The sequence below is a fragment of the Limimaricola soesokkakensis genome, from assembly GCF_900172345.1.
In the GTDB taxonomy this organism is placed as follows: Bacteria; Pseudomonadota; Alphaproteobacteria; order Rhodobacterales; family Rhodobacteraceae; genus Limimaricola; species Limimaricola soesokkakensis.
This window is the reverse complement of the sequence record NZ_FWFY01000001.1, coordinates 1-223,805: the sequence shown is the minus strand read 5'-3', so window position 1 is coordinate 223,805 and position 223,805 is coordinate 1. Positions and strand designations below refer to the sequence as shown.

Below are 223,805 nucleotides of genomic sequence, written 5' to 3'. Positions count from 1 at the left end.
CTCGGCGCTACGGGCAGAAGGCACTGGCCTTCGCAGTCACGCATGAACGCCCACATGACAACGTCTCTATCGAAATCCACCGCTCAGGCGGGCCGTTCACGCTGGTGCCGCTGCCCGATCACGAGGGAAAACCCTCATCGGCGGTGATCTGGATGGAGCCGGGCCGCGAGGCCGAACGGCTCGCGGCACTGCCCGTCTCGGATTTCGACATCGAGGCGACGGCGCGCTCCGAGCGGGCACTGGGGCGGCTGCATCTCGTCACCGGGAGGCAGAGCTGGCCGATCATTATGCAGACCGCGCGCACGCTCACTGCGAGGCGAGTGGTTCTGGTGGCCGAGGCGGCGCATGTGATGCCGCCCATCGGCGCGCAGGGACTGAACACATCTCTTGCCGATGTCGCCTGCCTCATGGATCTCGCGGCGGCGCGCTCCGAGGGTCTGGGTGACGCGGCCATGCTCGATATCTATGCCCGCAGGCGGGCCGGCGACATCGCGCTGCGCGAGCACGGGATCGACGCGTTGAACCGGATCGCCATGGCGGGCGGGCCGTTGGCGCAGGGGCTGCGTGGGTTCGGGCTTGGCATGATGCACGACGTCGCGCCGCTCAGACGCAGGTTGATGCGGCTCGGACTGGGGGCCGGACGCTAGAGGGGGCCCGGCAGACGTTCCTCCGAAAGCAGAACGTTGGCCTCGACCGGCCCGATGCCCGGCAAGGTCATGATGCGCCGACGCAGCACCCGCTCGAAATCCTCCAGATCGCGCGCCACGACGCGCAGCCGATAGTCGTAGAGACCCAGCACGTGCTCGACGGTCTGCACCTCGCGGATCGCGCAGACCGCACGTTCGAAATCCTCGAGGCTGGCGCGACCGCGGCTCGCGAGCTTGACCCCCAGGAACACGGTGACGCCGAAGCCCAGCGCCGCGGCATCGAGATCGAGGCGGCGGCCCTTGAGCGCGCCGATGTCGCGAAGCCGCTTGATGCGCCGCCAGGTCGCGGGCTGCGAAAGGCCAAGCTCGCGGCCCAGATCCGCGGCGGGCCGCGCGGCATCCTCGGCGAGCGCGCGCAGCAGGGCCCGGTCCATTGCGTCGAGATCGGTCACAGCGGCAGCTTCTCGTCGGATTTCACCACACTCACTGTCATCAGGCTTTCGATATCCGCGATATGCGGCAGCGCGAGGATGCGTTCGCGGTAGACGACCCGGTAATGGTCGAGGTCCCGCGCCACCAGCTGAAGCCGCACGTCGACGCGGCCCAGAAAAGTCTGGATCTCGATCACCTCGGCCACCTCGCGGGCCCGCGCGAGGAATTCGTCGAAGGCGCGCGGCTGGGTCTTGTCGAGCGTCACGCGCAGACTCACCGCCACCTCGAAGCCCAGCGCTTTCCAGTCGATCACCGCGCGACTGCCACGCAACACGCCCGCATCCTGCAGCCGCGCCAGCCTGCGGGCGCAGCGCATCGCCGTGAGCCCGGCGCGTTCCGCAAGCTCGGCGGTGGAGAGATCGGGCGCCTCCTGCAAGAGGCGAAGAAGCCGGCGGTCGGTGTCGTCCTGCATGGAAATCACGTATCAGGCCGAACAGGCGAATGATAGATGCAGTATTGGCATGATTTTCATGCGATCCCCTCCTCGCAACCGCATCGCAGCTCGGTCATGTTGCCCCCAGATATTTCCGCCCCGGCGATTGAGAGAACGAGAGGACGACATCATGCGCGTTTATTATGACCGCGACTGCGACGTGAACCTGATCAAGGACAAGAAGGTCGCCATTCTCGGCTATGGCTCCCAAGGCCACGCCCATGCGCTGAACCTGCGCGATTCCGGCGCCAAGAACCTCGTCGTGGCGCTGCGCGAAGGCTCGCCCTCGCGGGCCAAGGCCGAGGGCGAAGGCCTGCAGGTCATGGGCATCGAGGAAGCCGCCGCCTGGTGCGACGTGATCATGTTCACCATGCCCGACGAGCTGCAGGCCGAGACCTACCGCAAGCATGTGCATGACCACCTAAAGGAAGGCTCCGCCATCGCCTTCGCGCACGGCCTGAACGTCCATTTCGGCCTGATCGAGCCGAAGGCCGGCGTCGACGTCATCATGATGGCGCCGAAGGGCCCGGGCCACACCGTGCGCGGCGAATACGTCAAGGGCGGCGGCGTGCCCTGCCTCGTCGCGGTGCATCAGGATGCGACCGGAAAGGCGATGGAGATCGGTCTCTCCTACTGTTCCGCCATCGGTGGTGGCCGCTCGGGCATCATCGAAACCAATTTCCGTCAGGAATGCGAAACCGACCTGTTCGGCGAGCAGGCCGTGCTCTGCGGCGGCCTCGTCGAGCTGATCCGCATGGGCTTCGAGACGCTGGTTGAGGCGGGCTACGAGCCCGAGATGGCCTATTTCGAGTGCCTGCACGAGGTGAAGCTGATCGTCGACCTGATCTATGAAGGCGGCATCGCCAACATGAACTACTCGATCTCGAACACCGCCGAATACGGCGAATACGTCTCGGGTCCGCGCGTTCTCCCCTACGAGGAGACCAAGAAGCGCATGAAAGACGTGCTGACGGACATCCAGAACGGCAAGTTCGTCCGCGACTTCATGCAGGAGAACGCAGTCGGTCAGCCGATGTTCAAGGCGACCCGCCGCCTTAACGACGAGCACCAGATCGAGCAGGTCGGCGAGAAGCTCCGTGCGATGATGCCCTGGATCTCCAAGGGCAAGATGGTCGACAAGGCGCGCAACTGATCGCCTTCGATCAACACGTGCAGATCAAGGGGGCGCCATGCGGCGCCCCTTTTTTTCGGGTCGGTCGAAATTTCCGATATTTCGTATAGGTTTGACGCGTTGGTATAGGCCTCGGCGCCCGACACCGTCTTGGTGCATTCTGGCCACAATTCCCGGCGAATTGCTTCCTGCATTACCAGTAGGAGTAACCATGATGATCGGCTCGCTTTCTTCAACGATTAATTCCGTCACGTCCTCGCTTTTGCAAGAATCTCAGAGCAGCACCGCAGCTTCGTCCCAGGAGGACGCCGAAGGCGCCGATGAGGCGGAAATCGAGGGCGCTACCGAAACCGCGGCGGCGAACGACCCCGAAAACGCGGTAGCCGTCGCCAACAATTCGAACACCCAGTCCAGCCTTTCGGTAGCCGGGGCCCAAGCGGTCGAATCCTCCGAGAAATCGAGCGGCGCTGCTGCCAGCGCCAACCGCGCGGAACCGGCGGCAACGACGGCCCGCAGTGCCGAACTCGAAGCCGAGGACGAGGCGATCGACGACATCGCGCGTTCCCGCGCGGAGGCAATTGCCGCCCAGAACCGGGATCGCCAGAATGCGGTGGTCGAGTCGATTGCCCAGACGCCCACCTCAGTCCCCGAGATCAGCAAGGTCGAGGCAAAGCCCTCGTCTCAGGAGGCCGCGACCCGCTACGCCGCTGCCAACGAGTCGACCGCTCCGGCCCGCGCGACCGCCGAACTGCGCGCTTGACACGATCGGGGCCGGCTCTAAGGCCGGCCCCGTCGAAGCGCTTCGTATCGCCGGTTCAACGCCTGATCACGTCGAACTCGCGCGTGGCGACGACTTGGCCGTCGACCCTGAGCACGGCAACGATGTCACGCTGCACCGGGTGGCCGATATGGACCCGCACGTTGTTGTTGGCACCGGCATGGACCGGCTGGCTGCCGAGAAGCGTCTGCGTGCCATCCGAGTTCATGCTGTAGATTTCGACCATCCCCATGCCTTCAGACCTGACCCGCCCGACATCGATCAGCGAGCTTTGCGACCTGATCCGCTCGAGCGAGGTGAAAGCATTGTCACCGATCATCGCCTCTGCGCCGGTGACCGTCGTGGCGAGCAATGCCGCCGCTAGGAGTTTCCCGTACATGGTGGTGGACCTTCCCTGAATAGATTCGGGTTCTGCGACCCGTATCCACAGGCTGCGCTTTGCTCATTCACGGCGCGAGTGCTGTAACATCACAAGGACGATCCGGCCGCGTGAGCCGGTTTCCCCCTTGCATGGGGTAATGTGCAGGAGGGCCCGATCGACAGCTGAGTCGCACCTCTACAAAGGCCCGAAGCGCACAGACTTCAACCATGACGATATGGACCCCCGTTCCGTTTGGTAACAGGTCCGTGATACTCACGTGAAGCACACGAAATTTCTAACGATGCACATCCGTGGGATGTGAGCCCACGTTACAAGGGTCTGCACGGATTTGCGGCATTCAGCTTGCACCGCTTGCAGATTCCTACATCGATCGGTGCTGATCATAGGTCATAGACAATACTGGGCGTGCATGCTGAACCCGCGCCATGACCGCAAAACCAAGCACCGCCAACTGGCTCTCCATCCTCCTTCTCGGCCTCATCTGGGGCGGCACCTTCGCCGTGGTGCGCGTGGCGCTCGATGGTTACGGGCCGGTCACCGTGGCCTGCGCCCGCACCACGCTCGGCGCCGTCGCCATGCTGGCGCTGATGTGGGCTATGGGACGACGGGTCCCACCGCTTTCGGGACGCCTCATGGGCTATCTCGTGGCGATCGGTGCGCTGTCCACCGCGCTGCCTTTCCTGCTGCTGGCATGGGGACAGCAATACGTCCCCTCGGCCTTCGCGGGCATCTCCATGGCAGCGCTGCCGCTCTTCGTGCTGCCGCTGGCTGCGCTGTTCTCGGACGAGTTGCTGAACTGGCGTTCGGCGGCGGGTGTCGGCGTCGGATTCGTGGGCGCGCTGATCCTCATCGGCCCCGGGGTGCTGGTGCCGGGGGCCGGGCTGTCGGCCTGGGGGCAGATCGCCTGCCTTGCCGCCGCGTTCTCCTACGCCGTGGCCTCGATCCTCACCCGGCGCTGTCCGCCTCTGGATGGCGTCGTGCTGACCGCACTCAGCCTCGCGGTGGGCGCGGTGATCCTGGTGCCGGTGATGCTGCTCACGGAGGGCGTTCCGGGCTGGACCGGCGCGGTCCCCGGCGCGGCGCTTCTGTTCCTCGGGCTGCTGCCTACCGCTCTGGCAGCGCTGATCCGGGTCACGGTGATCCGCTCCGCCGGATCGGTTTTCATGACGCTGGTGAATTACCAAGTGCCGGTCTGGTCGATGGCGATCGGCGCGCTGGCCCTGGACGAGGCGCTGCCTTGGCGCTTTTTCGTCGCGTTGGCGCTGATCCTCGCCGGGCTCGGCCTCAGCCAAGGCCGGAACCTGCGGGCGCTATTCGCCCGCGCGGCCCCGGCTGGCTGAGTTCAGGCGACCGATTGCACCTCGGCGACGATGCCCTCGACCACTTGGACGAGCAGGGCGTCATCCTCGCATTCCGCCATCACGCGGATCAGCGGCTCGGTGCCGGATTTGCGGATCAGCAGCCGCCCCTTGCCATCCAGCAGCCCCTCGGCCTCGGCGATCGCCTTCTTGACCGCCGCCGCATCGAGCGGATCGTGACCGGGTGCGTAGCGCACGTTCTTCAGCAGCTGCGGCACGCGCTCGAACTGGCGCACAAGCGCCGAAGCGGGGCGGCCGCTCTCGATCATCGCCGCGAGGAATTGCAAGCCCGCCAGCAGCCCGTCGCCGGTGGTGGCGTAGTCGGTCATCACGATGTGCCCCGACTGTTCGCCGCCCAGGTTCCAGCCACCGCGCCGCATCGCCTCGACCACATACCGGTCGCCGACCTTGGTACGCTCAAGCTTCAGCCCGCGCGCGGTCATGAAACGCTCGAGCCCGAGATTGCTCATCACCGTGGCGACGAGCGTGCCGCCGCGCAGCCGGTCCTCCGCCGCCCAGCGCCCGGCCATCAGCGCCATAAGTTGATCGCCATCGGCGATCTGGCCGGTTTCGTCGATGATCATCACCCGGTCGGCATCGCCGTCGAGGCAGATGCCCAGATCCGCCCCCTCCTCCAGAACCCGCGCCGCGGCATGGCGCGGCGCGGTGGAGCCGCAGTTCTGGTTGATGTTGGTGCCGTCGGGGTCCACTCCCACCGGGATCACCGTCGCGCCCAACTCCCACAGCACTTCGGGGGCGACCTTGTAGGCCGCGCCGTTGGCGCAGTCGATCACCACCTTGAGACCGTCGAGCCGCTTGCCCTGCGGAAAGGTCGATTTGAGCCGCTCAGCATAGCGGAAACGGCCGTCATCGACCCGCTTGGCGCGGCCGATATTGGCGGCCTTGGCGGGCTCCACCTGGCCTGCCACCAAAGCCTCGATCTCGGCCTCAGCCTCGTCCGACAGCTTGAAACCATCGGGCCCGAAGAACTTGATGCCATTGTCATGATGCGGGTTGTGGGACGCCGAGATCATGATGCCCACATCGGCGCGCATGGAATGAGTCAACAACCCCACGGCAGGCGTCGGCACCGGTCCGAGCAGAAGCGCGTTCATGCCCGTGGAGGTGAGACCGGCGGTCAGCGCGTTCTCGAACATATAGCCGGAAAGCCGCGTGTCCTTGCCGATCACGACGCGGTGGCCGTTCGAGCCGTCATTGCGGAAATAGCGCCCGGCGGCAGCGCCGATCCTGAGCGCGACCTCGGCCGTCATAGGCCAGGTATTGGCGGTACCGCGCACCCCGTCGGTGCCGAACAGCTTGCGTGTCATGGCTCTTCCCTCATCAATGCGTGCTGCAGGTCGAGCGCCTGCCGCGTTTCTTTTATGTCATGCACCCGGATCACCTGCGCGCCCTGTCGCGACGCCCAGAGCGCCACGGCGATCGAACCGGGCATCCGATCCTTCGGCGCCTCGGCGCCGCCGATCGTACCGATGAAACGCTTGCGCGAGACGCCAATCAACAGCGGCAAGCCGAAACCATGAAATGCGGTGAGTGACCGCAGGAGCATGAGATTGTGGCCGAGATCCTTGCCGAAGCCGATCCCCGGATCGACCAGTATCCTGTCGCGAGCGATTCCCGCGGCCACCGCCGCCTCGATCCGGTCGGTGAGCGCTTCCAGTACCTCGGCGAGCACGTCATCGTAGCGCGGCGCGCGCTGCATCTCCTGCGGCGTGCCCTTGGCATGCATCAGGCAGATCGGCACGCCCGCCTCGGCCACGACCCCGGCCATTCCCGGATCATGGGTCAGGGCCGAAACGTCGTTGATCATGTCGGCGCCTTCGGCAAGCGCCGCGCGCGCCGTGGCGCCATTGCGGGTGTCGATGGAGATCGGCACGGTCAGACCGGCGGCGCGCAAGGCGGCCACAACCGGGACCACGCGGGCCATCTCCTTTTCCACCGCCACCACCTGCGCGCCGGGGCGGGTCGATTCGCCGCCGATATCGAGTATCTCAGCCCCTTCCTCGACCATTGCCCGCGCCCGCGCCACCGCCTCGGCACGGCTCGCATGGTCGCCGCCATCGGAAAAGCTGTCGGGGGTGACGTTGAGAATGCCCATCAATCGCGGCCGGTCGAGCGAGAGCCCGCATAGCTTCGGACGCGGCGCGCTCAGCCGCTCGATCGTCGCCGCGTCGAGCCCTTGGGCTGCGATCTCTCGCCCCTCCTGGTCGAGCACATGCGCAAAGCGCAGCCCCGTCATGCCTGCTAGGGGCAGGCCACGCTCCGGCCCCAGCGGCCAGAGAGGCAACGGCACCATCGGCCTCATGCCGAACCGAGAGACCGAAGCGGTCGATCCGTGGAGGGGGCCGCAGCCCCCACGAGGAGGATTTCCCGCGCATCGAGGGTCTCGGCCAGCCAAGCCGCGAGATCCGCGCCTGTCGTGCTCTTTGGCCCGGCAACCGCCGAGACGGCCATGCGCGTCGGCGCCCAGAGGCTGGGTGCCCCCTTGCGCTGCGCCCAGTCCAGCTCGGTGCGGTTGTCGCGCACCTCGATTTCAGGCAGCAGCGCCGACAATCGCCACGCGGCTTGGTCGAGTTCCAGAAGTTCGATCCGGCCCCGCGCGGCGGCGTCCGTCACGTCGGGCGCGACGCGCGCCGCTTCGACGCACAAGACCAGCGGGCCGGTTTCCGCCAGCAATGCGTCGCGCCAGTCCCCGGGCCGCGCGGCTGCCTCGGCGGAGATCAGCGCCACGACGGGGCGCGGTGCGGCGCTGGGCGAAACGCTGCTCGGACCGGAGCGGACGATCTCTACCCCCAACGCACCGGGGCCGCGGTCCAGCTTGCGGATGCGCACGAAGACCCGCTCGGCCTGCGGCTCGGCAAGAATGCGGTCGGCAATGCGCTCGGCCAAGGTCTCGAGCAGATCGAGGCGCTCCGTGGCGAGCGCGTCGGACACCGCCTCTGTCAGCCGGTCATAGGAAAGAATGCGGTCCACATCGTCGCCAGCCGGCGGGGCCGGGCGAAGCTCGGCCACGATGTCGAAGGCGAGACGCTGCGTGGCGCCACGTTCGGCGCGGAAGGCGCCGATTTCCACCTCGACCACATGGTCATCAAGCAGGATACGGTCCCGAAGCGTGTCGGCGGTCGCCGCGGCGCGCGCCCGAGGGTGCGCGAAGGCCTGGCGGGTTTCATCGGTCATTTGGCCACTCCGGGCTTGCGGGCATGGGGCATCTAACCTCCCCCTGCCGGCCCGGCAAGCCGTTGACGCCCAGCTAGCGCCTCAGTTCGAAGCAGTGCGGGTGGCCTCGCGGTAGAACAGATGCGCGCCGATCGCGGCCGTGCGGGGAATGCGCCCGGCCCAGGACGGGTTCACGGCGGTGGTGTGGTAATGGGTGGCGCCGGCAGTCAGCTCGCGCGGGCCGTCCTCGATCATGATCGAGGCGATCCGACCCAGCTTGTTCCAAGAGCGCTGGTCATTGACCGTGTCCGGGATGCCGTCGCAGGTATAGGAAAACTGGCAGGCATATTTGCGGCCGGTTCCCTGGTTCACCACCTTGCAGATGGTGTCGGGATAGTCCGGGCTATCCACCCGGTTCAGGATCACCTCGGCGACCGCGAACTGCCCTTTCACGGATTCACCGCGCGCTTCGAAATAGAGCGCTTCGGTGAGGCATTCCCACTGGGCATCGCCCTTCGCCGAAGGCTGCGAAGCCAGCAGAACATCGTAATCCTGCTTGCCGTTGCTGATGGCGGTCTTCAGCCCCCGATCGGCAGCGGCAGGAAGCGCATCCCCGTCAGCCACGGCGGGAACAATCTGGCCCGCGTCGCGTTGATCGCCCAGAAGCAGGGAAAGACGGGTGTCGGCCGCAGGCGCGGCAGCGACTCGGGTATCCGCCTTTTGCGCCGCGACGAGGCCATCCTCGCCCGCGCTGGCTGGTGCTGCGGCTACAACCGTCGCAAGACAAGCCATCGCGCCAAACATGGGCAGGCGCAAAAAGTTCAGTTGCTTCATGATGATGTCCCCGGTTCCTCGCGGTCTGCCCCGCGCTGGCAGGGGGGACCTATGGGATCGAGGACGGGGTGTCTACCTTAAGGTCAGGAACCCCGATGGAACCGGCGAATCTCTGCCAGAATGGCAAGCGAAAAGTCGCCATTTTCTCAGAAAAAACGTCCGACCGTGACTTTTTCGTCGATATCGAGCCGCTCGCGCAGCGCCAACTGCGCCGCGCTGAGGCGCGCCACCGGTACCCGGAATGGCGAACAGGACACATAATCAAAGCCCTGCTTGCGGCAGAACTCGATGGCGCTGCGCGATCCGCCATGCTCCCCGCAGATCGACAGGGTCACGTCGGGCCGCCCGGCGCGACCGCGTTCGGCGCCGATCTTGAGCAGCTCCCCCACCCCCTCGAGATCCAAGCTGTGGAACGGGTCCTCCTCGTAGACCCCGTTCTTGACGTAGATCGACATGAAGCGCCCCGCGTCGTCGCGCGACAACCCGTAGGTCATCTGCGTGAGATCGTTGGTACCGAAGGAGAGGAAGGCCGCGTGCTGAGCAATATCGGCGGCGCGAAGCGCCGCGCGCGGCGTCTCGACCATTACCCCGAGCCGGTAATCGAACTCGACGCCGGACTGGGTGCGCACCTGCGCCGCGACCGCATCGATCCGCGCCTTGACCAGCTCGACCTCGCGCATTGCGGATACGAGCGGGATCATCACCTCGGGCACGACCGGATCGCCATCGCGGCTGGCCTGCACGGTGGCCTCGAAAATGGCGCGGGCCTGCATCTCGTAGATCTCGGGCACAGTAATGCCGAGGCGCACACCCCGCATGCCGAGCATCGGGTTGTACTCGGTGAGCGCCGAGACCCGCGCCTCGACATCCGACAGCGACACCGCGAGCCCGTCCGCCAGATCCCGCAAACCGGCCCGGTCCGAGGGCAGGAACTCGTGCAAGGGCGGGTCGAACAGCCGGATGCAGACCGGCTGACCCTGCATGATCTCGAACAGCCGCGCGAAATCGGCGCGCTGCATTGGCAGGAGCCGCTCCAGCACGGTCCGGCGCGCCGCCTCGTCCTTGGCGAAGATCATCTCGCGCATCATGCCGATGCGCCCTTCCTCGAAGAACATGTGCTCGGTGCGGCACAGCCCGATACCCTGCGCCTGGAAATTGCGGGCCGTCTGGGCGTCGGCCGGTGTGTCGGCATTGGCGCGCACACCGATGTCGCGGAAGTCATCGGCCCAGTCGAGCAGCCTGCGGAAAGCGCCATCCAGCACCGCCTCGAACATCGCGGGCTCGCCCGCCAGCACCTCACCCGAGGTGCCATCAAGGGTGATGATCTCACCCTCCGACAACCGCCGCCCGCCCGGCGCGATCACCTGCCGCTTCTTGCGGTCGATGGTGAGATCCGAAGCGCCGACCACGCAGGGCAGCCCGAGGCCGCGACCGATCACCGCCGCGTGGCTGGTGATGCCGCCGCGGATCGTCAGCACGCCTTCGGCCGCGTGCATGCCTCGAATATCCTCGGGCGTGGTCTCGCGCCGCACCAGGATGCAGGGCTCGCCGCGCGCCGCCGAAGCCTGCGCCGCGTTGGCCGAGAACACGATCCGGCCCGTGGCGGCGCCGGGCGAGGCGGCGATGCCCGACACTACGAGGTCGCGCGGCGCCGAAGGATCGACATGGCGGTGCAGCAGCTCGGAAAGCGCCTGCGGCTCGACCCGCAGCACAGCCTCCTCACGCGGGATCATCCCGTCCTCTGCCAAGGCCACGGCGATCCGAACGCTCGCGCGGGAGGAGCGCTGCACCCGCACGGCGTCGAGCACATGCAGCTTTCCTTCCTGCAGTGTGAACTCGATCTGCATCTCCTCGCGAAGCCGCTCGCGGCACAGATCGCCCATGCGCAGAAGCCGCGCGAAAGCATCGGGGCACAGCTCCTCGAAGGAGGGGCCGCGATCGTCGCGGGTGAGGTAGATCGCCCCCGCCCCAGCCTTGAGCGCGTCGCGGCCCTGGCTTTGGCTGAGGTAACGGCCGGTGACCTGCGGCAGGCCGGTGAGGCTGTCGACGAACTGGATCACGCCAGAGCCGCATTCACCCTGCCCGACGCCAAGCGCCATCTGCTGTACCACGAGGCCGAGCCCGGCATCGGCGGGTGCGCCCTTGGCCTGACGCAACAGCCGCGCCGTGGTCCCCTCCCAAGCGCGGGCCATGGAGCGCAGGACTTCGCAAAGCTGTACGCTCGGATCCTGGGGGAACGGCTCGTCGGCCTCGACCTCGTAGGCGGCAAGCATCGCCTGCAGCGCATCCGGACCGGGATGGTCGGGAATGTCGAAGCTATCGGGATCGAGCCGCGCGACATGAACGGCCCAGCTCTGGATGAAGCGCAGGTAGAGCGAGGTCGCCGCCTCTTCGCCCAACTCGTCGCACATCCGGGCATGGCGGCTGTCGTTCATGCCGATATTGAGAATCGCGCCCGGTCCGCCCCAGTCGGGGTCCTGGCTCGACGGCCGCACCGACAGGAGCGGCGCCTCGCCGAAATGGCGCATGATCTCGTCCATGTCCGGCATGCGACCATTGGCGATGGCATGCACGCAAGAGAAGGACAGCGCCACCGTGGTCGGCAGCGGAAGGTCCATCCGTACCAGCCTTTGCAGGCATTTCGCGCGGCCGCCATGGCGCGCGGCCGACATGTCGGCCTCGGGGGTGATCAGCAGGATCTTCGGGTCGCGCGGAAATTGCTGCACTGCGGCACTCCTTGATAGCCGCAAGATAGGCCGTGCAAGGCCTTCCGCCAAGCACGGCCTTCGTATCGGGCGATCAGCCCTCGATCTTCGACAGATCCGCGACCGATCCGCAGGTCGTGCGGATCCGCGACAGCAGGTTCAGCCGGTTGCGCCGCAGCACCTGATTCTCGGTGTTCACCTGCACCGCTTCGAAGAAGGCGTCGATCGGCGCCCGCAGGCTCGCCATCGCGGCCATGGCGCTGGCGAAGTCCTCGGAAGCCATCGCGGCATCGATCTTCGGCTGCGCCCCGTCGAGCGCGGCAAAGAGCGCCTTTTCCTCGGAGCCTTCGGCGAATTTCGCGTCGGCACCAAAGGAATACTCGACCCCGTCCTTCTGCTCGGCCTGGGTGAGGATGTTGTTGGCCCGCTTGAAGCCCTGCGTCAGGTTCTCGCCATCCTCGGTCTTGAGGAACCCCGCCAGCGCCTCGGCCCGCGCGACCAGCAAGGTCAGATCGTCATTGCCGGGCATGGCGATGCAGGCGTCGATGACGTCATGCGGGATGCCCTCGGCACGCAGATGCACCTTGAGGCGGTCGTGGAAGAAGGAGAGCAGGTCCTCGACCTCGGCATGGCCATCGGCCTTGGCGATCAGCTCCCGCAGTTGCAGCCGCAGCCCGTTCGACAGCACCAGACGGATCACGCCCAACGCGGCGCGGCGCAGCGCGAAGGGGTCCTTGGAGCCGGTGGGCTTTTCCTCGATCGCCCAGAAGCCTGCCAGCGTGTCGAGCTTGTCGGCCAGCGCCACCGCGACCGAGACCGGAGCGGAGGGCACGTCGTCGGAGGGGCCGAGCGGCTGGTAGTGCTCCTGCGCGGCGGCGGCGATCGCCGGTGAAAGCCCCTGCGCCTCGGCATAGTAGCGTCCCATCAGACCCTGAAGCTCGGGGAACTCGCCCACCATCTCGGAGCGCAGATCGGCCTTGGCCACCTTCGCCGCCCGCTCGGCGTCGTCGGCGTCGGCCGAGACACGCGGCGCGATTTCGCGCGCCAGCGCCGCGATGCGGGCAACCCGGTCGGATTGCGAGCCGAGGCGGTTGTGGAAGGTCACGTTGGACAGCCCCTCGCCCATCGCCTCGAGACCGCCCTCCTTCACCACGCGCAGATCGTTCTCCCAGAAGAACTTGGCATCCGAGAGACGCGCGGCGAGCACCTTGCCGTTGCCGGCGAGGATGGTGGCGCCGTGATCGCGCGTCTCGATATTGGCGACGGTGACGAAGCGGGTGATCTTGCCCGATTTCGGATCGCGCACCGAAAAGAACTTCTGATGCTCCTTCATCGAGGTCTGCAGCACTTCCGGCGGCAGATCGAGGAACTCGTCGCCGATCTCGCCCATCAGCACCACGGGCCATTCCACGAGCCCTGCGACCTCGTCCAAGAGTCCGCGATCCTCGACCAGTTCGAGCCCCTGCGCAAAGGCCTGGCTGGAAGCCTCGGACCAGATCGTCTCGGCCCGTTCCTCGGCGCGCAGCAGCACGCAGCCGCGCTTCAGCTTGGCCTCGTAATCCTCGAAGGAGCTGACCGTGAATTCGTCTGGCCCCATGAAGCGGTGGCCGCGCGTCACGTCACCGGCCGCGATCCCGTCGATTTCCATCGGCACCACCCGCGCGCCCTGCTCATCCGAGAGCAGGCACAGGATCGAGTGCAGCGGCCGGACCCAGCGCAGGTCGCCCGCACCCCAGCGCATCGATTTCGGCCAAGGGAAGTTGCGGATCGCGCCCTCCAGCACCTCGGCCACGATCTCCTCGGCCGGGCGCCCCTTGTGGGTGATCTTCGCGAAATAGGCTTGGCCCTTCTTTTCGTCGCGGATCTCGAGCTGATCCATGGTCAACCCGGTGGAGCGCAGGAACCCCTCCAGCGCCTTTTCCGGCGCGTCGGTGCGCGGGCCCTTGCGCTCTTCGACGGTGTCGCGGCTTGCCTCCGAGAGCCCCTCGACCGAGAGCGCGAGGCGGCGCGGCGTATGAAAGGCCCCGGCCGAGGCGTAGGTGAGACCCGCCTCGACGAGGCCATCCGTCACCATGCGCTTCAGATCCTCGGCGGCACGCGCCTGCATGCGGGCCGGGATTTCCTCGGAAAACAGTTCGATCAGCAGGTCGGGCATCAATAGGTCCCTTCGGGTGGGGTCGGGCAGCCGGCGGGGGCCGGGTCGCCGTCGAAGACGGTTTCGCCGCAAAGGTTGATCTGGTTCCAGGCGAGGCCGCGCCCGTCGGGCATCACGACGAGGATCCGGTCGATGCCGTAGGGCTCGTTGAGCTTCCAGGCATAGGCGCGGGCCTGCCCGCTCTCGAGCGCCTCGCCGACCTCGCGCGCGTCGAAGCAGTCGAACCAGCCGGGCGCGACCAAGGGCTCGGCGTTCTCGTGTTCGATGGCGTGCTCGAAGGGCGCGGCATCCTCGATCCGCATGCAGGCCCGGAAGCGTATCGGCGAGCTGTCGCTGTCGATCGCGCGCAGGTCGGAGACCGCGACGCGCACAGGCGCGGCCCGGTCATCGAGCACCACGACCTCGCCCACCTGCGCGGGCGTCAGCTCCTCGTAATAGGCATAGACCTGCAGGTACCACATCAGCACGCCCGACAGGAGCGCGAAGGCCAGCAGCGCCGAGATGACGATGCGGGTGATCATGCGGTGGCGCCGCCCGCCTCGGTGGTGACGAAGGCGTCGGCGCAGGCCTTGGCCAGCGCCCGCACGCGTCCGATATAGGCCTGCCGCTCGGTCACCGAGATCACGCCGCGCGCGTCGAGCAGGTTGAACAGGTGGCTGGCCTTGATCGCCTGGTCATAGGCGGGGTGCGCCATGACGATGCGCTTGCCGGTGCGCGGGTCATCGGCGGGCTGGCTCAGGATCTTCGCGCATTCGGCCTCGGCATCCTCGAAATGCCGCAGCAACATCTCGGTGGTCGCGGTGTCGAAGTTGTGGCGCGAATACTCTTCCTCGGTCTGGCGGAACACGTCGCCATAGCTCAGCGCGATCGGCGCGTCGGGGTCGTTGAACGGCATCTCCATGACGTGGTCGACGCCGAGCACGTACATCGCCAGCCGCTCAAGCCCATAGGTCAGCTCGCCAGAAACCGGACGACAGTCATGGCCGCCCACCTGCTGGAAATAGGTAAACTGCGACACTTCCATACCGTCGCACCAGACTTCCCAGCCCAAGCCCCATGCGCCCAGCGTCGGGCTTTCCCAATCGTCCTCGACGAAGCGGATGTCGTGCAGCGAGGTGTCGATGCCGATCGCGCGCAGCGACCCAAGATAGAGATCCTGCAGATCCTTGGGCGAGGGTTTGATGATGACCTGATACTGGTAATAATGCTGCAGCCGGTTCGGGTTCTCGCCATAGCGCCCGTCGGTCGGGCGGCGCGAGGGTTGCACATAGGCCGCGGCCCAGGGGTTCGCGCCCAGCGCGCGCAGCGTCGTCGCCGGGTGGAAGGTGCCCGCCCCCACTTCCATGTCATAAGGCTGCAGCACGGCGCAGCCCTTGGTCGCCCAGTAGGACTGGAGCCGCAGGATGATCTCCTGGAAGGAACGGGGAGCATCGGTCATCTGGGGGCCTCTCGCCGGGTCACGGATCGCGGGCCTGCTTACGGCGCGGCGCTCAGAGGGTCAATCATGGCGCCGCGGCGCAACAGGCGAGGCCACTGCGGCGCTTTGGCATGGCCCACCCCGAGGGCGGTGCTATGCTCTTCGGCCAGATCCAGCAAAACGGGACGCGCGATTCACATGAAACGACTGCTTGCAGCCCTACTCGCCACCGGCTTCTTCTCGGGGCCCGGCTGGGCCCAGGATGGCGGCGTCTGGCTGCAGGTCGAAGCGCGGCCGACGCTGAGCCAGGCCGAGGCCCGCGCTCGCGCATATGCCGGGCGGTTCGACGCGGTGTCGGGCTATGCGTTGGGCTCGGGCTGGTACGGCATCGCGCTGGGTCCCTACGATCCGGACGAGGCGCGTCGGCTTCTGGGCGAACTGAAGGCCGCGGGCGCGATCCCGGGCGACGCCTTTGTGGCCGATGGCACCCAATATCGCTCGCGCTTCTGGCCGGTGGGTGCGCGCGGCGATGCGCCCGGTCGCGCATCTGCCGCGACCGCTCCGGACGGCGCGGCTGCGCCCGAAACCGAGGCGACCGTCGCCCCCGCGCCATCCGAACTCCCTGCCCCCGCCGCGCCGCGCGAGACCTTGGCCGAAGCCCGCGCCTCGGAGGCACGGCTCGACCGCGCCGCGCGCGAGCAGTTGCAGGTCGCCCTGCGCTGGGCCGGGGTCTATGACGCGGCCATCGACGGCGCCTTCGGGGCAGGCACGCGCGCCGCGATGGCCGAATGGCAGCGGCAGAACGGCTTCGAGGCGACCGGTGTGCTCAGCTCGAGCCAGCGTGCGGCGCTGATCGACGCCTACGAGGCCGTGCTCGACGGGCTCGGGCTGGAACTGGTGAGCGACGATCAGGCCGGGATCGCGGTAGAGATGCCGACCGCACTGGTCGCACGCGGCGAGGTGCGGCCACCCTTCGTGCATTACGACGCGACCGGCGATTTGGACGCTCAGGTATTGCTGATCTCGCAATCCGGCGGCGCCAAAAGGCTCGCCGGGCTCTACGAAATCATGCAGACGCTGGAAATCGTGCCACCGGAGGGCCCACGCGGCCTCGACGCGCGAAGCTTCGTGATCGAGGGCGCGGACGCAAACCACGTCACCCATGTCGAAGCCGCGGTAATCGACGGCGCGATCAAGGGCTTCGCGCTGATCTGGCCCGCCGGTGACGAAGGCCGTCGCCAGCGGCTGCTGTCACGGATGCAGGCAAGCTTCGCAGCGCGCCCCGGCGTGTTGGAACCCGCCGCGGTGCCCGCCGACGAGGCGCAGTCGATCGATCTCGTGGCCGGGCTGGAGCTGCGCCGGCCGCTGCGCGAGCGGGCCGGCGTCTTCGTCGACGAGGCCGGTACCGTGGCGACCGCGGCCGAGGCGGTGGCGGGCTGCGGCGACGTGGCGATTGACGGGCTGCGCGGTGCCTCGGTCGAGATGGCGGATGCGGCCTCCGGGCTGGCGCTCCTGCGTCCCGCCGCGCCGCTGGCGCCGCGCGGCATAGCCACCTTCCAGACCGGTGTGCCACGGATCGGCGACAAGGTGGCGGTGGCGGGCTTTCCCTATGGCGGAGCGCTGTCTCTCGCGACGACCACCTTCGGGCGGCTGGCCGACATCAGGGGCCCGGGCGGCGAAGAGGACCTCAAGCGGCTCGAGTTGAAGACCCAGCCCGGCGATGTAGGCGGGCCGGTGCTCGACATGGGCGGCGCGGTGCTCGGGCTCTTGCTGCCGGGCGACCGGCAGGAGGATCGTGTGCTGCCCGACGACGTGGCGCTGGTGCTGGAGAGCGAGACGCTGCTCGACGCGCTCGATGCCGCCGGGATCGAGGCCAAGCGCAGCGAGGCACGGGTCGAGGACACGGTTCAGGCGGTGGCGCGGCGCGCGGGCGAAATGACGGCCCTGGTGAGCTGCTGGGAGTGAGCCTCAGAACAGATCCGGCGTGAGCCGGATCAGGGTCGGCCCATCGGCCCGGAACGCGCGCTCAAGCGCCGGGCCGATTTCATCGAGGCTTTCGGGCGCTTCGGACAGCGCCCCCCAGGCATGGGCCAGGGCGCAGAAATCCGGGTTGCGTTGATGCACCGCATTCGGCGCGATCTGAGCGGCCCGCATGCTGGCCTCGATCTCGCCCAGCTGGCCATTGTCCCAGACCACGATCGGCAAAGGCAGCCCAAGCTCGACCGCCGTTCCAAGCTCGGGGATCGTGTATTGCAGCCCGTAATCCCCGGCCAGCGCAACGACCGGCAGATCGGGACGGCCCACCGCTGCGCCGATCGCGGCGGGCAGCGCATAACCTAGAGTGCCGAAGCCCGAGGGGTGATGCCACAGCCCCGGCGCGGGCGCGGGCCAGGCCTCGACCGCCGCGTAGGCCAGCTGGGTCATGTCCGAGAACACCATCGCTTCGCAGGGCAGCGCCGCGCGCAGTGCGTCGATCACCGGCAACAGGCCGGGGCGCTCGGCGTCGATCTCGGCAAACCAGCGGCGCCGCGCGGCATCGACCCGATCGGGCTGCCACTCCGCAATCGGGGCACCCGGCCCCAGCGCCTCGTGCAGCGCCGCCAACCCCGCGGTCGCATCGCCCGCCAGCCGCAATTCGGAGCGCCGATCGGCGGCCAGGATCGCGGGGTCGAGGTCGAGGCGGATCACCCGCGCCGCCGGATCGAAGCCCGGCGCTTCGCGCCACAGGTCGGTTTCCGACAGGGCGCAGCCCACGATCAGCACCGCATCGGCCCGGCCGATTTCGCGGGCGCTGCCGGGGCGCGCGAGAAAGCTGCCGTAATGCAACGGGTCGCCGGGCGCGATGACGCCGCGCCCGGCAATGCTGACGAAGCTCGCGGCGCCGAGCCGCGCGACCAGGGCCCGCGCCTCGGTGGCGGCCCCGGCGGCACCGCCGCCCAGGATCAGTAGCGGCCGCCGCGCCTCTCCAAGGATACGTGCGGCCCGCCTTACCAGTCCGGGATCGGGGGCGCGGGGCGGCGTCGGCTGAACCGGCGGCGGCGGCGGCGGCGCCCCGGCCTCGAGCAGCGGAATTGGCAGTTGCAGATGGACCGGGCGCGGGCGCCGCTCGGCAAAGCCGGTAAAGGCGCGATCGAGCAGCGCGTAGGCGTGTTCGGCGTCGCGCGCCTCCTCGGACCAGGCAGTCACCGCCGCCGCGGCACCCCGCTGGTCGCGCATCTCGTGCAGCCGGTGGTCGGACGGACCGCCATTCGGCAGGCAGGAGGAGATCGCAAGTACCGCGACGCTGTCGGACCAGCTCTGGCCCAAGGGCGTCATCAGGTTGCACAGGCCGGGCCCGGAGATCACGCAGGCCACGCCGGGGCGCCCGGTGGCGCGGGCATAGCCGTCGGCCATGAAGCCCACGCCCTGCTCGTGCCTGGCCAGAACGTGGCGCAGCCCGGCGGTGTCGAGGCCGCGATAGATCTCCTGGTTGTGGACGCCGGGGATGCCAAACACCACCTCGACGCCGCGATCGGCCAGGGCCGCCGCGATCTCCACCCCTAGCGGGCGACCTTCTGCACCGGACCTGTTCATGAGCGCCAGAACTCCCTCGTGACCACGACCAACACCACCAGAAGCTCCAGCCTGCCGATGAACATGGCGATCGTGAGTATCCATTTCGCCGCGTCGGGCAGCGGCTCGAAATTGCCGGCGGGCCCGATGATCGGCCCGAGGCCAGGACCGACATTGGCGATCGACGTCGCCGCCCCTGACACGCTGGTGATGAAATCAAGCCCGGTCAGCGACAGCAGTACAGAGGTGATGCCGATCGAAACGATGAACACCACGAAGAACGACATCACCGAGGACAGCGCATCGGGCGGCACCGGCCGGCCGTCATAGCGCGGAGTGAAGATTCCGTGCGGCTGGTGGATCTTGCGGATCTGGGCCGAGATCGATGCGAAGAGGATCTGGTAGCGGAAGATCTTGACCGAGCAGGCGGTTGATCCGGCGCAGCCGCCGATCAGCCCGATGAAGAAGAACATCGCCACCGGGAATGGACCCCAGGTCATGTAGTCGGCACTGGCATAGCCAGTGCCGGACATGATCGAGATCACGTTGAACAGCGCCTCGCGGAAGGCCTGCTCGGTGAAGCCCTGGCTGTAATCCGCGAGCGACAGCGTGATCAGCAAAACGCAGACGAGGATTACCAGAAAGAAGTCACGCACCTGGGCGTCGCGCAGCAGGGGCCGCGCCTGCCCCGCCGCGAGCTGGACGTAGCGGACGAAGGGCAGTGCCGCGAGGAACATGAAGGCTGCGCCGACATAGTGCACCCCGGCCCCGTAAGCGGCAAAGGAGGCGTCGGAATTGGCAAAACCGCCGGTGGCGATGGTGGTCATCGCGTGCACCGCCGCGTCGAAGGGGTCCATCCCGGTGGTGATGTAGGCCAGCATGCAGGCCAGCGTCATGCCGACATAGATCACCGAGATGCCGCTCGCGATCTCGGCGGCACGAGGCAGGATTTTGCCCATGGTCTCGAAAGCCTCGGAACGGAACACCTGCATGCCGCCGACCTTGAGCTCGGGCAGAAACACCATGGCGACGACGATGATGCCGATGCCGCCCAGCCATTGCAGGATGCCGCGCCACAGCAAAAGCCCGCGCGGCAGATCGTCGAGGCCGACGAGCACGGTTCCACCGGTGGTGGTGATGCCCGACATCGCTTCGAATAACGCATCGGTGATGCTGCTATCGGTGACGCCGAGGATGAAGGGCAGCGCGCCGAAGCTGGGCAGCGTGATCCACACCGAGGAGGTGATCAGGAAGGTCTGCCGCAGCGTGAGCCGCGGCTTTACCCCGTTCTGGCACGACAGCGCCATCAGCACGCCTGTCAGAAGCGTCAGCACCGCGCTTTCGAGGAAGACCGGCCAGTGGCCATTGCCGGCGGCGATATCGGCCAGCATCGGGCCCAGCATGGTCAGGCCAAGCACCGACAGAAGAAGGCCGTTCACGTATCCGACGGGGCGCAGGTCGATCATGTCGGAGCGTTGGCTTAGCCCCTTCGCCCTGTCAAGCGAAGGGAAAATACCGTCGGAAGGCGTGGCAAGAGCGCCGCGCCTGCCCTGCCCGGATCAGCCCGCGTGCAGCAGGCTGGCGAAGAGCTGCGGGTCGAGGCTCTCCTGCGCGAAGGTCGGCCCCTCGGTCAGCAGGCTGACCGCGTCATGGCTGTGCAGGCTCTCCTGATGGCTCGCCATGACCCGGAAATCGCCCACGCGCTCATCGGCCAGGAGTTGCTCGGCAAAGAGCCGGGCCGCGTCCTCGACGAAGATCGGGTTGGCGGCGTTGAGCTCGGCAAAGGCCTGCTCGTCCTCCCGCTTGACCATCACCTGTGTCTCGGTCGGCACCGCGGCGCGGGCCATCTCGACCAGATCCTCGAACCACAGGACCGGCCCCGGATTGACCACCACCGAAAGCCGCGCGACCGAGCGCTGCGAATGCGGCGTCGCGAGCTGGCCGCGGAACTGGCGGGCATGCTCCGACAGCTCCAGCGAACAGGGGCAGGTCGAGGAATAGACGTAGTCGAGATGCACGATCCGCTTGGCCACGCCGGCCTGTTCGATCAACTCGAGCGTCAGGTCGTAATACTGGTAGCCCGAAAGCCCCGAACGCAGCGACGGGCGCAGCATCGGGAAGCGCACCCGCATCTGGATGCGCGCATCGAAGCTCTTGAGATCAGCGATGTAATCGGCCAAAGCCGTCTCGATCACCTCGAAGGAGAAGGTCTTGTCGGCATGGCGGTAGAAGGACCGCATGATGCGCGACATGTTGATGCCCTTTTTCTCGGCCTCGAGGCTCACCGTGCCGGTGACGCTGGCCTCGAGCGCGATGTCGCCGCCATCACGGGTGTGGAACTTGATCGGCAAGCGGAAGTTCGAGATGCCGACATGCTGGATCGGCCGCGCAGCGCCTCGGATCAGGCTGGCAGGCCCGTTCTGCAGGTCGGGCAGCATCTCCCGGTAGGCTTCGTCCACGACGAAATCCTCGGGATAGGCGCGGGCCAGTGCCGGGTAGTTCGACAGTTCCTGGCCCGGCAGCAGACGACCGACCAGCGGGTCGAGCGTCGCCACCTCTTCGGGGCTGGCCTGAGCCGCCCAGACGCGCAGCAACCGCAATGCCGCCGCCGCGTCGTCACGGCCGGGAGCGTCGGGGTTGGCGGGCGCCGCCGGGCGATGCAGATCACGTGTGGCTTGGGTCACGATACAAATTCCTCCGGCGGCGCGGCACTTAAGTATAGGTTTCTATACCGTTAGTGAGGGGTTGCTTGGCCTTTCCGTCAACCCTCTTTCGACATGGTTCGAACAAAATTAAAGCATTCCGATCGCCTGGCGCAAATCGGCGATCAGATCTTCGGCATCTTCGAGTCCGACCGAGAGCCGGATCAACCCGGGCGTGATGCCGAGCGCGCTCTTCTGGGCCTCCGGCAGCCGCTGATGCGTCGTCGAGGCGGGATGCGTGGCGATCGACTTCGCATCGCCCAAGTTATTAGAGATGATCACGATGTCGAGCGCGTTCAAGATCTTGAACGCGGCGTCACGGCTGCCCGCGTCGAACACCACCACCGTGCCCCCGGCGCCCATCTGCCGCATCGCGAGGTCGTGCTGCGGGTGCGCTGGCAACCCAGGATAGAGAACCTTGGCCAGCTTGCTTTCTTGCGACAGCGCTTCGGCAATTCGCATCGCGCTCTCGGCCTGAGCCTTGACACGGAGTTCGATGGTTTCGAGCCCCTTGAGCATCAACCAGGCGCTGAATGGTGAGAGCGAGCCGCCGGTGTGCTTCATGTAGGGCTCGACCACGCCGCGGATGTGCTCCTCGGTGCCGAGGATTACGCCGCCCAGCGCCCTTCCCTGCCCATCGATATGCTTGGTGGCGGAATAGACGACCACGTCGGCGCCCTGCGCGATCGCGTCGGAGAAGACCGGGGTGGCGAAGACGTTGTCGCAGATCACCTTGGCCCCTACCGCGTGGGTAAGCTCGGCCACGGCGGCGATATCGACCACCTCGAGCGCCGGGTTCGAGACGCTTTCGAAGAAGACCGCCTTGGTGTCGGCGCGGATCGCGGACTTCCACTCGTCGATGTTCTTGCCATCGACGAAGCTCACCTCGACGCCGTAGCGCGGCAGGATCTCCTCGAGGATATAGAGACACGAGCCGAACAGCGCCCGGCTCGACACGACGTGGTCGCCGGCGCGCAGCATCGAGGTCAGCGCACCGTTCACCGCCGCCATGCCGGAGGCACAGGCAAAGCCCGCCTCGGCACCTTCGAGGCTCGCGAGCCGCTCTTCGAACATCGCCACTGTGGGGTTGCCGTATCGGGCGTAGATGAACTCGTCGCCCTCGATCTTCACGAAGCGTTGCTCGGCGGCCTCGGCACTGTCGTAGACGAAGCCCTGCGTCATGTAGATCGCCTCGCTCACCTCGCCGTACTGGCTGCGACGGGTGCCGGTGTGAACGGCGCGGGTGCGCTTGCGATATTGGGTCATGTCATGGCCTCCGGGCCCAGTTGTTCCGGGCGGCGGGGCTGGCACGGCGCGGGGCCGCGCCCCGGCCCGGCGCCGCTGTCTGACGTGGCGATAGCCCCCGGCCCCGCTACGGTCAAGCGCACCGCCCTGCTTGCATCCGCTGCACCATGCGGCAACTCTTCGCGCAACGCAGCCAGAGGACCGCCCATGCCCGCCCCGATCGATCTGCATTACTGGCCCACGCCGAATGGCTGGAAGGTCTCCATTGCGCTCGAGGAGATGGATCTGCCCTACACGGTGCATCTGGTCGACATCGGCGCGGGCGACCAGCGCCGCCCCGAGTTCCTCGCGCTCTCGCCCAATGGCCGGATGCCCGCAATCACCGACCCCGATGGGCCCGACGGCGCGCCGATCTCGATCTTCGAAAGCGGCGCGATCCTGCAGTATCTCGCGCGGAAGACCGGGCGCTTCTGCGGCAGGATCGAGCGCGAGCGCATCGCCGTGGACCAATGGCTGATGTGGCAGATGGGGGGCTTGGGCCCGATGGCCGGACAGGCGCATCACTTCCTGCGCTATGCACCCGACATGACGCCGCCGCAGGACATTCCCTATGCCAAGGATCGCTACAGGTCCGAGGTGGCGCGGCTCTACGGCGTGCTCGACCGGCAGCTCGCCCAAAGCGAACACGTCGCGGGTCCCGACCTCACCATCGCCGACATGGCGATCTTTTCATGGGCGCGGCTCTGGCAGCGCCAGGACCAGGACATCGAGAATTTCCCGCACATGAAGCGTTGGCTCGACGCGCTGGAGGCCCGGCCCGCAACCGCGCGCGGCGTCGCGCTGCATCTCGACAAGCGTCAGGCCAGCGCCGATCGCGACCAGCAAAAGCACATGTTCGGCAGCCGCTGAACGCGATGCCGCCGGGCCCTCTCGGCACCCGGCGGCAACTTTGTTCCCGAAATACGCAAAACCCGCGGTCGCGGCTACTTCTCGGGCTCGATCATGTAGCGCTGCAGCGACGCGATCTGCAGCCACAGGAACAGGAACAGCGCCGCCGGGAAGGCGAAGGTCTCGATCTTGACCCAGAGTTCCTCGGTCTGGGTGCGCCAGACGATCTCATTGGCCACGGCGAGTCCCGCGAACATCGCGATGAGCCGCCGTGTCAGCAGCATCCAGCCCTCGTGCCGCATCGGCAGCGCCTCGCCCATCACCCATTCGAGCCAGCTGCGGCCCAACGCCAATCCGGTGGCGAGGATCGCCGCGAAGAGGCCGTAGACGATGGTGGTCTTCATCATGAAGAAACGCTCATCGTTGAACCAGGCGGTAAGCCCGCCGAAGAAGATCACCATGAAGGCGGTAAAGACCTGCATCCGGCTCAGCGCGCCGGTCAGCGCCCAGAGCGCCCCCATCGAGACCAGCAGGATCGGAATGAAGATCAGCGTCGCGAGGATGAAACCCGAATACTCAGTACCGGCGATCAGGAAGCTGTCATCCTTGATCCGCAGATAGACGAGGAAGAAGGCCAGGGTCGGGCCCAGCTCCAAAACCTGCTTGAGCCACGGGCTGATCTTGCGTTGCGCCATCTCGTTCCCCCTGTTCGGCGCATGCCCCGCGCCGCTTGCGGTGCCGTACATACGCATCCATGCGCGGTTCGACCAGTGCAGCGGACGCATGGGAACACGTGCCGGTGATTTCCGGTTTACCTGCAGATTGACGCAGGAGGTTACGATCCATGTTCGAGGCGCTGCAGACCGATCTCGCCACCGGGTTCAGGGCAACAGGCCCTTGGGTGGCGGCGATGCGCCTGCTGGCCGCGATCATCCTGAGCGGGATCATCGGGATCGAGCGCGAATGGCGCGGCAAACCCGCCGGCCTGCGCACCCATATCCTGGTCGGGTTGGCCGCCGCGCTGTTCGTGATGCTCGGGCAGGAGGTCACGCAGCTCGATTTCGGCGGCACCGACGACAAGCGGATCGATCCCCTGCGCCTGATCGAAGCGGTGACCTCCGGCGTGGCCTTCCTCGCCGCCGGGATCATCTTCACCGCCAAGGGCGAGGTGCGCAACATCACCACCGGTGCCTCGCTATGGCTCGCGGGGGCGGTGGGGCTGGGCTGCGGTGCCGGCCAGATCCCGCTCGCCGCGATGGCCTCGGTAATGGTGGTGATCGTTCTAATGCTTCTGCGCGAGGTCGAGCGGCTACTCGGCTGGCACGACTAAGCCAGTTCGCCCTCCGCGCCGGTGAGGGCGCGCGCGAATTCCTCTGGGTCGAACGGCGCGAGATCATCGATCTGCTCGCCTACGCCGATGGCATGGATCGGTAGGCCGAAACGGTCCGCCAGCGCCACAAGCACGCCGCCGCGCGCCGTGCCGTCGAGCTTGGTCATCACGAGGCCGGACACATCCGCGATGTTGCGGAAGATCTCGACCTGGCTCAGCGCATTCTGCCCGGTCGTCGCATCGAGCACGAGGAGCGTGTTGTGCGGCGCGTCGGGATCCTTCTTGCGGATCACCCGCACGATCTTCGACAGTTCTTCCATCAGGTCCTGACGGTTCTGCAGCCGTCCGGCAGTATCAATCAGCAGCAGGTCGGCACCATCGGCCTGGGCCTTGGTCATCGCATCGAAGGCAAGGCTCGCCGGGTCGGTCCCCTGCGGCGCCGTCATCACCGGTACGCCGGCACGATCGCCCCAGATCTGAAGCTGCTCGACGGCAGCGGCGCGGAAGGTATCGCCGGCCGCAATCACCACGGACTTCCCGGCCTCGCGGAACTGGCTGGCCAGCTTGCCGATCGTCGTGGTCTTGCCCGAGCCGTTGACGCCGACCACCAGCACCACCTGCGGCTTCTTGGGGTAGAGCGGCATCGGCCGGGCTACCGACTCCATGATGCGGGAGATCTCGCCCGCGAGCAGATCCTTGATCTCGGGCACCGAGAGTTTCCGGCCCATCCGGCCCTCGGCAATGTTGGCGGTGACGCGCAGCGCCGTCTCGACGCCCATGTCGGATTGGATCAGCAGTTCCTCGAGCCGCTCCAGCATCGCGTCGTCGAGCTCGCGCCGCGGCGCGGCGGCTTCCCCTCCCTTGCCGAAGAGACGGCCCAGAAGACCCGGCTTCTGCGCCGCCGGTTCCGGAGCCGGCTCGGGCTGCGGCGCGGCTTCGTGTGCGGGTTCCTCGCGCACGGGCGGCGCGGGTGGCGTCACCGGCGCGGCGGGCATGCCCGGCGTCACCGGCGGCGCGACGGGCGGTTCCGCATCCGGGGTCGCCGGGCGCGGGCCGGCGGGGGCGCTGGGTTCCGGGCGCGGCGCGGCCTCGGGGGCCGGTTCGGGCTGAGGTTCCGGCGGGGGCGCGGCGTGATCGGTCGTGGCAGGCTGCGTTGCCTCGACGGCTTCACCGCCCTCCCCGACGATTTCCTCAAGCCCGCGATCCAGCTTGGAGGATGAGGTGAAGAGCCGGTCTTTGAGTTTTCCGAAAAACGACATGCGCGGCCCGGTCCTGCTGTCTTTGAGAATACCTTCTCCACCTAACCATTGCGGATCATCTTGGAAAGGGAGGCATGTCCGTGCGTTTGTCACTGCACTGCGCGCGCAGAACGCCCGGCGACCCTGCTGTCCAATCGGGGCAGAGATGGCCAGCGATGGATTCGCCCGTGGCGGAATGGCGCGCAACCTCTGCAAAAGGGCTGGCGGTGCAGGCGGCGGGGTGAGAGCCTGAACGCATGATGTCGCTTCGCCTGATCGCCCTGATGACCCTCGCCGCCCTGCCCTTGCAGGCGCAGGAGGCTGAGCCGCTGAGCCCCGAGGAGTTTGCCGCCCGGGTGCAGGGCCGGACCCTGACCTACCAGAGCGGCGGCGCTCCCTATGGCATGGAACGCTACGGGCCCGACCGACAGGTGACGTGGTCCTTCCTCGACGGGCGCTGCCTCGACGGGGAATGGTACCCCAATGCGGGTGCGATCTGCTTTGCCTATGAGGACGGCACCGGCCCGGAATGCTGGCGCTTCTACGACCGGGACGGACGGCTCAGCGCCGAGTTCATCAACGACCCGGACATGCCGCAGCTCTACGAGACCCAGGACAGCGAGACGCCGCTATCGTGCCAGCCGGAGGTCGGCGTTTAGAGCAGCGTGCCCTGCTCGGGTGGCGTCACGGGCTTAGTGGCGCGCTTGGGCTTGGCCCCCTGCCCGACCTGCAGCCGCCCATCACGGAACTCGATCTCCAGCGCCGTAGCCGCCTGCGCCTCAGACAGGTTGGTGACTACATGGCCGTCGCCGCGCACCACCGCATAGCCACGTGCCAGCGTCGCCTCGTAGCCCAGCGTGACGCGCAGCCGCTCGAGCGCTGCGAGACGCTCGCGCTGGCGCTCGAGGCGCGTGGTGACGAGGTCGGGCCGCAGACGCGCCGCGAGACGCTCGAAATCCCGCCGCTCTCGCCGGAGCGCCGCGTCGAGCGCCGCCGGGTTGAGCCGCAGCCCTTCGAGCCGCAGCCGCTTTTGCGCCAGCCCGGCACGATGCGCGCCCGGCAGCCGTCCCGCGGCCGCCTCCAGCCGGTCGCGGCTGCGTTCGACGGCGCGGGTGACGAGGCCGGGGCGAAGCGGGTGGTCCGACAGCTCGATCCGTTTCTTCGCGATGGCGGCGCGCAGCGCCCCGGGCAGCCGTGTCTCGAGCGCGTCGAGCCGCTGCGCCGGTGCCATCAGAAGCGCCTCCGGGCGCGGCAGAGCGCGTGAAAGGTCGCGCAATCGTTCTGCCCGCCGATCGAGGCCCGCATGCGTGCATTGCCCCAGCCGTGCGCCGAACTGCGCCAGCACCGCCTGCAACTCGGCCCGCACCGGCACCGCGATCTCGGCTGCCGCCGTGGGGGTGGGCGCGCGACGGTCGGAGGCGTGATCGATCAGCGTGGTGTCGGTCTCGTGGCCGACCGCCGAGATCAGGGGGATCGCGCTTTCGGCCGCGGCACGGACCACGATCTCCTCGTTGAAGCCCCACAGGTCCTCGATCGAGCCGCCGCCACGCGCCACGATCAGAAGATCGGGGCGCGGCAACGCGCCGCCCGGCGACATGGCGTTGAAGCCGCGGATCGCTGCGGCCACCTCGGCGGCCGAGGATTTCCCCTGCACCGCCACGGGCCAGACCAGCACCTTGCGCGGAAACCGGTCGCGCAGCCGATGCAGGATGTCGCGGATCACCGCCCCCGTCGGCGAGGTGACGACGCCGATGATCTCGGGCAGATAAGGCAGCGGTCGTTTGCGCGCGGCATCGAACAGCCCCTCGGCGGCCAGCGCCTGACGTCGCTTTTCCAGCATCGCCATCAGCGCGCCGGCACCCGCCGGGACCACCTCCTCGACATTGAGTTGGTAGCGCGATTGCGGGCCGAAGGTGGTCATGCGGCCGGTGGCGATGACCTCCATCCCCTCCTCGGGGCGATGGCTGAGCTTGGCGACCTGCCCCTTCCAGCTGACCGCGGCCAGAACCGAGCGGTCGTCCTTCAGATCGAAATACATGTGGCCGGTGCGCGCCACGGTGACGCGGCCCACCTCGCCGCGCACCCGGACATGGCCGAACTCGCCCTCGATGGTCTTCTTCACCGCACCCGAAATCTCGGAAACGGTGAACTCATGCGCGTTGTCGCCCGCCTCGGGAGCGTCGTCTTCGAACAGGTCCATGCGCTCTGTCTGCACCAGAGCGGCGCGCGGGGCAACGGGGCTAGAACCCCGGCTCGACCTCGTCGCGGCTGCCCGTCTCCACCTCTTCGAGCCACTCGGAATAGGCCCTGTCGGCGAGGTCCCTCATGAAATCCTCGATCCCCTCGGCCGAACTCATGTCCAGTTTGACCTGACCGCGCGTGGTGGCGAACAGGAAGTCAGCGGCACCGAACAATCCGACCGCGAATTCGGCGCCCCAACTCGCGTTCAGATTGCCGCCGTAGAACCCGGCGCGCGCCAGTTCCTCCTGCATCGCGCGACGCTCGGCCGGCGGAAACTGCATGAATATTTCGGACAGGGAGGCATGGTCGGCGGAAGCCGCAGGCACGGCGAGCGCCGCGACGACGGCCGTTGCCGCAATGAAATTATTGAATCGCATAGGAAATCCGCCCTGTCCTCTCCTCGTTATATGCGGTCGCCTGATTATATAGCCATGTTCAATAGACCTGGCTCTCGGCTTCGTTACCGATCGGCCACATGATTGCCCAAGGGGCAGGTCGCGCATAGAAGCGGCGCCGATGGTAAGCGGCGCAGGAGACGCGACATGAACATTCTCATCCTCGGGTCCGGCGGGCGCGAACATTCCATCGCCTGGGCGGTGCTGCAGAATCCCAAATGCGACCGGCTGATCGTGGCGCCGGGCAATGCCGGGATCGCGCAGATCGCCGAATGCGCCGATATCGACATCTTCGACGGCGATGCGGTGGCGGGCTTTGCCACGGAGAACGCCGTCGATCTCGTCATCATCGGCCCCGAGGCGCCCTTGGCCGCGGGCGTGGCGGATGCCTGTCGCGCGGCCGGGCTCAAGGTGTTCGGCCCCTCCGCCGCGGCGGCTCGGCTCGAAAGCTCCAAGAGCTTCACCAAGGCGATCTGCGACGCCGCCCATGCGCCGACCGCCCGATACGCGCATTTCTCGGAACTCGAATCGGCCCGCGCCTACCTTGCCAAGCAGCCGATGCCGATCGTCATCAAGGCTGACGGGCTGGCCGCCGGCAAAGGCGTCGTCGTGGCGACTGAGCGCGACATGGCGGTCTCCGCACTCGAGCACATGTTCGGCGGCGAGTTCGGCGCGGCGGGCTCCGAGGTGGTGATCGAGGAGTTCATGGAGGGTGAGGAAGCCAGCTATTTCGTGCTTGTGGATGGCGAGACGGTGCTGCCTATCGGCACGGCGCAGGACCACAAGCGCGTGGGCGACGGCGATACCGGGCCTAATACCGGCGGTATGGGCGCCTACTCCCCGGCGCCGATCCTCGACGAAACGGTGGCGAGGAAGGCGCTCGACGAGATCATCCGTCCCACGATGCGCGAAATGGCCAAGCGCGGTACGCCCTATTCCGGCGTTCTCTATGCCGGGCTGATGATCCGCAATGGCGAGCCGCGCCTCGTTGAGTACAACGTCCGCTTCGGCGACCCGGAATGCCAAGTGCTGATGATGCGGCTCGGTGGTCAGGCGCTCGACCTCATCCAGGCCTGCGCCGAGGGGCGGCTGGACAGCGTCGAGGCGCAATGGGCCGAGGATCACGCGTTGACCGTGGTAATGGCGGCCAAGGGCTATCCGGGCAGCTATGAGAAGGGCTCGGAAATCCGCGGCCTTGACGCGCTCGAGGAAAACTCGTCGGAAATGGTGTTCCACGCCGGTACAGCCGCGCGGAACGGCGCCGTTACCGCCAATGGCGGGCGGGTGCTCAACGTCACGGCGCGGGGCGAGACTCTCGCACAGGCGCGCGAGGCAGCTTACCGGATGGTCGATGCGATCGACTGGCCGGAGGGATTCTGCCGCCGCGACATCGGCTGGCGCGCGCTGCCGCAGAAGCTTTGATCGCGAATCCGGCTTAGCGGGTTCGAGCGGCGGACATGGCCGGTACGGGTGGATCTCCCCCGTGCCGGCTCCGCCTTCGATCAGAGGCACACCCGATGTGACGGGCGTCACGCGAAAGGGCCGCACCTCTCGGTGCGGCCCTTATCTCGTCGCGATATAGCCGATCAGGCGGCGGCGGCGCGGTTCACCAGAACGCCGTCGATCTCGCGGGCGGCGGCGGTCTCGTCGTTGCCCGAAACGGCCGCGATCTCGCGGATCAGCCGCTCGAGGGCGGCCTCGTAGAGCTGACGCTCGGAATAGGACTGCTCGCGCTGGTCGTCGGCGCGGTGCAGGTCGCGGACGACCTCCGCGATGGCGATCAGATCGCCGGAATTGATCTTCTGCTCGTATTCCTGTGCCCGACGCGACCACATCGCCTTCTTGACCTTGGCCTTGCCCTTGAGGGTCTTGAGCGCATGCGCCACGACATCGGGCGACGACAGCGAGCGCAGACCGGCCTCGGTGGCCTTGTGAGTCGGCACTCGCAGAGTCATCTTGTCCTTCTCGAAGGAGATCACGAAGAGTTCGAGCGACATGCCCGCCACTTCCTGCTCCTCGATCGAGACGATCTTGCCGACGCCATGGGCGGGGTAGACCACGAAATCATCGGGACGGAATTCGTTTTTCTTCTTGCTCATGATGTCCTTCCTGTAGATCCGCACTGTGAGTACGACACGCAAAGAACCTGGCGAACCGAAAGGGTCCGTCAGGGGCATTTACGGCCAAGTGGGATCAGGTTTTCAGCAGCATTACCGAAACAACATACCACAAAAACGCCCCCGACGGAAGCGGGGACGCGCAGGGCCCATTTCGATGCCGCGCAGCGGCCTCAGCCGCCCTCGCCGGGCTTCTCCGAGAAGAGCTCCATCTTGCCGGGCTTGCCGTCCATTTCCTCGGCCCCGGGCAGAGGATCCTTCTTGGTGACGATCACCGGCCAGATCTCGGAGTATTTGCGGTTGAACTCGACCCATTTCTCGACGTCCGGCTCGGTGTCGGGCCTGATCGCGTCGGCCGGGCATTCGGGCTCGCAGACACCGCAATCGATGCACTCATCGGGATGGATGACGAGCATGTTCTCGCCCTCGTAGAAGCAGTCGACGGGGCAGACCTCGACGCAATCCGTGTACTTGCAGGCGATGCAGTTGTCCTTGACGACATAGGTCATTGGCGGGCCCTCGATGCTTGTTGCGGCCTAGCTAGAACAGTCCGCAGGGTCATTCAAGCGTCGCCGACCCTTCCTCTCCGCCGTCGTCACCGGGCTGCGGGACAACCGGCGGATCGAGATCGTCGTAGAGCATACGCGCCTCGGGGGCGGGCCCGCGCCGTTCGCCGAGCGCGAGAATCCGGATCACCCGGATCGCGCGGCCTTGCGGAAAGGTCAGCACGTCGCCCGCGCCGACGCCGCGCGAGGGGCGCGCGGCGGGCTGACCATTGACCCGCACCCGGCCCTTGGAGACCAGAGTGGCGGCGAGGCTCCGGGTCTTGAAGAACCGGGCCTGCCAGAGCCACTTGTCGAGGCGCAGCGTTTCGCGCCGCGCCTCGGCCGGGTTGGTGTCGCCCCGGCTCAATCGCGCTTGAAGCCTGCCAGCGCGGCGGCGAAGGGATTGTCGGGGTCGATCTTCTTCTCGCGCTGCGGCTGCGAAGAGAAGCTGCGCGGACGCTCGCCCTGCTCCGGCTTGGGTCCGCGGCGCTTGCCGTCGCCCTTGCCCTCGCCGCGACCGTTCGGCTTGCCCTTGGCGCCGCGCGGAGCGCCGCCTTCCTTGCGGGCATGATCGGGTTTGCCGCCCTGCCGTCGGCCCTTCGCGCCCTCACCGCCCCGGCGCTGTCCGCGCCCGGCCCAGGTGAAGGTATAGAAGGTCTCCATTTCCGCCACTTCGGCTTCGGCGGCCTCCTCTGCGCCTTGCGGGGCGGTCTCGCCCACGGCGATGGTGCCGGGCGGGATCTCAGTCGGCGTGCCCGCCGGAATGCCCGCGGGCGGATCGCTGTCGGGCATCTCGTCGGGCGCTGGCGCCGGGCCGCGATCGGGGGATTGCCCTGGCAGCTCGGATGGCGGCAGGTCCGGCTCTGTCCCCGGCACGTCGGTCGGGCTCGCCGGCGCATTGTCCGGCCGATCCGGCACCTCGGGCGTCTCGTTCGGCAGGTCCGGCTGCTCGGGAGCGTCGGGCGGGGTGATGCCCGGCGCGTCGGGCTGATCCGGCGCCTCGGGCGGCGTATTGCCCGGAACATCCGGCCCCTCGGGTGCCGGCGGCGTGGTGTCGGGGGTCTCGCCCGGCACCTCCTCGGAGGCAGCGGCGCGGGCGGGCTTGGCCTTGGGACGCTCGCCCTTCTCCGCCTTGTAGCCCAGTCCGGTCATCAGCTCGGCGAACTGCTCGAGCGACAGGCCGGTGATCGAGAGCATGTCGGGCACGGCTTCGAAGCCGCCCTTGCTGTCGCGGTCGCGCAGCATGTCCGCGAGGCGCTCCAGCATGTCGATGCGGATCGCCCGCTCGCCGGCGGCGCGGTAGCCCGCCATCGCGTAGTAGCCCGGCACGGCGCCACGCGTGGCGGGCACGGTGACGAGACCCGGCGGCGGCGTCTCGGGAAACTCCTGCAGGTTCTTCGACAGGGCCCAGAGCACGAGGCGGATGCGGGTCGGCGCGGGTTTCAGGAGCGCGGGCATGAACACGGTGAACTGGCCGAAGCGGATACCGTGCTTGCGGAGCGCGCCGCGCGCCTCCTGATCCAGCGCCCGCACCTCTTCGGCGACGTCGCCGCGCGGAATGATGCCGAAATTCTCGACCATGCGGTAGGCAAAGCCCTTGGCCTGGCCGGTCAGGGTCTCGTCACCGCCCAGCGCCAGCAGCGGCTCCTGCGTCGCGGCGATCTTGCGGTCGATGAAGTGCTGAAGGCGGCGCTTCACCTTCTCGGTGATCTCGGGGCCGGCTTCTTCGTCGACATAGGCCACGACCTGCGGCTTGAACGGATCGGCGCCGGAAACCAGCTTGCCCACGGCGGAGGAGCCCCACATCAGGCCGCCCTGCTCGGTCACATCGATCTCGGTGTCGGGCGCGTTGTAGAAGCGATCCGCGCGCAGGTGGAACTGCGGCGCGAGCGCCTTGTCCGCCGCCTGCCTGAGCGTCTTCGCCTCGTCCGGGCCACCCGCCTTGTCGGCGCGGAACCGGAATCCTTCCAGCCGTCCGACGAATTCGCCCTCGACCGTCACGTCGCCGTTGTCTGTCACTTCGGCCACCATGACCTCCTTCTGCTTGAGCCGCCGGGCCAGAACGCTGGTCCGCCGATCCACGAATCTTTGAGTCAGCGCGCCATGCAGCGCATCCGACAGGCGATCTTCTACTCCGCGCGTGATCTCGCGCCAATGGCTTTCATCCCCGACCCAGCCACGGCGCTGGGCCACATAGGTCCATGTACGGATATAGGCCAGCCGTTTCGACAGCGCGTCGATATCGCCGTCGGTACGATCGATACGCTGGATGCGTTTGGCGAACCAGTCGTCGGGAATGCGGCCGCGATCCTGCAGATGCGCGAAAATCTGCCCAACCATCTCTGCATGCTCGCCCCGGCCGATGCCGCGGAAATCCGGGAGCCGGCAGACATCCCACAACAGCCGCACCGAGGCACCGTCATGCGCGCGGCTCTGGATCAGCGGATCGGCGGCGAGCGATTTCAGCGCCGCGAGATCGTCGCTTTCGCGCACCCGGCCCAACCAAGGGTTGTTCGTGCGTTGCTCGAGCGTCTGGATCAGCCGCTTCAGCGAGCCGAACTGCAGGTCGGAATTGCGCCAGAACAGGCGGGTGACCGGCCGGAACTGATGGTTCTCGATCGCCTCGATCACCTCGTCCTCGAGCGGCGGCGCCTCGCCGGTGACGCCGAAGCTGCCATTGGTGCGGTGTCGCCCGGCCCTACCGGCGATCTGCGCCAGCTCGTCGGGGGCGAGATGGCGCATCTTGTGGCCGTCGAACTTGATCAGCGAGGAAAAGGCGACATGGCCGATATCGAGATTGAGCCCCATCCCGATCGCGTCGGTGGCGACGAGATAGTCGACATCGCCGTTCTGGTACATCTCGACCTGCGCATTGCGGGTCCGCGGCGAGAGCGCCCCCATCACCACGGCGGCCCCGCCCTTCTGGCGGCGGATCAGCTCGGCGATCGCATAGACGCTATCGACCGAGAAACCGACGATGGCGGAGCGTTCGGGCATCCGGCTGAGCTTCTTCGAGCCCACGTAGCTGAGCGTCGAGAGCCGGTCGCGGCGCATGGTCTCGGCCTCCGGCACGAGGCTGCGGATCGCAGGCGCCATGGTTTCGGAGCCGAGGAACAGCGTCTCGTAGCGGCCGCGCGCGCGCAGCAGCCGGTCGGTGAAGACATGGCCGCGCTCGGGGTCGGCGCAGAGCTGGATCTCGTCCACGGCGAGGAAATCGGCATCCATCTCGGGCATCGCCTCGACGGTGCAGACCCAGTAGGCGGCGCGCGGCGGCACGATCCGCTCCTCGCCCGTCACCAGCGCCACCACCGAGGGGCCGCGCGCCTTGACGATGCGGTCATAGACTTCGCGGGCAAGCAGTCGCAGCGGCAGGCCGATGATGCCGGTGCGATAGGCCAGCATCCGTTCGATCGCGTAATGCGTCTTGCCGGTATTGGTGGGGCCGAGCACGGCGCCGATGCGGGAGGGGGTCATGGGAGGTCCTGTGGTCGCCCGCCGAGCGGGGCGGGAAAGATCAGAGCGTGCGGCCGCCTAGCATGATGTCGAGGCGCTGCGCGGCCTCGTTGGCCTGGGGGTCATGCGGCATCAAGGCCAGCACCCGGTCCCATATCTCGCGCGCATCCTCGGGGCGGCCCATCTCCTCGAGCAGAACGGCAAAGCCCTGCAACGCGCCGAAATGCCGCGGCTCAAGCGCCAGCGTCGCGCGCAGATCCTCGATAGCGGGGCCGGTCAGGCCGGCGAGGTAATAGGCGTTGGCCCGGAGCGCATAGGCTTCGGCGAAATCGGGGGCATGATCGATCACCGCGGTCAGGTGCTCGATCGCGGTCCGGCCGTCGCCGTTACCCAGGGCTTCGCGCCCACGATCCAGCAGCAGGTCGACCGTGGCCGAGCCGCTGCGCGACCATGCCTCGCGGATCCCGGACGCGATCTCGGAGGTTTGCTCCGGGTCGGCGGTCCGCAAATCCTCGAACAGCCGCGCGACGCGATCGGCCTCCTGCGCCTGCACGGGAAGCACAGCCGCAACGCTGATCGCCAATGCCGCGAGGACAGGTTTGAAGGGAAGAATGCTTGCACCCATAGTCCCTAGTGTAGGGGCCCGCCCGGACCGAGACCAGAGGCACCCCATCACAAGGACCAGATCGGCGGCCATCCCGGCTTCCGCGAACCCGAAGGACGACATGATGAGTGAACTGGTGAGCCAGGCGGTGACGGCGCTCAACGCCAAGATGGACGGGCAAGGCCTCGAGGGCGGCCCGGCCAAGTTCATGATCGCGGATGAGGGCGCGATCATGATCGACGAGAGCGGCGCACGCGCGGGCGACGAGCCGGCCGAGGTGACGCTCACCGCCGATGCCGAGACCTTCCAGGCGATCCTCGAGGGCGATCTCGATCCGACTGCCGCCTTCATGCAGGGCAAGCTGTCGGTCGATGGCGACATGGGGCTTGCCATGAAGCTGGCGGCGGTTCTTGGCTGACGGCACCGAGCCCTCGGTCGCCCCCTACTTCGCGGAGGTGGCCGATGGCCCGGCGGCGGCGCAATGGATCGCCGCCGCGGACGGCGTGCGCCTCAGAGCCGTGCATTGGGACGCGGCCGCGCCGCGCGGCACGGTGCTGATCCTCACCGGGCGCACCGAATACGCCGAGAAATACGGACGTGTCGCGGGCGACCTCGTGGCGCGCGGCTATGGCTGCGCGACGCTGGACTGGCGCGGTCAGGGGCTGTCGCACCGGGGCCATGACGACGCGATGCGCGGCCATGTCGATCGCTTCTCCGAATACCAGGACGATCTCGATGCCTTCCTGACTCATGCCCAGTCTCTCGGACTGCCGCGCCCCTATCACATGCTCGCCCATTCCATGGGGGGCTGCATCGGCCTCAGGGCGCTGATCCGTGGCGTTGGCTTCGACAGCGCCTGCTTTACCGCGCCGATGTGGGGCGTGCTGATGCGCCCCACCCTGCGCGTCGCGGCCTGGGGGCTCAGCAGCGCCTCGCGTCTCGTCGGGCTGTCGCACCTTCCGTCGCCGGGACGTTCGGCCACGCTGGAAGAAGCGGCGGAGGCGGCCGAGGCCAACATGCTGACCCGCGATCAGGAGAGCTTCGATTGGGTACGCCGGCAGGTGGCTCTGCATCCCGAGCTGGGCCTCGCCGCACCGTCGCTGCACTGGCTGCACGAAGCACTGCGCGAGACCTGGACGCTGTCGCGGCTGCCCTCGCCCGCCCTGACCTGCCTGACGCTTCTGGGCACCGAGGAATGGGTGGTCGATTCGGCCCGGATCCGACAGCGGATGGCACGCTGGCCCGGCGCCGCATTCGAGATGATCGAGGGCGGCCGCCACGAACTCCTGATCGAGGACGCGGAGACGCGGGGCGCGCGGATCGACCGGATCGCAAATCATTTCGGCTGAGGCGGAACTACTCCGCCGCGCCCAGATGACCGACGGTCGGCAGATCCTCGCCCGGCGCGGGCAGACGCATCCGCGCCGGGTGCCCGCCCGCCACCGTCTCATGCAGGCGCTCGGAAGGATCGCGCCCGACGATGCGCCGCCGGCGCGACAGGAACAGCTTGTTCCAGCCGCGCCACGTGCTGACCGAGGGCGCCTTCGGATCACAGGGAAACCGCGATCGCCAGTCCTCGGGCAGGGTCATGCCGCGTTGCTCCAGCCGCTCCAGCATCCAGACCAGCGGGATGTTGGCAAGGGGCCGGTGCTGCAAAGAGCCGCCGATCTGGCCGCCGATGTCGCCATGCGTGCCCCTGAACCAGACCTGCTCCACATGGCCGCCAAAGCCCTCGGGCGTGGTCCAGAGCACGGGGGTGTAGGCGCGGCGCGTCTCGTCGAGCGCCAGCGCATGGAACCCGTGCAGCACGTGGCTGCCAAGCCGGTGGTCGTGGAACATGTGGTTGGGCTCGGACCAGCGCCACAGGAGCGGCAGGCGCAGGCCCAGCGAAGCCACCGTGTCCCAGACCGCCACCGCCTCGATCTCCACCCGGTCATGGCAGTAAAGTCGCGCGAAGGCCCGCGCCGCCTCGCTCGGCTCGGAGCCGCGATGACGGTAGTGGCGATAGGCGTCGCGGACGTTGCGCTCGGTGGCGGCCTCAGCGCGCAGCAGCCCGATCCGGCTGATCATCCCCGACAGCGACCGCACCGCGTAGGCACCGCGCGAATACCCCACGAGAATGATCGTGTCGCCGGGACGAAACCGCGAGGCGAGCACGCCATAGGCACGCTGGATCAGGCGGTTGATGCCGCGTCCCATCAGCACATCGAGCGTTTCGGCCCAGCTGCGCCACTGAATGCCAGCCTCGTAATGCACCGTCAGGTTCGCGTGGCGGCCGCTCTCGCGCAGCAGCTTGTAGGTCAGACCGGCATTGGTTTCGAAGCCGCGCCGGAGCGTCGACATGGTGCCGTCGAGGATGATCACATGGGTGGCAGCGCCACGGGCGCGGGGCTGACCCTCGGCCTGCCGCGGCCGGCGTCCGATCAGCCCGAGCAGCCAGTCACGGACGCCCATCGGGGCCTCTTCCCTGCGCCACTGACCTGCTCGTCGCCCGCATGATTTCCCTTCCGCCGTTAACCTTTACCCTAAGGGACGAGACCGCTCTGTCCAGAGGCGCGCGACCTCTGCCCGATCATATGTTCCATATCCGTTGAAACAGGTCGTTACCCCGACCAGGTAGGCCCCCGCCGAGCAGAACAGCAGCCAGTCGTCTTCGGCCGCGCAGCCCGGCAGGCGGGTTTCGCCGGGCAGTCGGTCGAGGCTGTCGCAGGTCGGGCCGAACAGAACGAAGGGCTGGTCAGGGCCGAGGCTGCGACCGTCATGCGGGACCAAATCGACGCTGGGCACGCCGATCGAGGGGCATTCGGACAGCCCGCCATAGATGCCGTCGCCCAGGTAGAGCGCGGCGCCGCGCCGCGCCTTGATCGGCACCGCGTAGGCCATGGAATCTGCCACGAGGCCCCGGCCCGGTTCGCAGACCAGCGCAGGCGCATCCTCGAATGCCGCGACACCTCGGGAGATCGCCGCGAAGACCGGTTCGTGATCGGGGGCGATACCGTCGCGGCCCGAGGCGAAGCCGCCGCCGACATTGAGCCGCGCCAGCCGCACCCCCGCCCCCCGGGCCAGATCCGCGCAGGCGCCGATATAGGTGGTCCAGGCCGCCGGATCGGCGCATTGGGTGCCGACATGGAAGGTCATCGAGACCCGGAAACCCGCCTCTGCCGCGCGCCGCAGAAGCGCCCGCGCCAGTTCCGGCACGGCACCGAACTTGGCACCGAAATCATAGGCCGCGCCCGCCACCGGCAGCTTTAGCCGCACCGCGATCTCGGCCTCGCGCCCGACCCCTTCGGCAATGAGCTTGTCGAACTCGGCCATGTCATCGACCGACCAAGACGCCACCCCCGCGGCGATCCCGGCCCTGATCTCGGCGCGCGAGCGCACCGGGTTGTGGTAATGCAGTGCCGCCTCTGGGCAGAGCCCGTGCACCAGAGCCATCTCGGCGGGTGAGGCGACGTCGAAAGCGCGCATCCCCTCCGCTGCCAGCTGCGCGATCACCGCCGCATCGGGATTGGCCTTCACGGCATAAGTCACCTCGCCCGGAAAGCCGCGCCGGAAGCTGGCGTGACGGGCAGCCAAGGCTTCGGGGCAGCTGAGCAACACCGGCGTATCGCCGCCATGGCGACGCAGCCAGTCACGCGGCGTCTCTGCGCGAGGCGGCACGGTGGGAAGTGGAATGGCAACGGGGCTTTGCAGCATATGGGTCCTCCTTGCTCCCATGCTGCGCCGGGTGACCGCCGGAACGAAGCGGCACTCCGCGCGATATGTCTCGACCTGCCGCCATATCGTCGGCAGGATCGGCGATATGACCGAACCCGATCCGACCGATGCCCGCCTCATCGCGCTTCTGACAGAGAATGCACGCGCCCCCGTGGCGCATCTGGCGCAGCGGCTGGGCCTCGCCCGCTCCACGGTACAGGCGCGGCTCGACCGGCTGGAGCGCGCGGGCGTGATCGCGGGCTATACGGTCCGGCTGGCCGATCGGGCGCGCGGCGGCATCTGCGCCACGGTGCTGGTGCAGATGACCCCCGCGCGGCAGGCCGCCGTGCTGGCGGGGCTCAAGCGGATCGCCGAGGTCGAGACCGTCCATACCACCTCGGGCCGCTTCGATCTTGCCTGCCGGTTGCGGGCGCAGACCACCGAGGCGTTGGACGCGGCGCTCGACCGGATCGGCGCGCTCGATGGCGTCAAGGCGACCGAGGCGCTCATTCACCTTTCCACCCGGATCGACCGGGGCTGATCCCTTTTCCTCCCCCGCCCGCCGCGCTAGAGACAAGGCCGATCTGCACGAGGAGCCCGGGACATGGCGATGGAAAAGACGTTCGACGCGGCCGAGGCCGAGGCCCGGCTCTACGCGGCATGGGAACAGGCGGGCGCGTTCCGTGCCGGTGCCGGCGCGCGCCGCTCCGAGACCTTCTCGATGATGATCCCGCCGCCCAACGTCACCGGCTCGCTGCATATGGGCCATGCGTTCAACAACACGCTGCAGGACATCCTCGCTCGCTGGCACCGGATGCGCGGCTTCGACACGCTGTGGCAGCCCGGACAGGACCACGCGGGCATCGCCACGCAGATGGTCGTGGAGCGCGAAATGGCCAAGGCCGGCAATGAGAGCCGCCGCGAAATGGGCCGCGAGAAGTTCCTCGAAAAGGTCTGGGAGTGGAAGGCGCAGTCGGGCGGTACCATCATCGACCAGCTCAAGCGGCTCGGCGCCTCCTGCGACTGGGAGCGCAACGCCTTCACCATGTCCGGCGCGCCGGGCGCGCCCGAGGGCGAGCAGGGCAACTTCCATGACGCGGTGATCAAGGTCTTCGTCGACATGTACGAGAAGGGCCTGATCTACCGCGGCAAGCGGCTGGTGAACTGGGACCCGCATTTCGAGACGGCGATCTCGGATCTCGAGGTCGAGAACATCGAGCAGCCCGGCAACATGTGGCACTTCAAGTACCCTCTGGCTGGCGGCGAAACCTATACCTATGTGGAGCGCGACGAGGACGGGAAAATCGTTTTCGAGGAAGAGCGCGACTACATCTCCATCGCCACGACGCGGCCCGAGACGATGCTGGGCGACGGCGCGGTGGCCGTGCACCCCGATGACGAGCGCTACGCTCCCATCGTCGGCAAGCTCTGCGAGATCCCGGTCGGGCCCAAGGAGCATCGTCGCCTGATCCCGATCATCACCGATGAGTATCCGGAGATGGATTTCGGCTCGGGCGCGGTGAAGATCACCGGCGCGCACGACTTCAACGACTACGAGGTCGCCAAGCGCGGCGGCATCCCGATGTATCGGTTGATGGACACTAAGGGCGCGATGCGCGCCGACGGCGCCCCCTATGCCGAGGCGGCCGCCCGGGCACAGGAAGTGGCCCGCGGCGCCGAGATTTCCGTGATGGAAGCCGACGCCCTCAACTTGGTGCCGGACGAATATCGCGGGCTCGACCGCTTCGAGGCGCGCGAGCGCGTGATCGCTGACATCACCGAGCAGGGCCTCGCCGTGATGGTGCCCGAATGGGACCCGCGCCTCGGCCCCAAGGCCGCCAAGCGCGAGGCCGCCGAGGAAGGCGGTACCCCGCCCGAGACCCGGCTGGTGCCGCTTGTCGAGCACAAGCCGATCATGCAGCCCTTTGGCGACCGCTCGAAGGTGGTGATCGAGCCTATGCTCACCGACCAGTGGTTCGTCGACACCTCCAAGATCGTCGGCCCGGCGCTCGACGCGGTGCGATCGGGCGAGACGAAGATCCTGCCCGAGCGCGACGCCAAGGTCTATTTCCACTGGCTTGAGAACATCGAACCCTGGTGCATCTCGCGCCAGCTTTGGTGGGGCCACCAGATCCCGGTCTGGTACGGGCCGACCCTGACCGACGGCCATGTCGATCTTGAGGCCGAGTGGACGCCGTTCTGCGCCGCCACCCGCGAGGAGGCGCTCGCCAAGATGGCCGCCTATTACGGCCATGACGAGATCCGCTTCGTCGAGGATCGCCAAGAGGCGATGGCGCTGTTCGAGGCGGCGGTGGGCAACACCACCGACGAGGGCGCGATCCGCTCGCCTCAGGCCCCGACCGCGATCCCGGTCTGGCGCGACCCCGACGTGCTCGACACCTGGTTCTCCTCCGGCCTCTGGCCGATCGGCACGCTGGGCTGGCCCGAGCAGACGCCGGAGCTGAAGAAGTACTTCCCGACCAGCACGCTGGTTACCGGCTTCGACATCATCTTTTTCTGGGTCGCCCGGATGATGATGATGCAATACGCCGTGGTCGGCCAGAAGCCCTTCGACACCGTTTATGTCCACGCGCTGGTGCGCGACGAGAAGGGCAAGAAGATGTCGAAGAGCTTGGGCAACGTCATGGACCCGCTCGACCTGATCGACGAGTTCGGCGCCGACGCGGTGCGCTTCACACTCACCGCGATGGCGGCGATGGGCCGCGACCTGAAGCTCTCGACGCAGCGCATCCAAGGCTATCGCAACTTCACTACCAAGCTGTGGAACGCCTGCCGCTTTGCAGAGATGAACGGCGCGCTGGCGCCCGAGCGCCACGCTGCCCCCGCGGTGCCGCCCAAGGCGAACGCGACCGTCAACCGCTGGATCGTCGCCGAGACCGCGAAAATCCGCGAGGAGACCGACGCGGCGCTCACCGCCTACCGTTTCAACGACGCCGCGAACGGGCTCTACGCCTTCGTCTGGGGCAAGGTCTGCGACTGGTATGTCGAGTTCTCCAAGCCGCTGCTGCAGGGCGACGACGACGCGGCCAAGGCCGAGACGCAGGCGGTCATGGCCTGGGTGCTCGACCAGTGCATGATCCTGCTCCATCCGATCATGCCCTTCATCACCGAGGAGCTGTGGGGCAATACCGCGCAGCGCGACACGATGCTGGTCCATGCCGAATGGCCGGAATACACCGCAGCCGAACTGGCCGACCCCGAGGCCGAAGCCGAAATGTCGCTCGCCATCGCGATGGTCGAGGGCGTGCGCTCGGCGCGGGCGCAGATGAACGTGCCCGCGGGCCTTCAGGTGCCGGTGGTACTGGTTGGGGCCGACGACGCCGTGCGCACCGCTTGGGACCGCAACGCCGCGATGGTGTCGCGGCTGGCGCGGATCGATTCGCTGGTCGAGGCTGAGGCCGCGCCCAAGGGGGCGATCACTGTGCCCCTGCCCGGCGCGACGCTGGCACTACCGCTGGCCGACATCATCGACGTGGGTGCCGAAAAGGCGCGGCTGGAAAAGGTGATGGGCAAGCTGGCCAAGGAGATCGGCGGGCTTAAGGGGCGGCTGAACAACCCCAAATTCGCCCAGAGCGCGCCCGAGGAAGTGGTCGAGGAAACCCAGCAGAACCTCGCAGCCCGCGAAGCCGAGGCCGCGCAACTCGCCGCCGCGCTCGACCGGCTGGCCGAGATCGCCTGAGACGCGACAAGCCGCAGACAATCACAGGGGGCGGGAATCGGTTGATGCCGCCCCCCTTGGCTCGGGACGACGTCGTCATGCTCTCCCGCAGCGCGAGCGCGCCGCGTGGTCAGATGGTTTCGATGAACAACAGCCGGACGGCCAGCGTCAGGACGATGCCGCCGCCCGACAGCAACAGAATCACCCATACGAACTCGAAACCGGTCCGCTCTTCGCCTTCGCTGGCTGCAAAAGCCGATATGAGCGTTCGTAAAATATCACGCATCACTTGAACCACTATCACCTACAGGTTGTCACCGCACGCTAGGTGACGCACGTGCATCGTGCAAGCGTTTGCTGCTTGTAGCGGCGTCGGGCGCGCGGCATCCTCTGGCGCATGACCGATCCGCGCCTTACCCCGCTCGCCGCCTCGCTCCCCGATAGCGTGCCCTTCGTGGGCCCGGAAACGCAGGAGCGGCGCATGGGCCGTTCCTTTGCCGCCCGGCTGGGCGCGAACGAGAACGCCTTCGGCCCCGCGCCCGCCGCGATCGCGGCGATGCAAAAGGCCGCCGAGGAGGTCTGGATGTATGGCGATCCGGAGGCGCATGAGCTGCGCCAAGCCATCGCCGCGCATCATGGGGTGGATCCGGCGCATATCCGGGTCGGCGAGGGCATCGACGGGCTGCTTGGCCTCTTGGTGAGGCTCACCGTCGGGCCCGGCGATTGGGTCGTCACCTCGGAGGGCGGTTACCCGACATTCGACTTCCACGTCACCGGTTTCGGCGGACGGATCGAACAGGTGCCCTATGACGGCGACCGCGTCGATACCAAGGGTTTGGTGGAGCGCGCCGGCTGGACCGGAGCCAAGCTCGTCTACATCGCCAATCCCGACAACCCGATGGGCGGGCTGCACGACGCCGCGACGATCCGCGAGATGATTGAGGCGCTGCCCGCCGATGCGCTGCTGGTGCTGGACGAGGCCTATGTCGAATTCGCTCCCGAGGCGGAGCGCCCCGAGATCGATCCCGCCGACGACCGTGTGATCCGCTTTCGGACCTTTTCCAAGGCGCATGGGCTTGCGGGCGCGCGCGTCGGCTACGCGATCGGTCCGGCGCCGCTGATCGCGGCTTTCGACCGTGTGCGCAATCATTTCGGCCTGAGCCGGATCTCGCAGGAAGGAGCGCTGGCGGCGCTCTCGGCTCGCGAGCATCTCGACCACGTGCTGACGGAAGTGGCGGCGGCGCGAGCCCGCATCGCAGCGATCGCGCATGACAACGGCCTCATGCCGCTGCCCTCGGCCACCAACTTCGTCGCCGTGGATTGCGGCGGCGATGGTGCCTTCGCGCGCCGGGTGATGGAGGGGCTGGCGGCGCGCGGTGTCTTCGTCCGGATGCCGGGCGTCGCGCCGCTGAACCGCTGCATCCGGGTGACCGCCGGGCGCGAGGCCGATCTGGACGCCTTCGCGAAAGCTTTACCGCAGGCGCTGGAAGGGGCCCGTATCGCGCCCTAGCTCGCGAGGGGCCAAGGAGGTCGCCATGCGCCAGCCCGCCCCGGACTTCACCAATGCGTTTCTCGCCACCCTCGGCGTGCTGCTTTTCATGGGGCTGCTGACCGTCGCGGCGATTTGGGGCTGGGCCGGGGTGGTTTTCGGCGCGCTGGGCTTCGACCGCCTCGCGCAGCCTCTCGCCCGCCGCGTCCGGCGCTAGGCCCGGGCCGAAACCTCGGCCACGCTTGCCGCGATCAGATCGAGGCAGTCAGGCGTCGAAAAGCGGTGATCGGCCCCGTCGACCAGAGTCAGCCGCATGTCGGGCCCATCCGCATGCTCCATGAGCCGCATGGCCGTAGTGATAGAGACATCCTCATCCGCCGTGCCTTGCAGGAACCGCACCGGGAAAGGCAGTGACAGCGGCGTGCGCAGCACCAGGTGACCGCGCCCCTCCTCGATCAGGCGCCGGGTGATCCGCAGCGGATCTCCGTAATCCGACGGGTAGTCGAGAAAGCCCTCCGTCTCGAAACGGTTGCGCATGTCACCGGTCATGTCCGCCCAGAACCCGTCTTCGGTGAAATCCGGCGCGGCGGCGATGGTGACGAGGCCCGCGACCTTCTCGGGCACGGCGCGCGCCAGCAACAGCGATATCCAACCGCCCATCGAGGAGCCGACGAGGATCTGGGGGCCCGTCGTCAGCGAAAGCGCCGCTGCGGCGTCCTCGGCCCAATCGCCGATCGCCCCCTCCTCGAAGCTGCCGCCGCTGCTGCCATGGCCGGAATAGTCGAAGCGCAGGAAGGCGCGACCATTCCTCTTTGCCCAGTCCTCCAGAAAGACCGCCTTGGTCCCCTCCTTGTCGGAGCGGAATCCACCCAGGAACACCACGCCCGGCCCCTCCCCCGGCGTGAGGTCATAAGCGATGCGGCGGCCCTGCGGGCTGGTGAAGTCGGGCATGGTCGTCTCCGTCCTTGGTCGGGGCGCAGCATCGAAGCGCGCGGCTGCAATGACAAGCCCCGCGCTTGACACGCCGGTCCGGCCCGATCATCAAGCCCCGACACACATAACCCGCAACCGGGCGTTCCGTGGGCGCCAAACCGACGAGGAGGCCGAACATGGCCCAGATCTCCCTCACCTTTCCCGATGGCAACAGCCGCGACTACCCCGCCGGGGTGACCGCCGCCGAAGTGGCGCAGTCGATCTCGCCCAGCCTCGCCAAGAAGGCCATCTCTGCGAATGTGAATGGCGACCACTGGGATCTGAGCTGGCCGATCCAGCATGACAGCAAGATCGCGATCCACTCGACCAAGGATACCGAGCCGTCGCTGGAACTGATCCGCCACGCCTTCGCGCATGTCATGGCCCGCGCGGTGCAGGAAATCTGGCCCGACGTGAAGGTCACCATCGGCCCGGTCACCGAGAACGGTTGGTTCTACGATTTCGACCGCTCGGAGCCCTTCACCCCCGAAGATCTCGGTGCGATCGAGAAGAAGATGAAGGAAATCATCGCCAAGTCCGAGCCGATCCGCAACGAGGTGTGGGACCGGGCGCAGGCGCGCGCCTACTACCAGGAGCGCGGCGAGACCTTCAAGATCGAGCTTCTGGACCGCATTCCCGAGGACGCGCCGATCCGCATGTACTGGCATGGCGACTGGCAGGATCTCTGCCGCGGCCCGCATCTCCAGCATCTGGGCCAGCTGCCCGCCGACGCCTTCAAGCTGATGGGCGTCTCCGGCGCTTACTGGTTCGGCGATGTGAGCCGCCCGCAGCTGCAGCGGATCTCGGGCGTGGGCTTCCGCAACCGCGACGAGCTCAAGGCGCATCTGACCATGCTGGAGGAGGCCGCCAAGCGCGACCACCGCAAGCTGGGCCGCGAGATGGACCTGTATCACCTGCAGGAGGAAGCGCCCGGCATGGTGTTCTGGCACCCCAATGGCTGGACCGTCTACCGCGCGCTCGAGGACTACATGCGCCGCCGCCAGAACGCCGCCGGCTACCGCGAGATCCGCACCCCGCAGGTCGTCGACCGGGTGCTGTGGGAGCGCTCGGGCCATTGGGAGGCCTACCGCGAAAACATGTTCATCGTGGAGGTCGACGAGGAAGGTGCGAAGGAAAAGCGCACCAACGCGCTCAAGCCGATGAACTGCCCCTGCCACGTGCAGGTGTATAACCAAGGGCTGAAGTCCTACCGCGACCTGCCGCTGCGGCTCGCGGAATTCGGCTCCTGCCACCGCTACGAATCCTCGGGCTCCATGCACGGGCTGATGCGGGTGCGCGGCTTCGTGCAGGACGACGCGCATATCTTCTGCACCGAGGACCAGCTCGAGCAGGAATGCGCGGATTTCATCGCGCTCCTCGCCTCGGTCTACCACGACCTCGGCTTCGAGAAGTTCGACATCAAGCTCTCGACCCGACCTGAAACCCGCGTGGGTTCGGACGAGATCTGGGACAAGGCCGAGACCGCTCTGGAAAAGGCGATCCAGAAGGCCGGGGCCGAGTACACCGTCGATCCGGGCGAAGGCGCGTTCTACGGGCCCAAGCTCGACTTCAAGCTCACCGACGCGATCGGGCGCGAGTGGCAGTGCGGCACCTTCCAGGCCGACTTCAACCTGCCCGACCGGCTGGACGCGGAGTTCGTCAACGAGAAGGGCGACAAGGCGCGGCCCGTTATGCTGCACCGCGCGATCCTCGGCTCGTTCGAGCGGTTCCTCGGCATCCTGATCGAAAACCACGCCGGCCGCCTGCCGCTCTGGCTCGCGCCGCGCCAGGTCGTCGTGGCCTCGATCATCTCGGATGCCGACGACTACGTGCACGAGGTGGTCGCCGCGCTGAAGAAGGCGGGCATCCGCGCCGAGGCCGACACCCGCAACGAGAAGATCAACTACAAGGTGCGCGAGCACTCGGTCGGCAAGGTGCCGGTGATCCTCGCCATCGGCGGCCGCGAGGTCGAGGAGCGCACCGTCAGCCTGCGCCGCCTCGGCGAGAACCGCTCCGAGGTGCTGGCCCTCGACGAGGTGCTGGCGCGGCTCAAGGGCGAGGCGACGCCCCCGGACCTGCGCCGGGGCTAGAGCCCTTGGCGGTAGTTGCCGCCTTCTTCGATCACCGGGCGTTTCAACAGCGCCGGGTGATCCTCCAGAAGCCCGGCCACAGGCCGGGCTTTTTCGTCCTCGGAGAGCGCGCGCCACGTGGTCGAGGACCGGTTGATCGCCTTGTCGCCGAAGGTGGCGACGATCGCCGCGCGTTCTTCTGCCGCCAGCGGTTCGGCGCGCACGTCGACCAGAACCGGCTCATGCCCTTGCTCTTTCAGCGCCTTCATCGCGGCGCGCGTACGATCGCAGTTCTTCAGCCCGAGAACCCGCATCTTTCCCTCCACTTGTGATTTGCCTTTCCTGCACGCGACCTACTGTCCTTGGCAACCGCAAGGCGTGCGGTCGGACTTCAAGTGACGGGAGTAAGTGCCATGCCGAAGGGCACCGTGAAATGGTTCAACACCACCAAGGGTTATGGGTTCATCGCGCCGGAGGATGGCGGCAAGGACATCTTCGTCCACATCTCGGCGGTCGAGCGCTCCGGCCTTACCGGCCTCGCCGATGACGAGCCGGTGGAATTCGAGCTGATCGAGGGCCGGGATGGGCGCGAGATGGCGGGGAATTTGCGGAAGGTTTAGCGATAGGCCAACCGCTGCAGAGCCTCTCGGTAACTGTTGATGAGTTGAAATGTCGGCTGCGCATCGCGGAGCAAAACCTCACCATCGAATCCATCTTGGTCAGTCAGCCCACATATCTGCCTGACGTGTTTCAGTGTGTTGTCAGGCACATCAACACCTTCGCCATGATAAGCTATTGCGCCGACTTTTCGCTTATTCTTTACGACCGTTGTGCGGAAGAATCCCCTAACAGTCTTTTCCTCCCTAACAACAATATCTATTGAACCCTTAAATGGATTGTCAAAGTCAAAGCCGTGCTTGCTTATGATGTACCTCAACTCTCTAAACTTGATTGTCCTACTCAGTCGCGCAGAACGTCGAGAATTTTTTTCCAAGTATCTACCAAGGTAGGCTATCTCCGGACGCGGATGGCCTTGCTTGTCCATTTTTCTAACTGCAGCCTTGCTCTTGATGGAGTTGTCGGCGATTGACACCATCAAATCTTCAAAATCCTTTTGCCCAACTGTTATGGTACGCCCCATCCTATGCAGTTGAAGCAGCGCGCAAAGAAACGCCGTACGCTTGTTTGCGTCATGGAATGGATGATTCTTAATCAACCCATAAAGCAAAGATGCTATCCGCTCGTATTCACTCTTGTAAACAGTTACGCCTTGAAATCCCATCCACTGCCTCTCGACAGTAGATACCAGTCCATTAACAGATTTCGGACCAATCCCGCCAATTCCATAGTCTTGCTCCATAAAGTAGTCAGCAATACAGAAATGCGCCTCCAAAACGTCATCGTAGGTGAGCAGATGAGGCGCCTCAATATTACGGCCAAAGTCCGGGAGACTTTGGGATACTCGTTTCAATTCCTGGGCCAACGGCTTAGATAGTAACAGCATTTACTGCCACTCCCCCTTAAACTCCCGCCATTCCCTCGCACTCATCCCCGATGTCTCCTGAGTCACCTCCTCCCCAGCGAGCATCCGACGCAGGCACTCTACACCTGAAGCTGAAAGCGTCACCCCTCCGAGGCGATACTCCTCGAAGGCGCGGTAGGCGGCGGGCACCCAGTCCCTGACCATCTCGCAGATCGCATCCGCATAGACCCGGATCTCGTATTGCGCGTGGCTGTCGGCCCTGAGCCGCAGGAAGTGGAACAGGTTGTGCAGGTCCACCTTCCAGTACCACTGCGTGTAGATGTTGGCGGGCAGGTTCATCCGCGCCAGCTCGCGCGCGAGGCCCTGCTGGCCGTCGTCCGAGATCATCTGCTCGTAGTGGTCATAGGCGCGGTGCGCGTCCTCGCGCAGCCAGTCGAGCACGCGGGCCGATTCCTCCTCGCCCAGCACGTCGCCCCGGCCCTGGTTGTTCTGCGCCGACTGAGCGGCGAGGTCTTCGGCGCGGGGAATGTAGAACTCCCGGTCGAGGATCGAGTAGCGGGCGGAGTATTCGTTGACGTTGGCGGTGCGGTGGCGGATCCACTGGCGCGCGACGAAAACGGGCAGCTTCACGTGCAGCTTCAGCTCGCACATCTCGAACGGCGTCGAGTGCCAGTGCCGCATCAGGTAGCGGATCAGCCCCTCGTCGTTCTGCACGCTCTTGGTGCCGCGCCCGTAGCTGACCCTAGCGGCCTGGCAGATCGCGGCGTCGTCGCCCATGTAGTCGATCATCCGCACGAAGCCGTGGTCGAGCACCGGATGGGCCTTGTAGAGATGCTTTTCGGCGCCTTCGGAAACGGCGCGCAGCGTCTGTCGGGGGGTGGCGCGAAGATCCTCGATCTCGGCGCTCTGCTCGGGCGTCAGCGGCATTGTCGTCTCCTGTAACTCGTGGCTTGCGCCTGCATAGCCCCGTGGCCGGATTGGAACAATCGCCGAGCCGCCTGCCCGCGCCGCCGGCCCATGCGTTGACAGCTCCCACCCGGCCCCGGATGGTCGGGGTCAAAGAGCCTCAGGCCGAAGGGCAGCCCCGATGATCCGACCACTTTCCATTGCCGCATTGCTGCTGCTGACCGCCTGTGGCGACGGCCAGCCCTTCGAGTTCTCCGAAGAGGAAGTGACGGAGGAAGACGAGGAAGAGGAAGAGACCGGCGGCTTCGACGGCGACGGCACGCCGCCCGAGGGCACCGAAGGTCCCACGGCCGGGCCCGACGAGTCGATCTTCCGCACCGAGGCCGAGGATGGCGAGGGCGGCGGTTTCGTCACCGAGGTGATCTACAACGCCGCGAGCGACAGCTTCACCGTCGACAACATCGCCTTCGACGGCGATCGACCCTATCAGCGGCAGGACGGTTTCGACAGCCTCGCGGGCTATGCACTCTATGCCAGTGTCGGCACGCCCGACGACGATCTCGTCGTGCGCGACCCGGTGATCGACCCGCGCACCGGCGAGACGGTCGATCAATTCGACTACCGCGCGATCTACGGCGTCAGCCGCGACCAGGTCCGGGTCGACGGCAAGCTGGAGCCGCGCTCGCGCTTTGCCATCGTGCGCACCGGCAGCTATCGCAGCTACGGCTTCGGCGGCTTTCTCTACGAGCGCAATGGCGGCGTCGAGCTGCCGCAGAACGGCCAGGCGGTGTTCGCGGGCGACTATGCGGGGATGCGCGTCTTCGCCGGTGCCGGCGGCCTCGAATACACCACCGGCGACATCGAGATCGCGGTGGATTTCGAGGATTTCAATTCGGGCGAAGGGGTCCGCGGCGTGATCGACAACCGCCAGGTCTTCGATTCGAACGGCAACCCTCTGACGCTGGGCGGCGGCGACGAGGCGCTGGTCGCGCCGACGCTGATCTTCGATGTCGGCCCCGGCGCGCTGCGCGACAATGGCGAGATCGGCGGCACGCTGTCGAGTCGGCGGGTGCTCGAGGACGGCAAGGTCGAGATCTATGAATCCGGCACCTATCTGGGGATCATCGGCGGTGAGGCCGAAGAGATCGTCGGCATCGTGGTGATCGACTCGGACGACCCGCGCTTCGACGACGTCACCGCGCGCGAGACCGGCGGCTTCATCGTCTACCGGTGATGCGCCTCGGATCGCTCTGCCTCGCGGCCGCGCTCTGGCTCGGCGCTTCGGCCATGGCCGCGCCGGTGGAGATCGGCCCGGACGCGATGCGCCGCCTCGCGGCCGAGGCGCTGGCGGCGGGTCAGGTCGAGACCGCGCAGGCCCTGACACGGGCGCTGCTGACGCGCGATCCCGAAGACGCCACGGCGCTGATCCTCGCGGCCGAGGCGGCGGTGCGGGCCGAGGACTGGGCCGGCGCGGCGCGGCTCGCCGCCGCAGCGCATGGTCGGGTCGAGGGGCCGGCGCGGTTCCGCGCGGCGCGTCTCGCGGCCTTCGCGCTGACGCAGCAGGGTCGCTTCACCCGCGCCCAGATCTGGCTGCGCCGCGCCAGCCCGGACGCGCCCGACGCCGCCGCCCGCACCGGGCTGGCTGCGGATTACCGCGCCGTGGCGGCGCGCAACCCTCTGGCGCTGCGGCTCGGCTTCGGCGTGGCGCCCTCCTCGAACGTCAATGGCGGCAGCCGTTCCGAAACGCTGAGCCTGCCGGGCCTGCCGGTGGAGCTGGAGCTGTCCGGCGCGGCGCGGGCGCTGTCGGGCACGGCGGTGACCGGGTCGGCCGGGGCGCGCTACGGAATCGCCGCCCCCGCCCTGCCCGGCCCGGCCTGGATCGACCTGCAAGCGGAAGGGCGCGGCTACCTGCTGAGCGACAGCGCACGGCGGCAGGCCCCGGAGGCGCGCGGCGCGGATTTCGCCCAGGCTGCGTTGCTGCTCGGGCTGACGCAGCGGTTCGAGCGCCCAGAGATGCCGATCGATCTTTCGGTCGAGGTGGCGCGCCACTGGTACGGCGGTGACCCCTATGTCGACACGCTGCGCTTCGGGCTGGCCCGGCCGTTGCTGCGCCAGCCACGCGCGCGGCTCGATCTGGCGCTCGCCGCGCAATACAGCAACCGGCTAGACACCGGGACCGATTGGTGGACGCCCACCCTGAGGCTGGCCTGGTCGCAACGCCTCGACAATGCCGACGGCCTCGGGCTAAGCGCGCGGCTGCGCCGCCAGACCGGCGATGCGCCCGATCTGGCGCATGACGGGCTGACACTCGGGATCGATTACGACGTCGCCAGACCGCTGGGTCCCGCACGGCTCGGCTTCGGCGTCGAGGCCGAATGGCGCGATTATCCCGAAAGCCGCTACAGCTTGGACGGCCGCCAAGACGCGGAGTTGCGGCTCGAGGGCCGGGTCGCCCTGCCCGGCCAGGAGCGCTATGGCTTCTACCCCGAGATCGGTATCGAGACGCGGCGCAGCTGGTCGGATGTCGATCTCTTCGACGAAGAGGCAGCGACCCTCAGCCTCGGGCTGCGCTCCGCCTTCTGAGCCTGCCGCACTGGCAGCGCACGTGTCGCGTGCTAGGCTCCGCCGCGTCGCGCAAGACCGCGCATGAGAGGGAGACCGCCGCGATGGCATTGAAATATCTGCACACCATGGTCCGGGTGAAGGATCTCGAGAAGAGCATGGCCTTCTACGAGCTTCTCGGGCTCAGGGAGACCAGCCGCAAGGAGAGCGAGGGCGGTCGCTTTACCCTCGTGTTCATGGCGCCCCCCGGACAGGAGGAATGCCCCGTCGAGCTGACCTGGAACTGGGATGGCGACGACGGGCTGCCTTCCGACAGCCGTCATTTCGGGCATCTCGCCTATCGCGTGGACGACATCTACGAGACCTGCCGCCACTTGCAAGAGAACGGGGTAACCATCAACCGCCCCCCGCGCGACGGGCACATGGCCTTCGTCCGTTCGCCCGATAACATCTCGATCGAGCTTCTGCAGGCCGGCGACGCGCTGGCGCCGCAGGAGCCATGGGCGAGCATGGAGAACACGGGCCACTGGTAGGCCCGTTCCCCTCGCGCCGGATTGGCGCGGGGGTCAGTAGATATAGCGGATCTGCTCGGTCCAGTAGCGTTCGATCCGCCGCAGCGACATGGTGATGTCGTCTATACCGGACTGGTCGAGCACGCCGCGAGACAGCATACCCGCGGCGTGGCTCGCAAACAGCTTGTCGACGATGTCGCGGATGCGCCGCCCCTGTTCGGTCAGCCGCACGCGGACCGAGCGCCGGTCGATCTGGCATCGCTGGTGATGCATGTATCCCGCCTCGACCAGCTTCTTGAGGTTGTAGCTGACATTGCTGCCTTGGTAGTAGCCGCGCGATTTCAACTCGCCCGCCGTGACCTCGTTATCGCCCACATTGAAGAGCAGCAGCGCCTGCACCGCGTTGATCTCGATCACGCCTATGCGTTCGAATTCATCCTTGATGACGTCGAGCAGCAGCCGGTGCAGCCGCTCCACCAATGTCAGGCTATCGAGATAGCTCGCCATGAAGGCCGTGTCGCGCGCCCCGCGCAGCGCCGGTTCCAGGGAGGAATGCACGCTCATCGTCAACTCTCCGTTCTGCCCGCCCGAAGGCAGGAATGTCGGAGAATGACGAAGAAACGGTTAAATTGCGCGACCTTGCACCTGCCCGGCCCTGCCTCAGCGCGGCCGGGTCACTCCGCGCGCGCCTTCTGCGATCTCGGCCACGAGCGCCGCGTAGCGCTCGGGCACCGGCAGGGAACCGGCGACCCAGCCATAGATGTCGTGATCGTTCTCCGAAAGCAGCCGGTCGTAGAGCGCAAGCCCCTCATCCGACATCCCCGAGAGGCGACGCGTGGCGAAATCCTGAAGGATCAGGTCCATTTCCTTGATTCCGCGCCGCATCGAGCGCATCCGCAGCCGCCGTTCGCGGGTCTCGCGCGGCTCGTCCAACGGTGCGGCGGGTTCGATCGGCAACCCGGTCACGAGGTTGCCTCGCCCACGCGCTTCAAACGCTTCTCCAGCGTCGCCATGCGCTCGGCCGCCCGCATCATTTCAGCGCGCAGCACCCGCATTTCCGAGAGGATCTCCGACACCGCCGGCGGCGTGGCTTCGGTCGCGGCCGGCGCCTCGGGCCCGTCACCACGCCCAGTCAGCAGCCAACTCAGCGACACGTTGAGCATCCCTGCCAGCATCTGCAGCCGGTTGGCGCGTGGCTCGTCCATGTCGTCTTCCCAGGCCTGCAGCGTCCCGACCTCGACGCCGAGCTGCGTCGCCAGCGCCTCCTGGCTAAGCCCGGCCCCCTCGCGCGCGCCTGCCAGCCGGTCGCCGAAGGTGGCGGCCGTCTCGCTGTAATAGCCCTCTTCCTGCATCGCGCATCCTCCTGCCCAGCGACCGCTTGATGGCGGCCCGCCCCCGCCATATGACACTCGCGGGGCGCGGTTTCCAGTCACGGGCGCGACCTGTCACACCCGACCAGCGACATCGGAGCCGCCATGCCCTTCCTGTCCGACACCCTCGCGCGGGTGAAGCCTTCGCCCACCATCGCCATGACCAACAAGGCGGCCGAGCTAAAGGCGCAGGGGCGCGACATCATCGGCCTCTCGGCCGGCGAGCCCGATTTCGACACCCCGGCCAACATCGCCGAGGCCGGGGGCCGCGCCATCGCCGAGGGCAAGACCCGCTATACCGCCGTCGACGGCATCCCCGAGCTGAAACGCGCGATCTGCGCCAAGTTCAAGCGCGACAACGATCTCGATTACACACCGAGCGAGGTGAGCGTCGGCACGGGCGGCAAGCAGGTACTCTACAACGCGCTGATGGCGACGCTGAACCCGGGCGACGAGGTGATCATCCCCGCCCCCTACTGGGTCAGCTATCCCGATATGGTGCTGCTCGCCGGCGGCACGCCGGTCACCGTGGCCTGCGGGATCGAGACCGGTTACAAGCTGACGGCCGAGACCCTCGAGGCGGCGATCACGCCGAACACCAAGTGGTTGCTGTTCAACTCGCCCTCGAACCCGACCGGCGCCGGCTACAGCCATGACGAGCTGAAGGCGCTCACCGACGTGTTGCTGCGCCACGACCATGTCTGGGTGATGACCGACGACATGTACGAACACCTCGCCTTCGGTGATTTCCGTTTCACGACGCCGGCGCAGGTCGAGCCCGGCCTCAAGGATCGCACGCTCACCGTCAACGGCGTCTCCAAGGCCTATGCGATGACCGGCTGGCGCATCGGCTATGCTGCGGGGCCCGAACCGCTGATCCGCGCCATGGCCAAGTTGCAGTCGCAATCCACCTCGAACCCCTGTTCGGTAAGCCAGTGGGCCGCCGTGGAGGCGCTCGACGGGCCGCAGGACTTCATCGCCCCGAACAACGCGGTGTTCCAGAGGCGGCGCGATCTGGTGGTGGCGGGACTAAACGCCGCGCCCGGCGTGACCTGCCCGGTGCCGGACGGGGCCTTCTACGTCTATCCCGACATCTCGGGCTGCATCGGCAAGACCAGCACCGGCGGCACGGTGATCGCCGATGACGAGGCCTTCGCCACGGCGCTGCTGGAAGAGGAAGGCGTGGCCGTCGTGTTCGGCGCGGCCTTCGGCCTTTCGCCGAATTTCCGGGTCAGCTACGCTACTTCGGACGCGGCGCTGGAGGAGGCCTGTGGCCGCATCCGCCGCTTCTGCGAGGGGCTGCGATAACCCGAAGGGGGCGCCATGACGGACCTGTCCGGCTATTATTTCCGGGTCAAGGACTCGGGCGGCATCATGTTCCGCATCGGCGACGAGACGCGGCACCGTCGGGTCGAGCTCGAACAGCTGGCCACGATCAACACGCGCAATGGCGAAATCCGCTCTCAGGGCAATCGCGAACTTGCACCGGAAGATCGGGCCGCCGCCGAGGCTTGGCTCGAACAGCGCCGGGAGGTCCTCGCGGCGCGGCAGATCGACGATATCCGCCGCGCCATCGATCACCTGAACCTTACCGCGCATTGGGCCCAGAGCCAGGCCAGCGAGGCCGAGTTGGAAGCGGTGACGGAGCCGCTGCTCTTGGCCATGCACGATCTGCGCATGATCCTCGTGCGCAAGAAGGCTGAAAGGGTCGAGGCAGCGCGGACGCGGCCCACGGAGACCGGTTGAGCCTCAGTCGCGCTGCCTGCGGCCCTTGCCACGGAACACGCGCCACAGATAGAGCGCGACGATCACCGCGATGACGCCATTGGTCACCGGGTTCAGCCACACCTGCACGCGCTCGTATTGCGCCTCGAGCAGGTAGCCCGCACCGAACAGCCCGCCGACCCAGATCAGCGACCCGGCGGTGGTATAGGTCAGGAACTTGATCAGCCCCATGTGCTGGAGCCCGGCGGGCACCGAGATCAGAGTCCGTACCGTCGGGATCATCCGCCCGAAGAAGATCGCCGCCGCGCCGTGACGCTCGAACCAGCCCAGCGCCCGTTCAACGTCGTCGCAGGACAAGGTCAGCCAGCGGCCATAACGGTCGACGAGGCGCATCAACCGGTCGCGCCCGAGCCTGCGGCCGATCTCGTACCAGATCCATGCTCCGGCCACCGAGCCGATCAGCCCGGCGATGAGGGTGAGCACCGGCCGCGCCTCACCGGTTGCGGCGTTGTAACCCGCGAGCGGCATCACCAGCTCGGAAGGGATCGGCGGGAACACGTTTTCGAGGAACATGAGCGCAGCAACGGCGAAAGCGCCTCCGGCGGCGATCCAGCTGGTAATGAAATCGAACATGCCCCGCCAACCAGCGGGCCCGCCGGGTGGTTCCTAGGCGGACCCGATCCGTACCGACCGCGACCAGAACCGCCACAGCAGCGTCGATGCCGCCAGACCCAGACCGACGACCAGACCGAGCCAGACCCCGGCCGCGCCAAGACCGAGCGGAAAGCCCAGCAAATAGCCAGCCGGCATGCCGATGAGCCAGTAGCTGATCGCGGCGAACACCATCGGCACGCCGGTATCCTGCACCCCGCGCAACAGGCCCAGCGCCATCACCTGCAACGCATCGACGATCTGGAACAGTGCCGCCAGCGACAAGAGCGTGATGCCGGTCGCCACGACCGCGTCACGCGCCGGATCGCCCGGATCGACGAAGGCCGCAACAAAGGGCTCCGGCATCGTCACGAAAATCAGACCGACGAGACCGGCAGAGACCACCGATAGCGCCACGCCCGACTGGCCGATCATCCGGAGCGCCGCCTCGTCGCGCCGTCCCAGTGCCCGGCCGGCCCGCACCGTGGCGGCTTGGCTCAGCCCGACCTGTATCATGAAGGCAACCGAGGTGATCTGCAGCGCGATGCCATGCGCCGCCAGCGGCACCTCACCGATCCAGCCGACCATCACGCCGGTGGCGACGAAGAGACCGCCCTCTGCGAGGCTGGTCAGGCCGATCGGCACGCCCAGCCGTACCACCTGCCCCAGCACGTCTAGATCGGGCCGCCACAGGCGCCGCACGAGGTCATATTCCGGCAGGCGCCGCAGCGCGTAGGCCAGGAGCACCAGCGCCTGCAGCATCGCCATCGACAGCGAGGCGATGGCCGCGCCGCGGATGCCCAGCTCGGGGGCGCCCCAATTGCCGAAGATCAGCGCGTAGTTGAGAAGCGCGTTGCAGACCGCCATTCCCAACGTGCTCCACAACAGCACCGCCGTGTGCTCGAGCGCCGAAAGGAAGGAGCGCATCACCATCGCCACCAGCCCCGGCACCATGGCCCAGGCGGCGATCCGCAGATAGGCCTCGCCCGCCGCCGCAACCTCGGGCTCCTGTCCCAGCGCTAGGAACAGATCCTCGGCCCACATCAATGGCGGCACGAAGACGGCGGCATAGATCATCCCGACCCAGATCCCCATGCGCGTCACGCGCCGCACCCGCACCGGATCACCGGCCTCCGCGGCGGTCGCCACCACCGGCATCACCGCCCAAGCAAAGCCCGCGCCGACGATGAAGATGAGGAAATAGAGCGAGGTCGCCAGCGTTGCCGCGGCCAGCGCGGTAACATCGTACCAGCCGAGCATCACCGTGTCGGTGACGTTCATCGCCATCTGCGCGAGGTTCGAGCCGATCAACGGCAGCGCCAGCACGAGCAGGCGACGCCCGTGCTGGGTGCGGGTGAGCGCCTCGAAAGGCCTGTCGGTGGAAGCGGTGAGGTCAGCTTGGGTCATGCATGTTCCCTACGTCGCCCCCGCCGTTCGCGTCCAGTTCGGGATTGTACCGGTGACGCCTCGGGCGGGTTCAGCCCCCGAGCACCTCGCGCCACGAATGGACAGGCGCGAAGCCCAGCATCCGCTTGGCCTTGTCGTTGGCATAGAAGGTCTCGGTCTCGCCCATGTCGCGTCTAACCTCCACGCCCTCATAGAATTGCGCCCGCACCTCGGCATTGCTCAAGCCCACCGACAGATCGTCGTTCGAGACGTTGAAGACCTCGAAGCCGAGCCCATCGGTCCTCAGGCAGCGCTCGACCATCTGGCCGAGATCGCGAGCGTCGATATAGGCGAAGATATTGCGCCGACGGAGTGCGGGCTCCTGCATGTAGGCCGGGAACTTCTCTGCATATTCATGCGGCTCGATCACGTTGTTGATCCGCAGCCCATAGATGTCGAAACCGGTGCGGGCCTGAAAGCTCCTTGCCGTCGCCTCGTTCACCACCTTCGACATGGCGTAGCTGTCCTGCGGCACGGTTGGGTGCTCCTCGTCCACCGGCAGATAGGCGGGCTTCACCTCGCCGTCGTGGAAGCAGACGCCGTAGGTCGTCTCGGACGAGGCGAAGACCACTTTGCGGATGCCGAGCTTCGCTGCCGCATCCAGCACGTTGTAGGTGCTCATCACGTTTACGCGGTAGGTCTCGTTGTCGGGTCTGAGCAGGATCCGCGGCACGGCGGCGAAATGCACGATCGCGTCGTAGCGCGGCACGCCCGTCCCCGGCTCCAACTCGTCGAAGCCGGCATAGGCATGGGCCGCATTGAAGACCTGCCCGGCATCGGTAAGGTCGCAGATCAGGTTGTCGACGCCCGGATGATCGAGCGGCACGAGATCGAGATTGGTGACGCGGTGGCCGCGCTCCAGCAGATAGGGAATGGCGTGGCGGCCGGCCTTGCCGGCGCCGCCGGTGAACAGGATGCGCATGGTGTCCTCCCTCGCGTCTTGCTCCTCTGTTCATAGTATGGCCCCATTCCGGCGCAACCCGGAGGAGAGAGAATGACCAAGTTCCTGCTGGCCGCCTCGGCGGCGCTGCTGGCTGTGCCCGCGACGGCGCAGAACCGCATCGACCTCGTGCGGCCCGATGCGCCCGAACTCGCCGCCCATGGCGATCATGTCGTCGGCGTCACCACGATGAGCTTCACGAGAGAGGGCGTGCCTGACGTGGCGCGTGCGACCGAAGACGGCGTCGAAACCTATGACCGCGAAATCACCGTCGAGATCTGGTACCCGGCGGCCGAGGGCACCGAGCCGGGCGGCAGCTACACGGCGCTGCTGCGCGATGGCATGACCGAGGTGCAGCTGGCGGGCCGCGCCGCGCGCGATGCCGATCCGGCGATGGAGGGCGATTTCCCGCTGGTCCTCGTCTCGCATGGCTATCCCGGCAACCGCTTTCTCATGAGCCACCTCGCCGAGAACATCGCCACCAAGGGCTATGTCGTAGCCTCGATCGACCATCCGGATTCGACCTATGACGACATGGGGGCCTTCGGCTCGACGCTGGTGAACCGGCCCCGCGACCAAGCCTTCGTGCTGGCGCGCATGGCCGAGCTCGACGATCCGATCGGCGCCATCACCGACGGCGACACCGCGGCGGTCATCGGCTACTCGATGGGAGGCTACGGCGCGCTGATCTTCTCCGGCGCTGGGCTCACCGAGGATTTCCGGGCCTCGCGCTATGCACCGCCGCAGGAGCTTTTGGAAATCAACGCGATGGGCGCTGACACCATGGCCGATCTACCCGACGACCGGGTCAAGGCCGTGGTCGCCATCGGCCCTTGGGGCCGCAACCGCGACGCTTGGAACGCGGAGGGGCTCGGGGCGATCGAGACGCCGCTGATGCTCATCGCGGGCGGGGTGGACGACGTGTCGGGCTATGACGCGATCCGTTCGATCTTCGATGAGACGGTCGGCACCGAGCGGCATCTGCTGACCTTCGACAACGCCAACCACAACGCCGCCGCACCGATGCCCGCGCCGGAGGAAAGCTGGGCCGTCTCGGAAAGCCTCGGCTACGCCCCCTTCGACCATTACGCCGATCCGGTCTGGGACACGGTGCGGATGAACAACGTGACCCAGCATTTCGTGACCGCCTTCCTCGACCTGCACCTCAAGGGCGAGGCGGAAAAGGCCCGGTATCTCGACCTCGTGCCCGACAGCGCCGACGCGGTCTGGGATCGGGCCGAAGACGGCACGCCGAACGAGGCCGACAGCTACTGGGCGGGCTTTCCCGAGCGCACGGCTAGGGGCCTGCGCTTTGAAACCCTCGCCCAAGGCGAATGAGCGACGGCCGCCCGCCCCTGGCGGGCGGCCTCCCAGCGGGCAACGCGTATTCGATGGGCAAAGCCGCCGCAGGCGTGGCTTCGTCGCGCCACGGGACAAAATGTGAACCTGCCGGCTGCGCCGTACCGTTGCCCCCGGCCCCGCCTCCGGGTTATATGGCCGGCACCCCAGAACAAGAGCAGTGCCCATGCCCGACGATCTCCTCTCCGGCGCCGAGCCCGCCTACGACGCCTCCTCCATCGAAGTCCTCGAGGGGCTGGAGCCGGTCCGCAAGCGGCCCGGCATGTATATCGGCGGCACCGACGAACGGGCGCTGCACCACCTCGTGGCCGAGGTGCTCGACAACTCCATGGACGAGGCCGTCGCCGGCTACGCCAACCGGATCGAGGTCGAGCTTCTGGCCGACTACTCCGTCGTCATCCGCGACAACGGTCGCGGCATCCCGATCGACCCGCACCCCAAGTTCCCGGGCAAATCGGCGCTGGAAGTGATCCTCTGCACGCTGCACGCGGGCGGCAAGTTCTCGGGCAAGGCCTACCAGACCTCCGGCGGTCTGCACGGCGTCGGGGCCTCGGTGGTCAACGCGCTGTCCGACAGCATGGTCGTGCAGGTCGCGCGCAACCGCGAGCTCTACGAGCAGAGCTTCTCGCGCGGCGTGCCGCAGGGGCCGGTAGCCAAGATCGGCGCCGCCCCGAACCGGCGCGGCACCACCGTGACCTTCCACGCCGACGAGGAGATCTTCGGCCACCACCGCTTCAAGCCGGCGCGGCTGCTGAAGATGGTACGCTCTAAGGCCTATCTCTTCTCCGGCGTCGAGATCCGCTGGAAAAGCGAGATCGACGACGGCGAAACCCCGCGCGAGGCCAGCTTCCACTTCCCCGGCGGCCTCGCCGACTACCTCGCCGAAACGCTGGGCAAGTCCTCGACCTATGCCGACAAGCCCTTCGCAGGCACGGTCGAGTTTTCCGAGAAATTCAACGTGCCCGGAAAGGTCGAATGGGCGGTGAACTGGACGCCGTCGCGCGACGGCTTCACCCAGTCCTACTGCAACACCGTGCCGACCCCCGAGGGCGGCACACATGAGTCCGGCTTCTGGGCCGCGATCCTCAAGGGCATCCGCGCCTATGGCGAGCTCGTCAACAACAAGAAGGCCGGCCAGATTACCCGCGAGGACCTGACCACGGGCGGCTGCGCGCTTGTCTCGTGCTTCATCCGCGAGCCGGAATTCGTGGGCCAGACCAAGGACCGTCTCGCCACCACCGAGGCGCAGCGCCTCGTCGAGAACTCGGTCCGCGACCATTTCGACAACTGGCTCGCCTCGGACACCAAGTCGGCGGGCGCGATCCTCGACTTCCTTGTGCTGCGCGCCGAGGAACGGCTCCGGCGCAAGCAGGAAAAGGAGACCGCCCGCAAGACCGCGACCAAGAAACTGCGGCTGCCGGGCAAGCTGGTCGACTGCTCGACCAATGCGCGCGAGGGGACCGAGCTCTTCATCGTCGAGGGGGACTCGGCGGGCGGCTCCGCCAAGATGGCCCGCGACCGCAAGACGCAGGCGCTGCTGCCGCTTCGGGGCAAGATCCTCAACGTGCTCGGCGCGGCCTCCTCGAAGCTTGGCTCGAACCAGGAGATCAACGACCTGACCCAAGCGCTGGGCGTCGGCCTCGGCACCAAGTTCAACGTCGACGATCTGCGCTATGAGAAGGTCATCATCATGACCGACGCCGATGTCGACGGCGCGCATATCGCGGCGCTCCTGATGACCTTCTTCTTCAGCCAGATGCGGCCGATGATCGACCACGGCCACCTGTATCTCGCCTGTCCGCCCCTCTATCGGCTGACCCAAGGGGCCAAGCGCCTCTACGTCGCCGACGACGCGGAGAAGGAGCGGATGATGCAGAAGGGCCTTGGCGGCAAAGGCAAGATCGACGTGCAGCGCTTCAAGGGTCTGGGCGAGATGGACGCCAAGGACCTCAAGGAGACGACCATGGACCCCGGCTCGCGCAAGCTGATCCGGGTGTCGATCAACGACGAGGAGCCGGGCGAGACAGCCGACCTCGTGGAGCGGCTGATGGGCAAGAAGCCGGAGCTACGGTTCCAGTACATCCAAGAGAATGCGCGGTTCGTAGAAGAGCTGGACGTCTAGGGATCAACTCTCCGGATGGGACCGGATCTGCCATCTCTTGGTTGCCGGATCCTGCTTTACGGTCCCATCCGCCTGCATGAGAGCAAGCACAGAACGAGATACGTGTCCCTGATGCTCGACATGCCCGAAATAGATGCCCAAGGCGCGACCGATATCAGAGTTTCGAAGGCCCTCTGTTGGACCGTTGACAAGCACTGACCAGACCGCGGATTTAAGGTCAGCAATAGCCCGCTGGGCGCGCTGATAGGCATCGTCATTTATGATCATGGATAGTTCCTATTTACCTCCAGAAATAGATCACCCATCGACGACGCTATCGTCAAGGTTGCTGGCTCTGTAGCCGAATGCCATGTCAAAATAAGGCTACGCCACCACCCCGTGATCCATCCGGACCACCCGATCCATCCGCGCGGCCAGCTCCAGATTGTGCGTCGCGATCAGCGCCGAAAGTCCCGTTCCCCGGACCAGCGCCATCAGCGCATCGAACACCCGGTCGGACGTGTCGGGGTCCAGGTTGCCAGTGGGCTCGTCAGCCAGCAGCAGCCGCGGCGCGTTGGCGAGCGCGCGGCAGAAGGCCACCCGCTGCTGCTCTCCCCCCGACAGCGCCGCCGGACGGTGATCGGCGCGGGGGCCGACGCCGACCTGCTCCAGAAGCTCACGCGCCCGGGTCTCGGCCTCGCGGCGCGGCGTGCCGGCGGCCAGCTGCGGCAGGGTGATGTTCTCCAGCGCTGAGAACTCGGGCAGCAGGTGGTGGAACTGGTAGATGAAGCCGACATCGGCGCGGCGTACCTGCGTGCGGCGGCGATCCGACAGCTTGGCCATCTCCTGCCCGCCGATGGCGACATGGCCCGCATCGGGCGTGTCGAGAAGCCCCGCGATGTGCAACAGCGTCGACTTGCCCGCGCCCGAAGGCGCGACCAGCGCCACCACCTCGCCGGGCCGGATTTCCAGATCCGCGCCGCGCAGCACCTGCACCTCCGAGGGCTTGCCCTTGTTGTAGGTCTTGGTGAGCCCCGAGAGCTTCAGGATCGGTTCACTCATAGCGCAGCGCCTCGACCGGGTTCATCCGCGCCGCGCGGCGGGCGGGAAACAGCGTGATGACCCATGACAGGGTCAGCGAAAGGGCCACCGCGGAGATCACGTCGCCCAACTCCAACTTGGCGGGCAATGCATAGATGCCGCGGATCGACGGGTCCCAGACGCCGCCGCCGGAGAAGTAGTTCACCGCCGCGAAGATCGGGTCGATCCAGATCGCGAAGGCGCAACCGAGGATCACGCCCAGCAGCGTGCCGATGGTGCCGATGCCCGCACCGCAGATGAAGAACACCCGCAGCACCGAGCCCTCGGTCAGCCCCATGGTGCGCAGGATGCCGATATCGCGGCCCTTGTTCTTCACCAGCATGATCAGGCCGGAGATGATGTTCATCGACGCGATCAGCACGAGGATCGACAGGATCACGAACATCACGTTGTCCTCGACCGTAAGCGCGCGCAGGAACGCGCCCGCGCTGTCGCGCCAGGTCCACAGGAACGCGGTCGGTCCCGCCACATCGAGGATCTCGGGCAGAAGCTCCTGCACGTTGTCGGGATCCTCGACCATTACCTCGATCTCGCCCGCCACGCCGTCGCGGTTGAAGAAGAGCTGCGCCTCCGACAGTGGCAGGTAGGCCCGTGTGCGGTCGATGTCGTAGCGCCCGGCGGTGAAGATGTAGGTCACCTCGTAGGCCGAGACGCGCGGGCTCTGTCCCATCGGGGTCTGCGCACCGTTGGGCGAGATGATCCGCACCTTGTCGCCGATCACCACGCCAAGCTCGCGCGCCACGCCCGAGCCCAGCGCGATCCCCTCCCCGAAGCGGGCGATGTCGCCGATGCCGGTCTCGGGATCGGCGATGCGCGGCAGCGAGGCGAGGTCCTCGGCCCGGATGCCGTAGACCTCGACGCCCGCATTGCTCGCCTCGAAGCTCGCCATCACCTGCCCGCGCACCACCGGGGCGGCGCGGGTGACGCCGTCGATCTGCATGAGCCGCTCCGAAAGGTCCTCGTAATCCTCGATTACCCGGCGGGTAATGTCGGTGCCCTCGATGACGCTGTCCTGATAGACGGTGACATGGGCGTTGGCGCCGAGGATCGTGTCGATGAACTCCTCGCGGAAGCCCGCGCGCACCGACAGCGTCGCGATCAGCGCGAAGACTGCCAGCGTGATGCCGACAAGGCTGATCCAGGTCATGACGCTGACCCCGCCCTCGGCGCGGCGGGCGCGGATATAACGCCAGGCGATCATCCACTCGAAGGCGGAAAACGGGGCGGTGCGGTTGGCCATGGGCGGGTCCTGTCAAATGCGCGCGGACCTTGGGGGCGAGCGCGATCGGGGTCAAGCCGCGACGCTGCCGCCTCACGCCACGGTGTCGGCGCTTGACGCGAGAGCCGGCGCCGGGTCAGCTTGGTCCGGGGGATGTCATGGGCGTGACGCAGACGCCGCGCAGCATGGCCGCATTTGGGGAGGAGCGTCGATGCGCGCCGTGATCTGCCGCGCCTATGGCGGCACGGAACACCTTGAGATCGTCGAACGCGCGCTGCCCGAACCGGGGCCGGGCGAAATCCGCGTCAGGCTCTGCGCCGGCTCGGTCAGCGCCGGTGACTGGCGCATCCGCTCGCTCAGCGTGCCGGCGGGCTACGGCCTCGTGGTGCGGCTGGCCTTCGGCTGGAGCGGCCCGCGCCAGCCGGTGCTGGGCACCGCATTTTCCGGCATCGTCGAGGCTGTGGGCGAAGGCGTGACCCGCTTCGCCCCGCATGACGAGGTGTTCGGCTCCACCGGCATGAAGATGGGCGCCCATGCCGAGGCGGTGGTGCTGTCCGAAACGGGGGCGGTGGTCCACAAGCCGCATGTGCTGAGCCACGCGCAGGCGGCCGCCCTTCCCTTCGGCGCCAGCACCGCGTTGCAGTTCCTGCGCGACAAGGGGCGGCTGCGATCCGGCGAACGGCTCTGCGTCGTCGGCGCCGCGGGCGCGGTGGGCACGGCGGCGGTGCAGATCGGCCGCGCGATGGGCGCGCATGTGACGGCGGTGTGCTCGACGGCCAATGCCGATCTCGTGCGCGATCTCGGCGCGCGGGAGGTGATCGCCCATGACGAGGACGAAGAGCCCTTTGCGATTCCGGACCGCTTCGACGTGATCCTCGACACCATCGGCCGGGCGCCGATGCGGGACCGGATCCGGGCGCTGGCGCCGAAGGGGCGGCTGCTGGTGGTCAGTGGCGGCATGTCGGACGCGCTTCGCGCGCCCCTGCCCCGGGCCGGCGGCCGGCGCGTAAAGGGCGGCGTCGCGCAGGAAAGCCGCGCCGACATGGAAGAGATCGCCCGGCTGGTCGAGGCGGGCGATCTGCGCGCCGTCATCGACAGCCGCTATGCCCTGTCGGATATCGCGCGGGCCTATGACCGGGTCGCCACGGGCCGCAAGCGCGGCGCCGTGGTGCTCGACCCGGACGAGGGCTGAACCTCAGATATAGGCGTAGATCCGGGCGATCTTCTCCACCGCTTGCTCGGGCGGCAGCTCCTCGCTTTCGCCGGTACGGCGCGAGACCAGTTCGACCACGCCGTTCTTCAGCCCCTTCGGGCCGACGGTGATCCGCCATGGCAGGCCGATCAGGTCCATCGTGGCGAACTTGGCACCGGCGCGCTCGTTGCGGTCGTCATAGAGCGGGTCGAGGCCCAGCGCCTGCAGGCCGGCATAGATGCCCGCGCAGGCCGCGTCGGTCTCGGCGTCGCCCTGACGCAGGTTGACGATGCCGACATGGAATGGGGTCACCCCTTCGGGCCAGATGATGCCCTTCTCGTCATGGCTCGCTTCGATGATCGCACCCACCAGGCGGCTGACGCCGATGCCGTGAGAGCCCATTTCGACCGGCACACGCTGACCTTCGGCATTGGTCACGGTCGCGCCCATCGCCTCGGAGTACTTGGTGCCGAAATAGAAGATCTGGCCGACCTCGATCCCGCGCGAGGAGCGACGGCGCTCTTCGGGCACCTCATTGAACAGCGCCGGGTCATGGGTCTCGTCGGTGCGCGCATAGGGGGCCGTCCACTCGGAGACGATCTCCTTGAGCTGGTTCGGGTCCTCGTAGTTCACCACGCGGTCGGCGAGCTGCAGGTCGAGGATCGCGCTGTCGTAGAACACCTCGCTCTCGCCGGTCTCGGCCAGCACTAGGAACTCATGCGTGTTCTCGCCGCCGATCGGGCCGCTGTCGGCGCGCATCGGGATCGCCTTCAGGCCCATCCTCTCATAGGTGCGCAGGTAGCTCACCATGTGGCGGTCGTAAGCCTCCAGAGCGCTCTCGCGGTCGACGTCGAAATTGTAGCCGTCCTTCATCAGGAACTCGCGGCCGCGCATCACGCCGAAGCGCGGGCGCATCTCGTCGCGGAACTTCCACTGGATGTGGTACAGCGTCTTGGGCAGGTCGCGGTAGGACGAGACGTAGCTGCGGAAGATGTCGGTGATCATCTCCTCGTTGGTGGGGCCGTAAAGCAGGTCGCGGCCATGCCGATCCTTGATCCGCAGCATTTCCTCGCCATAGGCCTCGTAGCGCCCGGATTCCCGCCATAGATCCGCCGATTGCAGGGTCGGCATCAGCAGCGGGATATGCCCGGCCTTCTGCTGTTCCTCGTCGACGATGCGCTCGATGTTGCGCAGCACCTTCAGACCCAGCGGCAACCAGGAATAGATGCCGACGGCAGCCTGCTTGATCAGGCCCGCGCGCAGCATGTAGCGATGGCTGACGATCTGCGCCTCGGCGGGCGTTTCCTTGAGCACGGGCAGGAAATAGCGGGTCAGGCGCATCGGGAGATCCTATTTTCAGGGGCCGGGTCGGCGGCGGGGCGGACGAATCCCCCTGTAGGGGAGAGCCGGGCACCTGACAAGCGCAGTCCCGCCCTGCCCGCGCGCCCATCGGACCGGTCCAAAAGGCTTGCGCGCCCGCGCCCCGGCGGCGACATAGGTGCGACATCCGCGCAAGGAGCGATACCGTGGCACTTCCGATCCAGCAGCAGGCGCGCATCTGGGCCGTCATCGCGATCGTGACCTTCGCGCTGCTCTGGCTGCTCGGCGACGTCATCCTGCCCTTCCTCGTTGGCGGCGCACTGGCCTATCTGCTCGACCCGGTCGCCGACCGGCTGGAGCGCCTGGGGCTCAGCAGGGCGATGGCGGTGGCGGTGATCGCGCTGGGCGTGGTGCTGATCTTCGTGGCCGCCGTGCTGCTGCTGATCCCGACGCTGATCCGGCAGACGACGCAGCTCGTGCAGACCGCGCCCGAGCTGTTCTCGGGCCTGCGCGACGGGCTCGCCGCGCGGTTTCCCGAGTTGATGGACGAAAGCTCGACCATCCGTACCCAGCTCGACGCCATCGGGGCGGCGGTACAGGCGCGCGGCGGCGAGATCCTCAACAGCGTGCTGTCCTCGGCCATGGGCGTCATCAACTTGCTGGTTCTGTTCGTCGTGGTGCCCGTGGTCGCGGTCTACCTGCTGGTCGACTGGGACCGCATGGTGGCGCGGATCGACGAGCTTCTGCCGCGCGAGCACGCGCCGACGATCCGCCAGCTGGCCCGCGAGGTCGACCGTACGCTGGCCTCCTTCGTACGTGGCCAGGGCCTGGTGTGCCTGATCCTCGGCACCTATTACGCTGTGGCATTGGCGCTGGTGGGGCTCAATTTCGGGCTCGTGGTGGGCGCGCTGGCCGGGCTCGTCACCTTCATTCCCTATGTCGGCGCGCTCTTGGGCGGGGCCTTGGCCATCGGCCTCGCATTGTTCCAGTTCTGGGGCGACTGGGTCTGGATCGGCGCCGTGGCGGGGATCTTCGTCGCCGGCCAGATGATCGAGGGCAACATCTTGACGCCGCGCCTCGTCGGCGGTTCGGTCGGGCTGCATCCGGTCTGGCTGCTGTTCGCCTTGGCCGTGTTCGGCGCGCTGTTCGGCTTTGTCGGCATGCTGGTCGCCGTCCCCTTCGCGGCAAGCCTCGGCGTCTTCGCCCGCTTCGCCATCACCCGCTACCAGCAAAGCGCGCTCTATCGCGGCAGCCCCACCGCGATGCCGCCGCCAGCCGCGCCCCCCGAGCCGCATGGCACCCCGCCCCGTCTCGAGCAGACCCCGCCGGAGAGCGCATGGCGTGGCAACTGAGTCTCGACCTGCCGCTCGCGGTGGCGCTGGGGCCTGACGACTTCATCCTGTCCGAGGCGAACCGCGCCGCGCATGAGATGGTCACCGCGATGGGCTGGCCCGAGGACAAGCTGGCGCTGATCGGCCCGCCCGGATCGGGCAAGAGCCACCTCGCGCGGGTCTGGCAAGCCTCCAGCGAGGCGATGATCCTTCTGGCGCAGGATCTTGGCCCGAGCCTGCCGCCGCCAGCCCCCGGGGCAGCCATCGTGGTCGAGGACATCCAACGCCTGCCGCGCGCCGCCGAGGTCACGCTGTTTCACCTGCACAACCGGCTCGCGGCTTCGGGCGGGCGTCTGCTCCTGACGGCCGACCGCCCGCCGGCGCGGCTCGGCATCGCCCTGCCCGATCTCGCGTCGCGGCTGCAGGCCACCGCGGTCGCCCGGATCCACGACCCCGACGACCGGCTGCTGCGCGCGGTGCTGGCCAAGCACTTCGCCGACAGGCAGCTGGTGCCCATGGCCGATGTGATCCCCTATCTCGCCGCCCGCATCGAGCGCAGCTTTGCCAGCGCCGCGGCGGTGGTGGCACGGCTCGACCGGATGGCGCTGGCCGAGGCCCGCCCGGTGAGCCGGGCGCTCGCGCGCCGGGCCCTCGACAGGGGTTGAGGCGGGCCGCTGGACAATCCGGGCGGGCGGGCGCGATAGTGGGGGCGATCCTCACCTCAACGTTGCGAAGATGCGCCAGACAGCACCCATGACACAGGCCGATTTCCTCGCCGCGGCGTTCCCCGAACCGATCGCGCTCGACGCTGACCTGTCCGGGCCCCCGCGCTTCGTCAATCGCGAGCTGAGCTGGCTTGGCTTCAACTTCCGGGTGCTGGAGGAGGCCGAGAATCCGCGCGTGCCGCTGCTCGAGCGGCTGCGCTTCCTGTCGATCTCGGCCACCAATCTCGACGAGTTCTATACCGTGCGGGTCGCCGGCCTGCGCGAGCTGGCGCAAGCGGGCAATACCACCCCGGCGATGGACGGTCTGACCCCGGCCGAGCAGCTGCGGCAGATCGACCGCGAGGCGCGGGCGCTGATGGCGCGCCAGCAGGAGATCTTCAAGACGCTCTGCGACGAGATGGCGCGCGAGGGCATCGCGATCCTGGGCCGCGCCGACGTCACCAAGAAGGACCTCGCCTACCTCTCCGACGCCTTCCTCAACCGTGTCTTCCCGGTGCTCTCGCCGCTGGCGATCGACCCGGCGCATCCGTTCCCCTTCATCCCGAACGAAGGCCTCGCGCTGGCGCTGGCACTGGAGCGGGCCTCCGACAAGAAGCCGCTGCGCGCGCTCTTGCCGGTTCCGGGCCAGATCGATCGCTTCGTGCAGCTGCCCTCGGAAGAAGGCCAGCGCTTTCTGCCGCTGGAGGAACTGCTGCTACTCAATCTCGACCAGCTGTTCCCGGGCTACCGGATGAAGGGGCACTGCACCTTCCGGGTGCTGCGCGACAGCGATCTCGAGGTCGAGGAGGAGGCCGAGGATCTCGTGCGCGAATTCGAGGTGGCGCTCAAGCGCCGCCGCCGCGGCGAGGTGGTGCGGATGAAGCTCTCCGCCGGGGCGCCGCCCGCGCTCAAGGCCACCATCATGGAAGAGCTGCATATCCGCGACGCCGAGGTGATGGAGGTCGAGGGGCTGATCGGCATCGGCAATCTCAAGGAGCTTGTCACCGACGCCCGCCCCGACCTTCTGTGGCCCCCCTTCACCCCGCGCGTGCCCGAGCGGGTGCAGGATCATGACGGCGACATGTTCGCGGCGATCCGCCAGAAGGACATGCTGCTGCACCACCCCTACGAGACCTTCGACATGGTCAACCGCTTCCTTCAGCAGGCGGCGACCGATCCGGACGTGGTGGCGATCAAGCAGACGCTCTACCGCACCTCGCGCAACTCCCCGATCGTTGAGGCGCTGTGCGAGGCGGCCGAGGAGGGCAAATCGGTGACCGCGCTGGTCGAGCTGAAGGCCCGCTTCGACGAGGCTGCCAACATCCGCCAGTCGCGCCGGCTGGAACGGGCGGGCGCCCATGTCGTCTACGGCTTCACCCAGTACAAGACCCATGCCAAGATCAGCACGGTGGTCCGGCGCGAGGGCGACAGCCTCGTCACCTACACGCATTTCGGCACCGGCAACTACCACCCGATCACGGCGCGGATCTACACCGACCTGTCCTTTTTCACCTGCGACGCGGCGCTGGGCCGCGACGCGACCAAGGTCTTCAATTTCATCGGCGGTTCGGCCGAGCCGCTGGGCCTCGAAAACCTCGCCATCTCGCCGCTGACGCTGAAATCCCGTCTCTTGGAGATGATCGCGGCGGAGGCCGAGCATGCCCGCGCGGGGCGTCCGGCCGAGATCTGGGCCAAGATGAACTCGCTTGTCGAAGCCGAGGTGATCGACGCGCTTTACGAGGCGAGCCGGGCGGGCGTGAAGATCTCTCTGGTCATCCGTGGCATCTGCGGCCTGCGCCCGGGCATCGAGGGGCTGTCCGAGAACATCCGGGTGAAATCCATCGTCGGCCGCTTCCTCGAGCACAGCCGCATCGTCTGCTTCGGCAATGGCCGCGGCCTGCCCTCCAAGAAGGCGCGGGTCTTCATCTCCTCGGCCGATTGGATGGGGCGCAACCTCAATCGCCGGGTCGAGACCCTGGTCGAAATTACCAACGCGACCGTGAAGGCACAGATCACCGACCAGATCATGGCCGCCAATCTCGCCGACGTGGCGCAAAGCTGGGTCATGGGGTCCGACGGACGGTTTTCCCGCGCCGACTGGCCCGAGGATGGGCGCGCCTTTTCCTGCCACCGCTTCTTCATGGAGAACCCGTCCCTGTCGGGCCGCGGCACCGCGGGCGCGGGCGACGTGCCGCAGCTGACCCACGCCCACGATTGAGCCTCGCGGCCTTCTCTTTTGTAGAGGATTCAATGACCCGGGCATTTTTCCTTTGCCCCGGCCGGTCATGCGGTTAAGACCGCGCCCGATGCGGAACGTTGACACCGCGCAAGGCCGGGCCACATGCTGCGGCAGGATCATGGGGGCTTCATGAACGAACAGAGCGACGCGCAGCGCGGCGACTGGGGGCCTTTCGGTCGACCGCTTTTCGATGATCCCGAAAGCCGCGCGCTGAGCCGGGTCGGCGTGGTCGATGTAGGGTCGAACTCGGTCCGGCTCGTGGTGTTCGACGGCGCGGCGCGCAGCCCCGCCTATTTCTACAACGAGAAGATCATGTGCGCCCTGGGCGAGGGCCTCTCGGAGACCGGCAAGTTGAGCCCGCGCGGCCGCGAGCGCGCGCTGAACGCGCTCAAGCGCTTTGCCACCCTCGCCGAGGGCATGAACATCACGCCGCTCACTGCCGTCGCCACCGCCGCGGTCCGCGAGGCCGAGGACGGTCCGGAATTCTGCGAGCAGGTGCTGCGCGAAACCGGAATCGAGATCCACGTGATCGAGGGTGACGAGGAAGCTCGTCTGTCGGCGCAGGGTGTGCTTCTGGGCTGGCCCGGTTCCTACGGCATGGTCTGCGACATCGGCGGCTCGTCCATGGAGCTTGCCGATATCGCGGAGGGCAAGGTTGGCCGCCGTCTCACCTCGGCGCTGGGTCCTTTGAAGCTCAAGGAGGTCAAGGGCGGCGAGAAGGGCCTCGAAGCCTATATCAAGAGCACGATCGAGCAGATCCACGAGGAGATGGACGGCGAGACCGGCATGCGGCTGTTCCTCGTCGGCGGCTCTTGGCGCGCCATCGCGCGCTGCGACATGACGCGGCGCGATTACCCGCTCACCGTGCTGCATGAATACCGCATGAGCACCGAGTCCGTGGCCGAGACCCGCAAATACATCGAGAAGGAAGACCCCGACGACCTGCGTGGTCGCGCCGGTGTCTCTTCCGACCGGATGGCGTTGGTGCCGCTGGCGATCCGGGTGCTTGACCGGCTGGTGCAGGTGTTCCAGCCCAAGGACATCACGATCTCTTCCTATGGCATTCGCGAAGGCATGCTCTACGAGCAGATGCCCCCTGCCCTGCGCGACCGCGATCCCTTGATCGAGGCCTGCCGCTTCGCCGAGGCCAAGGATGCGCGAATGCCGGGCTTCGGGCCGATCCTGTTCGACTTCGTCCGGCCGCTGTTTCCGCATGCCGACTGGCAGCGCAAGCGGATCATCAAGGCCGCCTGCCTGTTGCATGACGTGAGCTGGCGCGCGCATCCGGATTACCGGCCGCAGGTCTGCTTCGACAACGCGACCCGGGCCAATCTCGGCGGGCTCAAGCATTCCGAACGCGTATTCTTGGGTCTCGCCCTGATGCACCGCTATTCCAACAAGCGCGAGGGCGTGCATTACAGCCAGATGTTCACGCTCGTCCCTGACGAGGATCAGCGCGAGGCCGAGGTGCTGGGTCGTGCCATGCGGCTGGGTGCGATGCTCTGGCTCGGCGCCGAAACGGTGCCGGGCAATCTCGCCTGGAACGCGGTGGACCGAACGCTGACGCTCGATCTCGATCCGCGCGCGAAGTCTCTCTTCGGCGAGGTGGCCGAGCAACGGTTCAAATCGCTCGCCTCGGCGCTCGACGCCACTGGCGAGGTCCGTATCCGCGACTAGGTCAGAAGCTCAGAGAGCCGGGCGAGCCGCTCGGCTTCGGGCATCGAAAGCCGCCCCGGCGCGGCCCAGCCGACGCCACGAAACGGCACACCCGCGGCCCGGGCCGTCGCTTCGTCAACCTCCGTATCACCGACATAGACCGCCCGATGGACGCCCAGCGCCTCGATCACCGCGCGCAGATGGCCGGGATCGGGCTTGCGCGTCGGCACGGCATCGGCGCCCCGCACGGCGTCGAATAGGTGGTCGATCCCGAGCCCGGCGAGCACGGCATGCGTCAGGGCCTGCGGCTTGTTGGTACAGATGCCAAGGCGCCAACCCGCCGCCTTCAGCGCTGCCAGATCCTGTGCCACATACGGGTAGATCGTGGTCGAGACCACGGGCGCTTCGGCATAGCAACGCAGATAGGCATCGGTGAGAGCCTCGATATCCGAAGGCGCCGCAGGAATCCGCTGTCTTGCCAGCAGGTCCGCCACCAAGCGGTGCGCACCATTGCCGATGAGGCCGGCCACGACCGCTGGATCGGTCGCGTCCAGCCCATGCGTCACGAAGGCACGGTTCACGGCGGAGGCCATGTCCGGCGCGCTGTCGATCAGCGTGCCATCAAGATCAAAAACGGCGGCGCAGGGGCCGCCCTCCTTCTGGTTCATGGGCCTCTCCTCGATGCTTCGAGAGAGGTTAAGCGGCGATGTCACCCGGAGGCGAGAGCTCAGATCTCAATTTCCGGTGCATCGGGATCTGGGGTGAACTCGGGCGCCTCGCGCTTGCGGCGGATGATGATGTCGCCGTTCTCGAGGATTTCGGGTGCCTCGTAATTGGCGATGTCGTCGATCCGGTCGAGCACCTGCATCAGGGCCGGGCCCATCTCCGACAGCAGCGACCTGAGATGCGGCTCGGCCATCTCCGCGAAGGCCCGGAAATCCTCGATGGCGGGCTCCATCTCGCCCATGATTCCGCGAAAGAACAACTCCGCGCCTTCCTGCATCAGGCTGAAGCCCTCATCCTCGGCGGGGGCTTCCTCCACCTGCGCGGAGACGGGACCGGCGAACAGCGCGGCGACGAGGGCGGCATGGAATGCGTGTTTCATGTCGCTGAAGCTAGTCGGCGGCCGGGGTGTTTCCAGTCGGATCGAGGTCGAGCGTGACGGGAAAATGGTCCGAGGCCGCGAGCAGCGCCTCACGCAATTCGGTATCGGCATAGATCGCCGGGTCGTCGAAAGGGTGCCATATGCGCCAGCGCGGCGCCCAGCCCATCAGGTCGGGTGACACCATCGCGTAGTCGAGAAGCGCCGAGAGGATGCGCCAGTCGGGCGGCACGGCGAAACGTGCGGTGGCGGGCTGCGCCGCGATGGGCTGCGACAGGGCCAGCTGGGCATGCGGATCGTGGAGCCGCCGCTCGGGTGGTTCGCCCTCCCCCAGCACGATCTCGACCCCGGAGCGTCCGAATAGCCGCTCTTGCGCATCGAGACCGGGACCGTCATTGAAATCCCCCATCACCACGAGGCTGTCGCCCGCCTCGAGGTGATCTTCGACGCGCGCCCTCAACCAGCCGCATTGGGCGAGTTGCTTGCGGCGGTTTTCGATGGCGATGCGCCGCAGGTCGCCGGGGTTCTGCGCGCCATGGGGGGCCTTGGACTTGGCATGTACCCCGATAAGGCGTAGCGCGACGCCCTCGGCCTCGATCGCCAACTCGAGCGGCGGTTTCGACCAGCTGATCCGCGTTTCGGCATGGCCTGCCTTGAGGTCGAAGCGCGGCGCGCGGGCACTCTCCCGGGGATCGTGACGGGCCCGAATGCGTTCGGGATCGTGGAGAAAGGCGATCTCCTGCTGGGTATGGCTGTGAAAGCCGATTAGCGCTTCCCGCGCCCTGAGCCCCGCCCTGGCCGCAAATCCTTCGAGGGCACGGACGCCGCTGCGCTTGCCGCCTGTATCGGGAGCCTCGACCACCACGATCCCATCGGCATCGAGCGCCTGCATCACGACGGCGATTCCGTCGAGTTGCTGCGCCCGGGTGATGCCGTGACGGGCCGAGTCGCCCTCGTCATGCAGCATCACGCCCGCATCATCGAACAGCCGGTCGAACCAGGCGACGTTCCACGTCGCCAATCGCATCAGGCGCGGTTCCCCTCGCCGCCCGGCGCCATGGCATGGCCCTGCCCCGCCTCGATCCGTTCCCAAGCGCGGTTGGCGGCGATCAGCCGGCTTTCGGCCAGCTTCATCGCCTCCTCTGGCAAGCCCCGCGCGGCGAGCCGGTCGGGATGGGTCTCGCGCACGATGGCCCGCCAGGCGCTGCGGGCGGCGTCGCGCCCTTCGTCGGGCGTCACGCCGAGAACGTCCCACGGATCGGGCTCGCAATCCGGCACGAATCGCGCGCGCAGCCGCGCGAAGGCCCGCGCATCGATCTCGAAGATCTCGGCGACGCGTTTGAGGAAGGCGTTCTCCGCCGGGTGGTAGTCACCATCCGCGAGCGCGATGTGGAACAGTCCCTCCATCAGGTCGCAAAGCGGCCCCTTCTCGCCCCCGAACATCGCGGCGATCTTGCGGGCGTAATCCTCGAATCCCGCCACGTCGGTGCGCGCCATGTTGAACACCCGCGCGGCATTGGCTTCCTCCTCGGGGGGGATCGTAAAGACCTCGCGGAAAGCCGCGACCTCGCCGCGAGTCACCTGACCGTCGGCTTTGGCCATCTTCGCGCCCAGAGCGATCACCGCGATGGCAAAGGCCACCGAGCGTTCGGGTGGCGTGCGCAGCCGGTCGAAGATCGAGGCGAGGCTCTCGCCCTGCCTCAACGCGGCGATGATCTCGGCTATGCGGGTCCAGATCGACATTAGGCCACCTTAGCGCCGCGTTGCGGCATTGTCAGAGTCGTTTTTGCAGGATCGCTAGATCGAGCCAGCGGCCGAACTTGCGCCCTACCTCGGGCATGGTGCCGGTGCGCACGAAGCCCATGCGTTCGTGGAAGGCGATGCCGGCCGTGTTTTCCGCCGTGACGCAGGCCACCATGACATGCTTGTCCGCCTCCCGGGCGGTCTCGAACAGCCGCTGCATCATCGCCTGACCGACGCCGCGCCCCTGCAGGCCCGGGGCGAGCAGGATCGTGTGCTCGACGGTATGACGGTAGCCGTCCGTGCCGCGAAACGGAAACCAGCGGGCCATGCCTTTCACCCCACTCTCGTCCCAGACGAAGAAGGGATCGCCGGACAGGGTAATTTCGGCGATCTCGGCCTCGCTGCGCTCGGTCGCGTTGAAGATCGAAGTGGTTTCGCGGATCACCCGATTCCAGATGGCGGAAAGGGCGGGCGCATCGTCTGGCGTGGCGGGGCGGATCATCTCGCAGGGCTCCGAAGGGCGGGTGACGTCGGACCCTGTGATGTCGCGTCCCGCCGGGCGCCGCAAGGGACCTCTGGGTCGCAGGCGCGTGTCTTGCCTCCCGACCGGGGATGCCAACCGATGGACATGGTGCTGCATGGGGAGGTGCCGCCTCCCTGATCAAGCCAGCCCAGTTCCAACATGGCCAACCTTGCTCGCCACACGGAAACGTTCGGTGCTATGGCCGCTATGTCGAAAGTGCACCAGCGGGTCATGCCTAACGCTGAAGCGGGCGATCTTCCTTCTTCTCGGCCGAGTACGCGCCCCCTGCGGTACGGCAATCTCGATGGGACACGGTCTTTCTTTCCGATCCCGAAACGAGACGTTGCGCCCCACCCCGCACCGTTTGTCGCAGCACCCTTCGCGTGAGCGACATTCGCGCCTATGTTGAGAGCATGACACAGTTTCATTCCCTGCTCGCGCTCCTCGCCCTACTTTGGGCCGCCCCCCTCGCCGCAGCGCAGGAGGCGCCGGAGCTTCTGGAGCGCTGGCAGGAAGAGCCGCGCGCGGCCTACCCGGTGGGCGAAGCGGAGCTGGAGGATTTCGAATTTCGCGCCCGCCCCATCATCGTCTTCGCCGACGGGCCGGGCGATCCGCAGTTCGAGCGGCAGATGGGCTTTCTGGCGGAGCGGATCGACGAACTGGCGGCGCGCGACGTGATCGTCCTGATCGACACTGCTCCCGAGGCGCGCAGCCCGATCCGCCGAGCGCTGCGCCCGCGTGGCTTTGCGGTGATCCTGATCGGCAAGGACGGGCGCATCGCGCAACGCAAGCCCGCCCCTTTCACGGGACGCGAGTTGATCCATGCGATCGACAAGCTGCCGCTGCGCCAGCAGGAGATCCGCGACGCCAACCGCCCCGTGGGCGGGGCGGGCGCTCAGGTACTGGAGACGCGGTAGTATCACTGGGACAAGACCAGCCAGTTGCCTAGGCTCTTACGGGGCAATGGCGGTTCACCCGAACCATACCCGATTCGAAGCGGAATGCTCGAGCCGCGGCCTCGGCTTTCCTTCGTATGGACGTGGAAGCCGGTAAGATAGCCTTTTGTCGGCATCGTGATAGATATCAGCGGCGCGGAATGCCCACCGGCATTTTCTCGATCCCAAGATGAAAAAGAACCGCCGAGGTTTCCCCCGGCGGCCCTGAAGATCATTCGCCCCCGGCCAAGGCCGGAAGGCGCGGTCCGCTTAGTAGCAGCCGGCCGCGTTCGGGTTGGTCACGCACGGCGCGATGCCGCCGATCGCACCGCCGACCAGCGCGCCGGTCACGGCGTCTTCGCCGGTCAGTTCGGCAGCGGCAGCGCCAGCCAGCGCACCGGTGGCGGCACGCTCGCCGGGGGTCGCGCCACAGGCAGCGAGGGTAGCGGCGACGCCGAGCGCGCCGAAGAGTTTGAACATGGATGCCATTCTTGGTCTCCGAAAATGAATGGTTGTGCCCCAGATGAAGACGTCACTGCCACTTCGCAGAGGCCTGTGCAAGTGAGACCGACGCGGCTCGGGGTGCGTTCGGGTCCTGAGCCAAGGCATGGGCGACAACCCGCCACCTCGTGGGGAGATTTTCTTCGGGGCCCCGTTTGCTGGGCCTCTACCAATCCTCGTCTTCGACCTCGTCCTCGTCACCGCTCTCGCCGAACACGTCCGGAAAGGAGCGCCGCGCCTGCGCCACGTCGATGCGCAGCAGCGCGTCGTAATCCTGCGGGTCGAAGGGGTCCTCGGCGGGTACCACCTCGCGGCCGAAGAGCCAGCTCAGCCGCCCGGCGTCAAGATTGCCACGCACGAAAGGCTCCTCGCCGAAATGCGCCCAAAGCGCAGCCATGAAGCCCTCGTCGGCGCGGCGATCGGGCGGACGGCGGTCGCGAAAGCGCTCGCGGCGGATGATCTTGGTCGGACCCTCCTTGGCGGCGCGGCGGATGGTGAACTGGAAATCGGTGCCGGGCAGCCGGCCGGGAAATCCGCGATGCTTTTCCATGTCAGTCAAGTCCTCGGGCTGCGCCGCGTCGGGTGCGGCAGACCGGCTGATAGCCCGCCACGCGCCGCCGCGCCATCCCGTGCAGCGCATTCCCGCGGCCCAGTGGCGCGAGATGAGAGGCGGCATGGCCGGATGGTCCCTGCCCTGCATCATCCCGGACAACGCTTCTCGCTCCTGCTCCAAACTAATCGGGCTCCAGTCACGAGTGGCGAGCCGGCTTAAGGCCAAGACCGGTTAGCTTCCAGCAGGACGCCAGCCTGCGCGGCGGGCCTCGCTCTCGTCGCAGAACCAGCGCTCGCCCGCGCTGGTGTCGATCCTGGTACGTCCATAAAGCGGATCGCCCGGCATGTGGTAGATGCGGCCCCGGCTTGAGACGTTGCCCTTAATGGCGCATCCGCCGGCCTCGACACGCTCCTGCGCAGGCACGGAGGCCGCTTGGCCCTCGCGCTTGGCACGCCGCCAGTCCCATGGCGCTTCGACCTCACCGCGCCAGATGCCCCGCCCTGCCTGCCGCGCGGCGGCCTCGCTTTGCACATAGGCGTCGGAATATTCGACATAGGCGAGGGCCAGTCCCTCTGAGACCAGCGTTTCGCCGATATCGGCGCCATCCACCACGCAGCGCGCGACGATGCGCTCGTACCGATCTATATCGACTGTCTCGCAGACCGCCTCGCGGCCTGCAAAGCGCAGCGAGGCTTCCTGCGTGACCCAATCACCGCAAGCCCATTGCGCCCCTGTCCCGGTGCCGCAGCTCTGCGCGTTCTCTGGCGCATCGACGCCGTGCAGCCGCACCCGCGCGTCGCCCACATCAATCGTGTCGCCGTCAATTACGGCGACGCGTCCCGCAGGACCGGTAGAAGGAGCAGGCTCGATCGAGCACAGCCCGAGCAGGGCGAGGATCGCGAAACAGGCCATACCGGAGATCTCGGCGCTTTCGAGGCCTCCGGCAAGTGTTTCGTTAACTTTAATTTAGGATCTTCGTACTTCAGGCGAGACTCACCGTTGCGCCACACGCCATGCGGGGTGGATCCACGGCTTTTCGTCCAAAGCGGCGAGGCTACGGCCGAGGATGTGGTCCGATGCCTTTTCTCCCACCATGATCGAAGGGGCGTTGAGGTTGCCGTTCGTGATACGCGGAAAGATCGAACTGTCGGCTACGCGCAGGCCCTCGACCCCGATCACCCGGCATTCGGGGTCGACCACCGCATTCGCATCCTCTGCCGCGCCCATCCGGCAGGTGCCGCAGGGGTGATAGGCGCTTTCGACATGTTCGCGGATCGCGTCGTTCAGCTGCTCGTCGGTCTGGACATCTTCCCCCGGCAGGATCTCGTGACCGCGATAGGGTGCGAAGGCGCGCTGACCGAAGATCTCGCGGGTCAGGCGGATGCAGATCCTGAAGTCCTCCCAGTCCTTCTCGGTCGACATGTAGTTGAACAGGATCTTCGGCGCCTCGGCGGGATCGGCGGATGCCAAGGTCACCTGCCCACGCGAATCCGAACGCATCGGGCCGACATGGGCCTGAAATCCATGCCCTTCGGCGGCCGCCTGCCCGTCGTAGCGCACCGCCATGGGCAGGAAGTGATACTGGATGTCGGGATATTCGACGCCCGCGCGCGAGCGGATGAAGCCCGCGCTCTCGAACTGGTTCGAGGCGCCGAGACCCGAGCGCGTCAGCATCCATTGCGTGCCAACCTTGCCCTTGCCCCAGAGGTTCCAGTGGCTGAACAGCGAGACAGGCTGCGTCGCGGCCATCTGGATATACATCTCAAGATGGTCCTGCAGGTTACGGCCGACGCCCGGGCGATCGGCCACGACCTCGATGCCGTGCTCGGACAGATGCGCGGCCGGGCCGATGCCCGACAGCATCAGCAGCTTGGGTGAGTTGATCGACGAGGCCGCGATGATCACCTCGGCACGCGCCCGGATCACTTCGATCTTCGATCCGCGACTGATCTCCACGCCCGTCGCGCGGCCTTCCTCGATCACCACGCGATGCGCGAGACCACGCAGAAGCGTGCAGTTGTCGCGCTTGAGCGCAGGGCGCAGATAGGCGTTGGCGGCGGACCAACGGGTCCCCTGCCAGATCGTCGCCTCCATGGGTCCGAAGCCTTCCTGCTTCTCGCCGTTGTAATCGTCGGTAAGCGGGTAGCCCGCCTGCCCGCCGGCCTCGACGAAGGCGCGGGTCAGCGGGTTGTCGCGCGGTCCGCGCGTGACATGGAGCGGTCCGTCATGCCCCCGGCGGGCAGGATCACCCCCATGGCCGCCGTCATGCCAGTTCTCCATCCGCTTGAAATAGGGAAGGACCGAGGCGTAGTCCCAGCCCGTGGCTCCCATCTCGGACCAGGTATCGAAATCGCGCGCATGGCCACGCACATAGACCATGCCGTTGATCGAGGACGACCCACCGATCACCTTGCCGCGCGGGGTCGCCAGGCGCCGGCCACCCAAATGAGGTTCGGGCTCGGAGCGGTAGCCCCAATCGTAGCGCGACATGTTCATCGGGTAGCTCAGCGCGCCGGGCATCTGGATGAACGGCCCGGCATCGGTACCGCCATGCTCGATGACGATGACGCTGCGCCCCGCCTCGGACAGGCGATAGGCCATGGTACAGCCGGCGCTGCCGGCTCCGACGATCACGTAATCCGCTTCCATGCTGGTCATCCATGTCCTGCCGGACCGGACATTTGGAAATGTCCGGTCCGGATTATTGCAATAATCCGGCTCTCGGCCGCTCAGAAGGGCGCTTCGACCGCACCCATCGCCACGTAGACGGTCTTGAGCTGGCTCCAGTGCTCGATCGCCACCTGTCCGTTCTCGCGACCCACGCCGGACATCTTCATGCCGCCGAAGGGCGCCTCGACCGGTGTCAGGTTATAGGTGTTGATCCAGCACGACCCCGCCTGAAGCCCCGCCACCATCCGGTGCGCGCGAGCGAGATCGCGGGTGAAGACACCGGCCGAGAGGCCATAGATCGTGGCATTGGCGCGCTCGAGCACCTCTTCTTCGGTCGCGAAACCGAACACCGACATGACCGGGCCGAAGATCTCTTCGCGCGCGATGGTCATGTCATCCTCCACATCGGCGAAGACCGTGGGCTCGATCCAGAAGCCGGCGCCCTCGGGGCGACCGCCGCCGGCGACGAGGCGCGCGCCTTCCTCGCTCCCCTTGGCGATAAACCCCTCGACGATCTCGCGCTGGCGCTCGGAGACCATCGGCCCGAAATTGGTTTCCTCATCGAGCGGATCGCCCGCTTTCACCCCCTTCAGCCGTTCGCTCAGCCGCTTGAGGAAAGCCTCCCGGATGCCGTCCTGTACGAAGACGCGGGTGCCGTTGGAGCAGACCTGACCCGTCGAGTAGAAGTTCGCGTTGATCGCCGCGGAGACCGCATCCTCGAGGCTGGCATCGTCGAAGATGACGAGCGGCGACTTGCCCCCAAGCTCCATTGTCACCGACTTCATGCCTGAAGCGGCGGCCGAGTAGACCTTGCGCCCCGTCGGCACCGACCCGGTGAGCGAGACCTTGGCCACGCGCTCGTCCTCAACGAGTTGTGCGCCCACCTCGCCATAGCCCTGCACCACGTTGAACACGCCCGGCGGCGCGCCTGCTTCCATCAGGATCTCGGCCACCTTGAGCGCCGAGAGCGGCGTGGTCTCGGACGGCTTGAACACCATGGTGTTGCCGCAGGCGAGCGCGGGCGCGGCCTTCCAGCAGGCGATCTGCGTGGGATAGTTCCACGCGCCGATCCCCACCGCCACGCCCAGCGCCTCGCGACGGGTATAGACGAAGTCCTCGCCCATCTGGATGTGCTCGCCCGACAGCGTCGCGGCCAGACCGCCGAAATATTCCAGCGCGTCCGCGCCCGAGGTGGCGTCGGCCACCAGCGTCTCCTGTAGCGGCTTACCGGTGTCCTTCGTCTCCAGCTCCGACAGTTCGCGGTTGCGGGCGCGCATGATGTCGGCGGCGCGGCGCAGGATGCGGCCGCGCTCGGTACCGGTCATCGCGGCCCAAGCCGGTTGCGCCCGCCTGGCTGCCGCCAGCGCCCGATCGACGAGAGCGGGCGTCGCCGAATGCAGCGTGGCGATGGTCTCCCCGGTGGCCGGGTAGATCACGGGAATGGCCACGCCGCTGTCGTCCTCGACATAGGCGCCGTCGATGAAGTGGCTGGCCTCGGGTTGGGTGGGATAGGTCATGACTGCGTGCTTTCGGAAGGGTGTAAGGGAGCGCTCACTCGCCGCGTGGATAGCGCTGGCTCTCCTCGAGAATGTTCAGGTCCATGTGGTTGCGCATGTATCGCTCGGAAGCGGCGCGCAGCGGCTGGTAGTCCCACGGGTAGTAGCCGCCCTGGCGCAGCGCCTCGTAGACCACCCAGCGGCGAGCTTGGCTCTGACGGACCTGGGCATCGGCGAGATCGAGGTTCCAGCGCTCTGCGGCCATGGCCCGAAACCGCTCGAGCGTCTCGGCATGGGCGGGATCGGCGGCAAGGTTGGATCGCTCGGCCGGATCGGCTTCGAGATCGAAGAGCTGTTCGGGATCGACCGGGCAGGCGGTGTATTTGAAGCGCCCCTCGCGCAGGGCGATCATCGGCGCGATCGAACCTTCTGCGGCGTATTCCATCGCAACGGGCGTCTGGCGTTTTGCGCCCTGCCCGAGCGGCACGAGGCTTTCGCCATCGGTCCAGGGCGTGACTTCGGACATGTCGACGCCCGCGAGGTCGCACAGCGTCGGGGTCACGTCGATGGCCGAGACCGGGTCGGTGACGAGAGCAGGCTCCATGCCGGCGGCCGTGATCATCAGCGGCACCCGCGCCGAGCCCTCGAAGAAGCTCATCTTGAACCACAGCCCGCGGTCCCCGAGCATGTCGCCATGGTCCGAGACGAAGACCACGATCGCCTCCTGCCGAGTATCCTCAAGCACCTGCAGAAGCTCGCCCAGCTTGTCGTCGACATAGCTGATATTGGCGAAATAGCCCTGCCGGGCCCGGCGGACCTGCTCTTGCGTGATCTCGAAGCTGTCCGCGTCGCAGGCGTCCCAGAGCCGCTTCGAATGCGGATCCATCTGCTCGTAGGGGATCGCCTCACCCGGCGCGTCGAGATGGTCACAATCGTTGTAGAGGTCCCAGTACTTGCGCCGCGCGACATAGGGGTCGTGCGGGTGGGTGAAGCTCACGGTGAGACACCAAGGCCGCGCGTCGTGGCCACGCGCGAGATCATAGAGCTTGGCCTTGGCCTGATGCGCCACGTCGTCGTCATATTCGAGCTGGTTGGTGATCTCGGCCACCCCGGCACCGGTGACCGATCCGAGGTTGTGATACCACCAGTCGATCCGCTCGCCCGGCTTGCGCCAGTCCGGGGTCCAGCCGAAATCGGCGGGGTAGATGTCGGTGGTGAGCCGCTCCTCGAAGCCGTGCAGCTGGTCGGGGCCGACGAAATGCATCTTGCCCGACAGGCAGGTCTGCCAGCCGGCGCGGCGCAGGTGATGCGCAAATGTCGGGATGTCCGAGGGAAACTCGGCGGCGTTGTCGTAGACGCCGGTGCGGAACGGCAGCTGGCCCGACATGAAGGATGCCCGCCCCGGCGCGCAGAGCGGGCTGCCGGTATAGGCATTGGCGAAGCGGGTCGAGCGCGCGGCCAGCTTCTTTAGGTTGGGCGCGTGCAGCCAGTCTGCCGGACCGTCGGGAAACAGCGTGCCGTTGAGCTGATCGGCCATGACGATGAGGATGTTGCGGTTCGGGGTCATTTCAGCTCCAGTTCGAGCGCGGCGAGCAATTGCCTCGTCGCGGCGGGGCCGTCGGCCGGGCCGCCCGCGAGGCCCTGCTTGAGATACATCCCGTCGATCAGCGCGGCGAGACGCTCCGCAGCGTCCATCGCCCCCGCCCCGAGCAGGGGCCGAAGGTCATGCGCGAGATTCGACCGCAGCCGCCGGTGATAGATCCGCAGCAGCCGTGCCGCGGCCTCCGAGGTGCGCGCCAGCACGTAGAAATTGAGCCATGCCGCGATCACCTCGGACCGGAAGTTGGAGGGGCCGAAATTGGCTCGCAGGATCGCCGCGACGCGGGCGCGCGGATCGCCCTTCGCCGCGATCAGAGCCTCGCGCACCTCGACGGAATACTCGGTCAGCAGATGGCGCATCGCGGCGAGGAATATCCTCTCCTTGTTGCCGAAATAGTGATGCGCCAGCGCCGATGACATACCCGCGCGCCGGGCGATCTGGGCCACCGTCACGTCGAGCGAACCCTGCGCGCCGATCTCCTCGATCGTCGCTTTGACCAGTGCGGCCCTGCGTATAGGTTCCATGCCAAGCTTGGGCATTCAAAAGGTCTCCGATCCCGCCCCGACCCACGACCGGGTTGCAACCGCGACCCTAATAGTCTTTTTATTGACGCGTCAATCAAGAACCAGAACATGCAGAGAGGATGAATTTCATGATGCTTCGCACCACGATCAGCGCGCTGGCGCTCGCCGCGGTCGCCACCGGCGCCCAGGCCCAGGATGCCGCGCAATGCGGCGAGGTCACGCTGTCGGATGTCGGCTGGACCGACATCACCGCGACCACCGCCGCCACCTCCATCGTGCTCGAGGGGCTGGGCTACGAGCCCGAGATCAAGGTGCTCTCGGTGCCGGTGACCTTCACCTCGATGGCCGATGGCGACATCGACGTGTTCCTGGGCAACTGGATGCCGACCCAGTCCTCCGACATCGCGCCCTACACCGAGGACGGCAGCATCGAGACGGTGCACAAGAACCTGACCGGCGCGAAGTACACGCTGGCCACCAATGCCGCCGGCGCCGCGCTGGGCATCTCGAACTACGCCGACATCGCCGAGCATGCCGACGCGCTCGACAGCACGATCTACGGGATCGAGCCGGGCAATGACGGCAACAAGCTGATCCTCGAGATGATCGAGACCGACGCTTTCGGTCTGGGCGATTTCGAGGTCAAGGAAAGCTCCGAGCAGGGCATGCTGGCGCAGGTCGACCGTGCCTCCAAGCGCGACGAGCCGGTGATCTTCCTCGGCTGGGAGCCCCACCCGATGAACGCCAATTACGACATGACCTATCTCGAAGGCGGCGACGACTGGTTCGGCCCGAACCTGGGCGGCGCCGAGGTCTACACCGTGACCCGCAAGGGCCTCGTGGAGGAATGCCCGAACCTCGGCCAGCTCCTGCAGAACCTCGAATTCAGCCTCGAGATGGAAAACGAGATCATGAGCTCGATCCTCGATGACGGCATGGACCCGCGCGACGCCGCGCAGCAGTGGCTCGCCGCCAACCCCGAGGCGATCGAGCCCTGGCTCGAGGGCGTGACCACGCTCGACGGTGGCGAGGCGCTGCCCGCTGTCAAGTCCGCGATCGAGGGCTGAACGCCTTCTCGCGAGGCGCGCCCGGCCGGGCGCGCCGCCTTCCGGCCCCCGAGAAAGGGGGCCGGACCCGGATTTCTGGCCGCCCGGCGGCCCCCGCCCATCCGACAAGCGGTGCCGCACGCCGCATTCCCGATACGGAGACCCCGATGACCGGACCGAACCGAGGCATGGCCCCATGGAGATGACCATTCCCAAGATTCCCGTGGGCGCATGGGCCGCCGACGGCTTCGACTGGCTGGAGACCAATCTCGCCATCGTCTTCGATACGCTGTCGTGGCTGCTCGAAGGCATGATCGACGGCATCCTGTGGCTGCTGCAGACGCCGCCCGAGCTGCTCGTCATCGCCGTCTTCGTGGGTCTCACCTACGCGCTGCAGCGCCGCTGGCAGCCCGCGCTGCTCGTGGCGCTGGGCTTTCTCTTCGTGCTCAACCAGGGCTACTGGGAGGAGACGACCGAGAGCCTGACGCTGGTGCTTTCTGCCTGCGTCGTGTGCATGGGCGTCGGTGTGCCGATCGGCATCGCCGTGGCGCACCGTCCCAAGCTCTACGCCTGGGTCGCGCCCGTGCTCGACCTGATGCAGACGCTGCCGACCTTCGTCTACCTGATCCCGGCGATCGTCTTCTTCGGCATCGGCATGGTGCCCGGCCTGATCGCCACGGTGATCTTCGTGTTGCCCGCGCCGATCCGCCTGACCCAGCTCGGCATCTCCAACACGCCGACCGCGCTGGTCGAGGCGGCGCAGGCCTTTGGCGCGACGCCGCGCCAGCTGCTGTGGAAGGTCGAACTGCCCTCGGCGTTTCCGCAGATCATGACCGGGCTGAACCAGACCATCATGCTGTCGCTGTCGATGGTCGTCATCGCCGCGCTCGTCGGCGCCGACGGGCTCGGCGTGCCGGTGGTGCGGGCGCTCAACTCGGTGAACACCGCGCTTGGCTTCGAGAGCGGCTTCGTGATCGTCGTGGTCGCCATCATGCTCGACCGCGCGCTGCGCGTGAAGCGAGGGTAACAAACACATGTCAGACAACACCCCCCGCAGCACCGGCAAACGCAACGCCGTGGAGTTCGATGCCGTCAATATCGTCTTCGGCGACCGTCCCGAGGCGGCGCTGCCGCTAATGGACGAAGGGCTCGAGCGCCCGGAGATCGCCGAGAAGACCGATCAGGTTCTCGGCGTTCACGACTGCACGCTCGACGTGCCCGAGGCCGAGATCCTCGTGCTCATGGGCCTTTCGGGTTCGGGCAAGTCGACGCTCCTGCGCGCCGTCAACGGGCTCAACCCCGTGGTGCGCGGCGACGTCCGCGTGCGCATGAACGGCGAGATGACCTCGGTCACGCAGGCCAACAAGAAGACGCTGCGCGAGATCCGCCTGCATCACGTCGCCATGGTGTTCCAGCAATTCGGTCTACTGCCGTGGCGCAGCGTGCGCGACAATGTGGGCCTCGGGCTGGAGCTAGGCGGCATGAGCCGCGCCGAGCGCCGCGACCGGGTCGAGACCGAGCTGGAAATGGTCGGTCTCGCCGACCGTGCCGACGCGCTGGTCGGCGAGCTTTCGGGCGGCATGCAGCAGCGCGTCGGCCTCGCCCGCGCCTTTGCGACCGACGCGCCGATCCTCCTGATGGACGAGCCCTTCTCGGCGCTCGACCCGCTGATCCGCTCGCGGCTGCAGGACGAGCTTCTGGATCTGCAGGCGCGCAAGCAGCGCACCATCATCTTCGTCAGCCACGATCTCGACGAGGCGTTCAAGCTCGGCAACCGCATCGCCATCATGGAGGGCGGGCGTATCGTGCAGGCCGGCACCCCGCGCGAGATCTTCACGCGGCCCGCGAACGGCTACGTGCGCGATTTCGTGGCGCATATGAACCCGCTCGGCGTGCTCTGCGCCCGCGACGTGATGGACCCGGGCGCCAAGCTCGCCGCCGAGGGCCGGGTCACGGCAGACACGCCGATCCTCGAAGTGATGGCGCTGATCCACGCCACGCCCGCGCCGCTCGACGTGACCGAGGATGGCCGGGTGATCGGTCAAGTCAGCCCCGGCTCGATCCTCGAGCGTCTAGGCCAGATGCCTGCCGACTGAGCACCGCCTCGGGCGTGGCGGCGGTCGCCGCCCGCCGCGCCCGGGTTTCGCGCCAGCTGATGAACAGCACCGATCCCATGATGATCGCGCCACCCAAGACCGTGAAGGGATCCACCGGCTCGCCGAACAGCAGCGCCCCGAGCAGCACAGCCCAGACCAGCTGCAGAAAGGTCACCGGCTGCGTGACCGTGAGCGGCGCCGAGGCGAAAGCCCGCGTCATCGCGTAATGCCCGCCGGTGCCGAGCCCCGCGGCAAGGAACAAAAACACCAGATCGTCGGCGCCGGGCGCCTCCCAAACCGGCAGCGCGAATGGCAGAAGCCCCAGCGGCACCATCAGCGACAGCATCGCCACGATCACCTCCGGAGACAGGTCCTCCGACAGGCGCTTGACCACCAGATAGCCCGAGGCGATCAGCATCGCCGTGCCCATCATCGCCACGTGACCGGGATCGATCTCGCGCAGGCCGGGCCGCAGCACCACGAAGGCCCCGATGAAGGCCGCGCCCACCGCCGCGAGACGGCGCGGCGGCAGCGCCTCGCCCATCAGAAGAGCTGCGCCGACCGTCACCCAGATCGGATTGAGGTAGTTGATCGCCGTCACGTCGCCCAGCGGAATGCGGGCGATGGCGTAGAACCACAGCCCGACCCCGCAGCTATGCAGCACCGCGCGCAGGCTGAGCAGTCGCCAGTGCCGCGCCGTGATCCGTGCCCGTCGCAAGGCGGGCAGCATGGGCAGCAGGAAGGGCAAGCCCAGCGCGAAGCGCAGCAGCGCCGTCTGTGCCGCAGGCAGCGCCGTGCCCACCGATTTGATCAGCACCGTCATGCCGACGAAACACAGCCCGGCGGCCACCATCCAGCCGATTCCGGCGATGGGCGAGCCCTCGCTGCGCATGATGGATGCTGTCGTCATGCAAATCTCCTCGCGCCACCTGATGGCAAAGCGGATGGGGATGCAAGCCCAGCCGCCGGGCATGGCGGGGCCGGATCATGCGTATTTGCGGAACAAAGTAGCCTTCAGCCGCCCAGCACCAAGCCGGCGGCAATGCTCCACATCACCAGCGCGATGCCCGCATCGAGCAGGCGCCATGCGGTGGGCTTCGCGAAGACGGGGCGCAATAGCCGCGCGCCATAGCCCAAGGCGAAGAAGAACAGGAAGGACGCGGTGACGGCACCGCTTCCGAAGGCCCAGACCCGCCCTTCGAAGCGCGAGGCGATCGATCCCAGCAGCACCAGAGTGTCGAGATAGACATGGGGGTTGAGCCAAGTCAGCGCGAGACAGGTCAGCACCGCGCGGCGCAGCCCCGCCGTGCCCTCCTCCGCGGCCCGAAGCGCGGCCCCGCCCCTCCACGCGGCCAAGGCCGCCTTGGCGCCATAGACCAGCAGGAAAGCCGCGCCGCCCCAGCGCAGCAGCGGCGCGATCCAGGGCGCGGCCTCGGCCAGCGCCGCGAAGCCCGAAACACCGGCGGTGATCAGCACCGCATCCGACAGCGCGCAGGTCAGCACCACCGCCAGCACGTGATCGCCCCTGAGCCCCTGGCGCAGCACGAAGGCGTTCTGCGCCCCGATGGCGAGGATCAGCGACAGCCCGAGCGCGAGCCCGGCAGCGAAGGCGGAGAGCAAAGCGGCATCCATAGGGGCGGCTTAGCCGCCGCCCCCTGCCCTCGCAATATCAGAACGGCACGTCGTCGGCCTGATCCGAGGCCACGACGAAGCGCGCCACCACCTTTTTCTGCCCCGCCTTGTCGAAAGCGATGTCGAGCTTGTCGCCCTCGACCCCCACCACCTCGCCGTAGCCGAATTTCTGATGAAACACGCGGTCACCGGTGGTGAAGGAGGACACCGCCGTCATGTCGATGGTAATGTTCTTGGCCTCGGCCGGCTGACGCATCTGCCGCTGCTGGCCGCGCGCCTGCAGCCGCTTCCAGCCCGGGGAGTTGTACACATCTGCCTTGGCCGCGTTGTCGTGGAGCCGCGACCCCTGCGCCGCGTTGATCGCCGGCGACGCCGAAGACGACATCCCCGCCGCGCCGTAACCGCCGCCATAGAGGCCCGGCGGCGTCAGCACCTCGACATGGTCCTCCGGCAGTTCGTCGATGAAACGCGAGGGCAGCTGGCTCTGCCACTGGCCATAGACCCGCCGATTGGCGGCGAAGGAGATTGTGCAGACCGCCTCAGCGCGGGTGATGCCGACATAGGCCAATCGCCGCTCTTCCTCGAGGCCGCGCAGCCCGCTCTCGTCCATCGAGCGCTGCGACGGAAACAGCCCGTCCTCCCAGCCCGGCAGGAACACCATCGGAAATTCGAGACCCTTGGCGGCGTGCAGCGTCATGATCGATACCTTCTCGCCCTCCTCGGCCTGTTCGTTGTCCATGATGAGCGCCACGTGTTCGAGGAACCCCTGCAGGCTGTCGAAGCCTTCCAGCGCCTTCACGAGTTCCTTGAGGTTTTCGAGCCGCCCCGGCGCCTCCGGCGTCTTGTCGTTCTGCCACATGCCGGTATAGCCGCTCTCGTCGAGGATCATCTCGGCCAGTTCGACATGGGTGTCGCTCTCGTTCACCACCTGCCCGTGCCAGCGGTCGAGCGCGTCGACGAGGATCGACAGCTCCTTGAGCCCCTTGCCGCCCAGAAGCTTGGTCTGCACCACGATTCGAGCCCCCTCGACGAGGCTCACCCCGTTCGAGCGGCCGGCGCGCTGGATCGTCTGAACCGCCTTGTTGCCCAAGCCCCGCTTGGGCGTGTTGACGATCCGCTCGAAGGCGAGATCGTCGTCGAGCGAGACGGCGAGGCGGAAATAGGCCATCGCGTCGCGGATCTCGAGCCGCTCGTAGAAGCGCGGGCCGCCGATCACCCGGTATGGCAGGCCGATGGTCAGGAACCGGTCCTCGAAGGCACGCATCTGGTGCGAGGCGCGCACGAGGATCGCCATGGAATCGAGACCCACCGGGTCCATCCCCCGGGTGCCGCGCTGCGCCGCCTCGATCTCCTCGCCGACCCAACGTGCTTCCTCGTCGCCGTCCCAGTGGCCGATCAGCCGGACCTTCTCGCCCTCCTGCTCCTCGGTCCAGAGCGTCTTGCCCAGCCGTCCCTTGTTGGCGATGATGAGGCCCGACGCCGCGCCGAGAATATGCGGCGTCGAGCGGTAGTTCTGCTCCAGCCGGATCACCTCGGCGCCCTCGAAATCCTTTTCGAAACGCAGGATGTTGCCCACCTCGGCGCCGCGCCAGCCATAAATCGACTGGTCGTCATCACCGACGCAGCAGATGTTCTTGTGTCCTCCCGCGAGGAGCCGCAGCCACAGATACTGCGCTGCGTTGGTATCCTGATACTCGTCCACGAGGATGTAGCGGAACCAGCGGCGATACTGGTCGAGCACGTCGTCGCGTTTCTGAAAGATGGTGACCATGTGCAGCAGCAGGTCGCCGAAATCGACGGCGTTCAGCTCTTTGAGCCGCGCCTGATAGGCGGCGTAGAGCTTGCGCCCCTTGCCGTCGTAGGCCGAGGCGTCAGCGGTCGGCACGTTCTCGGGCGTCAGCGCCCTGTTCTTCCAATCGTCGATGATCCCCGCCAGCATCCGCGCGGGCCAGCGCTTGTCGTCGATGTTGTCGGCCGCGACGAGTTGCTTCAAAAGCCGGATCTGGTCGTCGGTGTCGAGGATAGTGAAGTTCGATTTCAACCCGACCAGCTCGGCATGCCGGCGCAAGAGCTTGACGCAGATCGCGTGGAAGGTCCCGAGCCACGGCAGCCCCTCGACCGTCTCGCCGAGCATCCTGCCGATGCGTTCCTTCATTTCGCGCGCGGCCTTGTTGGTGAAGGTCACGGCGAGGATCTCGTTGGGCCGCGCGCGTCCCGTGCGCATCAGGTGGACGATCCGCGCCGTGAGAGCCCGCGTCTTGCCGGTTCCAGCCCCCGCCAGCATCAGCACGGGGCCGTCCATCGTCTCGACCGCGAGCCGCTGCGCCGGGTTCAGCCCGTCGAGATAGGGGGCGCCGCCCGGCTGCGCCATGGCGCGGCGCGACAAAGGAATGGAAGCGGCCTCGAAGGCCTCGTCATCGGAAAAGCTGCTCATGGCGCCAATCTAGCGCCCATGCCCCCCGATGAAAAGCAGCGTTCCATATATGTTCGCAATGCGGCAACCGCCGGGCGATTGCTTTGAAAGCGCGGCATCTTTCTCCCGTCCGCGACGGTGCTCCCCTGACTTGTTAACGCCCCCGAAGCCGGAGCCTGCCAGATTGCGATGGCAATCACAGGAAGGTCCCCATGACCAGAATCCGCTTTCTCGGACGCCCCCGGCTCAACATGCTGCTGATGCTGTTTCTCGGGCTAGCCACCGCCGTGGCTTGGCTGTCGGTGGTCTATCTGCCGACGCCGCTGGTCAACCGAATGATGCGCGAGGATATCAGCCGCGAGGCCGAGAACTGGCGCTTTCGAGTGCTGCACACGCTCGAGGATGGCAGCCTCGCCTTCGAGCGTGGCCGCCTAAGCGAGGTCGACATCGCCTGGCTCGAAGAGGTCACGACGCTGTCGGACATCTACCGCTTCAAGCTCTTCACCGCCGATGGCCGTGTGTTCTGGTCGTCGCGGGCCTCCGACATCGGCACGATCAACGACAAGCCCTATTTTCAAAGCGTCGTGGCGCAGGGCGAGAAATACTACAAGGCCGAGATGAAGCCCATGGGAGAGGTCGACGGCCACCTGCACGGGGCTGCCGACCACCACCTGCCCGGCGACATGCTCTGCGTGGCCGAGATATATACGCCCGTGATGCGCGACGGCCGCTTCGTCGGCGCGATCGAATTCTACACCGACGTGACCGCCATGGGGCACACCTTTACCATAAGGCTGCGCAACATCTTCATCGGGTTGTCCGGCATCTCGCTGATCCTTCTGGTTCTGACCACCGTGGTGATCCGCCGCGCCGGGCGCATACAGGTCGCCGCGATGCGCGAGCGTGCCGAGGACGAACGCGAGATGATGCAGGACCAAATGCGGCTGACCCGCGAGGTGCAGCTCTTGGGCGAACTCAACGAGTGGCTGCAATCCTCGCGCTCGCTCGACGAGCTGTTCCAGATGGTCGGGCGCTTCATGACCCACATCCTGCCCCACTGCGAAGGCAGTATCTACGTCTACTCCAACTCGCGCGACGTGCTGGTCGGTGCCACGAGCTGGAACGGCGGTCATCACTGCGACCATATCCGGGCCGAAGATTGCTGGGGGCTGCGCCGCGGCCGCACCTACAGCTATGGCGCCGCCGAGGTCGATTTCCCCTGCGGCCATACCGAAACGCAGGATACGCGCCCGGCCTACTGCTTTCCGGTGCTGGCACATGGCGAGACGATCGGCCTGCTGCATCTCAAGGCGCGGCCCAAGACAAACCTTCTCGACTTTCGCGCCAGCCAGAAGCGCGCCCAGATGTGCGCCGAACAGATCAGCCTCGCCATCGCCAATGTGCAGATGCGTGACCAGCTGCACGACCGCTCGATCCGCGACCCGCTCACCGGGCTCTACAACCGGCGCCATCTGACCGAGACGCTGCGCCGCCATCTCGACCGCGCCCAGCGCGAGGATCGGCCGCTATCGCTGCTGTCGCTCGACGTGGATCACTTCAAACGCTTCAACGACAATCACGGTCACGACGCGGGCGACATGGTGCTGCGCGCTGTCGGCTCGGCGCTTGAACAGTTCTGCGATGGCGACGAGACCGCCTGTCGCATCGGCGGAGAGGAATTCATGCTGCTGCTGCCCGATCTGCGGCTGGAGGCAGCGGCGCTGCGGGCAGAAGCGCTGCGCGGCGCCGTGGAGCGGATCTCCGTTCGCTATGGCGAAAAGAACCTGCCCCGCATCACCGTCTCGATCGGCGTGGCCGCGCATCCCGATGACGGCGCGATGCCGCAGCAATTGATGAAGGCTGCCGACGACGCGCTCTATGATGCCAAGGGGCGCGGCCGGAACCAGGTGGCGATCGCGGGCGAGGCGGACCCCGCCAAGGACGATGCCCCGACCCTATTCGCGAAAGTGCAGCAAGCGGAGGCCCTCGATCGTGCTGGCTGAGATCGCGATCAGGCTATCGCTCTGCTCACCCAGACCGCCCTTGGCCCCCAGTAGCAGCGAGAAGCTGCCATCATCGCCATGGCGGAAGACGCGATAACACCCCGCCACGCCGTTAGCGCTATCAGTAGTAAGTGCCACCCCCCTTGGCACAGTATCTCGGGGCTATACTGCACCGCAGAAACCCCTAGACTGCCGGCGACCAAACGGAAGGGGTGGACATGGCCGAATTCGAGAAGATCCTCGTAGCCAACCGCGGCGAAATCGCGATTCGCGTGATGCGGGCAGCCAACGAGATGGGCAAGAAGACCGTCGCGGTCTATGCCGAAGAGGACAAGCTCGGCCTGCACCGCTTCAAGGCAGACGAAGCCTACCGCATCGGCGAGGGTCTGGGCCCGGTCCAGGCCTATCTCTCGATCCCCGAGATCATCCGCGTCGCCAAGATGTCGGGCGCCGACGCGATCCACCCCGGCTATGGTCTGTTGTCAGAGAACCCGGAATTCGTCGATGCCTGCACCGCGGCCGGCATCACCTTCATCGGCCCCAAGGCCCAGACCATGCGCGAGCTGGGTGACAAGGCCTCGGCGCGGCGCGTGGCGATCGAGGCGGGCGTGCCGGTGATCCCCGCCACCGAGGTGCTCGGCGACGACATGGCCGCGATCCGCAAGGAGGCCGCCGAGGTCGGCTATCCCCTGATGCTGAAGGCAAGCTGGGGCGGCGGCGGTCGCGGCATGCGCCCGATCATGGACGAGAGCGAGCTCGAGGAGAAGGTGCGCGAGGGCCGCCGCGAGGCCGAGGCCGCCTTCGGCAACGGCGAGGGCTATCTCGAGAAGATGATCCTGCGCGCCCGTCATGTCGAGGTGCAGATCCTCGGCGACCAGCACGGCCAGATCTACCACCTGTGGGAGCGCGACTGCTCGGTTCAGCGTCGCAACCAGAAGGTCGTCGAGCGGGCCCCCGCCCCCTATCTCTCCGAGACCCAGCGCGAGAAGCTGTGCAATCTCGGCCGCCAGATCTGCGCCCATGTGAACTACGAATGCGCCGGCACGGTCGAGTTCCTGATGGACATGGATTCGGGCGAATTCTACTTCATCGAGGTGAACCCCCGCGTACAGGTCGAGCACACGGTGACCGAAGAGGTCACCGGCATCGACATCGTGCGCGCGCAGATCCTGATCGCCGAGGGCAAGTCGATCGTCGAGGCCACCGGCTGCGCCAGCCAGTACGACGTGAAGCTCGACGGTCACGCGCTGCAATGCCGGGTCACCACCGAGGATCCGCACAACAGCTTCATCCCCGATTACGGCCGAATCCAGACATACCGTTCGGCCACCGGCCCCGGCATCCGTCTCGACGGCGGCACCGCCTATTCCGGCGCCGTCATCACCCGCTTCTACGATTCGCTGCTGACCAAGGTGACGGCGCGCGCGCCCACCCCCGAGATGGCGATCGCGCGCATGGACCGGGCCCTGCGCGAGTTCCGGATTCGTGGTGTCAGCACCAATATCGACTTCGTCATCAACCTGCTGAAGCACCCGACCTTCCTGTCGAACCAGTACACCACCAAGTTCATCGACACGACGCCGGAGCTGTTCAAGTTCGACACGCGGCGCGACCGTGCGACGCGGCTCCTGACCTACGTGGCCGACATCACCGTCAACGGTCACCCTGAGACCGAAGGCCGCGCCCTGCCCCCGCGCGACGCCAAGACGCCGCGCGCCCCTGTGCCCAAGGGCGAGGCGATCCGCCCCGGCACGCGGCAGATCCTCGACGAGCAGGGCCCCAAGGCCGTGGCCGAGTGGATGAAGGCGCAAAAGCAGCTGCTGATCACCGACACCACGATGCGCGACGGGCACCAGTCGCTCCTGGCCACGCGGATGCGTTCGATCGACATGATCCGCGTCGCGCCGTCCTATGCCGCCAACCTGCCCGAACTGTTCTCGGTCGAATGCTGGGGCGGCGCCACCTTCGACGTGGCCTATCGTTTCCTGCAGGAATGTCCCTGGCAGCGACTGCGTGACATCCGCAAGGCCATGCCCAACATCATGACGCAGATGCTGCTGCGCGCCTCGAACGGGGTCGGCTACACCAACTATCCCGACAACGTGGTGCAGGGCTTCGTGAAGCAGGCGGCCACCTCGGGCGTCGATGTGTTCCGCGTCTTCGACAGCCTGAACTGGGTCGAGAACATGCGCGTCGCGATGGATGCGGTGATCGAGGCCGAGAAGGTCTGCGAGGGCACCATCTGCTACACCGGCAACATGCTCGACCCGAAGCGATCGAAATACGATCTGAAATACTACGTCGAGATGGCCAAGGAGCTTGAGAAGGCCGGGGCGCATGTGCTCGGCGTCAAGGACATGGCGGGCCTTCTGAAGGCGCCGGCGGCGACCCAGCTCTTTACCGCGCTGAAGCAGGAGATCGGCCTGCCGATCCACTTCCACACGCACGACACCTCCGGCGCGGCGATCTCGACCGTTCTGGCGGCCTCGGCGGCGGGCGTCGATGCGATCGACGCGGCGATGGACAGCTTCTCGGGCAATACCTCGCAGCCGACGCTGGGCTCGATCGTTGAAGCGCTCGACAAGACCGACCGCGACACCGGGCTCGACATCGAGGCGATCCGCGAGATCTCGAACTATTTCGAGCAGGTCCGCGCACATTATGCCGCCTTCGAGAGCGGGCTGCAGGCCCCGGCCTCCGAAGTCTATCTGCACGAGATGCCCGGCGGGCAGTTCACCAACCTCAAGGCGCAGGCGCGTTCGCTGGGTCTCGAAGAGCGCTGGCACGAGGTCGCAAAGACCTATGCCGAGGTGAACATGATGTTCGGCGACATCGTGAAGGTCACGCCGTCGTCGAAGGTCGTTGGCGACATGGCGCTGATGATGGTGAGCCAGGGGCTGACCCGCGCGCAGGTCGAGGACCCGAATGTCGACGTGTCATTCCCCGACAGCGTCATCGACATGATGAAGGGCAATCTCGGCCAGCCGCCGGGCGGCTGGCCCACCGCGCTGCAGGCCAAGGTGCTGAAGGGCGAAAAGCCGCTCAAGGACCGGGCGGGCAAGCATCTGAAGCCCGTGGATTTCGAAGCAGCACGCGCCGAGGCGATCAAGGCCACGGGCGAGACCGAGATCGACGACGAGGATCTCAACGCCTACCTGATGTACCCCAAGGTCTTCACCGACTATGCCCGCCGGCACCAGCAATACGGTCCGGTCCGCACACTGCCGACCCGGACTTTCTTCTATGGCATGGAGCCGGGCGAGGAGATTTCGGCCGAGATCGATCCCGGCAAGACGCTGGAGATCCGTCTGCAGGCGGTCGGTGAGACCGGCGATGACGGCGAGGTGCGGGTCTTCTTCGAACTCAACGGTCAGCCGCGCACGGTGCGGGTGCCCAACCGCAAGGTCGCGGCCAAGGCGCAGAAGCGCCCCAAGGCCGAGATCGGCAACCCCGCCCATGTCGGTGCACCGATGCCGGGGGTGGTCTCGACCGTCGCCGCGCAAGCGGGGCAGAAGGTCAAGCAGGGCGACATGCTGCTGACGATCGAGGCGATGAAGATGGAAACCGGCCTGCATGCCGAGCGCGACGGCACCATCAAGGCGGTGCATGTGACCCCCGGCGCGCAGATCGACGCAAAGGACCTGCTGGTCGAGATCGAATGACCCGGCTCGGCGCGGTCAGCCTCATCGTGCCCGATTACGACGAGGCGATCGCCTTCTTCACCGGCCCCATGGCCTTCACCCTCGCCGAGGATATGGAGATGGGGGCCGGAAAGCGCTGGGTCCGCGTGGTGCCGTCCGCGGGCGGCACCGGCATCGTCCTCGCCCGCGCTGAGACACCCGCACAGCGGGACGCGATCGAAGCGCAGGGCGGCGGCAGGGTCTGGCTGTTTCTCGAAACCGATGATTTCGCCCGCGACTCCGCCCGGATGAAGGCGGGCGGCATCGTCTTCGAGGAGGAGCCGCGCCACGAGCCCTACGGCACGGTGGCGGTGTTTCGGGACCCGTGGGGTAACCGTTGGGACCTGATCGAGCCGAGGCTCGCCGGCTAGGGCGGACACCTCCGGCATCGACCCGACCCACCGTTTCGGTCGCCCGTGCCGACGCTCGGGTTTCGAAACCGCGACGTCCTGCCGGAGATTTCCGCGCCGGGCGTTCGTTTTTCCGCTTGCACCCCCCCGCTGCCTTGGCTACATCCGCCCCACGAAACGGAAGCGGGTGTAGCTCAGGGGTAGAGCATTACCTTGCCAAGGTAAGGGTCGTGAGTTCGAATCTCATCACCCGCTCCAGTTTCGATCCTCCCTAATTGCAGACGGCAGATCGACCCGCCCGGGCGCGCTGCATTTTGCATGTCCCGCAGCCAACGGGTCCCGGCATGCCGTTCGAGGCTGCCACATGCCATGGCGACCGGGTCCTGTACTGGGCGCGCGTCGTCCTGCCTGCACTGCCCTTTACGTAGTGCCAGTTGCACCCCCGAGAGACAGGGTCTGGAACAGTCCGATCATGTTTGCGGTCATGGCCCATCGAAGCACGGATCCTGCCGTCGGGGACTTCCGCGAAGTCGCCCGGATTTTCTCATCTTCTCCTCTTGCACCCTACCGCGGCTCCGGCTACATCCGCCCCACGAAACGGAAGCGGGTGTAGCTCAGGGGTAGAGCATTACCTTGCCAAGGTAAGGGTCGTGAGTTCGAATCTCATCACCCGCTCCAGTTTCGATCCTCCCGAACATCGCCGAACGCGCTCTTGGCCCGGCCTCGCTCGCCGCCTATAGGTGCGGCGAAACCAGACGAGGGATGCCATGCGGACCGCCAAGATCACCCGCGCCACCGCCGAGACGTCGATCGAGGTCGAGATCGATCTCGACGGCACCGGCGCCTACGACAACAAGACCGGCGTCGGCTTCTTCGATCACATGCTCGACCAGCTGTCGCGCCACGCGCTCATCGACATAAAGGTGCGCGCAGAAGGTGACCTACATATCGACGACCACCACACGGTCGAGGATACCGGCATCGCGCTGGGCCAAGCGCTGAAGCAGGCGCTAGGCGACAAGACCGGCATCCGCCGCTACGGCTCGTGCCATCTCGCGATGGATGACGCGCAGGTGCGCTGCGCGCTCGACCTGTCGGCGCGGCCCTTCCTGATCTGCAACCTCGACTTCCGCGCCTCCAAGATCGGCAGCTTCGACACCGAGCTAGTGCAGGAATTCTTTCAAGCGCTGGCGACGCATGGCGGCATCACGCTGCACATTGACCGCCTGCATGGCCACAACGCGCATCACGTCGCCGAGGCCGCATTCAAGGCCGTCGCCCGCGCTCTGCGCGAGGCGGTAGAGCCTGACCCTCGCCGCTCGGACGCGATTCCTTCGACCAAGGGGGCGCTATGAGCCTTACCGCGCTGATCGACTACGAAAGCGGCAACCTGCATTCGGCCCAGAAAGCCTTCGAGCGCATGGCGCGCGAGGGCGATGCGGGCGAGGTGATCGTCACATCCCGCCCCGAGGACGTGGCCCGCGCCGACCGGATCGTGCTGCCCGGCGACGGGGCGTTCCCGCACTGCCGGAACGCGCTTTCGGCACAGCCCGGGCTGCGCGAGGCGCTGGTCGAGGCGGTCGAGATCAAGGGGCGGCCGTTCCTCGGGATCTGCGTCGGCATGCAGCTTCTGGCCGAGGTGGGCCATGAATACGAACGGACCGAAGGGCTGGGCTGGGTGCCGGGCGAGATCGTCCGGATCGAACCCTCGGACCCGAAGATGAAGGTGCCGCACATGGGCTGGAATGATCTGGTGATCGACCGCCCGCACAAGCTGCTCGAAGGAATCTCGACCGGCGATCACGCCTATTTCGTGCATAGCTGGCAGTTCCGGCCCAGCGACCCGGACACGCTGCTCGCGCATGTCGATTACGGCGGACCGGTGACGGCGGTGGTGGGACGCGACAACGTGGTCGGCGCGCAGTTCCACCCCGAGAAAAGCCAGGCGGCGGGGCTCAGGCTGATCGCCAATTTCCTGAACTGGAAGCCCTGACGACAAGAGGCCCGCGCGATGCGCGGGCCTTCTCGTTTCATAAGCAATAGCCTCACTTCAGGAAAGCGGCGAGATCTTCGTAGAGACGGTCTGCGTGGGTCGCGGTGAGCCCGTGCGGCGCGTCATCGTATACCTTGAGCGTGGCGCTGGAGCCCGCGAGCTTGGCCGCACGACGGCCCGAGGGGTCGATCGGAACGGTTTCGTCCTTGGCCCCGTGCACCACCAAAGTCGGGACCTTGAAGGCCGTCATGTCATCGGTGAAGTCGGTCTTGCCAAAGGCATCAACGCAATCAAGCGTGGCCTTGGGGCTGGCTTGCATCGCCATCATCAGCGACCAGTGCAGCACACCCTCGCTGACCTTGTTGCCGTAGAAGGTCTTGAAGAACTCGCGCAAGAACTCGGGCCGGTCCTTGCGCAGCCCCTTCTTGATGCCTTCGAACACGTCGGCGGTGACGCCGTGGGGGCTCTTGTCGGATTTCAACATTCCCGGCGCGATCGAGGCGATCAGCCCTGCGGCACGAATATTGCGCCCCTCGTGGCGCGACATGTAGCGCGCGACCTCGCCGCCGCCCATCGAAAAGCCGACGATTGCCGCATCCTTCAAGCCCAGTTCGCGGATCACCGTGTCGAGGTCGTCGGCCATGGTATCGTAATCATAGCCTTGGAAGGGCTGGCCAGACCGACCGAAACCGCGGCGATCATAGGACACGACGCGGTGTCCAGCTTCGGCCAGCCGCACCGCCTGGTACTCCCAGCTGTCGGAATTGAGAGGCCAGCCATGAACCAGGACGACGGGGCGGCCTTCACCCCAATCCTTCACGTAGAGCTGGGTCTGGTCCTTGGTGGTGACGAGGGGCATGCGCTGTCCTTCCCTTGTATGTTTCGAAAGAAAAACCGGCACGCCCCCCGCGCTGTTCCGGCGCCTAGGGCAGCTTTTGCCAGACGCCGCCCTCGCGACAGAAACCCAGCACGCAGCCCGAAACCGACAGCCGATCGCCCGCGAGCACCAGCTTGGAGTTGTAGGTCTTGCCGCTGTCGGGCGCGAAGACCTTGCCGCGATATTCGCCGCCGCCCACCGGCTCGGTGGCGGAGATGATGTTGCGCCCGAGGTTCGGCGAGGCGATCTCGGAGCCACCCGGGCCGAAAGCCTTCACCAGCTGACCGCAAAGCTGCGCGCCGCAGGGCGCGACCTGCACGAGGCCGCTATTGCCGTTATCGTCCGGCGCGGTGCGCCAGGTGCCGAGCAGCGGCTCGGCCGAAGCCGCCCCCGCCAGTGCCACGAACGCGCATGCGGCCCATGCCAGTCTCTTCATGATCGTCTCCTCCTCAATCATGCGGCGAAGCTGACGCGAAGGTCATCCGGGCTGGCAAGGCTGACGTGGCGTTGCATCCGGCGCGCTTGCATGCCACGAGGCGCCCGCAACACCCTGCCGGAGACAGCGCGATGATCCTCTACCCCGCCATCGACCTCAAGGACGGACAGGCCGTGCGCTTGCTGCGCGGCGAGATGGACAAGGCGACCGTGTTCAACGACGACCCTGCCGCGCAGGCGCGCGCCTTCGTCGAGGCCGGGACCGAATGGCTGCACCTGGTGGATCTCAACGGCGCCTTCGCGGGGCAGCCGGTCAACGGCGCCGCGGTCGAGGCGATCCTCGCGGCCTGCCCCGGCGTCCCGGCGCAGCTCGGCGGTGGCATCCGTGACATGAAGACCATCGAGGCCTGGATCGACAAGGGCCTCGCCCGCGTCATCCTCGGCACGGTGGCCGTCGAGAACCCGGATCTCGTGCGCGAGGCGGCGAAGGCGTTTCCGGGCAAGGTCGCGGTCGGGCTCGACGCGCGGGAGGGCCGCGTCGCCACGCGCGGCTGGGCCGAGGAGACCGACGTGATGGTCACCGACCTCGCGAAGAGCTTCGAGGACGCAGGCGTGGCCGCGATCATCTACACCGACATCGCCCGCGACGGCGCGATGGCGGGCCCGAACGTCGCGGCGACCGAGGCGCTGGCGCGCGCCGTATCGATCCCGGTGATCGCCTCGGGCGGCGTGTCCTCGCTCGACGACCTGAAGGCGCTGAAGGCAACCGGCGTGATCGCGGGTGCGATCTCGGGCCGCGCGCTCTATGACGGTGCGATCGACCTTGGCGAAGCGCTGAAGCTTCTGAACGCCTGATACGCAGAGGCGCCGCCCGATCTCTCGCGCGGCGCCTTCGTGACTTTTTTCCTCAAATACGCATGGTGCCCTGCTTGACATGGGTGCGCCGGTGCGGGTCATTCACCGGCCGCGGCCTTGGCGAATTTCTCCAACGCATCTTCCATCTTCTCGATGGCTTCGAGATCATCATCCACCTGAAGGTCGTCGAAGGTCTCCTCCGGCTCTTCATAGGCCACGAAGACCTGCCCCGACCCGTCATCATAGGCGAGCATCTTGAGCGGCAGGTAGAGCCCGGCCAACGGGTCTTCCTGCATCACCGGCGTCCCAAGCTGCGGGTTGCCGAAGATCAGCAGCTGGCTGTCGGCCAAAGTCATGCCGGCCTCTTCGGCGCCCGCACCGTGATCGACGCGCGCGAATACGGTCGCCCCGGCTTCGGTGACGGCGGCCTCGAGACGGTCCATCACCTCGGCGACGGTGCCGGTGGCCTGCATGGTCTCGGTATCGGCGATGGCGGGCGCCGCGAGGGTGGCGGCGGCGAGCCCTGCGAGAATCGTGCGTTTCATGTGAAATGCTCCCATTGTGCTGCCGCCCAACGAGAAGCTCGGGCTTCCGTTCCGGCACTGGCCCCGGCGCGGCTTGGAGGCTAGAAGGGCCACGACCGCAGGAGGGCCACATATGCTCAAGACCCGCATCATTCCCTGTCTCGACGTGGCCGATGGCCGCGTGGTGAAGGGCGTCAACTTCGTGGATCTGCGCGATGCCGGCGACCCGGTCGACGCCGCGCGCGCCTATGACGCCGCCGGAGCCGACGAGCTGTGCTTTCTCGACATCCATGCCACGCACGAGAATCGCGGCACGATGTTCGATCTCGTCCGCCGCACCGCCGAAAGCTGCTACATTCCCCTGACCGTGGGCGGCGGCGTGCGCAGCCACCATGACGTGCGGGCGCTGCTGCTTGCTGGCGCCGACAAGGTGAGCTTCAACTCGGCCGCTGTGGCCGACCGCACGGTGGTGACCGAGGCCGCGCAGCGCTTCGGCGCGCAATGCATCGTGGTGGCGATCGACGCCAAGACGGTGGAACCGGGCCGCTGGGAGATCTTCACCCATGGCGGCCGCAAGCCCACCGGCATCGACGCGGTCGAGTTCGCCATCGACATGGAACGGCGCGGCGCCGGGGAGATCCTACTCACCTCGATGGATCGCGACGGCACCCGGGCGGGTTTCAACCTGCCCCTCACCCGCGCCATATCGGATGCGGTCGACATACCGGTCATCGCCTCGGGCGGCGTCGGCACGCTCGACCACCTGGTCGAGGGCGTAACCGAAGGCGGCGCCAGCGCGGTGCTGGCCGCCTCTATCTTCCATTTCGGTACCTACACCATCGCCGAAGCCAAGGCGCATATGGCTGCGGCCGGCATTCCGATGAGGCTGTCATGAGCCTGCATGATCTCGCCGCGACAATTCTCGCACGACGCGGTGCCGACCCCGAAACCAGCTGGACCGCGAAGCTCCTGGCCAAGGGCCCGGAGAAATGCGCCGAGAAGTTCGGCGAGGAGGCAGTTGAGGCGATCATTGAAGCGGTGAAAGGCGACCGCGAGAAGCTCACCTCCGAGGCCGCCGACGCGCTTTACCACCTCCTCGTGATGTGTGCCGCGCGCGATGTGAGCCTCGACGATATCGAGGCCGAGCTGTCGCGGCGCGAGGGCTGCTCGGGCATTGCAGAGAAGGCTTCCCGTTCCAAATGAAAAAAAGCCCGGGCGGTGCCCGGGCTTCAAGGTGTGGAACGAGGGACAGTGAAATGAAACGCATATGTTCCAGATACGCGCTCCCATGAAACCATCTAATCACCGAATGGTTCCATGCGAAGATACCTTCCCTAAAATGTGAACGCCACGTCAACCATAGCGGGTCAATCCGCCGATTGTGCACGCGCCGCGTAGAGCGCGACAGCAGCAGCGTTCGAAACGTTGAGCGAGCCGAAACCGCCCGCCGCGTCGATCCGCACCAAGGCGTCGCAGGTCTCTCGCGTGCGTTCCCTGAGCCCAGGCCCCTCGGCCCCCAGCACCAGCGCCACGGGACGGTCGCGCTTGCCCTCTATCGCCCGTTCGATGCTTTGCTCGGCCTCGCCCGCGAGCCCTAGCACCAGGTAACCCATCTCCTTGAGCCGGCCCATCGTGTCGGCGAGGTTGCGCACCCGCAGATAGGGCTGACGCTCCAGCGCGCCCGAGGCGGTCTTGGCCAGCGCCCCGGTCTCCGGCGCGGAATGGCGCTGCACGCCGATCACGGCGCGGGCGCCGAACACTTCGGCCGAGCGCAGGATCGCGCCCACATTGTGCGGATCGGTGACCCGGTCGAGCAGCAGCAGGCGCGGCGGCCCGTCCCGCTCACCGCCCAGCGCGATGTCGTCGAGCGACCCCCAATCGAGCGGCTTCACCTCGAGCGCCGCGCCTTGGTGCACCGAATCCGCGTCGATCGGCGCGGCGAATTTGCGCGGGTCCGAGATCTCGGGCTCCATGCCGCTTGTCGCGATGGCATCGGCGAGCTTGCCCTGGGCATTCAGCGTCACGACCAGCCGCAGCCGCTCGCGGCGCGGGTTCAAGAGCGCGTCGCGTACCGCGTGCAGGCCGAAGAGCCAGACCGTCTCGGCCGCCGAGGCGCGCTTGGACTGTTCCTTCTCGATCACCCATTTCGGCTTCTTCATGGTGCTCTCCGATGTGCTCCGCTTGCGCCTGATTGCGCGCTCGGGCCCGCGAAGTCCAGCCGAAGCCCCCGCCATGCCGCGCCGTCGGGGAAGCCGGATTTTCCGGTTGACGCCTCTTGGCCGAGCGCCTATTCCCGCTCTCGCACCGGGTCGAGGCCCGGCTGCGGGCGACGAGCTGCAAGGTGCGGCAGCGGACTGTAACTCCGCCGGGGAGACCCACGCCTGGTTCGATTCCAGGGTCGCCCACCATCTCCCCCTTTTTTCGAGACATGGTGGTTTGACCGGTCACGCAGCCCTCCATAGGGTCGCGCCGAGAGCGTGTGTCCTCGTCGGTCGCGCGCGGGGGCACGCATGGGACAGTTCGACATCGTGATCATCGGCCAGTCGGGCCGGATCGAGGCCGAGGCGCTGCTTCTCGCCGCCTCGCTGCGCCGTCACGCCCCGGGCTTCGCCGGACGCCTCATCGTCGCCGAGCCCCAGCCCGGTCCGCTCTGGTCTGAGAACCCGCGCATGACCGATGACGGCCGGGCGATGCTCCAGGACCTTGGCGCCGAGATTCTGCCCTTCGAGAACCGACATTTCGGCGCGGCCTATCCGCATGGCAACAAGATCGAAGCGCTCGCCGCCCTGCCCGCCGCGCCATTCCTGTTCCTCGACAGCGACACGCTGATCTTGGGCGAGATCGGATCGCTGCCGATCGATACGTTGCCGCCGTCGGCCTCGATGCGGCGCGAGGCCACATGGCCGGTGCCGCGCCCGGAATGGCCCGGCTACACGGCGAGCTGGCGCTCTCTCTACGATCGCTTCGGTCTGGATTTCGAAACCTCGCTCGACCCGTCATGGCCCGAAGGCGTCTGGACCCGCTATCTCTATTTCAACGCAGGCTGGTTCTGCGGCCCGGATGCCCATGCCTTCGGCGCGCGTTTCCTGGAATACGCGGTTGCGATCCGGGACGACCCACCGGCCGAAATCGCCGCGCAGCCCTTCGATCCTTGGCTCGATCAGGTGGCGCTACCCTTGGTGATCCATGGCCTTGGCGGCGGCCGACCGGGACCGGCTCTCGATGGACTCGACGGTGCGCTCACCTGCCATTACCGCAGCTTTCCGTTGCTCTATGCGCGCGAAAGAGACGCGGTGGTCGAAGCGCTGGAACGTGTCGCGGCGCCGAACCGTCTCAAGGTGCTCTTGAAACGACACGACCCGATTCGGCGGATGGTCTATCAGCGCCGGGGCGCCAAGGTTCGGGCGCTGTTCGACCGCGCCGCTCTGCCCCCCCGGGAAAGGGAAATCCGAACCATACTGCGTGCCCATGGTTTCTGGATGAGGTGACACGGAACCGAGGGGGTACGCGATGATCGAGAATATGTTGTTCCAGGATTGGAGCGGGATCATCCGCACCATCCTCGTCGGCACGCTCGCCTATGCCGGCCTGGTGGCGTTCCTGCGCATTTCCGGCAAGCGGACCCTGGCCAAGCTCAACGCCTTCGACCTCGTGGTGACGGTCGCGCTCGGCTCGACGCTGGCGACGATCCTGCTGTCCGAAAGCGTGGCCCTGGCCGAAGGGCTCACCGCCTTCGCGCTGCTGATCGGCCTGCAATATCTCGTGGCGAAAAGCTCGGTCGGCTCCGGGCGGATCGCCCGGCTAGTGCGCTCGGAGCCGCGGCTGGTGATGCACAAGGGCGAGATCCTGCACGATGCGCTGCGCCGCGAACGGGTCACGGAGGAGGAATTGCTCTCGGTGATCCGCAACAATGGCAGCGCCGCGCCGGAGGAGATCGCCGCCGTCGTGCTCGAAAGCGACGGCTCCTTCAGCGTGATTCCCAAGCCCCAGGATGGCAGCGCAGCGGATTTCGCCAGCGCCGACCTGCCCAGTCGCGGCTGATGCGCTCAGTCGATCGCGTAGACCATGCTGACTCCGGCCGAGACCTCGACCTCGCCTTGGGCGATCGGCACGCCCCCATCGGCGGCCATGCGCATCTCCATCATCGGTCGCGGCCCGAAATCGGCCCGCGTTTCGGAGAGCGACAGGACCTCGCCCAGCTCGACCCCGGCGGCCTCGGCATAGAGCCGTGCACGGGCCTGAGCGTCGACCACGGCAGCGCGGCGCGCGTCATCATGCGCCGCAGCCCGGTCGGCCAGCATGAACTCGATCCCCTCGAGCCGGTTCGCCCCCTCGCCCACCGCGGCGTCGAGCACGGTGCCGAGCGAATCGAGATCTGTGACCCGCAACTCCACCAGCGTCGTGGCGACGAAACCCTCGGGCTCCGATTGCCCGTCGCGCATCCGCGCATAGTCTCGATCAAGACTGAGCTGGCCGGTCTGGACGTTCTCGGGCGCGATTCCGGCCTCGCTCAGCCGGTCGAGCACCCGCCCCATGGCGGCGTTCATCGCGTCGAGCGCAGCGCGGGCGGTTTCGGCGGTCTCGCTGACCCCGAGCCGCACCCGGGCCATTTCCGGGGCGGCGCGGACATGGCCCTCGCCGGTGACGGTCACGGAACGGGGCGGCGTCGCCGGGACCTCGACCGGTTGCGCGTCGGCAGCCGTGGCCAGGCCGATAGCGAGCGCGAGGGCGGAAAGCGTGGCTTGCTTCATGGTATCCTCCTGAATCTGGCGGCATCGAACGCCCCGGGGCGCCGCCTTGCAAGAGCGGTGCGATCACAACCTCCGGGGGGCGGGTTGCGCGCGCGGAAAGCTGCTTGCAAAATGCTGCCGGTCTGGCACGCCCGTTCCCGGACCCTGCCAGTGATGCTAAGGCCTGCCACATGACACCCAATTTCGCCCTGTCGCTCTCGCTCGAGGGCCTGAGACTGCTGCACCGCGCGCCCGCGGGCTGGACCCGGATCGGCGAGGTGCCGCTCGACAGCGCGGATCTCGCGGGCGATCTGGCGCGGCTGCGGGCGGCCGCGCTCGCCCGCGCGCCGGAAGGGCTGCGCACCAAGCTGCTGATTCCCAACGACCAGATCCGCTACCTCGTGCTCGAGGGCGTGCTCGGTGCCGACGAGGTGGCAAAGGCACTGGAGGGGACGACCCCCTATGCCGTGGACGAACTAGCCATCGATTACGTGGTCGAGGACGGGCGCACCCATGTCGCGGCAGTAGCGCGCGAGACGCTGGAAGAGGCCGAAGGCTTTGCGCGGGAGCACGCGCTGGAGCCGGTGGCCTTCGCCGCGGTGCCGGAGTCGGATGGTTTCCCGGGCGAGGTGCTGTTCGGTCCGGTGGAGGGCCTGAAGGAGACGGTGACACGCGACGAGGTCGTGGTGCACGAACTGCCGTCCGAGGCTCAAGGCGATCCGTTGGAAATCACCGATATGGATTCTGCCGTGACGGACGCGTCCTTCGACGCGGAACCGCCGATCGGCGAGGATGACCTCCCCCCCGCACCCATACCCGCGCAGCCCCCGACCGATGCCGTCGAGGTCGGGACCGGCCCCGAGGCCGATGCGTCGGAAGAGGAGATGGCTGCGATCGATACCCCGGCCCCGGAGATCGAGGCGGGTGACGAGATGCCCGCACCGCGGTCTGAACCCTTGGACACGCAGCCTGAGGCGCCGAACGAGGGCGTATCGCGGGACCGCGACCAGACCTCGCCCGCCCCGGTCACGCCGGCCGCTGATCTGGAAGACGAGGACGAGGCGCTGCTGGCCCCTGCCCCGGACACCACCGCGCCCCGGCCGGCGGAGCCGCTGCCACAGGCCGGGGCTCCGGTGATGCCGGACCTGCCGATGCCTGACCAGAGCGGCATCGACGATGACGAGGCCATGCTGGCAGAGCCCGCGCATCGCGAGCCGCCCCGCCCAGCTGCTCCCCCAGCCGCGCCGCCACTGCCGCCACGCGGTGACGCCGCCCGCGACAAGGCCCCCCCGCCACGCACAGATGAAAGCACCGATGCCGCGCGCCGGATCATGCCGCCGGCGATGCCGCGGCCCGGCGCGCCTCCAGCCGCCATGCCCGCCATGCCGCCCGCGACGCCTGGTGAAAGCCAAGAAACCGGGGAGAACGCCGAAGCCGCCGCCCTTGCCGCCGGCGCCTCGTTAGTCGCGCCCGAGGCCTCCGCCGAGGCACCCCGACCGGCTACCGCGCCCCGGGCCGAATCTGGCAGCCGCCGCAGCGTCGATCTGGCCAGCGAACGCGAGCGCATGACCGTGTTCGGCGCGCGCCGCGCGACGCCCGACAAGCGGCCGGGCCGCCTCGCCCTGATCGCAGGCGCCATCGTCACCGCGCTTCTGGTCCTTCTGTTCGGGTTCTGGCTGAGCGCCGCCGAAGATGATCCGCAGGCGGGGCTATTGCGCGACACGAGCGCCGATCTCGCAGCGCTCACGCCCGACGAACCCGAAGCAGCGCCTTCGGGCACGCAGGAGCCCGAAGCCGCTGTCGCGGTGCCAGAGCAGCCCGCGCCGGAACCGGTGCCCGACTACGACGACTACCCGGCGCCCGATCGCGGTCCTGCAGCGGCGGTGAGCCCGGCCGAGGCCGAACGCGTCTATGCGGCCACCGGCGTCTGGCTGCGGGCGCCCCGCCTGCCCCTGACGCCACGCGCGGAGCAGCTCGGCATGCCGGTCGCGGTGACGAGCGAAGCGGTCGCGGAATTCGGCATGGACGGTCTGCGTCTCGCCGCCGTCGCACCGGATGGTGGGCTGCCGGTACAGGCCGTGCCGCCGCCGGCCGGCAGCGTCTTCGAGCGCGACGCGCGCGGCTTCATCGCCGCCACCGCCGAGGGAACGGTGACGCCGCAAGGCCTCGTGGTCTACGAGGGACGACCCGAGGTCCTGCCGCCGACCCGGCCCGGCACGGTCGCTCCGCCCGCCGCTACACCTGCCGATGAGAGCGAAGCGTCCAAAGCCGAGGCGAGTGAGGACGACAGCGCCGCGCTCGTCGATCCGGCTACCACCCCCGCGGCCAGACCGGAGGGGGTGGAGCTGATTCCCGGCGCGCCGCCCGTGGTGCCGCCGACCCGGCCCGGCACGAAGGCTTTGGAGACCGACGAGGCAGAGGCCGCCGGGGTGACGCCCGGCGGAGTCGCGCTCGACGCGCTGCGCCCCACGAGACGCCCCGAAGATGCGGTGCTACCGCCGCTTGCGGCCTATGAGGGGCCGCGTCCGCCGCTTCGTCCGGAAGGGTTGGCCCCCGATGCCGAAAGCCAGGTCACCGAGGCCACCGACGCCCAGGCAGCCGCTTTGGCCGAGGCCGTGGGCGAGACGCCTTCCCCGCCGGCGCGCGCGTCGGTCGCCGACGCGCTGGCCTCGCTGATGGCCGATGCGCCCGACCCGCTGGCCAACGCGACGCCGCAGGCGGTTCCCACCGCGCGCCGCCCGGATTCTCGGCCGCGCAACTTCGACCGCGTGGTGGCCCAGAGCCGCAGCCGCGCTCCCGCAGCGGCCGCCTCGACCACCGCCAGCGCGCCGCAGCAGGTCGCCAACGCGACCGTCGCTCCGGATGGGCCGGTGCCCGGCAGCGTCGCCCGCGCCGCTACCCGCGACAATGCCATCAACCTGCGCGACATCAATCTCATCGGCGTCTACGGCAAGCCGGGCGCGCGACGGGCTCTGATCCGCATGGAGAATGGCCGCTACCTGCGCGTCGGCGTCGGAGACGCCCTCGATGGCGGCAAGGTCACGGCGATCGGCGACGACGTTCTGAACTATGTCCGGCGCGGCCGCACCATGGTCCTCAAGATCCCCGACTGACCCCTCTCGGTTGAGTCGGCCCCGGCGATCGCCGCGTTGCCTTTGGCGGCGTCAGCGGCGATAGCTGGATCATGCAGGGATTTCTCTTTCAAGCCACGATCTATCTCGGTGCAGCGGTGCTGGCCGTACCGCTCGCAGCGCGTCTCGGCCTCGGCTCAGTGCTGGGCTATCTCGCCGCCGGCATCATCATCGGCCCGGCCACGGGACTGGTCGGTGCGGAAACCGAGGATCTTCAGCATTTCGCCGAGTTCGGCGTGGTGATGATGCTGTTCCTGATCGGGCTGGAGCTGGAGCCGCGGGCGCTGTGGAACATGAGACAGCGGTTGATCGGTCTGGGCGGCGTGCAGGTCGTGCTGACCACCGGCGCCCTGTTCATCGCGGGCAGCCTGCTCGGGCTCGACGCCAACGTGGCGCTGGCCACCGGGCTTATCTTCGCGCTCTCCTCCACCGCCATCGTGCTGCAGACGCTGTCCGAAAAGGGGTTGATGCAGGCACAAGGCGGACGCTCCGTCTTCTCGGTGCTGCTGACGCAGGACATCGCGGTGATCCCGATGCTGGCGCTGCTGCCGCTGCTCGCGGTGTCGGGGCATGGCGGCGGCAGCGCGCACGGGGCGCCGGCGAACCCCGACGCGCCGGGCGTCAAGGAGGTCGAGGCCGCACGCACGCTGATCGAGAACCTGCCGGGCTGGGCGGTGACGCTGGTGACGCTGGGCGCGGTGGCGGTGGTGGTGCTGACCGGCATCTACCTGACGCGGCCGGTGTTCCGCTACATCCACCACGCGCGCCTGCGCGAGCTCTACACCGCGCTGGGCCTGCTGATGGTGGTCTCCATCGCGGTCCTGATGGAGCTGGTTGGCCTGTCGCCCGCGCTGGGTACCTTTCTCGCCGGTGTGGTGCTCGCCAACTCCGAGTTCCGGCACGAGCTCGAAAGCGATCTCGAACCCTTCAAGGGGCTGCTCCTGGGGCTGTTCTTCATCACCGTCGGCGCCGGCATCGATTTCGGCGTTCTGCTGGACAACCCGATGCGGATCGCGGCGCTGACGCTCGCGGTGATCGCGATCAAGGGCGGGGTGCTCTACCTGCTGGCCCGGATCGCGCAGATGCACACCCGCGACGGCTGGCTGTTCACGCTGGCGCTGGCGCAGGCAGGCGAGTTCGGCTTCGTGCTGTCCTCCTTCTCGCTGCAACAGGGCGTACTCACCTCCAGCGAGGCCAGTGTCATCCGGCTGGTGATCGGGCTGTCGATGCTGATCACGCCGCTGCTGTTCATCCTCTACGAGCAGCTGGTCAAGCGCGCCGAAAAGGCCCCAGACCCAGATCCCGACGAAATCGACCGGCAGGCGCCGATCATCATCGCCGGGATCGGCCGCTTCGGCCAGGTGGTGAGCCGTCTGGTGCAGGGCGCGGGCTTCGACACGGTGGTGCTCGACCACGACATGGAGATGATCGACACGATGCGCCGTTTCGGCTTCGGCGGTTTCTTTGGCGATCCGACCCGGCCCGACATCCTGCATGCCGCGGGGCTGGAGACCGCCAAGGTGCTGGTGGTGGCGCTCGACGACCGCCACGCCGCGCTCAAGCTGGTGCGTCATGCCCGTGCGATGCGGCCCGACCTGCACATCGTGGCGCGCGCCTATGACCGCGAGCATGTCTACCAGCTGTTCCAGGCCGGGGCGAACGACATCGTCCGCGAGATGTTCGATTCGAGCCTGCGGGCCGGGCGCTACGTGCTCGAGAATATCGGCCTGTCGCAGTTCGAGGCCTCGGAACTGGAGATGGCCTTCTACCAGCAGGACCGCGCCGTGGTCCGCGAGCTGGCACAGCTGTGGAAACCCGGCGTGCCGGTGTCGCAGAACCCCGAATACGTGAAGCGCGCGCGCGAGCTGAACAAGGATCTCGAGACATCGATCCTCGAGCGGCTGCACCCGCAGGGCGATGCCACCGAAACCGAGCCGCTCGAAGGCGTCAGTGCGGTGGGCTATCGCAGCAAGGATCGCGGCTAGGGCACGGGCGGGCCTCAGCCGTCGCTGACGCCCGCCTCGGCAAAGGTCGCCATGCCCGACAGGCAGGCCAAAGCACCGCGCAGCACGCCGATCGCCAGCGTGCCGCCCGACCCCTCCCCGAGGCGCAACCCCAGCGACAGCAGCGGCGCCTTGCCCAGAGCTTCGAGCAGCCGCGCATGGCCGCTCTCCGCGCCTTGGTGGCCGGCAACCGCATGATCGAGCGCGCCGGGGGCGGCGCGGTGCAGCACCAGCGCGGCGGAGCAGCAGATGAAGCCGTCGAGGATCACCGGGATGCGGTGATGCCGGGCCGCGAGGATCGCCCCCGCCATCGCCGCGATCTCGCGCCCGCCAAGCTGGCGCAGCACCTGCAGAGGATCGCTTTCTCCGACGATCCGCGCCGCGCCCTGCGCCACCGCCTCGGCCTTGCGGGCGAGACCGGCATCGTCGACGCCGGTGCCGCGTCCGGTCCAGTCGCGCGCCTCGCCGCCTTCGAGCGCCAGCGCGATGGCCGAGGCGGCGCAGGTATTGCCGATGCCCATCTCGCCCGCGACCAGAAGGTCCGCCTCGGGGTCCACCGCCCTCCAGCCCGCGGCCATCGCCGCGAGAAGATCAGCCTCGCTCATCGCCGGTTCGGTGACGAAATCACCCGTGGGCCGGTCGAGATCCAAGGGGTGCACGGTCATTGTGGCGCCGAACGCCCGGGCCAGCTGGTTCACCGCCGCGCCGCCGGCCTCGAAATTACCGACCATCTGCGCGGTGACCTCTGCCGGAAAAGCCGAGACGCCGCGCGCCACCACCCCGTGATTGCCCGCGAAGATCGCCACCTGCGGTCGTGCCAATCGCGGTCGCGAGGTGCCGCGCCAGCCTGCATACCACAGCGCCAGTTCCTCGAGCCGCCCAAGTGAGCCCATCGGCTTGGTCAATTGCGCGTTGCGGGCGGCCGCATCGGCCTGCGCCGCGGCATCGGGGGCAGGAAGCTCCTGCAGCAGGGCACGCAGACCTGCGAGATCGGTAAAGGGGGCAGTCATGCGGCGTCCTCGTTGCATCGCGGCTCCGGCCTGCCTAACCCTAGAGGGCACGACTTGAAAAGAGGCCCAGATGCTCCAGCCAATCCGCGCGGCCTTCGGCCTGCTGACCCGCCTGCCCGTCGGCCCGGCGCCGGTACAGCCGGAAGGTGTCTGGGCCTTTCCGGTGGCGGGGCTGGCGGTCGGCGCCATCGCGGGTTTGAGCTTCTGGGTCGCGCTGGCGCTGGGGCTACCGCCCGGCCCGGCGGCGGCACTGGCGCTCTTCGGGCAGATCCTGCTGACCGGGGCGCTGCACGAAGACGGTCTCGCCGACAGCGCCGATGGGCTCTGGGGCGGCTTCGAGCGGGCTGGTCGGCTCGAGATCATGCGCGACAGTCGCGTCGGCAGCTATGGCGTGCTGGCGATCGGAACAAGCCTGCTGATCCGCTGGTCGGCGCTGGTGTCGGCGGGGCCCTGGGGGCTGGTAATCGCTGCCGTACTGAGCCGGGCGGCGATGGTCTGGCCGATGGCGCGACTGCCGCATGCCCGCAAGGATGGGCTGGCGCGGCTCGCTGGGCGGCCCAGCGGCCGGGCCACGGCGATGGCCTGTGGCGTCGCGGCTCTCATCGTGCTGCCGCTGGCTGGATGGAGCCTTCTACTACTGGCCCCGGCGGTGGCGTTGGCGGCTCTGAGCGGCACCGCCATTGCGCGCGCCAAGATCGGCGGCCAGACTGGTGACATTCTCGGTGGCACCCAGCAATTGGCCGAAATGGCGGCGCTTCTGGTGCTGGCGGCTCTGGTTTAACCTGCGCAGTCAAGGGCGGGGGCGAAACCGGCCTCTTCCAGCGGCCCGATATCGCGCGCCGACAGCGTGTCCTCCACGAGCCGTACCGCCATGATCCGACGCCATGACGCATCGGCAAGCACGAGTTCCGGCCCCTCCCCGCAATCGCGCACACCGCCCGAGATGTCCGGCGCGCCGAAGCGGTGATTGGTCAGCCCTTCCAGCGCCGCGACCTGTTCCAGCACGCCGTCCCGTAGCCGCCAGACCCGCAGCACCCGGGCCAGATGCGGCCGATCGACATAGGCCAGCTCGATATGCCCGTCGCCGTCCAGATCGACAGGCGGCAGCGGCGCCAGCCAGCGATGAGATGTACCGATATAGGGCGTCGCGGCGATCAGCCCGTCGGGGCCGTAGACGGAGAGCCGCGCGCCCTGCGCCGCATCCGTCTCGACCACCACGGCCTCCATCGCGCCATCGCCATCGACATCGGCCAGCCGCGGCGCGGTGTCCTCGAAGACACGGGAATCGGGCAGCCGGATCAGTCGGGTCTCGCCGGTTTCGGTCATCATCTCGAGCGCGCCCCATTCCTCGGTTTCGCCGAAGACACCATGCGCGTAGCGCGTGGTCGGCTCGGTGAACCGCGCCTCGATGAGGCCTTGGCCCTGTGCCATGGCCGGCCCGGCAAGGAGCCATGTCAGCAGGGCCGCGCGCATCAGATCTGCCGCTCGGGCATGCGCACCACGAGACCGTCGAGCGCGTCGGAAACCTTGAGCTGGCAGGTCAGCCGCGAGCGCGCCTCGTCCGGCTCGTAGGCGAATTCCAGCATGTCCTCTTCCATCGGGTCCTTCTCGGGCAGCTTCCCGACCCAGGCCTCGTCGACATAGACATGGCACGTCGAACAGGCGCAGGCGCCGCCACAATCGGCCTCGATGCCGGGGATGCCGTTGTCACGCGCCCCCTCCATGACGGTCAGCCCGTTGGCCACGTCGACGACATGCTCGGTGCCGTCATGCTCGATATATGTGATCTTCGCCATCTCAGGCTCCTCTGTCGCGTTGCGCCGCCCTGTCTAGGCGAGCCGCCGCGGCGCCGCCAGTACCCGGATGCCGCGCTCTTCGCGGAGCTGCTGCGTCCGCCGTGCCACGCGGCGCCCATGTGATCCGCCAAGGCTTCCGGCGCCGGGCGCGGACGTCTAGGTTCGGGCGGGTAACGACCGCCGGTGCCCGATGTTCCGACTTCTGCTTCTTGTGCCCCTCGCGGCCTGCGCCCCCGCAGCGCCGCAGGTGCCCGCCTTCATGGCAGCCGAGATCGAGACCGGCGCCGGCGGGCGCTGTTACGGGCGCGACATCACCCCCGCGGTGATCGAGACCGTGCGTGAGCAGCAACGCGAGCCCGGCGAGGGTCCCGCACGCTATCGCAGCGTCACCCGCCAACAGATCCTGCGCGAGCGGCGCGAAGTGCTGTTCGAGACGCTCTGTCCACCCGAGTTCACGCCCGCTTTCGTCGAGACCTTGCAGCGCGCGCTGGTGACGCGCGGCTTTCATCCCGGCCCGGTGACCGGGCAGCTCGACAGGGCGACGCTCGACGCCGTGCAGGGGTTCCAGCGCGGCAGCGGCGGGCCGGACAGCCCAGTGCTGTCGCTGGCCTCCGCGCAGCGCCTCGGCATCGCGCCGCTGACGCCCGAACAGCTGGACATCATGAACCGCCGCTAGGGCCAAAAAAAGGGCGCCCGAAGGCGCCCTTCCCGGTCCGAACGGACCCTCTGCGGATCACTCCGCCGTGTCTTCCAGCCCCAGCGCCACGAAGCGCGGATCACCGGCGCGCCGCACCAAGAGCAGCAGCGACTTGCGGCCGGCCTCGCGGGCCTCTTCGACGCGGGCCTCGAAATCGGCCACGGAGGCGACGGGCTGCTGCCCGGCCTCGGTGATCACGTCACCCGCCGCGACGCCCTTTTCGGCGGCGTCCGAAGCCGGGTCCACATCGGTCACCACTAGGCCTTCCGCGTCCTCGGCCAGATCGAGCTGCTGGCGCAGTTCCGGCGTCAGCTCGGACAGGCTGAGCCCGAACATCTCGGTCTCGGCACCCTCGCCCGACCCCTGCGCCGAGGCGGGCACCGCGCTTTCGGCGTCCTCGCGACGGCCCAGCGTCACGGCGAGCTCGACCATTTCGCCATCGCGCAGCACCGTCACCGGCACCTCCTCGCCCACCGGGGCGCGGCCGACCATGCGCACGAGGTCGCGCGTATCGGGCACCTCGTTGCCGTCGAAGCTGACGATCACGTCGCCGGCTTCCATGCCAGCCTCCATCGCCGGACCCTCGGGCACGTCGGTGACCAGCGCGCCGGCGGCGCCTTCCAGCCCCTCGATCGCCTCGACCATGTCGGGCGTGACGTCCTGGATCCGCACGCCGAGCCAGCCGCGCCGGGTCTCGCCGAATTCCTGCAACTGCCCCACCACCTCGGTCACCACGTCCGAGGACATCGCGAAGCCGATGCCGATCGAGCCGCCGTTGGGTGACAGGATCGCGGTGTTCACGCCGATCACCTCGCCCGACATGTTGAACAGCGGGCCGCCCGAGTTGCCGCGGTTGATCGCGGCGTCGGTCTGGATGTAGTCGTCATAGGTGCCCGAGAGCGCCCGGCCACGGGCCGAGACGATACCGGCCGAGACCGAGAAGCCCTGTCCCAACGGGTTGCCCATCGCCATCACCCAGTCGCCGACACGAGCGCCTTGGCCGGTGCTGTCACCGAACTCGACATAGGGCAGATCCTCGCCCTCGACCTTCAGCAGCGCGATGTCGGTGGAGGCATCGGTGCCTACCACCTCGGCCTTGAGCGTCTTGCCGGAGAAGAACTCGATATTGATCTCGTCGGCGCCGTCGATGACGTGGTTATTGGTGACCACGTAGCCATCGGCAGAGATGACGAAGCCCGAGCCCAGTGCCGAGGAGCGGCGCGGCGCGCTGTCACCGCGATTCTGGAAGTCGCGGAAGAACTCCTCGAAGGGCGAGCCCTCGGGCACGATGCCCTGCGGTCCGGCCGGGGCCGAAACCATGGTCGAGGTGGTGATGTTGACCACCGCCGGGCTCACCTGCTCGGCGAGATCGGCGAAGGTGAGCGGCCGCGTCGCATCGGGCGCATCGGCCATCGTCTGAGCCTCTGTCTCCGGCGTCACGGCAGTGTCCTGCGCGGCGAGCGGGGCCACTTGGCCCAGCCCCAGCGCGGCGCCCAAGGCCAGCACCGAAACGGCGCGGACGGGGGTGACGAGGGACGTGGAATTGGTCTTAGCGTTCACGGGCACACTCCTGTTTCGTCCTGTGCTTCGGAGCGCGATGCATCGAGCCGCTCCGGTCGGCGCAGACCATCAACGTAAGGCCACTTCGGTGCAACTCAAGCCCGGGTCGCAACGCGTCAAAGCGGTGTGACGGGTTGTAACATGAACGGATGCGGATCAGAGCGTGGTCAGGCGCGCCATCCACAACAGCGCCACGCCGAGCGCCAGCGCCACCAGACCCGCCAGGCGGCGCTGCTCGGGCGGCATATCGCGCAGCGTCTCGAGCATCCTGAGAACGAGCGAAGGGGCCAGCGCCCAGGCCAGCCCCTCAATCACGAGCACCAGGCCGAGGCCCAGCAGGATCGGCGTCACTGCGTCGCCACCCCGGCGCCGGCGTCCGCGTCGTCCTCGGGCAGCGTCACCCGCGGCGTCAGCGCCTCCGCCTGACCCTCGGCCGCGGCGTCGGCTTCGGCTTGCGCGTCGATCTCTCCCTCCTGGGTCGAGAAGGTCACGGTGCCGTCCTCGCCCTGGCGGACCTGCAGGCTGTCGAGCCGGATCACGCCGGCATCCGCCTCGCCCGAGGCCGTCTCCTCCTCGGCGCCGCCATCGAGCGGGCCACGCGCCCGCGCGGGTGCGGGCGTCACCCCCTCGGGCAGGTCGTCGTTATAGAGGTAGTCGAAGAAAGCGCTGTCCGGGGTCATCACCATCGTCGAGTTGGAGCCTTTCAACGCACGCTCATACGCCTGAAGCGAGCGATAGAAGTCGAAGAACTCGGGGTCTGCGCCGTAGGCGCCGGCGAAGATGGCATTGGCCTCGGCGTCGGCTTCGCCTCGGGTCACCTGAGCCTCGCGCTCGGCCTCGGACATGGTCTCGATAACTGTCCGGTCGGCCAGCGCGCGCACGCGCTGCGCCGCCTCGTTACCACGGGCGATCTCGTCGGCTGCCTCGCGTTCGCGCTCGGCGCGCATCCGGGCGAAAGTCGCATCGAGGTTCTGGCTCGGCAGGTTGGTCTGCTTGAGCCGCACGTCGACCACGTCGATCCCGAGGCCCTGTGCTGAGCGCTGCGCCTGCTCGCGGATCCGGTTCATCAGCTCACGCCGGTCCGAGGACAGGATGGTGTCCGAAGTCACCTGATCGGCGCCGAGCACCTCGCGGATCTGCGCGTTGAGGATCGAGCTGAGCCGATCCTCGGCGGCGCGCACGCCGCCGACGCCGACGGCCTGGCGGAACTGCACCACATCACTAATGCGGTAGCGCGCGAAGGCATCGACCACGAGACGCCGGTCGTCCGAGGGCGTGACCTCGATGGTCTCGGTGTCGAGCGACAGGATCCGGTCGTCATAAGTCACAACCTCCTGGATCAGCGGGATCTTGAGCCCGAGGCCGGGCTCCTCCTTGACCTGGCGGATCTGGCCGAACTGAAGCACCAGCGCCTTCTCGCGCTCGTCCACGACGTAGATCGAGGACAGGCCGACGGCGACGGCGATGACGACGGCGGGAAGCAGGATTGCGGTCTTCTTCATCTCAGTTCCCCTGCCCGTTCGTGGCGTTGGAGGCCGCGGCGCCCCCCTGCTGTGACTGGCTGTTCGAGCTGCGGCCCAGCTCGTTCAGCGGCAGGAACGGCACGATGCCGGTGCCGCCGTTCTGGCCACCGGTGATCGAGGGATCGAGCACCATCTTGTCGACGTCGCCCAGCATCCGCTCCATCGACTCGAGATAAAGGCGGCGGCGGGTGACCTGGGGGGCCTGCGCGTATTCGTCCTGCACCGCCGAGAAGCGGCTCGCCTGACCCAGCGCGTCGTTGATGGTCTGGGCGCGGTAGCCTTCGGCTTGCTCGATGGTCTGCGCGGCTTCACCGCGCGCCTCGGCGAGTACCCGGTTGGCATAGGCGTCGGCCTGACGCTGCAGACGGTCGCGCTCCTGCTCGGCGGCCTGCACGTCGCGGAACGCGTCGATCACCTCCGACGGCGGGTCGGCGCGATCGAGGTTGACCCGGACGATGTTGATGCCGCTCTCATAGGCGTCGAGCGTCGCCTGGATCGACTCCATCGCGGTGTCGGCGATCAGGCCGCGATCACGGTTGAGGATCGGCGCGAGGTTCGAGGCGGCGATGATCTCGCGCATCACGGATTCCGACACCGCCTGCACGGTGAGCTGCGGGTCGCGGATGTTAAACAGGAACTTGGCCGGGTCGGACACGTTCCAGACCACCTGGAAACCGATGTCGACGATATTGGCGTCGGTGGTCAGCATCAGCCCGTCATTGTCGCGACCGATGCCGATATTCTCGGTCCGCTCGGAGGTGACGTTGACCACCTCGTGCGTGACCAGCGGCCAGGGCGCAAAGTTCAGACCGGGGCTGCCGGTGGAGGAGTAGGAGCCCAGGAACAGCTCGACCGACTGCTCTTCGGGCCGCACCGTGTAGAAGGACATCACGCCCCACAGCACCAGCGCGCCCGCGGCGATCAGGCCAACCGTGCCGCGCGACATGTGGAAGCCCGGTCCGCCATTGCCGCCAGACCCGGTGCCGCGACCGCCGCCGCCCATCAGCACGCGCAGCTGCTCGCGGCCCTTGTTCATCAATTCGTCGATCTGCGGGCTCTCGCCGGGCCGGCGCGGCCGCTGCGGGCCACTGGGCCGCTTGTCGTCATCCCCGCCGCCGGGTCCGCGCCCGCCGCCGCCGCCACCCCAAGGGCCGCCGTTATTTCCAGCCATGAAGCCTCTGTTCCCCTGTTGGTTTCCCCCGCGCCGGTTTCACCCGGCACGCTTTGCATGTGTGGGCAAACGCCCAGTATTCAAGAACGCCGCACCGGCTCGCGCATGGTGACGATTTCCTCGGCCATGGTCGGATGCACCGCCACGGTCCGGTCGAAATCCTCTTTCGTGGCGCCCATCTTGACCGCGATGCCCGCGAGTTGGATCAGCTCGCCCGCCTCGGGTGCGACGATGTGACAGCCCAGGATCTTGCGGGTCTCGATCGACACCACGAGCTTCATCAGCACCCGGTCGGCCGAGCCGGCGAAGGCCGACTGCATCGGCTTGAACGACGAGCAGTAGACCTCGACCGGCTCGATCTCGCGCGCTGCCTCCTCGGTCAGGCCGATGGTGCCCAGCTCGGGCTGGGTGAACACCGCCGAGGGGATCAGCGCGTGATCCACCGGGGTCGGGTTGCCCTTGAACACGGTTTCGACGAACTGCATCCCCTCGCGGATCGCCACCGGGGTGAGGTTCACCCGGTCGGTGACGTCGCCGATCGCATAGATCGAGGGGCAGCCGGTCTGGCTGTACTCGTCGACCTCGATGGCGCCGCCCCGCGCGAGGGTCACGCCCGCCTCCTCGAGCCCGAGGCCGTCGGTGTTGGGCCGCCGGCCGGTGGCGAAGAGCACCGCGTCATAGACCCGCTCATCGCCATTGGTCGCCTTGACCCAGACCGGTCCCTTGGTGCCGAGCGCCGCCTCGGGCGTGCCGTCGACGCCCGCCGCATCGGAGCCGGTGCCGCCATGATGCACCGGATCGCCCGCCTCGGCCTCGGGACACATCTCGACCACGTTGGTGCCCAGATGCAGATCGATGCCGCGCTCGCGCATCGAATCCGCGATCAGGCCGCGCGCCTCGTCGTCGAAGCCGCGCAGGATCTGCGCACCGCGATAGAATTGCGTCACCTTCACGCCGAGACCGTGCAGAATGCAGGCGAATTCGCAGGCAATGTAGCCGCCGCCGACGATCAGGATCGATTTCGGCAGCGTCTCGAGATCGAAGATGTCGTCCGAGACCATGCCCAGATGCGCGTTCTTCATGTCGGGCCGCACCGGGTGGCCCCCAGTTGCCACGAGGATGTGCTTCGCGGTCTTGCGGGTGCCATCGGCCAGCTCGACCGTGTGCGGATCGGCGATCTTGGCGCGGGCGTCGAACATCTCGACCCCGGAGCCGTCGAGCAGGCGGCGATATACGCCTTCGAGCCGGTCCAGCTCGGTATGCAGCTTCTCGCGGAAGGGGCGCCAGTCAAAACGGCCCTCACCGATCTCCCAGCCATAGGCGCGCGCCTCGTCAAGCACCTCGCCATAGCCGGAGGCATAGACCATGAGCTTCTTCGGCACGCAGCCGCGGATCACACAGGTGCCGCCCATGCGGCTCTCCTCGGCCAGCGCCACGGTTGCGCCGGTAGCAGCGGCGGTGCGCGCGGCGCGTACCCCGCCCGAGCCGCCGCCGATCACGAAGAGATCATAGTCGAATGCCATAAGTCGGTCAGTCCTAATCGGAAATGTCTGTGAAGATGTTGTCGGGGGCGAGAAAATCGAAATGCGTCTCCTGCGCGTCGCCATGCAGATCGTAGCTCTCGACCCGGCCATCGCCATGGCCGATCACCACCGCGTCGCAGATATCGACGAACAGGCCGTTCTCGACCACCCCCGCGATCTGGTTGAGCGCGAGGCCGAGCTGGCGCGCATTGCCGATGCGGTTGAGGTGCAGATCGAGGATGTGGTTGCCCTCGTCGGTGCGCACCGGCTGGCCGTCCTTCATCCGCAGCGCCACCTCGCGGCCCAGCACGTCGAGCCCGACCAGCGTCTCCTCGACCAGCACCTTGGTGGCCTGCCAGCCGAAGGGGATGATCTCCACCGGCAACGGGAACGCCCCGAGCGTCTCGACCCGCTTTGTCGCGTCGGCGATGACGACCATCCGGTCCGAGGCCGTCGCCACGATCTTCTCGTGCAGCAGCGCAGCACCACCGCCCTTGATCAGGTTCAGCTCGTCATCGACCTCGTCGGCACCGTCGATGGTCAGGTCGAGCCAGCCCGCCTCTTCCAGCGTCACCACCTCAATCCCGAGTTCGCGCGCCAGATCGGCGGTGCGGTGCGAGGTCGGCACCGCGCGGATGTCGAGCCCCTCGTCGCGCACCATCTCGCCCAGGCAGCGCACCAGCCATTCCGCGGTGGAGCCGGTGCCAAGGCCCACGCGCATACCGCTTTCGACGAGACGGCTCGCCTGCTTGGCAGCGACGAACTTCGCCTTTTCAACGGGTGACAGGTCTTTGGCCATGCTGCGCCTCCTCGCGGGTCCGCCCCGGTTATAGGAAAGATGCCCGGCGCCTGCGAGGGGCAATCGACCCTGTTCGGGTGCCGTCGGATCGGGTCTTGCGCGGATCGCGTGCGAATGGTCGCATCAGGAGCAGCGGCCCCGGCCCGCGCCTCAGAGGATGAGCCCATGACACTGCGACTGCATTACGCACCCGACAATGCCTCGCTCTGCGTGCGGCTCGCGCTCGAGGAACTGGGCCTCGTTTACTCCACTGCGCTGGTGGACCGGCGCGCGCAGGGCCAGCGCACGCCCGCTTATCTCGCGCTCAACCCACATGCCATGATCCCGGTGCTCGAAACCGAAGATGGGCCAATCTTCGAGACCGCGGCGATCCTGCTGTGGTTGGCGGACCGGCATCGCGAGCGCGTGGCGCTGATGCCCGCCCCCGATGCGTCCGAGAGAGGGATGGCGCTGGCTTGGCTGTTCTGGCTGTCGAACACGCTGCACCCGGCGCTCAGGATGCTGTTCTATGGTGGCGAGCATATCGCACCCGAGATGGTCTTCGCGCTGCACGAACGCACGGCGCAGCGCACGCTGGGCATGCTCGACAGGCTCGAGGCCGCGGCACCGGCGCTCGGTGGCTGGCTCGGGGCGGCGCAGCCCTCGGCGCTGGACTGCTACCTCGCGCCCATGCTGCGCTGGTGCGCCCTCTACCCCGAAAGCGGCACCGGCTGGTTCGAACTGACGCGCTGGCCTACTCTGCGAGCGGCAGTGGAGCGCTTCGAGGCCCGCGCCTCGGTCACGGCGGCGATCCAGGCCGAGGGTCTGGGCGCCCGCCCCTTCACCGATCCGCGACCGCCGCGCCCACCCGAAGGACACGCAACCTGATGTTTCTCTCCGTCTTCGACATCTTCAAGATCGGCATCGGCCCGTCATCATCGCATACCATCGGCCCGATGGTCGCGGCCGCGCGATTTCTCGACCATCTGCGCGCGCAGCCCTTCAAGGTGGCGGGCGTGTCGGCCCGGCTGCACGGATCGCTCGCCTTCACCGGGGCGGGGCACGCCACCGACCGGGCGGTGATGCTGGGCCTCGCTGGTATCACCGTGGCGGGATATGACGCCGAGGCGGCGGAGGCCGAACTGGCCCGGCTTCGGACGGAGAGGACGCTGCATCCCGCGGGGCTGGAACCGCTTCGCTTCGACCCGAGCAGCGATCTGGTCTTCGATTACGGCCCGCCGCTGCCGGCACATGCCAACGGGCTGGTGCTCCGGGGCCACGACGCTCAAGGCGACGTGGTGGTCGAGCAGACCTACTACTCGATCGGCGGCGGCTTCGTGCGCACCGCCGAGGAGCTGGCGGCCGGCCCCGCCCCCGATCACGGCCCGGCCGTGCCCTACCCTTTTGCCAGCGCCAAGGAGATGCTGCGCATGGCGGCGGAGAGCGGGCGGTCGATCGCCGCGATGAAACGGGCCAACGAACGCGTGCGGCGTCCCCGCACCGATCTCGACGGTGACATCCGCATGATCTGGCGCGTCATGTCCGATTGCATCGACCGCGGGCTCGAGGCCGAGGGCACGCTTCCCGGTGGCCTCGGCGTACGCCGCCGCGCGGCGGCGATCCACGCCTCGCTGCGCGCCGAACGCGGCGGCAACATGGCCGCGCCGCATCTCGTGACCGACTGGATCTCGGCCTACGCGATGGCCGTGAACGAGGAGAACGCCGCCGGCGGGCAGGTGGTGACAGCGCCCACCAACGGTGCCGCGGGGGTAGTGCCGGCGGTGATGCGCTACTGGCTCGACCACGTGCCCGGCGCCAGCCGCGAACGGGTGCCGGAATTCCTGCTCACCGCCGCTGCCATCGGCGGGCTGATCAAGGAGAACGCTTCGATTTCGGGCGCCGAATGCGGCTGTCAGGCCGAGGTGGGCTCGGCCGCCGCGATGGCCGCCGCAGGGCTGGCCGCGGTGTTGGGCGGCACACCCGCGCAGGTCGAGAACGCCGCAGAGATCGCGCTCGAACATCATCTGGGCATGACCTGCGACCCCGTGGCCGGCCTCGTTCAGGTGCCCTGCATCGAGCGCAATGGCATGGGCGCGGTCAAGGCGGTGGCGGCGGCGAGCCTCGCGCTCAGGGGTGATGGCGCGCATCTGGTGCCGCTCGACGTCGCGATCGAGACGATGCGCCAGACCGGCCGCGACATGAGCGACAAGTACAAGGAAACCTCGCAAGGGGGACTGGCCGTGAACCTGCCCAATTGCTGAGGGCGGCACCGGTCGGACGAGGCAGGATACGCGTATTTAGGGAACAAAGTTGCCAAGCGCATTCGGCAACTTTGTTCCTTAAATACGCAGGACACGCCCTTGGCCATGCAGAGGGCCTTCAGCCCCCGAAGTACCTCTCGGCCTCCATGAAGCCCGCCGCCCGCGCCGCCTCGGCCCAGTCGCGTTCGAGCGCGGTGTCTCCAACCACGAGGAACCGATCGGCAGGCCCGTCGAGCATGGCGCGCAATCGGTCGCCGGTGGCACGCCAGCCCTCTGAGAGCCCCGGCGCACGCCCGGCAACATCGAGCGGAGCCGAGACCCGCACGCGCTCCGGATCGAGTGGCGGATGCACCGCCGCGACCCGGCGCGCCGCCAGGCTGGCCAGCTTGACGCACCGCTCCTGCGGCATGGCATCCCCCGGCCGCAGCAGCCGCAGCGCATTCGACGAAAACAGGAAGCCGATCAGGTCGTGCCCCGTCGCCGCCCGCACCGAGGCGTAGCTGCGATAGTCGAGACCGAGCGCCGCGGCGCGTTTCACCCGCAGCCTTACAACCTCGACCGGAAGGGTGGGCAGCAATTCGCGGCGGGCCCGGGCCCAGGCGTGGCGGCGCCAGCCCTCGCCCGGCTCCAACGACGGGCCGCCATTGTGACCGAGGCTCATGCGTCCCAGTCACGCAGCCGCGCCACGTAGCGCGCCATGGTGTCGATTTCGAGATTGATGAACTGGCCTTGGGCGATCTCGCCCCAATTCGTCACCTCGCGGGTATGCGGGATCAGGTTGACGCCGAACTCCGTGCCTTCGACCTCGTTGACAGTGAGCGAGGTGCCGTTGAGCGCGACCGAGCCCTTAGGGGCGATGAACTTGGCCAGCGCCTCGGGCGCGCGAAAACGCACCCTCAGGCTGTCGCCCTCGTCGCGGGTCGACACTACCTCGGCCACGCCGTCCACATGGCCCGACACGATATGCCCGCCCAATTCGTCGCCGACCTTGAGCGCGCGCTCGAGATTGATCCGCTTGCCCTTGTGCCAGCCGTTGCGGCCGATATTGGTCAGGCCGACCGTCTCGGCCGAGATTTGCACGTCGAACCAGTTGCGCGGCTCGCGGCCCAGCGCGACGACGGTGAGACAAACGCCGTCGCAGGCGATCGAGGCGCCGATATCGATGGTCTCGGGATCGTAGGACGTGGCAATGCGGGCGCGCAGGTCGCCCTCCTGCACCACGTCGAGAACCTCTCCGACGTCGGTGATGATGCCTGTGAACATGGGCGCGCTCCTGTCTTGCGCCCCAAGACCTAGAACCGCCGCGGGATGCGCACAAGGGTGGGCACTTTCACACGTCATCCCGACGCCATAAAACGGCCCGGAGCCAATGCGAAACGAAAGGGATCGTCCGTCAACATGGTCCGCAACATGACCGATCCCGCCAAGAGACGCTTCTTGTTCCTGCAGGGCCCGCACGGACCCTTCTTTCACAGGCTTGCCCGGATGCTGCGCGCGGCCGGTGCCACGACTTGGCGTGTCGGCTTCAACGCCGGCGACGCGGCCTTCTGGCACGATCGAGCCAGCTACATCCCCTATCGCGGCAATGCCGATGACTGGCCCGACGCCTTCGAGGCGCTGGTCGAAGAACACGGCATCACCGACATCGTGCTGTATGGCGACACGCGGCCGGTCCATGCCGCCGCCGTTGCGGCGGCGCGGGCGCGCGGGCTGACCGTGCACGTCTTCGAAGAGGGCTATCTGCGCCCTTGGTGGGTCACCTACGAGCGCGGAGGCACCAACGGCCATTCGCGGCTGATGGAGATCGGCATAGACGAGATGCGCGAGGCGCTGGAGCGCTCGGACCCCGAGATCACGGAGGCGCCAGCCCATTGGGGCGACATGCGTCAGCACGTGTTCTACGGCGCGCTCTACCACTGGTTCGTGCTGTTTCGGAATCACGCCTATGCGGGATTTCGCGCGCATCGCGAGCTGCCGCTCGCGACCGAAGCGCGGCTCTACACGACGCGGCTGCTGCTGATGCCCTTCCTCGCGCTCGACCGGATCCTCGCGACGGCGCGGATCCGGCATGGCGGCTACCCCTATCACCTTGCGCTGCTGCAGCTCGAACACGATGCCAGCTTTCGCGCGCATTCGCCCTTCACCCGGATGTCCGAGTTCCTCGAACTGGTGATCGAGGGCTTTGCCAAGGGCGCGCCGCGTCACCATCACCTCGTCTTCAAGGCGCATCCGCTTGAGAACGGCCGAGCCCCGCTCAGGCGGATCATCCGCGATCTCGCCCGTGTTCACGGGGTCGACGGACGGGTTCACTACCTGCGCGGCGGCAAGCTGGCACGGCTTCTGGACGCAGCACGCACCGCCGTCACGGTCAACTCCACGGCCGCACAGCAGGTGCTGTGGCGCGGCATCCCGCTCAAGGCCTTCGGCCGTGCGGTCTACTCCAAGCCCGACCTCGCCTCGACCCAGCCACTGGCCGAGTTCTTCGCACAGCCGGTACGCCCGGACCGACGGGCTTATCGAGACTACCGACGTTTCCTGCTGGAGACGAGCCAGGTCTCGGGCGGCTTCTACTCATCGGGCGGGCGCAGGCGGCTGTTGCGGCAGGTGGCCGACATGATGCTCGCTGCCGAGGACCCCTATGACGCGCTGCGCGCGGGACGCGCCGCACCGCGTCAGCCGCTGCGCGCTTTGCCCTGACCGTCAGGCGCGTCTCGCAGGCCACACCGCCTATGGATGCTCCCTGTCGCCGGCGCGCGACAACTGGTCATGGCCCATGTCGCGCGCTAGCCTTGCCCGCAACGGGCAGATTCTGCCCAACAATTACAATGGCAGGCCCGGGCCACAACGGGTCGCAGGCAGACCGGTCCCGGCGAGGGGCCGCAGGCAGACAGGAACAGGTCGAGGAGACCGCGCAGTGACACCCCTTACCCACCGCCTCGCACGCGGCGCGGCCCTTGCGGCCGCGCTCGCCCTCGTCGCCGGCTGCGGGCTCACCCCGCGCTCCGGCCCCAACAAGCGCGAGATCTTCGCGGGCTCGGTGCTGCGCGAGGGCGACGCCTTCGTGGTGGCGGTGGACGACCGGGTGAACCGGATCGCCGGCGTCACCCCGGCGCTGGGCTTTGCCGCCGCCTTCGAAAGTGCCGGGCTGCTGGGCTCCGACACGATCCAGCCCGGCGACGTGCTCGGGCTGACGATCTGGGAAAACGTCGATGACGGGCTTCTGGTGCCGACGGGCCAGAACGCCACCGTGCTCGAAGAGGTGCAGGTCGACGGCTCGGGCTTCATCTTCGTGCCCTATGCCGGCCGGATCCGCGCGGCGGGCAACACGCCCGAGGCGATCCGCCGGATCATCAGCGAAAAGCTCGAGGCGCAGACGCCCGATCCGCAGGTACAGGTGCGCCGCCTCGCCGGTGACGGCTCGACCGTCTCGGTGGTGGGCGATGTCGGCGCGCAGGGCGTCTACCCCATCGAACGCCCGACCCGCACGCTCTCGGCGATGCTGGCCTCGGCGGGCGGCGTCACGGTGCGCCCCGAAGTGGCGCAGGTCACTGTGACGCGCGGCTCTACGACCGGCGAGGTCTGGTTCCAGGACCTTTACGAGCACCCGCGCGCCGACATCGCGCTGCGCGCAGGCGACCGCATCCTCGTCGAAGCCGACACCCGCGATTTCACGGCGCTGGGCGCCACCGGCACGCAGGATCTCGTGCCATTCGAGGGTCGCAACATTTCGGCGATCGAGGCGATTGCCCGGGTCGGCGGCCTCAACCCTACGCTGGCCGATCCCACCGGCGTCTTCGTGTTCCGCAACGAGCCGGCGGTGATCGCCAGCCAGATTACCGGCATTCCCGATCTCGTCGGCACGCAGCGCGTGGTCTACGTGCTCGATTTGACCAAGCCCAACGGCATGTTCATGGCCCGCGACTTCGCGATCCGCGACGATGACACGGTCTATGTCACCGAGGCGCCGATCGTCGAGTTCGGCCGGGTGATTGGCGGGCTGACCGGCACGCTGACCTCGAGCCGCGAAGCCGTCAGCGCCGTGAACTGACCTTGAGCGGCGCGCCGGGACCGCGCCCGCTCTTCGTCTGCAATGGCGGGCTGCTGCGGCGGCCGATGCGCCGGCGCCTGCGCGCCGCCGGCTACGCGCCGCGGCCCGGCCTGCCGAATGCCGGGGACCTCGTCGGTGTCTGGGGTCAGAGCCCGACCGCATGGCGCGGCGAAGCCTTGGCCCAGCGGCGCGGTGCGCAGCTCCTGCGGATCGAGGACGCCTTCTTGCGCTCGGTCCGACCAGGCCGCGCCGGGGGCCCTCCGCTGGGACTGCTGATCGATCACGGCGGTGCGCATTTCGACGCAGGCACGGTCTCGGACCTCGAGAGCCTGCTCGCCACCCATCCGCTTGACGACACGGCGCTGCTTGATCGGGCACGCGACGGCATCGCCCGGCTGCGCGAGGCCGAATTGTCGAAGTACACGGGCTTCGACCCCGAAACCCCGGTGCCCGAACCGGGATACGTGCTGGTGATTGACCAGACCGCGGGGGATGCCGCGGTGCGCGCCAGCCGCGGCGACCGCAACCGGTTTCTCGAAATGCTGTTCGAGGCGCGCGAGGCGCATCCCGGCGCCCGGATCGTCATCAAGACCCATCCCGAGACCCAGCAGGGATTCCGGGCCGGGCATTTCCGGCCAGACGATCTCGGCCCCGGCATGTCGTTTTGCGATGCACCGGTTTCGCCATGGCGGCTGCTCGACGGTGCGATCGCGGTGCATGTCTTTTCCTCGCAGATGGGCTTCGAGGCGATCCTCGCCGGGCATCGCCCGGTGGTGCACGGTCAGCCCTTCTATGCCGGCTGGTCGCTCAGCGAGGATCGCGACCCGGTCTGGCGCCGGCAGAGGCGGCTTACCCGCGCCCAGCTCTTTGCCGCCGCGATGATCCTCTATCCACATTGGCACGACCCACTTCGCGACCGGGCCTGCAGCTTCGAGGAAGCGCTCGACGCCATCGAGGCAGAAACCCGCGCCTGGCGCGAGGACCGGGCCGGATGGGTGGCAACGGACATGCGGCTATGGAAGCGGCGGCACCTGCAGGCGGGCTTCGGCACCGTCCGGCCGGTGATCTTCGCCGATCCCCCTGCCCGTGCCGCTCGCCGCGCAGAGCGCAGTGGGCGCCGGCTGATGGTCTGGGGCGACCGCGAGGCACCGGAAGGCGCGGTGCGCATCGAAGACGGCTTCCTGCGCTCGAAGGGCCTTGGCGCGGCGCTGGTGCCACCGGCGAGCCTCGCGCTCGACGATCTCGGCCTGCATTACGACCCGAGGCGGGAAAGCCGGCTCGAGAGGCTGATCGCCGCCTCGCCTGCCCTGCCGGATCATGCGCGGCGCCGCGCATCGCGGCTGGTGGAGCGTCTGATCGCCACTGGCCTGTCGAAATACAACCTCGCCGGAGTGGCGCTGCCCGAGCTGCCGACCGGCCACCGCATCCTGGTGCCGGGGCAAGTCGAGGACGACGCGGCGATCCGTCTCGGCGCGGCGCAGGTCAGGACCAATCGCGCCCTGCTCGAAGCGGTCCGGGCCGCGCATCCCGACGCCCTGATCCTCTATAAGCCGCATCCCGACGTCGAGGCGGGGCTACGGCCCGGCGCCGTGCCGGATGCGGAGCGACTTGCCGACGTGGTGCTGGCCGACACCGACATCCTTGCCGCGCTGGCCGTGGCGGACGAGGTCTGGACGATCACCTCGGGCACCGGCTTCGAGGCGCTGCTGCGTGGCGTGAAGGTGACCTGCCTCGGCACGCCGTTCTACGCGGGCTGGGGGCTGACCCGTGACCTCGGCCCGCCCTGTCCCCGTCGCATGGCGCGGCCCGACATCACGGCGCTCGCCCATGCGGCGCTGATCGGCTGGCCGCGCTATTTCGATCCGCTTAGCGGCCGACCCTGCCCGCCGGAGCTCGCGCTGGAACGGCTGGCCGCGGGCCTTGCCCCTCGCCGTCCCGGGCTACGAGCCCTCGCGAAACTGCAAGGTCTCTTTGCCACGGCTGCACCGCTCTGGCGCCGTTGAGCCGTTCGGCAGGATGCCACCGAATGGCTCCGGCTCCATGGAACATGCGATGCGGCGCGCCGTTGCCCCCGCGAAGCGCCGGCCCCACCGCCGGCCCGGCCCCGTAACGGGTCGCCGAACGACAGACGGAAAGGACATCGCATGACCTTCACGACCAAGAGCCTCACCGCCATCACCCTTGCGGGCGGCCTCGCCGCGACCGGCGTGCAGGCGCAGGAGGCGACCTTCGGAATGGTCGACGTCGACGGGGATGGCTATCTCAGCGAAACGGAGCTCACCGACGCCTTCGGCGAGGTCGGCCTGACGCTGCTGCGCTATGACCTCGATGGCGACGGCCAGCTGACGCCGCAGGAGATCAAGGCCCGCAACGAGGCCCGTGTCGGCTCGGAAGATACCGACGAGGTGCCATCCGATGTCGACGATATCCTCGAACGGGGCCGGGCCGGCAATGATCGCGACAATGACGACGACGAGGACGTGATCGAAGAAGACGAGTTCGGCGAGACCGAGCAGCCCATGGGCGATGTCGACGAAGATGAGGGCAACGGCTCGGATGACGAGTTCGGCAATCTCGAAGAGAACGCGATCGACGATGACGAGGCGGACGAGACCGACGGCAACTGATCGTCATTCGAGCCTACGCGTCGCAGCCGCCCTTCGGGGCGGCTGTTGTCGTATCAGCCGCCGCTCGCGCGCCAGACGCTCATCACGTCGCCGCCCACGCGGTCCTGGCCTGCGAGCCGCAGCCGCGGCGCCTCGGCCAGAGCGCCGATCCCCATGGCAGAAAGGGCCGGCGTCCCTTCGGCCCCGATCGCGCAGCCGGCGGTGAACAGCACCAGCTCGTCCACCAGCCCTGCCCCTAGAAGCGAGGCCGCGAGGCCGGCACCGCCTTCGCAGAACACCCGTGTCAGCCCGGCCGCCCCCAGCGCCTGCAGCACGGCGGCGGGATCGAGCTGGCCCGCGGAGATAGGGCAGCTCAGGCTTTCGGCCCCCAGCGCCCTCCACGGCGCCGCATCGGCCTCGGGGCCGTGGCAGAGCCAGAGCGGCACCTCGCGCGCGCTGCGCGCCAGCGCCCCGTCCAGCGGCAGATCCAGACGCCGCGACAGCACCACCCGCACCGGCTGCCGATCGATACCGAGGCCGCGCACGTTGAGCATCGGATCGTCGGCCCGAGCGGTGCCGCCACCGACCATCACCGCGTCGTGCCGCGCGCGCATCATGTGAACCCGGGCCCGAGCCTCGGGCCCGGTGATCCAGCGGCTTTCGCCGGTCCCGGTGGCGATGCGCCCGTCGAGGCTGGTGGCGAGCTTCAGCGTCACGAAGGGGCGGCCGCGCTCCACCCGGTTCAGGAAGCCCGCAAGATCGCGGCGCGCCTCGCCCTCCATCAGCCCGGTCTCGACCGCGATCCCCGCCGCCCGCAGCCGTTCGATGCCCCGCCCGGCGACGCGCGGATCAGGGTCCTGCGCGGCGACGACCACCCGCGCCACCCCGGCGGCGACCAGCGCATCGGCGCAGGGCGGCGTTTGGCCGTGATGGGCGCAGGGCTCCAGCGTGACATAGGCCGTGGCCCCGCGCGCCGCTGTACTGGCCTGCGCCAGCGCCTGCGTTTCGGCGTGGGGCCGACCACCATCCGCGGTGCGGCCGCGGCCGAGTATGCGGCCGTCGCGGACAATCACGCAGCCGACATTGGGGTTGGGCCAGACCCGGCCCAGCCCGCGCCGTCCCAGCGACAGCGCTAGCGCCATGAAGCGGCAGTCGAGCGCGCGGCTCACTTCTCAGCCGGGTTGGGGCGAAGCTCGGACATGAACTTGTCGAAATCGCCCACGGCCTGGAAGTTCATGTAGACACTGGCAAAACGCACATAGGCCACGGTGTCGATCCGCGCGAGCGACTCCATGACGATTTCACCGATCTTGGAAGACGGGATGTCGGTGTCGCCGAGGCTTTCGAGCCGTCGCACGATGCCCGAGATCATCTGGTCCATGCGCTCGGGCTCCACAGGGCGCTTTTGCAACGCGATGCGGATCGAGCGCTCGAGCTTGTCGCGGTCGAACTCCTCGCGGCGGCCATTCGACTTGATCACCACGAGGTCGCGTAGCTGCACCCGCTCATAGGTGGTGAAGCGACCGCCGCAGGAGGGGCAGAACCGCCGACGGCGGATCGCTGCGTGATCCTCGGCCGGGCGGGAATCCTTGACCTGCGTGTCGACATTTCCGCAAAACGGGCAGCGCATCCGGGATCCTCATCGTCTCTTGGGGGCCTGTGCCCGTGGTCCACAGCCAGTATAGGGGGACGCCCAAGGATTGGGTAGGGGTCGCGGCGGACCCACCATATGACGCGGGCCGCTTCAGCGCAGCAGTGCCACGACCTCACGACGATGCGGGCGTGAGCGATGCTCGAACAGATAGATCCCCTGCCACGTCCCAAGCGCCATGCGCCCGCCGATCACCGGGATCTGCAAACTCGTGGGCAGGAGCGCCGCCTTGATGTGGCCCGGCATGTCGTCAGGCCCCTCATAGGTATGGGTGAGATAGCCCATCGACGGATCGTCCGAAGGCGGCACGAGGCGGTGGAAGAAAGCGGCCAGATCCGTCCGTACCTCGGGATCGGCGTTCTCCTGAATCAGCAGGGAACAGGAGGTGTGCCGCACGAAAAGCGTCAGGAGCGCCTCGTTCGGCGCGTCCTGCGCGATCCAGTCGGCCACCTGCCGGGTGAACTCGGTCAGCCCCGGGCCCCGGGTCTCGATAACGAAGCTCGTGTTCAAGGCTCAGCCGATGACGACGCAGCGCACCGAGGGGCTGCCGGCGGCACCGCCCTCGGCGCCGACGAAGACCTGCTCCAGCGTCGCCCGGCAATCCGCGAGTTCGGCGGCAGTTACGGGGATCTCGATCGAGCCGTCGAGGTCATAGCGCGCGGCCGGCTCGGTCACGTCGGCAAAGCCCGCGGCCGAGGACAAGATCGGGGCGACGCCCATCAGCGGCATGGTGATGGCGGCGGCAAAGGCGATGGCGATCAGCTTGTTCATGGCGGTGTCTCCCGTCTCGATCCTGCCTGACCAACACCGGAACATGGAGAAGGTTTCGAACTAGTTCACATGACCTTGGAGGCCAGTGTCCGAGCAGCAACACTCGCCCATCGAGAGGCTACTCGGCGGGCTCCTGCACGCCGATGGCGCGCGGCGCCGGATCATCCTCATCGGCCCCGTCGAATGCGACGCCGAGGCTCTTCTGGGTGCGCGCGCCCATGGATTTCAGCATTTCGATCTGCCGCAGCACGTTGCCATTGCCGGTCGAAAGCTGCCCCATCGCATCGCCATGCGCCTTGCTGGCCTGTTCGAGGGCACGGCCCACCTGCTGCATGTTGCCGACGAAGTTCGCGACTTTGTCGTAGAGCTTGCCCGCCCGGTCGGCGATCGCCTCGGCATTGCTCTCGCGCCGCTCGACGGTCCAGATATGATCGACGGTGCGCAGCGTCACCATCAACGTCGAGGGGGTCATCACTCCTACCCCCTTGGACACCGCATAGGCGGTCAGGTCGCCGCTTTCGGCCAGTGCCGCCGAGAGCGCACCCTCGATCGGCATGAACATCAGCACGTAGTCGACCGAGCCCTCCTCCATCGCGTGATAGCCCTTGGCAGCGAGCTGATCGATGTGGCGGCGCACGGAGGCCACGTGCTCGCGCAGGTGCCGTGCCCGCTCTTCCTCGGTCTCGGCGTTGACGGCAGCCTCATAGGCCACGAGGCTCACCTTGCTGTCGATCACGAGGCTCTTGCCACGCGGCATCTTCACTACCACGTCGGGGCGCCAGCGCGCGCCCTGCTCGTCGGTGCGGCTCTCCTGCACGACATAATGGGTGTCGCGCTCCAGCCCCGAGCTTTCGAGGATGCGTTCGAGGATCATCTCGCCCCAAGCGCCCTGCTTCTGCTTGTCGCCCTTGAGCGCGCGAGTGAGGGCGGCGGCCTCGGAGCGGATCGTCTCGGACTGGGTGGTCAGCATCTCGATCTGCTTACCCAGCCGCGCGCGCTCCTCGTCGGCCTTGCCATGAACCTGCCGCAGCTCGGACTCGAAGCGCGAGACGTGATCGCGGAACGGGGTCAGCAGTTCGGTGAGCGTCCGGGTGTTGGCTTTGGAGAAATCCTCCCCGGTCTGGCGCAGGGTTTTCGTCGCCAGTTCCTCGAAGCGGCGCGACATCTCTTCCCGCAGCTCCTTGAGTTCCTTGATGCGCGTCTCTGCGGCCTCGATCTCGCCGGCGCTCCGGGCCTGCAGCGTCGCATGGTCGGACTGCAGCTGCGCGTGACGCTCCTGCAGCTCGCGCATCTCGGCGGTGATGCCCGAGAGCTGCCCTTTCAGGTCGTCGCGCGCCTGTTCCAGCCCCCGCTTGGCCTCCTCCAGCGCCGCCTTGGCGGCGCGGGTTTCGCCATGCGCCGCCTCGGTCTCGAACTGGGCGCGCCGCGCCGCCGTCAGCTCGTCCTTGAGCGCGGCCAGCTCGCGCTCGCGCTCCTCAAGCCGGGTGCGCTGCCCCTCGGCCTGGCCGCGGATCTCGTCGGCGTCGCGCCGCCCCGCCTCCATCTCTCCGCGCAGCCCAGCAAGCGTGGATCGCGCGCCTCTCAGGGCGGTGATAGTCACTGCGAGGGAAATCAGCAGAACGAGGGCAGTGGCCAGGGCAACGAGGCTGAGGGGATCGGAGGGCATGAGGGCATCCTTGCTGGAACTGCGCCGATGTTCACGGTTCGACCCTGATCCGTCAACCCGGCGTTGCAGATACGAAAAACGGCGGCGGGATGTCCCGCCGCCGATCTGAACCTAACCGAACGAACTTATTGATCGAGGAAGCTGCGCAGCTTGCGCGACCGGCTCGGATGCTTGAGCTTGCGCAGCGCCTTGGCCTCGATCTGACGGATCCGTTCGCGGGTCACCGAGAACTGCTGGCCGACCTCTTCGAGCGTGTGATCGGTGTTCATGCCGATACCGAAGCGCATCCGCAGAACCCGCTCCTCGCGTGGGGTGAGCGAAGCCAGAACCCGCGTCGTAGTTTCCTTCAGGTTCTCCTGAATCGCCGAATCGAGCGGCAGGATCGCGTTCTTGTCCTCGATGAAGTCGCCGAGCTGGCTGTCCTCCTCGTCGCCGATCGGCGTCTCGAGCGAGATCGGTTCCTTGGCGATCTTCATCACCTTGCGAACCTTCTCGAGCGGCATCTGCAGTTTCTCGGCCAGCTCCTCGGGCGTCGGCTCGCGGCCGATCTCGTGCAGCATCTGGCGGCCGGTCCGGACCAGCTTGTTGATCGTCTCGATCATGTGCACCGGGATCCGGATGGTGCGCGCTTGGTCGGCGATCGAACGGGTGATCGCCTGGCGGATCCACCAGGTCGCGTAGGTCGAGAACTTGTAGCCGCGGCGATACTCGAACTTATCCACGGCCTTCATCAGGCCGATGTTGCCTTCCTGGATCAGGTCGAGGAACTGCAGGCCCCGGTTCGTGTATTTCTTGGCGATCGAGATCACGAGACGCAGGTTGGCCTCGACCATCTCCTTCTTGGCCTGCCGGGCTTCCTTTTCGCCCTTCTGGACCTGCTGGACGATGCGGCGGAACTCGCCGATGTCGACGCCGACATACTGACCGACCTGCGCCATCTCGGCGCGCAGTTCCTCGATCTTGCCGGCCGAGCGCTCGAACAGCGCCTGCCAGCCGCGGCCCGGCTTCTCGGCCATGCGGTCCATCCAGGACGGGTCGAGTTCGGCGCCGCGATACTCGTCGATGAACTCGCGGCGGTTGATGCGGGCCTGGTCCGCTAGCTTCACCATCGAGCTGTCGATCGACATGATCCGGCGGTTGATGCCGTAAAGCTGGTCGATCAGCGCCTCGATGCGGTTGTTATGCAGGTGCAGCGAGTTCACCAGCACGACCAGCTCGGAGCGCAGGGTCTGGTAGTCGGCCTCGTTGGCCTTGGAGAAGGTCGCGTCCTCGTTCAGGGTCGCGGACATGCGCGCGTCCTGCATCGCAGAGAGACGATCGAAGTTCTCGGCGATGGTGTCGAGCGTTTCAAGCACGCGCGGCTTCAGCGCGGCCTCCATCGCGGCGAGCGACATGTTGTGCTGCTCGTCGTCCTCGTCGTCGTCGTCATTGTTGCGGATCGGATTGCCGTCGGCGTCGTATTCGGCCTTGTCGCCGCCGCGCTCGGCCTTCTCGCCGCCGGCAGCGGTGGCGGCCTCGACCACGGGCTCGTCGCCCTCTTCTTCGCCCATCTGGCCCGAGAAGGTGGTTTCAAGATCGATCACGTCGCGCAGCAGGATGTCCTCGGACAGAAGCTCGTCGCGCCAGATCGTGATCGCCTGGAAGGTCAGCGGGCTTTCGCAAAGCCCCGCGATCATGGTGTTGCGACCGGCCTCGATGCGCTTGGCGATGGCAATCTCGCCCTCGCGCGACAGCAGTTCGACCGAGCCCATCTCGCGCAGATACATGCGGACGGGATCGTCGGTGCGGTCGAGCTTCTCGGCCTCGGCACCGGCCAGCGCCACGTCGCGATTGCCGCCCACCGTGGCGATCTCGCGCGAGCCGCCGTCGTCGGACTCTTCGCTTTCCTCGGCCTCGGTCACCTGGATGCCCATCTCCGAGAGCATCGACATGACGTCCTCGATCTGGTCCGAGGAAACCTGATCCGGCGGCAGCACCTGATTGAGCTGGTCGTAGGTAATGTAGCCGCGCTCGCGCGCCTCGGAGATCATCTTCTTGACCGCCGCCTGGCTCATGTCGAGCGTCATCGCCCCGTCCTGGTCATCGTCCTTGCGGTCGTCGGTGTCTTTCGCGGCCATGAAGGGCTCCTCGTTCGGTGAACGTCCTGTCCAGCGCCGGGCAGTGATTCGGACTGTCCGAATCAACCCTCAAGGGTCGCGATTCGCAACCACCCTGCGCCCGATTCTTTGATGTATGCGCAACGTCCGTCGCCGAATCGGATGCGACGGGCTGCTATTCAGCTGCCCTTTGGGCCTGCCTTGCCGAAGGCAATGGTTCCCAGAAGCGCGTCGAGTTCGGACCTTTCGTCGCGCCGCATCGGTGCGCCGTTGGTCCCGTACTCGTATTCGGTCGTATCCTCCCCATCGCCCCGTCCGGCGCGGTCGAGTGCCTCGGCGGCGCGTGACAATCGCCAGGTAAGCCCTTCGTCACTGAGCCCGGACAGATCCTCGACCGCCTCCGCGAGTTCCCTCGCATGGCCGCGCCTCGCATCGAGCTTGGCCAGTTCCTCGGCCAGGCACATGCGCGCGAGTTCGGGGTCGCCGGGCTTCCGGACCGCCGGGCTGATCGCCACATGGCGTTGTGCGAACAGGGTTTCAAGAGCCTCCGCGCCGAGCCGTGCCTCGAGCGCGCCGCGCAGATCGGTCTCGTGGTGGCAGGCAAGTATGCCATGCACCAGCGCGGCGTGGTCGGGATCGCGGCATTCCATCCGCTCCAGCGCCGGTTCGAACTCGTGCAGTACCTGCGGCGTCGCGATCAGCGTCGCGAGGATCACCGCTTCGCGCAGATGATCCTCGACTGCGCCGCCGGTCGCGAGCATCGAGGCGCGCGCCGAGGGGCTGGGCGCCAACGGCAGTTGGCCCGGCTTGAAAAAGCCGCCCTTGCCACCCCGGTCGATCCGGGTCGGACCGTTCTGGCGGCGCGGGTTGAACAGCTCCCATTTCAGCCGCTTCAGTTCCTGCTCGTAATGGCCGCGCAGGTCGGGATCGCGGATCAGCGCCACCGCGTCGCGCAGCCGCTTGTCGAGAGCGGCGCGCCGTTCGGGGCTGTCGAAATCATGCCCCTCGGTTTCGCGCCGCCACAGCAACTGCACCATCGGCTGCGCGTTCGACACGATCTCGCGCATGGCGCCCGCGCCCTTGGCGCGGATCAGGTCGTCGGGGTCGAGCCCCTCCGGCATCAGCGCGAATCGCAGGCCGTGTCCCGCGCCGATCAGCGGCAGCGCCAGATCGATGACCCGCCGCGCGGCGCGCAAACCGGCCGCGTCGCCGTCGAGCGCGATCACCGGCTCGGGATGGACGCGCCACATCAACTGCAGCTGGCTCTCGGTAACGGCGGTGCCCAGCGGCGCCACCGCCGCCTTCAACCCGGCCTCGGACAGAGCGATCACGTCCATGTAGCCCTCGGCCACCACGAGCGGCGCCCCCTTGCCGGCGGCCTCGCGCGCGGGCGCGAGATTGTAGAGGTTGCGGCCTTTGTCGAAGAGCTCGGTCTCCGGCGAGTTGAGGTATTTCGCGCGTGCGTTCGGATCCATCGCCCGCCCGCCCAGCGCGATGGCGCGGCCGCGCCCGTCGCGGATCGGGAAGATGATGCGCCCCCGGAACCGGTCGTAAATCGCGCCACCGCCCTCGGGTTTCGCCGCGAGACCGGCCGCGACGATCATCTCCTCGGCAATACCCTTGCCCTTGAGTGCCCGGGTCAGCGCGGCGCGGTCGTCGGGGGCAAAACCCAGCTCCCAGCGCGCCTGCGCTTCCGGATCGAGGCCGCGCCCGGCAAGGTAGTCGCGCGCGGCGCTTGCGGCGTTGGTCTTGAGCTGCATGCGGAACCATTGCACCGCCTGCTCCATCACCTCGACCAGCTCGGAACGGCGATCCGCCTTCTTCTGCGCCTGCGGGTCACGCTCGGGCATCGGCAGGCCCGCCTCAGCGGCGAGGATTTTCACCGCGTCGATGAAGTCGACATTCTCGGTCTCGCGCACGAAGGAGATCGCGTCGCCCTTCGCGTGGCAGCCGAAGCAGTAGTAGAAGCCCTTGCGGTCATCGACGTGAAAGCTCGCCGATTTTTCCTGGTGGAACGGACATGGCGCCCAGAAGTCGCCCTTGCCCTGGTTCGACTTCTTCATGTCCCACGCGACCTTGCGCCCGACCACCTGGCCGAGGCTGAGACGCGTGCGCAATTCGTCGAGGAAACCGGGAGGTAGACTCATGGCCACAATATCGGGCCGGGCCGCCGCCAAGTCCAGAACCCGCCCCACAGGTGATCGATCAATTCTTCCGCCCCGCCCCCCAGGTTCATCTTTCCGAAAATACGCATGGCGCCACATCGCCCCCGCGCACTCGGCTCACCCCTTGCGAAGCCCCGCGAAGAACCGGGTCAGCAACGCCTCGGCCTCCGCCTCCGCGATGCCATCGAAAATCTCAGGCCGGTGGTGGCATTGCGGATGCGCGAACACCCGCGCCCCTTGCGCGACGCCGCCCGACTTGGGGTCCGCCGCGCCGTAATGCAGTCTTGCGATGCGGGCGAAGGAGATGGCGGCGGCGCACATCGGGCACGGCTCCAGCGTCACCCAGAGCGCGCAACCCGTGAGCCGCTCGGAGCCCAGCGCCACGCAGGCGGCGCGGATCGCCAGCATTTCGGCATGGGCCGTGGGGTCGCACAGCTCGCGGGTCCGGTTGCCGGCGCGTGCGATCACCGCGCCCGAGGCATCCGCCACCACCGCGCCTACGGGCACTTCGCCGCGCGTGGCGGCGGCGCGCGCCTCGGCCAGCGCCAGATCCATGTGCGAGTGAAACCTCATGCGCCCTGATGCCCCGGCACGCGCGGCGCTGGCAAGGGACCGCGCAAGCGGGTATGGCGGGAAGATGGACAAGAACGACACCCCCGAGGGCGACCGGATCGCCAAGGTTCTCTCCCGCGCAGGCGTTGCCTCGCGGCGCGAGGCGGAGCGCATGATCGAGGACGGCCGCGTCAAGGTGAACGGCGAGCGGATCTTCAGCCCGGCGCTGAACGTCACCGCGACGGACCGCATCACCGTCGACGGCGCGCCATTGGCCGCGCCCGAACCGGCGCGGCTCTGGCTCTATCACAAACCCGCCGGGCTGGTGACCAGCGCCTCGGACGAGAAGGGCCGCAAGACCGTCTTCGACGATCTGCCCGAAGACATGCCGCGCGTGATGAGCGTGGGCCGGCTCGACCTCAACTCCGAGGGGTTGTTGCTGCTGACCAATGACGGCGAACTGAAGCGGCGGCTGGAGCTGCCCTCGACCGGCTGGCTGCGCCGCTACCGGGTACGGATCAACGGTTCGGTCAGCGAGGAAAAGCTCGACCGGCTGCGCAAGGGCATCTCGGTCGAAGGCGTCGACTACCAGCCGATGCAGGTGACCTTCGACCGCCAGCAGGGCGCAAACGCCTGGCTGACGATCGGGCTGCGCGAGGGCAAGAACCGCGAGATCCGCCGCGCCATGGCGGCGCTGGACGTGACGGTGAACCGGCTGATCCGGATCAGCTACGGCCCGTTCCAGATCGGCAATCTCGAGCCCGGCGAGGTCGAAGAAATCCGTCCCAAGGTGCTGCGCGAGCAACTCGGCGAAAGCGATGGCCCCAAGGTGCAGCGCCGCCGCCCCGATGGCAGCACCGGTGCCAAACCCGGCCTCCGCGGCGGCGGCCCCAAGGGGCCCGGCGGCGCGCGCAAGCAGGCGAGCGAGGCCAAGCGATCGGGCTCGGCCAAGGGGACCGCGCCCGACGCGGCCAAGCGGCCCGGCGGCACCGGCCGCGTGTTCGGGGCAAAAGCCTCGGGCGGCGGCGACCGCCTTGGCCCCGGAAACCAGCGGCCCAGCCCAAAGGGCGATAGGTCCGGGCCGAAAACCGACCGCCCGACGCGCGGTGGACCGGGAGACAACCGGGGCATCAAGCCTCCCAAACGCTGAGCGCCCCTCGAAAAGCCGCGCGGCACCCCCTATTATCAAAGTGCCTAGTCAAGGGACCGCCCGGCCATGACGCGATTGATTCTGTTGCTCCTTGTCGCCTCCGCGCTGGTCTTTGCCGGGGCGCAATTCCTCGCGGTGCTGCGCGGCATGTCGCAGCGCCGCGCGGCGTTGCCAGCCACACAGGAGGACGCCATGCCCGCGCCGTTCCGTACCATCGCCTATCTCGTGCTGCTGGCCTTGATGGCCGGCACCGCCACCGGCCTTCTGGGGGCCGGCTGATGGCGCGGCGCTTCGGCGGGCGCTACAGCCCCGGACAGCAGGGCGGCCCCGCCGCCCCCGATCCGCGCGATACCGCGCGCGTCGATCCGGCGGGCGCGCGGGTGAACCTGCTCTTCGTGCCCCCGGCCCTGCTGGCGCTGTTTTCGCTCGGCGCCGGGCCGGCCGGGCTGGTCGCGGGGCTGCTCGGCGCGGGCGTGCTTACCGCGGCCGCGTTCCTGCTGCGCGACGGGCTGCGCGCCGAGGCCGAGTGGCGCGCCCGCCCGGTCGCCCGCCGCCCCGCCTGGCCGCGCAAGATGATGGCCTCGGCGCTGACCGGCGTCGGCGTGGCTCTGGCGGCCTGGTCCGGCGATGGCGGGGTGATCGGCGCGGCGCTCTATGGCATCGCCGCCGCGGGGCTGCATGTCGCGGCCTTCGGCATCGACCCCCTGTCCGACAAGCGCATCGAGGGCGTCGACGATCACCAGCAGGACCGCGTGGCGAAGGTGGTCGACGAGGCCGAGAGCTATCTCGCGCAGATGCGCGAGGCGATCGCTGGTCTGCGTGACCGCCGCCTCGACGAGCGCGTCGCCGCCTTTCAGGCCCGGGCGCGGGAGATGATCCGCACCGTGGAGCGCGATCCGCGCGACCTGACGCAGGCGCGGCGCTATCTTGGCGTCTATCTGATGGGCGCGCGCGATGCTTCGGTGAAATTTGCCGATCTCTGGTCCCGCAACCGCGACAGCGCCGCCCGGGCCGAGTATGAATCGCTCCTGACGGATCTCGACCGCAACTTCGCGGCCCGGACCGAGACGATGCTGCTCTCGGACCGGACCGACATGGATATCGAGATCCGGGTATTGCGGGACCGGCTGGCGCGCGAAGGCGTTGTGGCGAAGTCTGAAGAAGGGAACGAGTGATGTCCGACAAGACCCGCGACGCGGCCGCAGCCCGCCTGGCCGAGATCGAGACGCTGAACCAGAGCCGCCTGCCCGAACCGAGCGGCGAGCTGACGCTGGAGCAGGCGGCGCCGGAACAGAGCGCCGAGATCCGCCGCCGGATGACCGAGATCGATCTGGGCGACACCAATTCCATCGTGCGCTTCGGCTCCGGCGCGCAGGCCGAGTTGCAGCAGATCAGCCAGTCGATGCTGGCCGGGGTGCAGAACAAGGATGTGGGTCCGGCGGGCGACAGCCTGCGCGACATCGTCGCCACGATCCGCGGCTTCGACGTGGGCGAGCTCGACCCGAACCGCAAGCGCTCGCTCTGGGACAAGCTGATGGGCCGGGCCAAGCCGCTGGCCAAGTTCACCGAGCGCTACCGCGAGGTGCAGGGCCAGATCGACCGGATCACCGACGAGCTGCTGCGCCATGAGCATGCGCTGATGAAGGACATCGAGAGCCTCGACGTGCTCTATGACAAGACACTGGCCTTCTACGACGAGCTGGCGCTCTACATCGCCGCCGGCGAGGCACGGCTGAAGGAGATCGACGACAAGGAGATCCCTGCGCAGCAGGCCCGAATGGAAGCCGCCTCGGAGGAGGCGCAGGTGATGGCGGCGCAGGAGCTGCGCGACATGCGCGCCGCGCGCGACGATCTGGAGCGCCGGGTGCATGATCTGAAGCTCACCCGGCAGGTGACGATGCAGTCGCTGCCCTCGATCCGGCTGGTGCAGGAGAACGACAAGTCGCTCGTCACCAAGATCAACTCGACCTTGGTGAACACCGTGCCGCTATGGGAGACGCAGCTCGCGCAGGCGGTGACGATCCAGCGCGGCGCGGCGGCGGCAGGCGCGGTGCGCGAGGCCAACGATCTGACGAACGACCTGCTGCGCTCAAACGCCGAGAACCTGCGATCGGCCAACAAGGCGATCCGCACCGAGATGGAGCGCGGCGTGTTCGACATCGAGGCGGTGAAGGCGGCCAATGCCGACCTGATCGCCACGATCGACGAGAGCCTGAACATCGCCGATGAGGGCAAGCGCCGCCGCGCCGAGGCCGAGGCCGAGCTGCGGCGGATGGAGAGCGAGCTGAAATCGGCTCTGGGTGCCGCGCGGGGCCGGGCCGCGACCGGTGCGGGCGCGCGCGGGTAGGACGAGGAATGGTCGTGCGGTCGGTCAGGCTGGTCTACGGGGTCATGGCCCTTGCGTTCGTGGCGAGTTGCGCGCCCGAGGTCGAACTCGTGCCGGTGACGCCGCCGCGCAACCAGCCGGTGGCCAAGCTGCCGGCCGCCAGCGCGCCCACCGTCGCCGCGCCGCCGCCCGCGCGTCCGGCCAACACCCCCGACCCGGTTCGCTCGGCCACCAGCCAGGCGCTGAGCCAGCACTATGCCAAGCTTCAGGCCGACCTGGTCACCCAGGGGCTGCTGCGCGGCGATGGCGGCGGACCCGACACGCCCTTCACCGACACGATGCTGGCGCGCAACTTCATCCGCATCGCGCTGTTCGACGAATACGTGGCCGACGGCCCCGACCTTCGCGCCGAGGCGACGATGAGCCGTCTGCGGCGCTGGGAAAGCCCGATCCGCATGGATGTGCAGTTCGGCGACACCGTCCCGGCCAAGCAGCGGGTGCGCGACCGCAACGCCGTGGCGGCCTATGCCGCGCGTCTGTCGCGGCTCACCGGCGTGCCGATCTCGCAGACCGCGGGGGAGGGCAATTTCTCGGTACTGATCCTGAACGAGGACGACCGCCGGGGCTATGAGGAGCGGCTGCGCCGGATGGTGCCGGGGATCGCCGAAAGCTCGGTGCGGGCATTCCTCAACCCGCCGCGCTCGACGCTGTGCCTCGTCATCGCCTTCTCCGGCGATGGCGGCAACACCTACAGTCGCGCCGTGGCGCTGATCCGGGGCGAGCACCCGGACATGCTGCGCCTCGCCTGCATCCACGAGGAGCTGGCGCAGGGCATGGGGCTTGCCAATGACAGCCCGCAAGCGCGGCCCTCGATCTTCAACGACGACGAGGAGTTCGGCCTGCTGACACGGCATGACGAGCTGCTTCTGAAAATGCTCTACGACCGGCGGCTCAAGCCCGGGATGAGCGCCGTCGAGGCCGCGCCGATCGCGCGCGAGATCGCGGCGGAACTGCTGGGCGGCAACGCCTGATCGCAACACGGGAGACGACCCATGGGCATTCTCGATTTCCTCTCCGGCCAGTTCATCGATGTCATCCACTGGACCGATGACAGCCGCGACACCATGGTCTGGCGCTTCGAGCGCGAGGGCCACGAGATCAAATACGGCGCCAAGCTGACGGTACGCGAGGGTCAGGCTGCGGTCTTCGTGCATGAGGGCCAGCTCGCCGACGTGTTCAAACCCGGTCTCTACATGCTCGAGACCAACAACATGCCGATCATGACCTCGCTACAGCACTGGGACCACGGGTTCCGGTCACCGTTCAAATCCGAGGTCTACTTCGTCAACACCACTCGCATCACCAACCAGAAATGGGGCACCAAGAACCCGGTGATGTGCCGCGATCCGGAGTTCGGGCCGGTGCGGCTGCGCGCCTTCGGCTCCTACGCGATGCGGGTCAAGGACCCGGCCCTGTTCCTGCGCGAGATCGTTGGCACGGATGGCGAGTTCACCACCTCGGAGATCTCCTACCAGATCCGCAACATCGTGGTGCAGGAGGCGAGCCGCGTGCTCGCGGGTTCGGGTATCCCGGTGCTCGACATGGCGGCCAATACCGGCGATCTCGGAAAGGTCGTCCGTGACGCTATCGCCCCGGTAATCGCCCAGTACGGGCTGGAGATACCCGAATTCTACGTCGAAAACATCTCGCTGCCGGAGGCGGTGGAGCGCGCGCTCGACAAGCGGACCTCGATGGGCATCGTCGGCGATCTGGGCCGGTTCGGCCAGTATTCCGCGGCCGAGGCGATGACCACCGCCGCCGCCAACCCGTCGGGCACCATGGGCGCGGGCATGGGCTTTGGCATGGGCATGATCGCGGGTCAGGGCCCATGGGGGCCGATGCCGGGAGCGCAGGCGCCACAGCAGCAACCCCAGGCCGCGCCGCCGCCTCCCCCGCCGGCCGAGCATGTCTGGCACCTCGCCAAGGACGGGCAGACCTCGGGTCCCTTCTCGAAGGCGCGGCTCGGGCGGATGGTGACCGAGGGCGGCTTCACCCGCGACACCTTCGTCTGGACCGCCGGGCAGGATGGCTGGAAGCGCGCCGAGGATGTCGACGAGCTGGCGCAGCTCTTTACCGTGATGCCACCGCCCCCGCCGCCCGCCCCATGAGCCACCCCGTGAGCCGTCCCGCGTGAGTGATCTTCCGAACCTGTCCCGTACCGCCTCCGGCGGCGTGGTCGAGGAGCACCGCTTTCCCTGCCCGGTCTGCGGCAGCGACATGCATTTCGCCCCCGGCACGACCGAACTGGCCTGCACCCATTGCGGCCACCGCGAGGCGATCGCGTCGCTGCGTGATCCGGACGCCACCCGTGAGATCGACTTCGAAAGCGCGCGGCGCGGCGACGTGCCGGTGTCCGAAATCGAGGAGACGCGCACCGCCTCCTGCCCCAATTGCGGCGCGCAAGTGGAATTCGCGCCCGGCACCCATGCCACGCGCTGTCCCTATTGCGACACGGCCGTGGTCGCCGATACCGGCACCCACCGCCACATCAAGCCGCGTGCGCTCCTGCCCTTCGAAATCGACGAGGCGCGCGCCCACGAGGCGCTGACGGTCTGGCTCGGCAGCCTGTGGTTCGCGCCGAACGGGCTGAAGGCATACGCGCGCAAGGGGCGGCGGATGAACGGCATCTACGTGCCGTTCTGGACCTTCGACGCGCAGACCCGGAGCGAGTATCGCGGCCAGCGCGGCGACACCTACTACGTCACCCGCACCGTGATGCGCGACGGCAAGCCCACGCAGGTGAGCGAGCCGCGCATTCGCTGGCGGCGCGTGCGCGGCCGGGTCGCGCGGTTCTTCGACGACATCCTCGTGCTCGGCTCGAAATCGCTGCCCAAGGTGCATACCGACGCGCTCGGCCCCTGGGATCTGCCGGCGCTCACCCCCTACCGGCCGGAATACGTGGCGGGCTTCATGGCCGAGGGTTATCAGGTCGAGCTCGACGCCGCCTATGAGGAGGCGCGCCGGATCATGGATGAGGTAATCCGCTCGGACGTGCGCCGCGACATCGGCGGCGACCAGCAGCGGATCGAGGCACTGGAAACGCGCGTCTCGGACGTGACCTTCAAGCACGTGCTGCTGCCGGTCTGGACCGCCGCCTATCGCTATCGCGGCCAGAGCTACGCCTTCGTGGTCAACGCCCGATCCGGCAAGGTTCAGGGCGCGCGGCCTTATTCCAAGTGGAAGATCGCGCTGGCGGTACTCGCGGCGCTGGTCCTGGCGGCGATTCTCGCCGCTTTGGGCTATCTCAACCAGTGAGCGCGCTTGCATGACCCGGCGTCGGGCGGCATTGTCCGCGCCGATCGAGAAGCCCCAAGATCCGGAAGGAAACCCGATGATCCTCGCCTGCGGCGAAGCCCTGATCGACATGCTGCCCCGCCGCACCGAGGCGGGCGAGACCGCCTTCGCCCCCTATGCGGGTGGCGCGGTCTTCAACACCGCCATCGCGCTCGGTCGCCTCGGCGCGCCCGCCGGTTTCTTCTCGGGGATCTCCTCGGACATGTTCGGCGACATCCTGCGCCAGACGCTCGAAGCCTCGAAGGTCGACAGCTTTCCCGCGCATATCTCCGACCGCCCGACCACGCTGGCCTTCGTCAAGCTGACCGACGGGCACGCCAGCTACAGCTTCTACGACGAGAACACCGCCGGCCGGATGCTGACCGAGGACGACCTGCCCGAGCCCGGCGCCGAGGCGCTGTTCTTCGGGGGCATCTCGCTGATGGTGGAGCCCTGCGCCACGGCCTACGAGGCGTTGCAGGCGCGCGAAAGCGCCACCCGCGTCACTATGCTCGATCCCAATATCCGCCCGAGCTTCATCCGCGACGAGGCCGCCTACCGCGCCCGGATCGAGCGGATGATCGCGCGCGCCGACATCGTGAAGGTTTCGGACGAGGATCTGCATTGGCTCGAAGGCGCAGGCGATACCGCCGATCTCGCGCGCCAGATGCTGGCCAAGGGGCCGAAGCTCGTCTGCATCACCGAAGGTTCGAAAGGCGCGACCGGCTATACCGCCGAGCACGTCGTCAGCGCTGCCGCGCCCAAGGTGCAGGTGGCCGACACGGTCGGCGCGGGCGACACCTTCAACGCGGGCGTGCTGGCGAGCCTGCACCGCGCCGGTCTGCTCAACAAGGCCGATGTCGCGACGCTCGACGAGGACGAGATTCGCGACGCGCTGAGCCTCGGCGCCCGCGCCGCAGCGGTCACCGTCAGCCGCCCCGGCGCCAACCCGCCCTGGGATCACGAGCTTTGAAGGCACTGGTCCAGCGCGTCTCGGAAGCCAGCGTCAGCGTCGATGGCGAGGTGATCGGCCGCTGCGGTCCGGGGCTGCTGGTCTTGGTCTGCGCGATGCAGGGCGACGGCGACGCCCTGCCCGCCAAGCTGGCGGCCAAGATCGCCAAGCTCAGGATCTTTCGCGACGAGGCGGGGCGGATGAACCGCTCGCTGCTCGACACCGGGGGCGGCGCGCTGGTGGTGAGCCAGTTCACCCTGGCCGCCGACACGCGCACCGGTAACCGGCCCGGCTTTTCCACGGCCGCGCCGCCGGAGATCGGCGAACGGCTCTATGCCGCCTTCGCCGAGGAGCTGGCGGCGCTCGGGGTGCCGGTCGAGACCGGGCGCTTCGGCGCCGACATGAAGGTGGCTCTGGTCAATGACGGGCCGGTGACCATTCCACTGGAAATCACCGGCTGAGCCGTCTCAGCAGGGCTGCGCCATCACCAGCACCCAGACCGGGCCCTTCGCACCTTGGGCGATGCCGACGCCGAACTCGCGCGCGCGGTCGAGTTCCATCACCTGACGGTGGCCGGGCGAGCCCTGCCAGCCGGTGATGATCTGACTCGCCCGCGGATAGCCCCAGGCCAGGTTCTCGGCGCTGACACCGGCACAGTAGCCGGTGCGTTCGAGCCGCACGCGATGATCGGAGCCGTCGCTGCCGCGATGCCCGAATTGCCCAGTGCGGGCGAGATCGCAGGCCTGCACCTGCGCGGCCTTGGACAGGTCCCGGTCATGGGTGACCCGGCCGAGCCCCTGAGAGGCGCGGAAGGCGTTGAGGCCGGAAGCGATCCGTGTCGCCTTGGCATTCACCTCGGCGGGAAGCGCGCAGCCACTCGATGCTGCGCTGGCGGTGCTGGCTGAAAACCCGGTGATCTCGGGCGCAAAGCCAAGCGTGGGCAGCGCGGCCAAGGCCGCGGCCAGAATGTATCGTTTCATCTGCTCTCCTCAGACACGTTTTCGCGCTAGGTCGCAGATCGATTGTGGCAAGGGCAAGGCGGGCCGGTTTTTCACCTACCCGCCCGGCAATCATCCGCGCGCAGCCCCGAGCACCCTGAGCGGCAGGCTGCCGGCAAAGAGCATCACGGCAACGCAGACGATCGAAGGGCCGACCGGGGTATCGAGCCACAGCGCGACCTGAACTCCGCCCAGCGCCGAGACCGCCGCAGCCGCGAGCGCCAAGAGAGCCATGGTCTCGGGCGTGCGCGCGGCGCCACGCGCAGCCGCGGCCGGGATCACCAGGAGCGCGGTGATCAGCAACGCGCCCACCACCTTGATCGCCACCGCCACCACGGCAGAGAGGAGCAAGGTCAGGACCAGCGCCTCGCGCCGAGGGGCAATGCCGGAGGCATGGGCCAGGTCGGGCGAGAGCGTTGCCGTGAGCAAACGTCGCCAGCGCCAGACCAGCACACCCACCACCAGCGCGGCTCCGCCCCAGATCCAGGCGAGGTCGCCGCGCGTCACCGTGAGGACGTCGCCGAAGAGGTATAGCTCCAGATCGACGCGCACACCCCCGGTCAGGGCCACGGCGACGAGCCCTGCGGCCAGCGCGCCATGCGACAGCACCCCCAGCACCGTGTCATGCGCGAGGCCGCGCCCCGACAGCGCATGCACCGCCAGCGCCATCGCCAGCGCCGTGCCGAGCACCCCGGGAAACACCGCCAGACCCTGCCCCAGCGCCAGCGCGACGCCGAGGATCGCCGCATGGCTCGTGGCGTCCCCGAAATAGGCCATGCGGCGCCAGACCACGAAGCAGCCGAGCGGACCCGCGGCCAATGCGGTGCCCAGCGCGGCGAGCCCCGCGCGGATCATGAAGTCGTCGAGCATGTCAGCCCTCGGCGTGATGATGGTGGTGATGATGATGCGCGGCGCCACCGCCCTCATGGGCGTGGTCGTGCTCATGGCGATAGAGCGCCAGCTGGCCACCGGTGCCGGTGCCGAACAACTCGCGATAGGCGGGCGCGGCCGAGACCACCTCGGGCGTGCCTTCGCAGCAGACATGGCCGTTGAGACAGATCACGCGGTCGGAGGCCGACATCACCACGTGCAACTCGTGGCTGACCATCAATACCGCGCAGCCCATTTCCCGGCGCAGCGCCGCGATCCGGCGGTAGAAAGCCGCCTGCCCCGGCTGGTCGAGGCCCTGTGTCGGCTCGTCGAGGATCAACAATTGCGGCTGGTTCAGCACCGCGCGCGCCAGAAGCACGCGCTGGAACTGACCGCCCGACAGCGCGGCCATCTGCTTGTGCGCGATTCCGTCCGCGCCGGACTGCGCCAGCGCCGCCTCGGCCTCGGCATCGCCCACCCGGTGCGGCAAGTCGAGAAAGCGCCGCACCGTGATCGGCAAAGACGGGTCGAGCACGAGGCTCTGCGGCACGTAGCCGATGCGCAGACCCCGCGCGCGGCGCACCGTGCCGCGGCGGGGCGCCAGCGCGCCGATCATCAATCGCAGCAGCGTGCTCTTGCCCGAGCCGTTCGGCCCCACTAGCGTGACGATCTCGCCCGGATCGACCCGGAGCGACACGTCGCGCAGCACCGGCGCGGCCTTCGGTCCGAACTCCAGCCCCTTCGCCTCGATCAACGGGGTCATGTCGCGGGGCCCTGGCAGGCGGGGCACAGACCTTCGGCCTCGATCACGGTCTGCTCGATCACGAAACCTGCCTCGGCGGCCGGCCGGGACAGGCCCTCCGCCCCTTGGGTTTCGGCCACCGCACCGCAGCCGCGACAAATCAGGAAGGCGGGCGCATGCGTGGTCCCGGGGCGGGCGCAGGCAACATAGGCCGAGAGCCGCTCGATCCTGTGGGCGAGCCCGTGATCCACCAGAAAGCCCAATGCCCGGTAGGCCACGGGGGGCTTCGAGCCCAACCCCTCGGCATCGAGCCGTGCCAGCACATCGTAGGCACCCATCGCCGAATGCCCCTCCAGCAGGATCTCGAGCACGCGACGACGCAGCGGGGTCAGCCGTGCGCCATCCGCGGCACAGCGCGCTTCGGCGGCACCGAGCGCGCCGCGGATGCAGGCAGCGTGATCGCCGCATGCGAAACCGGGTCCGTCCATGACCGCCTCCTTTATCCCGATAACGGGTCTTGACCATATGTTACGTTATAACATAGCGCATAGCTTCCAAGTACCGGATGCACAAGAGGTTCCCGATGCGCCCCACCCTCCCCGTCGCCGCCGCCTTCGCCCTTGTCACCTCTCCTGCACTTGCCGAGACGCCGAGCGTGGTGGTCGACACCGCGCCACTGCACAGCCTCGTGGCACGGGTCATGGCGGGCGCCGGTACGCCCGAACTGTTGCTGCCGCCGGGCGTCTCGCCCCATGATGCGGCGCTGCGCCCCTCGGATGCGCGGCACCTGTCGCAGGCGGACATGGTGGTCTGGACAGGTCCGGCGCTCGTGCCTTGGCTGGCCGAAAGCCTCGCGGCCCTGGCGCCCGAAGCCGAAACGCTGGCCATGCTCGACAGCGACGGCTGGGAGCGGCTGCCGCTGCGCGAGGACCCGGCCTTCGAAACCGCGCATGGTCGTGGAGACGCGGCGCATGACGACGATCATGATGCTGGCGAGCACGAGGAAACCGAAGGGCATGGAGAGGCCAGCGAGTATGCCGATCACGCGGAAGTCCCGCAGGACGACCACGGCGACGACCACCCGCCTGACGACGAGATGACGCAGACGGACGAGCATGCCGGAGGCGACACGGACCCGCATGCCTGGCTCGACCCGCAGGTAGCGGCGGCCTGGATGACGCGGCTGGCCGAGGCGCTGGCCGAGATCAATCCGGAGAATGCCACGCTCTACCGCGACAATGCCGCCGCCGCGATCGCCGCGGATGCCGATCTTAGCGCGGACATCTCCGAGCGGCTGGCTTCGCTGTCCGGACTGCCCTACCTGGTTCCACACGACGCCTACCAGTATTTCGAGCGTCGCTTTGGCCTGCCGGCAACGGGGGCGGTATCGTTGTCGGACGCCTCGGCTCCGGGGCCGGCCAGGCTCGCGGCGCTGCGCGAGATGATCGAGGCCGGGAGCATCACCTGCATCCTGACCGATCCCGAGACTCCGCCGGATCTCGTGGCGCTGCTGCGCGAGAACACGCAGGCCAAGACGGCCATGGCCGATCCCGACGGGCTGCGGCTTGAGCCCGGCCCCGATCTCTATCCGGCGCTGATCGAGGATCTGGCCGCAGCCTTCGAAAGCTGCCTCGGCTAGGCCGCGCTCGGGCTAACCGTGACGCGGTTTCGCCCGGTCTGCTTGGCCGCGTAGAGCGCCGCATCGGCGTGGCGCATCAGCGTTTCGGCCTCTGTCGCCGGGGCGCTGTGGCACGGCCCCGTCGCCACGCCCACCGAAACGGTGACCTCGCAAGGCAACCCCTCTCCGGACAGGACGAAGGGCTGGTTGCGGATTTTCAGGCACAGCCGCTCGGCGGCGCCGCGGGCCTGTTCGAGGCTGGTCTCGGGCATCGCCACGAGGAACTCCTCTCCGCCGATCCGCGCCAGCAGGTCGGCGGGCCGCAGCCCGTCGCGCAGGCGCCGGGCGACCTGCGCCAGCACCCTGTCCCCCGCCGCATGACCATGGCGGTCGTTCACCATCTTGAAATGATCGATGTCGAGCAGCATCACCGCGATGGGTCGCCGCCGCTTCCGTGCCTCGTCGATCAGCCGCGCCAGATGCGGCAGCGCATAACGCCGGTTCCACAGCCCCGTCAGCTCGTCCGTCAGCGCGGCCTCCAACCCCTGCCGCTCCGTCGCGCGCAGCCGGTCGGCCAACGCCTTCCGGGCCAGCAGGCGCGCGGCCCGGAACGCGATCTCCTCGGGCAGCACCCCGGCCGGCACGACATCATCCGCCCCCAGATCGAGCAGCATGGCCGCCTCGCGCCCCGGCTCCGGCAGCATCACGAGTTGCGCGGCGCGGCGGGTAGCCGATCGGCTGCGCAGCTCCGCGACGATGCGAAACAGCTCGCGCGACGGCTGCCCTTCGGCGCGCAAGGCCGCGCCATCGATCACGTAAAGATCCTCCTGTCCTGCCTCCGCCGCAAAGCTCTGTTGCGGTGCGATGCGGCGCGCCGGCCCCCTCAGGCCAAGGCGCGCGGCCGTTCCAATCTCGGCCCGGGGCGTGATGACGGCGACCTTCTGGCGGGGCGTGAACCCCGCCGCGGCCTCGCAAAAGCCCAGCGCCTGATGGGTGGCGGCCCGGCGCGATAGTTCGCCCTCGGTATCGCGGGCGCGCATCAGGTTGCGGATCCGGGCCTGCAGCAGCGCCACCTGCATCGGCGCCTCGGCCACCTCGTCGGCGCCCGCGCGCAGCAGCGCCAACCTGCACGCCGGATCGGGCCAGCGCCCGGTCACGACCACGGGCAGGCGCGCCGTCGCCGGGCCGGCGCGGAGCCGCTCGAGCAAGCCACTGGCCGCAGCGGGATCGGCGACATCGTCCAGCGGCAGAAACAGCAGGTCGATGCCGGGATCAGGAAGCCGGGCGAGCGCCGCCCCCGCATCCCGGCAATGCAGGCACTCGAAGCCCGCAGCCGCGAGAAGCGCGTCATGCGCGCCCCTTTGCGTTGCGATTCCATCGACGATCAGGATACGACCCGACATGAGCATGTCCTTGTTCGGGCCCTTCGCCCGCTCCCGGTCACAGGGTCGGGAATATTAGTTAACAAAACCCTGCCAATACCTTCGGAGGAAAACCATGAAGCGGGAACGTGCCGAGGTGATCGCGTTGGGAGCGCTGGGCTGGCTCGCGGCCAATGACGAGTTGTGGCCGGTCTTTCTCGGCTCGACCGGTGCCGCGGCGGAGGATCTGCGCAACCGTGCGGCCGAACCCTCCTTTCAGGCCTCGGTGCTGGAGTTCCTGACCATGGACGACGCCTGGGTCACGAGCTTCTGCGACGGCGCCGGGTATGACTATGACGAGCCGCATACCGCCATGCTGGTGCTGGCGGGGCCGTCGCGGATGAACTGGACATGAACCCCACCGCGCTGATCTTCGACAAGGACGGCACGCTGTTCGACTTCCATGCCACTTGGGGCGGCTGGTCGCGCGGGCTGATCGAGGCCGAGGCCGAGGGCGACCCGGTCCGAATGGCGGCGATCGCTGCGGCGCTGGGCTATGACCTCGAGACCGGGCGCTTTGCACCCGACAGCATCGTCATCGCCTCGACCACCGCCGAGATCGCCGATGCGATGCTGCCGCATCTTCTGGGCTGCGACCGACAGGCCCTGATCGCGCGGATGAACGCGAGGGCTGCGGAGGCACCGCAGGTCCCGGCGGTGCCGCTCGCGCCGCTCTTCGCCGAACTGGCGGCGCGCGGCGTGGCGCTGGGACTGGTGACCAATGATTCCGAGGCGCCCGCCCGTGCGCATATCTGCGCCGCCGGCCTGGCCGCGACGTTCGGCTTCGTCGCCGGGGCCGATAGCGGCTTCGGTTTCAAACCGGGCCCCGGCCAGCTGCTCGCCTGCGCCGAGGCGCTGGGCGCGGCGCCCGGCACCTGCGCGATGATCGGCGACAGCCTGCACGATCTGCAGGCCGCCCGCGCCGCCGGGATGGTGGCGGTGGCGGTCCTGACCGGGCTGGCGCCGCGCGACGCGCTGGCCCCGCATGCGGATCTGGTGTTCGACGATATCGGCGCTCTTCCCGCCTGGCTCGATGCGGGAGCGATCACGCAAGCGTGATGTCAGGCGTTGCAACCGGCATCGCCGCGCCGCCGTGTCTGCTGGCGTCACGAGGGGGCAAACACGCCCCCCGAACCGTCAGGGAGACGACATCATGAACCTCAAGGCCATTCTCACCGGCACCGCCCTTGCCTTCACCTCGACTATGGCTCTGGCCGAGACCCACGCCGAAACCGGCAACCCGATGGTCGGCGGCGCCGCCATGTTCCCGGAGATGAACATCGTCGAGAACGCGGTGAACTCGGCCGACCACACAACGCTCGTCGCGGCCGTGCAGGCCGCCGATCTGGTGGAGACGCTTTCGGGCGAAGGCCCCTTCACCGTCTTCGCGCCGACCAATGCCGCCTTCGAGGCGCTGCCCGAGGGCGCGGTCGAAGAGCTGCTCCTGCCCGAGAACAAGGACCGGCTGACCGAGATCCTCACCTGCCACGTCGTGGCGGCGAACGCGATGTCGGACGCGATCTCCGGCATGATCGCGGATGATGGCGGCATGCACGAGGTCGAGACCGTCGGCGGCTGCACCTTCACCGTCAGCGAAGGCGACGACGGCACCATCATGATCACCGATGGCCAGGACCGCACCGCCAGCGTCACCATCGCCGACGTCAAGCAGTCGAACGGCGTGATCCACGTGATCGATACCGTGTTGCTCCCCGCCGTCGAGTAACCCCCCCAGAAGCGCGCCGGGATCGGCTTTTTCATTCCGGTCAAAGAGCCCGCCGCACATCACGCGGCGGGCTCTCGCGCGTGATTTAGGACTGGTCTGCCGCGCGGCATGGCGACGCAACCCCGGTACATGGTCTTTCAAAATGCTCTCGAAGCACTCATGTGAGGAGCAAGACGCCACCTCCCGAGGAGCCGCGGATGAGCGAGCACCCCCCCCAGCCGGATGCAGAGACCGAGGACCGACCGACGCGGCCCGCGCTTCTGCGCGGCTTTCGCAAACGTTGCCCGAACTGCGGCGAAGGGGGGCTGTTTCAGGGTTATCTCAAGGTGGTCGACCGTTGCCCGGTCTGCCGCGAGGAGTTGTGCCACCACCGCGCCGATGACGGCCCCGCCTATCTCACCATCCTGATCGTCGGTCACCTGCTTGCGCCGGTGATCCATGTCGGCTTCACCCGGTTTCGCCCCGAGCCTCTGGTGATGGCGACGGTGCTGACCGTGGTCGCCGTGGCGCTGTCGCTCTATCTGTTGCCGCGCCTCAAGGGGGTCGTGGTCGGCATCCAGTGGGCGCGGCGCATGCACGGCTTCGGCAAGGCGCATTGATGCGTAGCGTCGCGGCGGCACCGCGCGACGCGGCGACGATCATCCTGCTGCGTCACATGGCCGAGGGCCCGACGGTGCTGATGGGCCGACGCGGCGCGGGGGCGGCCTTCATGCCATCGAAATACGTGTTTCCCGGCGGCGCGCTCGACCCGGTCGACGCCCGCGTGCCACTGGACGCCCCGCTTGGCCCCGAGCACGAGGCGGAGCTGGGGCCGATGGCCAGTGCGCTCGCAGCCTGCGCGATCCGCGAGCTTTGGGAGGAAACCGGGCAAATCCTCGGTCGGCCCGGCGACTGGCCGGACGCGCCGCCGGGCTGGCGCGGCTTCGCCCGCTCGGGGCACCGGCCCGACGCCGCACCGCTCTTGCCGATGTTTCGCGCGGTGACGCCGCCGGGGCAGTCGCGCCGCTTCGATGCGCGGTTCTTTCTTGCCCCCGCCTCGGCGCTGGCAAGCGATCCCGATGATTTCTCGGGCGCCGAGGACGAGTTGGCACATCTGCACTGGGTGCCGCTTGCGCGCATCGACGCGCTTGACCTGCCCGATATCACCAAGCTGGCGCTGCGCGAGTTGCAGGCCCGGCTCGACGATCCCGATGCCCGCCGCCCGGTACCGTTTTTTCACGGCACGATGGAGGCGCGCGCGATGCGCGGCTGAGCCCGGCGGCTCACTCCTGCGGATCGGGCTGGCGTTCGGGCGGGCGGCCCACAGCGGCGCCTGCGCCCTCCGGCTCGGGCAGATGGGCATGCGCCTTGGCAACACGCGCCAACTTGTCCTGAAGCTCCGGCGGCGGCATCACCGCCCGGCGGCTTTCGAGGTCGACATGCACCAGCATGTGCTCCCCGGTCGCCACCAGCCGCGAGTCTTCCCACATCCGGTGGAAGATCCGCAGCCTGCGGCCTTCAGCCAGAAGGAGCCGCGTGTCGATCTCGATCCGGGCTCCCGCGCGGACCTCTGCGAGATGCCGGATATGGGTCTCGGCCGTGAAGTAGCTGTGGCCGCAGGCGATGTAATCGTCATCGCAGCCCACCAGCGCCAAGAACCGATCGGTCGCGTCGCCAAAGGCCTGCAGGTAGCGATGCTCGGTCATGTGACCGTTCTGGTCGCTCCAGTCGAGCGGCACCGCGCGCGCGCCGGTGGGCAGCGGCGAGGTGAGCGACAGCGCGTCGAGGCTCCGGGGGGCGCCGCCGATCCGGCGTTCGGCCGCGTTCAAAAGCCGCCCCGCGCCCCAGTCGCGGGCCTTGAGCCCGCGCAGGATCGCCACGAGATTGGCATCACGAATGCGCTCCAGCTCCGCGATGGAGCGGCGGCCGGATTGCGCGTCGGACTGGCTGGCGATCGTCTCGACCAGCTCGTCGGTCAGTTCCGGCACGTCGGTAAGCTTGCTCCAGGGCCATTTCAGCGCCGGGCCGAACTGGGTCAGGAACTGCCGCATCCCCGCCTCGCCGCCGGCGATGCGGTAGGTCTCGAACAGCCCCATCTGCGCCCAGCGCAGACCGAAGCCGTAGCGGATCGCGTCGTCGATTTCCGCGGTGTCGGCGACCCCGTCCGAGACCAGCCACAGCGCCTCGCGCCAGACCGCCTCGAGCAGCCGGTCGGCGATATGCGCGTCGATCTCCCGGCGCAGGAACAGGGGATGCGCGCCGATGTCGCGCAGCGTCGAGCGGATTCGGTCAATCCGCGCCGTGCCGGTGCCGGGTCCGGTGACGACTTCGACCAGAGGAATCAGGTAGACCGGGTTGAACGGGTGCGCCACGACGATCTGGCCTGGCCGCGTCGCCCCCTCTGCCAGTTCCGAGGGGCGAAAGCCCGAGGTCGAGGAGCCGATGATTGCGGCCTCGGTACAGGCGCCTTGGATCGCCGCATAGATCTCGTGCTTGAGATCGAGCCGCTCGGGCACGCTTTCCTGGATCCATTCGGCGCCTTCGACCGCCTCGGCGAGGTCGTCGTGAAAGCTGATCCTGCCCTCATCGGGCAGCGCCACGTCCCACAGTCCGGGCATCGCGGCACGGGCGCGATCGATCACCTCGTTGATGCGGCGTTCGGCATCGCGGTCGGTGTCGTGGATACGCACGTTCCAGCCCATCAGCGCGAAGCGGGCGGCCCAGCCGCCGCCGATCACCCCGCCGCCAATGATCGCCGCCGTTCTGGCCCCGGATGCCGCCATGGTTCAGCCCTCCCGTGCGGTCTTCAGAGCATCGGTGTCATAGCCGTTGAAGTCCAGCATTTCGCGGGCCGCCCGCGCCCGATCGGCCCCGGCCTGACCGGGGCGATCCATGATCCAGCCATATTCGCCGCCCGGCGCGCCGATCACCGCGGTGCGGAAATCATCATCGGTCCAGAGCAGCCACCAAGGCTCGCCGCCGATATCGAAGCGACCGCGCCCCTCTGCCGTCACCGGAACGAGCCTTGCCTCGCCTGCCCCGGCAATCCGCGCGACCCCGCCGCCCGAGGCGTCGAGGCGCAGCGTCACCCGGTCGCCGGGTGCGACCGGCCCGCCGGGATAGGCGGCGGCGACGATCCAGTCCCCGTTCAGATCGGAGGCGCTGCCGCGCAGGCTCGAGGCGATCGGCGTGCCCACGGTCCGGAACACCGGCGTTGGCACCGGCGGCTCCGCCGCGCCGCAGGCCGAGAGCAACAGCAATGCCGCGAGCGCCCGCTTGGGCGCAAGGCGGATCCGCGATGGGATAGTGACGGTCACGGTGCCCTCCTCGGGTCGCAGGGGACGCCCGGGCATGGCTGCGCCGGGCGGGGATCTCGGTTCAATAGGGCAGCGGGTGCTGCTTGTGGGCAGCGTCGATCTCGGCCACCACCTCGTCCGACAGCACCACCTCGCGCCCCGCGAGAATGCGTTCGAGCTGATCCGTGTTGGTCGCGCCGAAGATCGGGCAGACCGGGAAAGGCCGCGTACGCTGCCAAGCCAACGCCATGTGCACCGGGTCGAGCCCATGGCGCGCGGCGATGTCGAGATAGGCCTGCGTCGCCGCGATCACCCGGTCTGTCTTGCGACCGCCGAGATCACCATTGATCGCCAGCCGCGAACCCTCGGGCACGCCGTTCTGATACTTGCCGGTCAGATACCCGCAGGCCAGCGGCGAATAGGCCAGCAGCAGCACCCCCTCGTTCACCGCCATCTCCGCCATGTCGGTGTCGTAGAGCCGCGACAGCAGCGAATATTCATTCTGCACGGAGACGACGCGCGGTCCGTCCATGGCCTCGGCGCGATCGATCCAGCGGGTTGTGCCCCAAGCGGTCTCGTTCGACAGGCCGAATGCGCGGATCTTGCCCTCGGCCACCAGCGCCTTCAGCGTTCCGAGCACCTCGTCCATATGCGCAAGCGTCCGCTCGGCGTTCTGATCCGAGGGATCGTAGGACCAGTAGCGACGGAAATGGTAGTGGCCGCGCTCGGGCCAGTGCAGCTGGTAGAGATCGATCACATCCGTCTTGAGCCGCCGCAGCGAGCCCTCGACGATCTCGCGCAGATTGCCGCCATCATAGCCCTTGCCGTCGCGGGCCCAGCCCGGGTTGGGGCCGGCGGCCTTTGTGGCGATCTTGTAGGCGCCGCGCTTGCCGCTCTTCTCGATCCAGTTGCCGATGAATTCCTCGGTGCGGCCCACTGTCTCGGCCTTTACCGGATTCACCGGGTACATCTCGGCCGCGTCGAGGAAATCGATCCCGGCATCGAGCGCCATGTCGAGCTGGCGATGCGCGTCGTCCTCGGGGGTCTGGCTGCCATAGGTCATGGTGCCCAAGCACCATTCGCTGACCTCGATGCCGCTACGGCCGAGTGGGATCTTCTTCATATGGGGCCTTCCTGTCGTCCTGCCGGGCCACATGCGCCCGGTCCGCGAGGCGCAGAGGTAGGGCGGCTTGGGCCGGTGGGCAAGCGTTCAAGGCCGCACTGGCCTTGGGCGGGCGGGATCGCTACATGGGGCCCCGGACGCATCGAAGGACGGCAGCACAGCATGGCACGGCATCTCATCACCTCGGCCATCCCCTACATCAACGGGATCAAGCATCTGGGCAACCTGGTCGGCAGCCAGCTTCCCGCCGACCTCTTCGCCCGCTACCAGCGCGGGCGCGGTCACGAGGTGCTGTTCCTCTGCGCCACCGACGAGCACGGCACCCCCGCCGAGCTGGCCGCCGCCAAGGCCGGCAAGCCGGTGGCCGAATACTGCGCCGAAATGCACGAGACGCAGGCCGAGATCGCGCGCGGTTTCCGGCTCTCCTTCGACCATTTCGGCCGCTCGTCCAGCCCGCAGAACCATCGTCTGACCCAGGCCTTCGCCGCGCGTCTCGACGAGGCAGGGCTGATCGAGGAGCGGGTCGAAACCCAGATCTACTCCAAGGCCGACGGCCGCTACCTGCCCGACCGCTACATCGAGGGCACCTGCCCCAATTGCGGCTTCGAGAGCGCGCGCGGCGACCAGTGCGACAACTGCACCAAGCAGCTTGACCCCATCGACCTGATCGAGCCGCGCTCGGTGATCTCGGGCTCAACCGATCTGGAGCCGCGCGAGACCAAGCACCTCTACCTGCGCCAGTCGAAGATGCGCGGCGAGCTGTCGGACTGGATAGATTCCAAGACCGACTGGCCGGTGCTGACCACCTCGATCGCCCGCAAGTGGCTCAATGACGGCGACGGTCTGCAGGATCGCGGCATCACCCGCGATCTCGACTGGGGCATCCCGGTCCGGAAGGGCGACGCCGAGTGGCCGGGCATGGAGGGCAAGGTCTTCTACGTCTGGTTCGACGCGCCGATCGAATACATCGCCTGCGCCCAGGAATGGGTCGATGCGGGCAAGGGCGAGGATTGGGAGCGCTGGTGGCGCACCGACAAGGGCGCCGACGACGTGCGCTATACCCAGTTCATGGGCAAGGACAACGTGCCGTTCCACACCCTGTCCTTCCCGGCGACCATCCTCGGCTCGGGCGAGCCGTGGAAGCTCGTCGATTACATCAAGTCGTTCAACTACCTGAACTATGATGGCGGCCAGTTCTCGACCTCGCGCGGGCGCGGCGTGTTCATGGATCAGGCGCTGGAGGTGCTGCCCGCCGACTACTGGCGCTGGTGGCTGCTGAGCCACGCGCCCGAAAGCTCGGATGCCGAGTTCACCTGGGAGAACTTCCAGCAATCGGTCAACAAGGATCTCGCCGACGTGCTCGGCAACTTCGTCAGCCGCGTCACCAAGTTCTGCCGCTCCAAGTTCGGCGAGGAGGTGCCGGCGGGCGGCGCCCATGGCGACCGCGAACTTGCGCTCATCGCCGATCTGGAGCGCCGGGTGCGCGCATATGAGGGTCACATGGACGCGATCGAGGTGCGCAAGGCCGCGGCCGAGCTGCGCGCGATCTGGGTCGCGGGCAACGAATACCTGCAGGATGCCGCGCCTTGGGCCAGCTTCAAGACCGATCCCGAAGCGGCGGCGATGCAGATCCGCCTCGCGCTGAACCTGATCCGGCTCTACGCGGTCCTGTCCGCGCCCTTCATCCCCGATGCGAGCGCGCAGCTGATGGAGGCGATGAAGACCGATGATGACGCCTGGCCCGGCGACGTGGCCGAGGCGCTGTCGGTGTTGTCGGTGGGGCATGGCTTCGCGGTGCCGGACGTGACATTCCGCAAGATCACCGACGAGGAGCGCGCCGACTGGCACGCGCGTTTCGCAGGAATCCGGAGCTGAGGAGAAAAAACCCCGGCACCTTATACATCCGGACTGGATCGATTTCCCGAGAGTTGCGCTAGACTGGCCGCGCAGCAAGGGAGTTTACCATGACCCAGCCTTTTCATCGTATCCCGTCCACCCGCGGGACCCTTTCCTCGTCCGTTCTTCACACCGGTACGACCCGAATCGCCGGGATGGCGATTTTGACGGGAGGCCTGATCGGCCTTGGCTTGATGGTGCCATTGATGCTCTTGTGGCGCGGCCTTGCCGGGACGCTTCCGGAGCCGGGCGGGTTGTGGCCCGCGCTGCTGACATTGCCGACGCTGTTCGCAGCGGGCTGGAGCGCCGCCGCGCTGTCGGGGGCCACGCGCCGCCGGGTCGCGGCGCTGCACGGCGTCGGGGTCTGGGCGCTGCTGCTGGTTGCGATCGCCGCGAGCGCGATCTTCGCGCCCGGCGCGGTCGATCGTGCGATCCCGGGACTGTCGGCGCTGACGCCGGCTGCTGGTGGTGATCTCGTGCTCGGCACGCTGGCCCTGGCGGGGCTCTGCGCGGCGGCGCTTGGGGCTAGCCTGGGCATGGACGACAGCTGATCTAGCGCCCCGGCCGCAACTCCAGCGTCAGCTCGCGGCGACGGCCGTCGCGCAGCAGGGTCAGCGTCACGTTGTCACCCGGTCGACGCCGGTCGACCATGGCCAAGAGGTCGTCGAGCCCCTCGACCTCTTCGCCGTCGAGCGCGATCACCACGTCGCCCGGCAGCAGCCGGCCGCGCGCGACCCGCGCCGGTTCGACCCCGGCGCGCGCCGCCTCCGAGCCCGGCGCGACGTCGAGAACGAGAGCCCCCGGGAGACCCTGCCGGTTCACCGCCGCATTGATCCGCGCATCGAAGCCCAGCCCCAGCGAGGGCGGGCTGTAGCGGCCCGTTTCGATCAGCTGCGGAACCACCCGCGCCACGGTCGAGACCGGCACCGCGAAGCCGATCCCGGCGCTGGCGCCGGAGGGGCTGTAGATCGCGGTGTTGACGCCGACCAGCCGCCCGCGTGCATCGAGCAGCGGCCCGCCCGAATTGCCCGGGTTGATCGCCGCATCGGTTTGGATCAGCCCGCTGATCGCGCGGCCCGCTTCGCCGGGCAGGTCGCGGTCCAACGCCGAGACGATGCCGGTTGTCAGCGTCCAGTCCAACCCGAATGGGTTGCCGATCGCCAGCACCGACTGGCCGACCTCCAGACCGCCCTCCCCCGGCTCCGGGCGCGGCAGTGGCGCGGGCAGCGCATCGCCCCCGATGCGCAACACCGCGAGGTCATGGCTCGGAGCGCGACCCACCACCTGCGCCTCGAGCGAGCGGCCATCGGCAAGCTGCACCAGCGCCCGGCTCGCGCCTTGGATCACGTGGTCATTGGTGACGACATGCCCCCGCGCGTCCCAGACGAAGCCCGAACCCGAGCCGAGTTGCGTCTCACCGGTCCGTCGGGTGAACGGATCGATGATGCGGGTCGAGGTGGTGATTGCAACGACGCTGTCGCGCGCGGCGCGGAATACCGCGATGGTACGCGCCTCCTCGATCTCGAGGCTGGCCGGGCCCGGCGGCAGCGGCTCCGGCGGCGAGGCTTCCGTCTCGACGGCATAGCGTCCGGCCAGAAAGGCCGCGATCAACATCAGGGCAAATGCCACCCCGGCAAGGCTGGCGCGCATGCTCGCTCCTTCGCTCGACATTGCCGCTCCATCGGCTCGTGCTAGGTGGAGCGGAGATCCCGGCCGCCAAGCGGCCGAAGCCATTTTCACGGGAGTTACCCTTTGCGATACGTGCTTTCCACCCTTCTCGCGCTGGGCCTCGGCGCCTCCACCGCAGCCGCCGCCACCTGCGGCAACGACGCCTCGGGTTTCGAACGCTGGAAGCAGGAATTCGCCGCCGAGGCCGCCGCACAGGGCGTGGGTCAGGCCGGGCTGAACGCGCTGTCCCAGACCAGCTACGCCCAGCGGACCATCAATGCCGACCGCAACCAGAAGAGCTTCGACTACTCGCTCGACAAGTTCATGCAGGTGCGTGGCGCCGATACGATCGTCGCGCAGGGGCGTCAGAAGCTCGCCGCCAATCCCGGCTTCTGGCAGAGCCTCGAGAGCCAGTATGGCGTGCCCGCGGGCGTGCTGATCGCGATCCACGGCATGGAAACCGGTTTTGGCAACTTCATGGGCGACAGCAACGTGCTCTCGGCGATCGCGACGCTGGCCTATGACTGCCGCCGCTCGGATTTCTTCTCGCAGCACGCGCTGGCGGCGCTGATGCTGGTGGATCGCGGTGCGGTCTCGCCCGGTTCGATCGGCGCAATGCATGGCGAGCTGGGCCATACGCAGTTCCTGCCGGGCAACATCCTGCGCTATGGCGTAGATGGCGACGGCAATGGCCGTGTTGATCTCACCAACCTGACCGACGCCATGGCCTCCACCGCCAATTACCTGCGCCAGAAGGGCTGGCAACCGGGCGCCGGCTACCAGGAAGGGCAGCCGAATTTCCGGGTGATCCAGGAATGGAACGCGGCGGGCGTTTACCAGAAAGCGATCGCGCTGATGGCGGCGCGCATCCAAGGCTAAGGCCTTACGGCGCGGGCGGAGCTCAGGCCTCGACCCGCGCCTCGATCCGGGACCGTGCCACCGCGAGCGCTCGGGACACCTGATCTTCCAGCTCCGCGACCTCTTCGGGGGCAAGATGCGTGGGCGCGCGCAGTTCCAGCGCGCCCAGCATCTCGGCCGGACCGAAGAGCCCGAGCATTGCAGCACCACCCCGCAGCTTGTGCAGGATGCCCACCGCGCTTTCGCCATCGGCATCCTCGGGCTGAGACGCGAGCCGAGCGCTCGCCTCGCGCCACTCGGTCCCGAAGCTGTCGAGCGCGCGGTTCACCCGCTCCGGTCCGAGCATGTCGAGCATTTCGTCGAAGGCATCGGTGTCGATGTCCGGCGTCTTGCTCACTTTCGCCGACGCCGACGACGGCGGCACCTCGACGAGGCCGGCGAGGATCTTGCGCAGCACTGGCAGACGCAGCGGCTTTGCATAGACTTCGTTCATCCCCGCCGCGATACCTGCAAGCCGCGCCTCGGCCGAACCATGGGCCGTCAGCCCGATGATCCGGGGCTCGGTCCTGTCCGGCAGGAATTCGCGGATCTCGCGCGTGGCGTCGATTCCGCCCAACACCGGCATCTCGAAATCCATCAGCACCAGATCGAAGGACTCCTCGCGCAGCAGCGCCACGCCTTCGGCGCCGTTCGGCGCCTCGGTGATCTCGTGCCCGAACTGTTGCAGCATGCCGCGCAGCACCATGCGGTTCACGGCGTTGTCCTCGACCACCAGCACCGACAGGCTGGTGCCGGGCGCGACCGGGATCACAGCTTCGGGCTCGGGCGCCTCGATCGGCGGCGCGACGCTCTTCAACGGTAGCTGCAGGTAGAAGCTGCTGCCCTTGCCGGGCGTGCTCTGAACCGTGATGTCGCCCGACATCAACCGGGCCAGCCGCCGCGAGATGGCGAGGCCCAGACCATCCGAGCGCCCCTGCCGTCCTTCGGGGCGGGCACGGATCACGAATTCGGTGAAAACCCGTTCGATATCCTCCGGCGCGATGCCGATGCCGGTATCATGCACCCCGATCTCGACCGCACCATCCTCGAGCTGGAGCGTCACGGTGATCGAGCCGCGCTCGGTGAACTTGATGGCGTTGCCGATCAGGTTGGTGACGACCTGCGCTACACGGTTCGGATCGCCCTCGTACCATTGCCCGAGATCCGCCTCTTCGGCCACGAGTTCGAGCGGCAGGTCCTTTTCTGCCGCCAGAGGCCGCAGCACCGACAACAGCCGATGCAGCATCGAGCCCGGGGCGAAGGGCACGGTTTCGATCACCTCTTCGCCGGTTTCGATCCGGGTGATGTCCAGCGACTCGTTCACCAGCTGCAGCAGGATCTCGGCCGAGGCCAAGGCGATCCCGACCTGCTGGCGCTGCTCGGCGGACAGGGTCGAGGTGTTCAGCAGGTCCAGCACCCCCATGATGCCGTTGAGGGGGGTGCGCATCTCGTGGCTCATCACCGACAGGAAGCGCGACTTTGCCCGGTCCGCCCGCTCAGCGGTATCGCGCGCCGCAATCAACCGCTCCTGGCTGGCCTTGAGCTCGGTAATGTCGCGCAGATAACCGATGAAGACCGGCGCATCCGGCCCGTCGACATGGGTTATCACCGCCTCGATGGGAAAGATCTCGCCACTGCGCCGCCGGGCGACGAGTTCGACCCGCCCCGCATCGATCAGATACTCGCGCCCCTTCGCTGCGAAGTTGCGAAGCCGCTCGTCGAAGATCTGGCGCCGCTCCGCCGTCACCAGCGTTTCGCGCACGTTCTGGTTCAGGATCTCGTCCTTGCGCCAGCCGAACATCTCCTCGGCGGCGGGGTTGAAGTCGACGATCCGGCCCTGTTCATCGGCCACCACGATCGCATCGAGCGAGTTGCCGATGACCGAGTTGAGCCGTTCTGCGGTACGCGACAGCACCCGGTCGCGATCCATCACGCGCCGTCGCTGCACGTCGATCAGCCGCAAGAGCGCCCCGAGCAGGATCAGCAGCAGGCCCCCGGCCAAGGCGGTCAGCTCGGCTTGGCGGCGTACCTGATGACGGTAGGCCTCCGCATCCTCGGCAAGGACATCGAGACCGTTGAGCGACAGCTCCCGCATCACCGGCTGAATGTCGAGTGTTTCCTGATAGATCGCTTCCAGATTGGCGACGTTCACGCTGTCGGCGAACAGCGCATCGACCCGGTCGGCGTAACCGTCGATCGCCAGCAGCAGCTCCGGCACCCCCTCATGCACGGACAGCGCGCGGCCGATCTCACCACTGCGCACCAGACCGAGCCGGCTCAGCAGGATGTCAAAGCGCAGCTGCAGCCCGCTGGCATTGCCGCGCACGCCCTGCGCCGCGGCGATCACGTCCCGCGCGAAGATCGCGGTCTCGAGCTCGAGCTGGGCGAGGGTCCACTGGGTATTGTCGATGCCCGCGGTTTCGAGGTCGCGTATCTGCCGGCCGAGAATCCAGCCTAGCGACAGCACCAAGGTCAGCAGGATCGCCGCCGCGAAACCAAGGCCGCTGCGGATGTTCAGCCGGGGCGTTGATCTCCCCGCACGTGGCTTGGGGATGTTCACGCCGCCCGCACTCACTCCAGCACGATCATCTGCGCCAGCTGCCAGATGCTGCGCTTGTAGGTTTCCTCGGTGCGGTACTCCGCCGCGCGATCGAAGGGGTAGATCAGCCAGTAAGGGCCCTTCTCACGGATCGAGACGGTCTCGCCGTCGATCCGGGTGGCGACGATCGGCAGCTCTTCGCCGATATCCTCGATCGGGATCTGCACGCGGTAATCGTTGAGGGCGACCAGCTCCAGCGTTGCGCCACTCTGGCCTATCATCTCGCCCATTCCGGCCTCTTCGAGCAGCGTCGCGACTGATACACCGGAGTAAAGGCTGCTGCCGTCGGTCCAGATGGTGCTCGTCTCGAAGCTAACCTGCGGCAGCGCATCGAGCGCATCGAGGTCGAAGGAGACGAACTCCTCGTCCTCCTGCCCCACCTGCAACACGCCGGGCTCCGCGTAAAACGGGTCTTGAAGCTCTGTCGAGCTCGCGTAAGTTGCTACCGTGGCCATGGCCAGCCCGGTGAGAGCGCTCTTGATGGCTTGATTCATATCGACCCCTTTCCCGATCCGGCTATGGCCAGTGCGACCGTGTGCAGAATGCGCGATCTGCACGCATATTGCGAATCCCTTTCGCCGGGCAATATCCAAGCGTGGCAGCAAAGCCCCAATAAAGGATATACACTCGGTCAAGGGTATCTGGCGCCTCGGATTCGCCCGTTTCGCCACTTAACGATCCTCAGTATGCTAACCTCACCGCCGTCTCGTGCCGGCCCAGACGTTCAAGATGAAATCGAGAGGACGGATATGCGTATCCTGATTGCCGACGACCACGACCTCGTACGCGAAATGATGGCCGCCTATCTGGAGCGCGATTGCGGCGCGAAGGTGGTGCAGAGCTCGAGCTTCGACGATGCGATGGCCGAGATCGCCCGCAGCGGTGCGTTCGATCTGGTGCTACTTGATTACCGGATGCCGGGAATGCGCGGGCTCGAGGGGCTGCATGCCGCGCTCGAAGCCTCGCAGGGCAAGCCCGTGGCGCTGATCTCGGGCACCGCGGACAAGACGATAGCCGAGGAGGCGCTGGCCGCCGGTGCCGCGGGCTTCCTACCCAAGACTATGTCAGCCCGGTCGATGAGCAACGCCGTGCGCTTCATGACGATGGGCGAAACCTATGTGCCGATCGACTTCATGACCGCCAAGGAGACCGAGAACCCGGCCTTGGCGCATCTGACGCCTCGTGAGCGGCAGGTGCTCGAGGGCATCAAGAAGGGTCAGTCCAACAAGGAGATTGCGCTCGACCACGACATTCAGGAGGTCACGGTCAAGCTGCACGTCAAGACGCTGTGCCGCAAGATGGGTGCGAAGAACCGCACACAGGCGGCGATGATGGCCCGCGACCAGGAGATGGTCTGAGCCGCCGGCCCGTTCGGGCGTCGGCCGCTCAGCCGACCCGGCGCAGGAAATCGCGGGTGCGCGCGTCCTGAGGGGCGTCGAAGATCTGGCTTGGCGGCCCCTGCTCGACGATGCGCCCGCCTTCCATGAAGATCACACGGTCGGCGATCTCGCGCGCGAACTGCATCTCGTGGGTGACGATCAGCATGGTCTGGCGCGCCTGCGCCACCTTGCGCATCAGGTCGAGCACCTCCCCCACCCATTCGGGATCGAGCGCCGAGGTCGGCTCGTCGAACAGCATCAACTCGGCATCGAGCGCCATCGCCCGGCCGATACCCACGCGCTGCTGCTGCCCGCCCGAGAGCGCGGCCGGATAGCTGCCGGCCTTCTCCGCGAGGCCGATCTCGCGCAGGATTTCGTCGGCGCGCGCCTCGGCCTCGGCGCGCGGCCGCTTCTGCACCGTGACCAGCGCCTCGGTGATGTTCTGCCGCGCGGTCTTGTTGGCGAAGAGCGCGTAGTTCTGGAACACGAAGGCGGTGCGGCGACGCACCGCGAGGATCTCGGCCTTGGTGGCCTTCGCGGCATCCACCGTCATGCCGTTCAGTCGGATCGTCCCGGCATCGGGCCGGTCGAGGAAGTTGAGGCAGCGCAGCAGCGTCGACTTGCCGGTCCCCGACGGCCCGATCACCACGATCCGCTCACCCGGTGCGACGGACAGGTCGATGCGGTTCAGTACCGGCGTGCCGCCGAAATTCTTGGTCAGTCCCGAAATCTCGATCATCGCGCATAGGCCCTGTTGAGACGGATCTCGACGCCCCGCTGCAGCAGCGACAGCGCCTCGACGATGATCCAGTAGAGCACCGCCACCACGAGGAACGCCTCGAAGTAGAGGAACGAGCCCGCTGCCTCCTTCTGCGTGGCGCCCATCATCTCGGTCACGCCCAAGGTGAAGGCCAGCGAGGTGCCCTTGATCATGTCGATGAAGTAGTTGACCAGAGTCGGCGCCGCGACGCGTGCGGCCTGCGGCAGCACGATGCGGGCCATCATCTGGCCCTGCGTCATCCCCACCGCCTGGCTCGCCTCCCACTGGCTGCGGTCGACGCCGAGGATCGCGGCGCGGATGCTCTCGGCCATGTAGGCCGCGAAATGCAAGGTCAGCCCCATGATCGCGGCGGTGACGCCGTTGATCTGCGCCAGCGCCGAGACCACCTGCGGCAACCCGTAATAGAACAGGAACAGCTGCACCAGCAGCGGCGTGCCGCGAAAGAAGCTGATGAACAGCTTCACGAAGCTGTCGAGCACGGGGATCTTCACCACGCGCTCGACCGCCATCAAAGAGGCCAGCACCAGCGCGAAGGCCATGGCGGCGAGCGCCATGCCCAGCGTCAGCGGCACGTAGCCGAGGATCACGGGCACCAGACCCAGCATGTAGTCGAGATCGAGCGCCCGCATCGTCTTACTCCGCCGTAGTGATGTCGGCGTCGAACCACTTCTGCGAGATCTCGGCCAGCGTGCCGTCCTCGCGCAGATCGCTCAGCGCCGCGTCGATGCGGTCGCGCAGGGCCCGGCCTTCCTCGTCGTCGCGGAACGGCAGCGCGTTGCGGATTTCAGAGAAGGGCTGCCCGGCCAGAGCCAGCGGCAGCGGGCTTTCCTTGATCACCTGCGTCGAGGAAACGCGGTCCATCACGAAGGCATCGACCCGGCCCAGCGCCGTGTCCTGCTCGATGTTGCTCTCATAGGTGCGGATGTCGATCTCGTCGGCATAGGGCAGTTCGTTGAGAAGCTGCTCGAAGTTGGAGCCCAGATTGACCGCGACCGAGCGGCCCTTGAGATCTTCGGGGCCGGTGATCTCGTCCTCGTTGCCGGCCTTCACCACCACCTGCGCGCCGTCATAGACGTAAGGCTGCGTGAAGACGAACTTCGCCTCGCGCTCGGGCGTGATGGTGATCTGGTTGGCGATGGTGTCGATGCGGTTCGACTCCAGCGCGCCGACAAGGCCCGAGAAGGACATGGTGACGTATTCGACTTCGAGCCCGGTCTCCTCGGCCACCGCATCCATCACGTCGACCTCGAAGCCTTGCAGCACGTCCTGCTCGACGAAGGTGAAGGGGAAATAGCCACCCGACATGCCGACCCGCAGCGTGCCTTCGCCCTCGGACTGGGCGGCGGCCATGGAGGCGATCGAGGTGGCGGCGAGGCTGGCGAAAGCGAACTGTTTCAGCATGGCGGGGTCCTTTCGGTTTGAGCGAGGGAGGTAATGCGCCGGGCGGGGGAGGATCAATGGAGTTTCGCAATAAGGATCGGGCGTTCTGCACGCGGCGCGGTGGCGAAACGTTATCATCTTTGTACCGTTTCGGGCGGAACGCTGTCCGCGCCCTCGCGGGTTCCCGACCCCGCCGATTGTCGCACGGTGGTCGCTCTGGTATCCAAGACCATCGCCTCGGCAGCACCGGAAAGACCGCGACATGGCCCTGATGGACGACCCGCAGCGCATGGCCGACCGGCTCAGGGCCCTGGCCGAGCTGGAACGGCGTCTGTCGTTTCGGATCAGCCGGTTGTCGAAACTGCTCGATACCCATGCGGCGCGGCAACTCGCGGTGCATGGCACCGGTCTCACCTCGTACCGCATCCTGATGGTGCTGGGCATCTTCGGCGAGACCACCGCAGCGGATCTGAGCCGGCTGATGGTGATCGACCGGGCGCAGATCAGCCGCTCGGTGTCGGACCTTCTGGCGCAGGGGTTGCTGGAACAGCGCAGCGACGGCGCCAATCGCCGCCGCAGGCTGCTTCGGCTCTCGGCCACCGGGCAGGAGGCGTTGGGCACCTTCGAGCCGGGCCTGCTGGAGCGCCAGAAGGTATTCGAAGAGCTTCTGGATGCCGAGGAGCTGCGTGGGCTGAACAGCGCGGTCGACAAGATCACCCGCTATCTCGCGGAGACGCTGGAGGCCCCCGATGCGGCCCCCGTGGCGCTGCGGCCGGGCAGCGACGCGACCGGCTAGCTCGATCCGATGCGGATCTCGCCGCCCGTCTCCTCGATCGGCACCGGAATCAGCACGCAGCCCTGACCCAGACCTTCCACCCCCTGCCCTGTCGCCGCGTCGAAGCCAGCGGCGTGGTTCGAGCAGCGCAGCAACCGCTCATCGGCCGAGAGCACGCGCCCGCCACGCCAGTCGAGCGGCAGGTGCTGGTGCGGACAGGCGTTGAAATAGCCGAACAGCCCGATCCCGGTCCGCACCAGAAGCAGGGGGAAGCCGCCGAGATCGAGACCGAGCGTCCCCGGCTCCGCAAGCGCTCCGGCGGTACAGACCGGAGCGCCGGGCGCGGGCGCGCGCGGCAGGTCGCGCCAGTCGCGCGCGCCCATCGCCTCAGGCCTCAGCCTTGAGCACGCCGCGCTGGATCTGGTCGGCCTCGATCGACTCGAACAGCGCCTTGAAGTTGCCTTCGCCGAAGCCGTCATCGCCCTTGCGCTGGATGAACTCGAAGAAGATCGGTCCGATCACCGTCTTCGAGAAGATCTGCAACAGGATACGGGTATGGCCGCCATCCACCACGCCTTCCCCGTCGATCAGGATGCCGTGCTTCTTGAGCTTGTCGATCGGCTCCTCGTGGCCGGTCACCCGGTCGTGGCTCATGTCGTAATAGGTCGCGGGCGGCGGCGGCATGAATTCGATGCCCTTCTCCGAGATCCGGTCGGTGGCGGCATAGATGTCCTCGGTGCCGACCGCGATGTGCTGGATGCCCTCGCCCTTGTATTCGCGCAGATACTCCTCGATCTGGCTGTTCTCGTCGGCGCTCTCGTTGATCGGGATGCGGATCTTGCCATCCGGCGAGGTCAAGGCGCGCGAGGTCAGGCCGGTCTGCTTGCCCTTGATGTCAAAGAAGCGGATTTCGCGGAAGTTGAAGGCCTTGGCGTAGAAATCGTACCAAGTCGACATGTTGCCGCGCTCGACGTTGTGGGTGAGGTGGTCGAGATAATAAAAGCCCGCCCCTTCGGGTTTCGGGTCGGGCTCGCCCAGCCAGTCGAACTCGGCTTCGTAGCAGGAGCCCGTCTCGCCATAGGTCTCGATGAAATACAGAAGCGAGCCACCGATGCCGATCACCGCCGGCACGTCGAGCGACTTGCCCGGGCCGGTATATTCCTCGGCACCGTAATCGAGCGCACATTTCAGCGCGTGCTGCGCATCGACCACGCGCCAGGCCATCGCGGGGGCGCAGGGGCCGTGCTCGGCTACGAACTGCGCGGCATGGCTGCCGGGCTCGCGGTTGATGAGATAGTTGATGTTGCCCTGCCGGTAGAGCGAGATGTCCTTGGTCCTGTGCCGCGCCACCTCCTCGTAGCCCATGCTTTCGAACAGGGCCTCGAGCCTGCCCGGCTCGGGATGCGCGAACTCGACGAATTCGAAGCCATCGGTCCCGGCCTTGTTCACCTCGTCGATCTTGGCCTTCGGCGCGTCATGCGGAAACGGTCCCATGGGGTCCTCCTTGATGAGCGCATGGGTTGCGTGCCCCACCATGCTGTCCAGGAATGCCCGGCCCGCGGGGTGGCGGATCTCGTCGCCACGCCGCAGGATTAGCGCCGCATATGGTGCGTCGTCAACATTCAGGTTGCGGCCGCACATCCTCTGCCTGCCGGTGTCCGGTACAGCCCCCTGCTTTGGGCCAAGTGCCCAGCTCCGCAATCTCGTAGCCCTGCGGATAGCCGCGCCGAAACCGCGCCGTGACGAGGCGCGGGAGACGGCGCCGCGGCAGCAGCCGCAGGATCCCGGCGCGTAACCGCATCGCCCCCAGCACGCCGCGCCGCAACCATCCCGGGGGCGGCGCGAAGCCCATCGCTTCGAGCAGCCGCGCGTCCATCAGCGACAGCGCCATGGGCCGTCCCAGCCGGAACAACGGGCGCGGCAGGTAAAAGCCGAGGAGAAGATCCAGCGTCGCCGCGCCCACCGCCCGGTTGCTCGACGCGAAACGCATGTGCCGCCTTTCGTAATCGGCATTCATTGCAGCGAAGGCATCGAAATCGGCAGGAATGTCCGCGATCCCCATGCGCGTCCCCAAGCCTCGATAGTAGTTGGTCCAGGCCTGCCGCTCCGGGATCGTCATGCCCCTCCGTCCGAAGCGCTCGAGCCAGCGGACAGGCTCGAGCACGAAGGTGCCGAGCACATAGAGCATGTCCTCGTTCGAGATGCGGTAGCAGCCATGCATCTCGTTGATGCGCCCGATCGCCGCGCGGCCGCGCGGGCTGCCGAGCCCGTTCTCCAAGGGCTCCGACAGCAGCAACTCGGTGTCGTCGTAGCGCTTCTCCGCGCGGCGTCCGAACTCGCCGGTGCGATCCAGAAGCCCCGAGATCGAGGGGATGGCATAGGTGCGGAAAAGCGCGAATTCGAGCGCCCGCTCGATGTCCCAGGCGAAGGCGCAGGTGGTCAGCAGCCGCGCGATCTCCTCGAAATCGCGCTCGGGCGACAGCTCGAGAATCCGGTCTTCGGGGCAAAGGCTTTTCATGCAGATCCCAGGTCGATCAGGGCGCGGCGCGCTCTTCACGCGCCACGGGACGAGGCTAGCCCCGCGCCGGCCCGGCCACAATCGCACCGGAACCGAACCCGGCGCTCGACCGATGGGCCTGCATGAGCACCGGCCGTCGTGCCGGACGACCCGCTGCGGAGAAATGCCCGATGAGAGTCCTCGCCACGCTCCTGATGCTGTTCCTGACCGGCACCGCTGCCTTTGCCCAAAGCGCCGCGACGCCCTCGGAGCCGCTGGTGATCGGCGTATTCGAGCGCCCGCCCTATGCCAGCCGCACCAATGACGGGGCGTGGCTCGGTCTCGCCGTCGACCTGTGGCGGCTTACCGCCGAGGGCGAAGGCTGGCGCTATGAATTTCGCGACATCGCACCCGAAGCTGCGGCCGAGGCGCTCTCGAACAACCGCGTCGACGCGGTGCTGGCGATGGACGCGACCCCCGGGGCCGAGACGGCGATGGATTTCAGCCACCCGCTGCATACCGCGACGATGGGCGTAGCGGTCCAGCAGCGCGCGGCGCTTCTGCGCGTGCTGGACGGGTTCCTGACATGGCAATTCCTGCGGCTGGTGCTCGGCATCTCTGCGGTGCTGCTTGTGGTGGGCACGCTGATCTGGCTGCTCGAGCGGCGCCGCAACGAGGAGCAATTCTCGAAAAGCCCGCTCAGGGGCCTTGGCGACGGGTTCTGGTGGGCCGGGGTCACGTTGACCACCATCGGCTATGGCGACAAGGCGCCGGTCACACTGCCGGGGCGCGTCGTGGCGATGCTGTGGATGCTGAGCGGGCTGGCGATCAGCGCAGCGCTGACGGCGGCGGTGGTTAATCTTACCGACATGCGCAACTCGGTCGAACTGCCCGAGCGGTTCCACGACCAGCGTGTCGGCGTCGTCGATGGCAGCACCAGCGCCAGCTTTCTGGAGGCGGAGGGCGTGGAGCTGCGCCGTTATGGCTCGGTAGCCGAGGCGCTGCGCGCGATGCAGGCCGAGGAGGTCGACACCGTTGCCGCTGCACGACCGGTGCTGCAGGCCACGGTCGCCGAAAACGGCGCCTTCGACACGCAGGTGCAGCGCACCGATTTCGATCCGCACTACGTGAGCATCGCGCTGCCGGAGGATTCAGATCTGCGCGAGCCGCTCAACCGCGCGCTGCTGACACGGCTGACCAGCGAAAGCGGCTGGAACCTCGTTGCTCGCTACTTGCCCGACTGAGCGTGAGAGGCCCGTCCCGCTTTCGGGACGGGCCTCTCACGTCGTGATAGCGATGTCAGGTTATCAACCGGCCGGGGCCTAACGATGACCAGTGCGGTCGGTCTCGAATCCGGGCATGACTTTGAAAACACCGCCCTGATACGAGGCCCAGGTCAGTTCGCGATGACCTTGACGATCACCTCGTCGAGCGCCTCGGTACAGGCCGCTTCGTCGCCCTCTTCGGCCATCTCCCGCGCTTCCTGCAACGCGGTGCGGGCATCGATAACATTCTCGCCGGCATTGCCGGATTCATCGGCCTCCTCGACCGCCGCGGCTTCTTCGACCTCGTCCTGCACCGGCACCACCGGTTCCTCGCCGTCGGCTTCGGGCGCGGAACCGGTTTCTTCGGCGTCCGATACGGCGCCGCTGTCCTGCACCGCCTGGGCCTCGCGCGCGCCGGCCACGGCCTGACCGCTCGACGAGGCGGAGATCGCCTCCTTGGCGGCGAGATCGAGCAGCCGCTCGAAATCGTCGATCCGGCCCGCGCAGTCATGCGCGAGGGCGGGCCCCGCCAGCAGGGAGGCGGCAATGGCCGCCCCCAGTGTCGTCCTGAGTGTCGTCACGCTGGCTCTCCCTTTCAGCTGCGCAGTTGATCGGCGATCGGCAGGCGGCGGATGCGCTTGCCGGTGGCCGCGAAGACCGCGTTGGTGATCGCGGGCACGACGGGGGGCAGGCCCGGCTCGCCGACGCCGCCGAGCGGGCGGTCATAGGCCGCGTCGCTGCCGACGAAATGCACGTCGATCCGCTTGGGGGCCTCTTCCATACGCGGAATCAGGTAGCTGTCGAAGTTGTCCTGCACCGCGCGTCCCTCGGCGAAGGTCACCTCGGTCATCAGCGCCTGTCCGACGCCCATGATCACCGCGCCCTCCATCTGGCTGCGGATGCGGTCGGGGTTCACATGCGCGCCGCAATCGATGGCGATCGAGACGCGGGGCACCGTGACCCGGCCATCGACCACCTCGACCTCGGCCGCCACCGCGACATAGGAGACGAAGCTGTAATGCCCGGCGATGCCGAGGCCCCGCCCCTGGGGCATCTCGCGGCCCCATTCGATGCCCTCTGCGGCCGCCTCGACCACCCCCGCCATGCGACCGGTATCGATCGTGTAGACATCCGGGTTCTCGCCGTAGTTCCAGACGTCGCCCTGATTGGTCGGGTCGATCTGCCGTGCGGGCCCGATCAGTTCCAGCAGATAGTCCTTCTGGTCGCGCCCCGCCGCATCCGCGAGTTCGGCCGCGAAGGACTGGATCGCGAAGGCATGCGGGATGTTCGAAACCGAGCGGTACCAGCCGATGCGCACATGCGCCTGCGCCTCCGGGTTCTCGGCGCGGATGTTCTCGACCGCCAGCGGCATGTTGAGAAGGCCCATGCCGAGCTCGAAGGGCAGCTTCTGCGCCGGGTCGGGCGCGAAGATCGAGCCGATGGTCGGCGCCGCCGTACGATGCCGCCAGGCCACGGTCTTGCCGCTTTCGTCGAGACCGGCCGACATCTTCTCGACCGAGACGGTGTGGTAGTAGCCGTGGTGGATGTCGTCCTCGCGGGTCCAGGTGAGCTTGACCGGCGCGCCGTCCATGGCCTGGCTGAGGATGCCCGCCTCCAGCACGAAGTCAGGCTTCGACTTGCGACCGAAGCCGCCGCCCAGAAGCGTCACGTTCACCTTGACCGCGTCCTCGGACAGCCCGAGCCGTTCGGCCAGCCTGAGCCGCGTCACCTGCGGCGCCTGCACGCAGGCCCAGGCCTCGGCCTTGCCGTCCTTGATCTCGACCACGGCAGCCGGCGGCTCCATCGGCGCCTGCGCCAGATGCGGGATGTAGTATTCCGCCTCCACGGTCTGGGCCGCGCCGGCCGCCGCCTCGTCATAGTCGCCCTCGTCGCGGATCACCTTGCCGCCCGCCGAATTTGCGGCCTGCGACAGGGTCTCGCGATAGGCCTCGCTGTCATAATCGGCGTTGGGGCCATCCTCCCACTCGATCTGCAGCGCGTCGCGGCCCTTCATCGCGAGATAGGTGTTACGGGCGATCACCGCGACCCCGCCCAGCGGCGCGAACTCGGTCGGAAACTCGGCCGGATCGATCTGCACCACCTTCTCGACACCCTCGATGGCGAGCGCCGCGCTGTCGTCGAGCGAGGCCACCTTGCCGCCATAGACCGGCGGGCGCGCGACCACGGCATAGAGCATGCCGTCGCGCTTCACGTCGATCCCGTAGGTCGTGTTGCCGGTGGTGATATCCATGTTGTCGACGAGGCCGATCGAGCCCTTGCCGATATAGCGGAACTCGGACGGGTCCTTGAGCACGAGGCTATCGCGCTCGGGCACCTCGAGATCCATCGCCGCGGCAGCAAGCTCGCCATAGCCCAGCGACTTGCCCGAGCCCGCATGGCTCACCTTGTGGCCATCGGCCTTGACCTCGGAGACGTCGACGCCCCACTGATCGGCCGCCGCCTGCTCCAGCATGGTCCGCGCGGCGGCGCCGGCGCGGCGCAGCGGCATGAAGTGATGCCGCAGGCTGCGCGAGCCGTCGGTGTCCTGGTTGCCGTATTTCTCTTCGTCGCCCGGCGCCTGGTCGACGCGGACATTCTCCCAGTCCGCGCCCAGCTCGTCCGCCACGACCATGGCGATCGAGGTGCGCACGCCCTGCCCCATCTCCTGACGGTGGCAGGTCACGGTGACGATGCCGTCCTCGGCGATGGCGATGAAGATCTTCGGATCGTCGCGCCAGCCATTGGGCATGGCATCACGGCCGAATTCCGGCTCTTCCTCCTGCGCCCGTCCGGGGCGCGGCAGCCCCACGGCCAGAACGAAGGCTCCGGCGCCCATGCCCCCCAGAAGTCCACGGCGGCTCACATTGGTGATCGACATCTTCCGCATCACTGTGCCTCCGCTTCCGAAGTGCCGGACTTGGCCGCCGAGGCCTGCTTCACGGCGGCGCGAATGCGCGGATAGGTCCCGCAGCGGCAGAGGTTGGCGCTCATCACCGCGTCGATGTCCTCATCCGTGACGGTGTCGTACTGGTCGACGAGAGCCGCGGCCTGCATGATCTGGCCGGCTTGGCAGTAACCGCACTGCGCGACGTTGAGATCGCGCCACGCCACCTGCACCGGATGGTCGCCCTGCTCCGACAGCCCCTCGATCGTGGTGACCTCGGCGCCTTCGAGCACGCCGATCGGCGTCACGCAGGCAAAGGAAGGTGCGCCATCGATATGCACGGTGCAGGCGCCGCAGGCCGCGATGCCGCAGCCGAACTTGGTCCCGGTGAGCCCCATCTCGTCGCGCAGGACCCACAGCAAAGGCGTGTCCTGATCGCCGTCGAACTGCCGCTCCTCGCCGTTGATGACTAATGTGACCATGCGGTTGTCTCCCGTGCGTTTGGCTCCCGGCGGCTCGTTCTGCCGGATGTCGCTGAGGGGGCCATCTGGCCCGCATGTGCCATCCGTCCAGTCGGCGGGGCCGATTTTCGATGCTGCACGGTCATTTGACCTGGAGGTCGCGTGGAACCCGCACCGTCTTCCCGGAATTGGTATCGGTATTCGCGCGCCTGTCGCGCACATCATGCCATCTGCGCCGAGAGGATCCGTATCATGAGATTGCTGACCGCCCTTGCGACCACCACGACCCTGCTGGCCGCCCCCGCCATGGCGCAGGACATGGAAGCCGACGTCGCCAATGGCGAATCCGAATTCGCGCGGCAATGCGTCAGCTGCCATGTCATCGCGGACGAGTCGGGCGAGGTGCTGGCAGGTCGCGCCGGGCGCATCGGCCCGAACCTCCATGGTGTGATCGGCCGGCAACCCGGAGCGGTCGAGGATTTCCGCTACAGCGACGGGATGGTCGCCTATGGCGAGCTGGCCCCGGCCGATGACATGACCGGCACTGCGCCGACCGGCGACGAATTCGAGAACGTGGTCTGGGCGCATGACAACACCGTCGCCTATCTGCAGGACCCGACCAGCTTCCTGCGCGAGGCGCTGGATGACGAGCGCGCCCGCGGCAAGATGGCCTACAAGGTACGCGACGAGCAGACCGCCATCGACATCACCGCCTATCTCGCGACCTTCAGCCCTGATTTCAAAGTTGCCGAAGGTGGGTCCGACAGCGGCGCGGATGCCGAGGCGGAGGCTGAGGCGGAAACGGGCGGAGAAGCCGAAATGACCGACGGCGCGGCTGAGGCAAAGGCTGAGGCGGAAATGGGTGGAGAAGCCGATACGACTGAGGATGACGACGCCTCGGACGACACTGCGAACTGATCCCGGCGGGGCCGCCCACGTGGCGGCTCCCTTTTCTTCGGCCACGATCCTCACGGTATGCGCCGTCTTCCGGGGCAAGCCCCGATCCCGACATCCAGGAGCACCGTGATGCTTGATCACAGCGGCCGGACGGAACTGTATGTCGCCAAGGCGACTGACGCGCCGCGCTTCGGCTTGACGGCAGCCGAGGTCGGGCCGGCGCTCGAAGCGCTCGCGCCGCGAGGGGGCGTTCTGGCCATGATCACCGGGATCGACGGCGCCTTCTACCGCCCGCTCGGAGCCGTCATGGTCTTTCCAGATGGGGCCGCACCGGTCGGCCAGCTATCCTCGGGCTGCATTGAAGGCGACCTTGCGATCCATGCTGAGGCGGTGCGGCTGGAGAACCGCTCCCGCAGCCTGCGCTATGGTCGCGGCTCGCCCTTCTTAGATATCCGCCTGCCTTGCGGGAGCGGCATCGACGTGACGCTCGTGCCTGTCGAGGCTGGCGCATTCGACGCGACGCTTCGGGCGATCTCGGCACGCCGGCACGCGGTGCTCGCCCTGCCGGGCCTGCCGTCTGTGGCGATCCGCCCGGACCCCAAGATGGTCGTGTTCGGCACGGGTCCGGAGGCCGAAACCTTTGCGGGGCTGGCGCGTGCCGCGGGCTACCCGGTCGAACGGCTCGAACAGCCGGAGACTGCGCGCATCGATGCGGAAACGGCGGTGGTGCTGTTCTTTCATGATCATGAACGCGAGCCGGACATCCTGCGAATGGCGCTGCGCAGCCCGGCCTTCTGGATCGGCGCGCAAGGCAGCCGCACCGCGCAGACCCGTCGCCTCGATCTTCTGCGGGACGAAGGCTGGGACGCGGAGGCGCTGTCGCGGCTGCGCGGGCCGATCGGCGTGATCAAGGGCACCCGCGACCCGCGCGTGCTCGCAGTGTCCGTGCTTGCCGAGATCGTCGAGGCGGCGACCGCCCCGGATCGCGCATCCCCGGCCCAACCCCGCTCCGTCTGAAGGCGGAGCGCCCTTCGGCAGACAGGGCCCCCTTCCTCGCGCCCTTGCGAATGAAACCATTTGGGATTCCTGCTAAGTCGGATCATGACATTCCCTATGGAATGCCTCTCGACTTCAGGCGGAAGGAAAGCCCATGCGTTTCCTACGACGGGTTCTTGTCGGCCTGTTCCTGATGGCCTTGACGGCGGCGCTGCTCGCGCAGGCCGGCCTTCAGATCTATGGTGCGGTCAGCGAAGCGATGTCGCAGGAGCCGCGCGATTTCACGCGCGAGGAACAGCCGCAGATCGTCGAAACCGTGCCCTATGAGCCCGGGACTATTGTGCCGGTGATGACCGCTTATGGAGAGCTGCGCGCAACGCGGCAGCTGGCGCTGCGCGCGCCCTTGGGCGGCATCGTCATCGCGACCGGTGCGGCATTGGTCGAAGGCGGCAGGGCCGAGGCAGGCGAGATGCTGCTCGAGATCGACCCGGCCGAGGCGGAGGCGGCGCTGGCCCGAGCCGAGGCGGACCTGTCGGAAGCTCGCGCCGCCGAGCGCGACGCCGAACGGGGGCTGGAACTGGCGCGGGACTCGCTTGCGGCCGCCGAAACCCAGGCGGCATTGCGCGAGGCAGCACTGACGCGCCAGCGCGACCTCGAAGGGCGCGGCATCGCCACCGCCGCCGATCTCGAAGCCGCCGAGTTGGCCGCCTCCTCGGCAGCGAGCGCGGTGCTCTCGGCGCGCGAGGCGTTGCGCGCGGCAGAGGCGCGCATTGATCAGGGCGCGATCGCGCGCAGCCGGGCCGAGATCGCCCGCGACGAGGCGCGGCGCTTGCGCGACAGCACCACTTTGACCGCTCCCTTCGGCGGCGTGCTCGCGGGGGTGTCGCTGCGCAAAGGCGCGCGCGTTACCGCCAACGAACAGGTGGCCGAACTGATCGACCCGACGGACCTGGAATTGGCGCTGCGCCTCTCGACCGCCCAATATGCGCGACTCGCGGCCGGCGACGGAAGCCCGGTCGGCGCGCCGCTCACCGTCATGCTCGACACCGGCCCTGACGCGACGCGCGTGCCCGGCCGGATCATCCGCGAGGGCGCGAGCGTGGCCGAGGGTCAGACCGGGCGACTGCTCTTTGCCCGGATCGAGGATGCGCCCGCGCTGCGTCCGGGCGATTTCGTCACCGCTGAGATCGAGGAGCCACCGCTCGGCGATGTGGCGCGCCTTCCCGCCTCGGCGCTGGGCGCGGACGGGGCTGTGCTGGCGTTGCGCGGCGAACGGCTCGAGGCGGTGCCGGTAACGTTGCTTCGTCGGCAGGGCGACGCAGTGCTGGTGCGGGCCGAGGCGCTCGACGGTGCCGAGGTCGTCGCGACCCGCACACCGCTCCTCGCCGACGGCCTCCGAGCCCGCGCCGCCAGGCCCACGAAAACACGGGCCGCGGAGACAGGCCGGGCGCAGGGTGCACGCGCGGAAGACGAGGAATTGATCGCGCTCGATGCCGCGCAGCGCGAGCGGCTGCGGGAGTTCCTGCGTACCGATACCGAGCTTCCCCAAGCGCGTCGCGCGGCGCTGCTCGACCAGATCGAGGCCGATCGCGTGCCCGCCGCGCTGGTCGCGCAGATCGAGCGGAGGATGGGCGGATGAGCGGGCTGCCCGCAGGCGGGGTACTTTCCTATTTCACCCGCCATCCGACCGCGGCGAACCTGCTGCTGGCGCTGATGCTGGTTGCGGGGCTGCTCGCGTTGCCGAACATGCGGGCGCAGTATTTCCCCGATATCGTCATCGACCGGATCTCGGTCACGGCCGAATGGGAGGGCGCCGGTGCCGAGGATGTCGACACCGGTATCGTGCAGATCCTCGAGCCGGCGCTGCGCACGGTCGATGGTGTCACCGGCTCGGAGGCCACTGCATCCGAAGGACGCGCTTCGGTCAGCCTCGATTTCGCGCCGGGCCACGACATGGACCGCGCCGAAAAGGACGTGGCGACGGCGATCGACGGGCTGAGCGGCCTGCCCGAGGGGGTCGAGACGCCGGAGCTGCGCCGCGCCGCCTGGAGCGACCGGGTCACCGACATGGTGCTCACCGGTCCGGTGCCGCTCGACCGGCTGGGCCGGATCGCCGACGACACCGTGGCGCTGCTGTTCGAAGCGGGCGTCACCCGCGCCACGGTGCAGGGCCTCGCCGCGCCGCAGATCCTGGTCGAGGTTTCGACGCTCTCGCTGATCCGCCACGACCTGTCGCTGTCGCAGATCGCCGAGGCGGTGGCCCGCGAGGCCCGGGCCAATCCCGCGGGCGAGGTGTCGGGCGCGGCGCGGCTGCGCACCGGCCAGCCCGCGCAGGCGCCCGAAGAGGTCGCCGCCATCGTGCTGCGGCAGCAGCCCGACGGGACCAGTCTCAGCCTGGGCGAGGTGGCCGAAATCCGGACTCTCGGGCCCGGCCGCGACCGCGCCTATTTCGTGGACGATGACCCGGCGCTGCTGATCCGGGTCGAGCGCTCGGCCGAGGGCGACGCGATCGGATTGCAGCGCGAGGTCGAGGCGGTGGCGCGCGAGATCCGCACCGGTCTCCCCGAGGGCGTGAGCCTGCAGCTTACCAACAGCCAGGCCGAACAGATCTCGGGGCGGCTCGCGCTGTTGCTCGATAATGGTCTGACCGGTCTGGCGCTGGTGCTGGCGCTGCTGTTCTTGTTTCTCAACACCCGTACCGCGATCTGGGTGGCGGCAGGCATTCCGGTCTCGATGCTGGCGGCGCTGGCCCTGATGCATGCCGCCGGCCTCACGCTCAACATGATCTCGCTCTTCGCGCTGATCCTGACGCTGGGCATCGTCGTCGACGACGCCATCGTGGTGGGCGAACACGCCGACTGGCGCGCGCGCCGGCTGGGCGAGGACCCCGAGACCGCCGCCGAGCGGGCAGCGCGGCGCATGTTCCTGCCGGTCTTCTGCGCCTCGCTCACCACCATCATCGCCTTTTGGGGGCTGGTGCTGATCGGCGGTCGCTTCGGCGACTTGATCCGCGACATCCCCGTCACCGTGATCCTCGTGCTCGTGGCGAGCCTCGTGGAATGCTTCCTCGTGCTTCCCAACCACCTGTCACATGCGGCGGCGGCCGCGCTGCGGGCGCGCTGGTATGACTGGCCGTCGCGGCAGGTGGACCGGGGCTTCCGCGCCCTGCGGGAGCGCGGCTTCCGGCCGTTGATGGGGCTGGCGGTCCGGGCCCGCTACGCGGTGGTGGCGGGGGCGCTGCTGGCCTTGTCGGGGCAGGTGGCACTGGTGATCTCGGGCGAGGTGCAGTGGCGTTTCTTCTCGGCACCGGAGCGTGGTTCGGTCACCGGCAATTTCGCGATGCTGCCCGGCGCCACGCCCGAGGACGGCATGGCGCAGCTGCGCGAGATGCAGCGCGCCGCCGACGCGGTGGCGATGCGTTTCGAGGCCGAGACCGGCGTGAACCCGGTCACCAGCGCGCTGGGCCAGATCGGCGGCGGCGCCGGGCGCGGCCTCTCGGGCACCGACGACCGCGAGCCATGGCAGTTCGGCGGCCTCTCGGTCGAGCTGATCGACGCGGATCTACGACCCATCTCCAGCGGCGAGTTCCTGGCCGCATTGCAGGAGGAGATCGTCACCCTGCCCGCCGCCGAGACGGTGAGCTTTCGCAGCTGGGGCGCGGGCCCCGGGGGCGACGCGATCGACATCGAGATCTCGGGCGCCGAGGCCGATCGGCTGAAGCGCGCCGCCGAGGCCCTCAAGGCACGGCTCTCGACCTATCCGGAAATCTCGGGGCTGGAGGATTCGCTGCCTTGGGACAAGGAGGAGATCGCACTTGCCCTCACCGCGCGGGGCCGGGCGCTGGGCTTCGACATCGACGGCCTCGGCGCCGAGTTGCGCGACCGGCTGGGCGGCATCGAGGCGGCCAGCTACCCGGTGGGGGCGCGGCAGGCGACGATCCGGGTCGAACTGCCCGACGACGAGATCGCCGCCGATTTCCTCGACCGGACACTGCTGCGCAGCGAAGCGGGCGACTGGCTGCCCTTGGCCGATATCGTCACGGTGGAGCGGCGCGACGGGTTCTCGACGCTCCGGCGCGAGAACGGCCTGCTGCTGGTCTCGGTCAATGGCGGGCTCGACGATGAGGATGCCGACCGCGCAAGCGCGATCATGACCGAGATCGAGACCGAAATCCTGCCCGCGCTCGAGGCCGAGTTCGGCGTCGTCACCGCCCTGTCGGGCCTCAGCGAGCAGGAGGACGAGTTCCTGGGCGATGCGCAGGTCGCGCTAATCCTCTGCCTCACCGGGATCTATCTGGTGCTGGCCTGGATCTTCGGAAGCTGGAGCCGGCCGCTGGTGGTGATGTCGATCGTGCCATTCGGCCTCGTCGGGGCGATCTGGGGCCATGCGTGGTGGGGCATCCCGCTGTCGATGTTCTCGGTGATCGGGCTCATCGGCATGGTCGGCATCGTCATCAACGACTCGATCGTTCTGGTCACCACCATCGACGAGCACGCCCGCACACGCGATCTGGTCACCTCTGTGATCGACGGGACCTGCGAGAGGCTGCGCCCGGTCTTCCTCACCACCGCGACCACGGTGCTGGGACTAAGCCCGCTGCTTTACGAAGGCTCGGCACAGGCGCAATTCCTGAAGCCCACGGTGATCACGCTGGTCTATGGGCTGGGCTTCGGCTTCGTGCTGGTACTGTTCGTGGTGCCCGCGCTGGTGGTGATCGGCGCGGATATCGGTCGGCTGCTGCGCTCGGCCCGGCGCGGTCTCAGGCGGGGGCTGCGCGCGGCTTGGCTCGGGGCCGCGCTCGGGGCGGCACTGTTCGCCCTGCTGCTCATGCCGCCGCTCCTTGGCACGGCACCGCTCGCACCCGCGCTGCCAAGTGGATTCTGGCCCGCCTTCCTGATCTACGCGCTGCTGCTGGCCTGCGGTCTGGCGACGATCCTCGCCTTCTCCGCCTTCACGGGACGTTCCGGGCGGCGTTCCTAGCGCGCCCATCTCGAACTCTTTCCCAGAGCCTTGCGAGCCCGGGGCTACCCTATCCAGGGGACGAGCATCCCTTTCGGATAGAGCCACCCCTTTTCATATTGAACCTTTCATTTTCTGAACTATACCGTTCGGTTCAGTTTGACGGGATTCGCTATGACGACAGGTGACAGTGACGATATGGCGCCGGGCGAAAGGTTGCTCAGCCTCGCGCTGCTCTATTGGGCGGTGCATGAACGTCTGGAATGCCCCTTGCCGGAGCTGACCAAGCAGGAGCGGCTGATGCTGCTAAAGCTCGGTGCGCCCGCCCGGATGGGGCAGCTGGCTCGCGAGATGCAGGCCCTGCCCTCCACCGTCACGGCGCTGGCCGACGGGCTCGAATCACGTGCGCTGGTCGCACGGCGGCGCGATCCCGACGATCGCCGTGCCTGGCTGCTCGAGCTGACACCACGAGGGCGCGAGATGCGCCGCGAGATGCTGGAGCTGCTCGAGACGGTCTGGCGCGAGGTCACCGGCCTCGCCCCGACCGAGCTCGACCGGCTGGGAGCGCTGCTCCTCAAGACCCGCGACAACATCAAGGCCAACGGCCTGCCGAAGGGATTTCCTCTATGACTCGTATGTTCCTCCTTGCCGCGCTGCTTGCGCTCGGTGCGGGCCAGCTGGCCGCGCAACAGGCGCAGGACATGCCCCGCCCCGTGAAGCTGATGACGGTGGAGGCCGAAAGCGCGGGCATCAGCCGTCAGTTCTTCGGCCGGATCGCCGCCCGTCAGACCGTCGATCTCGCCTTTCAGGTCAACGGGCAGATCGTCGAATACCCCGTGCTCGAGGGAGAGACTGTGGACAAGGGCGGGCTCGTGGCCGCGCTTGATCCCGAACCCTTCGACTTGGCGCTCGAACAGGCCGAGCTGCGCCAGGCCCAGGCCGACCGCGAGCTTGAGCGGCTGAGCCAACTCAGCCGTTCCACGGTAAGCGAGGCGGCGCTTCAGGATGCGCGCACCGCCGCGGAACTGGCCGCAGTGAGCGTGCGCGACGCCGAGCGCGCGCGCGACAAGGCCAGCCTCGAAGCCCCATTCGAAGCGATGGTCGCCGAGCGTCTCGTCGCCAACTTCACCACCATCTCGGCCGGCACGCCGATCGCTCGGCTGCACGACATGTCGGCGCTGCAAGTCGAGATCGAGGTGCCCGAGATTCTGTTCCAGCGCGCCGGGGGCGACCCGGACATGGATCTGAGCGCCCGCTTTCCGGGAGGTACCGAAAGCTATCCGCTGAGCATCGCCGAGGTCACCTCGCACACCACCGCGCTGGGCCAGACATTCCGGCTCAGCCTCTCCTTCGATGCCGAGGCAGCGCCGCAGGTGCTGCCCGGCTCGTCGGTCACGGTCACGGCAAAGCTGCCAGGCGGCGCCGGGGGGATCTCCGTGCCGACCGCCGCGCTGGTCCCTGCCCCCGATGGCAGCGTCTCGGTGATGCTGTTCGAGGAAGACGACGAGAGTGCCCGGGTCGCGGCTCACCCGGTCGAGATCGAACCCACCGAAGATGGCGGCTTCATCGTCACCGAGGGGCTCTCGGGCGGCGAGGAGATCGTCGCCGCGGGCGCGGCCCGGCTCGAAGACGGTCAGGCGGTGCGCCGCTTCACTGGCTTTCCCCGGTAATTAGGAGCGCAAGGCATGAACATCGCACGCGCATCGATCGAAAAGCCGATCCTGACATGGTTGCTGATCCTCGGCTGCCTGTTCGGTGGCATCTGGGGCTTCGCCACGCTGGGCCGCCTCGAGGACCCGTCCTTCACCATCAAGGCGGCCGTGATCTCCACCTCCTATCCCGGCGCCTCGGCCGAACAGGTCGCCCGAGAGGTCAGCGAACCGCTTGAATCCGCGATCCAGAAGATGGGCGAGGTCGACCGCATCACCTCGGTCAATCGCCCCGGCGTCTCGCTGATCGAGGTGGAGATGAAATCCACCTATGACGGCTCCGCCCTGCCCGGCATCTGGACCAAGCTGCGCGCGCGTATCCGAGACGCGGCGCGCGATCTGCCGCCGGGGGTGAACGAGCCGCTGGTCAATGACAGCTTCGGCGACGTGTTCGGCCTCTACTACGCTGTCACCGCGCCCGGCTTCGAGGACGCCGAGATCCATCGCCTTTCCACCTATCTGCGGCGCGAGCTGCTGGCGGTCGAGGGCGTGGCCGATGTCGATCTTGCGGGATTGCCGCAGGAGGCGATCTTCGTAGAGCCCGACCTCGCGCTGTCAGTGGCGCAGAACCTGCCGGTCCAGGCGGTGCTCGGTGCGATCTCGGAGGCGGATTCGGTGGTGCCGGCGGGCACCGTCGAGACGGGCGGCCAGCGCACGGTGATCGAAGCGCCCGAGGGCTCCGACAGCGTATCGGAGATCTCCGGTCTCTCGGTCGGGGTCGGTGGCGAGGTGATCAACCTCTATGACGTGGCCGAAGTGTATCGCGGCCGCGTCGAGCAACCTTCGCTAATCGTGCGACATGACGGAACCGAGGCCTTCACCTTCGGCGTCGCGGGCCTGTCGACCGAGAACATCGTCGAGGTCGGCAAGCGCGTCGATGCCCGGCTTGCCACGCTGTTCGCCGAGATGCCCGCGGGCGTCGAGCTGCACCCGATCTACCAGCAGCACGAGGTGGTCGAAGAGGCGTCGAACGCCTTCCTCGTCAACCTTGCCATGTCGGTCGGCATCGTGGTGGCGGTGCTGGCGCTGTTCATGGGCTGGCGCGCGGCGGTGGTGGTCGGCGTGACGCTGCTGCTCACCGTGGTCGGCACGCTGTTCTTCATGGCGATCTTCGCGATCGAGATGGAGCGGATCTCGCTCGGCGCGCTGATCATCGCCATGGGCATGCTGGTCGACAACGCCATCGTGGTGGCCGAGGGGATGCAGATCGCGATGCTGGGCGGGCAATCCTCCCGGCAGGCGGCGGGCGAGACGGCGGGCAAGACGCAGGTGCCGCTCCTGGGTGCCACGGTGATCGGCATCATGGCCTTCGCGGGGATCGGGCTGTCGCCGGACGCCACCGGCGAGTTCATGTTCTCGCTCTTCGCGGTGATCGGCATTTCGCTGCTGCTGAGCTGGGTGCTGGCGATCACCGTGACGCCGCTGCTCGGGCACTACTTCTTCAAGCGCGGCGAAGCGGGCGGTGCCGGCGCCTATGACGGCGCGCTGTTCCGCGCCTATGCCGCAACGCTGCGCGGCGCGCTGCGCGCGCGCTGGCTGGTGGTGGCCGCGCTGATCGGGATCACCGTGGTCTGCTTCGCGGGCTTCGGACAGGTCCGGCAGCAGTTCTTCCCCAACTCCAACACGCCGCTCTTCTTCGTGCATTACAAGCTGCCGCAGGGCAGCACCGTGCAGCAGACCGCCAGCGACCTGGCGCAGGTCGAGGCTTGGCTCGCGGAACGCGACGAGGTGGTTTCCTACACCAGCTATGCCGGCGGCGGAGCGACGCGCTTCATGCTCACCTACTCGGCCGAGAAGTCCAACCCGAGCTATGGTCACATGATCATCCGAACCAACGGCATCGAGGAAATTCCGGCGCTGGCCACCGCGCTCGAGGAATTCGGCCGCGAAGCGCTGCCCGAGGGCGAGTTCCGGACACGGCGGCTGGTCTTCGGCCCGGGCGGCGGCGATCCGATCGAGATGCGGGTCTCGGGGCCCGACCCGGAGGTGCTGCGCGAGATCGGCGACCGGGTGATCGCCGCGATGGCGGGCGCCTCGCCCGACATCCTGCAGCCGCGCACCAATTGGCGCGAGCCCGAGTTGGTGATCCGGCCCGATTACGCGACCGAGCGCGCGCAAAGCGCAGGGATCGACCGCGACGATGTCGCCTCGGTGCTGCGCTTCGCCACCGATGGCATCGAGGGTGGTCTCTATCGCGAGGGCGAGCGGTTGATCCCGATCGTGGTGCGCGAGCCGCGCGATGCAGAGACCGGTTTGCGCGACCAACCGATCTGGTCGGAGACCGCGCAGCAGTTCCTGCCGATCGAGCAGGTGATCGACGGGCTCGGCCATGAGGTGCGCGACACGCTTGTACACCGCCGCGACCGGGTGCCTACCCTGACCGTCGGCGCCGACATCTCGCCCGAGCGCACCGCCGCCGAGGTCTTCGCGCAGGTCCGTGCCGCGGTCGAGGCGGTCGAGGTGCCTCCGGGCTACGCGCTGCACTGGGGCGGCGAGTTCGAGAACTCGGCCGATGCGCAGGAGAGCCTCGGCAAGCAGCTGCCGCTTTCGCTTCTGGTGATGGTGCTGATCTCGGTGCTGCTGTTCAACGCGATCCGCCAGCCGGTGATCATCTGGCTGTTGGTGCCGATGTCGGTCAACGGCGTGGCGCTTGGGCTGTTGGGCAGCGGGCTGCCCTTTACCTTCACGGCGCTTCTAGGCCTGCTGTCGCTGTCGGGCATGCTGATCAAGAACGGCATCGTTCTGGTCGAGGAGATCGACCTCGTGCGGGCCGAGGGCGTGCCCCTGCGCGAAGCGATCATCACCGCCAGCGTGTCGCGTCTGCGCCCGGTGGTGCTGGCGGCGGCGACGACGATCCTCGGCATGCTGCCGCTGCTCTCTGATGCGTTCTTCGTGTCGATGGCGGTGACGATCATGGGCGGCCTCGCCTTCGCCAGCGTGCTGACGCTGATCGCAGCGCCGGTCTTCTATGACCTGTTCTTCTCGCGAGGCGAGAAGCGCACGCGGGCCGCAGCGGCCGCCGTTCCCGCCTGAGGCGGTTTCGTCCCGGCCCCCTCGGGGGCCGGGACGGCAAGGATCAGGCCAGCAGTCTCGCCATCCGCCGCAGCGCCAGTTCGTAGCCCTGCACGCCGAAGCCCGCGATCACCCCGTCGGCGCGCAGCGAAACATAGGAATGGTGGCGGAAGCTCTCGCGTTTGTGGACGTTGGAGATATGCACCTCCAGCACCGGCCCCTCGAAGGCGTTGAGCGCATCGAGGATCGCGACCGAGGTGTGGGTATAGGCGGCCGGGTTGATGATGATCCCCGCCGCATCCTCGCGGGCGCGGTGGATCCGATCGATGATCTCGCCCTCGTGGTTCGACTGGAACATCTCCGTCTCCAGTCCGAGCTCGGCCGCCAGCGCCGCGCAATCGCGAGCGACATCCTCGAGCGTGTCGTGCCCGTAGATCTCGGGCTGCCGCTTTCCCAGCAGGTTCAGGTTCGGCCCGTTGAGAATGCAGATCCGTGCGGCCATCGATATCACTCCTCCGGTTCGGCTCGGAGAAGGTATGACCAGAAGCGGGCCTGGCATAAAGGGAATTGGCGCGGCCCGCCCCGTTTTCGGGGGCGGGCCGCTTCGTATCAGGCGGCTTCGGGCCGAGGCACGGGCTGCGCCGTGGCGAGAAGCGCCGCGATCTCGGGCCGGCAGGAGCCACAATTGCTGCCCGCGCCAAGCGCCTCGGCAATGGCGTCGAGGCTCGTCGCGCGTCCATCGGCGATCGCCGCGCGGATCGTGTTCACGCCGACATTGAGACAGGCGCAGAGCACCGGGCCGGGATCGGGACGCCCGGCCGCCGATCGCCCGGCCAGCGCCTCGGCGCCGTCCTGTCCCAAGAGCCCCGCGAGATGCGCGCGCGAGAGCGCCACAGGCTCGCGCGAGACGAACAGCGCCGCGCGCAGGCGGCCCTCCTCGACCAAGGCCAGCCGCTCCAGCCCCCGCGCCGGGTCGGAGACCCGGATGATCTCGGCATCGGGCAGGTCGAACATCCGCCGCGCTTCGGCCTCCCAGTCCGCCGGCGCGTCGGGCCCGGCCATCTCGACCTGCCAGCCATCGGCACCACGGCTGCGCGCCCAGTAGCCGCAGTCCAGCTCGGGACGCGAGGCCGAGACCGCGAAGCCGAACCAGCCCGCAGCATAGGGCGCGACGGAGACCGCCGCCGCCTTGCTTTCGGGCTGGCCCGAAAACGGGTCGGTCCGAGCCGCCACCAGCGCATCGACGCGACCCGTGGGCGCGGTGTCGCCGCTCCAATGGATCGGTGCGAAGACCTCACCTTCGCGCACTCGGTCGGTCACGAGCACCCGCAGCACGGCGCACCCCGTTGCGCCGCGCAGTTCCGCGAGCCCGGCGGGGGCGAGGCCAAGACGTGCGGCGTCGTTCGGGTGGATCTCGACGAAGGGCTCGCCCATGTGCCGATTGAGCCGCGCCGCGCGCCCCGTGCGGGTCATGGTGTGCCACTGGTCGCGGATGCGCCCGGTGTTGAGCCGGAACGGACGCGCCTCACAGGTCTCGGTGGCCAAGGCACGCGCGCTGACCGGGATCATCCGGCCCCGCCCCGAGGGCGTGAAGAACCGGCCATCGCCGAAGAACCGCCCGCCCTGCCGGGTGCCCGCGGTGGGCCAGCGGAACGGTGCCAGCGCAGCGTAGCCCTGCGCGTCGAGCGCCGCGTGATCGGAAATGTCGAAATCACCGCCGAAGCGCCCGGCAACGCCCGACAGTGCCGCATGTTCGCGAAACACCGCCGCCGCATCGGGCCAGTCGAAAGCCTTTGCCCAGCCCATGCGACGGCCGACCTCGGCGAGGATCGCCCAGTCTGGCCGCGCGTCGCCCGGCGGCGGCAGCACGGCGCGTTGGCGACTGATCGTGCGGTCGGAGTTGGTGACAGACCCGTCGCGCTCTCCCCAGCCTGCAGCGGGCAGCAGCATATGCGCCAGCCGCGCGGTGTCGGTGCGATCGGTGATGTCGCTTACCACGACAAAATCGCAGCCGGCGATGGCATCGCGCACCCGGTCCGCCTCGGGCATCGAGACGGCGGGGTTGGTGCAGATGATCCAGAGCGCCTTGATGCGCCCCTCCTCGACGGCGCGGAACATGTCGACGGCCTTGAGGCCGGGCCTTTCCGGCATCGCGGGGGCGGCCCAGAACGTCTGCACCGCATCGCGATGCGCGGCATTCTCGATGTCGAGATGGCATGCCAGCGTGTTGGCCAGCCCGCCGACCTCGCGCCCGCCCATGGCGTTGGGCTGGCCGGTGACGCTGAACGGTCCCATGCCGGGGCGGCCGATGCGGCCCGTGGCAAGGTGGCAGTTGAGGATCGCGTTGACCTTGTCGGTGCCCGATGTCGACTGATTTACGCCCTGGCTGAAGACGGTGACGACCTTCTCGGTGCCGATCCACATGTCGCAGAAGGCGGCGATCTGCGCAGGGCTCAGCCCGGTGCGCGACACGTCCTCCGCATGGGCGGCGGCCAGTGCCTCTTCCATGCCATCGAGATGGCGCGCGAAGCGCGGGTCGCGGGCGCCGCGCCGGTCGATCTGCGAAAGCAGCGCGTTGAACAATGCCACGTCCGCCCCCGGCGCGATGGCGAGGTGCAGATCCGCGATGTCGCAGGTCGCGGTGCGGCGCGGGTCGATGACGACGACGCGCATCTCGGGCCGCGCCGCCTTGGCCGCGACGATGCGCTGGTACAGCACCGGGTGGCACCAGGCGAGGTTGGAGCCGGTCAGCACGACGAGATCGGCGAGTTCGAGGTCCTCGTAGGTGCCCGGCACGGTGTCGGTGCCGAAGGCGCGCTTGTGACCCGCCACGGTCGAGGCCATGCAAAGCCGCGAATTGGTGTCGATATTGGCCGAGCCGAAGAAGCCCTTCATCAGCTTGTTGGCGACGTAGTAATCCTCGGTGGTCATCTGCCCCGAGACGTAGAAGGCGACGCTGTCGGGGCCATGTTCCGCGATGGTCTCGCGGAACCGGTCGGCCACCTGGTCGAGCGCCGTGTCCCAATCCGCTCGCGCGCCATCGATCACCGGGTACAAAAGCCGGTCCTCGTGGCCTACCGTCTCTCCCAGCGCCGTGCCCTTGGAGCAGAGCCGTCCGCGGTTGGCGGGGTGGTCCGGGTCGCCGCGCACCGTCAGGCCGCCCTGCCCGTCCGGCTTGGCGAGCACCCCGCAGCCAACCCCGCAGTAGGCGCAGGTGGTGCGGATCTCGCCGGGCTGCGCGGAGAGATGCGCGGGCCCGGTCATGCCGCCGCCCTGCGGCCCACCGCGTCGCCGTCGAGCAGCAGCCGTCCGTTCTCGACCCGCAGCGGATAGGTCGGGATCGATCCCTCATCCGCGCCCTGCGCCTCGCCCGTCTCCAAGCTGAACACCCAGTTGTGCAGCGGACAGGTCACGGCGCGGCCATGCACGATGCCTTCCGACAGCGGCCCGCCCTTGTGCGGGCAGCGGTCGGAGGCGGCGAAGACCTCGTTCTCACCGGTGCGGAACAGCGCCACGCAACCGACCGGCGTCTTGACCAGCCGCGCGCCGCGCAGCGGGATGTCGTCGAGAGCGCCCACATCGATCCAGTTCATTCCGCAGCCTCCAGCGTGAGATCGGCCAGCGGCTGGAAGCGGCGCGCCTGCGCCGGTTCGGCCCGCTCGGCCCAGGGGTCCTTCTGGTAGATCGTCTGGCTCAGGTCGAAGCGCGCCACCAACGCCGCGCGCTCATCCGCGTCCGAAAGCGCCTCGCGCACCCAGTCCATGCCGACCTTGGCAATCCACTTGTAGGGTCGGTCGAGATACTTGGCGTGCTCGCGGTAGAGCTGCACGAATGCCACCGACCATTCCTCGGCCTCGGCCTCGGTCGCGACCTTTACCAGGGGCTGGATCTCCTTGAGATCCATGCCCGCCGCGCCACCGACCCCGATCTCGAAGCCCGAGTCGACGCAGACGATGCCCAGATCCTTGCAGGTCGCCTCGGCGCAGTTGCGCGGGCAGCCCGAGACCGCGAGCTTGACCTTGTGCGGCGTCCAGGAGCCCCAGAGCCGCTTTTCAAGCTTCACGCCGAGCCCGGTGCTGTCTTGCGTGCCGAAGCGGCAATGCTCGCGCCCGACGCAGGTCTTCACGGTGCGCAGACCCTTGGAATAGGCGTGGCCAGAGACGAGGCCCGCCTCGTTCAGATCGGCCCACATCGCGGGCAGATCCTCCTTGCGCACGCCCAAGAGGTCGATGCGCTGGCCGCCGGTAACCTTGACGGTCGGCACTCCGTACTTGTCGGCGGCATCGGCGATGGCGCGCAGCTCGCGCGGGTTGGTCAGCCCGCCCCACATGCGCGGCACCACCGAATAGGTGCCGTCCTTCTGGATGTTGGCGTGGTTGCGCTCGTTGACGAAGCGTGACTGCGGGTCGTCCTGATACTCCAGTGGCCAGTCCGCCAGCAGGTAATAGTTCACCGCCGGGCGGCAGACGTGGCAGCCATTGGGGGTGGTCCAGCCCAGCTCCTGCCAGACGGCGGGCTGCGATTTCAGCTCCTGCGCCTTGATCAGGCGGCGGACATCCTCGTGGGTAAGGTCGGTGCAGCGGCAGACCGGCTTGGCGGTCGGCATGACGAAATCGTCGCCGAGGCTGAGCGCCATGACCTGTTCGACCAGCCCGGTGCAGGTGCCGCAGGAGCCCGACGCCTTGGTCACGGCGCGGACATCCTCGATGGTCGTGGCGCCGCCTTCGACGGCCTCCACGATCCGGCCCTTGCACACGCCGTTGCAGCCGCAGATCTCTGCGTCAGCCGGTAAGGCTGCAACGGCCGCCATAGGGTCCGCCGAGGCGCCCCCCTGGAAGGCGGGCCCGAAGATCAGCGTGTCGCGCATCTCCGAGACGTTCTCGCGGTCCTTGATGAGGCCGTGGAACCAGGCGCCGTCGGCGGTGTCGCCATACATCACCGCACCGATCAGCCGCTCGCCTTCCAGCACGAGGCGCTTGTAGACGCCGCGCGCCGGGTCGCGGAACACGATGTCCTCGCGCCCCTCGCCTTCGGCGAAGTCGCCTGCCGAGAACAGGTCGCAGCCGGTGACCTTGAGCTTGGTCGCGACCTCCTTGGGCCGGAACGCGGCTTCCTGGCCCAGCAGCGTCTGGGCCAGCACCTTGGCCTGGTCGTAGAGCGGGGCGACGAGCCCGAACACCGCGCCGTTGTGCTCGACGCATTCGCCAAGGGCGAGTACGTCCGTGTCCGAAGTGACCATCTGGTCGTCGACATGCACCCCGCGCCCGACCGCGAGACCGGCGGATTTCGCGAGCGCCACGCTCGGGCGAATGCCCACCGCCATGACCAGCAGGTCGCAGGGCAGCTCGGTGCCGTCATCGAGCAGCAGTGCCTTCACATGGCCGTTCTCTCCCAGGATCTCCCTGGAGTTGGCCGAGCACATCACCTTGATGCCCTTGTCGGTGAGGGCCCGGCGCAGGAGATACCCCGCCGCCTCGTCGAGTTGGCGCTCCATCAGATGGCCCATGATGTGCACGACGGTCACGTCGACCCCGCGCGCGGCCATGCCGGCCGCCGCCTCGAGACCGAGGAGACCGCCGCCGATGACCACCGCCTTCGCGTCCGGCTTGGCCGAGAGGCCCATCATCCGCTCGGTGTCTTCGAGATCGCGGTAGGGGATCACGCCTTCGAGGTCGTGGCCCGGCAGGGGGATCATGAAGGGGTCGGAGCCGGTGGCGATGACGAGCTTGTCATAGGGCACCGCGCCCTTCTCACCCACCACCAGCTTGGCCTCCCGGTCGATCTCGACCACCCGCTCGCCGAAGCGGCAGGCGACGCCGTTGGCCGCGTACCAGTCTTCGTCATGAGTGACGATCTCGGCATAGGTATTCTCGCCCGACAGGACGGGAGAGAGCATCAGCCTGTTGTAGTTGCCGCGCGGCTCGGCGTTGAAGAGGGTGACCTCATAGGCCGAGGGGTCGCTTTCGAACAGGTGCTCCAGCATCCGGCCGGAGGCCATGCCGGCGCCGATGACGACGAGTTTCTGGGTCATGGCGGTCACTCCGCTGCGATGGCGCTGGGCGCCGATTTCTTGCGAGGGTCACGGCCGTGCTCATATTCCTCGAGGAAATCGAGCACTTCCTGCCGGTAGTGGTAGTAGTCGGCGTGATCGAGGAGCGCCTTGCGGGTGCGCGGACGCGGCAGGTTAACGTCGACGATCTTGCCGATGGTGGCACGCGGGCCGTTGGTCATCATCACCACCCGGTCGGCCAAGAGGATCGCCTCGTCGACGTCATGGGTGACGCAGACGGCGGTGGTCTTGGTGCGGTCCCAGACATCCATGAGAACCTCCTGCAGCTCCCAGCGGGTCAGGCTGTCGAGCATGCCGAAGGGCTCGTCGAGCAGGAGCAGCTTCGGGGAGAGCGCGAAGGCGCGGGCGATGCCGACGCGCTGGCGCATGCCGTTCGACATCTCCGAGGCCATCCGGTCCATCGCGTCGCCGAGGCCCACACGTTCGAGGTAATGCTCGACCACCTCCTGCCGTTCGCCTTGGCTAGCCCTCGGATAGACCCGGTCGACGCCCACCGCGACGTTCTCGCGCGCGGTGAGCCAGGGGAAGAGCGACGGGCTCTGGAACACCACCGCCCTTTCGGGATCGGCGCCCTCGACATGGCGGCCGTCGAGCTTGATCGCGCCCTTGGAGATTTCGTTGAGACCGGCGGCCATGGTTAGCACGGTGGACTTGCCGCAGCCGGAATGGCCGATCAGCGAGATGAACTCGCCCCGGTTCATCTTGAGATTGAAGTCCTCGACCACGGTGAGCGGTCCCTTGGGGGTCGGGTAGACCTTGTGGAGCTGGCTGAAGTCGAGGAAGCGCTCCTCGATCAGCCCCTCCTGCGCCTGCTTTTGCGCGGCGGGCAGGTCGTGGCTCCGGTCATGGACGGGGCGGATGTCCGGCAGACGGCGCGTGCCTTCGACCTTGGCGGCGATACCGACATCCATGAGATAGCCTGTGACCTGCGCGCGCAGCGCCTTGAAGGCCGGGTCGGAGTTCATCGCAGAGCGGTCGCGCGGACGCGGCAGCGTCACCTTCACGGCTTCGCCCAGCGTGCCGTCGGGGTTCAGCGGCACGATCCGGTCGGCCAGCAGGATCGCCTCGTCAACGTCGTTGGTGATCAGCACGCAGGTCGTACGCTCGCGCTCCCAGATCTCGAGGATCTCGTCGGCGAGGTTGGCCCGCGTCAGCGCGTCAAGCGCCGAGAGCGGCTCGTCCAGGAGCAGCACCTCGGGCTCCATCGCCAAGGCGCGAGCGACCGAGACGCGCTGGCGCATGCCGCCCGACAGCTCGGCGGGGCGGCGCGTCGTGGCATGGCCCAACCCCACCATCTCGATATAGCGCTGCGCCTTGGCGGCCTTCTCGGCCTTGGACAGTTCGGGATGCACCGCCTCGACCGCGAGCATGACGTTGCCCGCGACCGTGAGCCACGGCATCAGCGAGTAGCTCTGGAACACCAGCCCGCGCTCGGGGCCGGGGCCGGTGACGGGCTTGCCCTTGAAGGTGACGGCGCCCTGATCGGGGGTTACCAGACCAGCCATCAGGTTCATCAGCGTTGACTTGCCGCTGCCCGAGAAGCCGAGGATCGCCACGAACTCGCCTTGGCCCACGTCGAGATCGATGCCCTTGAGCACGTCCTTGCGGGTCTTGCCCTCGCCGAAACCCTTGGAGACGTTGTCGAAGTTGAGAATGCTGGTCATGGCGATCACCGGTTCGGGGCGTAGGTGAAGAGCGATTGCAGCGCGAACATCACCCGGTCGAGCAGGAAGCCGATGATGCCGATGGTCAGCACCGCGACGATGATCCGCGCCAGCGAGGAGGAGGAACCGTTCTGGAACTCGTCCCAGACGAATTTTCCAAGGCCCGGGTTCTGCGCCAGCATCTCGGCGGCGATCAGCACCATCCAGCCCACCCCGAGCGACAGGCGAAGCCCGGTGAAGATCAGCGGCAGCGCCGAGGGCAGCACCAGCTTGGTGATCTTGGCGCGCGGGCTCATCTTGAGGACCTTGGAGACGTTGACCAGATCGCGGTCGACCTGCGCCACGCCGAGCGCGGTGTTGATCAGCGTCGGCCAGAGCGAGCACAGCGTCACGGTGATCGCGGAGACGAGGAACGACTTGGCGAAGAGCCCCTCGCCTCCCGCCGAGGCGGCGGAGACGACCATGGTGACGATCGGCAGCCAGGCCAGCGGCGAGACCGGCTTGAAGATCTGGATCAGCGGGTTCAGCGCCGCGTTGGCGGTGGCCGAAAGGCCCGCCATGATGCCTAGCGGGATCGCCACGGCGCTGGCCACCAGAAAGCCGAAGAACACCGTGATGATCGAGGTGCCGATCTGGTCGTAATAGGAGGGCGAGCCGGTGAAGGCGATGTCCTTGACCTCGTCGGCCCGGCCCTGCTCCACGAGGCGCTCGTTGCGCAGCGCCACCTGCTCCTCGAAGCGGGCCTTCTTCTCGGCGGTGCGCACCGCGTCCTCGTGCAGCCCCACGGCCTCCTGCCAGACCTGCCCCGGCCCGGGAATCGCGCCGAGCGAGGTCTGCACCTGCGGCGCCAGTATGGCCCAGAGCGCAAGGAAGCCCGCGATGGCGAGGACCGGCACGCCCAAGAGCCGCCAGACATCGCGCATCTGCGCGCGCGGGTTGTCGCCGGCGGCTGCCTTGATCAGCGGGGTGAGCCAGGCCAGGCCGAGGACCTGGAACCAGCGGTCGGCGACGCCGAGACGCGCGAACCAGCGGGCGCGCCTTGCCTCCTTGTGGCCGGCCTCGATGGCGGTGGGGTCAATCGCGGTCATGAGGGTGCTCCGGGGGTTGGATCTGCGGAGGGAAAGGGAGAACGGGGTCCCGCGCCGGGACCCCGGCGGGTCAGCCCTGGATCTCGGAGCCGACGACGGTCTGGTCGCCCTTCAGCCCGATCGGCAGGCTGTCGAGATAGGCGTTGGGGGTCCGGCCGTCATAGCCGATGCCGTCGATGATGTCGGCGGCGGGGGTCGGCGCTTTGTAGCCGTCGCTGTCCCAAGGGAAGTCGGCCTCGTTTGCCAACCCCTCGTCGACCAGCATCCGCGCGGCTTCGAGATAGATCTCGGGCTTGTAGACCGAGCGGGCGACCTCGTCGTACCAGCTGTCGGGCTTGGCCTCGGCGATCTGGCCCCAGCGGCGCATCTGGGTGAGGTACCACACCGCGTCCGAGTAGAAGGGATAGGTCGCGTGGTGACGGAAGAAGGTGTTGAAGTCCGGCACCTCGCGCACGTCGCCCTTCTCGTACTCGAAGGTGCCGGTCATCGAGGCGGCGATCACCTCCGCGTCGGCGCCGACATAGTCGGGGCGCGACAGGATCTCGACCGCCTCCTCGCGGTTCGCGTTGTCGTTCTCGTCGAGCCAGATCGCGGCGCGGATCAGGGCCTTGGTGATGGCGATGGTGGTGTTGGGGTTCTCCTCGACGAACTCGGCGGTCAGGCCGAAGACCTTCTCGGGGTTGTTCTTCCACAGCTCGTAATCGGTGATGACCGGTACGCCGATGCCCATGGCGACGGCCTGCTGGTTCCACGGCTCGCCCACGGCATAGCCATAGATCGTGCCGGCCTCGAGCGTGGCGGGCATCTGCGGCGGCGGCGTCACCGACAACAGCGCCTCGGCGCCGATCTGGCCGGTGGTGTTCTGCTCGGAGTAGTAACCGGGTTCGATGCCGCCAGCGGCGAGCCAGTAGCGCAGCTCGTAATTATGAGTGGAGACCGGGAAAACCATGCCCATGTTGAAGGGCTTTCCTTCGGCGCGGTACTGCTCGATCACCGGCTTCAGGGCTGCGGCCGAGATCGGGTGCTGCGGGCGGCCTTCGGCGTCGGTCGGGATGTTGGGCTTCATCGCCTCCCAGACGGCGTTCGACACGGTGATGCCGTTGCCGTTGAGGTCCATCGAGAAGGGCGTGACGATATGCGCCTCGGTGCCGTAGCCGATGGTTGCGGCGAGCGGCTGGCCCGCCAGCATGTGCGCCCCGTCGAGTTGGCCGTCGATGACGCCGTCGAGCAGCACCTTCCAGTTGGCCTGCGCCTCGAGCGTGACGAACAGCCCTTCATCGATGAAATAGCCCTGCTCATAGGCCACCGCGAGCGGCGCCATGTCGGTGAGCTTGATGAAGCCGAAGGTCAGCTCGTCCTTCTCCAGCGGCAGCATCTCGGCCATGGCCGGGCCGGCAAGCAGCGTGGTAGTGGCAAGGATCGCGGTCAGTCTGGTCATGCGCGTCGCTCCGGTTTCGGGGCCCGGTGGGAGGTCCGGGCGAAAACAAAAATAGCCGCCGACACATCGCGCGACGGGTGTCGCGAAACGGTCGAGCGGCTTTGCTCCAGATCGCCCAGTCACTGGGAGAAGTCGGTCGGTCAGGCGCCATTGCCTGCCCTACATCCCGATTTGACCGCCCCGCCCTTGTTGCCGCAAGGGCATTGCCGCACTGCGGCAGGACGGAAACGGGGCTGTCGCGGGTTTGACTAAACTTTGGTCACTCGACGCGCGAAGTGTCAAAAACGCGACTGTCGAAGAACCGGCCTCGCTGCAGGCCGGGGGCCGTGTCCCGCGACTCGGCCGAGGGCATGGCGGCGCCGGTGCCCGCGAGCATCTGGCAATAGAGATCACCGCGAAACACCCCTCGCGCGGCACGCTCCGCGCTTTCCAAATCCAGCCCGGCCCGCCGCGCCAACCGCCGCCCGATCCAGGCGGCTTGGTCGCCCCATGGGAATCCGGCCCGGTCAGGGTCGAACGCGACCAGCCGCTCGACGCGGCGCGCATCGCCACGGGCCGAGACGGTCATCCGTCCCGACAGGGCCCGATCGACCACCTCGGCGGGCATGTCGAGATATTCGGGCCGGGCCAGCATTTCGGCCGCAGCGGTGCGGCTGCCGGGCTGGGCGAGCCAGCGCCCGGCGCGCCACAGCGCCCGTATGAGCGGCGTGAAGCGCGCGGGTTCCGCCTCGCCCGCGCGCATGGCCAGCACCTTCTCGGGCGCCGCGTCCCAGATCGCGCAGCCCGGAAGCAGCAGCTCTCCGGTGCCGGTCTCGACCGCGATCGAGCCCCAAGGCTCGCCCACGCAGAAGGCGTCGATCTCTCCCGCGCCGATCGCCTCGGCCATCAGCGGCGGCGGCACGGTGCGGATCTCGACCCCGGCTTCGGGTGCGGCCGGCAGCGCGGCGAACCAATAACGGATCAGCTCGGCATGCATGGAAAAGGGGAACGGCACGCCGATCCTGAGCCCCGGCCCTGCCGCATCCAGGAGCGCCGTCCCAGCGGCGCGGGCATCCCGGAAGTCGAAACCGTAGCCCTGTCCGCGCATTCGTGATGCAAGCGCGCGGCTGACGCCGATCACGTTGCCGTTGACCGACAGCACGGAGAGCGCGTGGATCGGCGCCCCGGCCCCCCCCAGCCCCAGCGCCGTCGCCACCGGCACCGCCGACAGCATATGCGCCGCATCCACTGCACCGAAGGCCAGCATGTCGCGCGAGGCGGACCATGAGGGCGCACGGTGCAGGGTAATCGCCACACCCTCGGCCCGGGCGAACCCCATCTCACGCGCCACGATCACCGGCGCGGCATCGACCAGCGGCGTGAAGCCGACCGAAAGCACGGGCAAGTTCATGATAGCAACCCCGCCGCGGTCACCAGCGCTTCGGCGACATCGGCGACGCGCCGCCCCTGATCCATCGCGGTGCGGCGCAGCAGCGCGTAGGCTTCGCCCTCGTCGATGCCCCGCGCCTTCATCAGGAGCCCCTTGGCCCGGTCGATCACCTTGCGCTCCTCGAGCGCGCGGCGCGTCGCGGCCAGTTCGGTGCGCATCTGCCGGAACATCTGGAACCGGGCCATCGCCGCGTCCAGCACCGGCTTGAGGCGCTCGGCCCGCAGCCCGTCGACCACATAGGCCGAGACGCCCGCCTCGATCGCCGCGCGGGTCAGCCCCTGCTCGCTTCGATCGACAAACATCGCGACCGGTCGTTCCAGCGGGCCGGAGGCCAACGCCAGCTCCTCGAGCGTGTCGCGCGATGGGTCGGCGATGTCGATCAGCACGATGTCGGGATCCGCCTGACCGATCCGTCGGGCCAGCCCGGTCGTTTCGCGGATGACAAGGATCTCGTGATCGCCCGCGGCGCACAGGCTCTCGACGATCAGGCGCGCCCGCTCCTGATCCGGCTCGACCACCACGATGCTCAGCCTGACGCTCATGAGCCGGGCATCAACGACGTGCAGCCAAGGGACAAGGTCCATCGTGCGGCAGGGCCGCATCGCGGGGAGCGAGAAATCTCAGTGCTTAGAATTCAGGCATTCCGGTGAAGCGTCGCCCTATGCGCAGGCAAGTCCGGGTCGGGGCATTCCAAGAACGATCTGCTCAGCCAGACCCTGCGCGACTTCCGGTGGGGACCTGTTCCCTGGGCCGTGTGGCACGTGCAGCAGATGGGACAAACGAAAACGCCCCCTCCGCGGCAGCGGAGGAGGCGTTTCCGGAACAGGCGCCGAAGCGCCCGCTCTTCAACTCAGGCGAGCTGCAGGTTGATAGCCGACTCGCGACCATCACGGCCGGTCTCGATGTCGAAGCTAACTTTCTGGTCGTCGCGCAGGCCGGTCAGGCCCGACCGCTCAACGGCGGAGATGTGGACGAAGACGTCCTTGCTGCCGCCATCGGGAGCGATGAAGCCGAAGCCTTTGGTGGTGTTGAACCATTTCACGGTGCCAGTGGCCATCGTGAGATCTCCTATCATGCGCTGCCCGCGGAAATGCGGCAGCCTGGCTTGGTCAGTGTCGCAACGAGGGGAACTGCAGCCGATGATGGAGAACAGTGGTCGAGGGAATAACGTTCGCATCCCCCGTATGACGACATCCTGCTTCCGAAGCAAGATGTTTCGATGAAGCCACCCTTCGCGCAGCGGATATTCGCTCGTCATCCTGTGCTGACCGATCCATGCGACATTCCTGACGCCTGTCACTTTACCGCTCCTGATCGGGGCACGCTACAAATCTGCCGTCAGCCTAGACAGAAATGCCGCACACGGTTCGACCTGCCCGCCCCTCCCATGAGCAGCAGTCCCCGTCGGTTGAGCCGAGGTGGGCCGCCTTCAGGCGGCTGCGATGGGAAGCCCGGCCCGGCGCAGGGCCGAGAGCAGAAGCTCGACGGTAGCGTCGCTTTCGAGACAGCGACGCAGTTCGCGCTCCGCCCGGCTGGCGATCGCTTCGGCGGCCGCAGGGTCGGACAGGTAGCGGTCGCAGATCTCGCCCAGATCGGAGAAGTCCCACGCGCAGGGCACGTATGTCTCATGGGGGCGAAACAGGTCCGGTGCCGTGCGAAGATGCCCCATGTCCGGCTTGATCAGCAGGGCGCCGCAGAGCATGACCTCGAAATCGCGCCAGCAGATCTCGCCGAATCCGAAGGGGCTGACCGAGATCCGGCTGCGCAGCATCTCGTCGTAATAGACCGGTTGCGGAACGCGGGTTTCGGGCGCGTGAACCTTGTAACGCTCGTCGAGCGCGCGGATCGCCTCGATCGCGGGGCCGCGCAGGGCTTCGATCCAGCTGCCATCCGGGATCATGGCGCGGCAGGAAATATCGATGTCGCGCGGCCGTTCGATCCGTGGCCTGGCGGCCAACGTGGCGATGACATCATCGAAAGCGATATTCCAGCCCAGCGAGATACGGGGCACCAGCGCCGGATCGAGCCCGTCGCTGCTCGGGGTGATATCATTGCTGAAATCCGCCTTGCCGAGCTTGGCAACGTGATCGGTCAGATTGGTCTTGCCGATCCTCGGCTCCAGATAGCGTTCGGGCTCGGCAAAGACATGCTTCTTGAGCCAGACATCGCATTCGGCCAGAACCTCGGGGAACACCACACCCAGATCGTCATCGCCATCGAAATAGATGAGCGGTCGACCTCGTGGCAGCGTATGGCGGAGCTGACTTGCGATCTGCGCTGCCGTCTCGCGCGGGGTATCGAAGCCGAGCTTGAGCCCCAGCGCGTCGCATTCCGGCAGCTTTGAAGCAGCCAACGCCTGATCGAGTGGCATCCTCCGAAGCACGAGCCCGGCAGCTCGCCTCAGCCTTCCCGCATGCCGCATCAGTGGTGCGATCTGCTGCTCGCTGGTGTAGGAGCTGCCATCGGTGACAATGAGAAGTCGCACCCGTGGTGGGCCACCGATGCGCTGCCCGGCACCGGCCCGCACCTCGTGCAACCAAGTTGCAGCCGCGCTGTAGCGCCATCGACGCGATACCCCCTGCCCGCCCCTTACCAATGCGCGTTCGAAGGCTGCCGCGTCCATATCTGTCCTCCTCTGCTGATGCTGGCGCCATTCGAAAGAGGCTCTGCCGGAAGTGGTAGCGCCTAGTTCGAACGGGTTAAGCCCTATACAAAAGAACTAGTGCTAAAGTCGAATGCTTGCGCAATCATGTCGAGGATGCAGGGACGAGGGCAACCGGGCGGACGCGGGAGACATCGCGCCGTCCGGATCTCGTCATTCCGGCAGAAGCCGTGATCAACGAAGCTCGTGAAATCCGTGGTTGCCCCACTTTCCCCGGGGCGACGCGCCGTCGGCGATCGTGGCCCCCATGGTCTGCAGATCGGCCACGGACAAGGGCTCAAGGAAGTGCACACCGGTCTGCTTTTCATTGGACCAGACCACCTTGGCCGGAATCTTGAGGTGCAACAGGCAGATAAGCACCAGCCTGTCGGGCTCCATTTGTGACAGCTGTCCCAGCCGCGCGCCCGTGGCGCTCACATTGATGAGCCGGGCGCGCTGGATCTCCTTGCCATATACCACCCTCAGTTCCCTGTCGGTGGCAAAACGGGGCTCACGGTATCGCATGATGAATCTTCGACCTTTCGGTGACCGAGGCAGTTTCGGCCGCGGCCAAGGAATAGGAAGAGACCGGCGCGGAGGCAACGGCTACTTGGTCGGGGGATGCTGAGGAGAACTGCCAAGCCGACGATCCGATCCGGCCAAGCAGCGCCAAGACCTCGTCCGTGTGGACCGCAGGGCTGAAGTAATAGCCCTGCACCTCGGTGCAGCCCTCGCGGCGCAGTTTCTCGAGCTGGTCCAACGTCTCGACGCCTTCGGCGGTCGTGGCCATGCCAAGGCTTGCCCCCATGCTTGAGATCGCCCGCACGATGGCCTCGGCATCGTCGTGATGCACCACGTCCTTAATGAAAGAACGGTCGATCTTGATCTTGTCGAAGGGGAAGGTGCGGAGGTAGCTCAGCGAGCTGTAGCCGGTACCGAAATCATCCATCGAGATCCGGACACCGATCGCGCGCAGCCGCTTCAGGATCGACAGCGTCAGCTCGGTATGGCGCAGCAGCACCGTTTCGGTGATCTCCAGTTCGAGACGCTCGGGCGCAAGCCCGGAGGCCTTAAGCGCGGCCTCCACTTCGGAGATGAGCGCCATCGACCGGAACTGCACCGGCGACAGGTTGACCGCGACGCGCACCCCGTCGGGCCACTGCGCCGCCATCCGGCAGGCCTCGTGCAGTACCCAAGCGCCAAGCTGGGTGATCAGCCCGATCTCCTCGGCCAGCGGCACGAATTCACCGGGGGATACCGCGCCCCGGGTTTCGTGGCGCCAGCGCAGAAGCGCCTCGAAGCAGCTGACCTTGCCGGTCTCGAGGTTGATGATCGGCTGGTAGTGGAGCTCCAGCTCGTTCTTCGCGAAGGCCGCCCGCAGATCCAGCTCGAGGGCGCGCCGCTCCTGCATTCGCGCATCCATCGCCTTCTCGAAGAAACGGTAGGTGCCGCGGCCTTCGGACTTGGCGCGGTAGAGCGCGAGATCGGCAGCCTTCACCAGCTTGTCGGCGCTCCGGCCATCCGAGGGGGCAAGGGCGATGCCGATGCAGCTGCCGATGACGATCTGGTGTCCGTCGATCTCGTAGGGCTCGCTCAGCGCGTGGACGAGGCGGTCGGCGAGCTGGCCGGTCTCCTCGACCGAGGCGACGTTCTTCTCGATGATCGCGAACTCGTCGCCGCTGAGCCGCGCCACCACGCTGGACTGGCGCAGGGCGCCCTGCAGGCGTTTGCCGACCTGCTTGAGTAGCGCGTCGCCCACCGGGTGGCCCAGCGTGTCGTTGACAGCCTTGAAGTGGTCGAGGTCGAGGCAGAGCACCGCAAGCTGCTGACCACGCGGCGCCTGCAGGAGCGCCTCTTCCAGTTTCTGGCGGAAGCTGAGCCGATTGGGCAGGCCGGTCAGGTTGTCATGCATCGCCATGTGCTCGATCTTGGCCTCGGTGCGCTTGCGCTCGGTGACATCCTCGAAGGTGGCCACCCAGCCGCCCTCTGGCATCGGCACCCGCACGACCGAGATGACCCGCCCCCCCGTGAGGGATTCGAGCGAATGCAGCGGCCGTGAGGTCCGGTTCGACCGGGTCAGGGTCTTCTCGATTTCCTTGATCCGTTGGCCCGAGTAGTTGCCCGCATCCCGGCACGCCTGCAGCACCTCGCTGATATGCATGCCTTCGGTCAAGGCACCCGTGGGCAGCCCGTAGATTTCCTCGACCCGCCGATTGCTCATCACCAGGCGATGCGTGCCGTCGAACAGGCACAGCCCCTGCGCCATGCTCTCCAATGCGGCGTCGAGCTGGTTTCGGCGGGTCATGATCTGTGCGTTGGACTGCGCGAGAAGCGCCTGAAACCGGTTCGCGAGGCTGCCGATCTCGTCGCGGCGCTCGAGCACGGTGCGGGGCATTCGCGAGAGGTTGCCGGTTTCCTGAATCCGCTCCACCGCCCGGGCCAGCGAGCCGATCGGACGCAGCACCAGCCGCTGCATGGCGAGACCGGTAAGCAGCATCACCGCCAGCGCGGCGGCAAAGCCGATCATCGCCGAGCGCAGGGTGGAGGTCATCACACCCGCGCGCAGGTGCCAGTGATCCCAGGCGATGCTGATGGCGCCGATCACGTCGCGGCCGCTCTGGTCACGCACCGGCGCCGAAACGAGCAGCAGATCGCCTTGCCGGCCCTCCTGCACCTCGCCCTGCTCCATCGCCGCGAGCGCCATGTCGTCGAGTTGCTGGGTCGCGACCTGCGGCCCGTTCGCCATCTCGTAGCTCGGCAGGCCACGGCCGCCGGTTTCGGACACGCGCAGCATCCTGATCCGGGCCGCCTCATGCGTCTCGCCGCCCTGCCCGAAGACGAGATCCGAATAGATGCTTTCGAGATAGCTCTCGTCACCGGCCTCGATGCCTGCCCGTGCCTGCCCGGCCGCCAGCATCGTCTGGTTGCGGCTCGCGGCCTCGGCAAGCTCGACGAGCGCGCCGAGCTTGGACGAACTCAGATGCAGGATCATCAGGCTGAACGACAGACCGAGTCCGAGCATCAGGGCTGCGAGAACCTTGAACCGCAGCGAGCGCGAGAAGGCGGGGAAATCGAATGCCATGTGACCAACGCTCCTCGGATCGGGACAGGATGATTGCGAATTGGCTCGACCGGATTGCGGCCGACTTGACGCTTCACATGCAATGAACAATGGGGCGGAAAGTTGACGCATCCTGCACAACGATGAGCCCTGCCAGCGTTTGTCGCGAAAATGCCCATGCGCGGCGCGATCACCAATGAAAGGAAACGTTGCAGGGGCATTGAGACAGGCAAGCGAGCTTCCCTACCGAGGCTCGCCAAAACTCAATATCGAGTGATCGCTCAACTACGCTCTTGCAGCGGGGCCTGAGGTTGTCATCTGCGCTAGTGACAGCGTCGGCACTGCCGACTTCGACCCATTCCCACCGGCTATGTGCCGCTTGCTTTTCGCGGCCTATCACTGGCGACACCATCAAGGATCCGACATGCCCACCCAACCGCTCCGTATCGATATCGTCTCCGACGTGGTCTGCCCTTGGTGCGTCATTGGCTACCGCCAACTGGCACGTGCCCTCGAGGCGACCGGCATGGCGCATGAAATTCACTGGCATCCGTTCGAGCTCAATCCCGACATGGCGGCTGAAGGCCAGAACATGCGCGAGCACATCATGGAGAAATACGGCAGCACGCCGGAGCAATCGGAAGAGAGTCGCATCCGCATGGCCGATCTCGGCGCCGAACTCGGTTTCGAGTTCCGCTGGTCCGAGGATATGCGGATGCACAATACGTTCGATGTTCACCAGCTGCTGCATTGGGCCGAAAGCCAAGGCCGCATGCATGATCTGAAGCAGGCGCTTTTCGCGGCCCATTTCACCCATCGGCGCAATCTTTCCGACCAGACCGTTCTGGCTGAGATTGCCGGGGAGATCGGCCTCGATCGCACGGAGGCGCTTGCCGTGCTGGATGAACAGCGCTTCGCAGCCGAAGTACGCGCGGCGGAAACGCATTGGCTGCGCCAAGGCATCCGTGGCGTGCCGGCGATGATCTTCGACAAGCGCCATCTCGTGACCGGCGCCCAAGGGGTCGAAAACTATACCCGCATCTTGGAGCAACTGGCCGAAATGCGCGGCTGAGCCCGGACCAGACGCGAAAGCGTCTGAGTGCCTTACTCGATGATCAGGCCGCCCCGTCGCGTCCCGGCCGTATCCCCGATAACCGGCTCGCGCCCGCCTCTAAGGATCGAGTTGTCGTTGAACAGGGTGCGCTGGTCGATCTGCGGCGGGTCGAGCCAGTCACTCTCGTGCATCTGCCCGCTCTGCCCATAGGCAGCGAGCGCGTTGCCGTAGCAGACCTTGCGCACGGTCTCTTCGGGGATACCGCTTTGCAAAGCCAGCTGCGCGGTCTTCGGTACGCCGAGCGGGTCGGAGATCCCCCAGTCGCAGGCGCTGTCGACGATGATCCGCTCGCCACCATATTGCTTCAGCAGCTCCACCATCCGACGGTTGCCCATCTTGGTCGAGGGATAGATCGAGAAGCCGGCCCAGTAGCCGCGCTGCAGGGTCTCTGCTACGGTCTCCTCGTTATTGTGGTCGATCACCACCATCGAGGGATCGAGGCCATGCTCCTCGATGACGTCCATCGAACGGGAGGTGCCGCGCTTCTTGTCGCGATGCGGCGTGTGCACCATCACGGGCAGGTGCAGTTCCTTGGCCAGTTCGAGCTGCGCCCGGAAATACTTGTCCTCGAGAGGGGTCTGCTCGTCATAGCCGATCTCGCCGATCGCCACGACGCCTTCCTTAAGCGCGAAGCGCGGCAGCCAGTCCATCACGCCTTCCGCCAACTCCTCGTTGTTGGCCTCCTTGGAATTGAGCCCGATGGTGCAGTAGTGCCGGATGCCGAACTGCCCGGCGCGAAACCGCTCCCACCCGACGATCGAAGACAGGTAGTCGACATAGGTGCCGACGAAGGTGCGAGGCTGGCCGGTCCAGAAGGCGGGCTCGATCAGCGCCACGATGCCGGCCGCCGCCATCGCCTCGTAATCATCGGTGGTGCGGCTGATCATGTGGGCATGCGGGTCGATATACATCAGGCGGCCTCCTCCAGGCGATTCCAGTCCAGGCGCCCGGCCGCGATCTCCTCGGCCTCGGCCCTGCCCTCCAGCAGCTGTCGCGCCTCGGGTGCGGGCGAGGCTGCGAGCGCCAGCGCAGCGCCGCGCGCGCCTGCCCCGCCCTCGGACAGCGCGCGCTCCAGATCGGAGAGCGCCGCCTCGTCCTGCGCATAGGGCCCGACGCAGCGCCACAGCTCCGGCGTGACGGTACGGCCGGCCGCCCAGCGTTCATGGGCGTATTCGCGCAAGATCCGCGCCAGCTCGGAATTGGCGCGTTCGTCCAGACCGATGATCGGTGCCAGCCGGCTGCCGACGAAGAGCGCCTTGAGGATCATGTGGTTCCAACGGTGCTCGTCGAAATGATCTCGGGGAAAGGGATTGTCATGGGCGATCGCCTCGAAGACCGGCTTGAGGTTCGAGCGCAGCCCTTCGCCCACTTCGAAATGCAGCGTCTCCGGTTCGGGATAGAGCGGCAGACCGCGATAGAGCGCGATCATCTCTGCCACGTCCGAAGTCCGGCGCAGATCCTTGAACCGGTCGGCAAATGGCCGCTGCCCCGCATGCACCAATAGCGCGAGTACGCGAGCGGCTCCGTCAAGGCTCCAACCATCGATCCGCCAGCCCGGCCGGGCTGCCTCGGCGGCCTCAAGCTCCGCGGCGGTCGGTACCAGATCGGCCTTGCCCAGTCGTCGGGGCGCCAGCCCAAGGAAAATGTGCAGGTCGCGCTCGGGCGCCCCCCTTCGAAGCGCTTCTAGGATCTCTTCGACCCACCCTGCTTCGCTTCCTGCACGTGTCAGTACGATGTCCCTCAGGACCGCATCCGCTGTCGGCATGAACGCCCTCCCAGTCCACCCTGTCACGATATAGAAGGCCGGAACTGTTGCAACGTTTTAGCCGGCACCGCATGGTGCTCGCATGAAAAAGACGCTGGTGATCCTCGTTGTCGGCCTCGCTCCGCATCTGGTGGGACGCGACACGCCGCATCTCAAGAAACTGGCCGAGCGGGGCGCCTTGCGGCCGCTCGACACGGTGACGCCCGCCGTCACCTGCACGGCACAGGCAACGCTTCTCACCGGGCTCATGCCGTCCTATCACGGCGTGGTAGCGAATGGCTGGTACTTCCGCGATCTGCGGGAAATCATGCTTTGGCGGCAGCCCAACAATCTCGTGGAAGGCGAGAAGGTCTGGGAAGCTGGGCGCAAGAGGAACCCAGATTTCACCTGTGCCAAGATGTTCTGGTGGTACAACATGTACTCCAGCGCCGATTGGTCGGCGACACCGCGGCCGATGTATCCGGCGGATGGCCGCAAGATACCGGATCACTATGCCTTCCCGCCGGAACTGCATGACGAACTGGATGCGGCGCTGGGGCCGTTTCCCCTGTTCAAGTTCTGGGGCCCGCTGGCGGACATCACCTCTTCGGAGTGGATTGCCAAGGCGACGCTGCACGTGATGCAGACCCGGGACCCGACCTTGACCCTGACCTATCTGCCGCATCTCGACTACAACCTGCAGCGGCTCGGCCCGGATCTGGACCACCCGCGTCTTCGGGCCGATCTGCACGAAGTCGACGCGCTGTGCGGCGAGTTGATCGACGAGGCAGACCGGACCGGGCGGCGTATCATCGTCGTGTCGGAATACGGAATCACCAAGGCCACGGATGCGGTTCATATCAACCGTGCCCTGCGAGAGGCCGGCCTTCTTGCGGTCCGCCGCGAGGAGCATGGCCGCGAGACCCTCGATTGCGGCGCGAGTACCGCCTTCGCCATGGCCGACCACCAGATCGCCCATGTGCATGTAGAGGATGCCGCGCGCATTCGAGAGGTGAAGGCCCTGATCGAGAGCCTGGACGGGGTCGAACAGGTCTGGGATGCCGAGGGCAAGCGCGCGCATGGGCTGGACCACCCCCGCTCGGGTGAACTGGTCGCGGTGTCGAAGCCGGATCGCTGGTTCAGCTATTACTACTGGCTCGACCCGGACAGGGCGCCAGACTTCGCCCGCACCGTCGATATCCATCGCAAACCGGGCTACGATCCGGTCGAGCTCTTCGTCGATCCCGAGATCCGCCACCCCAGGCTCACAGCGGCGATGAAGTTGGCAAAGCGCAAGGCGGGCTTCCGGCAGCTTCTGGACATCATCTCGCCTTCGGCCACGCATCTCGTGAAGGGGACGCATGGACGGATCACGGACGATCCCGATGAAGGGCCCCTGGTGATTTCCTCGGAGCCGGACGCGCTACCCGATGGGCGGGTCGCGGCCACCGATTTCAAATCGCTGGTCCTGCGTCACGTCTTCGACTGAGGGTCTCAGGTGCCGGGCACGATCCGCTGCAGCAGCATGGTCAGCCCGCACCCCGCCACTGCCAAGATCGCCAGTCCCGGCGCGCCAACCGCTGCCAACAGCGCCGCGTCATAGAGCGACATGCCGGCGATCAGCGTCACGACCGCCTTCGGCACGTCGCCCTTGGCGCGGCGGAACAGGCGGCGGAGCGCCACCGCCATCAGTGCCGCGAGGCCGAGGCAGATCGCCAGCGCCAAGGCATTGCCCCAAGCCAGAACCAGCGCCACCAGCAGCGGAAACGCTAGCACGGCCAAGGGCCAAGCCCGATCGAGACGGTCATAGGCCTCCTGCTTCGCCGCATAGGTCAGGCCGACCACATAGGCAAAGAGACCGAACGCTGCGACCAGCACCAGCCAAGGCAGCGCCCCGAGCGCCAAGGCGGCGAAGACATAGCACAGGAAGCGCGTCGCCCCCATGATGACCGGGCTCGACACCGTCCGCTTGTGCAGCCAGTCATAGAGCAGCACCGTCGCCGCGAGTGCCAGAGCCGCCGCTCCTGCAGCCGGGCCGAAGCCGAAGCCGCCGACGATCCCAAGCGCCAGCAGCGCACCTCCGATGGCAAAGACCGCCACTCGACCGATCTCGCCCGCGGGGATGGGTCGCGTGCTACGTTCCCTTGCATCGATTTCGGCGTCGAAGGCGTCGTTCAGCCACATGCCGCCGATATAGAACAGGCTGAGGATCGCCGCCGTGGCCAGAACGGTCCCGCCGGGCAGCGTCGCCCCGACAGCCAACACCGCGGCGGCAAGCGCGTTCGTCCAGACGGTCGGCAGGTTCGAAACCCGGCCAAGTCGCAGGATGGTCGCGACGCGCGTCATGCCAGCCGCTCCGACACCCAGCGCAACTCGCGCAGCACAGCCTCCTCCATGCGTTCGCGCCGCAGCCGCTCGGGCAGCACGTTCCAGCTATAGGTCTCGACTTCCAGATGCGGCGAGATCGGCTGATGGCGATGCAGGCGCAGGATCTCATCGAGGAAATCGCGCGTGCTCTCGAAGGCCCCAAGGTCCTTTAGAAAGATCGGGACGTGGAAATGCACGCGCCATTCCTCGCCATCCGCCTCGGCGCCGCGCGCCAGTGCCTCCGGGAGATCCGTCAAACGCTTAAGGGAGCCGTCGCCACGACGGCTGACCACCTGGTGCAGATAGGTGGGCTCGGCGAAACTCGACAGGGCCTCACGCGTCTGCGGCGTCACCTCAGCGACCCGAAGCGCCGCGCTGAGCTGCAGCTTATGCACCGGCACGCCAGCCCGCCGCAGCATCTCGAGGCTTCCGGCCGGATCCTCGAACTCCACGGCGGCGTGGCAGACGTCGTAGCACAGCCCGATATAGCGAGGCAGCGCCGCGCGTGCCGCATCGCGTTCGAGATCGGTCATTGCCGCCAGCCGCTCGGCCGCCGAGTCCGACAGCAAGTGGTCGCGAAAAAAGGCTGCGGTTTCCTCGATCGTCTCGAACATGCAGGCTGGTTCCGGCTCGATCGCCAGCGCGACCCGGACACCGGTCCGCCGTTCCAGATCCACCATATGCGCCACTGCGCGCAGGTAGTTATCCGCGACCGCGCCCTCCTGCCCCTCCGACAGGGTGCGCAGACAGCCCGGCACGGTGCTCAGGCTCACCAGCGGCTCGGAGGGCGCGATCTCGGCCATGAGATCGGCCAGCTCGCAGGTATAGGCCAGCCGCTCCTCTTCGCGCCAATCCGGACGATAGACGTCTTCCTTCACACGGGTGCCGTGAAAACGGCCATAGGGAAAGCCGTTCACGGTGACGGCCCGCAATCGCTCGCGTTTGAGGATGGTCTTGAGGTCTTCGCGCGCTTCGGTGGCACGCAGGTCGTGCAGAGCCTGCCCAGAAAAGCGTAGGCCCACAGGAAAATCCCCATCCCCCGCGATCCCGTCGCGCACCTGCAGAACAGGTCCGAGCAAGGCCGCGCGCACCTCCTCCCAGGTTTCGGTCGGATGGATGTTGAGACAGTAGGTCAGCTCCTGCTTCATGCCTGCGCCTCACGGCGCGCCAGCCAATCGAGCGCCTGCCGTACGAGATCCGGATCGATTTGATGCAACTCGATGCCGGAACCCAGCTCTTCGAGCAGCGTCACGGTCAGTTCTCCGCCCAGATGCTGGCGGAACTCGTCGAGGCCCGCCAGCAGGGCCGGCTGGCCATTCGCTCCGGGCAGAACCAACCCGGGATGAAACAAGGTAAAGCCCAACCGCTCGAGAAGCGCCGCGACCCTTTCCTCGGCGCCGGCGGGCAGCAGCCCGGCCAATACCGAATAGCGGGTATCGAGGGCGATGCCGATGGCCACGGCTTCGCCGTGATTGACCGTATGCCCGCTCAGCGTTTCGAGCTTATGCGCGGCCCAGTGACCGAAATCGAGCGGGCGGGCCGACCCCCTTTCGAACGGGTCGCCACCATGGGCGATCTGCGCCATGTGCAGTTCCGCGCAGCGCCGGACCATCCACTCCTCGGCGTCACGCTCGAATGCCCTCAGACGGTCGGCATTCGCCTCGAGCCAAGCGAAGAAACCCCCGTCGCGGATCAGCGCGACTTTCACTGCTTCGGCGATACCGGCGATACGCTCGCGCCGAGGCAAATGCTGGAGGAAGTCGAAATCATTCACGACGGCCCATGGTGGAGCGAAGGTGCCTGTGAAGTTCTTGTAGCCATCGAGATTGACCGCGTTCTTCACGCCTACCCCGGAGTCGTTCTGCGACAGGACCGTGGTGGGAACGCGGATCAGCCTTACGCCGCGATGGGCCACCGCCGCGCCAAGCCCGACTGCATCGAGCATCGCGCCGCCGCCAATGGCGACCACGCAGGAATGCCGATCGATACAATGCCGATAAACAGCCCGCTGTACGGCCTCGACATGCGTCCCGTCCCTCTTGATCGCCTCGCCTCCCGGAACGATGACAATTTCTCCGGCGAGGCTCACGCCGCTGGTACGCGCGAACCATTGCGCGATGCGGGCGGTGATCGTGGGCTGCGCCGCGACGACACCGCTATCGACGAAGACGAGACACCGATGGGTCTTGTCGGGCTCCGCATGGCCGATGGCATTGGCGAGGACGCGGTTCTCAGGGTTGAAAATATCGCGGGCGAAGACCACCGGGTATTCGAAGGGAACCGAGAAACGTTGCCAGTGCACCTGATCGCTCACCTCTGCCGGACGTTCTGTCCGGGCCCTCACCGGGGTCGCGCCGTCGAGGCGCGGCAGGACGCCATCACGCAGCCCCTGCACACAGATATCCATCGAGGCCACAACACAACCCTCCCGATCACTCATACCGAAGATACTGGCCTCATGCTGGCACTGCCCACCGCGCCGAAGCAAGAAGTTTCGCGGACTCGTTGCGCATGTCCGAAAGGACCGGGGCAACTGCGGAAACGGAAGTCGAGGGTCTGCGAATGTTGAGAGGTCGACCTCTCTATTTCCTCGGCCAGAGCAGAAGGTCGGCTGAGAATGACGCCCTCCAAGGCAAAGTCCGTCCGGCTGCAAGAGTTTGGCGCTCTTACAGCGGCAAGCCCCTTGATCGACCGCCGCGCCCTGAACCACGCAGCAAAAATGTCCAATCAACTCCGCTAACTGCCATGTGATGAAACTTTCGGGACCGCCGGGCGTGTATGCAGGGTCAACTTCTGGTGGCGAAACTATTCGCACCTTGTAACAGGGAGGAGAGCCTGTGGCTCATCTTGATAGTTCCTACGGATCCTTTGAAACGTTCCTGCGAGGTTCCGAAGGAACTTGGGCCGTCGACCTGACGGCGTTGAACAATTCCGGCGTCTATGGCAGCGCCATCGTTTCGCTCGGCCAGGCCGAGGATACGCCCTATATCAACGTGGCAATCCTGGCCGAAAATCTGACGCCCGATATGGCCCATGCCCAGCACATCCACGGCGTGTTCGACGACGAGGGCAACCCCGCCAATTCACGGACCCCGACGCTGCCGGACGATGCCGACGGCGACGGCTTCGTCGAAGTGCTCGAGGGGGTGCCGGCCTATGGTGATATCCTGCTGTCGCTAACCGGTACCGATGGCATGAGCCCGATGGCCGATTCCCAGGGCCAGCTCTCCTATATCCAGAGCTTCGACCTGACCGACATGGATAATCTGAAAAGCCCGGTCACTGACAGGCAGTATGACATGGAGGACCTGATGCCGTTGGTGCTGCGCGAGATCGTGCTGCACGGGCAGAACGTCGATGGCGGCTATGGCGAAGGCACCGACGGCGAGATCAACGGCGAGCAGGATGGCTATGTCGGCATCCTGCCGGTCGCGGCCGGCGAGATCATGGAGATCGATCTCGAGCAGGCCCTCGACCTGCTCGCCGGGCAGCGCGCCTCGGCCAGCGGCAAATTCGGACTGAGCGCATCGGATGACGTCTTCAATGCCGGTGCCGGCGACGATGTCGTGAAGGGCTTCAAGGGCAACGACGTGCTCGATGGCGGGGCCGATAACGACGTGTTGCGCGGCTTTGCCGGCGATGACCGGCTGGATGGCGGAACCGGGGACGACCTTCTGGCCGGTGGCGCAGGTGCGGACGTTCTTGCCGGCGGCAAAGGCAACGACACGCTGAACGGCAAGGCCGGCGCCGATATTCTCATCGGCAACCAGCAGCGTGACACGCTGAATGGCGGCGCGGGCGACGATAACCTTCTCGGCAATCTGGGACGCGATACGCTCGACGGTGGTGATGGCGCCGACATCCTGAACGGCGGGCGGCACAACGACGTGCTGACCGGCGGCGACGGGGCGGACATCTTCGCGTTCCGCAGCCAGAGAGATGGCGACGATATCATCACCGATTTCGAGGACGGGTCGGACCTGCTCGACTTCACCCGGACGTCTCTGGAGTTCGAGGATCTGACCATCGAGAACCAAGGCGACGATGCCGTGATCAGCTATGGCAACTCACAGATCACGCTTCTCGGGATCGATGCGGGCGCGATCGATCGCGACGATTTCCTGATCTGATCGCCTCGGTACCAACGCGACATGGGCCGCCCAAGGGCGGCCCATTTTGCTATATCTCGGTGTGTGCTGGACCCTGCCCCACTCGAGCCGGGTCAAGCCGCCGTTCTAAAGCTCGACGTCGGGCAGCTGCTCGAACGCCGCGCGGAGCGCCTCGCTCCAGCCTTCCGAGATGGCGTGGTATTGCGGGTCGTCCGCCTCGATCCGCAGCGTCTTGCCGGGCTGAAAGCTGTCCGTCTCGTAGATCTGAAGATCAAGCGGCAGTCCGACCGAGAGGTTCGCCTTGATGGTCGAATCGTAGCTGACCATCAAGAGCTTCACCGCCGCGGCAAAACTCATCGCAGGGTCGAAGGCACGCACCAGGATCGGGCGGCCATACTTGGTCTCGCCGCTCTGGAACCAAGGCATGTCGTCGCCCGCCTCGATGAAATTGCCCTCCGGGTAGATCAGGAACAGCCGCGGCGCGCTGCCGCGCACTTGGCCCCCGAGGATCAGGGTTGCGCCGAAGGTGCCTGCATCCGCGTTCATCTGCCCGGCGCCTGCGCGCGCGATCTCCTCCTTGAGCAGGTCGCCCACCATCCGGGCCACCACGAACATCGAAGGCTGACCGAGGATCGAGGGGCTGCGCTCCCCCGGGGATTTCAGCCGCTCGTTAATCAGGCTGACTACCGCTTGGGTAGTGGCGAGGTTGCCGGCCGTCAGCAGGGTGATCGAGGATTCCCCGTCGGACCAGCTGAACATCTTGCGGCAGCTCGAGATGTTGTCGACCCCGGCATTGGTGCGGGTGTCCGACATGAAGACCAGGCCCCGATCGAGCCTGAGGGCGACACAGTAGGTCATTGCGAGTCCGTTTCAGCCTGACGCACCTCGATCGCGACCGAGAGTTCCTCGCGGGCGGTGCCGAAGCGAAAGCCATTTACCGGCGCTGCCTCGGTGTAGTCCAGCCCCGTCGCCACGCGCACGTAGCGCGCATCCGGGGAGATCGCGTTCGAGACATCAAAGCCGACCCAGCCGAGATCGGGCACATGCGCCTCGGCCCAGGCATGCGTCGCCTCCTGCGAAACCTGTCCCTCCATCATCAGGTAGCCCGAGACATAGCGCGCCGGGATCGCCATGAGGCGCGCGCAGGTGATGAACACATGCGCATGATCTTGGCAGACTCCGGCCCCGGCCTCGAGCGCGTCCTCGGCGGTGGTCGCCACGTTCGAGCTTCCGGTTTGGTATTGTACCGCATCGGCCACGGCCGAGGACAGGGTGTGCAGCCGCTCCAGCGGCGCGTTGCCGGCCCGCAGCCCCGACACCAGCTTGCGGCAGCGTGCGCCGGGCCGGGTCAGCGGCGTGGACCGCTCGAACAGCCAGAGCGGCATGTAGCCCGCATGCGGTCCATGCACGCCGGCCCTATCTTCGATTTCCAATTCGCCCTCCGACAGCACGCTGATCTCTCGCGCGCCCGGCGTGACCGAGACGAGCTCGACCTTGTTGGCGTGCTGATCCTCGAAGCTCAGCTCTTTCTGACCGCCGGTGACTGTATTGCTCCAGCGCAGCACGCGCTGCGCCCCGCCCGGCTTGGGCGTCAGCCGCAGCTGCTGCAGCGCGTAATCGACCGGCGCGTCGAAGCTGTAGGTGGTGCGGTGCGAAATGCTCAGACGCATGGGTGCGCTCCTGCGACGGCATGAGGGGTCATCGGTAGAACCTGTAATCGATCTCGATCTGCTGGCTCAGATGCGCGAGGCAGTGCTGCACCTCCATCAGGAACTCGTGCAGCCCGTTTTCGAAGATCGTGTCGATCGACCGCCCGAGCAGCCTCTGGTTCAGCCTCTCGGCGATCTCGTGTGAGGGCAGGCGCGTGCCGTAATCCGCCGCGAGATAACCGAGGTTTTCCTCGAGCTTGTGGGCGCAGAAGGCGAGGCTGCGCGGCATGGCGCGGTCATGGATGATGAACTCCGCGATCTCGCGCGGGCGCAGTTGCTGACCGTAGCGCATCTGGAAGGCGCCCACTCCCGAGACGCTGCGCAGGATTGTCTCCCATTGCACGTCGTCGAGCCGTGAGCCCACCGCCGTCGCGGAGGGCAGCAGCACGAAGTACTTCACGTCGAGGATGCGCGCGGTGCAGTCCGCACGTTCGCTGAACATCCCCAGCCGGCAGAAATCATAGATGTCGTTCCGCAGCATCGTGCCATGTGTGGCGCCGCGCACAAAGGCGGCGCGCTGCCGGATCAGTGCCAGCACGTCCTGCAGGTCGCGGTCATGCACCTTGCGGCGCATCGCGGCGCAAAGCGTCATCCAAGCCTCGTTCACCGCTTCCCAGACCTCGCGGGTGAGCGCGGTGCGCACGACGCGGGCGTTGTCACGCGCGGCCTTGACCACCGACAGCACCGAGGACGGGTTGTCCGGGTCGCGCAGCATCCAGTCCAGCGCAAGGTCGCGCGTCACCTCGCCATGCTTGGCGACATAGCCGGCATGTGTCGCCGCCGCCTGCAGGATGCTGCCCCATTCGTCGTCATCCGACGACCGGGTGAGCGCAATGCGCTGGCCCACCTCGATCATCCGGGCCGTGTTCTCCGAACGCTCCAGATGCCGGAACATCCAGTAGAGCCCGCCGGCCGTCTTGCCCAGCGTCGTCATTGTTCGAGCACCCAGGTGTCCTTGGTGCCGCCGCCCTGGCTCGAATTGACGACCAGCGACCCCTTCTTGAGCGCCACGCGGGTCAGCCCGCCCGGCGTGATCGACACGCCTTCGGGCGAGACCAGCACGAAGGGACGCAGGTCGACATGGCGCGGCGCGAGGCCGGCGCGGGTAAAGATCGGCACGGTCGAAAGCGACAGCGTCGGCTGCGCGATGTAATTGCCGGGTCGCGCCTTGAGCTTGTCGCGGAACGCCGAAAGCTCCTTCTTGGAGGCGGTCGGGCCGATCAGCATGCCGTAGCCGCCGGAGCCGTGCACCTCCTTGACCACCAGCTCGGACAGGTTGTCGAGCACGTAGGACAGCGCCTCGGGCTCGGCGCAGCGCCAGGTCGGCACGTTCTTCAAGAGTGCCTTCTCGCCGGTATAGAACTCGACGATTTCCGGCATGTAGGAATAGATCGCCTTGTCATCGGCGATGCCGGTGCCGGGGGCGTTGGCCAAGGTGATCCGGCCGGCGCGGTAGACATCCATGATGCCCGGCACGCCGAGCGCACTGTCCGGATTGAAGTTGAGCGGGTCGATCCAGTCGTCATCGACACGCCGGTAGAGCACGTCGATCGGCTGGTAGCCCTGGGTGGTCCGCATGGCCACGCGGCCGTCGACGACCCGCAGGTCCTGCCCCTCGACCAGTTCGACCCCCATCTTGTCGGCGAGGAAGCTGTGCTCGTAATAGGCCGAATTGTAGCTGCCCGGCGTCATCACCCCCACCACCGGCCGGCCATTGCTCGAGTTTGGCGCGCAGGCGCAGAGCGAGCGGTGCAGCATCGCCGGGTAGGATGAGACCGGCCGCACCCGGGTCTTCATGAACAACTCGGGGAACATGTGCAGCATGGTCTCGCGGTTCTCGAGCATGTAGCTCACCCCCGAGGGCGTGCGGGCATTGTCCTCGAGCACGTAGAACTCGTCCTCGCCGGTGCGCACCAGATCGGTGCCGACGATATGGGTGTAGACCCCGCCGGGCGGGTCGACCCCGATCATCTGCGGCAGGAAGGCGGCGTTGCGCTCGATGGCCTCGATCGGCACCCGCCCGGCGCGGATGATCTCCTGCCGGTGATAGATGTCGTGCAAGAAGGCGTTGATCGCGCGCACCCGCTGCTCGATGCCCCGCGACAGCCGGTCCCATTCGCGCCCTGCGATGACCCGGGGAACGATATCGAAGGGGATCAGCCTCTCGGCCGCGTCCCGGGCGCCATAGACGTTGAACGTGATACCGGTGAGACGGAACAAATCTTCCGCATCTCGCGCCTTGCGGCGCAACCGCCCGGCATCCTCCTGCTGCAACCACTCGTTAATCGGTACATACGGATCCCGGAGCACGGTCTCATGCCCCCACATCTCGTCAAAACTGCTGCTCTTGCTCATGGGACGAGAGTAGCCCGACTTCGGCAGCCCAAGTGGAGCAGAAAGAGCGAAACGAGGCACTAGACCAGTGCGGCCACGATAGATCGCCCAGATATTAAGCAGCCCGCGCAGCAATGGCGCGGTATTGCTCGATTTTCAGGCATTTAGACTTTCAGTTCTGCGCTGATTTCGAGCTTTGCGGTTCCTCCTTATGGCCGGTTCCCATGCATGAAGGCCCCGACTCCCGGAGCCGGACGCCGGACCGGGTGGCGCGCAGCGGGCGTGTCACCGAGCTGCGGAAATGGAGCTGGAGCCGCATGCGTGGTTCGAGAGTGTCGAGATCGCGATACAGGAGGCGGCCAACCGCAAGCCCGCGAGCTACGTCCGCAACATCTTCAAATACTGCGTCTCCTACCGGCTGCTGGCCGATCTGGAGGCAAAGGCGCGCTTGGCATAGGGGGCGACAGCGCCAATGCGACATGGCCAATCCTAGCCCGACCGGCCTATGCCGGCTTCGGCCAGCCCCGCGAACCGACCCCGATCGACTAGCCCAGCTCGACCCAGCTGCCGCTCTCGCGGGCATAGGTGGTGTCGTCGAATTCCAACCGCTCCATGCCGATCAGCACATCACGATCCTTGTCGATGGTGACGATCACCTGCTTGCCCAGCTTTACGCCGAAGTCATCGAAATCGCCGTCGAAAACGACCGTATCGCGCCCCTTGCCACCGACAAGCTTGTCGTTGCCGAGATCGAAGATGAAGGTGTCGCTTCCGCCCCCGCCCAGCACCTTGTCGTTGCCGGCGCCACCGTCGAGCATGTCCTTGCCGCCACCGCCCACGAGCTTGTCATTGGCCGCGCCGCCCGACATCTTGTCGCTGCCTTTTCCCCCTAGCAGCTTGTCCCGGCCGGCACCGCCATCGAGCTTGTCGCCGCCGCCGCCGCCGATGAGCTTGTCTCGGCCATCATCGCCAACGAGAACATTCCTGCGACCATCGCCGGCGAGGACGTCATTGTGCGTGCTGCCATGGAGGTTCTCGATCTTCAGCAGCCGGTCGCCCTCGGCATCCCCGCCGGACCCGCTGCGCTTGGCCAGGTTCACCGTCACGCCCGCATCCGAGGCGTGGTAGTCGGCCCAGTCCTTGCCGCCTCGACCATTGAGGATATCGGCACCATCGCCTCCAATGAGCAGGTTGCCACCCTTGCTGCCGAGGAGCTTGTCATCCCCCTCGGAGCCGATCACGCCTTCCATGCTCTTGAACTTGTCGCCGCGGGCTTCGCCCCCCTTACCCACGCCCTTCTGCAGGTTGACGGTAACGCCCTTGATGGAGTCGCTGTAGTCGAGCGTGTCGAAGCCCTTGCCGCCCAAGAGCATGTCGGCACCCTTGCCGCCGGCAAGGATGTCAGCGCCGTTCCGGCCGGCAAGCGTATCCTTGCCCCCAAGTCCAAGGATCAAACCATTGGTCTTTGAATCCTTGAGCGTTTCGCTGGCATTGCTGCCTTCCATCACCTTGGCCACGGCCGATAGCCGGCCTTCGGCCACGTCCTGCACCGCGATCTGGAATTCCTGGGTCAGGCTTCGGCCGTTCGAACCCGTCCCGGTGATGGCAAGGTCAATGCTATGGGCCTCCTCGAAATCGAGGCTGGTCTTGGCCTTCAGTTTCAACAGGCCGTCCACCACCTGAAAACGACTGTCCGAGACGGAGAACTTATATGCGTCGTCGTCTTCCAGACCGATGAGAGAAAGCTGGCCAACCACGGCGCCGGTCGTGTTTTCGGCCACCTCATTGGAAGACAGGGCAATATCCGTGGGCTCATCGAGGATTTCGCTGATCTGGATCGCGTTGATCTTTGGGTTCTGATTGTCGCGGATGAAGGCGAGGTTCAGCTGGTCGTCGACGGCCGTGTAGATCAGCTCGCGCGTCAGCACCGTGCCGAGGAAGGGCTGTTTCTGCGCGCTCGTGGCCGAGCTCGGCGGCAGCGCCTGCCCCATCGCCGCCGCGGCCTCGACCAGCGGGTTGAGATCGGCGAACTCGGCGAAGGCCGTGCCGTCCACCGTCACGTCGAAGATCCGGTCGCTGCTCGGGAGATTGAACGCGCCGGGCCAGTTCTCGGTGTAGAGCAGCGTGATCTTGTAGGTCGCACCCGCGGCCACGTCGAAATTGTAGGTCAGCGGCTCCTGACCTTCCGCCGGTCCCTTGCTCTTGTCGAAGCGCTCGTGGACGAAAAGCTGCCAGGGCGCGTAACCCTCGACCTCGGTGTCGATGTAATCGACCTCGTCCGCCGCGTCGGTTATCGTGGCTGAATACACGTCGTCCGCATCGCCGGTGACGGAAACCGGCCCGCTGGCATCCTCGAGCGCCAGATCGCCGGTCCAGGCCGGGCCGCCATCGATCGCGGCGACGTCGGTGCTCCCGGCGTTGACGCGGTAGAGGATGGTCTCGGCAAGTTCCGGACCCTTGGCCTCGATTTTCAGTTCGTTGAAATCGACGGTCGTGAGGGTGTCTGCGGCGACGTCTTCGGCGATGAGGCCGATGGCGGCGCCGGAGGTCTGGCCGGCGATCTGGTGGGCGCCGGTGAGCACGTCGCGCAGCACGCCCTGCGGCAGGACGAAGCCGTTCA

208 protein-coding genes and 3 tRNA genes (1 of these 211 running past the window's edge) are annotated in these 223,805 nt (G+C 67.5%); 88 read left to right on the top strand and 123 right to left on the bottom strand.

What is annotated here, in order from left to right:
- Positions 1–647, top strand: partial view of an FAD-dependent monooxygenase gene (locus tag LOS8367_RS01030; protein ID WP_085894590.1) — the 3' portion only. Its footprint begins 544 nt before the window's first position; the window shows 647 of its 1,191 coding nt (coding positions 545–1,191); the start codon falls outside the window, past its left edge; it ends in the stop codon at positions 645–647.
- Here the strand turns inward: LOS8367_RS01030 and LOS8367_RS01025 are convergent.
- Together LOS8367_RS01025 and LOS8367_RS01020 are read right to left on the bottom strand one after the other, a co-directional pair.
- Positions 644–1,081 carry an Lrp/AsnC family transcriptional regulator gene (locus LOS8367_RS01025; RefSeq protein ID WP_370160608.1) on the bottom strand — a complete coding sequence of 146 codons (438 nt, stop codon included), beginning with the start codon at positions 1,079–1,081 and terminating at the stop codon, positions 644–646. The genes LOS8367_RS01030 and LOS8367_RS01025 overlap by 4 nt on opposite strands.
- Before the next feature lie 14 nt (positions 1,082–1,095).
- Positions 1,096–1,551, bottom strand: coding sequence for an Lrp/AsnC family transcriptional regulator (locus LOS8367_RS01020; protein ID WP_085894588.1), 456 nt, complete (start codon positions 1,549–1,551; stop codon positions 1,096–1,098).
- Here LOS8367_RS01020 and ilvC point away from each other — a divergent pair.
- Positions 1,550–2,725, top strand: coding sequence for a ketol-acid reductoisomerase (gene ilvC, locus LOS8367_RS01015; protein WP_503100517.1), 1,176 nt, complete (start codon positions 1,550–1,552; stop codon positions 2,723–2,725). The genes LOS8367_RS01020 and ilvC overlap by 2 nt on opposite strands.
- 190 nt (positions 2,726–2,915) lie before the next feature.
- Complete coding sequence (locus LOS8367_RS01010) at positions 2,916–3,464, top strand: hypothetical protein (RefSeq protein WP_085894586.1); 549 nt, start codon at positions 2,916–2,918, stop codon at positions 3,462–3,464.
- A gap of 55 nt (positions 3,465–3,519) precedes the next feature.
- Here the strand turns inward: LOS8367_RS01010 and LOS8367_RS01005 are convergent, their stop codons facing one another.
- A complete protein-coding gene (locus LOS8367_RS01005) occupies positions 3,520–3,861 on the bottom strand; it encodes a hypothetical protein (protein WP_133056276.1) in 342 nt (113 codons plus the stop codon).
- Positions 3,862–4,289: 428 nt separating this feature from the next.
- Between LOS8367_RS01005 and LOS8367_RS01000 the strand changes: the two genes are divergently transcribed.
- A complete protein-coding gene (locus LOS8367_RS01000; RefSeq protein WP_085894584.1) occupies positions 4,290–5,204 on the top strand; it encodes a DMT family transporter in 915 nt (304 codons plus the stop codon).
- Between the two features lie 2 nt (positions 5,205–5,206).
- Here LOS8367_RS01000 and glmM read toward each other — a convergent pair whose 3' ends face one another.
- From glmM to LOS8367_RS00960, 8 genes are all read right to left on the bottom strand, one after another.
- Entirely contained in the window at positions 5,207–6,550 is a 1,344-nt protein-coding gene (gene glmM / locus LOS8367_RS00995; protein WP_085894583.1) for a phosphoglucosamine mutase, read from the bottom strand.
- A complete protein-coding gene (gene folP, locus LOS8367_RS00990) occupies positions 6,547–7,536 on the bottom strand; it encodes a dihydropteroate synthase (protein WP_370737688.1) in 990 nt (329 codons plus the stop codon). The genes glmM and folP overlap by 4 nt, the downstream gene beginning before the upstream one ends.
- Before the next feature lie 5 nt (positions 7,537–7,541).
- Positions 7,542–8,417: a dihydroneopterin aldolase gene (locus LOS8367_RS00985; RefSeq protein ID WP_085894581.1), complete on the bottom strand. Its 876-nt coding sequence runs from the start codon at positions 8,415–8,417 to the stop codon at positions 7,542–7,544.
- Positions 8,418–8,498: 81 nt separating this feature from the next.
- The gene (locus LOS8367_RS00980) at positions 8,499–9,230 is read right to left on the bottom strand and encodes a cell wall hydrolase (protein ID WP_085894580.1); all 732 of its coding nucleotides are present in this window, start codon (positions 9,228–9,230) and stop codon (positions 8,499–8,501) included.
- Between the two features lie 146 nt (positions 9,231–9,376).
- The gene (locus tag LOS8367_RS00975; protein WP_165761372.1) at positions 9,377–11,902 is read right to left on the bottom strand and encodes a putative PEP-binding protein; all 2,526 of its coding nucleotides are present in this window, start codon (positions 11,900–11,902) and stop codon (positions 9,377–9,379) included.
- Between the two features lie 127 nt (positions 11,903–12,029).
- Positions 12,030–14,090 carry a glycine--tRNA ligase subunit beta gene (gene glyS / locus LOS8367_RS00970; protein ID WP_085894578.1) on the bottom strand — a complete coding sequence of 687 codons (2,061 nt, stop codon included), beginning with the start codon at positions 14,088–14,090 and terminating at the stop codon, positions 12,030–12,032.
- Positions 14,090–14,611, bottom strand: coding sequence for a DUF6446 family protein (locus LOS8367_RS00965; RefSeq protein ID WP_085894577.1), 522 nt, complete (start codon positions 14,609–14,611; stop codon positions 14,090–14,092). Before LOS8367_RS00965 ends, glyS begins: the two co-directional genes overlap by 1 nt.
- Positions 14,608–15,528: a glycine--tRNA ligase subunit alpha gene (locus LOS8367_RS00960; RefSeq protein WP_085894576.1), complete on the bottom strand. Its 921-nt coding sequence runs from the start codon at positions 15,526–15,528 to the stop codon at positions 14,608–14,610. The genes LOS8367_RS00965 and LOS8367_RS00960 overlap by 4 nt, the downstream gene beginning before the upstream one ends.
- Positions 15,529–15,705: 177 nt before the next feature.
- On the opposite strand from LOS8367_RS00960, the gene LOS8367_RS00955 reads away from it, so the two are divergent.
- Complete coding sequence (locus LOS8367_RS00955) at positions 15,706–17,472, top strand: trypsin-like peptidase domain-containing protein (protein ID WP_085894575.1); 1,767 nt, start codon at positions 15,706–15,708, stop codon at positions 17,470–17,472.
- 3 nt (positions 17,473–17,475) lie between these two features.
- Here LOS8367_RS00955 and LOS8367_RS00950 read toward each other — a convergent pair whose 3' ends face one another.
- The 4 genes from LOS8367_RS00950 to metZ all read right to left on the bottom strand — a co-directional run bounded on the left by LOS8367_RS00950 (position 17,476) and on the right by metZ (position 23,027).
- Entirely contained in the window at positions 17,476–19,080 is a 1,605-nt protein-coding gene (locus LOS8367_RS00950) for a thiamine pyrophosphate-binding protein (RefSeq protein WP_085894574.1), read from the bottom strand.
- Positions 19,077–20,525: a TrkH family potassium uptake protein gene (locus LOS8367_RS00945; RefSeq protein WP_085894573.1), complete on the bottom strand. Its 1,449-nt coding sequence runs from the start codon at positions 20,523–20,525 to the stop codon at positions 19,077–19,079. Before LOS8367_RS00945 ends, LOS8367_RS00950 begins: the two co-directional genes overlap by 4 nt.
- 93 nt (positions 20,526–20,618) lie before the next feature.
- Positions 20,619–21,722: a GTP cyclohydrolase FolE2 gene (gene folE2, locus LOS8367_RS00940; protein ID WP_085894891.1), complete on the bottom strand. Its 1,104-nt coding sequence runs from the start codon at positions 21,720–21,722 to the stop codon at positions 20,619–20,621.
- Positions 21,723–21,851: 129 nt separating this feature from the next.
- Positions 21,852–23,027 carry an O-succinylhomoserine sulfhydrylase gene (metZ, locus tag LOS8367_RS00935; protein ID WP_085894572.1) on the bottom strand — a complete coding sequence of 392 codons (1,176 nt, stop codon included), beginning with the start codon at positions 23,025–23,027 and terminating at the stop codon, positions 21,852–21,854.
- 186 nt (positions 23,028–23,213) lie between these two features.
- On the opposite strand from metZ, the gene LOS8367_RS00930 reads away from it, so the two are divergent.
- Positions 23,214–23,915, top strand: coding sequence for a glutathione S-transferase N-terminal domain-containing protein (locus LOS8367_RS00930; protein ID WP_085894571.1), 702 nt, complete (start codon positions 23,214–23,216; stop codon positions 23,913–23,915).
- 74 nt (positions 23,916–23,989) lie between these two features.
- On the opposite strand, the gene LOS8367_RS00925 is transcribed toward LOS8367_RS00930, so the two are convergent.
- Positions 23,990–24,589, bottom strand: a complete 600-nt coding sequence (locus LOS8367_RS00925) for an inner membrane-spanning protein YciB (RefSeq protein WP_085894890.1) — start codon at positions 24,587–24,589, stop codon at positions 23,990–23,992.
- 149 nt (positions 24,590–24,738) lie between these two features.
- Between LOS8367_RS00925 and LOS8367_RS00920 the strand changes: the two genes are divergently transcribed.
- The gene (locus LOS8367_RS00920) at positions 24,739–25,224 is read left to right on the top strand and encodes an MgtC/SapB family protein (RefSeq protein WP_085894570.1); all 486 of its coding nucleotides are present in this window, start codon (positions 24,739–24,741) and stop codon (positions 25,222–25,224) included.
- Here LOS8367_RS00920 and ftsY read toward each other — a convergent pair.
- Positions 25,221–26,483: a signal recognition particle-docking protein FtsY gene (gene ftsY, locus LOS8367_RS00915; RefSeq protein ID WP_085894569.1), complete on the bottom strand. Its 1,263-nt coding sequence runs from the start codon at positions 26,481–26,483 to the stop codon at positions 25,221–25,223. The genes LOS8367_RS00920 and ftsY overlap by 4 nt on opposite strands.
- A 236-nt stretch (positions 26,484–26,719) precedes the next feature.
- Here ftsY and LOS8367_RS00910 point away from each other — a divergent pair, with 236 nt between their 5' ends.
- On the top strand, positions 26,720–27,121 hold the full coding sequence (locus LOS8367_RS00910; protein ID WP_085894568.1) for a hypothetical protein: 402 nt from the start codon (positions 26,720–26,722) through the stop codon (positions 27,119–27,121).
- Here the strand turns inward: LOS8367_RS00910 and xseA are convergent.
- Positions 27,118–28,662, bottom strand: coding sequence for an exodeoxyribonuclease VII large subunit (xseA, locus tag LOS8367_RS00905; protein ID WP_085894567.1), 1,545 nt, complete (start codon positions 28,660–28,662; stop codon positions 27,118–27,120). The genes LOS8367_RS00910 and xseA overlap by 4 nt on opposite strands.
- A gap of 40 nt (positions 28,663–28,702) precedes the next feature.
- Positions 28,703–28,984, bottom strand: a complete 282-nt coding sequence (locus LOS8367_RS00900; RefSeq protein WP_133056275.1) for a hypothetical protein — start codon at positions 28,982–28,984, stop codon at positions 28,703–28,705.
- A gap of 261 nt (positions 28,985–29,245) precedes the next feature.
- Here LOS8367_RS00900 and purD point away from each other — a divergent pair, with 261 nt between their 5' ends.
- Complete coding sequence (gene purD / locus LOS8367_RS00895; protein ID WP_085894565.1) at positions 29,246–30,520, top strand: phosphoribosylamine--glycine ligase; 1,275 nt, start codon at positions 29,246–29,248, stop codon at positions 30,518–30,520.
- Between the two features lie 164 nt (positions 30,521–30,684).
- Here the strand turns inward: purD and LOS8367_RS00890 are convergent, their stop codons facing one another.
- From LOS8367_RS00890 to LOS8367_RS00870, 5 genes are all read right to left on the bottom strand, one after another.
- Complete coding sequence (locus tag LOS8367_RS00890) at positions 30,685–31,197, bottom strand: CarD family transcriptional regulator (RefSeq protein WP_017927150.1); 513 nt, start codon at positions 31,195–31,197, stop codon at positions 30,685–30,687.
- Positions 31,198–31,388: 191 nt separating this feature from the next.
- Positions 31,389–31,724 carry a ferredoxin FdxA gene (fdxA, locus tag LOS8367_RS00885; RefSeq protein WP_085894564.1) on the bottom strand — a complete coding sequence of 112 codons (336 nt, stop codon included), beginning with the start codon at positions 31,722–31,724 and terminating at the stop codon, positions 31,389–31,391.
- 49 nt (positions 31,725–31,773) lie between these two features.
- Positions 31,774–32,127 (bottom strand): RNA-binding S4 domain-containing protein, encoded by a 354-nt coding sequence (locus tag LOS8367_RS00880; RefSeq protein WP_085894563.1) that lies wholly within the window; start codon positions 32,125–32,127, stop codon positions 31,774–31,776.
- Positions 32,124–35,234 (bottom strand): helicase-related protein, encoded by a 3,111-nt coding sequence (locus tag LOS8367_RS00875; protein ID WP_085894562.1) that lies wholly within the window; start codon positions 35,232–35,234, stop codon positions 32,124–32,126. The genes LOS8367_RS00880 and LOS8367_RS00875 overlap by 4 nt, the downstream gene beginning before the upstream one ends.
- 40 nt (positions 35,235–35,274) lie before the next feature.
- On the bottom strand, positions 35,275–35,775 hold the full coding sequence (locus tag LOS8367_RS00870) for a tetratricopeptide repeat protein (RefSeq protein WP_242665474.1): 501 nt from the start codon (positions 35,773–35,775) through the stop codon (positions 35,275–35,277).
- Between the two features lie 166 nt (positions 35,776–35,941).
- Here LOS8367_RS00870 and LOS8367_RS00865 point away from each other — a divergent pair, with 166 nt between their 5' ends.
- Together LOS8367_RS00865 and LOS8367_RS00860 are read left to right on the top strand one after the other, a co-directional pair.
- Positions 35,942–36,235: an SCP2 sterol-binding domain-containing protein gene (locus tag LOS8367_RS00865; RefSeq protein ID WP_085894560.1), complete on the top strand. Its 294-nt coding sequence runs from the start codon at positions 35,942–35,944 to the stop codon at positions 36,233–36,235.
- Complete coding sequence (locus LOS8367_RS00860; RefSeq protein WP_085894559.1) at positions 36,228–37,166, top strand: alpha/beta fold hydrolase; 939 nt, start codon at positions 36,228–36,230, stop codon at positions 37,164–37,166. The genes LOS8367_RS00865 and LOS8367_RS00860 overlap by 8 nt, the downstream gene beginning before the upstream one ends.
- Positions 37,167–37,173: 7 nt before the next feature.
- Here LOS8367_RS00860 and LOS8367_RS00855 read toward each other — a convergent pair whose 3' ends face one another.
- Positions 37,174–38,271 carry a T6SS phospholipase effector Tle1-like catalytic domain-containing protein gene (locus tag LOS8367_RS00855; RefSeq protein ID WP_085894558.1) on the bottom strand — a complete coding sequence of 366 codons (1,098 nt, stop codon included), beginning with the start codon at positions 38,269–38,271 and terminating at the stop codon, positions 37,174–37,176.
- A gap of 66 nt (positions 38,272–38,337) precedes the next feature.
- Positions 38,338–39,513, bottom strand: a complete 1,176-nt coding sequence (locus LOS8367_RS00850; RefSeq protein WP_085894557.1) for a type III PLP-dependent enzyme domain-containing protein — start codon at positions 39,511–39,513, stop codon at positions 38,338–38,340.
- Between the two features lie 106 nt (positions 39,514–39,619).
- Between LOS8367_RS00850 and LOS8367_RS00845 the strand changes: the two genes are divergently transcribed.
- Together LOS8367_RS00845 and LOS8367_RS00840 are read left to right on the top strand one after the other, a co-directional pair.
- Positions 39,620–40,054, top strand: coding sequence for an Lrp/AsnC family transcriptional regulator (locus LOS8367_RS00845; RefSeq protein WP_242665473.1), 435 nt, complete (start codon positions 39,620–39,622; stop codon positions 40,052–40,054).
- Between the two features lie 63 nt (positions 40,055–40,117).
- Positions 40,118–43,213: a valine--tRNA ligase gene (locus LOS8367_RS00840; RefSeq protein WP_085894555.1), complete on the top strand. Its 3,096-nt coding sequence runs from the start codon at positions 40,118–40,120 to the stop codon at positions 43,211–43,213.
- Between the two features lie 109 nt (positions 43,214–43,322).
- On the opposite strand, the gene LOS8367_RS18950 is transcribed toward LOS8367_RS00840, so the two are convergent.
- Positions 43,323–43,478, bottom strand: a complete 156-nt coding sequence (locus tag LOS8367_RS18950; RefSeq protein ID WP_165761362.1) for a hypothetical protein — start codon at positions 43,476–43,478, stop codon at positions 43,323–43,325.
- 111 nt (positions 43,479–43,589) lie between these two features.
- Here LOS8367_RS18950 and LOS8367_RS00835 point away from each other — a divergent pair, with 111 nt between their 5' ends.
- Both LOS8367_RS00835 and LOS8367_RS18945 read left to right on the top strand, forming a co-directional pair.
- Complete coding sequence (locus tag LOS8367_RS00835; RefSeq protein WP_085894554.1) at positions 43,590–44,702, top strand: pyridoxal phosphate-dependent aminotransferase; 1,113 nt, start codon at positions 43,590–43,592, stop codon at positions 44,700–44,702.
- Positions 44,703–44,727: 25 nt separating this feature from the next.
- Positions 44,728–44,898, top strand: coding sequence for a hypothetical protein (locus LOS8367_RS18945; RefSeq protein WP_165761361.1), 171 nt, complete (start codon positions 44,728–44,730; stop codon positions 44,896–44,898).
- Here LOS8367_RS18945 and LOS8367_RS00830 read toward each other — a convergent pair.
- Entirely contained in the window at positions 44,895–45,632 is a 738-nt protein-coding gene (locus LOS8367_RS00830; protein WP_085894552.1) for an alpha/beta hydrolase, read from the bottom strand. The two genes, LOS8367_RS18945 and LOS8367_RS00830, sit on opposite strands and share 4 nt — an antisense overlap.
- A 158-nt stretch (positions 45,633–45,790) precedes the next feature.
- Here LOS8367_RS00830 and thrS point away from each other — a divergent pair, with 158 nt between their 5' ends.
- Positions 45,791–47,743 (top strand): threonine--tRNA ligase, encoded by a 1,953-nt coding sequence (gene thrS, locus LOS8367_RS00825; protein ID WP_085894550.1) that lies wholly within the window; start codon positions 45,791–45,793, stop codon positions 47,741–47,743.
- On the opposite strand, the gene LOS8367_RS00820 is transcribed toward thrS, so the two are convergent.
- Positions 47,740–48,036 (bottom strand): arsenate reductase family protein, encoded by a 297-nt coding sequence (locus LOS8367_RS00820; RefSeq protein ID WP_165761360.1) that lies wholly within the window; start codon positions 48,034–48,036, stop codon positions 47,740–47,742. The genes thrS and LOS8367_RS00820 overlap by 4 nt on opposite strands.
- Before the next feature lie 99 nt (positions 48,037–48,135).
- Here LOS8367_RS00820 and LOS8367_RS00815 point away from each other — a divergent pair, with 99 nt between their 5' ends.
- Positions 48,136–48,342, top strand: a complete 207-nt coding sequence (locus LOS8367_RS00815; protein WP_021692131.1) for a cold-shock protein — start codon at positions 48,136–48,138, stop codon at positions 48,340–48,342.
- On the opposite strand, the gene LOS8367_RS00810 is transcribed toward LOS8367_RS00815, so the two are convergent.
- Both LOS8367_RS00810 and thyX read right to left on the bottom strand, forming a co-directional pair.
- Positions 48,339–49,226 (bottom strand): type II toxin-antitoxin system death-on-curing family toxin, encoded by an 888-nt coding sequence (locus LOS8367_RS00810; RefSeq protein WP_085894547.1) that lies wholly within the window; start codon positions 49,224–49,226, stop codon positions 48,339–48,341. The two genes, LOS8367_RS00815 and LOS8367_RS00810, sit on opposite strands and share 4 nt — an antisense overlap.
- Complete coding sequence (gene thyX / locus LOS8367_RS00805) at positions 49,227–50,132, bottom strand: FAD-dependent thymidylate synthase (RefSeq protein WP_085894545.1); 906 nt, start codon at positions 50,130–50,132, stop codon at positions 49,227–49,229.
- A 160-nt stretch (positions 50,133–50,292) separates the two neighbouring features.
- On the opposite strand from thyX, the gene LOS8367_RS00800 reads away from it, so the two are divergent.
- The 3 genes from LOS8367_RS00800 to LOS8367_RS00790 all read left to right on the top strand — a co-directional run bounded on the left by LOS8367_RS00800 (position 50,293) and on the right by LOS8367_RS00790 (position 53,206).
- Positions 50,293–51,345, top strand: coding sequence for a hypothetical protein (locus LOS8367_RS00800; protein ID WP_085894544.1), 1,053 nt, complete (start codon positions 50,293–50,295; stop codon positions 51,343–51,345).
- Entirely contained in the window at positions 51,345–52,694 is a 1,350-nt protein-coding gene (locus tag LOS8367_RS18940; protein WP_085894543.1) for a hypothetical protein, read from the top strand. Before LOS8367_RS00800 ends, LOS8367_RS18940 begins: the two co-directional genes overlap by 1 nt.
- Before the next feature lie 83 nt (positions 52,695–52,777).
- Entirely contained in the window at positions 52,778–53,206 is a 429-nt protein-coding gene (locus tag LOS8367_RS00790; protein WP_085894542.1) for a VOC family protein, read from the top strand.
- A gap of 33 nt (positions 53,207–53,239) precedes the next feature.
- On the opposite strand, the gene LOS8367_RS00785 is transcribed toward LOS8367_RS00790, so the two are convergent.
- The 3 genes from LOS8367_RS00785 to LOS8367_RS00775 all read right to left on the bottom strand — a co-directional run bounded on the left by LOS8367_RS00785 (position 53,240) and on the right by LOS8367_RS00775 (position 54,537).
- Complete coding sequence (locus LOS8367_RS00785; protein ID WP_085894540.1) at positions 53,240–53,749, bottom strand: MarR family winged helix-turn-helix transcriptional regulator; 510 nt, start codon at positions 53,747–53,749, stop codon at positions 53,240–53,242.
- 96 nt (positions 53,750–53,845) lie between these two features.
- On the bottom strand, positions 53,846–54,151 hold the full coding sequence (locus LOS8367_RS00780) for a succinate dehydrogenase assembly factor 2 (RefSeq protein WP_106535017.1): 306 nt from the start codon (positions 54,149–54,151) through the stop codon (positions 53,846–53,848).
- Complete coding sequence (locus tag LOS8367_RS00775; RefSeq protein WP_085894539.1) at positions 54,148–54,537, bottom strand: helix-turn-helix domain-containing protein; 390 nt, start codon at positions 54,535–54,537, stop codon at positions 54,148–54,150. The genes LOS8367_RS00780 and LOS8367_RS00775 overlap by 4 nt, the downstream gene beginning before the upstream one ends.
- A 123-nt stretch (positions 54,538–54,660) precedes the next feature.
- On the opposite strand from LOS8367_RS00775, the gene LOS8367_RS00770 reads away from it, so the two are divergent.
- Positions 54,661–55,863, top strand: a complete 1,203-nt coding sequence (locus tag LOS8367_RS00770; protein ID WP_085894538.1) for a pyridoxal phosphate-dependent aminotransferase — start codon at positions 54,661–54,663, stop codon at positions 55,861–55,863.
- A gap of 15 nt (positions 55,864–55,878) precedes the next feature.
- Complete coding sequence (locus LOS8367_RS00765) at positions 55,879–56,301, top strand: hypothetical protein (RefSeq protein WP_085894537.1); 423 nt, start codon at positions 55,879–55,881, stop codon at positions 56,299–56,301.
- A gap of 3 nt (positions 56,302–56,304) precedes the next feature.
- Here the strand turns inward: LOS8367_RS00765 and LOS8367_RS00760 are convergent, their stop codons facing one another.
- The 3 genes from LOS8367_RS00760 to LOS8367_RS00750 form a co-directional block, all read right to left on the bottom strand.
- The gene (locus LOS8367_RS00760; RefSeq protein ID WP_085894536.1) at positions 56,305–56,913 is read right to left on the bottom strand and encodes a DedA family protein; all 609 of its coding nucleotides are present in this window, start codon (positions 56,911–56,913) and stop codon (positions 56,305–56,307) included.
- Positions 56,914–56,946: 33 nt separating this feature from the next.
- Entirely contained in the window at positions 56,947–58,338 is a 1,392-nt protein-coding gene (locus LOS8367_RS00755) for an MATE family efflux transporter (protein WP_085894535.1), read from the bottom strand.
- Between the two features lie 70 nt (positions 58,339–58,408).
- On the bottom strand, positions 58,409–59,299 hold the full coding sequence (locus LOS8367_RS00750; protein ID WP_085894534.1) for an NAD-dependent epimerase/dehydratase family protein: 891 nt from the start codon (positions 59,297–59,299) through the stop codon (positions 58,409–58,411).
- Positions 59,300–59,371: 72 nt separating this feature from the next.
- On the opposite strand from LOS8367_RS00750, the gene LOS8367_RS00745 reads away from it, so the two are divergent.
- Positions 59,372–60,655, top strand: a complete 1,284-nt coding sequence (locus tag LOS8367_RS00745) for an alpha/beta hydrolase family protein (protein WP_085894533.1) — start codon at positions 59,372–59,374, stop codon at positions 60,653–60,655.
- Between the two features lie 187 nt (positions 60,656–60,842).
- Entirely contained in the window at positions 60,843–62,798 is a 1,956-nt protein-coding gene (gene parE, locus LOS8367_RS00740) for a DNA topoisomerase IV subunit B (RefSeq protein WP_085894532.1), read from the top strand.
- 3 nt (positions 62,799–62,801) lie between these two features.
- Here the strand turns inward: parE and LOS8367_RS18775 are convergent, their stop codons facing one another.
- The 3 genes from LOS8367_RS18775 to LOS8367_RS00730 form a co-directional block, all read right to left on the bottom strand.
- Positions 62,802–63,065, bottom strand: a complete 264-nt coding sequence (locus LOS8367_RS18775; protein WP_133056274.1) for a hypothetical protein — start codon at positions 63,063–63,065, stop codon at positions 62,802–62,804.
- 96 nt (positions 63,066–63,161) lie between these two features.
- Complete coding sequence (locus tag LOS8367_RS00735; protein WP_085894531.1) at positions 63,162–63,839, bottom strand: ABC transporter ATP-binding protein; 678 nt, start codon at positions 63,837–63,839, stop codon at positions 63,162–63,164.
- Entirely contained in the window at positions 63,832–65,118 is a 1,287-nt protein-coding gene (locus LOS8367_RS00730; RefSeq protein WP_085894530.1) for a lipoprotein-releasing ABC transporter permease subunit, read from the bottom strand. The genes LOS8367_RS00735 and LOS8367_RS00730 overlap by 8 nt, the downstream gene beginning before the upstream one ends.
- A gap of 190 nt (positions 65,119–65,308) precedes the next feature.
- Between LOS8367_RS00730 and LOS8367_RS00725 the strand changes: the two genes are divergently transcribed.
- A complete protein-coding gene (locus tag LOS8367_RS00725) occupies positions 65,309–66,289 on the top strand; it encodes an NAD(P)-dependent alcohol dehydrogenase (protein ID WP_165761359.1) in 981 nt (326 codons plus the stop codon).
- 3 nt (positions 66,290–66,292) lie between these two features.
- Here the strand turns inward: LOS8367_RS00725 and proS are convergent, their stop codons facing one another.
- Positions 66,293–67,630, bottom strand: a complete 1,338-nt coding sequence (gene proS / locus LOS8367_RS00720; protein WP_085894528.1) for a proline--tRNA ligase — start codon at positions 67,628–67,630, stop codon at positions 66,293–66,295.
- A gap of 185 nt (positions 67,631–67,815) precedes the next feature.
- On the opposite strand from proS, the gene LOS8367_RS00715 reads away from it, so the two are divergent.
- The 4 genes from LOS8367_RS00715 to LOS8367_RS00700 all read left to right on the top strand — a co-directional run bounded on the left by LOS8367_RS00715 (position 67,816) and on the right by LOS8367_RS00700 (position 73,560).
- The gene (locus tag LOS8367_RS00715; RefSeq protein ID WP_085894527.1) at positions 67,816–68,961 is read left to right on the top strand and encodes an AI-2E family transporter; all 1,146 of its coding nucleotides are present in this window, start codon (positions 67,816–67,818) and stop codon (positions 68,959–68,961) included.
- Positions 68,946–69,605 (top strand): P-loop NTPase family protein, encoded by a 660-nt coding sequence (locus tag LOS8367_RS00710; RefSeq protein ID WP_085894526.1) that lies wholly within the window; start codon positions 68,946–68,948, stop codon positions 69,603–69,605. The genes LOS8367_RS00715 and LOS8367_RS00710 overlap by 16 nt, the downstream gene beginning before the upstream one ends.
- 88 nt (positions 69,606–69,693) lie before the next feature.
- Positions 69,694–71,862 (top strand): RNA degradosome polyphosphate kinase, encoded by a 2,169-nt coding sequence (locus LOS8367_RS00705; protein ID WP_085894525.1) that lies wholly within the window; start codon positions 69,694–69,696, stop codon positions 71,860–71,862.
- 150 nt (positions 71,863–72,012) lie between these two features.
- Positions 72,013–73,560, top strand: a complete 1,548-nt coding sequence (locus LOS8367_RS00700; RefSeq protein WP_085894887.1) for a Ppx/GppA family phosphatase — start codon at positions 72,013–72,015, stop codon at positions 73,558–73,560.
- Here the strand turns inward: LOS8367_RS00700 and LOS8367_RS00695 are convergent.
- The 5 genes from LOS8367_RS00695 to LOS8367_RS00675 are packed head-to-tail and all read right to left on the bottom strand — an operon-like array spanning position 73,557 to position 76,886.
- Positions 73,557–74,207: an HAD-IA family hydrolase gene (locus LOS8367_RS00695; protein ID WP_085894524.1), complete on the bottom strand. Its 651-nt coding sequence runs from the start codon at positions 74,205–74,207 to the stop codon at positions 73,557–73,559. The genes LOS8367_RS00700 and LOS8367_RS00695 overlap by 4 nt on opposite strands.
- A gap of 59 nt (positions 74,208–74,266) precedes the next feature.
- Positions 74,267–74,644, bottom strand: a complete 378-nt coding sequence (locus LOS8367_RS00690; protein WP_085894523.1) for a hypothetical protein — start codon at positions 74,642–74,644, stop codon at positions 74,267–74,269.
- Between the two features lie 10 nt (positions 74,645–74,654).
- Entirely contained in the window at positions 74,655–75,668 is a 1,014-nt protein-coding gene (locus tag LOS8367_RS00685; RefSeq protein ID WP_085894522.1) for an endonuclease/exonuclease/phosphatase family protein, read from the bottom strand.
- Positions 75,668–76,384, bottom strand: a complete 717-nt coding sequence (locus LOS8367_RS00680; protein WP_085894521.1) for a molecular chaperone DjiA — start codon at positions 76,382–76,384, stop codon at positions 75,668–75,670. Before LOS8367_RS00680 ends, LOS8367_RS00685 begins: the two co-directional genes overlap by 1 nt.
- A 31-nt stretch (positions 76,385–76,415) precedes the next feature.
- Entirely contained in the window at positions 76,416–76,886 is a 471-nt protein-coding gene (locus LOS8367_RS00675; RefSeq protein WP_085894886.1) for a GNAT family N-acetyltransferase, read from the bottom strand.
- Positions 76,887–77,320: 434 nt separating this feature from the next.
- Here LOS8367_RS00675 and LOS8367_RS00670 point away from each other — a divergent pair, with 434 nt between their 5' ends.
- Positions 77,321–77,824 carry a DUF4174 domain-containing protein gene (locus tag LOS8367_RS00670; RefSeq protein ID WP_085894520.1) on the top strand — a complete coding sequence of 168 codons (504 nt, stop codon included), beginning with the start codon at positions 77,321–77,323 and terminating at the stop codon, positions 77,822–77,824.
- Between the two features lie 288 nt (positions 77,825–78,112).
- Here the strand turns inward: LOS8367_RS00670 and LOS8367_RS00665 are convergent, their stop codons facing one another.
- The 7 genes from LOS8367_RS00665 to betI form a co-directional block, all read right to left on the bottom strand.
- Positions 78,113–78,322 (bottom strand): hypothetical protein, encoded by a 210-nt coding sequence (locus tag LOS8367_RS00665; protein ID WP_106535020.1) that lies wholly within the window; start codon positions 78,320–78,322, stop codon positions 78,113–78,115.
- A 187-nt stretch (positions 78,323–78,509) separates the two neighbouring features.
- Positions 78,510–78,893: a hypothetical protein gene (locus LOS8367_RS00660; protein ID WP_085894518.1), complete on the bottom strand. Its 384-nt coding sequence runs from the start codon at positions 78,891–78,893 to the stop codon at positions 78,510–78,512.
- 234 nt (positions 78,894–79,127) lie between these two features.
- Positions 79,128–79,808 (bottom strand): thermonuclease family protein, encoded by a 681-nt coding sequence (locus tag LOS8367_RS00655; RefSeq protein WP_085894517.1) that lies wholly within the window; start codon positions 79,806–79,808, stop codon positions 79,128–79,130.
- A gap of 81 nt (positions 79,809–79,889) precedes the next feature.
- Positions 79,890–81,545 carry a choline dehydrogenase gene (gene betA, locus LOS8367_RS00650; protein WP_085894885.1) on the bottom strand — a complete coding sequence of 552 codons (1,656 nt, stop codon included), beginning with the start codon at positions 81,543–81,545 and terminating at the stop codon, positions 79,890–79,892.
- Between the two features lie 80 nt (positions 81,546–81,625).
- The gene (gene betB, locus LOS8367_RS00645) at positions 81,626–83,083 is read right to left on the bottom strand and encodes a betaine-aldehyde dehydrogenase (RefSeq protein WP_085894516.1); all 1,458 of its coding nucleotides are present in this window, start codon (positions 83,081–83,083) and stop codon (positions 81,626–81,628) included.
- Between the two features lie 34 nt (positions 83,084–83,117).
- Positions 83,118–84,629, bottom strand: coding sequence for a choline-sulfatase (gene betC / locus LOS8367_RS00640; RefSeq protein WP_085894515.1), 1,512 nt, complete (start codon positions 84,627–84,629; stop codon positions 83,118–83,120).
- On the bottom strand, positions 84,626–85,201 hold the full coding sequence (gene betI / locus LOS8367_RS00635; RefSeq protein ID WP_085894514.1) for a transcriptional regulator BetI: 576 nt from the start codon (positions 85,199–85,201) through the stop codon (positions 84,626–84,628). Before betI ends, betC begins: the two co-directional genes overlap by 4 nt.
- A gap of 113 nt (positions 85,202–85,314) precedes the next feature.
- On the opposite strand from betI, the gene LOS8367_RS00630 reads away from it, so the two are divergent.
- From LOS8367_RS00630 to choV, 3 genes are all read left to right on the top strand, one after another.
- Positions 85,315–86,253: a choline ABC transporter substrate-binding protein gene (locus LOS8367_RS00630; RefSeq protein ID WP_085894513.1), complete on the top strand. Its 939-nt coding sequence runs from the start codon at positions 85,315–85,317 to the stop codon at positions 86,251–86,253.
- A gap of 175 nt (positions 86,254–86,428) precedes the next feature.
- Positions 86,429–87,259 (top strand): choline ABC transporter permease subunit, encoded by an 831-nt coding sequence (gene choW / locus LOS8367_RS00625; RefSeq protein WP_085894512.1) that lies wholly within the window; start codon positions 86,429–86,431, stop codon positions 87,257–87,259.
- A 7-nt stretch (positions 87,260–87,266) separates the two neighbouring features.
- Complete coding sequence (gene choV, locus LOS8367_RS00620) at positions 87,267–88,328, top strand: choline ABC transporter ATP-binding protein (RefSeq protein ID WP_085894511.1); 1,062 nt, start codon at positions 87,267–87,269, stop codon at positions 88,326–88,328.
- Here the strand turns inward: choV and LOS8367_RS00615 are convergent.
- The 3 genes from LOS8367_RS00615 to LOS8367_RS00605 all read right to left on the bottom strand — a co-directional run bounded on the left by LOS8367_RS00615 (position 88,279) and on the right by LOS8367_RS00605 (position 92,394).
- Entirely contained in the window at positions 88,279–89,238 is a 960-nt protein-coding gene (locus LOS8367_RS00615; protein ID WP_085894884.1) for a DMT family transporter, read from the bottom strand. The genes choV and LOS8367_RS00615 overlap by 50 nt on opposite strands.
- A 104-nt stretch (positions 89,239–89,342) precedes the next feature.
- A complete protein-coding gene (locus tag LOS8367_RS00610) occupies positions 89,343–89,960 on the bottom strand; it encodes a LysE/ArgO family amino acid transporter (RefSeq protein ID WP_085894510.1) in 618 nt (205 codons plus the stop codon).
- 37 nt (positions 89,961–89,997) lie between these two features.
- A complete protein-coding gene (locus tag LOS8367_RS00605; protein WP_085894509.1) occupies positions 89,998–92,394 on the bottom strand; it encodes an ATP-dependent helicase in 2,397 nt (798 codons plus the stop codon).
- Between the two features lie 191 nt (positions 92,395–92,585).
- On the opposite strand from LOS8367_RS00605, the gene LOS8367_RS00600 reads away from it, so the two are divergent.
- From LOS8367_RS00600 to hisH, 7 genes are all read left to right on the top strand, one after another.
- On the top strand, positions 92,586–94,376 hold the full coding sequence (locus LOS8367_RS00600; RefSeq protein ID WP_085894508.1) for a sensor domain-containing diguanylate cyclase: 1,791 nt from the start codon (positions 92,586–92,588) through the stop codon (positions 94,374–94,376).
- 218 nt (positions 94,377–94,594) lie between these two features.
- Positions 94,595–98,038, top strand: coding sequence for a pyruvate carboxylase (locus LOS8367_RS00595; protein WP_085894507.1), 3,444 nt, complete (start codon positions 94,595–94,597; stop codon positions 98,036–98,038).
- Positions 98,035–98,427, top strand: coding sequence for a VOC family protein (locus tag LOS8367_RS00590; RefSeq protein ID WP_085894506.1), 393 nt, complete (start codon positions 98,035–98,037; stop codon positions 98,425–98,427). The genes LOS8367_RS00595 and LOS8367_RS00590 overlap by 4 nt, the downstream gene beginning before the upstream one ends.
- A gap of 162 nt (positions 98,428–98,589) precedes the next feature.
- Positions 98,590–98,664, top strand: a tRNA-Gly gene (locus tag LOS8367_RS00585).
- Positions 98,665–99,009: 345 nt separating this feature from the next.
- Positions 99,010–99,084, top strand: a tRNA-Gly gene (locus LOS8367_RS00580).
- A gap of 89 nt (positions 99,085–99,173) precedes the next feature.
- Entirely contained in the window at positions 99,174–99,761 is a 588-nt protein-coding gene (hisB, locus tag LOS8367_RS00575; protein WP_085894505.1) for an imidazoleglycerol-phosphate dehydratase HisB, read from the top strand.
- On the top strand, positions 99,758–100,399 hold the full coding sequence (gene hisH, locus LOS8367_RS00570; RefSeq protein ID WP_085894504.1) for an imidazole glycerol phosphate synthase subunit HisH: 642 nt from the start codon (positions 99,758–99,760) through the stop codon (positions 100,397–100,399). Before hisB ends, hisH begins: the two co-directional genes overlap by 4 nt.
- Before the next feature lie 52 nt (positions 100,400–100,451).
- On the opposite strand, the gene LOS8367_RS00565 is transcribed toward hisH, so the two are convergent.
- Together LOS8367_RS00565 and LOS8367_RS00560 are read right to left on the bottom strand one after the other, a co-directional pair.
- Complete coding sequence (locus tag LOS8367_RS00565; protein WP_085894503.1) at positions 100,452–101,258, bottom strand: alpha/beta fold hydrolase; 807 nt, start codon at positions 101,256–101,258, stop codon at positions 100,452–100,454.
- A gap of 64 nt (positions 101,259–101,322) precedes the next feature.
- Positions 101,323–101,712, bottom strand: coding sequence for a DUF2147 domain-containing protein (locus tag LOS8367_RS00560; protein ID WP_085894883.1), 390 nt, complete (start codon positions 101,710–101,712; stop codon positions 101,323–101,325).
- A gap of 131 nt (positions 101,713–101,843) precedes the next feature.
- Here LOS8367_RS00560 and hisA point away from each other — a divergent pair, with 131 nt between their 5' ends.
- Entirely contained in the window at positions 101,844–102,566 is a 723-nt protein-coding gene (gene hisA / locus LOS8367_RS00555; protein WP_085894502.1) for a 1-(5-phosphoribosyl)-5-[(5-phosphoribosylamino)methylideneamino]imidazole-4-carboxamide isomerase, read from the top strand.
- Positions 102,567–102,664: 98 nt separating this feature from the next.
- On the opposite strand, the gene LOS8367_RS00550 is transcribed toward hisA, so the two are convergent.
- Complete coding sequence (locus tag LOS8367_RS00550) at positions 102,665–103,111, bottom strand: DUF302 domain-containing protein (protein WP_085894501.1); 447 nt, start codon at positions 103,109–103,111, stop codon at positions 102,665–102,667.
- 112 nt (positions 103,112–103,223) lie between these two features.
- Between LOS8367_RS00550 and hisF the strand changes: the two genes are divergently transcribed.
- Both hisF and LOS8367_RS00540 read left to right on the top strand, forming a co-directional pair.
- Positions 103,224–103,985 carry an imidazole glycerol phosphate synthase subunit HisF gene (hisF, locus tag LOS8367_RS00545; protein WP_085894500.1) on the top strand — a complete coding sequence of 254 codons (762 nt, stop codon included), beginning with the start codon at positions 103,224–103,226 and terminating at the stop codon, positions 103,983–103,985.
- Entirely contained in the window at positions 103,982–104,293 is a 312-nt protein-coding gene (locus LOS8367_RS00540; protein ID WP_085894499.1) for a phosphoribosyl-ATP diphosphatase, read from the top strand. Before hisF ends, LOS8367_RS00540 begins: the two co-directional genes overlap by 4 nt.
- 164 nt (positions 104,294–104,457) lie before the next feature.
- Here the strand turns inward: LOS8367_RS00540 and rlmB are convergent, their stop codons facing one another.
- A complete protein-coding gene (gene rlmB, locus LOS8367_RS00535; protein ID WP_085894498.1) occupies positions 104,458–105,249 on the bottom strand; it encodes a 23S rRNA (guanosine(2251)-2'-O)-methyltransferase RlmB in 792 nt (263 codons plus the stop codon).
- Positions 105,250–105,414: 165 nt separating this feature from the next.
- Here rlmB and LOS8367_RS18935 point away from each other — a divergent pair.
- From LOS8367_RS18935 to LOS8367_RS00525, 3 genes are all read left to right on the top strand, one after another.
- Positions 105,415–105,498: transfer RNA gene (locus LOS8367_RS18935), tRNA-Tyr, on the top strand.
- Positions 105,499–105,600: 102 nt separating this feature from the next.
- Positions 105,601–106,578, top strand: coding sequence for a GT-B fold glycosyltransferase domain-containing protein (locus LOS8367_RS00530; RefSeq protein ID WP_085894497.1), 978 nt, complete (start codon positions 105,601–105,603; stop codon positions 106,576–106,578).
- A gap of 22 nt (positions 106,579–106,600) precedes the next feature.
- A complete protein-coding gene (locus LOS8367_RS00525; RefSeq protein WP_085894496.1) occupies positions 106,601–107,131 on the top strand; it encodes a DUF421 domain-containing protein in 531 nt (176 codons plus the stop codon).
- Positions 107,132–107,136: 5 nt separating this feature from the next.
- On the opposite strand, the gene LOS8367_RS00520 is transcribed toward LOS8367_RS00525, so the two are convergent.
- Positions 107,137–107,841, bottom strand: coding sequence for an SIMPL domain-containing protein (locus LOS8367_RS00520; protein ID WP_085894495.1), 705 nt, complete (start codon positions 107,839–107,841; stop codon positions 107,137–107,139).
- Between the two features lie 170 nt (positions 107,842–108,011).
- Here LOS8367_RS00520 and LOS8367_RS00515 point away from each other — a divergent pair, with 170 nt between their 5' ends.
- Together LOS8367_RS00515 and LOS8367_RS00510 are read left to right on the top strand one after the other, a co-directional pair.
- Positions 108,012–110,933 carry a hypothetical protein gene (locus tag LOS8367_RS00515; protein WP_085894494.1) on the top strand — a complete coding sequence of 974 codons (2,922 nt, stop codon included), beginning with the start codon at positions 108,012–108,014 and terminating at the stop codon, positions 110,931–110,933.
- Between the two features lie 71 nt (positions 110,934–111,004).
- Positions 111,005–112,936: a monovalent cation:proton antiporter-2 (CPA2) family protein gene (locus LOS8367_RS00510; RefSeq protein WP_085894493.1), complete on the top strand. Its 1,932-nt coding sequence runs from the start codon at positions 111,005–111,007 to the stop codon at positions 112,934–112,936.
- Between the two features lie 14 nt (positions 112,937–112,950).
- Here the strand turns inward: LOS8367_RS00510 and cobT are convergent, their stop codons facing one another.
- Positions 112,951–113,964 carry a nicotinate-nucleotide--dimethylbenzimidazole phosphoribosyltransferase gene (gene cobT, locus LOS8367_RS00505; RefSeq protein WP_085894492.1) on the bottom strand — a complete coding sequence of 338 codons (1,014 nt, stop codon included), beginning with the start codon at positions 113,962–113,964 and terminating at the stop codon, positions 112,951–112,953.
- Positions 113,965–114,034: 70 nt separating this feature from the next.
- On the opposite strand from cobT, the gene LOS8367_RS00500 reads away from it, so the two are divergent.
- Positions 114,035–114,745, top strand: a complete 711-nt coding sequence (locus tag LOS8367_RS00500; protein WP_085894491.1) for an adenosylcobinamide-GDP ribazoletransferase — start codon at positions 114,035–114,037, stop codon at positions 114,743–114,745.
- Here LOS8367_RS00500 and LOS8367_RS00495 read toward each other — a convergent pair.
- Together LOS8367_RS00495 and LOS8367_RS00490 are read right to left on the bottom strand one after the other, a co-directional pair.
- Positions 114,742–115,437: an FG-GAP repeat domain-containing protein gene (locus LOS8367_RS00495; protein ID WP_085894490.1), complete on the bottom strand. Its 696-nt coding sequence runs from the start codon at positions 115,435–115,437 to the stop codon at positions 114,742–114,744. The two genes, LOS8367_RS00500 and LOS8367_RS00495, sit on opposite strands and share 4 nt — an antisense overlap.
- Positions 115,437–115,760, bottom strand: a complete 324-nt coding sequence (locus LOS8367_RS00490; RefSeq protein WP_085894489.1) for a 2Fe-2S iron-sulfur cluster-binding protein — start codon at positions 115,758–115,760, stop codon at positions 115,437–115,439. Before LOS8367_RS00490 ends, LOS8367_RS00495 begins: the two co-directional genes overlap by 1 nt.
- A gap of 190 nt (positions 115,761–115,950) precedes the next feature.
- On the opposite strand from LOS8367_RS00490, the gene LOS8367_RS00485 reads away from it, so the two are divergent.
- Complete coding sequence (locus LOS8367_RS00485) at positions 115,951–116,436, top strand: peptidoglycan-binding domain-containing protein (RefSeq protein ID WP_085894488.1); 486 nt, start codon at positions 115,951–115,953, stop codon at positions 116,434–116,436.
- 57 nt (positions 116,437–116,493) lie between these two features.
- Here LOS8367_RS00485 and LOS8367_RS00480 read toward each other — a convergent pair whose 3' ends face one another.
- The 6 genes from LOS8367_RS00480 to rpiA form a co-directional block, all read right to left on the bottom strand.
- Positions 116,494–118,017: a Do family serine endopeptidase gene (locus tag LOS8367_RS00480; RefSeq protein ID WP_085894487.1), complete on the bottom strand. Its 1,524-nt coding sequence runs from the start codon at positions 118,015–118,017 to the stop codon at positions 116,494–116,496.
- A 156-nt stretch (positions 118,018–118,173) separates the two neighbouring features.
- Positions 118,174–118,368 carry a DUF2065 domain-containing protein gene (locus LOS8367_RS00475; RefSeq protein ID WP_085894486.1) on the bottom strand — a complete coding sequence of 65 codons (195 nt, stop codon included), beginning with the start codon at positions 118,366–118,368 and terminating at the stop codon, positions 118,174–118,176.
- Positions 118,365–119,519 (bottom strand): protease modulator HflC, encoded by a 1,155-nt coding sequence (gene hflC / locus LOS8367_RS00470; protein WP_085894485.1) that lies wholly within the window; start codon positions 119,517–119,519, stop codon positions 118,365–118,367. Before hflC ends, LOS8367_RS00475 begins: the two co-directional genes overlap by 4 nt.
- Position 119,520: 1 nt before the next feature.
- Positions 119,521–120,711, bottom strand: a complete 1,191-nt coding sequence (gene hflK / locus LOS8367_RS00465; protein WP_085894484.1) for an FtsH protease activity modulator HflK — start codon at positions 120,709–120,711, stop codon at positions 119,521–119,523.
- 80 nt (positions 120,712–120,791) lie between these two features.
- A complete protein-coding gene (locus LOS8367_RS00460) occupies positions 120,792–122,234 on the bottom strand; it encodes an FAD-dependent oxidoreductase (RefSeq protein ID WP_085894483.1) in 1,443 nt (480 codons plus the stop codon).
- A gap of 13 nt (positions 122,235–122,247) precedes the next feature.
- Positions 122,248–123,033, bottom strand: coding sequence for a ribose-5-phosphate isomerase RpiA (gene rpiA, locus LOS8367_RS00455; RefSeq protein ID WP_085894482.1), 786 nt, complete (start codon positions 123,031–123,033; stop codon positions 122,248–122,250).
- Positions 123,034–123,198: 165 nt separating this feature from the next.
- On the opposite strand from rpiA, the gene LOS8367_RS00450 reads away from it, so the two are divergent.
- The gene (locus LOS8367_RS00450) at positions 123,199–123,900 is read left to right on the top strand and encodes a glutathione S-transferase family protein (RefSeq protein WP_085894481.1); all 702 of its coding nucleotides are present in this window, start codon (positions 123,199–123,201) and stop codon (positions 123,898–123,900) included.
- Positions 123,900–125,273 carry an L-serine ammonia-lyase gene (locus LOS8367_RS00445; RefSeq protein ID WP_085894480.1) on the top strand — a complete coding sequence of 458 codons (1,374 nt, stop codon included), beginning with the start codon at positions 123,900–123,902 and terminating at the stop codon, positions 125,271–125,273. Before LOS8367_RS00450 ends, LOS8367_RS00445 begins: the two co-directional genes overlap by 1 nt.
- Before the next feature lie 118 nt (positions 125,274–125,391).
- Here the strand turns inward: LOS8367_RS00445 and LOS8367_RS00440 are convergent, their stop codons facing one another.
- Positions 125,392–125,934 carry a hypothetical protein gene (locus LOS8367_RS00440; protein WP_085894479.1) on the bottom strand — a complete coding sequence of 181 codons (543 nt, stop codon included), beginning with the start codon at positions 125,932–125,934 and terminating at the stop codon, positions 125,392–125,394.
- A complete protein-coding gene (locus LOS8367_RS00435; RefSeq protein WP_085894478.1) occupies positions 125,931–126,536 on the bottom strand; it encodes a riboflavin synthase in 606 nt (201 codons plus the stop codon). The genes LOS8367_RS00440 and LOS8367_RS00435 overlap by 4 nt, the downstream gene beginning before the upstream one ends.
- A 147-nt stretch (positions 126,537–126,683) precedes the next feature.
- On the opposite strand from LOS8367_RS00435, the gene LOS8367_RS00430 reads away from it, so the two are divergent.
- The 4 genes from LOS8367_RS00430 to LOS8367_RS00415 all read left to right on the top strand — a co-directional run bounded on the left by LOS8367_RS00430 (position 126,684) and on the right by LOS8367_RS00415 (position 131,948).
- Complete coding sequence (locus tag LOS8367_RS00430; protein ID WP_165761358.1) at positions 126,684–127,970, top strand: capsule polysaccharide biogenesis protein; 1,287 nt, start codon at positions 126,684–126,686, stop codon at positions 127,968–127,970.
- Between the two features lie 217 nt (positions 127,971–128,187).
- Complete coding sequence (locus LOS8367_RS00425) at positions 128,188–129,321, top strand: polysaccharide biosynthesis/export family protein (protein WP_085894476.1); 1,134 nt, start codon at positions 128,188–128,190, stop codon at positions 129,319–129,321.
- 2 nt (positions 129,322–129,323) lie between these two features.
- Positions 129,324–131,324: a capsule polysaccharide biogenesis protein gene (locus tag LOS8367_RS00420; protein WP_085894475.1), complete on the top strand. Its 2,001-nt coding sequence runs from the start codon at positions 129,324–129,326 to the stop codon at positions 131,322–131,324.
- Between the two features lie 141 nt (positions 131,325–131,465).
- Positions 131,466–131,948, top strand: a complete 483-nt coding sequence (locus LOS8367_RS00415; protein ID WP_085894474.1) for an EF-hand domain-containing protein — start codon at positions 131,466–131,468, stop codon at positions 131,946–131,948.
- 53 nt (positions 131,949–132,001) lie between these two features.
- Here LOS8367_RS00415 and ribD read toward each other — a convergent pair whose 3' ends face one another.
- The 8 genes from ribD to LOS8367_RS00375 all read right to left on the bottom strand — a co-directional run bounded on the left by ribD (position 132,002) and on the right by LOS8367_RS00375 (position 140,849).
- Positions 132,002–133,069 carry a bifunctional diaminohydroxyphosphoribosylaminopyrimidine deaminase/5-amino-6-(5-phosphoribosylamino)uracil reductase RibD gene (ribD, locus tag LOS8367_RS00410; RefSeq protein WP_085894882.1) on the bottom strand — a complete coding sequence of 356 codons (1,068 nt, stop codon included), beginning with the start codon at positions 133,067–133,069 and terminating at the stop codon, positions 132,002–132,004.
- Between the two features lie 23 nt (positions 133,070–133,092).
- Positions 133,093–133,557 (bottom strand): transcriptional regulator NrdR, encoded by a 465-nt coding sequence (gene nrdR / locus LOS8367_RS00405; RefSeq protein ID WP_085894473.1) that lies wholly within the window; start codon positions 133,555–133,557, stop codon positions 133,093–133,095.
- Positions 133,558–133,671: 114 nt separating this feature from the next.
- Positions 133,672–134,088 carry a secondary thiamine-phosphate synthase enzyme YjbQ gene (locus LOS8367_RS00400; protein WP_085894472.1) on the bottom strand — a complete coding sequence of 139 codons (417 nt, stop codon included), beginning with the start codon at positions 134,086–134,088 and terminating at the stop codon, positions 133,672–133,674.
- Positions 134,089–134,091: 3 nt separating this feature from the next.
- On the bottom strand, positions 134,092–134,349 hold the full coding sequence (locus LOS8367_RS00395; protein ID WP_085894471.1) for a hypothetical protein: 258 nt from the start codon (positions 134,347–134,349) through the stop codon (positions 134,092–134,094).
- A gap of 118 nt (positions 134,350–134,467) precedes the next feature.
- Entirely contained in the window at positions 134,468–136,015 is a 1,548-nt protein-coding gene (locus LOS8367_RS00390) for a DNA recombination protein RmuC (protein WP_085894470.1), read from the bottom strand.
- Between the two features lie 125 nt (positions 136,016–136,140).
- Entirely contained in the window at positions 136,141–138,132 is a 1,992-nt protein-coding gene (gene rpoD / locus LOS8367_RS00385; RefSeq protein WP_085894469.1) for an RNA polymerase sigma factor RpoD, read from the bottom strand.
- 158 nt (positions 138,133–138,290) lie between these two features.
- On the bottom strand, positions 138,291–140,258 hold the full coding sequence (gene dnaG / locus LOS8367_RS00380) for a DNA primase (RefSeq protein WP_085894881.1): 1,968 nt from the start codon (positions 140,256–140,258) through the stop codon (positions 138,291–138,293).
- 135 nt (positions 140,259–140,393) lie between these two features.
- The gene (locus LOS8367_RS00375; protein ID WP_085894468.1) at positions 140,394–140,849 is read right to left on the bottom strand and encodes a nucleoside deaminase; all 456 of its coding nucleotides are present in this window, start codon (positions 140,847–140,849) and stop codon (positions 140,394–140,396) included.
- Positions 140,850–140,913: 64 nt separating this feature from the next.
- Between LOS8367_RS00375 and LOS8367_RS00370 the strand changes: the two genes are divergently transcribed.
- The 9 genes from LOS8367_RS00370 (at position 140,914) to dtd (ending at position 149,050) form a co-directional block, all read left to right on the top strand.
- Entirely contained in the window at positions 140,914–141,978 is a 1,065-nt protein-coding gene (locus tag LOS8367_RS00370; protein ID WP_085894467.1) for a pseudouridine synthase, read from the top strand.
- A 66-nt stretch (positions 141,979–142,044) separates the two neighbouring features.
- Positions 142,045–142,257: a hypothetical protein gene (locus LOS8367_RS00365; RefSeq protein WP_085894466.1), complete on the top strand. Its 213-nt coding sequence runs from the start codon at positions 142,045–142,047 to the stop codon at positions 142,255–142,257.
- A complete protein-coding gene (locus LOS8367_RS00360) occupies positions 142,257–143,153 on the top strand; it encodes a 5-bromo-4-chloroindolyl phosphate hydrolysis family protein (protein ID WP_085894465.1) in 897 nt (298 codons plus the stop codon). The genes LOS8367_RS00365 and LOS8367_RS00360 overlap by 1 nt, the downstream gene beginning before the upstream one ends.
- Positions 143,153–144,325, top strand: a complete 1,173-nt coding sequence (locus LOS8367_RS00355) for a toxic anion resistance protein (protein WP_085894464.1) — start codon at positions 143,153–143,155, stop codon at positions 144,323–144,325. The genes LOS8367_RS00360 and LOS8367_RS00355 overlap by 1 nt, the downstream gene beginning before the upstream one ends.
- Positions 144,326–144,369: 44 nt before the next feature.
- Positions 144,370–145,335 carry a DUF2927 domain-containing protein gene (locus tag LOS8367_RS00350; RefSeq protein ID WP_085894880.1) on the top strand — a complete coding sequence of 322 codons (966 nt, stop codon included), beginning with the start codon at positions 144,370–144,372 and terminating at the stop codon, positions 145,333–145,335.
- A gap of 21 nt (positions 145,336–145,356) precedes the next feature.
- Positions 145,357–146,472 carry an SPFH domain-containing protein gene (locus LOS8367_RS00345; protein WP_085894463.1) on the top strand — a complete coding sequence of 372 codons (1,116 nt, stop codon included), beginning with the start codon at positions 145,357–145,359 and terminating at the stop codon, positions 146,470–146,472.
- A 64-nt stretch (positions 146,473–146,536) separates the two neighbouring features.
- Positions 146,537–147,619, top strand: a complete 1,083-nt coding sequence (locus LOS8367_RS00340; RefSeq protein ID WP_106535029.1) for a TFIIB-type zinc ribbon-containing protein — start codon at positions 146,537–146,539, stop codon at positions 147,617–147,619.
- Positions 147,620–147,695: 76 nt separating this feature from the next.
- Positions 147,696–148,610 carry a carbohydrate kinase family protein gene (locus LOS8367_RS00335; protein ID WP_085894461.1) on the top strand — a complete coding sequence of 305 codons (915 nt, stop codon included), beginning with the start codon at positions 147,696–147,698 and terminating at the stop codon, positions 148,608–148,610.
- Entirely contained in the window at positions 148,607–149,050 is a 444-nt protein-coding gene (gene dtd, locus LOS8367_RS00330) for a D-aminoacyl-tRNA deacylase (RefSeq protein WP_085894460.1), read from the top strand. The genes LOS8367_RS00335 and dtd overlap by 4 nt, the downstream gene beginning before the upstream one ends.
- A gap of 6 nt (positions 149,051–149,056) precedes the next feature.
- On the opposite strand, the gene LOS8367_RS00325 is transcribed toward dtd, so the two are convergent.
- The 4 genes from LOS8367_RS00325 to LOS8367_RS00310 all read right to left on the bottom strand — a co-directional run bounded on the left by LOS8367_RS00325 (position 149,057) and on the right by LOS8367_RS00310 (position 151,687).
- On the bottom strand, positions 149,057–149,569 hold the full coding sequence (locus LOS8367_RS00325; RefSeq protein WP_242665471.1) for a CAP domain-containing protein: 513 nt from the start codon (positions 149,567–149,569) through the stop codon (positions 149,057–149,059).
- Between the two features lie 90 nt (positions 149,570–149,659).
- Complete coding sequence (locus LOS8367_RS00320) at positions 149,660–150,457, bottom strand: metal ABC transporter permease (RefSeq protein WP_085894878.1); 798 nt, start codon at positions 150,455–150,457, stop codon at positions 149,660–149,662.
- Position 150,458: 1 nt separating this feature from the next.
- Positions 150,459–151,220 carry an ATP-binding cassette domain-containing protein gene (locus LOS8367_RS00315; protein ID WP_085894459.1) on the bottom strand — a complete coding sequence of 254 codons (762 nt, stop codon included), beginning with the start codon at positions 151,218–151,220 and terminating at the stop codon, positions 150,459–150,461.
- Positions 151,217–151,687: a helix-turn-helix domain-containing protein gene (locus LOS8367_RS00310; RefSeq protein ID WP_085894458.1), complete on the bottom strand. Its 471-nt coding sequence runs from the start codon at positions 151,685–151,687 to the stop codon at positions 151,217–151,219. Before LOS8367_RS00310 ends, LOS8367_RS00315 begins: the two co-directional genes overlap by 4 nt.
- A gap of 95 nt (positions 151,688–151,782) precedes the next feature.
- On the opposite strand from LOS8367_RS00310, the gene LOS8367_RS00305 reads away from it, so the two are divergent.
- A complete protein-coding gene (locus LOS8367_RS00305) occupies positions 151,783–152,838 on the top strand; it encodes a zinc ABC transporter substrate-binding protein (protein WP_085894457.1) in 1,056 nt (351 codons plus the stop codon).
- On the opposite strand, the gene LOS8367_RS00300 is transcribed toward LOS8367_RS00305, so the two are convergent.
- A complete protein-coding gene (locus LOS8367_RS00300; protein WP_085894456.1) occupies positions 152,835–154,220 on the bottom strand; it encodes a diguanylate cyclase domain-containing protein in 1,386 nt (461 codons plus the stop codon). The two genes, LOS8367_RS00305 and LOS8367_RS00300, sit on opposite strands and share 4 nt — an antisense overlap.
- A 94-nt stretch (positions 154,221–154,314) precedes the next feature.
- Here LOS8367_RS00300 and LOS8367_RS00295 point away from each other — a divergent pair, with 94 nt between their 5' ends.
- The 5 genes from LOS8367_RS00295 to LOS8367_RS00275 all read left to right on the top strand — a co-directional run bounded on the left by LOS8367_RS00295 (position 154,315) and on the right by LOS8367_RS00275 (position 157,216).
- Positions 154,315–154,593 carry a DUF3572 domain-containing protein gene (locus LOS8367_RS00295; protein ID WP_085894455.1) on the top strand — a complete coding sequence of 93 codons (279 nt, stop codon included), beginning with the start codon at positions 154,315–154,317 and terminating at the stop codon, positions 154,591–154,593.
- Positions 154,590–155,297, top strand: a complete 708-nt coding sequence (locus tag LOS8367_RS00290) for an HAD family hydrolase (RefSeq protein ID WP_085894454.1) — start codon at positions 154,590–154,592, stop codon at positions 155,295–155,297. The genes LOS8367_RS00295 and LOS8367_RS00290 overlap by 4 nt, the downstream gene beginning before the upstream one ends.
- Before the next feature lie 94 nt (positions 155,298–155,391).
- Positions 155,392–155,964 (top strand): fasciclin domain-containing protein, encoded by a 573-nt coding sequence (locus LOS8367_RS00285; protein WP_085894453.1) that lies wholly within the window; start codon positions 155,392–155,394, stop codon positions 155,962–155,964.
- A gap of 197 nt (positions 155,965–156,161) precedes the next feature.
- Positions 156,162–156,563, top strand: a complete 402-nt coding sequence (locus tag LOS8367_RS00280) for a DUF983 domain-containing protein (RefSeq protein ID WP_085894452.1) — start codon at positions 156,162–156,164, stop codon at positions 156,561–156,563.
- A complete protein-coding gene (locus tag LOS8367_RS00275) occupies positions 156,563–157,216 on the top strand; it encodes an NUDIX hydrolase (RefSeq protein WP_085894451.1) in 654 nt (217 codons plus the stop codon). Before LOS8367_RS00280 ends, LOS8367_RS00275 begins: the two co-directional genes overlap by 1 nt.
- Positions 157,217–157,226: 10 nt before the next feature.
- Here the strand turns inward: LOS8367_RS00275 and LOS8367_RS00270 are convergent, their stop codons facing one another.
- The 3 genes from LOS8367_RS00270 to LOS8367_RS00260 form a co-directional block, all read right to left on the bottom strand.
- Positions 157,227–158,726, bottom strand: a complete 1,500-nt coding sequence (locus tag LOS8367_RS00270; protein ID WP_085894450.1) for a carnitine 3-dehydrogenase — start codon at positions 158,724–158,726, stop codon at positions 157,227–157,229.
- Positions 158,727–158,729: 3 nt separating this feature from the next.
- Positions 158,730–159,260, bottom strand: a complete 531-nt coding sequence (locus LOS8367_RS00265) for a lipocalin family protein (protein WP_242665470.1) — start codon at positions 159,258–159,260, stop codon at positions 158,730–158,732.
- Between the two features lie 61 nt (positions 159,261–159,321).
- On the bottom strand, positions 159,322–160,362 hold the full coding sequence (locus LOS8367_RS00260) for an aldo/keto reductase (RefSeq protein WP_085894448.1): 1,041 nt from the start codon (positions 160,360–160,362) through the stop codon (positions 159,322–159,324).
- A 162-nt stretch (positions 160,363–160,524) separates the two neighbouring features.
- On the opposite strand from LOS8367_RS00260, the gene metG reads away from it, so the two are divergent.
- Together metG and LOS8367_RS00250 are read left to right on the top strand one after the other, a co-directional pair.
- Positions 160,525–162,237 carry a methionine--tRNA ligase gene (gene metG / locus LOS8367_RS00255; protein WP_085894447.1) on the top strand — a complete coding sequence of 571 codons (1,713 nt, stop codon included), beginning with the start codon at positions 160,525–160,527 and terminating at the stop codon, positions 162,235–162,237.
- 176 nt (positions 162,238–162,413) lie between these two features.
- The gene (locus LOS8367_RS00250; RefSeq protein WP_085894446.1) at positions 162,414–162,809 is read left to right on the top strand and encodes a hypothetical protein; all 396 of its coding nucleotides are present in this window, start codon (positions 162,414–162,416) and stop codon (positions 162,807–162,809) included.
- 1 nt (position 162,810) lies between these two features.
- Here the strand turns inward: LOS8367_RS00250 and LOS8367_RS00245 are convergent, their stop codons facing one another.
- On the bottom strand, positions 162,811–163,908 hold the full coding sequence (locus LOS8367_RS00245; protein WP_242665469.1) for a S1C family serine protease: 1,098 nt from the start codon (positions 163,906–163,908) through the stop codon (positions 162,811–162,813).
- Between the two features lie 102 nt (positions 163,909–164,010).
- Here LOS8367_RS00245 and LOS8367_RS00240 point away from each other — a divergent pair, with 102 nt between their 5' ends.
- On the top strand, positions 164,011–164,805 hold the full coding sequence (locus tag LOS8367_RS00240) for a lytic murein transglycosylase (RefSeq protein ID WP_085894444.1): 795 nt from the start codon (positions 164,011–164,013) through the stop codon (positions 164,803–164,805).
- A gap of 22 nt (positions 164,806–164,827) precedes the next feature.
- Here the strand turns inward: LOS8367_RS00240 and LOS8367_RS00235 are convergent, their stop codons facing one another.
- Entirely contained in the window at positions 164,828–167,383 is a 2,556-nt protein-coding gene (locus tag LOS8367_RS00235; protein ID WP_133056273.1) for a hybrid sensor histidine kinase/response regulator, read from the bottom strand.
- A gap of 11 nt (positions 167,384–167,394) precedes the next feature.
- The gene (locus LOS8367_RS00230; RefSeq protein ID WP_085894442.1) at positions 167,395–167,916 is read right to left on the bottom strand and encodes a putative pterin-binding protein; all 522 of its coding nucleotides are present in this window, start codon (positions 167,914–167,916) and stop codon (positions 167,395–167,397) included.
- Between the two features lie 255 nt (positions 167,917–168,171).
- Here LOS8367_RS00230 and LOS8367_RS00225 point away from each other — a divergent pair, with 255 nt between their 5' ends.
- Positions 168,172–168,780: a response regulator transcription factor gene (locus tag LOS8367_RS00225; RefSeq protein ID WP_085894441.1), complete on the top strand. Its 609-nt coding sequence runs from the start codon at positions 168,172–168,174 to the stop codon at positions 168,778–168,780.
- 28 nt (positions 168,781–168,808) lie between these two features.
- On the opposite strand, the gene LOS8367_RS00220 is transcribed toward LOS8367_RS00225, so the two are convergent.
- From LOS8367_RS00220 to LOS8367_RS00210, 3 genes are read right to left on the bottom strand one after another with little or no spacing between them, the layout of a single operon-like run.
- On the bottom strand, positions 168,809–169,540 hold the full coding sequence (locus tag LOS8367_RS00220) for an amino acid ABC transporter ATP-binding protein (RefSeq protein ID WP_085894440.1): 732 nt from the start codon (positions 169,538–169,540) through the stop codon (positions 168,809–168,811).
- Positions 169,537–170,211 (bottom strand): amino acid ABC transporter permease, encoded by a 675-nt coding sequence (locus tag LOS8367_RS00215; protein ID WP_085894439.1) that lies wholly within the window; start codon positions 170,209–170,211, stop codon positions 169,537–169,539. The genes LOS8367_RS00220 and LOS8367_RS00215 overlap by 4 nt, the downstream gene beginning before the upstream one ends.
- A 4-nt stretch (positions 170,212–170,215) precedes the next feature.
- The gene (locus LOS8367_RS00210; protein WP_085894438.1) at positions 170,216–170,983 is read right to left on the bottom strand and encodes an amino acid ABC transporter substrate-binding protein; all 768 of its coding nucleotides are present in this window, start codon (positions 170,981–170,983) and stop codon (positions 170,216–170,218) included.
- A gap of 241 nt (positions 170,984–171,224) precedes the next feature.
- Between LOS8367_RS00210 and LOS8367_RS00205 the strand changes: the two genes are divergently transcribed.
- The gene (locus LOS8367_RS00205; RefSeq protein ID WP_085894437.1) at positions 171,225–171,758 is read left to right on the top strand and encodes a MarR family winged helix-turn-helix transcriptional regulator; all 534 of its coding nucleotides are present in this window, start codon (positions 171,225–171,227) and stop codon (positions 171,756–171,758) included.
- On the opposite strand, the gene LOS8367_RS00200 is transcribed toward LOS8367_RS00205, so the two are convergent.
- The 3 genes from LOS8367_RS00200 to LOS8367_RS00190 all read right to left on the bottom strand — a co-directional run bounded on the left by LOS8367_RS00200 (position 171,755) and on the right by LOS8367_RS00190 (position 174,255).
- Complete coding sequence (locus LOS8367_RS00200; RefSeq protein WP_085894436.1) at positions 171,755–172,120, bottom strand: Rieske (2Fe-2S) protein; 366 nt, start codon at positions 172,118–172,120, stop codon at positions 171,755–171,757. The genes LOS8367_RS00205 and LOS8367_RS00200 overlap by 4 nt on opposite strands.
- A 4-nt stretch (positions 172,121–172,124) precedes the next feature.
- Entirely contained in the window at positions 172,125–173,231 is a 1,107-nt protein-coding gene (hppD, locus tag LOS8367_RS00195) for a 4-hydroxyphenylpyruvate dioxygenase (RefSeq protein ID WP_085894435.1), read from the bottom strand.
- A gap of 121 nt (positions 173,232–173,352) precedes the next feature.
- The gene (locus LOS8367_RS00190) at positions 173,353–174,255 is read right to left on the bottom strand and encodes an oxygenase MpaB family protein (RefSeq protein WP_085894434.1); all 903 of its coding nucleotides are present in this window, start codon (positions 174,253–174,255) and stop codon (positions 173,353–173,355) included.
- Between the two features lie 170 nt (positions 174,256–174,425).
- Here LOS8367_RS00190 and LOS8367_RS00185 point away from each other — a divergent pair, with 170 nt between their 5' ends.
- Positions 174,426–175,478 (top strand): ion channel, encoded by a 1,053-nt coding sequence (locus tag LOS8367_RS00185; RefSeq protein ID WP_165761357.1) that lies wholly within the window; start codon positions 174,426–174,428, stop codon positions 175,476–175,478.
- Between the two features lie 152 nt (positions 175,479–175,630).
- On the opposite strand, the gene LOS8367_RS00180 is transcribed toward LOS8367_RS00185, so the two are convergent.
- The 3 genes from LOS8367_RS00180 to LOS8367_RS00170 are packed head-to-tail and all read right to left on the bottom strand — an operon-like array spanning position 175,631 to position 178,865.
- Positions 175,631–176,080: a hypothetical protein gene (locus LOS8367_RS00180; protein ID WP_085894432.1), complete on the bottom strand. Its 450-nt coding sequence runs from the start codon at positions 176,078–176,080 to the stop codon at positions 175,631–175,633.
- 14 nt (positions 176,081–176,094) lie between these two features.
- Entirely contained in the window at positions 176,095–178,386 is a 2,292-nt protein-coding gene (locus LOS8367_RS00175; RefSeq protein WP_085894431.1) for a xanthine dehydrogenase family protein molybdopterin-binding subunit, read from the bottom strand.
- Positions 178,386–178,865 (bottom strand): (2Fe-2S)-binding protein, encoded by a 480-nt coding sequence (locus tag LOS8367_RS00170; RefSeq protein WP_085894430.1) that lies wholly within the window; start codon positions 178,863–178,865, stop codon positions 178,386–178,388. Before LOS8367_RS00170 ends, LOS8367_RS00175 begins: the two co-directional genes overlap by 1 nt.
- A gap of 231 nt (positions 178,866–179,096) precedes the next feature.
- On the opposite strand from LOS8367_RS00170, the gene LOS8367_RS00165 reads away from it, so the two are divergent.
- The 7 genes from LOS8367_RS00165 (at position 179,097) to LOS8367_RS00135 (ending at position 190,438) form a co-directional block, all read left to right on the top strand.
- Positions 179,097–179,762, top strand: coding sequence for a c-type cytochrome (locus LOS8367_RS00165; protein WP_207569208.1), 666 nt, complete (start codon positions 179,097–179,099; stop codon positions 179,760–179,762).
- A 108-nt stretch (positions 179,763–179,870) separates the two neighbouring features.
- Complete coding sequence (locus tag LOS8367_RS00160) at positions 179,871–180,758, top strand: XdhC family protein (RefSeq protein WP_165761356.1); 888 nt, start codon at positions 179,871–179,873, stop codon at positions 180,756–180,758.
- Between the two features lie 133 nt (positions 180,759–180,891).
- On the top strand, positions 180,892–182,376 hold the full coding sequence (locus tag LOS8367_RS00155) for an efflux RND transporter periplasmic adaptor subunit (protein ID WP_085894428.1): 1,485 nt from the start codon (positions 180,892–180,894) through the stop codon (positions 182,374–182,376).
- Positions 182,373–185,717: an efflux RND transporter permease subunit gene (locus LOS8367_RS00150; protein WP_085894427.1), complete on the top strand. Its 3,345-nt coding sequence runs from the start codon at positions 182,373–182,375 to the stop codon at positions 185,715–185,717. Before LOS8367_RS00155 ends, LOS8367_RS00150 begins: the two co-directional genes overlap by 4 nt.
- A 153-nt stretch (positions 185,718–185,870) precedes the next feature.
- Positions 185,871–186,326, top strand: coding sequence for a MarR family winged helix-turn-helix transcriptional regulator (locus LOS8367_RS00145; RefSeq protein ID WP_085894426.1), 456 nt, complete (start codon positions 185,871–185,873; stop codon positions 186,324–186,326).
- Positions 186,323–187,366 carry an efflux RND transporter periplasmic adaptor subunit gene (locus LOS8367_RS00140; RefSeq protein ID WP_106535023.1) on the top strand — a complete coding sequence of 348 codons (1,044 nt, stop codon included), beginning with the start codon at positions 186,323–186,325 and terminating at the stop codon, positions 187,364–187,366. The genes LOS8367_RS00145 and LOS8367_RS00140 overlap by 4 nt, the downstream gene beginning before the upstream one ends.
- A gap of 15 nt (positions 187,367–187,381) precedes the next feature.
- On the top strand, positions 187,382–190,438 hold the full coding sequence (locus LOS8367_RS00135; RefSeq protein WP_085894424.1) for an efflux RND transporter permease subunit: 3,057 nt from the start codon (positions 187,382–187,384) through the stop codon (positions 190,436–190,438).
- 43 nt (positions 190,439–190,481) lie between these two features.
- On the opposite strand, the gene aroQ is transcribed toward LOS8367_RS00135, so the two are convergent.
- The 13 genes from aroQ to LOS8367_RS00070 form a co-directional block, all read right to left on the bottom strand.
- On the bottom strand, positions 190,482–190,919 hold the full coding sequence (aroQ, locus tag LOS8367_RS00130; RefSeq protein ID WP_085894423.1) for a type II 3-dehydroquinate dehydratase: 438 nt from the start codon (positions 190,917–190,919) through the stop codon (positions 190,482–190,484).
- 107 nt (positions 190,920–191,026) lie between these two features.
- Positions 191,027–193,681 (bottom strand): nitrate reductase, encoded by a 2,655-nt coding sequence (locus LOS8367_RS00125; RefSeq protein ID WP_085894422.1) that lies wholly within the window; start codon positions 193,679–193,681, stop codon positions 191,027–191,029.
- Complete coding sequence (nirD, locus tag LOS8367_RS00120) at positions 193,678–194,010, bottom strand: nitrite reductase small subunit NirD (protein WP_085894421.1); 333 nt, start codon at positions 194,008–194,010, stop codon at positions 193,678–193,680. The genes LOS8367_RS00125 and nirD overlap by 4 nt, the downstream gene beginning before the upstream one ends.
- Positions 194,007–196,448 (bottom strand): nitrite reductase large subunit NirB, encoded by a 2,442-nt coding sequence (gene nirB / locus LOS8367_RS00115; RefSeq protein ID WP_085894420.1) that lies wholly within the window; start codon positions 196,446–196,448, stop codon positions 194,007–194,009. The genes nirD and nirB overlap by 4 nt, the downstream gene beginning before the upstream one ends.
- Before the next feature lie 5 nt (positions 196,449–196,453).
- The gene (locus LOS8367_RS00110) at positions 196,454–198,151 is read right to left on the bottom strand and encodes an ABC transporter ATP-binding protein (protein ID WP_207569207.1); all 1,698 of its coding nucleotides are present in this window, start codon (positions 198,149–198,151) and stop codon (positions 196,454–196,456) included.
- 5 nt (positions 198,152–198,156) lie between these two features.
- Positions 198,157–199,239, bottom strand: a complete 1,083-nt coding sequence (locus LOS8367_RS00105; protein WP_085894418.1) for an ABC transporter permease — start codon at positions 199,237–199,239, stop codon at positions 198,157–198,159.
- Between the two features lie 70 nt (positions 199,240–199,309).
- Positions 199,310–200,677, bottom strand: coding sequence for a CmpA/NrtA family ABC transporter substrate-binding protein (locus LOS8367_RS00100; protein ID WP_085894417.1), 1,368 nt, complete (start codon positions 200,675–200,677; stop codon positions 199,310–199,312).
- 259 nt (positions 200,678–200,936) lie between these two features.
- Positions 200,937–202,067: a CmpA/NrtA family ABC transporter substrate-binding protein gene (locus tag LOS8367_RS00095; RefSeq protein WP_085894416.1), complete on the bottom strand. Its 1,131-nt coding sequence runs from the start codon at positions 202,065–202,067 to the stop codon at positions 200,937–200,939.
- On the bottom strand, positions 202,064–202,648 hold the full coding sequence (locus tag LOS8367_RS00090) for an ANTAR domain-containing response regulator (RefSeq protein ID WP_085894877.1): 585 nt from the start codon (positions 202,646–202,648) through the stop codon (positions 202,064–202,066). Before LOS8367_RS00090 ends, LOS8367_RS00095 begins: the two co-directional genes overlap by 4 nt.
- Positions 202,649–202,956: 308 nt before the next feature.
- A complete protein-coding gene (locus tag LOS8367_RS00085) occupies positions 202,957–203,163 on the bottom strand; it encodes a cold-shock protein (RefSeq protein WP_085894415.1) in 207 nt (68 codons plus the stop codon).
- A gap of 372 nt (positions 203,164–203,535) precedes the next feature.
- Entirely contained in the window at positions 203,536–204,729 is a 1,194-nt protein-coding gene (locus LOS8367_RS00080) for a glycosyltransferase family protein (protein WP_085894414.1), read from the bottom strand.
- Positions 204,730–204,942: 213 nt separating this feature from the next.
- Positions 204,943–205,272: a PilZ domain-containing protein gene (locus tag LOS8367_RS00075; RefSeq protein ID WP_085894413.1), complete on the bottom strand. Its 330-nt coding sequence runs from the start codon at positions 205,270–205,272 to the stop codon at positions 204,943–204,945.
- Positions 205,259–207,829, bottom strand: a complete 2,571-nt coding sequence (locus LOS8367_RS00070; protein WP_085894412.1) for a putative bifunctional diguanylate cyclase/phosphodiesterase — start codon at positions 207,827–207,829, stop codon at positions 205,259–205,261. The genes LOS8367_RS00075 and LOS8367_RS00070 overlap by 14 nt, the downstream gene beginning before the upstream one ends.
- Before the next feature lie 403 nt (positions 207,830–208,232).
- Between LOS8367_RS00070 and LOS8367_RS00065 the strand changes: the two genes are divergently transcribed.
- On the top strand, positions 208,233–208,880 hold the full coding sequence (locus LOS8367_RS00065) for a DsbA family oxidoreductase (RefSeq protein ID WP_085894411.1): 648 nt from the start codon (positions 208,233–208,235) through the stop codon (positions 208,878–208,880).
- A 32-nt stretch (positions 208,881–208,912) separates the two neighbouring features.
- Here LOS8367_RS00065 and LOS8367_RS00060 read toward each other — a convergent pair whose 3' ends face one another.
- Complete coding sequence (locus LOS8367_RS00060; protein WP_085894410.1) at positions 208,913–209,833, bottom strand: TatD family hydrolase; 921 nt, start codon at positions 209,831–209,833, stop codon at positions 208,913–208,915.
- Positions 209,833–210,687, bottom strand: coding sequence for an EboA domain-containing protein (locus LOS8367_RS00055; RefSeq protein ID WP_133056272.1), 855 nt, complete (start codon positions 210,685–210,687; stop codon positions 209,833–209,835). The genes LOS8367_RS00060 and LOS8367_RS00055 overlap by 1 nt, the downstream gene beginning before the upstream one ends.
- 82 nt (positions 210,688–210,769) lie before the next feature.
- On the opposite strand from LOS8367_RS00055, the gene LOS8367_RS00050 reads away from it, so the two are divergent.
- Positions 210,770–212,155, top strand: coding sequence for an alkaline phosphatase family protein (locus LOS8367_RS00050; protein ID WP_085894408.1), 1,386 nt, complete (start codon positions 210,770–210,772; stop codon positions 212,153–212,155).
- Positions 212,156–212,160: 5 nt separating this feature from the next.
- On the opposite strand, the gene LOS8367_RS00045 is transcribed toward LOS8367_RS00050, so the two are convergent.
- From LOS8367_RS00045 to LOS8367_RS00035, 3 genes are read right to left on the bottom strand one after another with little or no spacing between them, the layout of a single operon-like run.
- On the bottom strand, positions 212,161–213,012 hold the full coding sequence (locus LOS8367_RS00045) for a UbiA family prenyltransferase (protein ID WP_207569206.1): 852 nt from the start codon (positions 213,010–213,012) through the stop codon (positions 212,161–212,163).
- Positions 213,009–214,181 carry a metabolite traffic protein EboE gene (gene eboE, locus LOS8367_RS00040; RefSeq protein WP_085894406.1) on the bottom strand — a complete coding sequence of 391 codons (1,173 nt, stop codon included), beginning with the start codon at positions 214,179–214,181 and terminating at the stop codon, positions 213,009–213,011. Before eboE ends, LOS8367_RS00045 begins: the two co-directional genes overlap by 4 nt.
- Complete coding sequence (locus LOS8367_RS00035; protein ID WP_242665468.1) at positions 214,178–215,521, bottom strand: 3-dehydroquinate synthase; 1,344 nt, start codon at positions 215,519–215,521, stop codon at positions 214,178–214,180. Before LOS8367_RS00035 ends, eboE begins: the two co-directional genes overlap by 4 nt.
- A gap of 433 nt (positions 215,522–215,954) precedes the next feature.
- Between LOS8367_RS00035 and LOS8367_RS00030 the strand changes: the two genes are divergently transcribed.
- A complete protein-coding gene (locus LOS8367_RS00030; protein WP_085894404.1) occupies positions 215,955–217,163 on the top strand; it encodes a calcium-binding protein in 1,209 nt (402 codons plus the stop codon).
- Positions 217,164–217,268: 105 nt separating this feature from the next.
- Here LOS8367_RS00030 and LOS8367_RS00025 read toward each other — a convergent pair whose 3' ends face one another.
- From LOS8367_RS00025 to LOS8367_RS00010, 4 genes are read right to left on the bottom strand one after another with little or no spacing between them, the layout of a single operon-like run.
- Complete coding sequence (locus LOS8367_RS00025) at positions 217,269–218,000, bottom strand: proteasome-type protease (RefSeq protein ID WP_085894403.1); 732 nt, start codon at positions 217,998–218,000, stop codon at positions 217,269–217,271.
- Positions 217,997–218,812: a transglutaminase family protein gene (locus LOS8367_RS00020; RefSeq protein WP_085894402.1), complete on the bottom strand. Its 816-nt coding sequence runs from the start codon at positions 218,810–218,812 to the stop codon at positions 217,997–217,999. The genes LOS8367_RS00025 and LOS8367_RS00020 overlap by 4 nt, the downstream gene beginning before the upstream one ends.
- 28 nt (positions 218,813–218,840) lie before the next feature.
- Positions 218,841–219,785 (bottom strand): alpha-E domain-containing protein, encoded by a 945-nt coding sequence (locus tag LOS8367_RS00015; protein ID WP_085894401.1) that lies wholly within the window; start codon positions 219,783–219,785, stop codon positions 218,841–218,843.
- The gene (locus LOS8367_RS00010) at positions 219,782–221,206 is read right to left on the bottom strand and encodes a circularly permuted type 2 ATP-grasp protein (RefSeq protein ID WP_085894400.1); all 1,425 of its coding nucleotides are present in this window, start codon (positions 221,204–221,206) and stop codon (positions 219,782–219,784) included. The genes LOS8367_RS00015 and LOS8367_RS00010 overlap by 4 nt, the downstream gene beginning before the upstream one ends.
- A gap of 280 nt (positions 221,207–221,486) precedes the next feature.
- Between LOS8367_RS00010 and LOS8367_RS18930 the strand changes: the two genes are divergently transcribed.
- Positions 221,487–221,642, top strand: a complete 156-nt coding sequence (locus tag LOS8367_RS18930) for a hypothetical protein (RefSeq protein WP_165761354.1) — start codon at positions 221,487–221,489, stop codon at positions 221,640–221,642.
- 88 nt (positions 221,643–221,730) lie between these two features.
- On the opposite strand, the gene LOS8367_RS00005 is transcribed toward LOS8367_RS18930, so the two are convergent.
- On the bottom strand, positions 221,731–223,805 hold a 2,075-nt coding region (locus LOS8367_RS00005), incomplete at its 5' end, for a calcium-binding protein (protein WP_278247953.1).

Bases quoted from the DNA above. Each gene is read 5' to 3' on its own strand.
- LOS8367_RS01025 (WP_370160608.1), bottom strand. From the start codon at position 1,081: ATGGACCGGGCCCTGCTGCGCGCGCTCGCCGAGGATGCCGCGCGGCCC.
- ilvC (WP_503100517.1), top strand. From the start codon at position 1,550: ATGGAAATCACGTATCAGGCCGAACAGGCGAATGATAGATGCAGTATT.
- LOS8367_RS01020 (WP_085894588.1), bottom strand. From the start codon at position 1,551: ATGCAGGACGACACCGACCGCCGGCTTCTTCGCCTCTTGCAGGAGGCG.
- LOS8367_RS01010 (WP_085894586.1), top strand. From the start codon at position 2,916: ATGATGATCGGCTCGCTTTCTTCAACGATTAATTCCGTCACGTCCTCG.
- LOS8367_RS01005 (WP_133056276.1), bottom strand. From the start codon at position 3,861: ATGTACGGGAAACTCCTAGCGGCGGCATTGCTCGCCACGACGGTCACC.
- LOS8367_RS01000 (WP_085894584.1), top strand. From the start codon at position 4,290: ATGACCGCAAAACCAAGCACCGCCAACTGGCTCTCCATCCTCCTTCTC.
- glmM (WP_085894583.1), bottom strand. From the start codon at position 6,550: ATGACACGCAAGCTGTTCGGCACCGACGGGGTGCGCGGTACCGCCAAT.
- folP (WP_370737688.1), bottom strand. From the start codon at position 7,536: ATGGTGCCGTTGCCTCTCTGGCCGCTGGGGCCGGAGCGTGGCCTGCCC.
- LOS8367_RS00985 (WP_085894581.1), bottom strand. From the start codon at position 8,417: ATGACCGATGAAACCCGCCAGGCCTTCGCGCACCCTCGGGCGCGCGCC.
- LOS8367_RS00980 (WP_085894580.1), bottom strand. From the start codon at position 9,230: ATGAAGCAACTGAACTTTTTGCGCCTGCCCATGTTTGGCGCGATGGCT.
- LOS8367_RS00975 (WP_165761372.1), bottom strand. From the start codon at position 11,902: ATGTCGGCCGCGCGCCATGGCGGCCGCGCGAAATGCCTGCAAAGGCTG.
- glyS (WP_085894578.1), bottom strand. From the start codon at position 14,090: ATGCCCGACCTGCTGATCGAACTGTTTTCCGAGGAAATCCCGGCCCGC.
- LOS8367_RS00965 (WP_085894577.1), bottom strand. From the start codon at position 14,611: ATGATCACCCGCATCGTCATCTCGGCGCTGCTGGCCTTCGCGCTCCTG.
- LOS8367_RS00960 (WP_085894576.1), bottom strand. From the start codon at position 15,528: ATGACCGATGCTCCCCGTTCCTTCCAGGAGATCATCCTGCGGCTCCAG.
- LOS8367_RS00955 (WP_085894575.1), top strand. From the start codon at position 15,706: ATGAAACGACTGCTTGCAGCCCTACTCGCCACCGGCTTCTTCTCGGGG.
- LOS8367_RS00950 (WP_085894574.1), bottom strand. From the start codon at position 19,080: ATGAACAGGTCCGGTGCAGAAGGTCGCCCGCTAGGGGTGGAGATCGCG.
- LOS8367_RS00945 (WP_085894573.1), bottom strand. From the start codon at position 20,525: ATGATCGACCTGCGCCCCGTCGGATACGTGAACGGCCTTCTTCTGTCG.
- metZ (WP_085894572.1), bottom strand. From the start codon at position 23,027: ATGACCCAATATCGCAAGCGCACCCGCGCCGTTCACACCGGCACCCGT.
- LOS8367_RS00930 (WP_085894571.1), top strand. From the start codon at position 23,214: ATGCCCGCCCCGATCGATCTGCATTACTGGCCCACGCCGAATGGCTGG.
- LOS8367_RS00925 (WP_085894890.1), bottom strand. From the start codon at position 24,589: ATGGCGCAACGCAAGATCAGCCCGTGGCTCAAGCAGGTTTTGGAGCTG.
- LOS8367_RS00920 (WP_085894570.1), top strand. From the start codon at position 24,739: ATGTTCGAGGCGCTGCAGACCGATCTCGCCACCGGGTTCAGGGCAACA.
- ftsY (WP_085894569.1), bottom strand. From the start codon at position 26,483: ATGTCGTTTTTCGGAAAACTCAAAGACCGGCTCTTCACCTCATCCTCC.
- LOS8367_RS00910 (WP_085894568.1), top strand. From the start codon at position 26,720: ATGATGTCGCTTCGCCTGATCGCCCTGATGACCCTCGCCGCCCTGCCC.
- xseA (WP_085894567.1), bottom strand. From the start codon at position 28,662: ATGGACCTGTTCGAAGACGACGCTCCCGAGGCGGGCGACAACGCGCAT.
- LOS8367_RS00900 (WP_133056275.1), bottom strand. From the start codon at position 28,984: ATGCAGTTTCCGCCGGCCGAGCGTCGCGCGATGCAGGAGGAACTGGCG.
- purD (WP_085894565.1), top strand. From the start codon at position 29,246: ATGAACATTCTCATCCTCGGGTCCGGCGGGCGCGAACATTCCATCGCC.
- LOS8367_RS00890 (WP_017927150.1), bottom strand. From the start codon at position 31,197: ATGAGCAAGAAGAAAAACGAATTCCGTCCCGATGATTTCGTGGTCTAC.
- fdxA (WP_085894564.1), bottom strand. From the start codon at position 31,724: ATGACCTATGTCGTCAAGGACAACTGCATCGCCTGCAAGTACACGGAT.
- LOS8367_RS00875 (WP_085894562.1), bottom strand. From the start codon at position 35,234: ATGACCCCCTCCCGCATCGGCGCCGTGCTCGGCCCCACCAATACCGGC.
- LOS8367_RS00865 (WP_085894560.1), top strand. From the start codon at position 35,942: ATGAGTGAACTGGTGAGCCAGGCGGTGACGGCGCTCAACGCCAAGATG.
- LOS8367_RS00855 (WP_085894558.1), bottom strand. From the start codon at position 38,271: ATGGGCGTCCGTGACTGGCTGCTCGGGCTGATCGGACGCCGGCCGCGG.
- LOS8367_RS00850 (WP_085894557.1), bottom strand. From the start codon at position 39,513: ATGCTGCAAAGCCCCGTTGCCATTCCACTTCCCACCGTGCCGCCTCGC.
- LOS8367_RS00845 (WP_242665473.1), top strand. From the start codon at position 39,620: ATGACCGAACCCGATCCGACCGATGCCCGCCTCATCGCGCTTCTGACA.
- LOS8367_RS00840 (WP_085894555.1), top strand. From the start codon at position 40,118: ATGGCGATGGAAAAGACGTTCGACGCGGCCGAGGCCGAGGCCCGGCTC.
- LOS8367_RS18950 (WP_165761362.1), bottom strand. From the start codon at position 43,478: ATGCGTGATATTTTACGAACGCTCATATCGGCTTTTGCAGCCAGCGAA.
- LOS8367_RS00835 (WP_085894554.1), top strand. From the start codon at position 43,590: ATGACCGATCCGCGCCTTACCCCGCTCGCCGCCTCGCTCCCCGATAGC.
- LOS8367_RS18945 (WP_165761361.1), top strand. From the start codon at position 44,728: ATGCGCCAGCCCGCCCCGGACTTCACCAATGCGTTTCTCGCCACCCTC.
- LOS8367_RS00830 (WP_085894552.1), bottom strand. From the start codon at position 45,632: ATGCCCGACTTCACCAGCCCGCAGGGCCGCCGCATCGCTTATGACCTC.
- thrS (WP_085894550.1), top strand. From the start codon at position 45,791: ATGGCCCAGATCTCCCTCACCTTTCCCGATGGCAACAGCCGCGACTAC.
- LOS8367_RS00820 (WP_165761360.1), bottom strand. From the start codon at position 48,036: ATGCGGGTTCTCGGGCTGAAGAACTGCGATCGTACGCGCGCCGCGATG.
- LOS8367_RS00815 (WP_021692131.1), top strand. From the start codon at position 48,136: ATGCCGAAGGGCACCGTGAAATGGTTCAACACCACCAAGGGTTATGGG.
- LOS8367_RS00810 (WP_085894547.1), bottom strand. From the start codon at position 49,226: ATGCTGTTACTATCTAAGCCGTTGGCCCAGGAATTGAAACGAGTATCC.
- thyX (WP_085894545.1), bottom strand. From the start codon at position 50,132: ATGCCGCTGACGCCCGAGCAGAGCGCCGAGATCGAGGATCTTCGCGCC.
- LOS8367_RS00800 (WP_085894544.1), top strand. From the start codon at position 50,293: ATGATCCGACCACTTTCCATTGCCGCATTGCTGCTGCTGACCGCCTGT.
- LOS8367_RS18940 (WP_085894543.1), top strand. From the start codon at position 51,345: ATGCGCCTCGGATCGCTCTGCCTCGCGGCCGCGCTCTGGCTCGGCGCT.
- LOS8367_RS00790 (WP_085894542.1), top strand. From the start codon at position 52,778: ATGGCATTGAAATATCTGCACACCATGGTCCGGGTGAAGGATCTCGAG.
- LOS8367_RS00785 (WP_085894540.1), bottom strand. From the start codon at position 53,749: ATGAGCGTGCATTCCTCCCTGGAACCGGCGCTGCGCGGGGCGCGCGAC.
- LOS8367_RS00775 (WP_085894539.1), bottom strand. From the start codon at position 54,537: ATGCAGGAAGAGGGCTATTACAGCGAGACGGCCGCCACCTTCGGCGAC.
- LOS8367_RS00770 (WP_085894538.1), top strand. From the start codon at position 54,661: ATGCCCTTCCTGTCCGACACCCTCGCGCGGGTGAAGCCTTCGCCCACC.
- LOS8367_RS00765 (WP_085894537.1), top strand. From the start codon at position 55,879: ATGACGGACCTGTCCGGCTATTATTTCCGGGTCAAGGACTCGGGCGGC.
- LOS8367_RS00760 (WP_085894536.1), bottom strand. From the start codon at position 56,913: ATGTTCGATTTCATTACCAGCTGGATCGCCGCCGGAGGCGCTTTCGCC.
- LOS8367_RS00755 (WP_085894535.1), bottom strand. From the start codon at position 58,338: ATGACCCAAGCTGACCTCACCGCTTCCACCGACAGGCCTTTCGAGGCG.
- LOS8367_RS00750 (WP_085894534.1), bottom strand. From the start codon at position 59,299: ATGCGCATCCTGTTCACCGGCGGCGCCGGCAAGGCCGGCCGCCACGCC.
- LOS8367_RS00745 (WP_085894533.1), top strand. From the start codon at position 59,372: ATGACCAAGTTCCTGCTGGCCGCCTCGGCGGCGCTGCTGGCTGTGCCC.
- parE (WP_085894532.1), top strand. From the start codon at position 60,843: ATGCCCGACGATCTCCTCTCCGGCGCCGAGCCCGCCTACGACGCCTCC.
- LOS8367_RS18775 (WP_133056274.1), bottom strand. From the start codon at position 63,065: ATGATCATAAATGACGATGCCTATCAGCGCGCCCAGCGGGCTATTGCT.
- LOS8367_RS00735 (WP_085894531.1), bottom strand. From the start codon at position 63,839: ATGAGTGAACCGATCCTGAAGCTCTCGGGGCTCACCAAGACCTACAAC.
- LOS8367_RS00730 (WP_085894530.1), bottom strand. From the start codon at position 65,118: ATGGCCAACCGCACCGCCCCGTTTTCCGCCTTCGAGTGGATGATCGCC.
- LOS8367_RS00725 (WP_165761359.1), top strand. From the start codon at position 65,309: ATGCGCGCCGTGATCTGCCGCGCCTATGGCGGCACGGAACACCTTGAG.
- proS (WP_085894528.1), bottom strand. From the start codon at position 67,630: ATGCGCCTGACCCGCTATTTCCTGCCCGTGCTCAAGGAAACGCCCGCC.
- LOS8367_RS00710 (WP_085894526.1), top strand. From the start codon at position 68,946: ATGGCGTGGCAACTGAGTCTCGACCTGCCGCTCGCGGTGGCGCTGGGG.
- LOS8367_RS00705 (WP_085894525.1), top strand. From the start codon at position 69,694: ATGACACAGGCCGATTTCCTCGCCGCGGCGTTCCCCGAACCGATCGCG.
- LOS8367_RS00700 (WP_085894887.1), top strand. From the start codon at position 72,013: ATGAACGAACAGAGCGACGCGCAGCGCGGCGACTGGGGGCCTTTCGGT.
- LOS8367_RS00695 (WP_085894524.1), bottom strand. From the start codon at position 74,207: ATGAACCAGAAGGAGGGCGGCCCCTGCGCCGCCGTTTTTGATCTTGAT.
- LOS8367_RS00690 (WP_085894523.1), bottom strand. From the start codon at position 74,644: ATGAAACACGCATTCCATGCCGCCCTCGTCGCCGCGCTGTTCGCCGGT.
- LOS8367_RS00685 (WP_085894522.1), bottom strand. From the start codon at position 75,668: ATGCGATTGGCGACGTGGAACGTCGCCTGGTTCGACCGGCTGTTCGAT.
- LOS8367_RS00680 (WP_085894521.1), bottom strand. From the start codon at position 76,384: ATGTCGATCTGGACCCGCATAGCCGAGATCATCGCCGCGTTGAGGCAG.
- LOS8367_RS00675 (WP_085894886.1), bottom strand. From the start codon at position 76,886: ATGATCCGCCCCGCCACGCCAGACGATGCGCCCGCCCTTTCCGCCATC.
- LOS8367_RS00670 (WP_085894520.1), top strand. From the start codon at position 77,321: ATGACACAGTTTCATTCCCTGCTCGCGCTCCTCGCCCTACTTTGGGCC.
- LOS8367_RS00665 (WP_106535020.1), bottom strand. From the start codon at position 78,322: ATGTTCAAACTCTTCGGCGCGCTCGGCGTCGCCGCTACCCTCGCTGCC.
- LOS8367_RS00660 (WP_085894518.1), bottom strand. From the start codon at position 78,893: ATGGAAAAGCATCGCGGATTTCCCGGCCGGCTGCCCGGCACCGATTTC.
- LOS8367_RS00655 (WP_085894517.1), bottom strand. From the start codon at position 79,808: ATGGCCTGTTTCGCGATCCTCGCCCTGCTCGGGCTGTGCTCGATCGAG.
- betA (WP_085894885.1), bottom strand. From the start codon at position 81,545: ATGGAAGCGGATTACGTGATCGTCGGAGCCGGCAGCGCCGGCTGTACC.
- betB (WP_085894516.1), bottom strand. From the start codon at position 83,083: ATGACCTATCCCACCCAACCCGAGGCCAGCCACTTCATCGACGGCGCC.
- betC (WP_085894515.1), bottom strand. From the start codon at position 84,629: ATGACCCCGAACCGCAACATCCTCATCGTCATGGCCGATCAGCTCAAC.
- betI (WP_085894514.1), bottom strand. From the start codon at position 85,201: ATGCCCAAGCTTGGCATGGAACCTATACGCAGGGCCGCACTGGTCAAA.
- LOS8367_RS00630 (WP_085894513.1), top strand. From the start codon at position 85,315: ATGATGCTTCGCACCACGATCAGCGCGCTGGCGCTCGCCGCGGTCGCC.
- choW (WP_085894512.1), top strand. From the start codon at position 86,429: ATGGAGATGACCATTCCCAAGATTCCCGTGGGCGCATGGGCCGCCGAC.
- choV (WP_085894511.1), top strand. From the start codon at position 87,267: ATGTCAGACAACACCCCCCGCAGCACCGGCAAACGCAACGCCGTGGAG.
- LOS8367_RS00615 (WP_085894884.1), bottom strand. From the start codon at position 89,238: ATGACGACAGCATCCATCATGCGCAGCGAGGGCTCGCCCATCGCCGGA.
- LOS8367_RS00610 (WP_085894510.1), bottom strand. From the start codon at position 89,960: ATGGATGCCGCTTTGCTCTCCGCCTTCGCTGCCGGGCTCGCGCTCGGG.
- LOS8367_RS00605 (WP_085894509.1), bottom strand. From the start codon at position 92,394: ATGAGCAGCTTTTCCGATGACGAGGCCTTCGAGGCCGCTTCCATTCCT.
- LOS8367_RS00600 (WP_085894508.1), top strand. From the start codon at position 92,586: ATGACCAGAATCCGCTTTCTCGGACGCCCCCGGCTCAACATGCTGCTG.
- LOS8367_RS00595 (WP_085894507.1), top strand. From the start codon at position 94,595: ATGGCCGAATTCGAGAAGATCCTCGTAGCCAACCGCGGCGAAATCGCG.
- LOS8367_RS00590 (WP_085894506.1), top strand. From the start codon at position 98,035: ATGACCCGGCTCGGCGCGGTCAGCCTCATCGTGCCCGATTACGACGAG.
- hisB (WP_085894505.1), top strand. From the start codon at position 99,174: ATGCGGACCGCCAAGATCACCCGCGCCACCGCCGAGACGTCGATCGAG.
- hisH (WP_085894504.1), top strand. From the start codon at position 99,758: ATGAGCCTTACCGCGCTGATCGACTACGAAAGCGGCAACCTGCATTCG.
- LOS8367_RS00565 (WP_085894503.1), bottom strand. From the start codon at position 101,258: ATGCCCCTCGTCACCACCAAGGACCAGACCCAGCTCTACGTGAAGGAT.
- LOS8367_RS00560 (WP_085894883.1), bottom strand. From the start codon at position 101,712: ATGAAGAGACTGGCATGGGCCGCATGCGCGTTCGTGGCACTGGCGGGG.
- hisA (WP_085894502.1), top strand. From the start codon at position 101,844: ATGATCCTCTACCCCGCCATCGACCTCAAGGACGGACAGGCCGTGCGC.
- LOS8367_RS00550 (WP_085894501.1), bottom strand. From the start codon at position 103,111: ATGAAACGCACGATTCTCGCAGGGCTCGCCGCCGCCACCCTCGCGGCG.
- hisF (WP_085894500.1), top strand. From the start codon at position 103,224: ATGCTCAAGACCCGCATCATTCCCTGTCTCGACGTGGCCGATGGCCGC.
- LOS8367_RS00540 (WP_085894499.1), top strand. From the start codon at position 103,982: ATGAGCCTGCATGATCTCGCCGCGACAATTCTCGCACGACGCGGTGCC.
- rlmB (WP_085894498.1), bottom strand. From the start codon at position 105,249: ATGAAGAAGCCGAAATGGGTGATCGAGAAGGAACAGTCCAAGCGCGCC.
- LOS8367_RS00530 (WP_085894497.1), top strand. From the start codon at position 105,601: ATGGGACAGTTCGACATCGTGATCATCGGCCAGTCGGGCCGGATCGAG.
- LOS8367_RS00525 (WP_085894496.1), top strand. From the start codon at position 106,601: ATGATCGAGAATATGTTGTTCCAGGATTGGAGCGGGATCATCCGCACC.
- LOS8367_RS00520 (WP_085894495.1), bottom strand. From the start codon at position 107,841: ATGAAGCAAGCCACGCTTTCCGCCCTCGCGCTCGCTATCGGCCTGGCC.
- LOS8367_RS00515 (WP_085894494.1), top strand. From the start codon at position 108,012: ATGACACCCAATTTCGCCCTGTCGCTCTCGCTCGAGGGCCTGAGACTG.
- LOS8367_RS00510 (WP_085894493.1), top strand. From the start codon at position 111,005: ATGCAGGGATTTCTCTTTCAAGCCACGATCTATCTCGGTGCAGCGGTG.
- cobT (WP_085894492.1), bottom strand. From the start codon at position 113,964: ATGACTGCCCCCTTTACCGATCTCGCAGGTCTGCGTGCCCTGCTGCAG.
- LOS8367_RS00500 (WP_085894491.1), top strand. From the start codon at position 114,035: ATGCTCCAGCCAATCCGCGCGGCCTTCGGCCTGCTGACCCGCCTGCCC.
- LOS8367_RS00495 (WP_085894490.1), bottom strand. From the start codon at position 115,437: ATGCGCGCGGCCCTGCTGACATGGCTCCTTGCCGGGCCGGCCATGGCA.
- LOS8367_RS00490 (WP_085894489.1), bottom strand. From the start codon at position 115,760: ATGGCGAAGATCACATATATCGAGCATGACGGCACCGAGCATGTCGTC.
- LOS8367_RS00485 (WP_085894488.1), top strand. From the start codon at position 115,951: ATGTTCCGACTTCTGCTTCTTGTGCCCCTCGCGGCCTGCGCCCCCGCA.
- hflC (WP_085894485.1), bottom strand. From the start codon at position 119,519: ATGAAGAAGACCGCAATCCTGCTTCCCGCCGTCGTCATCGCCGTCGCC.
- hflK (WP_085894484.1), bottom strand. From the start codon at position 120,711: ATGGCTGGAAATAACGGCGGCCCTTGGGGTGGCGGCGGCGGCGGGCGC.
- LOS8367_RS00460 (WP_085894483.1), bottom strand. From the start codon at position 122,234: ATGGCATTCGACTATGATCTCTTCGTGATCGGCGGCGGCTCGGGCGGG.
- rpiA (WP_085894482.1), bottom strand. From the start codon at position 123,033: ATGGCCAAAGACCTGTCACCCGTTGAAAAGGCGAAGTTCGTCGCTGCC.
- LOS8367_RS00450 (WP_085894481.1), top strand. From the start codon at position 123,199: ATGACACTGCGACTGCATTACGCACCCGACAATGCCTCGCTCTGCGTG.
- LOS8367_RS00445 (WP_085894480.1), top strand. From the start codon at position 123,900: ATGTTTCTCTCCGTCTTCGACATCTTCAAGATCGGCATCGGCCCGTCA.
- LOS8367_RS00440 (WP_085894479.1), bottom strand. From the start codon at position 125,934: ATGAGCCTCGGTCACAATGGCGGCCCGTCGTTGGAGCCGGGCGAGGGC.
- LOS8367_RS00435 (WP_085894478.1), bottom strand. From the start codon at position 126,536: ATGTTCACAGGCATCATCACCGACGTCGGAGAGGTTCTCGACGTGGTG.
- LOS8367_RS00430 (WP_165761358.1), top strand. From the start codon at position 126,684: ATGACCGATCCCGCCAAGAGACGCTTCTTGTTCCTGCAGGGCCCGCAC.
- LOS8367_RS00415 (WP_085894474.1), top strand. From the start codon at position 131,466: ATGACCTTCACGACCAAGAGCCTCACCGCCATCACCCTTGCGGGCGGC.
- ribD (WP_085894882.1), bottom strand. From the start codon at position 133,069: ATGGCGCTAGCGCTGTCGCTGGGACGGCGCGGGCTGGGCCGGGTCTGG.
- nrdR (WP_085894473.1), bottom strand. From the start codon at position 133,557: ATGCGCTGCCCGTTTTGCGGAAATGTCGACACGCAGGTCAAGGATTCC.
- LOS8367_RS00395 (WP_085894471.1), bottom strand. From the start codon at position 134,349: ATGAACAAGCTGATCGCCATCGCCTTTGCCGCCGCCATCACCATGCCG.
- LOS8367_RS00390 (WP_085894470.1), bottom strand. From the start codon at position 136,015: ATGCCCTCCGATCCCCTCAGCCTCGTTGCCCTGGCCACTGCCCTCGTT.
- rpoD (WP_085894469.1), bottom strand. From the start codon at position 138,132: ATGGCCGCGAAAGACACCGACGACCGCAAGGACGATGACCAGGACGGG.
- dnaG (WP_085894881.1), bottom strand. From the start codon at position 140,258: ATGAGTCTACCTCCCGGTTTCCTCGACGAATTGCGCACGCGTCTCAGC.
- LOS8367_RS00375 (WP_085894468.1), bottom strand. From the start codon at position 140,849: ATGAGGTTTCACTCGCACATGGATCTGGCGCTGGCCGAGGCGCGCGCC.
- LOS8367_RS00370 (WP_085894467.1), top strand. From the start codon at position 140,914: ATGGACAAGAACGACACCCCCGAGGGCGACCGGATCGCCAAGGTTCTC.
- LOS8367_RS00365 (WP_085894466.1), top strand. From the start codon at position 142,045: ATGACGCGATTGATTCTGTTGCTCCTTGTCGCCTCCGCGCTGGTCTTT.
- LOS8367_RS00360 (WP_085894465.1), top strand. From the start codon at position 142,257: ATGGCGCGGCGCTTCGGCGGGCGCTACAGCCCCGGACAGCAGGGCGGC.
- LOS8367_RS00355 (WP_085894464.1), top strand. From the start codon at position 143,153: ATGTCCGACAAGACCCGCGACGCGGCCGCAGCCCGCCTGGCCGAGATC.
- LOS8367_RS00350 (WP_085894880.1), top strand. From the start codon at position 144,370: ATGGCCCTTGCGTTCGTGGCGAGTTGCGCGCCCGAGGTCGAACTCGTG.
- LOS8367_RS00345 (WP_085894463.1), top strand. From the start codon at position 145,357: ATGGGCATTCTCGATTTCCTCTCCGGCCAGTTCATCGATGTCATCCAC.
- LOS8367_RS00335 (WP_085894461.1), top strand. From the start codon at position 147,696: ATGATCCTCGCCTGCGGCGAAGCCCTGATCGACATGCTGCCCCGCCGC.
- LOS8367_RS00325 (WP_242665471.1), bottom strand. From the start codon at position 149,569: ATGAAACGATACATTCTGGCCGCGGCCTTGGCCGCGCTGCCCACGCTT.
- LOS8367_RS00320 (WP_085894878.1), bottom strand. From the start codon at position 150,457: ATGCTCGACGACTTCATGATCCGCGCGGGGCTCGCCGCGCTGGGCACC.
- LOS8367_RS00315 (WP_085894459.1), bottom strand. From the start codon at position 151,220: ATGACCCCGTTGATCGAGGCGAAGGGGCTGGAGTTCGGACCGAAGGCC.
- LOS8367_RS00310 (WP_085894458.1), bottom strand. From the start codon at position 151,687: ATGGACGGACCCGGTTTCGCATGCGGCGATCACGCTGCCTGCATCCGC.
- LOS8367_RS00305 (WP_085894457.1), top strand. From the start codon at position 151,783: ATGCGCCCCACCCTCCCCGTCGCCGCCGCCTTCGCCCTTGTCACCTCT.
- LOS8367_RS00300 (WP_085894456.1), bottom strand. From the start codon at position 154,220: ATGTCGGGTCGTATCCTGATCGTCGATGGAATCGCAACGCAAAGGGGC.
- LOS8367_RS00295 (WP_085894455.1), top strand. From the start codon at position 154,315: ATGAAGCGGGAACGTGCCGAGGTGATCGCGTTGGGAGCGCTGGGCTGG.
- LOS8367_RS00290 (WP_085894454.1), top strand. From the start codon at position 154,590: ATGAACCCCACCGCGCTGATCTTCGACAAGGACGGCACGCTGTTCGAC.
- LOS8367_RS00285 (WP_085894453.1), top strand. From the start codon at position 155,392: ATGAACCTCAAGGCCATTCTCACCGGCACCGCCCTTGCCTTCACCTCG.
- LOS8367_RS00280 (WP_085894452.1), top strand. From the start codon at position 156,162: ATGAGCGAGCACCCCCCCCAGCCGGATGCAGAGACCGAGGACCGACCG.
- LOS8367_RS00275 (WP_085894451.1), top strand. From the start codon at position 156,563: ATGCGTAGCGTCGCGGCGGCACCGCGCGACGCGGCGACGATCATCCTG.
- LOS8367_RS00270 (WP_085894450.1), bottom strand. From the start codon at position 158,726: ATGGCGGCATCCGGGGCCAGAACGGCGGCGATCATTGGCGGCGGGGTG.
- LOS8367_RS00260 (WP_085894448.1), bottom strand. From the start codon at position 160,362: ATGAAGAAGATCCCACTCGGCCGTAGCGGCATCGAGGTCAGCGAATGG.
- metG (WP_085894447.1), top strand. From the start codon at position 160,525: ATGGCACGGCATCTCATCACCTCGGCCATCCCCTACATCAACGGGATC.
- LOS8367_RS00250 (WP_085894446.1), top strand. From the start codon at position 162,414: ATGGCGATTTTGACGGGAGGCCTGATCGGCCTTGGCTTGATGGTGCCA.
- LOS8367_RS00245 (WP_242665469.1), bottom strand. From the start codon at position 163,908: ATGCGCGCCAGCCTTGCCGGGGTGGCATTTGCCCTGATGTTGATCGCG.
- LOS8367_RS00230 (WP_085894442.1), bottom strand. From the start codon at position 167,916: ATGAATCAAGCCATCAAGAGCGCTCTCACCGGGCTGGCCATGGCCACG.
- LOS8367_RS00225 (WP_085894441.1), top strand. From the start codon at position 168,172: ATGCGTATCCTGATTGCCGACGACCACGACCTCGTACGCGAAATGATG.
- LOS8367_RS00220 (WP_085894440.1), bottom strand. From the start codon at position 169,540: ATGATCGAGATTTCGGGACTGACCAAGAATTTCGGCGGCACGCCGGTA.
- LOS8367_RS00215 (WP_085894439.1), bottom strand. From the start codon at position 170,211: ATGCGGGCGCTCGATCTCGACTACATGCTGGGTCTGGTGCCCGTGATC.
- LOS8367_RS00210 (WP_085894438.1), bottom strand. From the start codon at position 170,983: ATGCTGAAACAGTTCGCTTTCGCCAGCCTCGCCGCCACCTCGATCGCC.
- LOS8367_RS00205 (WP_085894437.1), top strand. From the start codon at position 171,225: ATGGCCCTGATGGACGACCCGCAGCGCATGGCCGACCGGCTCAGGGCC.
- LOS8367_RS00200 (WP_085894436.1), bottom strand. From the start codon at position 172,120: ATGGGCGCGCGCGACTGGCGCGACCTGCCGCGCGCGCCCGCGCCCGGC.
- hppD (WP_085894435.1), bottom strand. From the start codon at position 173,231: ATGGGACCGTTTCCGCATGACGCGCCGAAGGCCAAGATCGACGAGGTG.
- LOS8367_RS00190 (WP_085894434.1), bottom strand. From the start codon at position 174,255: ATGAAAAGCCTTTGCCCCGAAGACCGGATTCTCGAGCTGTCGCCCGAG.
- LOS8367_RS00185 (WP_165761357.1), top strand. From the start codon at position 174,426: ATGAGAGTCCTCGCCACGCTCCTGATGCTGTTCCTGACCGGCACCGCT.
- LOS8367_RS00175 (WP_085894431.1), bottom strand. From the start codon at position 178,386: ATGCGGAAGATGTCGATCACCAATGTGAGCCGCCGTGGACTTCTGGGG.
- LOS8367_RS00170 (WP_085894430.1), bottom strand. From the start codon at position 178,865: ATGGTCACATTAGTCATCAACGGCGAGGAGCGGCAGTTCGACGGCGAT.
- LOS8367_RS00165 (WP_207569208.1), top strand. From the start codon at position 179,097: ATGAGATTGCTGACCGCCCTTGCGACCACCACGACCCTGCTGGCCGCC.
- LOS8367_RS00160 (WP_165761356.1), top strand. From the start codon at position 179,871: ATGCTTGATCACAGCGGCCGGACGGAACTGTATGTCGCCAAGGCGACT.
- LOS8367_RS00155 (WP_085894428.1), top strand. From the start codon at position 180,892: ATGCGTTTCCTACGACGGGTTCTTGTCGGCCTGTTCCTGATGGCCTTG.
- LOS8367_RS00150 (WP_085894427.1), top strand. From the start codon at position 182,373: ATGAGCGGGCTGCCCGCAGGCGGGGTACTTTCCTATTTCACCCGCCAT.
- LOS8367_RS00145 (WP_085894426.1), top strand. From the start codon at position 185,871: ATGACGACAGGTGACAGTGACGATATGGCGCCGGGCGAAAGGTTGCTC.
- LOS8367_RS00140 (WP_106535023.1), top strand. From the start codon at position 186,323: ATGACTCGTATGTTCCTCCTTGCCGCGCTGCTTGCGCTCGGTGCGGGC.
- LOS8367_RS00135 (WP_085894424.1), top strand. From the start codon at position 187,382: ATGAACATCGCACGCGCATCGATCGAAAAGCCGATCCTGACATGGTTG.
- aroQ (WP_085894423.1), bottom strand. From the start codon at position 190,919: ATGGCCGCACGGATCTGCATTCTCAACGGGCCGAACCTGAACCTGCTG.
- LOS8367_RS00125 (WP_085894422.1), bottom strand. From the start codon at position 193,681: ATGACCGGGCCCGCGCATCTCTCCGCGCAGCCCGGCGAGATCCGCACC.
- nirD (WP_085894421.1), bottom strand. From the start codon at position 194,010: ATGAACTGGATCGATGTGGGCGCTCTCGACGACATCCCGCTGCGCGGC.
- nirB (WP_085894420.1), bottom strand. From the start codon at position 196,448: ATGACCCAGAAACTCGTCGTCATCGGCGCCGGCATGGCCTCCGGCCGG.
- LOS8367_RS00110 (WP_207569207.1), bottom strand. From the start codon at position 198,151: ATGACCAGCATTCTCAACTTCGACAACGTCTCCAAGGGTTTCGGCGAG.
- LOS8367_RS00105 (WP_085894418.1), bottom strand. From the start codon at position 199,239: ATGACCGCGATTGACCCCACCGCCATCGAGGCCGGCCACAAGGAGGCA.
- LOS8367_RS00100 (WP_085894417.1), bottom strand. From the start codon at position 200,677: ATGACCAGACTGACCGCGATCCTTGCCACTACCACGCTGCTTGCCGGC.
- LOS8367_RS00095 (WP_085894416.1), bottom strand. From the start codon at position 202,067: ATGAACTTGCCCGTGCTTTCGGTCGGCTTCACGCCGCTGGTCGATGCC.
- LOS8367_RS00090 (WP_085894877.1), bottom strand. From the start codon at position 202,648: ATGAGCGTCAGGCTGAGCATCGTGGTGGTCGAGCCGGATCAGGAGCGG.
- LOS8367_RS00085 (WP_085894415.1), bottom strand. From the start codon at position 203,163: ATGGCCACTGGCACCGTGAAATGGTTCAACACCACCAAAGGCTTCGGC.
- LOS8367_RS00080 (WP_085894414.1), bottom strand. From the start codon at position 204,729: ATGGACGCGGCAGCCTTCGAACGCGCATTGGTAAGGGGCGGGCAGGGG.
- LOS8367_RS00075 (WP_085894413.1), bottom strand. From the start codon at position 205,272: ATGCGATACCGTGAGCCCCGTTTTGCCACCGACAGGGAACTGAGGGTG.
- LOS8367_RS00070 (WP_085894412.1), bottom strand. From the start codon at position 207,829: ATGGCATTCGATTTCCCCGCCTTCTCGCGCTCGCTGCGGTTCAAGGTT.
- LOS8367_RS00065 (WP_085894411.1), top strand. From the start codon at position 208,233: ATGCCCACCCAACCGCTCCGTATCGATATCGTCTCCGACGTGGTCTGC.
- LOS8367_RS00060 (WP_085894410.1), bottom strand. From the start codon at position 209,833: ATGTATATCGACCCGCATGCCCACATGATCAGCCGCACCACCGATGAT.
- LOS8367_RS00055 (WP_133056272.1), bottom strand. From the start codon at position 210,687: ATGCCGACAGCGGATGCGGTCCTGAGGGACATCGTACTGACACGTGCA.
- LOS8367_RS00050 (WP_085894408.1), top strand. From the start codon at position 210,770: ATGAAAAAGACGCTGGTGATCCTCGTTGTCGGCCTCGCTCCGCATCTG.
- LOS8367_RS00045 (WP_207569206.1), bottom strand. From the start codon at position 213,012: ATGACGCGCGTCGCGACCATCCTGCGACTTGGCCGGGTTTCGAACCTG.
- eboE (WP_085894406.1), bottom strand. From the start codon at position 214,181: ATGAAGCAGGAGCTGACCTACTGTCTCAACATCCATCCGACCGAAACC.
- LOS8367_RS00025 (WP_085894403.1), bottom strand. From the start codon at position 218,000: ATGACCTACTGTGTCGCCCTCAGGCTCGATCGGGGCCTGGTCTTCATG.
- LOS8367_RS00020 (WP_085894402.1), bottom strand. From the start codon at position 218,812: ATGCGTCTGAGCATTTCGCACCGCACCACCTACAGCTTCGACGCGCCG.
- LOS8367_RS00015 (WP_085894401.1), bottom strand. From the start codon at position 219,785: ATGACGACGCTGGGCAAGACGGCCGGCGGGCTCTACTGGATGTTCCGG.
- LOS8367_RS00010 (WP_085894400.1), bottom strand. From the start codon at position 221,206: ATGAGCAAGAGCAGCAGTTTTGACGAGATGTGGGGGCATGAGACCGTG.
- LOS8367_RS18930 (WP_165761354.1), top strand. From the start codon at position 221,487: ATGGAGCTGGAGCCGCATGCGTGGTTCGAGAGTGTCGAGATCGCGATA.